The sequence below is a fragment of the Arthrobacter sp. LT660 genome (genome assembly GCF_056172845.1).
The window spans coordinates 171,400-396,621 of record NZ_CM149651.1 but is presented as its reverse complement, the minus strand read 5'-3'; the positions used below and the strand labels follow the sequence as shown (position 1 = coordinate 396,621).

General features: G+C 69.3%; 208 protein-coding genes, 7 tRNA genes, 1 pseudogene and 2 riboswitches (2 of these 218 cut by a window edge). Of the genes and pseudogenes, 59 read left to right on the top strand and 157 right to left on the bottom strand.

Annotation, left to right across the window (positions count from 1 at the left end; translation table 11 throughout):
* Both AC0QSG_RS01865 and hisI read right to left on the bottom strand, forming a co-directional pair.
* A protein-coding gene (locus AC0QSG_RS01865) for an anthranilate synthase component I (protein ID WP_475376469.1) crosses the window boundary here: on the bottom strand, nt 1–1,510 show its 5' portion. The gene continues 41 nt to the left of window position 1, outside the view; 1,510 of the gene's 1,551 nt are visible here — the first part of the coding sequence; it begins with the start codon at nt 1,508–1,510; the stop codon falls past the left edge of the window.
* A 68-nt stretch (nt 1,511–1,578) separates the two neighbouring features.
* A complete protein-coding gene (gene hisI / locus AC0QSG_RS01860) occupies nt 1,579–1,986 on the bottom strand; it encodes a phosphoribosyl-AMP cyclohydrolase (RefSeq protein ID WP_435726013.1) in 408 nt (135 codons plus the stop codon).
* 94 nt (nt 1,987–2,080) lie between these two features.
* Between hisI and AC0QSG_RS01855 the strand changes: the two genes are divergently transcribed.
* On the top strand, nt 2,081–2,722 hold the full coding sequence (locus AC0QSG_RS01855) for a TIGR03085 family metal-binding protein (protein WP_475376468.1): 642 nt from the start codon (nt 2,081–2,083) through the stop codon (nt 2,720–2,722).
* Nucleotides 2,723–2,758: 36 nt separating this feature from the next.
* Here the strand turns inward: AC0QSG_RS01855 and AC0QSG_RS01850 are convergent, their stop codons facing one another.
* The 13 genes from AC0QSG_RS01850 to AC0QSG_RS01790 form a co-directional block, all read right to left on the bottom strand.
* Entirely contained in the window at nt 2,759–3,478 is a 720-nt protein-coding gene (locus AC0QSG_RS01850) for a GNAT family N-acetyltransferase (protein WP_475376467.1), read from the bottom strand.
* A 22-nt stretch (nt 3,479–3,500) separates the two neighbouring features.
* On the bottom strand, nt 3,501–4,271 hold the full coding sequence (gene hisF, locus AC0QSG_RS01845; protein ID WP_435726010.1) for an imidazole glycerol phosphate synthase subunit HisF: 771 nt from the start codon (nt 4,269–4,271) through the stop codon (nt 3,501–3,503).
* Nucleotides 4,272–4,281: 10 nt separating this feature from the next.
* Entirely contained in the window at nt 4,282–5,130 is an 849-nt protein-coding gene (gene hisG, locus AC0QSG_RS01840) for an ATP phosphoribosyltransferase (protein ID WP_475376466.1), read from the bottom strand.
* A gap of 78 nt (nt 5,131–5,208) precedes the next feature.
* A complete protein-coding gene (locus tag AC0QSG_RS01835; RefSeq protein WP_435726008.1) occupies nt 5,209–5,472 on the bottom strand; it encodes a phosphoribosyl-ATP diphosphatase in 264 nt (87 codons plus the stop codon).
* 68 nt (nt 5,473–5,540) lie between these two features.
* Nucleotides 5,541–6,023 (bottom strand): 6,7-dimethyl-8-ribityllumazine synthase, encoded by a 483-nt coding sequence (ribH, locus tag AC0QSG_RS01830; protein WP_435726007.1) that lies wholly within the window; start codon nt 6,021–6,023, stop codon nt 5,541–5,543.
* Nucleotides 6,024–6,074: 51 nt separating this feature from the next.
* Nucleotides 6,075–7,373 carry a 3,4-dihydroxy-2-butanone-4-phosphate synthase gene (gene ribB / locus AC0QSG_RS01825; protein WP_475376465.1) on the bottom strand — a complete coding sequence of 433 codons (1,299 nt, stop codon included), beginning with the start codon at nt 7,371–7,373 and terminating at the stop codon, nt 6,075–6,077.
* Nucleotides 7,370–8,005, bottom strand: coding sequence for a riboflavin synthase (locus tag AC0QSG_RS01820; protein ID WP_435726005.1), 636 nt, complete (start codon nt 8,003–8,005; stop codon nt 7,370–7,372). The genes ribB and AC0QSG_RS01820 overlap by 4 nt, the downstream gene beginning before the upstream one ends.
* A gap of 2 nt (nt 8,006–8,007) precedes the next feature.
* The gene (ribD, locus tag AC0QSG_RS01815) at nt 8,008–9,099 is read right to left on the bottom strand and encodes a bifunctional diaminohydroxyphosphoribosylaminopyrimidine deaminase/5-amino-6-(5-phosphoribosylamino)uracil reductase RibD (protein ID WP_475376464.1); all 1,092 of its coding nucleotides are present in this window, start codon (nt 9,097–9,099) and stop codon (nt 8,008–8,010) included.
* A 178-nt stretch (nt 9,100–9,277) separates the two neighbouring features.
* Nucleotides 9,278–9,408: riboswitch (FMN riboswitch) on the bottom strand.
* Between the two features lie 20 nt (nt 9,409–9,428).
* On the bottom strand, nt 9,429–10,100 hold the full coding sequence (gene rpe, locus AC0QSG_RS01810; RefSeq protein WP_435726003.1) for a ribulose-phosphate 3-epimerase: 672 nt from the start codon (nt 10,098–10,100) through the stop codon (nt 9,429–9,431).
* Nucleotides 10,101–10,103: 3 nt separating this feature from the next.
* Nucleotides 10,104–11,660, bottom strand: a complete 1,557-nt coding sequence (locus tag AC0QSG_RS01805) for an RsmB/NOP family class I SAM-dependent RNA methyltransferase (protein WP_435726002.1) — start codon at nt 11,658–11,660, stop codon at nt 10,104–10,106.
* The gene (gene fmt, locus AC0QSG_RS01800) at nt 11,657–12,607 is read right to left on the bottom strand and encodes a methionyl-tRNA formyltransferase (RefSeq protein WP_475376463.1); all 951 of its coding nucleotides are present in this window, start codon (nt 12,605–12,607) and stop codon (nt 11,657–11,659) included. The genes AC0QSG_RS01805 and fmt overlap by 4 nt, the downstream gene beginning before the upstream one ends.
* The gene (def, locus tag AC0QSG_RS01795) at nt 12,604–13,161 is read right to left on the bottom strand and encodes a peptide deformylase (protein ID WP_475376462.1); all 558 of its coding nucleotides are present in this window, start codon (nt 13,159–13,161) and stop codon (nt 12,604–12,606) included. Before def ends, fmt begins: the two co-directional genes overlap by 4 nt.
* 88 nt (nt 13,162–13,249) lie before the next feature.
* Nucleotides 13,250–14,146 (bottom strand): cytochrome, encoded by an 897-nt coding sequence (locus AC0QSG_RS01790; protein WP_475376461.1) that lies wholly within the window; start codon nt 14,144–14,146, stop codon nt 13,250–13,252.
* A gap of 198 nt (nt 14,147–14,344) precedes the next feature.
* Here AC0QSG_RS01790 and AC0QSG_RS01785 point away from each other — a divergent pair.
* The 5 genes from AC0QSG_RS01785 (at nt 14,345) to AC0QSG_RS01765 (ending at nt 16,314) form a co-directional block, all read left to right on the top strand.
* A tRNA-Gly gene (locus tag AC0QSG_RS01785) sits at nt 14,345–14,418 on the top strand.
* A gap of 61 nt (nt 14,419–14,479) precedes the next feature.
* A tRNA-Cys gene (locus tag AC0QSG_RS01780) sits at nt 14,480–14,550 on the top strand.
* 28 nt (nt 14,551–14,578) lie between these two features.
* Nucleotides 14,579–14,650 (top strand) — tRNA-Val (locus AC0QSG_RS01775).
* Nucleotides 14,651–14,713: 63 nt separating this feature from the next.
* Nucleotides 14,714–14,787 (top strand) — tRNA-Gly (locus AC0QSG_RS01770).
* Nucleotides 14,788–15,417: 630 nt separating this feature from the next.
* Entirely contained in the window at nt 15,418–16,314 is an 897-nt protein-coding gene (locus AC0QSG_RS01765) for a benzoate/H(+) symporter BenE family transporter (protein WP_475376460.1), read from the top strand.
* Here AC0QSG_RS01765 and zapE read toward each other — a convergent pair.
* The gene (zapE, locus tag AC0QSG_RS01760) at nt 16,233–17,273 is read right to left on the bottom strand and encodes a cell division protein ZapE (RefSeq protein WP_435725997.1); all 1,041 of its coding nucleotides are present in this window, start codon (nt 17,271–17,273) and stop codon (nt 16,233–16,235) included. The two genes, AC0QSG_RS01765 and zapE, sit on opposite strands and share 82 nt — an antisense overlap.
* A gap of 202 nt (nt 17,274–17,475) precedes the next feature.
* Between zapE and AC0QSG_RS01755 the strand changes: the two genes are divergently transcribed.
* The 3 genes from AC0QSG_RS01755 to ybaK are packed head-to-tail and all read left to right on the top strand — an operon-like array spanning nt 17,476 to nt 19,363.
* A complete protein-coding gene (locus AC0QSG_RS01755; RefSeq protein WP_475376459.1) occupies nt 17,476–18,393 on the top strand; it encodes a sulfurtransferase in 918 nt (305 codons plus the stop codon).
* Nucleotides 18,386–18,835 carry a SufE family protein gene (locus AC0QSG_RS01750; RefSeq protein WP_475376458.1) on the top strand — a complete coding sequence of 150 codons (450 nt, stop codon included), beginning with the start codon at nt 18,386–18,388 and terminating at the stop codon, nt 18,833–18,835. Before AC0QSG_RS01755 ends, AC0QSG_RS01750 begins: the two co-directional genes overlap by 8 nt.
* A gap of 24 nt (nt 18,836–18,859) precedes the next feature.
* Nucleotides 18,860–19,363, top strand: a complete 504-nt coding sequence (ybaK, locus tag AC0QSG_RS01745; RefSeq protein ID WP_475376457.1) for a Cys-tRNA(Pro) deacylase — start codon at nt 18,860–18,862, stop codon at nt 19,361–19,363.
* A gap of 13 nt (nt 19,364–19,376) precedes the next feature.
* Here ybaK and AC0QSG_RS01740 read toward each other — a convergent pair whose 3' ends face one another.
* The gene (locus AC0QSG_RS01740) at nt 19,377–20,648 is read right to left on the bottom strand and encodes an alpha/beta hydrolase family protein (RefSeq protein WP_475376456.1); all 1,272 of its coding nucleotides are present in this window, start codon (nt 20,646–20,648) and stop codon (nt 19,377–19,379) included.
* Nucleotides 20,649–20,758: 110 nt separating this feature from the next.
* Between AC0QSG_RS01740 and msrB the strand changes: the two genes are divergently transcribed.
* The 9 genes from msrB to AC0QSG_RS01695 all read left to right on the top strand — a co-directional run bounded on the left by msrB (nt 20,759) and on the right by AC0QSG_RS01695 (nt 30,594).
* On the top strand, nt 20,759–21,196 hold the full coding sequence (gene msrB / locus AC0QSG_RS01735; protein ID WP_475376455.1) for a peptide-methionine (R)-S-oxide reductase MsrB: 438 nt from the start codon (nt 20,759–20,761) through the stop codon (nt 21,194–21,196).
* Between the two features lie 182 nt (nt 21,197–21,378).
* The gene (locus AC0QSG_RS01730) at nt 21,379–22,776 is read left to right on the top strand and encodes a DUF6421 family protein (protein ID WP_475376454.1); all 1,398 of its coding nucleotides are present in this window, start codon (nt 21,379–21,381) and stop codon (nt 22,774–22,776) included.
* Nucleotides 22,773–23,549 carry an SDR family NAD(P)-dependent oxidoreductase gene (locus AC0QSG_RS01725; RefSeq protein WP_475376453.1) on the top strand — a complete coding sequence of 259 codons (777 nt, stop codon included), beginning with the start codon at nt 22,773–22,775 and terminating at the stop codon, nt 23,547–23,549. The genes AC0QSG_RS01730 and AC0QSG_RS01725 overlap by 4 nt, the downstream gene beginning before the upstream one ends.
* Before the next feature lie 33 nt (nt 23,550–23,582).
* Complete coding sequence (locus AC0QSG_RS01720) at nt 23,583–24,638, top strand: threonine aldolase family protein (protein ID WP_475376452.1); 1,056 nt, start codon at nt 23,583–23,585, stop codon at nt 24,636–24,638.
* Between the two features lie 100 nt (nt 24,639–24,738).
* A complete protein-coding gene (locus AC0QSG_RS01715) occupies nt 24,739–25,347 on the top strand; it encodes a DUF3000 domain-containing protein (RefSeq protein ID WP_475377260.1) in 609 nt (202 codons plus the stop codon).
* Nucleotides 25,348–25,369: 22 nt separating this feature from the next.
* Nucleotides 25,370–26,632 (top strand): HRDC domain-containing protein, encoded by a 1,263-nt coding sequence (locus AC0QSG_RS01710; RefSeq protein ID WP_475376451.1) that lies wholly within the window; start codon nt 25,370–25,372, stop codon nt 26,630–26,632.
* An 84-nt stretch (nt 26,633–26,716) separates the two neighbouring features.
* Nucleotides 26,717–27,958 (top strand): thiolase family protein, encoded by a 1,242-nt coding sequence (locus tag AC0QSG_RS01705; protein WP_435725987.1) that lies wholly within the window; start codon nt 26,717–26,719, stop codon nt 27,956–27,958.
* 2 nt (nt 27,959–27,960) lie between these two features.
* Entirely contained in the window at nt 27,961–30,096 is a 2,136-nt protein-coding gene (locus AC0QSG_RS01700) for a 3-hydroxyacyl-CoA dehydrogenase NAD-binding domain-containing protein (protein ID WP_475376450.1), read from the top strand.
* A gap of 63 nt (nt 30,097–30,159) precedes the next feature.
* Nucleotides 30,160–30,594 (top strand): Rieske (2Fe-2S) protein, encoded by a 435-nt coding sequence (locus AC0QSG_RS01695; RefSeq protein ID WP_435725985.1) that lies wholly within the window; start codon nt 30,160–30,162, stop codon nt 30,592–30,594.
* Here AC0QSG_RS01695 and AC0QSG_RS01690 read toward each other — a convergent pair.
* The 10 genes from AC0QSG_RS01690 to AC0QSG_RS01645 form a co-directional block, all read right to left on the bottom strand.
* Nucleotides 30,585–32,042, bottom strand: a complete 1,458-nt coding sequence (locus AC0QSG_RS01690) for an ABC transporter ATP-binding protein (protein WP_475376449.1) — start codon at nt 32,040–32,042, stop codon at nt 30,585–30,587. The two genes, AC0QSG_RS01695 and AC0QSG_RS01690, sit on opposite strands and share 10 nt — an antisense overlap.
* The gene (locus AC0QSG_RS01685) at nt 32,039–32,797 is read right to left on the bottom strand and encodes an energy-coupling factor transporter transmembrane component T family protein (protein WP_475376448.1); all 759 of its coding nucleotides are present in this window, start codon (nt 32,795–32,797) and stop codon (nt 32,039–32,041) included. The genes AC0QSG_RS01690 and AC0QSG_RS01685 overlap by 4 nt, the downstream gene beginning before the upstream one ends.
* An 8-nt stretch (nt 32,798–32,805) precedes the next feature.
* Nucleotides 32,806–33,615, bottom strand: a complete 810-nt coding sequence (locus AC0QSG_RS01680) for an ECF transporter S component (RefSeq protein ID WP_475376447.1) — start codon at nt 33,613–33,615, stop codon at nt 32,806–32,808.
* 135 nt (nt 33,616–33,750) lie between these two features.
* Nucleotides 33,751–34,857: a nucleoside hydrolase gene (locus AC0QSG_RS01675; protein ID WP_475376446.1), complete on the bottom strand. Its 1,107-nt coding sequence runs from the start codon at nt 34,855–34,857 to the stop codon at nt 33,751–33,753.
* Nucleotides 34,858–34,860: 3 nt separating this feature from the next.
* A complete protein-coding gene (locus tag AC0QSG_RS01670; RefSeq protein WP_475377259.1) occupies nt 34,861–35,835 on the bottom strand; it encodes an aldo/keto reductase in 975 nt (324 codons plus the stop codon).
* Nucleotides 35,836–35,980: 145 nt separating this feature from the next.
* A complete protein-coding gene (locus tag AC0QSG_RS01665; protein ID WP_475376445.1) occupies nt 35,981–36,553 on the bottom strand; it encodes a hypothetical protein in 573 nt (190 codons plus the stop codon).
* A gap of 53 nt (nt 36,554–36,606) precedes the next feature.
* Nucleotides 36,607–37,200, bottom strand: a complete 594-nt coding sequence (locus AC0QSG_RS01660; protein ID WP_435725979.1) for a DUF402 domain-containing protein — start codon at nt 37,198–37,200, stop codon at nt 36,607–36,609.
* The gene (gene dxs / locus AC0QSG_RS01655) at nt 37,197–39,161 is read right to left on the bottom strand and encodes a 1-deoxy-D-xylulose-5-phosphate synthase (RefSeq protein WP_475376444.1); all 1,965 of its coding nucleotides are present in this window, start codon (nt 39,159–39,161) and stop codon (nt 37,197–37,199) included. The genes AC0QSG_RS01660 and dxs overlap by 4 nt, the downstream gene beginning before the upstream one ends.
* Nucleotides 39,162–39,257: 96 nt before the next feature.
* The gene (locus AC0QSG_RS01650; protein ID WP_475376443.1) at nt 39,258–40,646 is read right to left on the bottom strand and encodes an MFS transporter; all 1,389 of its coding nucleotides are present in this window, start codon (nt 40,644–40,646) and stop codon (nt 39,258–39,260) included.
* Nucleotides 40,647–40,705: 59 nt separating this feature from the next.
* On the bottom strand, nt 40,706–41,500 hold the full coding sequence (locus tag AC0QSG_RS01645) for an IclR family transcriptional regulator (RefSeq protein WP_475376442.1): 795 nt from the start codon (nt 41,498–41,500) through the stop codon (nt 40,706–40,708).
* 145 nt (nt 41,501–41,645) lie between these two features.
* Here AC0QSG_RS01645 and AC0QSG_RS01640 point away from each other — a divergent pair, with 145 nt between their 5' ends.
* The 3 genes from AC0QSG_RS01640 to AC0QSG_RS01630 are packed head-to-tail and all read left to right on the top strand — an operon-like array spanning nt 41,646 to nt 44,171.
* Nucleotides 41,646–42,350 carry a CoA transferase subunit A gene (locus tag AC0QSG_RS01640; protein WP_475376441.1) on the top strand — a complete coding sequence of 235 codons (705 nt, stop codon included), beginning with the start codon at nt 41,646–41,648 and terminating at the stop codon, nt 42,348–42,350.
* Nucleotides 42,351–42,354: 4 nt separating this feature from the next.
* On the top strand, nt 42,355–43,005 hold the full coding sequence (locus AC0QSG_RS01635) for a CoA transferase subunit B (RefSeq protein ID WP_435725974.1): 651 nt from the start codon (nt 42,355–42,357) through the stop codon (nt 43,003–43,005).
* Nucleotides 43,002–44,171, top strand: coding sequence for an acetyl-CoA C-acyltransferase (locus AC0QSG_RS01630; RefSeq protein ID WP_435725973.1), 1,170 nt, complete (start codon nt 43,002–43,004; stop codon nt 44,169–44,171). The genes AC0QSG_RS01635 and AC0QSG_RS01630 overlap by 4 nt, the downstream gene beginning before the upstream one ends.
* 120 nt (nt 44,172–44,291) lie before the next feature.
* On the opposite strand, the gene acnA is transcribed toward AC0QSG_RS01630, so the two are convergent.
* Nucleotides 44,292–46,997 carry an aconitate hydratase AcnA gene (acnA, locus tag AC0QSG_RS01625; RefSeq protein WP_435725972.1) on the bottom strand — a complete coding sequence of 902 codons (2,706 nt, stop codon included), beginning with the start codon at nt 46,995–46,997 and terminating at the stop codon, nt 44,292–44,294.
* Nucleotides 46,998–47,247: 250 nt separating this feature from the next.
* Between acnA and AC0QSG_RS01620 the strand changes: the two genes are divergently transcribed.
* On the top strand, nt 47,248–47,742 hold the full coding sequence (locus tag AC0QSG_RS01620; protein WP_435725971.1) for a MarR family winged helix-turn-helix transcriptional regulator: 495 nt from the start codon (nt 47,248–47,250) through the stop codon (nt 47,740–47,742).
* A 22-nt stretch (nt 47,743–47,764) separates the two neighbouring features.
* On the opposite strand, the gene AC0QSG_RS01615 is transcribed toward AC0QSG_RS01620, so the two are convergent.
* Both AC0QSG_RS01615 and AC0QSG_RS01610 read right to left on the bottom strand, forming a co-directional pair.
* A complete protein-coding gene (locus tag AC0QSG_RS01615) occupies nt 47,765–49,135 on the bottom strand; it encodes a class I SAM-dependent RNA methyltransferase (protein WP_475376440.1) in 1,371 nt (456 codons plus the stop codon).
* Nucleotides 49,132–51,147 carry an APC family permease gene (locus tag AC0QSG_RS01610; protein ID WP_475376439.1) on the bottom strand — a complete coding sequence of 672 codons (2,016 nt, stop codon included), beginning with the start codon at nt 51,145–51,147 and terminating at the stop codon, nt 49,132–49,134. Before AC0QSG_RS01610 ends, AC0QSG_RS01615 begins: the two co-directional genes overlap by 4 nt.
* A 150-nt stretch (nt 51,148–51,297) precedes the next feature.
* On the opposite strand from AC0QSG_RS01610, the gene AC0QSG_RS01605 reads away from it, so the two are divergent.
* Nucleotides 51,298–51,990: a potassium channel family protein gene (locus AC0QSG_RS01605; RefSeq protein ID WP_435725968.1), complete on the top strand. Its 693-nt coding sequence runs from the start codon at nt 51,298–51,300 to the stop codon at nt 51,988–51,990.
* A gap of 2 nt (nt 51,991–51,992) precedes the next feature.
* Nucleotides 51,993–52,694 (top strand): potassium channel family protein, encoded by a 702-nt coding sequence (locus AC0QSG_RS01600; RefSeq protein ID WP_435725967.1) that lies wholly within the window; start codon nt 51,993–51,995, stop codon nt 52,692–52,694.
* A gap of 65 nt (nt 52,695–52,759) precedes the next feature.
* Here AC0QSG_RS01600 and pheT read toward each other — a convergent pair whose 3' ends face one another.
* Both pheT and pheS read right to left on the bottom strand, forming a co-directional pair.
* Complete coding sequence (pheT, locus tag AC0QSG_RS01595) at nt 52,760–55,303, bottom strand: phenylalanine--tRNA ligase subunit beta (protein WP_475376438.1); 2,544 nt, start codon at nt 55,301–55,303, stop codon at nt 52,760–52,762.
* Between the two features lie 3 nt (nt 55,304–55,306).
* A complete protein-coding gene (pheS, locus tag AC0QSG_RS01590) occupies nt 55,307–56,392 on the bottom strand; it encodes a phenylalanine--tRNA ligase subunit alpha (RefSeq protein ID WP_435725965.1) in 1,086 nt (361 codons plus the stop codon).
* A gap of 133 nt (nt 56,393–56,525) precedes the next feature.
* Here pheS and AC0QSG_RS01585 point away from each other — a divergent pair, with 133 nt between their 5' ends.
* Nucleotides 56,526–57,008 carry a hypothetical protein gene (locus AC0QSG_RS01585; protein WP_475376437.1) on the top strand — a complete coding sequence of 161 codons (483 nt, stop codon included), beginning with the start codon at nt 56,526–56,528 and terminating at the stop codon, nt 57,006–57,008.
* Nucleotides 57,009–57,038: 30 nt separating this feature from the next.
* Here AC0QSG_RS01585 and pcp read toward each other — a convergent pair whose 3' ends face one another.
* The gene (gene pcp, locus AC0QSG_RS01580; RefSeq protein WP_475376436.1) at nt 57,039–57,668 is read right to left on the bottom strand and encodes a pyroglutamyl-peptidase I; all 630 of its coding nucleotides are present in this window, start codon (nt 57,666–57,668) and stop codon (nt 57,039–57,041) included.
* A 77-nt stretch (nt 57,669–57,745) separates the two neighbouring features.
* Between pcp and AC0QSG_RS01575 the strand changes: the two genes are divergently transcribed.
* Nucleotides 57,746–58,891 carry an Rv2578c family radical SAM protein gene (locus tag AC0QSG_RS01575; RefSeq protein WP_475376435.1) on the top strand — a complete coding sequence of 382 codons (1,146 nt, stop codon included), beginning with the start codon at nt 57,746–57,748 and terminating at the stop codon, nt 58,889–58,891.
* Between the two features lie 198 nt (nt 58,892–59,089).
* Entirely contained in the window at nt 59,090–59,494 is a 405-nt protein-coding gene (locus tag AC0QSG_RS01570) for a bleomycin resistance protein (RefSeq protein WP_475376434.1), read from the top strand.
* On the opposite strand, the gene AC0QSG_RS01565 is transcribed toward AC0QSG_RS01570, so the two are convergent.
* The 5 genes from AC0QSG_RS01565 to infC form a co-directional block, all read right to left on the bottom strand.
* On the bottom strand, nt 59,491–59,937 hold the full coding sequence (locus AC0QSG_RS01565; RefSeq protein WP_435725960.1) for a (deoxy)nucleoside triphosphate pyrophosphohydrolase: 447 nt from the start codon (nt 59,935–59,937) through the stop codon (nt 59,491–59,493). The two genes, AC0QSG_RS01570 and AC0QSG_RS01565, sit on opposite strands and share 4 nt — an antisense overlap.
* Before the next feature lie 7 nt (nt 59,938–59,944).
* Nucleotides 59,945–60,874, bottom strand: a complete 930-nt coding sequence (locus AC0QSG_RS01560) for a TrmH family RNA methyltransferase (RefSeq protein WP_475376433.1) — start codon at nt 60,872–60,874, stop codon at nt 59,945–59,947.
* A gap of 102 nt (nt 60,875–60,976) precedes the next feature.
* The gene (gene rplT / locus AC0QSG_RS01555; protein WP_435725958.1) at nt 60,977–61,684 is read right to left on the bottom strand and encodes a 50S ribosomal protein L20, sunset domain variant; all 708 of its coding nucleotides are present in this window, start codon (nt 61,682–61,684) and stop codon (nt 60,977–60,979) included.
* 102 nt (nt 61,685–61,786) lie between these two features.
* The gene (gene rpmI, locus AC0QSG_RS01550; protein ID WP_435725957.1) at nt 61,787–61,981 is read right to left on the bottom strand and encodes a 50S ribosomal protein L35; all 195 of its coding nucleotides are present in this window, start codon (nt 61,979–61,981) and stop codon (nt 61,787–61,789) included.
* Between the two features lie 119 nt (nt 61,982–62,100).
* Nucleotides 62,101–63,096 (bottom strand): translation initiation factor IF-3, encoded by a 996-nt coding sequence (gene infC, locus AC0QSG_RS01545; protein WP_475376432.1) that lies wholly within the window; start codon nt 63,094–63,096, stop codon nt 62,101–62,103.
* Between the two features lie 318 nt (nt 63,097–63,414).
* Between infC and AC0QSG_RS01540 the strand changes: the two genes are divergently transcribed.
* Entirely contained in the window at nt 63,415–63,783 is a 369-nt protein-coding gene (locus AC0QSG_RS01540) for a DUF1844 domain-containing protein (protein ID WP_435725955.1), read from the top strand.
* 89 nt (nt 63,784–63,872) lie between these two features.
* Here the strand turns inward: AC0QSG_RS01540 and AC0QSG_RS01535 are convergent, their stop codons facing one another.
* From AC0QSG_RS01535 to AC0QSG_RS01505, 7 genes are all read right to left on the bottom strand, one after another.
* Nucleotides 63,873–64,772, bottom strand: a complete 900-nt coding sequence (locus AC0QSG_RS01535; RefSeq protein WP_475376431.1) for an SseB family protein — start codon at nt 64,770–64,772, stop codon at nt 63,873–63,875.
* A gap of 16 nt (nt 64,773–64,788) precedes the next feature.
* On the bottom strand, nt 64,789–65,532 hold the full coding sequence (gene priA / locus AC0QSG_RS01530) for a bifunctional 1-(5-phosphoribosyl)-5-((5-phosphoribosylamino)methylideneamino)imidazole-4-carboxamide isomerase/phosphoribosylanthranilate isomerase PriA (protein ID WP_435725953.1): 744 nt from the start codon (nt 65,530–65,532) through the stop codon (nt 64,789–64,791).
* Nucleotides 65,533–65,596: 64 nt separating this feature from the next.
* Entirely contained in the window at nt 65,597–65,734 is a 138-nt protein-coding gene (locus tag AC0QSG_RS01525) for a hypothetical protein (RefSeq protein WP_475376430.1), read from the bottom strand.
* A gap of 17 nt (nt 65,735–65,751) precedes the next feature.
* Nucleotides 65,752–66,387 carry an imidazole glycerol phosphate synthase subunit HisH gene (gene hisH / locus AC0QSG_RS01520; protein WP_475376429.1) on the bottom strand — a complete coding sequence of 212 codons (636 nt, stop codon included), beginning with the start codon at nt 66,385–66,387 and terminating at the stop codon, nt 65,752–65,754.
* A complete protein-coding gene (gene hisB, locus AC0QSG_RS01515) occupies nt 66,388–67,008 on the bottom strand; it encodes an imidazoleglycerol-phosphate dehydratase HisB (protein ID WP_435725950.1) in 621 nt (206 codons plus the stop codon).
* A 66-nt stretch (nt 67,009–67,074) separates the two neighbouring features.
* Entirely contained in the window at nt 67,075–68,196 is a 1,122-nt protein-coding gene (locus tag AC0QSG_RS01510) for a histidinol-phosphate transaminase (RefSeq protein ID WP_475376428.1), read from the bottom strand.
* 134 nt (nt 68,197–68,330) lie between these two features.
* The gene (locus AC0QSG_RS01505; protein WP_475376427.1) at nt 68,331–68,729 is read right to left on the bottom strand and encodes a LysM peptidoglycan-binding domain-containing protein; all 399 of its coding nucleotides are present in this window, start codon (nt 68,727–68,729) and stop codon (nt 68,331–68,333) included.
* A gap of 299 nt (nt 68,730–69,028) precedes the next feature.
* Here AC0QSG_RS01505 and lexA point away from each other — a divergent pair, with 299 nt between their 5' ends.
* Nucleotides 69,029–69,748, top strand: coding sequence for a transcriptional repressor LexA (gene lexA / locus AC0QSG_RS01500; RefSeq protein WP_475376426.1), 720 nt, complete (start codon nt 69,029–69,031; stop codon nt 69,746–69,748).
* Between the two features lie 27 nt (nt 69,749–69,775).
* Here lexA and AC0QSG_RS01495 read toward each other — a convergent pair whose 3' ends face one another.
* Nucleotides 69,776–71,785: an ATP-dependent DNA helicase gene (locus tag AC0QSG_RS01495; protein ID WP_475376425.1), complete on the bottom strand. Its 2,010-nt coding sequence runs from the start codon at nt 71,783–71,785 to the stop codon at nt 69,776–69,778.
* Nucleotides 71,778–73,355, bottom strand: a complete 1,578-nt coding sequence (hflX, locus tag AC0QSG_RS01490; protein ID WP_475376424.1) for a GTPase HflX — start codon at nt 73,353–73,355, stop codon at nt 71,778–71,780. Before hflX ends, AC0QSG_RS01495 begins: the two co-directional genes overlap by 8 nt.
* 153 nt (nt 73,356–73,508) lie before the next feature.
* On the opposite strand from hflX, the gene AC0QSG_RS01485 reads away from it, so the two are divergent.
* Nucleotides 73,509–74,120, top strand: a complete 612-nt coding sequence (locus tag AC0QSG_RS01485) for a class I SAM-dependent methyltransferase (protein WP_435725944.1) — start codon at nt 73,509–73,511, stop codon at nt 74,118–74,120.
* Between the two features lie 26 nt (nt 74,121–74,146).
* Here AC0QSG_RS01485 and dapF read toward each other — a convergent pair whose 3' ends face one another.
* The 6 genes from dapF to AC0QSG_RS01455 form a co-directional block, all read right to left on the bottom strand.
* Nucleotides 74,147–75,082, bottom strand: a complete 936-nt coding sequence (gene dapF / locus AC0QSG_RS01480) for a diaminopimelate epimerase (RefSeq protein ID WP_475376423.1) — start codon at nt 75,080–75,082, stop codon at nt 74,147–74,149.
* A gap of 51 nt (nt 75,083–75,133) precedes the next feature.
* The gene (gene miaA, locus AC0QSG_RS01475) at nt 75,134–76,021 is read right to left on the bottom strand and encodes a tRNA (adenosine(37)-N6)-dimethylallyltransferase MiaA (protein ID WP_475376422.1); all 888 of its coding nucleotides are present in this window, start codon (nt 76,019–76,021) and stop codon (nt 75,134–75,136) included.
* A 28-nt stretch (nt 76,022–76,049) separates the two neighbouring features.
* Nucleotides 76,050–77,576, bottom strand: a complete 1,527-nt coding sequence (gene miaB, locus AC0QSG_RS01470) for a tRNA (N6-isopentenyl adenosine(37)-C2)-methylthiotransferase MiaB (protein ID WP_435725941.1) — start codon at nt 77,574–77,576, stop codon at nt 76,050–76,052.
* Nucleotides 77,577–77,648: 72 nt separating this feature from the next.
* Nucleotides 77,649–78,272 (bottom strand): regulatory protein RecX, encoded by a 624-nt coding sequence (locus AC0QSG_RS01465; protein WP_475376421.1) that lies wholly within the window; start codon nt 78,270–78,272, stop codon nt 77,649–77,651.
* A gap of 2 nt (nt 78,273–78,274) precedes the next feature.
* Nucleotides 78,275–79,321 (bottom strand): recombinase RecA, encoded by a 1,047-nt coding sequence (gene recA, locus AC0QSG_RS01460; RefSeq protein ID WP_435725939.1) that lies wholly within the window; start codon nt 79,319–79,321, stop codon nt 78,275–78,277.
* A gap of 200 nt (nt 79,322–79,521) precedes the next feature.
* Nucleotides 79,522–79,743: a DUF3046 domain-containing protein gene (locus AC0QSG_RS01455; RefSeq protein ID WP_475376420.1), complete on the bottom strand. Its 222-nt coding sequence runs from the start codon at nt 79,741–79,743 to the stop codon at nt 79,522–79,524.
* A gap of 59 nt (nt 79,744–79,802) precedes the next feature.
* Here AC0QSG_RS01455 and AC0QSG_RS01450 point away from each other — a divergent pair, with 59 nt between their 5' ends.
* On the top strand, nt 79,803–80,279 hold the full coding sequence (locus AC0QSG_RS01450) for a MarR family winged helix-turn-helix transcriptional regulator (protein ID WP_435725937.1): 477 nt from the start codon (nt 79,803–79,805) through the stop codon (nt 80,277–80,279).
* Between the two features lie 119 nt (nt 80,280–80,398).
* Here the strand turns inward: AC0QSG_RS01450 and AC0QSG_RS01445 are convergent, their stop codons facing one another.
* The 6 genes from AC0QSG_RS01445 to dapA form a co-directional block, all read right to left on the bottom strand.
* Nucleotides 80,399–80,830 carry a helix-turn-helix domain-containing protein gene (locus tag AC0QSG_RS01445; RefSeq protein ID WP_435725936.1) on the bottom strand — a complete coding sequence of 144 codons (432 nt, stop codon included), beginning with the start codon at nt 80,828–80,830 and terminating at the stop codon, nt 80,399–80,401.
* 171 nt (nt 80,831–81,001) lie between these two features.
* Nucleotides 81,002–81,547: a CinA family protein gene (locus AC0QSG_RS01440; protein ID WP_475376419.1), complete on the bottom strand. Its 546-nt coding sequence runs from the start codon at nt 81,545–81,547 to the stop codon at nt 81,002–81,004.
* Nucleotides 81,548–82,150, bottom strand: coding sequence for a CDP-diacylglycerol--glycerol-3-phosphate 3-phosphatidyltransferase (gene pgsA, locus AC0QSG_RS01435; RefSeq protein WP_435725934.1), 603 nt, complete (start codon nt 82,148–82,150; stop codon nt 81,548–81,550).
* Nucleotides 82,151–82,159: 9 nt separating this feature from the next.
* Nucleotides 82,160–85,042 carry an FtsK/SpoIIIE family DNA translocase gene (locus tag AC0QSG_RS01430; RefSeq protein WP_475376418.1) on the bottom strand — a complete coding sequence of 961 codons (2,883 nt, stop codon included), beginning with the start codon at nt 85,040–85,042 and terminating at the stop codon, nt 82,160–82,162.
* Between the two features lie 66 nt (nt 85,043–85,108).
* Nucleotides 85,109–86,815 carry a ribonuclease J gene (locus AC0QSG_RS01425; protein ID WP_475376417.1) on the bottom strand — a complete coding sequence of 569 codons (1,707 nt, stop codon included), beginning with the start codon at nt 86,813–86,815 and terminating at the stop codon, nt 85,109–85,111.
* Nucleotides 86,816–86,830: 15 nt separating this feature from the next.
* On the bottom strand, nt 86,831–87,748 hold the full coding sequence (gene dapA, locus AC0QSG_RS01420; RefSeq protein ID WP_475376416.1) for a 4-hydroxy-tetrahydrodipicolinate synthase: 918 nt from the start codon (nt 87,746–87,748) through the stop codon (nt 86,831–86,833).
* A 63-nt stretch (nt 87,749–87,811) separates the two neighbouring features.
* Here dapA and AC0QSG_RS01415 point away from each other — a divergent pair, with 63 nt between their 5' ends.
* Nucleotides 87,812–89,056, top strand: a complete 1,245-nt coding sequence (locus AC0QSG_RS01415) for a heparan-alpha-glucosaminide N-acetyltransferase domain-containing protein (protein ID WP_475376415.1) — start codon at nt 87,812–87,814, stop codon at nt 89,054–89,056.
* 74 nt (nt 89,057–89,130) lie between these two features.
* On the opposite strand, the gene AC0QSG_RS01410 is transcribed toward AC0QSG_RS01415, so the two are convergent.
* The 6 genes from AC0QSG_RS01410 to AC0QSG_RS01385 are packed head-to-tail and all read right to left on the bottom strand — an operon-like array spanning nt 89,131 to nt 93,136.
* Complete coding sequence (locus tag AC0QSG_RS01410) at nt 89,131–89,613, bottom strand: hypothetical protein (protein WP_475376414.1); 483 nt, start codon at nt 89,611–89,613, stop codon at nt 89,131–89,133.
* 5 nt (nt 89,614–89,618) lie between these two features.
* Nucleotides 89,619–90,377, bottom strand: coding sequence for a 4-hydroxy-tetrahydrodipicolinate reductase (gene dapB, locus AC0QSG_RS01405; RefSeq protein ID WP_435725928.1), 759 nt, complete (start codon nt 90,375–90,377; stop codon nt 89,619–89,621).
* A gap of 18 nt (nt 90,378–90,395) precedes the next feature.
* Nucleotides 90,396–90,851 (bottom strand): molybdenum cofactor biosynthesis protein MoaE, encoded by a 456-nt coding sequence (locus AC0QSG_RS01400; protein WP_475376413.1) that lies wholly within the window; start codon nt 90,849–90,851, stop codon nt 90,396–90,398.
* A complete protein-coding gene (locus tag AC0QSG_RS01395; RefSeq protein ID WP_475376412.1) occupies nt 90,841–91,341 on the bottom strand; it encodes a MogA/MoaB family molybdenum cofactor biosynthesis protein in 501 nt (166 codons plus the stop codon). The genes AC0QSG_RS01400 and AC0QSG_RS01395 overlap by 11 nt, the downstream gene beginning before the upstream one ends.
* Nucleotides 91,338–91,856: a cyclic pyranopterin monophosphate synthase MoaC gene (gene moaC, locus AC0QSG_RS01390; RefSeq protein WP_475376411.1), complete on the bottom strand. Its 519-nt coding sequence runs from the start codon at nt 91,854–91,856 to the stop codon at nt 91,338–91,340. The genes AC0QSG_RS01395 and moaC overlap by 4 nt, the downstream gene beginning before the upstream one ends.
* Nucleotides 91,853–93,136, bottom strand: coding sequence for a molybdopterin molybdotransferase MoeA (locus tag AC0QSG_RS01385; RefSeq protein ID WP_475376410.1), 1,284 nt, complete (start codon nt 93,134–93,136; stop codon nt 91,853–91,855). Before AC0QSG_RS01385 ends, moaC begins: the two co-directional genes overlap by 4 nt.
* 160 nt (nt 93,137–93,296) lie before the next feature.
* Between AC0QSG_RS01385 and moaA the strand changes: the two genes are divergently transcribed.
* Both moaA and AC0QSG_RS01375 read left to right on the top strand, forming a co-directional pair.
* Entirely contained in the window at nt 93,297–94,364 is a 1,068-nt protein-coding gene (gene moaA, locus AC0QSG_RS01380) for a GTP 3',8-cyclase MoaA (protein ID WP_475377258.1), read from the top strand.
* Nucleotides 94,365–94,643 (top strand): MoaD/ThiS family protein, encoded by a 279-nt coding sequence (locus AC0QSG_RS01375; protein WP_475376409.1) that lies wholly within the window; start codon nt 94,365–94,367, stop codon nt 94,641–94,643.
* A gap of 6 nt (nt 94,644–94,649) precedes the next feature.
* On the opposite strand, the pseudogene AC0QSG_RS01370 reads toward AC0QSG_RS01375, so the two are convergent.
* The 14 genes and pseudogenes from AC0QSG_RS01370 to AC0QSG_RS01305 form a co-directional block, all read right to left on the bottom strand.
* Nucleotides 94,650–96,122 (bottom strand): annotated as a pseudogene (locus AC0QSG_RS01370) (alanine/glycine:cation symporter family protein).
* 119 nt (nt 96,123–96,241) lie between these two features.
* Nucleotides 96,242–97,648, bottom strand: coding sequence for a M16 family metallopeptidase (locus AC0QSG_RS01365; protein ID WP_475376408.1), 1,407 nt, complete (start codon nt 97,646–97,648; stop codon nt 96,242–96,244).
* Between the two features lie 14 nt (nt 97,649–97,662).
* Nucleotides 97,663–99,897 carry a polyribonucleotide nucleotidyltransferase gene (locus AC0QSG_RS01360; protein WP_435725916.1) on the bottom strand — a complete coding sequence of 745 codons (2,235 nt, stop codon included), beginning with the start codon at nt 99,895–99,897 and terminating at the stop codon, nt 97,663–97,665.
* 267 nt (nt 99,898–100,164) lie between these two features.
* The gene (gene rpsO, locus AC0QSG_RS01355; protein ID WP_435725914.1) at nt 100,165–100,434 is read right to left on the bottom strand and encodes a 30S ribosomal protein S15; all 270 of its coding nucleotides are present in this window, start codon (nt 100,432–100,434) and stop codon (nt 100,165–100,167) included.
* 134 nt (nt 100,435–100,568) lie between these two features.
* Nucleotides 100,569–101,366, bottom strand: coding sequence for a class I SAM-dependent methyltransferase (locus AC0QSG_RS01350; protein WP_475376407.1), 798 nt, complete (start codon nt 101,364–101,366; stop codon nt 100,569–100,571).
* Entirely contained in the window at nt 101,359–102,306 is a 948-nt protein-coding gene (locus tag AC0QSG_RS01345; RefSeq protein ID WP_435725910.1) for a bifunctional riboflavin kinase/FAD synthetase, read from the bottom strand. Before AC0QSG_RS01345 ends, AC0QSG_RS01350 begins: the two co-directional genes overlap by 8 nt.
* 109 nt (nt 102,307–102,415) lie before the next feature.
* Nucleotides 102,416–102,874, bottom strand: a complete 459-nt coding sequence (locus AC0QSG_RS01340; protein ID WP_435725908.1) for a hypothetical protein — start codon at nt 102,872–102,874, stop codon at nt 102,416–102,418.
* Nucleotides 102,871–103,245, bottom strand: a complete 375-nt coding sequence (locus AC0QSG_RS01335; RefSeq protein WP_475376406.1) for a hypothetical protein — start codon at nt 103,243–103,245, stop codon at nt 102,871–102,873. The genes AC0QSG_RS01340 and AC0QSG_RS01335 overlap by 4 nt, the downstream gene beginning before the upstream one ends.
* Before the next feature lie 56 nt (nt 103,246–103,301).
* Nucleotides 103,302–104,210: a tRNA pseudouridine(55) synthase TruB gene (truB, locus tag AC0QSG_RS01330; protein ID WP_435725905.1), complete on the bottom strand. Its 909-nt coding sequence runs from the start codon at nt 104,208–104,210 to the stop codon at nt 103,302–103,304.
* 118 nt (nt 104,211–104,328) lie between these two features.
* A complete protein-coding gene (rbfA, locus tag AC0QSG_RS01325) occupies nt 104,329–104,799 on the bottom strand; it encodes a 30S ribosome-binding factor RbfA (RefSeq protein WP_435725903.1) in 471 nt (156 codons plus the stop codon).
* 100 nt (nt 104,800–104,899) lie between these two features.
* Nucleotides 104,900–107,782 carry a translation initiation factor IF-2 gene (infB, locus tag AC0QSG_RS01320; RefSeq protein WP_475376405.1) on the bottom strand — a complete coding sequence of 961 codons (2,883 nt, stop codon included), beginning with the start codon at nt 107,780–107,782 and terminating at the stop codon, nt 104,900–104,902.
* A 159-nt stretch (nt 107,783–107,941) separates the two neighbouring features.
* Complete coding sequence (locus AC0QSG_RS01315; RefSeq protein ID WP_475377257.1) at nt 107,942–108,187, bottom strand: YlxR family protein; 246 nt, start codon at nt 108,185–108,187, stop codon at nt 107,942–107,944.
* Nucleotides 108,188–108,430: 243 nt separating this feature from the next.
* Complete coding sequence (gene nusA / locus AC0QSG_RS01310) at nt 108,431–109,405, bottom strand: transcription termination factor NusA (RefSeq protein WP_475376404.1); 975 nt, start codon at nt 109,403–109,405, stop codon at nt 108,431–108,433.
* A 1-nt stretch (nt 109,406) separates the two neighbouring features.
* On the bottom strand, nt 109,407–109,976 hold the full coding sequence (locus AC0QSG_RS01305) for a ribosome maturation factor RimP (protein ID WP_435725896.1): 570 nt from the start codon (nt 109,974–109,976) through the stop codon (nt 109,407–109,409).
* Nucleotides 109,977–110,136: 160 nt separating this feature from the next.
* Between AC0QSG_RS01305 and AC0QSG_RS01300 the strand changes: the two genes are divergently transcribed.
* On the top strand, nt 110,137–111,270 hold the full coding sequence (locus AC0QSG_RS01300; protein ID WP_475376403.1) for a hypothetical protein: 1,134 nt from the start codon (nt 110,137–110,139) through the stop codon (nt 111,268–111,270).
* Nucleotides 111,271–111,277: 7 nt separating this feature from the next.
* Nucleotides 111,278–112,282, top strand: a complete 1,005-nt coding sequence (locus AC0QSG_RS01295) for an aminoglycoside phosphotransferase family protein (RefSeq protein ID WP_475376402.1) — start codon at nt 111,278–111,280, stop codon at nt 112,280–112,282.
* Here AC0QSG_RS01295 and AC0QSG_RS01290 read toward each other — a convergent pair.
* The 13 genes from AC0QSG_RS01290 to AC0QSG_RS01230 all read right to left on the bottom strand — a co-directional run bounded on the left by AC0QSG_RS01290 (nt 112,279) and on the right by AC0QSG_RS01230 (nt 125,895).
* Nucleotides 112,279–113,106 (bottom strand): sulfite exporter TauE/SafE family protein, encoded by an 828-nt coding sequence (locus AC0QSG_RS01290; RefSeq protein ID WP_475376401.1) that lies wholly within the window; start codon nt 113,104–113,106, stop codon nt 112,279–112,281. The genes AC0QSG_RS01295 and AC0QSG_RS01290 overlap by 4 nt on opposite strands.
* Before the next feature lie 7 nt (nt 113,107–113,113).
* The gene (locus AC0QSG_RS01285) at nt 113,114–114,913 is read right to left on the bottom strand and encodes a proline--tRNA ligase (RefSeq protein WP_475376400.1); all 1,800 of its coding nucleotides are present in this window, start codon (nt 114,911–114,913) and stop codon (nt 113,114–113,116) included.
* 103 nt (nt 114,914–115,016) lie between these two features.
* Nucleotides 115,017–115,925 (bottom strand): GNAT family N-acetyltransferase, encoded by a 909-nt coding sequence (locus tag AC0QSG_RS01280; RefSeq protein WP_475376399.1) that lies wholly within the window; start codon nt 115,923–115,925, stop codon nt 115,017–115,019.
* 107 nt (nt 115,926–116,032) lie between these two features.
* Entirely contained in the window at nt 116,033–117,193 is a 1,161-nt protein-coding gene (gene ispG / locus AC0QSG_RS01275; RefSeq protein ID WP_435725885.1) for a flavodoxin-dependent (E)-4-hydroxy-3-methylbut-2-enyl-diphosphate synthase, read from the bottom strand.
* Between the two features lie 79 nt (nt 117,194–117,272).
* Complete coding sequence (locus AC0QSG_RS01270; RefSeq protein WP_435725883.1) at nt 117,273–117,581, bottom strand: YciI family protein; 309 nt, start codon at nt 117,579–117,581, stop codon at nt 117,273–117,275.
* Nucleotides 117,582–117,597: 16 nt separating this feature from the next.
* The gene (locus tag AC0QSG_RS01265) at nt 117,598–119,262 is read right to left on the bottom strand and encodes a hypothetical protein (RefSeq protein WP_475376398.1); all 1,665 of its coding nucleotides are present in this window, start codon (nt 119,260–119,262) and stop codon (nt 117,598–117,600) included.
* 38 nt (nt 119,263–119,300) lie between these two features.
* Complete coding sequence (locus AC0QSG_RS01260; RefSeq protein ID WP_475376397.1) at nt 119,301–120,656, bottom strand: M50 family metallopeptidase; 1,356 nt, start codon at nt 120,654–120,656, stop codon at nt 119,301–119,303.
* Nucleotides 120,653–121,882, bottom strand: a complete 1,230-nt coding sequence (dxr, locus tag AC0QSG_RS01255; RefSeq protein ID WP_475376396.1) for a 1-deoxy-D-xylulose-5-phosphate reductoisomerase — start codon at nt 121,880–121,882, stop codon at nt 120,653–120,655. The genes AC0QSG_RS01260 and dxr overlap by 4 nt, the downstream gene beginning before the upstream one ends.
* A gap of 34 nt (nt 121,883–121,916) precedes the next feature.
* Nucleotides 121,917–122,393 (bottom strand): hypothetical protein, encoded by a 477-nt coding sequence (locus AC0QSG_RS01250; RefSeq protein WP_475376395.1) that lies wholly within the window; start codon nt 122,391–122,393, stop codon nt 121,917–121,919.
* A 47-nt stretch (nt 122,394–122,440) separates the two neighbouring features.
* A complete protein-coding gene (locus AC0QSG_RS01245; protein ID WP_435725874.1) occupies nt 122,441–122,860 on the bottom strand; it encodes a universal stress protein in 420 nt (139 codons plus the stop codon).
* Nucleotides 122,857–124,386 carry a tripartite tricarboxylate transporter permease gene (locus AC0QSG_RS01240; protein ID WP_435725872.1) on the bottom strand — a complete coding sequence of 510 codons (1,530 nt, stop codon included), beginning with the start codon at nt 124,384–124,386 and terminating at the stop codon, nt 122,857–122,859. The genes AC0QSG_RS01245 and AC0QSG_RS01240 overlap by 4 nt, the downstream gene beginning before the upstream one ends.
* Complete coding sequence (locus AC0QSG_RS01235) at nt 124,379–124,885, bottom strand: tripartite tricarboxylate transporter TctB family protein (RefSeq protein WP_475376394.1); 507 nt, start codon at nt 124,883–124,885, stop codon at nt 124,379–124,381. Before AC0QSG_RS01235 ends, AC0QSG_RS01240 begins: the two co-directional genes overlap by 8 nt.
* Before the next feature lie 2 nt (nt 124,886–124,887).
* Nucleotides 124,888–125,895 (bottom strand): Bug family tripartite tricarboxylate transporter substrate binding protein, encoded by a 1,008-nt coding sequence (locus AC0QSG_RS01230; RefSeq protein ID WP_475376393.1) that lies wholly within the window; start codon nt 125,893–125,895, stop codon nt 124,888–124,890.
* Between the two features lie 188 nt (nt 125,896–126,083).
* Here AC0QSG_RS01230 and AC0QSG_RS01225 point away from each other — a divergent pair, with 188 nt between their 5' ends.
* Nucleotides 126,084–127,715: a sensor histidine kinase gene (locus AC0QSG_RS01225; RefSeq protein WP_475376392.1), complete on the top strand. Its 1,632-nt coding sequence runs from the start codon at nt 126,084–126,086 to the stop codon at nt 127,713–127,715.
* The gene (locus tag AC0QSG_RS01220) at nt 127,712–128,416 is read left to right on the top strand and encodes a response regulator (protein WP_475376391.1); all 705 of its coding nucleotides are present in this window, start codon (nt 127,712–127,714) and stop codon (nt 128,414–128,416) included. The genes AC0QSG_RS01225 and AC0QSG_RS01220 overlap by 4 nt, the downstream gene beginning before the upstream one ends.
* Here AC0QSG_RS01220 and AC0QSG_RS01215 read toward each other — a convergent pair.
* A complete protein-coding gene (locus tag AC0QSG_RS01215) occupies nt 128,413–129,576 on the bottom strand; it encodes an acyl-CoA dehydrogenase family protein (RefSeq protein WP_435725863.1) in 1,164 nt (387 codons plus the stop codon). The genes AC0QSG_RS01220 and AC0QSG_RS01215 overlap by 4 nt on opposite strands.
* Nucleotides 129,577–129,703: 127 nt before the next feature.
* Between AC0QSG_RS01215 and AC0QSG_RS01210 the strand changes: the two genes are divergently transcribed.
* A complete protein-coding gene (locus AC0QSG_RS01210) occupies nt 129,704–130,312 on the top strand; it encodes a TetR/AcrR family transcriptional regulator (RefSeq protein WP_475376390.1) in 609 nt (202 codons plus the stop codon).
* A 19-nt stretch (nt 130,313–130,331) separates the two neighbouring features.
* Nucleotides 130,332–130,814, top strand: a complete 483-nt coding sequence (locus AC0QSG_RS01205) for a GNAT family N-acetyltransferase (RefSeq protein ID WP_435725860.1) — start codon at nt 130,332–130,334, stop codon at nt 130,812–130,814.
* An 11-nt stretch (nt 130,815–130,825) separates the two neighbouring features.
* On the opposite strand, the gene AC0QSG_RS01200 is transcribed toward AC0QSG_RS01205, so the two are convergent.
* The 3 genes from AC0QSG_RS01200 to pdhA are packed head-to-tail and all read right to left on the bottom strand — an operon-like array spanning nt 130,826 to nt 134,371.
* Nucleotides 130,826–132,235, bottom strand: coding sequence for a dihydrolipoamide acetyltransferase family protein (locus AC0QSG_RS01200; RefSeq protein ID WP_475376389.1), 1,410 nt, complete (start codon nt 132,233–132,235; stop codon nt 130,826–130,828).
* Nucleotides 132,236–132,239: 4 nt separating this feature from the next.
* Nucleotides 132,240–133,247: an alpha-ketoacid dehydrogenase subunit beta gene (locus AC0QSG_RS01195; protein WP_475376388.1), complete on the bottom strand. Its 1,008-nt coding sequence runs from the start codon at nt 133,245–133,247 to the stop codon at nt 132,240–132,242.
* Nucleotides 133,244–134,371, bottom strand: coding sequence for a pyruvate dehydrogenase (acetyl-transferring) E1 component subunit alpha (pdhA, locus tag AC0QSG_RS01190; protein WP_435725854.1), 1,128 nt, complete (start codon nt 134,369–134,371; stop codon nt 133,244–133,246). Before pdhA ends, AC0QSG_RS01195 begins: the two co-directional genes overlap by 4 nt.
* A gap of 189 nt (nt 134,372–134,560) precedes the next feature.
* On the opposite strand from pdhA, the gene AC0QSG_RS01185 reads away from it, so the two are divergent.
* The gene (locus AC0QSG_RS01185) at nt 134,561–135,040 is read left to right on the top strand and encodes an Lrp/AsnC family transcriptional regulator (RefSeq protein ID WP_475376387.1); all 480 of its coding nucleotides are present in this window, start codon (nt 134,561–134,563) and stop codon (nt 135,038–135,040) included.
* A gap of 114 nt (nt 135,041–135,154) precedes the next feature.
* Here AC0QSG_RS01185 and AC0QSG_RS01180 read toward each other — a convergent pair whose 3' ends face one another.
* Together AC0QSG_RS01180 and AC0QSG_RS01175 are read right to left on the bottom strand one after the other, a co-directional pair.
* Nucleotides 135,155–136,711, bottom strand: a complete 1,557-nt coding sequence (locus AC0QSG_RS01180) for a solute symporter family protein (protein ID WP_475377256.1) — start codon at nt 136,709–136,711, stop codon at nt 135,155–135,157.
* Nucleotides 136,712–136,770: 59 nt separating this feature from the next.
* On the bottom strand, nt 136,771–137,130 hold the full coding sequence (locus AC0QSG_RS01175; RefSeq protein ID WP_475376386.1) for a DUF485 domain-containing protein: 360 nt from the start codon (nt 137,128–137,130) through the stop codon (nt 136,771–136,773).
* A 185-nt stretch (nt 137,131–137,315) separates the two neighbouring features.
* Here AC0QSG_RS01175 and AC0QSG_RS01170 point away from each other — a divergent pair, with 185 nt between their 5' ends.
* The 4 genes from AC0QSG_RS01170 to AC0QSG_RS01155 are packed head-to-tail and all read left to right on the top strand — an operon-like array spanning nt 137,316 to nt 141,079.
* Nucleotides 137,316–138,509, top strand: coding sequence for a sensor histidine kinase (locus tag AC0QSG_RS01170; RefSeq protein ID WP_475376385.1), 1,194 nt, complete (start codon nt 137,316–137,318; stop codon nt 138,507–138,509).
* 5 nt (nt 138,510–138,514) lie between these two features.
* The gene (locus AC0QSG_RS01165) at nt 138,515–139,231 is read left to right on the top strand and encodes a LytR/AlgR family response regulator transcription factor (RefSeq protein WP_435725845.1); all 717 of its coding nucleotides are present in this window, start codon (nt 138,515–138,517) and stop codon (nt 139,229–139,231) included.
* 10 nt (nt 139,232–139,241) lie between these two features.
* The gene (locus AC0QSG_RS01160; RefSeq protein WP_435725843.1) at nt 139,242–139,610 is read left to right on the top strand and encodes a hypothetical protein; all 369 of its coding nucleotides are present in this window, start codon (nt 139,242–139,244) and stop codon (nt 139,608–139,610) included.
* Nucleotides 139,607–141,079, top strand: coding sequence for a sodium/solute symporter (locus tag AC0QSG_RS01155; RefSeq protein WP_435725841.1), 1,473 nt, complete (start codon nt 139,607–139,609; stop codon nt 141,077–141,079). The genes AC0QSG_RS01160 and AC0QSG_RS01155 overlap by 4 nt, the downstream gene beginning before the upstream one ends.
* Here AC0QSG_RS01155 and AC0QSG_RS01150 read toward each other — a convergent pair.
* The 6 genes from AC0QSG_RS01150 to rpsB form a co-directional block, all read right to left on the bottom strand.
* Nucleotides 141,076–141,660, bottom strand: a complete 585-nt coding sequence (locus AC0QSG_RS01150) for a DivIVA domain-containing protein (RefSeq protein WP_435725840.1) — start codon at nt 141,658–141,660, stop codon at nt 141,076–141,078. The genes AC0QSG_RS01155 and AC0QSG_RS01150 overlap by 4 nt on opposite strands.
* 105 nt (nt 141,661–141,765) lie before the next feature.
* Complete coding sequence (locus AC0QSG_RS01145) at nt 141,766–142,701, bottom strand: phosphatidate cytidylyltransferase (RefSeq protein WP_475376384.1); 936 nt, start codon at nt 142,699–142,701, stop codon at nt 141,766–141,768.
* Nucleotides 142,701–143,222 carry a ribosome recycling factor gene (gene frr / locus AC0QSG_RS01140; RefSeq protein ID WP_435726219.1) on the bottom strand — a complete coding sequence of 174 codons (522 nt, stop codon included), beginning with the start codon at nt 143,220–143,222 and terminating at the stop codon, nt 142,701–142,703. Before frr ends, AC0QSG_RS01145 begins: the two co-directional genes overlap by 1 nt.
* Nucleotides 143,223–143,339: 117 nt before the next feature.
* Nucleotides 143,340–144,092: a UMP kinase gene (gene pyrH, locus AC0QSG_RS01135; RefSeq protein ID WP_435725837.1), complete on the bottom strand. Its 753-nt coding sequence runs from the start codon at nt 144,090–144,092 to the stop codon at nt 143,340–143,342.
* A gap of 109 nt (nt 144,093–144,201) precedes the next feature.
* Nucleotides 144,202–145,041 carry a translation elongation factor Ts gene (gene tsf / locus AC0QSG_RS01130; RefSeq protein WP_435725835.1) on the bottom strand — a complete coding sequence of 280 codons (840 nt, stop codon included), beginning with the start codon at nt 145,039–145,041 and terminating at the stop codon, nt 144,202–144,204.
* Nucleotides 145,042–145,155: 114 nt separating this feature from the next.
* Complete coding sequence (rpsB, locus tag AC0QSG_RS01125; protein WP_475376383.1) at nt 145,156–146,079, bottom strand: 30S ribosomal protein S2; 924 nt, start codon at nt 146,077–146,079, stop codon at nt 145,156–145,158.
* A 465-nt stretch (nt 146,080–146,544) separates the two neighbouring features.
* On the opposite strand from rpsB, the gene AC0QSG_RS01120 reads away from it, so the two are divergent.
* A complete protein-coding gene (locus tag AC0QSG_RS01120) occupies nt 146,545–147,090 on the top strand; it encodes a murein hydrolase activator EnvC family protein (protein ID WP_435725832.1) in 546 nt (181 codons plus the stop codon).
* Nucleotides 147,091–147,118: 28 nt separating this feature from the next.
* Here the strand turns inward: AC0QSG_RS01120 and AC0QSG_RS01115 are convergent, their stop codons facing one another.
* The 9 genes from AC0QSG_RS01115 to AC0QSG_RS01075 form a co-directional block, all read right to left on the bottom strand.
* Nucleotides 147,119–148,318, bottom strand: a complete 1,200-nt coding sequence (locus AC0QSG_RS01115) for a glycosyltransferase (protein WP_475376382.1) — start codon at nt 148,316–148,318, stop codon at nt 147,119–147,121.
* A 72-nt stretch (nt 148,319–148,390) separates the two neighbouring features.
* Nucleotides 148,391–148,464 (bottom strand) — tRNA-Ile (locus tag AC0QSG_RS01110).
* Between the two features lie 70 nt (nt 148,465–148,534).
* Nucleotides 148,535–149,728, bottom strand: a complete 1,194-nt coding sequence (locus AC0QSG_RS01105; protein ID WP_475376381.1) for a glycosyltransferase — start codon at nt 149,726–149,728, stop codon at nt 148,535–148,537.
* Between the two features lie 85 nt (nt 149,729–149,813).
* Entirely contained in the window at nt 149,814–150,728 is a 915-nt protein-coding gene (locus AC0QSG_RS01100) for a DMT family transporter (protein WP_475376380.1), read from the bottom strand.
* Nucleotides 150,716–151,336, bottom strand: a complete 621-nt coding sequence (locus AC0QSG_RS01095) for a CDP-alcohol phosphatidyltransferase family protein (RefSeq protein WP_475376379.1) — start codon at nt 151,334–151,336, stop codon at nt 150,716–150,718. The genes AC0QSG_RS01100 and AC0QSG_RS01095 overlap by 13 nt, the downstream gene beginning before the upstream one ends.
* 60 nt (nt 151,337–151,396) lie before the next feature.
* A complete protein-coding gene (locus AC0QSG_RS01090; protein ID WP_475376378.1) occupies nt 151,397–152,176 on the bottom strand; it encodes a phage holin family protein in 780 nt (259 codons plus the stop codon).
* Between the two features lie 182 nt (nt 152,177–152,358).
* Nucleotides 152,359–152,431, bottom strand: a tRNA-Asn gene (locus tag AC0QSG_RS01085).
* A 69-nt stretch (nt 152,432–152,500) separates the two neighbouring features.
* On the bottom strand, nt 152,501–153,739 hold the full coding sequence (locus AC0QSG_RS01080; RefSeq protein ID WP_475376377.1) for an MFS transporter: 1,239 nt from the start codon (nt 153,737–153,739) through the stop codon (nt 152,501–152,503).
* Nucleotides 153,740–153,952, bottom strand: coding sequence for a universal stress protein (locus AC0QSG_RS01075; protein ID WP_435725825.1), 213 nt, complete (start codon nt 153,950–153,952; stop codon nt 153,740–153,742). It abuts the gene before it with no gap.
* 268 nt (nt 153,953–154,220) lie between these two features.
* Between AC0QSG_RS01075 and AC0QSG_RS01070 the strand changes: the two genes are divergently transcribed.
* Nucleotides 154,221–155,288, top strand: coding sequence for an alanine racemase (locus tag AC0QSG_RS01070; RefSeq protein ID WP_475376376.1), 1,068 nt, complete (start codon nt 154,221–154,223; stop codon nt 155,286–155,288).
* Between the two features lie 12 nt (nt 155,289–155,300).
* On the opposite strand, the gene AC0QSG_RS01065 is transcribed toward AC0QSG_RS01070, so the two are convergent.
* The 9 genes from AC0QSG_RS01065 to AC0QSG_RS01025 all read right to left on the bottom strand — a co-directional run bounded on the left by AC0QSG_RS01065 (nt 155,301) and on the right by AC0QSG_RS01025 (nt 166,650).
* The gene (locus tag AC0QSG_RS01065) at nt 155,301–156,764 is read right to left on the bottom strand and encodes a lipase maturation factor family protein (RefSeq protein ID WP_475376375.1); all 1,464 of its coding nucleotides are present in this window, start codon (nt 156,762–156,764) and stop codon (nt 155,301–155,303) included.
* Between the two features lie 81 nt (nt 156,765–156,845).
* Nucleotides 156,846–156,921, bottom strand: a tRNA-Asn gene (locus tag AC0QSG_RS01060).
* A gap of 64 nt (nt 156,922–156,985) precedes the next feature.
* The gene (dnaG, locus tag AC0QSG_RS01055; RefSeq protein ID WP_475376374.1) at nt 156,986–159,031 is read right to left on the bottom strand and encodes a DNA primase; all 2,046 of its coding nucleotides are present in this window, start codon (nt 159,029–159,031) and stop codon (nt 156,986–156,988) included.
* Nucleotides 159,032–159,098: 67 nt separating this feature from the next.
* On the bottom strand, nt 159,099–160,451 hold the full coding sequence (locus AC0QSG_RS01050) for a deoxyguanosinetriphosphate triphosphohydrolase (protein ID WP_475376373.1): 1,353 nt from the start codon (nt 160,449–160,451) through the stop codon (nt 159,099–159,101).
* A complete protein-coding gene (dusB, locus tag AC0QSG_RS01045; protein WP_435726217.1) occupies nt 160,435–161,610 on the bottom strand; it encodes a tRNA dihydrouridine synthase DusB in 1,176 nt (391 codons plus the stop codon). The genes AC0QSG_RS01050 and dusB overlap by 17 nt, the downstream gene beginning before the upstream one ends.
* Nucleotides 161,611–161,716: 106 nt before the next feature.
* Nucleotides 161,717–163,135 carry a YibE/F family protein gene (locus AC0QSG_RS01040; protein WP_475376372.1) on the bottom strand — a complete coding sequence of 473 codons (1,419 nt, stop codon included), beginning with the start codon at nt 163,133–163,135 and terminating at the stop codon, nt 161,717–161,719.
* Between the two features lie 9 nt (nt 163,136–163,144).
* Nucleotides 163,145–164,059, bottom strand: coding sequence for a GNAT family N-acetyltransferase (locus tag AC0QSG_RS01035; protein WP_435725820.1), 915 nt, complete (start codon nt 164,057–164,059; stop codon nt 163,145–163,147).
* Between the two features lie 79 nt (nt 164,060–164,138).
* The gene (locus AC0QSG_RS01030) at nt 164,139–165,524 is read right to left on the bottom strand and encodes a glycine--tRNA ligase (protein ID WP_475376371.1); all 1,386 of its coding nucleotides are present in this window, start codon (nt 165,522–165,524) and stop codon (nt 164,139–164,141) included.
* 109 nt (nt 165,525–165,633) lie between these two features.
* Nucleotides 165,634–166,650, bottom strand: a complete 1,017-nt coding sequence (locus AC0QSG_RS01025; protein WP_475376370.1) for a DMT family transporter — start codon at nt 166,648–166,650, stop codon at nt 165,634–165,636.
* Nucleotides 166,651–166,738: 88 nt separating this feature from the next.
* Between AC0QSG_RS01025 and AC0QSG_RS01020 the strand changes: the two genes are divergently transcribed.
* Complete coding sequence (locus AC0QSG_RS01020; protein WP_435725817.1) at nt 166,739–166,966, top strand: RNA-binding S4 domain-containing protein; 228 nt, start codon at nt 166,739–166,741, stop codon at nt 166,964–166,966.
* A gap of 4 nt (nt 166,967–166,970) precedes the next feature.
* Here AC0QSG_RS01020 and AC0QSG_RS01015 read toward each other — a convergent pair whose 3' ends face one another.
* The 3 genes from AC0QSG_RS01015 to AC0QSG_RS01005 form a co-directional block, all read right to left on the bottom strand.
* Nucleotides 166,971–167,636 carry an alpha/beta hydrolase gene (locus tag AC0QSG_RS01015; RefSeq protein WP_475376369.1) on the bottom strand — a complete coding sequence of 222 codons (666 nt, stop codon included), beginning with the start codon at nt 167,634–167,636 and terminating at the stop codon, nt 166,971–166,973.
* Nucleotides 167,637–167,668: 32 nt separating this feature from the next.
* The gene (gene metX, locus AC0QSG_RS01010) at nt 167,669–168,748 is read right to left on the bottom strand and encodes a homoserine O-acetyltransferase MetX (RefSeq protein ID WP_475377255.1); all 1,080 of its coding nucleotides are present in this window, start codon (nt 168,746–168,748) and stop codon (nt 167,669–167,671) included.
* A gap of 77 nt (nt 168,749–168,825) precedes the next feature.
* Entirely contained in the window at nt 168,826–170,169 is a 1,344-nt protein-coding gene (locus AC0QSG_RS01005; protein WP_475376368.1) for a bifunctional o-acetylhomoserine/o-acetylserine sulfhydrylase, read from the bottom strand.
* A gap of 74 nt (nt 170,170–170,243) precedes the next feature.
* Nucleotides 170,244–170,361: riboswitch (SAM riboswitch) on the bottom strand.
* A gap of 135 nt (nt 170,362–170,496) precedes the next feature.
* On the opposite strand from AC0QSG_RS01005, the gene AC0QSG_RS01000 reads away from it, so the two are divergent.
* Complete coding sequence (locus tag AC0QSG_RS01000) at nt 170,497–171,138, top strand: VOC family protein (RefSeq protein ID WP_435725814.1); 642 nt, start codon at nt 170,497–170,499, stop codon at nt 171,136–171,138.
* Nucleotides 171,139–171,235: 97 nt separating this feature from the next.
* Here the strand turns inward: AC0QSG_RS01000 and AC0QSG_RS00995 are convergent, their stop codons facing one another.
* The 8 genes from AC0QSG_RS00995 to AC0QSG_RS00960 all read right to left on the bottom strand — a co-directional run bounded on the left by AC0QSG_RS00995 (nt 171,236) and on the right by AC0QSG_RS00960 (nt 180,235).
* Nucleotides 171,236–172,042: a CPBP family intramembrane glutamic endopeptidase gene (locus AC0QSG_RS00995; protein ID WP_475376367.1), complete on the bottom strand. Its 807-nt coding sequence runs from the start codon at nt 172,040–172,042 to the stop codon at nt 171,236–171,238.
* Nucleotides 172,043–172,134: 92 nt separating this feature from the next.
* Nucleotides 172,135–172,632 (bottom strand): thiol peroxidase, encoded by a 498-nt coding sequence (gene tpx, locus AC0QSG_RS00990; RefSeq protein WP_435725812.1) that lies wholly within the window; start codon nt 172,630–172,632, stop codon nt 172,135–172,137.
* A gap of 58 nt (nt 172,633–172,690) precedes the next feature.
* Nucleotides 172,691–173,890: an imidazolonepropionase gene (hutI, locus tag AC0QSG_RS00985; protein WP_475376366.1), complete on the bottom strand. Its 1,200-nt coding sequence runs from the start codon at nt 173,888–173,890 to the stop codon at nt 172,691–172,693.
* Nucleotides 173,887–175,176, bottom strand: a complete 1,290-nt coding sequence (locus tag AC0QSG_RS00980; protein WP_475376365.1) for a formimidoylglutamate deiminase — start codon at nt 175,174–175,176, stop codon at nt 173,887–173,889. The genes hutI and AC0QSG_RS00980 overlap by 4 nt, the downstream gene beginning before the upstream one ends.
* Nucleotides 175,173–176,450 (bottom strand): allantoate amidohydrolase, encoded by a 1,278-nt coding sequence (locus AC0QSG_RS00975; protein WP_475376364.1) that lies wholly within the window; start codon nt 176,448–176,450, stop codon nt 175,173–175,175. Before AC0QSG_RS00975 ends, AC0QSG_RS00980 begins: the two co-directional genes overlap by 4 nt.
* Before the next feature lie 11 nt (nt 176,451–176,461).
* Nucleotides 176,462–177,805: a YjiH family protein gene (locus tag AC0QSG_RS00970; RefSeq protein WP_475376363.1), complete on the bottom strand. Its 1,344-nt coding sequence runs from the start codon at nt 177,803–177,805 to the stop codon at nt 176,462–176,464.
* A gap of 15 nt (nt 177,806–177,820) precedes the next feature.
* Nucleotides 177,821–179,509, bottom strand: coding sequence for a urocanate hydratase (hutU, locus tag AC0QSG_RS00965; RefSeq protein WP_435725807.1), 1,689 nt, complete (start codon nt 179,507–179,509; stop codon nt 177,821–177,823).
* Nucleotides 179,510–179,575: 66 nt separating this feature from the next.
* Complete coding sequence (locus tag AC0QSG_RS00960; protein WP_475376362.1) at nt 179,576–180,235, bottom strand: IclR family transcriptional regulator; 660 nt, start codon at nt 180,233–180,235, stop codon at nt 179,576–179,578.
* Nucleotides 180,236–180,387: 152 nt separating this feature from the next.
* Between AC0QSG_RS00960 and hutH the strand changes: the two genes are divergently transcribed.
* The 3 genes from hutH to AC0QSG_RS00945 are packed head-to-tail and all read left to right on the top strand — an operon-like array spanning nt 180,388 to nt 183,292.
* Entirely contained in the window at nt 180,388–181,971 is a 1,584-nt protein-coding gene (hutH, locus tag AC0QSG_RS00955; RefSeq protein ID WP_475376361.1) for a histidine ammonia-lyase, read from the top strand.
* A gap of 44 nt (nt 181,972–182,015) precedes the next feature.
* On the top strand, nt 182,016–182,603 hold the full coding sequence (locus AC0QSG_RS00950; RefSeq protein ID WP_435725804.1) for a HutD/Ves family protein: 588 nt from the start codon (nt 182,016–182,018) through the stop codon (nt 182,601–182,603).
* On the top strand, nt 182,600–183,292 hold the full coding sequence (locus AC0QSG_RS00945; RefSeq protein ID WP_475376360.1) for a LysE family translocator: 693 nt from the start codon (nt 182,600–182,602) through the stop codon (nt 183,290–183,292). Before AC0QSG_RS00950 ends, AC0QSG_RS00945 begins: the two co-directional genes overlap by 4 nt.
* On the opposite strand, the gene AC0QSG_RS00940 is transcribed toward AC0QSG_RS00945, so the two are convergent.
* The 3 genes from AC0QSG_RS00940 to tdh are packed head-to-tail and all read right to left on the bottom strand — an operon-like array spanning nt 183,289 to nt 186,712.
* Nucleotides 183,289–184,395, bottom strand: a complete 1,107-nt coding sequence (locus AC0QSG_RS00940; protein WP_475376359.1) for an NAD(P)/FAD-dependent oxidoreductase — start codon at nt 184,393–184,395, stop codon at nt 183,289–183,291. The two genes, AC0QSG_RS00945 and AC0QSG_RS00940, sit on opposite strands and share 4 nt — an antisense overlap.
* A 52-nt stretch (nt 184,396–184,447) precedes the next feature.
* Nucleotides 184,448–185,647 (bottom strand): glycine C-acetyltransferase, encoded by a 1,200-nt coding sequence (locus tag AC0QSG_RS00935; protein ID WP_475376358.1) that lies wholly within the window; start codon nt 185,645–185,647, stop codon nt 184,448–184,450.
* Between the two features lie 18 nt (nt 185,648–185,665).
* A complete protein-coding gene (tdh, locus tag AC0QSG_RS00930) occupies nt 185,666–186,712 on the bottom strand; it encodes an L-threonine 3-dehydrogenase (protein WP_435726215.1) in 1,047 nt (348 codons plus the stop codon).
* Nucleotides 186,713–186,785: 73 nt separating this feature from the next.
* On the opposite strand from tdh, the gene AC0QSG_RS00925 reads away from it, so the two are divergent.
* Entirely contained in the window at nt 186,786–187,700 is a 915-nt protein-coding gene (locus tag AC0QSG_RS00925) for a LysR family transcriptional regulator (protein ID WP_475376357.1), read from the top strand.
* A gap of 9 nt (nt 187,701–187,709) precedes the next feature.
* Here the strand turns inward: AC0QSG_RS00925 and AC0QSG_RS00920 are convergent, their stop codons facing one another.
* The 21 genes from AC0QSG_RS00920 to AC0QSG_RS00820 all read right to left on the bottom strand — a co-directional run bounded on the left by AC0QSG_RS00920 (nt 187,710) and on the right by AC0QSG_RS00820 (nt 216,797).
* Entirely contained in the window at nt 187,710–188,486 is a 777-nt protein-coding gene (locus tag AC0QSG_RS00920; protein WP_475376356.1) for a type 1 glutamine amidotransferase domain-containing protein, read from the bottom strand.
* Nucleotides 188,487–188,495: 9 nt separating this feature from the next.
* Nucleotides 188,496–189,422, bottom strand: a complete 927-nt coding sequence (locus tag AC0QSG_RS00915) for an aminoglycoside phosphotransferase family protein (RefSeq protein ID WP_475376355.1) — start codon at nt 189,420–189,422, stop codon at nt 188,496–188,498.
* A gap of 106 nt (nt 189,423–189,528) precedes the next feature.
* Nucleotides 189,529–191,043, bottom strand: a complete 1,515-nt coding sequence (gatB, locus tag AC0QSG_RS00910; RefSeq protein WP_435725797.1) for an Asp-tRNA(Asn)/Glu-tRNA(Gln) amidotransferase subunit GatB — start codon at nt 191,041–191,043, stop codon at nt 189,529–189,531.
* A 1-nt stretch (nt 191,044) separates the two neighbouring features.
* Nucleotides 191,045–192,592, bottom strand: coding sequence for an Asp-tRNA(Asn)/Glu-tRNA(Gln) amidotransferase subunit GatA (gatA, locus tag AC0QSG_RS00905; RefSeq protein WP_475376354.1), 1,548 nt, complete (start codon nt 192,590–192,592; stop codon nt 191,045–191,047).
* 4 nt (nt 192,593–192,596) lie between these two features.
* Entirely contained in the window at nt 192,597–192,893 is a 297-nt protein-coding gene (gene gatC / locus AC0QSG_RS00900) for an Asp-tRNA(Asn)/Glu-tRNA(Gln) amidotransferase subunit GatC (RefSeq protein WP_435725795.1), read from the bottom strand.
* 41 nt (nt 192,894–192,934) lie between these two features.
* Nucleotides 192,935–193,435: a GNAT family N-acetyltransferase gene (locus AC0QSG_RS00895; RefSeq protein WP_475376353.1), complete on the bottom strand. Its 501-nt coding sequence runs from the start codon at nt 193,433–193,435 to the stop codon at nt 192,935–192,937.
* Nucleotides 193,432–194,250, bottom strand: coding sequence for an inositol monophosphatase family protein (locus AC0QSG_RS00890; RefSeq protein WP_475377349.1), 819 nt, complete (start codon nt 194,248–194,250; stop codon nt 193,432–193,434). The genes AC0QSG_RS00895 and AC0QSG_RS00890 overlap by 4 nt, the downstream gene beginning before the upstream one ends.
* A 2-nt stretch (nt 194,251–194,252) precedes the next feature.
* A complete protein-coding gene (gene ligA / locus AC0QSG_RS00885; protein ID WP_475376352.1) occupies nt 194,253–196,535 on the bottom strand; it encodes an NAD-dependent DNA ligase LigA in 2,283 nt (760 codons plus the stop codon).
* A 39-nt stretch (nt 196,536–196,574) separates the two neighbouring features.
* A complete protein-coding gene (locus AC0QSG_RS00880; protein ID WP_435725792.1) occupies nt 196,575–197,276 on the bottom strand; it encodes a hypothetical protein in 702 nt (233 codons plus the stop codon).
* A gap of 66 nt (nt 197,277–197,342) precedes the next feature.
* Nucleotides 197,343–198,923, bottom strand: coding sequence for a serine/threonine-protein kinase (locus tag AC0QSG_RS00875; RefSeq protein ID WP_475376351.1), 1,581 nt, complete (start codon nt 198,921–198,923; stop codon nt 197,343–197,345).
* A complete protein-coding gene (locus AC0QSG_RS00870) occupies nt 198,920–200,326 on the bottom strand; it encodes an FHA domain-containing protein (RefSeq protein ID WP_475376350.1) in 1,407 nt (468 codons plus the stop codon). The genes AC0QSG_RS00875 and AC0QSG_RS00870 overlap by 4 nt, the downstream gene beginning before the upstream one ends.
* Nucleotides 200,323–201,156 carry a PP2C family protein-serine/threonine phosphatase gene (locus AC0QSG_RS00865; RefSeq protein WP_435725789.1) on the bottom strand — a complete coding sequence of 278 codons (834 nt, stop codon included), beginning with the start codon at nt 201,154–201,156 and terminating at the stop codon, nt 200,323–200,325. Before AC0QSG_RS00865 ends, AC0QSG_RS00870 begins: the two co-directional genes overlap by 4 nt.
* Complete coding sequence (locus tag AC0QSG_RS00860; RefSeq protein WP_475376349.1) at nt 201,153–202,199, bottom strand: RDD family protein; 1,047 nt, start codon at nt 202,197–202,199, stop codon at nt 201,153–201,155. The genes AC0QSG_RS00865 and AC0QSG_RS00860 overlap by 4 nt, the downstream gene beginning before the upstream one ends.
* A 3-nt stretch (nt 202,200–202,202) precedes the next feature.
* Complete coding sequence (locus AC0QSG_RS00855) at nt 202,203–204,587, bottom strand: transglutaminase-like domain-containing protein (RefSeq protein ID WP_475376348.1); 2,385 nt, start codon at nt 204,585–204,587, stop codon at nt 202,203–202,205.
* Nucleotides 204,584–205,912, bottom strand: a complete 1,329-nt coding sequence (locus tag AC0QSG_RS00850) for a DUF58 domain-containing protein (protein WP_475376347.1) — start codon at nt 205,910–205,912, stop codon at nt 204,584–204,586. The genes AC0QSG_RS00855 and AC0QSG_RS00850 overlap by 4 nt, the downstream gene beginning before the upstream one ends.
* Before the next feature lie 22 nt (nt 205,913–205,934).
* Nucleotides 205,935–206,912: an AAA family ATPase gene (locus AC0QSG_RS00845; RefSeq protein ID WP_435725785.1), complete on the bottom strand. Its 978-nt coding sequence runs from the start codon at nt 206,910–206,912 to the stop codon at nt 205,935–205,937.
* 47 nt (nt 206,913–206,959) lie between these two features.
* Entirely contained in the window at nt 206,960–213,043 is a 6,084-nt protein-coding gene (locus AC0QSG_RS00840) for an Ig-like domain-containing protein (protein ID WP_475376346.1), read from the bottom strand.
* Nucleotides 213,044–213,183: 140 nt separating this feature from the next.
* Entirely contained in the window at nt 213,184–214,377 is a 1,194-nt protein-coding gene (locus AC0QSG_RS00835) for an adenylate/guanylate cyclase domain-containing protein (RefSeq protein ID WP_475376345.1), read from the bottom strand.
* Nucleotides 214,370–214,930, bottom strand: a complete 561-nt coding sequence (locus tag AC0QSG_RS00830; RefSeq protein ID WP_475376344.1) for a PH domain-containing protein — start codon at nt 214,928–214,930, stop codon at nt 214,370–214,372. The genes AC0QSG_RS00835 and AC0QSG_RS00830 overlap by 8 nt, the downstream gene beginning before the upstream one ends.
* A gap of 69 nt (nt 214,931–214,999) precedes the next feature.
* The gene (locus AC0QSG_RS00825; RefSeq protein ID WP_475376343.1) at nt 215,000–215,911 is read right to left on the bottom strand and encodes a biotin--[acetyl-CoA-carboxylase] ligase; all 912 of its coding nucleotides are present in this window, start codon (nt 215,909–215,911) and stop codon (nt 215,000–215,002) included.
* Between the two features lie 28 nt (nt 215,912–215,939).
* The gene (locus AC0QSG_RS00820; RefSeq protein WP_475376342.1) at nt 215,940–216,797 is read right to left on the bottom strand and encodes an SDR family oxidoreductase; all 858 of its coding nucleotides are present in this window, start codon (nt 216,795–216,797) and stop codon (nt 215,940–215,942) included.
* Between the two features lie 209 nt (nt 216,798–217,006).
* On the opposite strand from AC0QSG_RS00820, the gene AC0QSG_RS00815 reads away from it, so the two are divergent.
* From AC0QSG_RS00815 to AC0QSG_RS00790, 6 genes are all read left to right on the top strand, one after another.
* Entirely contained in the window at nt 217,007–218,608 is a 1,602-nt protein-coding gene (locus AC0QSG_RS00815; protein ID WP_475376341.1) for an acyl-CoA carboxylase subunit beta, read from the top strand.
* 12 nt (nt 218,609–218,620) lie between these two features.
* Nucleotides 218,621–218,869: an acyl-CoA carboxylase subunit epsilon gene (locus AC0QSG_RS00810; RefSeq protein WP_475376340.1), complete on the top strand. Its 249-nt coding sequence runs from the start codon at nt 218,621–218,623 to the stop codon at nt 218,867–218,869.
* A gap of 45 nt (nt 218,870–218,914) precedes the next feature.
* Complete coding sequence (locus AC0QSG_RS00805; RefSeq protein ID WP_475376339.1) at nt 218,915–220,606, top strand: DUF885 domain-containing protein; 1,692 nt, start codon at nt 218,915–218,917, stop codon at nt 220,604–220,606.
* 92 nt (nt 220,607–220,698) lie between these two features.
* The gene (locus AC0QSG_RS00800) at nt 220,699–221,364 is read left to right on the top strand and encodes a TetR family transcriptional regulator (protein WP_475376338.1); all 666 of its coding nucleotides are present in this window, start codon (nt 220,699–220,701) and stop codon (nt 221,362–221,364) included.
* Nucleotides 221,365–221,367: 3 nt separating this feature from the next.
* Nucleotides 221,368–224,841, top strand: coding sequence for an MMPL family transporter (locus AC0QSG_RS00795; protein ID WP_475376337.1), 3,474 nt, complete (start codon nt 221,368–221,370; stop codon nt 224,839–224,841).
* A protein-coding gene (locus AC0QSG_RS00790; protein WP_475376336.1) for a Maf family protein crosses the window boundary here: on the top strand, nt 224,838–225,222 show its 5' portion. Its footprint extends 326 nt past the window's final position; only the first 385 of its 711 coding nucleotides appear in the window; its start codon is at nt 224,838–224,840; its stop codon lies off the right edge, out of view. Before AC0QSG_RS00795 ends, AC0QSG_RS00790 begins: the two co-directional genes overlap by 4 nt.

The following is a 225,222-nucleotide window of genomic DNA, read 5'->3' as shown; positions in this document are numbered from 1 at the left end:
ACACCGCCCTCAGTGGTGCCGCGGACTTGTTGATGCTCTCCAACGATTCGGCCTCGGGGTCCGAGTCGGCGACGATTCCGCCGCCGGCCTGAACGTAGGCGCGGCCGTCCTTCATCAGGGCGGAGCGGATGGCGATGGCCATGTCCATGTCGCCGGCGAAGTCGAGGTAGCCCACGACGCCTCCGTACACGCCGCGGCGTTGCGGCTCCATCTCATCCAACAGCCGGAGCGCGCGCGGCTTGGGCGCCCCGGAGAGCGTCCCGGCGGGGAACGTCGCGGCCAGCACGTCGTACGACGTGGCCCCGTCGGACAACCGGCCGACGACGTTGCTCACCAGATGCATGATGTGGCTGAAACGCTCGACCTCCATGAACTGGCTCACCTCGACGGTTCCCGGTTCGCACACCTTGGACAGGTCGTTGCGGGCGAGGTCCACCAGCATCAGGTGCTCCGCGCGTTCCTTCTCGTCCGCCAGCAGGTCCTTCTCGAAGACCAGGTCGTCCTCGTAGGTCGCACCCCGGGGGCGCGAGCCGGCGATGGGATGCGTGACGACGTGCCGGTCGTTGACGGTCACCAACGCCTCCGGCGAGGAACCGACGATCGAGTACCGGCCGCCGTGGGTGTCCTCCATGTTGAAGAGGTACATGTAGGGGCTGGGGTTGGTGGTGCGCAGGATCCGGTAGACATCCAGCGGGTCGGCGTCGGTCTGGAGTTCGAAGCGGCGCGAGACGACGACTTGGAAGACCTCGCCGTCCACGATCGCCTCCTTGCCCCTGAGGATGGCCTGCCGGTACGACTGCTCGTCCCAGCTGTGCGTGACGGCCCGCATGAGCTCGTCTTGTGGCACGTCGGCGCCGCTGAAGGCGGAGACGTCCGCCGGAGCGGCATCGTCGAGCCGGGCCAGCATGTTCCGGATGCGTTCGACGGCGTGTGCGTACGCGCCGTCGACGCCGGTCTCGGCGCCGTCTTGGTTGATGGCGTTCGCGATGAGTGTGACGCTGCCGTCGGTGTTGTCGTGGGCAGCCATGTCGCCGACGAGGTTCATGGCGAGTTCGGGCAGTCCGAGGTCGTCGTGCGGCGGGTTCGGCAGACGCTCCCAGTGGCGCACGGCCTCCCAGCCGATGAAACCGACCATCCCCGAGGTGAGCGGCGGCAACCCGTCCAGCGGTTCGGTGCGCAGCATGGCAACGGTGTCGCGGAGGATCTCGACGGGGTTGCCCTCCGTGGGGATCCCCACCGGAGGGTTGCCGATCCAGTGGGGCTCGCCGTCCCGCGTGGTCAGCGTCGCGGGCGAGCCGCAACCGATGAACGAGTAGCGGCTCCAGACGCCTCCGGCCGCGGCGCTTTCCATGAGGAACGTGCCGGGCCGGCCACCGGACAGCCGGCCGTAGATCGCGATGGGCGTGAGGGAATCGGCGAGCACGCGCAGCGACACCGGGATCACCCGTCGGGTGCGTGCGAGCTCGCGGAACTCCTCGAGCGTTGGGGAGATGACCCCGAGTCCTTGCATTTTCGTGGAGACCTTCCTCGTCGGGCGTGGGTGTGGGCAGCGGCCGTGGACCGGCGGAGCGTCAAGCTTCAGGCGAAGGACGCTACGGACGCGCCTAGGTCCCGCCCGTCGAAGCACGTTCGCGTGCCCGTGTGGCATGCGGCGCCGACCTGGTCGACCCGCACCAGCAGTGCGTCGCCGTCGCAGTCCAGGGCCACGGAGCGGACGTGCTGGACGTGTCCCGAGGTGTCGCCCTTGCGCCAGTACTCTTCGCGCGAGCGCGACCAGTAGGTGACTCGTCCGCTCGTGAGGGTCCTGCGCAGCGCTTCCTCGTCCATCCAACCCAGCATCAGGACCTCGCCCGTGTCGTGCTGTTGGACGATGGCCGCCACCAGGCCGGCGTCGTCCTTCTTGAGGCGCGCCGCGATGCCGCTGAGTGCGCCGAGACCGCCGGGCGCGGCGTCGGGGTCCGGTGGGGAAGCTGGGTTGTTGGACATCGGTTCCAGTCTAGTCGCTCGCGTGCCGGCCCCGCCGTCGACGACCGCTACGCGGCCCTGCCAAACGCGCCGCACCGTGCTAGTTTCGGAGGTGATGAGATTCGTACCTCCTTCGCGCGAAGTCCTGGCTGAGGTCCTGCTGGCGGCCGGACCTGATGAGTCGACCCTGTGCACCGGTTGGCGCACCCGTCACCTCGCGGCCCACCTGTATCTCCGTGAACACCATCCACTGGCCGCGGGCATCACCATCAAGGCATTCGCCGGCCCGCTGGGCCGGGCAATTAACCGGCTCGCCGGCGAGGCATCCATCTCCGGGAGGTACGCCGAACTGGTGGGGCGTTTCGCTCATGGACCGGGCAGGCTGTCCCCCTTGGCGGTGCCCGCGGTGGACCATGCCGCCAACCTGGTGGAGTTCTTCGTGCACACGGAGGACGTGCGCCGCGCCGGTGAACGCTGGGCACCGCGCGTGCTGGACTCGGAATACTCCGACGAACTGTGGCTGGCACTCGTGCGGGGAGCCGCCGTGCTCTACCGCGGGGTGGACGTCGGCATCATCCTCCGCCGCCCCGACGGTCGGCGGCATGTGGTCCGCCGCGCCCCGACCTCGGTGGCCATCACCGGCGAACCGGCCGAACTTTTGATGCACGCCTACGGCCGCCGAGGCCAGGCGCTCGTGACCTTCGAGGGTGCTGAAGACGCGGTCGCACTGCTCTCCAGTGCGGATCTGCGAACCTGACTCGTCCGGACGAGGCGGTGCGCAGCCCGGACGCCCTTAGAGTGTCCGCGTTCGGTAGTGGTAGTTGGAGGCCGTGGTGAAACCCAGCGCGTCATTCAGCAGGATGGCGCCCACGTTGCTTTCGCGCACCTGAAGCCAGACACCCTCGAGACCGCGTTCGGCCGCGTTCCGCAGCAGCGCCTCCAGTACGGCTTTCGAGAGGCCCTGGCGACGGAATCCGGCCCGAGTGCCCACGCAGTACATGCCCCCGTATGATCCGACCAGCGCCATGCGCGCGATGGCCGCGACGGTGCCGTCCGCTGTCAGGGCGGCGTAGACGGCGGGCGAGCCGAGCAGGATCTGCCGCGAGATCGTTCGGTCGGCCGGCGCGCTCGGGCCCTCGTGTTCCCAGAAGAGCTCCAGCCAACGTTCATCCGGTTGGCGCGTCAGTTCCACGCGCGGGTCGACGGGGAGGTCGGCGAACTTCGGCAGGTCGATGCCCTCCATCACCTGGACCAGCGTGGGGCTGCCGGCCGCGTAGCCGCGCTCGCCGAGGCGCGCGTCCAGATCCGCCGGCTGCGTTGCCGGCGTGATCTGGAACACCGCGTCCAGCCAGCGTTCGGCACTGCGCCGCTCGACCTCCGCGACTGCGGCGTCGACGTCGGAGGGGGTTTCCAGCGCCAGCACGGAATTGGCGCGGCGCGTGACGCCCGCGGCGTAGCGCAGCAGCCATCCGTCGACCTTTCCGCGTTCCAGGGCGGGCCAACCCTCGTTCATCAGTCCATCGAGGAACGCCGGGTTAGCGAACAGGGAAACCAGCCTCCCTGATCGCGTCCTTCACCCGGGCGATCATGTCCACGGGACCGAAATGGAAAATCGAGGCCGCCAGCACGGCGTCGGCGCCCGCGGCGATGGCCGCCGGAAAGTGCTCGGGGGATCCCGCGCCCCCGGAGGCGATTAACGGCACCTTGACCGCGGCGCGGACCGCCGCGATCATCTCGAGGTCGAAGCCCTGCTTCGTGCCGTCGGCATCGATCGAGTTCAGCAAGATCTCCCCCACGCCCCGCTCGGCGGCCTCTCGTGCCCACCCGATGGCGTCGATTCCGGTGCCCGTGCGGCCTCCGTGTGTGGTTACCTCGAACCCGGACGGAACGGAGGGATCCGCGGTGCGGCGAGCGTCCAGGGACAGGACGAGTACCTGTGAACCGAACCGCTGGGTGATCTCGCTGATGATCTCGGGCCGCGCGACGGCGGCCGTGTTGATGGAGGCCTTGTCGGCGCCGGCGCGCAGCAGCCGATCGACGTCGTCAGCGCTGCGGACGCCGCCACCGACGGTCAGCGGGATGAAGACTTCCTCGGCGCTCTGGCCGACGACGTCGTATGTGGTCTCGCGGTTGCCCGAGGAAGCGGTGACGTCCAGGAACGTCAGTTCGTCCGCCCCGGCGAGGTTGTAGCGCTTTGCCAGCTCCACCGGATCCCCGGCGTCGCGAAGTCCCTCGAAGTTGATGCCCTTCACAACCCGGCCCGCGTCGACGTCCAGGCAGGGAATGACTCGGATGGCTACGCTCACGGCGGCTCCTCTAGATACGGCAGGCGTGGATGGTGCTGACCAGAATGGCGCGGGCGCCGAGATCGTAGAGCTCGTCCATGATGTTGTTGGTCTGCGATTTGCGGACCATCGAACGGACGGCGACCCAAGCCCCGTCCTGCAAAGACGAAACCGTGGGCGACTCGAGCCCTGGGGTGAGGGCGCAGGCCTGATCCACGAGGTCACGCCGGATGTCGTAGTCGAGCATGGCGTACTGGCGGGCCACGAGGACCCCCTGCAAACGGCGGATCAGAACCTCGGAGCCGACGGAGTTTTCCCCCGTCCGGCCGATCATCACGGCCTCGGAGTTCAGGATCGCTTCGCCGAACGTCTCCATCCCGGCCGCGCGCAGCGTGCTGCCGGTCTCCACGACATCGGCGATGGCATCCGCGACGCCCAGCCGGACCGAGGATTCGACCGCGCCGTCCAGCCGGACCACTTGGGCGTCGATTCCGCGCGCCTCGAGATAGCCGCGCAGCAGGCCGTCGTAGCTGGTAGCAATGCGCTTTCCGTGCAGCTCCTGAACCGAGGAGAAGTCGCCGACCGGACCCGCGAATCGGAACGTCGAGGCTCCGATTCCCAGTGGAAGCCGTTCCTCGGCGTCCCCGTTGACCTCCGCGTCGAGGAACAGGTCGCGCCCGGTGATGCCGACGTCGAGGATGCCCCGACCGACGTAGACGGCGATGTCACGCGGGCGGAGGTAGAAGAACTCGACGTCGTTGTCCGCGTCCACCAGCACCAGCTCGCGGTTGTCGCGGCGCTGGCGGTATCCGGATTCGGTCAGCATGGAGGTCGCGGCCTCCGAAAGTGCGCCCTTGTTGGGCACGGCTACTCGCAACATGGTGCGGCTCGTTTCTGGTCTGGAGGTGGTGCCTGTGCCGGCTGGTCTACGTTTCTTCGCCGCGGCCGTGGCCGTCGGCTACAGATGCTTGTAAACGTCCCGCAGCGTCAGGCCCTTGGCCAGCATCATCACCTGAAGGTGGTAAAGCAACTGCGAGATTTCCTCGGCAGCCTCCTCGTCCGATTCGTACTCGGCGGCCATCCATACCTCGGCGGCCTCCTCGACGATCTTCTTGCCGATGCCGTGCACACCCGAGTCGAGCTCCGCGGTGGTGCGCGATCCGGCGGGGCGGGCCACGGCCTTCTCGGAGAGTTCGGCAAAAAGGGTGTCAAAGGTTTTCACGGCACAAGCCTAGCGGTTGGCCCGGTGCCGCCCGGCACTGGGCCAACCAATGTGACGAATTCCTCGGATCACCGGCCGGAGAGCACCAGGGCCGTCTGCAGGGCCGCCGCCATGGCTTCGTGGCCCTTGTCCTCGACGGAGCCCGGGAGCCCGGCGCGGTCCAGCGCCTGCTGTTCGTTGTCGCATGTCAGTACGCCGAACCCCACGGGCGTTCCCGTCCGCACGGAGACGTCTGTCAGGCCGGCGGTGGCGCCCTGGCACACGAATTCGAAATGGGGCGTGCCGCCGCGGATGACCACGCCCAGTGCCACGACGGCGTTGTATCCGTGCGCCAGCCGTGCGGCCACGACGGGCAGTTCGAACGTTCCGGGGACACGCACGACATCCGGCACGTCGATGCCCGCCTCGGCCGCGGCACGCAGGGCGCCGTCGACGAGGCCGTCCATGATCTGCTCGTGCCAGCTCGCCGCGATGATGATGGCCTTCAGACCGGCCTTGCCGGCGGCCGCGAGATCCTCGGCCCCGACGGCCGGGGCTCCGTGTCCACTCATGTTTTGTTCTCCCTTTGTTTGATTGACGTTTGGTTCCGGCCCGAAAGCCGGCTATTCGGCACTGGGCGCCGTGAACGCTCCGGCGGCGATGCTGTGCCGCATGCGTTCGCGCTTGGTTTGCAGGTACCGCGTGTTTTCCGGCCTGGCGGCCACATGGCTGGGAATGGTTTCGACGACGTCGATGCCGGACTCGGTCAGCCAGGTCTCCTTGAGCGGGTTGTTGGTGATCAAGCGGATGGACGAGTGCCCGAGGCTCAACAGGATCGCCGCCGCGGCGTCGTAGCGGCGCGCGTCGACGGGCAGGCCCAGTTGTTCGTTGGCCTCCACGGTGTCCGCCCCGCCGTCCTGCAGCGCGTACGCCCTGATCTTGTTGGCCAGCCCGATCCCCCTCCCCTCGTGTCCCCGTAGGTAGACCACCGTCCCGCCCACGGCGGCGATCGCGGCCAGGGCGGCAGACAGCTGTTCGCCGCAGTCGCAACGGTAGGACCCGAACACGTCCCCGGTCAGGCATTCCGAGTGCAGGCGGACCAGCGGCGCGGGTCCAGGTATCTGGGACGGGTCAACCGGACCCGCGGGGGCCTGCGCCCCGCCGACGACGGGCGCCGTGAAGGTGAGGTGTTCGTCGCCGCTGCCGCGCACGGTCCACGCCTGGACGGTGAAGACACCCTGCGCGGTTGGAACCGACACCGCGGGCCCGCCGACGACGGAAGCGGGCTCGGGGGTGTGGGCCTGCGCCGGGCCGCCGGCGGCAAGGTAGTTCGCGAGGTCCTCGATGCTGATCAGCGGAATGTCCCACGTGGTGGCGAATTCGCGCAGCGCCGGCAGCCGCATCATGGTGCCGTCGTCGTGCACCAGTTCCGCGATGGCTCCAACCGGCTGCAGCCCTGCCAGGCGGCAGAGGTCCACGGACGCCTCGGTGTGGCCGCGCCGCTGCAGCACGCCCCCGTCCACCGCGCGCAGCGGGAAGATGTGGCCCGGCCGGGTGAAGTCGCCGATCCCGCTCTCGGGGTCGCCGAGAAGGCGAACCGTGGTCGCGCGGTCCGCGCCGCTGATGCCGGTGGTGATGCCGGCGGCCGCGTCGCACGAGACGGTGTACGCGGTGCCTTTGGCGTCCTCGTTGACCTCGACCATCGGAGGCAGGCCCAGTGCGTCGGCCCGTTCGCCGGGCAGCGGGACGCAGACGACGCCGGAGGTGTGCCGGATGGTCCAGCCCATGAGTTCCGGCGTGGCGAACTCTGCGGCGAAGATGATGTCGCCTTCGTTTTCGCGGTCCTCGTCATCGACGACGACGACGGCGCGTCCCGCCGCGATGGCCGCGACGGCGGTCTCGATCGGGTCCAGGATGCTCATGCGTGGCTCCCCCTGTCCGGCGCCGCGAACGAGGTCAGGCGCTCGATGTATTTCGCCATGACGTCCACCTCCAGGTTGACGGGATCCCCCACGCGGCGGAATCCGAGGACCGTGTCGCGCAGGGTGGTCGGGATGACCCCGACCTCGAACCATTGATCCGCCTCGCCGGCCGGAGAAACCTCCGTCACGGTGAGCGAGACGCCGTCGATCGCGATCGATCCCTTCCGTGCGACGTACCGCGCCAGCTCCCGCGGCACCGAGAAACGCAACCGATCCCAGTTCCCCCGGCCCTCGCGTTCGATGAGCGTGCCGACGCCGTCGACGTGCCCCTGGACCACGTGTCCGTCCAGCCGGCCTCCCGCCGGGACGCACCGCTCGAGATTCACGTTGTCGCCGACCGCGAGGGAGCCCGTGGTGGTGTGGCGCAGGGTTTCGCCCATGACGTCGATGTCCACGCGGTCGCCGTCGATCGCCGTGGCGGTGAGACAGACGCCGTTGATGGCGAGGGAGCCGCCGAGGCCCAGGTCGGCCGCGTGCCCCGGCGCCGAGACGGACAGCACGACGGCGTCACCCTCGCCCTCCGGACGGATGGCCTCGATGCGGCCGAGGCCGCTGATGATTCCGGTAAACATTCCTAGTTCCTTCCTTCCGCGCCGTCGGGCGCGGTATGTGCGGGCGAGTCCGCCTCCTGGTGGGGCAAGGGCTCGAGGTGGAGGACGACGTCGTCCCCCAAAAGCTGGTGGGACGGTCCCCCCGTGGCGTCGAGGCGGAGGCGCCGCGCCGACGAAAGGGTACCGATCCCCAGGTCCCCGACGGCGTTGCGGCCGGCGCCGAGCAGAAGCGGTGCCTGGTAGAGCCACAGTTCGTCCACGAGATCGGCGGAGAGGAAGGCGGTGGCGATGGACGATCCGCCCTCCACCATGGCGTGGTCGATTCCGGAGGCCGCGAGGTCACGCAGCGCCGCGGCCGGGTCGTGGGTACGGAGGTGTCGCCAGTTCCCGTCTCCGCGGACGGCCGCGTCCGCAGGCACGTCCCGGTTCCCCATGACGACGCGCAGCGGCTGTCTGGCGGCCGGCGTGCCGTCGGGGTTGCGCGCGGTGAGGCGCGGATTGTCGGCGAGCACGGTCCCGGTTCCGGCGATGATGGCCTCGGCGGCGGCCCGGACGCCGTGGCTGTGAGCGCGCGCCGGCGCCCCGGTGATCCACTGGCTGGACCCGTCCGCCGCGGCGATGCGTCCGTCGAGCGTTTGCGCGAGATGCAAGGTGGTGAAGGGCCGGCCGGCCGCGCGTGCGGCGAACCAGCGGTGGTTCAATTCGCGCGCCGGGGCGCCGAGCGGGCCTTGCCGGACGTCGACGCCGGCCGCGCGGAGGCGATGGGCCCCGCCCGATGCCCTGTCCGTGCCGTCGGCCGTCGCGTACACGACGCGGCCGATTCCGGCGTCGACGATGGCCTGTGCGCAGGGACCCGTCCGGCCCGTGTGGTTGCACGGCTCGAGCGTGACGAACATCGTCAGGCGTACCGCTTCGTCCCGGGGAACGGTGCCGAGCGCGGCCAGCGCGGCGGCCTCGGCGTGGGGCGTGCCCGCTCCGGCGTGGTGTCCGGTGGCGCGAACGCGTCCGTCGGCGTCGAGGATCACGGCTCCCACCAGCGGGTTCGCGCCACGGGGGCCCCGTCTCGCGGCCTCCAGCGCGGCGGCCATCGCTGTCGTCTCGGCCTGCTCCGCCATCAGTGCGCGCCCAGGTGGCCGACGGTGTGCGCCTGGGGAATGGAAAATTGTGTGAGCCACCGCTGGGGGTCCATCGTTCCTCCTCGTTGAGCCGCGGCGGCTCCGGGGGATACGACAGTTCGGCGCGGATGGCCAGCGTCCCCAGAGAGGGGTGCGCCGAAACCAGCGAACCTACTTTGTACGTGCTTCTCTCATCCAGACTTTAACTGTCGGTATCGGAATTTCACCGATTCAACCATCCCGCCGAAGCGGTTTGGGTCGCGGACTATAACCGCCGGTTCGGACTTACACCGACCCCGGAGCACGTGTAGTTGTGTTTGACGATTAAATCATACGGCCGCGTCGCCCGATGCCACGACGTTGCGCAATGTGTCGACGGCCGCGGCCGGATCTCCGGTTCCGTACACGCTGGATCCGGCGACGAAGACGTCCGCGCCGGCGTCGGCCGCCCGCAGGATCGTCTCGCGGGTGATCCCCCCGTCCACCTGGAGGGCGATGGGAAGGCCTGTGCCGTCGATGGCCGCCCGCGCCCGCCGGATCTTCGGCAGCACGATCTCCAGGAAGGCCTGCCCGCCGAATCCCGGTTCGACCGTCATCAGCAGCAACATGTCGAGTTCGGGCAGCATGTCCAGGTACGGTTCCACCGGCGTCGCCGGTCGCAGGGCCATGGCGGCCCGCGTGCCCAGACCGCGCAGTTCGCGCGCCAATCGCACCGGCGCCGACGAGGCCTCGGCATGGAATGTCACGGAGGCCGCGCCCGCCTCTGCGTAGTCCGGTGCCCAACGGTCCGCGTCCTCGATCATCAGGTGGACGTCGAGTGGCAGTCGGCTCGCCTCGGCCAGCCGCTTGACGATCGGCAGTCCCAGCGTCAGGTTGGGCACGAAGTGGTTGTCCATGACGTCGACGTGGACCGCGTCGGCGGTGTGGATGCGCGCCAGCTCAGATTCGAGGTTGGCGAAGTCGGCCGAGAGGATGCTCGGGTGGATCCGGCAGTCTTTCATCGGTCAGCCTTTCGTTTCCGCCGGCGCGGCGCCCGGCTCGTCGATGGTGATCAGTGCCAGGAACATGGCATCGGTGCGGTGGACGTGCGGCCACAACTGCACCGTTGTGCCGTCGCCCAGGGACTGCGCGGCCGCGACCTCCGCGATGCTCACGCGTTCGATCGCGGCCCCGGTGTCCAGAAGTCGCGCGTCAGGGTGGCGGCGCAGTGCGTCTTCCACCACGGCCACGGTTTCCGCCGGGTGCGGCGAACACGTCGCATAGGCCACCACTCCCCCAGGGCGCACGGCGGCGAGAGCGGCATCGAGCAACTCACCCTGGAGGATCGTCAGCTCGGCGATGTCGCGGGGCGTCTTCCTCCAGCGGGACTCCGGTCGCCGGCGCAGGGCGCCGAGGCCGCTGCACGGAGCGTCGACGATGATCCGGTCGAACCGTTCGTCGGCGGGAACCCCGGAGTACCGCCTGCCGTCGCCGACGACCACGGCCCACGCGTCCCGGGGCACGGCGGCCATGGCGTGGCGGACCAGCTCGGCCCGGTGTGGGGCCGGCTCGTTGGCGGTGAGCTCGGCCCCGCGTTCGGCAGCGAGTGCGGCCAGCAGGGACGCTTTGCCGCCCGGGCCCGCGCAGAGGTCCAGCCAATCCGTGTCGCGTCCCTCGATCGGCTGTTCCGCCAGGGCGCGCGCCACGAGTTGCGACCCGGCGTCCTGCACTCGGGTGGTTCCGGACTTCACCGAGCGCAACCGGGACACGTCGCCGGCCGCGTAGTACGCCGAATCGGGTGCCAGTTCTCCGGGCTCGGCACCGTTCTCGAAGGCCTCATCGAGGTTGCCCAGCCCGGGCAGAGCAACAAGGTTCACCACGGGCGCCAGGTTGTCGGCCTCGAGCAGCTCGGTGATCTCCTCCGCCGGGCGGCCGTGCGCGACGAGCGATTGGCGCAACGCACGCACGATCCACTCGGGATGGCTGTGGGCCAGCGCGTCGCGGGCCGCCTGGTCTTCGACTCCCTCCAGCAGGATCGCGGTCCAATTCTCCAGGTCGTGGGCGGTGACCTTGCGCAAGACGGCGTTCACGAGGCCGGAGGGTCCCGCTCCGATCACGGCCCGGGCCAAGGACACCGTCTCATCGAGGGCCGCGTGCGTGGGCACGCGCATGGCCAGCACCTGATGAGCCCCGATGCGCAGGGCATCGAGGATGGCGGGATCCAATTGGTCCAGGGGCCGGTCGACACAGCGGGCGAGCACCGCGTCGTAGAGCCCCTGTCCGCGCAGCGCCCCGTAGGCGAGCTCGGTGGCGAAACCGGCGTCCCGGCGGTCCAGTCCACGTTCCCTGATGCGCGCCGGCAACACGAGGTTCGCGTAGGCATCCTCCGCCGAGACGGCACGCAGCACCTCGAAGGCCGTCAGCCGGGCCGGATCCGCCACACGCTTGCGCGCCGACGGCGCCGCGTCGCTGAACCGGCGTTCGGCGCCACCGCCCCGGTTTCGCTCGCGCCCCTGCTCGTTGCGGCGCTGGCGGTCGGCTCCGGCTCCCTGCCGGTCGCGTCCACGCGGTTGTTCGCTCATTCGAATTCCACCTTCGTTGCCGTTTCGCCATCCAGTGGGGCGCTTTCGAATCCTCGCGCCCATTCGGCGGCGGCCATGGGTTTCCTGCCCGCCGGCTGTACGGTTCCCAACCGGACGGCATGCGATCCAGTGCCGACGAACACCACCGGCTGTTTCCCGGGAAGAACCCGGATCTCGCCGGGCGCGAGGTCCTTCTCCCCGGGTTCAGGGCGCACCGGCCCGAGCTTGAAGCGCTGCCCCTTCCACCCGGTCCATGCGCCCGGTTCGGGTGTTGTCCCGTTGATGCGCCGCCGTATGGCCAGAGCCGGTTGCGACCAGTCAACGTGCCCGTCCTGCAGGCGCAGTTTCGGCGCGTGGGTGACTTCTCCCGATTGGGGTACGGCCGTCAACCGCCCGTCCCGCACACCCGCCAGGGTCTGCGCCAAGAGGACGCCGCCACTGTGGGACAGGCGTTCCAACAGCGCCCCCGAGGTGTCGCCGGGGAGGATTGTCTCGGTCAGGGTCCCGAAAACCGGCCCCGTGTCCAGGCCCTCCTCCAACTGGAAAGTCACGGCACCGGTGATCTCGTCGCCGTTGATGACCGCGTGCTGGACCGGGGCGGCCCCGCGCCAGGCCGGAAGGAGCGAGAAGTGGAGGTTGATCCATCCGGCCGGCGGGATGGACAAGGCGGCGGGAGGCACCAGGGCGCCGTAGGCAACGATCGCCGCCACATCGGGCGCGGCGGCCCGGATGGCGTCCTGGGCGACGGCGTCGATGCGGTTGGCTCGAATCACCGGAAGGCCGAGTTCCTCCGCGCGCGCAGCCACGGGCGACGGTGCGGGGATGCGCTTGCGCCCCTGGGGCGCGTCCTCTCGCGTGAGGACCGCGACGACGTCGAACCCGTCCTTTAGCAGGCGGTCCAGCGACGGGACCGCAACCGCCGGCGTGCCGGCGAACAGGACCCTCACAGGCTGGTCCCGAAGCTGGATCCGACGGATTTGGCGCGGGAGGCGACTGTGGCGCCGGCGACGTCGTTGTAGTTGGCACGGCGGATGCGCCGCAGTGCGTCCTTCTTGTCCTCGCCCGCGAGCCGATCGATGTAGAGGACGCCGTCGAGATGGTCGGTCTCGTGTTGGAGGCAGCGTGCGAGCATGCCTTCGCCCTCGACGACCACCTCGTTGCCGTCCGCGTCGAGGCCGGTGGCGCGCGTCCAGCGTCGGCGCCGGACGGGGTATCCGAGGCCCGGGATGGACAGGCAGCCCTCGACATGGTCGTCCTGGAAATCTTCGCTGAGTTCCAGAACCGGATTGACGATGTGACCGCGGCGACCCGCTATCTGGAAGGTGAAGACGCGCAGTCCGACGCCGATCTGCGGCGCCGCGAGTCCGGCGCCCTCCACGTTCTCCATGGTTTCGTCCATGTCCCGCACCAGCCTGCGCAACTCGGGACCGAAGTCCGTCACGGGCTCGGCCGCCGTCCTCAGGACCGGATCGCCGACAATTCGAATTCCCAAGACCGCCATGGGGCGTGAACTCCTCCCGCCGGCCGTACCGGCAATGTGCTCTGGATCCCTTCGCCGCGCCCCCGTGGGGTCGCGGTGCCCTGCCATTCTACTGTCCGGCGGCTCCCGCCGGCGGGGCGGCCACGGTGTCGGCCGCGGGAGCGGCCTGCGGCGGGGGGCCGATGGGACGCAGTGCGATTCCCGCGTCTTCGACCTTCATGTTGGCCTCCCACACCTGCCGGAGGGCCCAAAATCGCTTCCAATAGGCGGGCAGCACCGCCGGGTTCGCCATCATCGAAGCCACCTCCGTTTCGCCGATGGCTACGCCCAGCAGCATCGGGTCCGCCCCGTATTTCCAAGGTTCCCAGGTGCCCGTCTCCGCATCGACCACCATTTCCTCGGCCTTGTAGCCTGCCGCGAGCTGCATCACCACCTTGGGGTCGAGTTGCTTGACGCGCCCGTCCCGTCCGGTGCCTTTGGTCTTGTAGTCGACCAGACAGAGCCGTCCTCCGATTTCCGCCACCAGGTCCAGCGTGCCGGCATAGCCTACCTGGTGGTTCCACACGGTCACTTCGGCGGCCAAGGGGACCACCCGGTACTCGTCCCACCAATCGTCGAAGCGCGCCGCGAAGGCGCCCTCGCCGTGCTCCTCCAGACTCGCCCGGTGTTCGGCGGCCGCGTGCGGCTTGCCGAGGGCGCGCAGCGCCACCTGTTCGCAGTACCCATGCACGCGATCCCCTCTCCGGGCAGCGGCGTCGCGGAAAGTCTCGGCCGCGCTGGAGGCGTCGCGGGCCACTGTCCGTAGTTTCGCGGGGCTCCCCACGGAATCGGCCAGGCGGGCGTCCTGCACGACCGCGGTGGCGGCCATGTGTCCGATCCAGCCGTCCATGCCGGAGGCCGCCTGCCCGATGACCGTGGTGATCGAGGGCACCTCCGGGAGGCCGCCGGTGCGGCGGGAGTACATGCGGCCGAAGGAGGTCTGGTGTGCGAGAGCCGGTGACGTCATGACATCGATTCTGGCACGCCCCGCCGACGGGTTGGATCCGCCCAAGGGGGACGCGTGAGCCCGACCGAAACCAACGCCGACACGTTCCGGAATCCGTCGATTTGGAGGAACGGCGAAACGTCGTATAGAGTTTTTACTCGTTGGAAAGCACGGGAACGGGCAAGGAAACAACCCGTTTTCGGGCAGATTTTTCATCATGCGGACATAGCTCAGCTGGCTAGAGCGCCACCTTGCCAAGGTGGAGGTCGCGGGTTCGAATCCCGTTGTCCGCTCGCATTACTCTGTAGAGGTCGACTTGTCGGCAACCGGGTTCGGGTCACCGTTCCAGGATATGGTGGGGTGGCCGAGTGGCTAGGCAGCGGCCTGCAAAGCCGTCCACGCGGGTTCGAATCCCGTCCCCACCTCGCATACAGTAGGATTGCACCCTGACAAGGGCGATTGGCGCAGCGGTAGCGCGCTTCCCTGACACGGAAGAGGTCACTGGTTCGATCCCAGTATCGCCCACGAGGAATCTCCGTCCCGGCGGAGATTCTTTTGTGTTGAGACCCAAAATGTCCCGGCACGCAGGCGGACGTAGCTCAGCTGGCTAGAGCGCCACCTTGCCAAGGTGGAGGTCGCGGGTTCGAATCCCGTTGTCCGCTCCGATTCTGCATGACACAAAAAAGCCCCGGCCCACGGTCGGGGCTTTTTTGCGCTTGGGCCCCTTGGGCTCTTGTGGCCAGGCTCACACCGAATAAGATGGTTGCAGGCGGGAGCACTTCTGGCTCCCCGAGTGAAGGGAGGTGCCACTTGACCGCATATGACGAGCTCAAGGGCAAGGCCGAGAAACTCAGGGGCGGGGCCGGCGAACCGGCCGGCCGAAGAGCGGAAACGCTCAGGGGCAATCCCCCCGCCTAGACATCTCGGGCGTCCACGGACGCCAGCCCGCCCAGAGTGCGGCAAAGTGGGTGTCGGTACCGCCGTGAGGCGGGACCGGCACCCACTGGCGTTAAACACTGGGCCCGCGAAAGCACGGGTTCCTGTGCGGACCGTCCGGTCGTACGCCGACCGGAAGGAGGCCCCACCGAGCATGCACAGACTCCGAGAAATGGCCCTGCGCGATGGCCAGCCCATCGTTGCCGGCTTCGCGTCGTCGTTCGCCGTCGTGCTTGCGGGGCTGTGGGCAGTCGGCGCAACAGACGATCAGGCCGCGTCCGGCCTGTTGGCGCTACTCGTCGCCTTGGCCGTCTGCAGGATCGCCTTGGCCTGGTCAACAAGGCTTCCCCCTCACCATGGCGTGGTCGACACCGGGAGCCGCACTGCTCGCGACCGCGGGCGGGCTCTCCCTCGGATGGAACGAAGCCGTCGGAGCATTCCTCGTGTGTGGCTTGCTGATCGCAGTCACGGGCGCGGTTCCAGCCCTGGGACGTCTCGTGGCGGCCGTTCCGGTCCCGCTGGCCCAGGCCATGCTCGGCAGAGTGCTCTTCGAGCTCTGTCTGGCACCATTCGCCGCTCCGGCGACCGTGCCTTGGCAGGCCGCGCCGGCCGTCCTGACGTGGCTGGTGACGATGAGGTGGCACCCTCGGTGGGCCGTTCCCGTCGCCATGCTGGTCACGTTGGCGATCGTCGGCTATTCCAGCGCCACGTCCGGCGTCGGGCTCCCCGCAAGCGCGTTGCCGCGCTTCGAGTTCACTGCGCCGGTGTTCACGCTGCAGGCGATGGCCGGGATCGCGCTGCCGCTGTTCATCGTCACCATGGCCTCGCAAAACGTCCCCGGCATGACGGTGCTGGCAGGCTTCGGCTACCGCGCCCCGTGGTCGGCGTCCATGCTCGCAACGGGTGCGGGAACGATTGCGGCTTCGGTGTTCGGCGGTCACGCCGTCAATCTCGCAGCCATATCCGCCGCACTCGCCGCGGGCGAGGAAGCCGGCGCCGACCGCGGCCGCCGGTGGGTAGCGGCGGTCTCCTCCGGCGTCGTCTACCTGCTGCTGGGGACGGTCTCCGCGGGCGTTGCCGCGCTGGCCGCGGCCGCCGGTCTGGCGCTCCTTGGGACGCTCGGAAATGCCGCGTCCATGGCGCTGGCGGATCCAGCGTCCCTGCGGGACCGCTACACCAGCTGTTCGCCCTGCTGTCCCTCGCGCGCCAAGGCCGTCAGCCTGGAGACTGCGCGGAAGTACTTCTTCATGTAGCCGCCGGCCAGCATTTCGTCCGTGAACAGCTGGCTGAAGGGCGCGCCGCTCGCGACGATCGGAACGTCCTTGTCGTAGAGCCGGTCGGCCAGCACGACGAACCGCAGGGCCAGGGCCTGTTCGGTGATGGTGTGCACGTTGTGCAGCACCAACACGTCAATGCCCTCGAGCAGTTGCCGGTACCGGCTCGGGTGGACGCTGGAAAGGTGTTGGACCAGCTCCGGAAACGAGTCGACCGCCATGACCCTGCCGCCGTACCGCTCCGCTGCGTGCTCGCGCAGGCGGTCGTCGGCGATCGGCTCCGGCGCGTCGGGCAGGCCGCGGTGCCGGTAGTCTTCGCCGTCGATGCGCACCACATCGAACTGGTCCGCCAGCACTTGGATCTCGCGTTGGAAGTCGACCGCGGCGAACCGCCCGTCACCCAGCGAACCGGGAAGGGTGTTCGACGTCGCCGCCAGCCGAACGCCGGCGTCGGAGAGTTCACGCATCAGCCGCGACATCAGGACGGTGTCGCCGGGGTCGTCCAGTTCGAACTCGTCGATGCAGACCAACTTGTAGCCGCTGAGAACCTCTACGGTCTTCCGGAAGGACAGGGCGCCCACGAGGTTGGTGTACTCCACGAATGTCCCGAAGGCCTTCGGCCCGGGAACCGCGTGCCACAGCGACGCGAGAAGGTGCGTCTTGCCGACGCCGAAACCACCGTCGAGGTAGATCCCGGACTTGGTGTTCTTCTTCTTGCCGCCGAACAACCGTCCGAGGAGTCCGCCCGAACCGGCGCCCACGCCCTCCGAGAATTCCCGGAGTCGCTGTACCGCCCCTGCCTGCGAGGGCTGGGCCGGATCCGGGCGGTAGCTGTCGAAGGAGACCTCTCCGAAACGGTGGGACGGGTGGAAGCCGGACAACAGTTGGTCAGGCGTCACTTGGGGGGTCCGGTGGGTCAGGTGCTGGATCGGGGCCACGGGGTGCGTTGGTTCCTTAGGTGTCGGTTGCGGCGCACTCGGAGCGCCACAGCGATTTTACGCCCCGCTTCGAGCCGTCCCGACGTAACGCGTCAAGCCATCGGCGAAATGTGGCACCCGATGGCTCCGATGCCGGTCCGGCACCGGGCCATCCCGATAGGCTGAACGGCAGGACGACTTCCCGAACGAACAGAGGATGGACATGCCAATCGCAGTAGACAGCAACCCCAAGTTCTCCGACTACGCACACCCGGAGCGCCTGGTCTCCACGGAATGGCTGGCCGCGCACCTCGGCGACGAATCGCTCGTGGTGCTCGAGTCGGACGAGGACGTCCTGCTCTACGCGACGGGCCATATCCCCGGTGCCCTGAAGATCGACTGGCACACCGACCTGAACGACGAGGTGACGCGCGACTTCGTGCAGGGCGAGCAGTTCGCGGAACTTCTGGGCTCGCGCGGCATCACCCGGGACACGACGGTCGTCATCTACGGAGACAAGAGCAACTGGTGGGCGGCGTACGCACTCTGGGTCTTCACGCTGTTCGGCCACGAGGATGTGCGGCTGCTGGACGGAGGACGTGACAAGTGGATCTCCGAGGGTCGGGAGCTGACCCGTGAGAAGCCCGCCCCCTCCCGCGTCGACTACCCTGTGGCCGAACGCAACGACGCGCCGATCCGCGCGTTCCTGCCGGATGTCCTCGAGCACTTCGGCAACCCCATGATCGATGTCCGTTCCCCCGACGAATACACCGGTGAGCGGACCCACATGCCCGCCTACCCCGAGGAGGGTGCGCTGCGCGGCGGGCACATCCCGTCGGCGGCCTCCGTGCCGTGGGCGCGCGCCGCTGCCGAAGACGGATCGTTCCGGACCCGCGCGGAGCTGGAGGAGATCTATCTGGACGAGGCTGGCCTGAAGCCCGGGGACAACGTGGTGGCCTACTGCCGGATCGGCGAGCGCTCGAGCCACACGTGGTTTGTGCTCAAGTACCTGCTGGGCTTCGAGACGGTGCGCAACTACGACGGCTCTTGGACCGAATGGGGCAACGCCGTGCGTGTCCCCATCGTCAAGGGAGCCGACGCCGGCAGCGCGCCCGCGGCCCGGGTGTCCCAGCATGGATAGCGCCCTGCCCGCGGCCCTCGCGGAGATCGTCGACGATTTCTCCGCCCTGGCCGAGCCCGAACGACTCGAGCTCCTGCTCGAATTCTCGGACAATCTCCCCGAGTTGCCCGCGCGGCTGTCGGACCACCCCGAGCTGCTCGAACAGGTGGTGGAGTGCCAGTCCCCCATCTTCCTGACCCTGGAGGTGGGAGACGGTCCCGACCGACCGGTGAGCCTCTTCTTCTCGGCCCCGCGCGAGGCTCCAACCACGCGCGGGTTCGCCGGCGTCCTGCACGAGGGGCTGGACGGCCTGCCGGCCGCCGACGTCCTCGCGGTGCCCGACGACATGCCCAACCAGCTGGGCCTGACGCGGGCCATCACCCCTTTGCGGATGCGCGGCATGACGGCAATGCTGGGCCGGATCAAACGGCAGGTCCGCGAGGCCGTGGGCCCCGTCCTCTAAGACGCCGAGGGGCGGTTGTCCGACGTGGCCAAAAGACACGCTCCGGCAGGACACCATGGCGGCACGCCCGCCATCTCGGCGCTGGACGCGGCCTGCGCCCGGTACGCCCTGCGCCACTATTCCGCTTCCGGCGACGCCGCCTTCGGCCCCGAGGCCGCGGCTGCGCTCGGGGTGTCCCCGGCCCGGGTCTTCAAGACCCTCCTCGTCGTCACTGGTGCATCGGCGCTGGCCGTCGGCGTCGTGCCGGTCGACGGGACACTGGACCTCAAGGCACTGGCCGCGGCACTCTGCGTCAAGAAGGTGGAGATGGCCGAACCCGCCGTCGCGGAGCGACGCACCGGCTATGTCCGCGGCGGCATCTCCCCGCTCGGGCAGCGGCACGCCAGTCCGACCGTCGTCGACGAATCCGTGCTGACGCACGCCACGGTGTTCGTCTCCGGAGGGCGCCGGGGGCTGGAAATCGAGCTATCGCCCGCCACCCTGCTGGCCCTCTCGTCGGGGTCCACGGCGCCGATCGCCTCCCGCTGAGGATTCCCCGGCGTTACCGCTCGGGGCGCTCAGCCGAAGGCGGTAGTGGGGCGCCGCCCGGATGCGGCGCGTCCATCACGCCACTGAGCCAGTGGGCAACCGTCGACTCCCAGCGGTCGGGATCGACGTTCCACTCGTGGGTGTGGCGCGCCTGGGTGAAGCGGACGAACGTGACCATGGCCGGGTTGAGCTCCGCGATTTCAGCGGAGGGTCCAACGGGCACGAAGTCGTCGTCCTCGCTGTGCAGGATCAGCGTGGGGACGCGCAGGTGGTCCGCCCTGGACACCCAGTTGAGATCCTTGAGGTTGACCGGCGCGGCCAGTCCGGTGATCCGGCGTCCTGCGCCGTTCGACAACATCCATTGGCCCAGGCGGCCGACGGACGCCGGGATCCGGTTCACGCGCGCGTGGTGGCCCAGGACGTCGATCCAGTCCACGACCGGGCCGTCGAGGACCAGCGCCTGGATGCGCCGCCGATGGCGGGACTTGTCGGCCACTTGAAGGGCGATGGCGCCACCCATGGACCAGCCGAACAGCACGATGTCGCGCGCGCCGTGGGCGAGTGCATAGTCGATGGCCGCTTCCACGTCGCGCCATTCCGTGGTGCCGAGCCCATAGCGCTGGTCCGTGGCGGCCGGGGCCAGGCCGTCGTTCCGGTAGGAAACGAGCATGGCCGTCAGGCCCTGCCCGACGACAGCGGGGATGGCCCGTAGCGCCTCGGTCCGGTCCGCGCCCCGGCCGTGGACCATCACGGCCCAGGTGCCGGCGCGGTGCGTGCCCGGAACCAGCCACGCGGGTGCGGACCCCGCTTCGACCGCGACATCGACGTCGGTCGCCTCGAATCCAACGTCCGAGGGCGCCGAATAGACGACGCCGGACCAACGGCCGCGGACCGCCGTGGCCAGATTGCCCGAATAGACGTGTTCGACGCGTCGTGCGATGGTGCCCTCGGCCGGCGTGAACGAGGTGATGCCGCCGATGCGCGCATGTCCCCGTCCGCCGTCGAAGAAGAGCGAATAGGTTCCGGCGACCGTGGTCTGAGCGGTCGCCGGAAGAATGACCTCGAGCCCCGACGGCGTCTGGACCACGGCCAGGATGGCCACGTCCTCCGCGTGTGCCCGCGAGGGGGTGACGACCTGGCGGGCGAAGTATCCGGCGAGCGCGGACACGCTTCCGGCCAGGAGTGACCCTGCCCCGAGGCCGACTCCGGCGCCGAGGAGTCCCCAGCGGAGCATGGGCGCCCGTGCTCCGCCGTGGGAAAGGTGGGATGCCGTGTCGATGCGCATGGGCCCATCATCGCAACATCGCGCCCGCACGGCCAACCGCCCCTCCGAGCGGGGACCGCGCGGGCGGACCCGCCGGGAATGGAGCGGGCGCCTCGTTCGTTGTCCACCACGTGAGCAACAACGACGAAAGCACCCAGAGTCCCTTCCCCGTCTCCAAGCCAGATGAGGAGTGGCGCAAGGAACTCTCCGCGGAGGAGTACCGAGTCCTGCGCCAGGCCGGGACCGAGCGTCCGTTCACGGGGCGGTATTGGGACAGCCGCGACGAGGGCGTCTATGCCTGCCGGGCGTGCGGATCCGAGCTTTTCGCGAGCGAGCGGAAATTCGATGCGCATTGCGGTTGGCCGTCCTTCTGGGCGCCACTGGCGGAGGAACGGGTCCGCTACCTGCGGGACACCGAGTTGGGCATGGAGCGCATCGAGGTCCGGTGCGCGAACTGCGATTCCCACCTCGGCCACGTCTTCGAGGGCGAGGGCTACGGCAACCCCACGGACCAGCGCTACTGCATCAATTCCGTGTCGCTGACTCTCCGGGCGGCCGGCGCGGAATGACGGCACCGCACCCGTTCCCCGCCCCTGCTGGGGCTGGGTCCGGACACCGCGAGCGCAAGCAATCAATTTACTTACGCTTAGCCTGATTTTCAATCAGCGATTCTTTCCAAAAGCTACGCTGGGGCCATAACCCAGTAGCCGCCGTTCCCCGAACGGCATCCCCGGAAAGAAGGTGCACCGTCATGACCCAGACCGCCATCGCCGCAGCGGCCACGGATTCCGCCGCCCTGGTCTCCCACCCCAGCTGGCTGGCGCTCAAGTCCGCGGCCACCCGCTTCCAAACGGTCCAGGCAAAGGACGGCTCTCTGGCCGATCCCGCGGACCTCGCTCTCGCTGCGGGTCTGGCCGACGCGATTGTCGCCGCCATCGGGGACCTAGCCCCGGTCTTCCCCCACGACGCCGAATACCTGGACCTGCTTGCCCGCGACTTCCGGAAATGGTCCGACGGCGGTTTCGGCGTGCCGGACTTCCTCGACTCGCTGGTGGCGTTCCGCCCCCAGTTGCACCGCGTCGACGGACTGCGCCACCTCGTCGTTTTCCCCATGTACACCCAGAACGGATCGTCGAACCGCTACGTGGAGGCCGTTCTGGTGCAGGTCATCTGGCCCGACTTCATCGCGGAGCTGGAGGCAGGCGCCTACTCGAACAAGCTGTTCGTCCCACTGCGTTTCCTCGACTTCACCCCGGGCTACGACACCAATTCCGCGGTCCTCTTCCCGGAATCCGTGTCCCTGCGCGAGACACCGGCCTTCACTTGGGGTGCCATCTTCCAGGACCGCGAGGCCGCCCGCTACCGTCGCGTCGTCGACGCGGCCGCGTCCATTACCCGCCTCGACCTGCCACGGGACGCCGCCGAGCTCCTGACGGACCAGACCCTGGCCGAGGAAACCTTCATCATGTGGGATCTCATCCACGACCGCACCCACATGCGCGGTGACCTGCCCTTCGACCCTTTCATGATCAAGCAGCGGATGCCGTTCTTCCTCTACACACTCGAGGAGCTGCGCTGCGACCTGACGGCGTTCCGTGAGTCCGTGCGCATCGAGGCGGACGAGACGGCCGGGGACGACGCCCGCCGACACGCCAAACTGGTGCAGTACGCCATCATCTTCGACCGCATCTTCCGCTTCGCCATCACCGGCACGCGCGTGCGCAACTACGACGGGCTTGGCGGTCAGCTGCTGTTCGCGTGGATGCACCAGCACCACGTCCTGCACTGGACCGACACCAGGCTCACGATCGACTGGGCCCACGTCCCCGACGTCGTGAGCGCCCTCGGCGAGGCCATCGACCGGCTCTACTGGCGCTCCATCGACCGTCCCAAGCTGGCGCACTGGATCGCCGCCTACGAACTCGTCTCCGGGACGGTGGAGCCGCACCCGGCCTCCGTCTGGGCGCTTGGCAAAGCGGCCCTTCCGTTGACCGAACCGCTGCGCGAGATGACCAACCAGGTCATGGACGACGAATTCCCCCTGTCCATGTTCTACGAGGCTCTGTCCCGGAAAATGCAGCCGGTCATCGAATCCACCGTGGGAATCACGGGCACCGCCGCTCCCCACGAACTAGACTCGGCGGCATGACGGAAGCGCCTGGAACCTCCCGACTGCGCGGCACGACGGTTCTGGTGGCCGGTGCCACCAGTGCCGCCGGAGTCGCGGCCGCCCATGCCCTGCACGACGCCGGAGCGACGGTCCTGGCGGTCGGCACCGATGCCGGGCGCCTGGATGGGCGACTGCCGTTCACCGCCGGACGCCTGGTCTGCGACCTCGCCGACCCACCGGCGGTCTCGCGGCTTGCCGAGGACGTCCACGCCACGCACGGCAGGATCGACGGGCTGGTGCACCTGGTCGGTGGCTGGCGCGGCGGCAAGGGCATCGCAGGGCAGTCCGACGGCGATTGGGACTTCCTGCACCGGAACGTCCTGACCACCCTGCGCAACACCTCGCGAGCCTTCTACGACGACCTTGCGCACTCGCCCCGCGGGCGCCTAGCGATCGTTTCCGCCACGGCCGTGGACCGACCGACCGCCTCCGGGGCCAACTACGCGACGGCCAAGGCAGCGGCGGAGGCGTGGACGCGCGCCGTGGCCGCCGGTTTCAATGCGGCGCAGGCGGGCAAGAGCGCCGAGCCCGTCCCGCAGCACTCCGCCGCGGCGGCCTTCGTCATCAAGGCCTTCGTGGACGAGGCCGCGCGCCGAGAGGAGCCGGACAAGACCTTCGACGGCTTCACGGACGTCGCCGACTTCGGCACCGCCGTCGTGGGCCTGTTCGAGGCCGACGCGGCGCTGGTCAACGGGGCCCGGCTCTCCCTGGTCCCGGAGGAATCCCCCACGGTTCCCCACGCCGAGAACTAGTCCCCACCGCCCGACCCCGAACCAAGGATCAACGTGAGCACCTCCCTGCACGACATCACCACCCGCGGCTTCGCCTCGGACAACTACTCCGGCGTCCACCCGGAAATCCTTCAGGCCCTCGCCAACGCCAACGGCGGCCACCAGATCTCCTATGGCGAGGACGAATACACCGCGCGCCTGCAGGACGTGGTGCGCACCCACTTCGGGGCATCCGCCGAAGCGTTTCCTGTCTTCAACGGCACGGGCGCGAACGTCACCGCCCTGCAATCGCTGCTGCCGCGCTGGGGAGCGGTGGTGTGCGCCCAGACGGCGCACATCAACGTCGACGAGAACGGCGCGCCGGAGCGGGTCGGGGGCATGAAGCTCCTGTCCGTCCCGACCGACGACGGAAAACTGACGCCCGAGCTCATCGACCGCGAGGCCTGGGGGTGGGGCGACGAGCACCGCGCCCAGCCGCTGGCCGTGTCCATCACGCAGTCCACGGAGCTGGGCACGGTCTACTCGGCCGCCGAGATCCGCGCCATCGCAGACCACGCCCACTCGCTGGGCATGCGGCTCCACGTCGACGGTGCCCGGCTGTCCAACGCCGCGGCCGCGCTCGGCGAGCCGCTCGGCGCGTTCACGTCCGACGCCGGCGTCGACATCCTCAGCTTCGGAGGGACCAAAAACGGGCTGATGTTCGGCGAGGCCGTGGTGGTGCTCGACCCCGAGGCATCCACCGGCCTGACGTACCTCCGGAAGATGAACATGCAGCTGTCCTCGAAGATGCGCTTTCTCTCCGCGCAGCTCGTCGCCCTCTACGGCGGAGACCTGTGGCTGCGGTCCGCGTCGCACGCCAACGCCATGGCCGCCCGCCTGCACGCGGCCGTCCGGGACATCGACGGCGTCGATGTCACCCAGCCCGTGCAGTCCAACGCGGTGTTCGCGAAGCTGCCGCGTGCCGTCGCGGACCGGGTGCGCGAGACGTTCCGGTTCTACGATTGGGACGCGTCCAACTCCGAGGTGCGCTGGATGTGCTCGTTCGACACGACCGAGGAGGACGTGGACGCGTTCGTCGACGCCATCCGACGGGAAATGTCCGCGGCCTGAAGCGTTGCCCCGGCGTGCCGCGGGACGGGGCCGCCGCCCGCGTCCTAGACTCGGGAACGTGACCGCACTTGGCGACCTTTCAACGGTTCCGCCGGACTTCATGAACGCCCTCTCCTCGCTTCGGCGGGCGCAGGGCAGATCCGAGGTCCGGCTAGAGGAGATACCCGCACCGTCGCGGCTCGCGCCGTTCGCCGTGGCGCTCTCGGCCGAGGTGTTCGAGCCGGCCGCGGCGTTCGCCCGGCCCCCGCACGGCCCGGCGGCCGCGGCCCTGGCCGATTCCGCCGCGGGCGAGAACGACGACGAGTTGGCGACCGGGCGCTTCATCCTCCTCCACGACCCGGCCGGCTCCGCGGTGTGGCAGGGGAACTTCAGGATCGTCACCTACATCCGCGCCCAGCTGGACGCGGACATGGGCAACGACGCCATGCTCGGGTCCGTCGCGTGGACCTGGCTGGTCGAGGCCCTGGACGACCACGCGGCCGGCCACACCCAGGCCGGCGGGACCGCGACTCGCGTGCTGTCCGAGAGCTTCGGCAGTCTCGGCGAACGCCCCGAGACCATCGACATCGAACTGCGCGCGTCGTGGACGCCGTCCGCGCCGGACGTCACCGCCCACCTCGAGGCGTGGATGGACATGGTGTGCACGTTCGCCGGGCTCCCGCCGCTTCCGCCCGGCGTGACGGCGCTGCCCCGACGCCGCCGCTCGTGAGCCGACTAGACTCATAGGCACCATGACGAGCGCGAACACCGACACCAGCCCAGCCGAAGCCGCCATCGACGAGCCAACGGAGCCAACCGCGGTTCCGCTCACGGAACCGCGGGACGGCGTGCCGCTGGTGATCAACACGCCCTCCGGCCTGGCCCGTGCGGCGGCGGCCATTGCGGCCGGAACGGGGCCCGCCGCGGTGGACGCGGAGCGCGCCTCCGGCTTCCGCTACGGCCAACGCGCCTTCCTCGTGCAGATCCGCCGCGAAGGCGCAGGAACCTGGCTGATCGACCCCGAGCCGTTCGAGGACCTCGGCGTCATCAACGAGGCGCTCTCCGGCGTCGAATGGATCCTCCACGCCTCCACCCAGGACCTGCCGTGCCTGGAGGCGGTCGGGATGCGCCCCGACTCGCTGTTCGACACCGAACTGGCCGCACGGCTGGCGGGCCTGCCGCGCGTGGGGCTCGGCGCCGTCGTCGAAGCGCTCCTCGGCCTGTCGCTGGCCAAGGAGCACTCGGCGGCCGACTGGTCCACCCGCCCGCTCCCCGAACCGTGGCTGCGCTACGCGGCGCTGGACGTCGAGGTCCTCACCGAGCTGCGGGTCGAGCTGATCCGGCTCCTCGAGGACGGGGGGAAGCTCGCGATCGCCCACCAGGAATTCGAGGCCATCCGCTCCGCGGCACCGGCCGCCCCGCGCGTGGATCCGTGGCGCCGAACGTCCGGACTCCACCAGCTGCGCGACCGCCGCCAGTTGGCGGCGGTGCGGGAGCTCTGGCAGGAGCGCGAGTCGCTGGCCGAAAACCGGGACGTCGCCCCCGGGCGCCTCATTCCCGATGCCGCCCTCATCGCCGCGGCCAAGGCCATGCCCACCACCGTCCCGCAGCTACTGAAGACCCCGGGCTTCCACGGGCGTGCCGCCGGCAAGGAGGCACCGCGTTGGTTGCGTTGCCTCCAGCAGGCCCGTGCCGAGGACCAGCTTCCGCCGCTGCACCTGCAGTCGAACTCGCCGCCCCCGCCGCGCACCTGGGCGGACAAGGATCCGGCGGCGGCCCAACGCCTGAACACGGCCAAGCCCCGGGTCGCCCGAGCCGCCGAGTCCCTCGACATGCCGGTGGAGAACCTGCTGACTCCGGACTACCTGCGTCGCCTGTGCTGGCGGCCGCCGTCGCCGGTCGAACCCGAATCCATCGCCGCGGCACTGTCGGACCTCGGCGCCCGGCCGTGGCAGATCGAGATCACCGCGCCGATCCTGACGGTCGCGTTCCTGGACCCCGACCCGTTGCCGTAGCGGGTTGGCGAGCTTGGTTGCACAGGAAGTTACTGCACAGTAACGTATGGGGTGGATCACACCCACCCGCCGAAGGAGCACCCGGTGAACCCCACCCCAACCCGTCCGCTCAACCGTTCGCGCCAGGTCCGCGACGTCGTCTTCGTCGACGGCGTCCGGACACCGTACGGCAGGGCCGGAGAGAAGGGCATCTACCATGGAACGCGCGCCGACGACCTGGTCGTCAAGTGCATCCGCGACTTGATGCGGCGCAACCCGTCCCTGCCCGCCGAGCGCATCGACGAGGTCGCCATCGCCGCCACGACGCAGACAGGCGACCAGGGCCTGACAATTGGCCGGACCGCGGCGCTCCTCGCGGGCCTTCCGCAGAGCGTCCCCGGCTACGCGATCGACCGCATGTGCGCCGGCGCCATGACGGCGGTGACCGCCATGGCCGGTTCGATTGCCTTCGGCGCCTACGACGTCGCCGTCGCCGGCGGCGTGGAGCACATGGGCAACCACCCGATGGGCGAGGGCGCCGATCCGAACCCCCGTTTCCTCTCCGAGCGCCTCGTCGACCCCGCCGCCCTGAACATGGGCAACACGGCCGAGAACCTCCACGACCGCTTCCCCGCAATCACGCGCGAACGCACCGACCGCTACGCGGTGGCCAGCCAGGCCAAGCTGGCCGCCGCGTACGACGCCGGGAGCATCCAGCCGGACCTCGTCCCCGTGGCCGCCCGGCGCCCCGGCGAAGGCTGGCGGGTCCACAGCACGGACGAGCCCCCGCGCCCCGGAACCACCGAGGCGGACCTCTCCGGCCTCCGCACACCGTTCCGCGCGCACGGCCGGGTGACTGCCGGCAACGCGGCGGGCCTCAACGACGGCGCGACGGCGGCGCTGCTGGCGTCCGCCGACGCCGCCGAGGAGCTGGGCCTGCCCGTCAGGATGCGGTTGGTCGCGTACGCGTTCGCCGGCGTCGAACCGCAGGTGATGGGCATCGGTCCCGTCCCTTCCACTCAGAAGGCATTGGCCCAGGCCGGGCTCGGCATCGACGACATCGGACTGTTCGAGATCAACGAGGCGTTCGCCGTGCAGGTGCTGTCCTTCCTGGACCACTTCGGCATCGCCGACGACGATCCCCGCGTCAACCGCTATGGCGGGGCGATCGCCGTCGGACACCCTCTGGCGTCCTCGGGCGTGCGGCTGATGACGCAGCTGGCGCGGCAGTTCGAGCAGGACCCTTCCGTCCGCTTCGGGCTCACCACCATGTGCATCGGCCTCGGCATGGGCGGCACCGTCATCTGGGAGAACCCCCACCACGCAGACTACGGAAAGGACGCCTAGCCATGGCGCAGGAAAACTTCGGGCGCTTCGAGCCGCTCACCGCACTGGTGCCGGACGAGGTCGTCACCCACTCCCTCGTCGCCGACGTCGCGCTCCCGGGCGGACGCACACTGGCCCTCGTCACCCTCGACAACGGCCTGGACCACTCCAAGCCCACCACCCTCGGCCCGCGGACGCTCGTGGAGTTCGGCCAAACGCTGGAGGCCCAGAAGGTCCGCGCCGCGGCCGGGGAGATCGATGCCCTGGCCATCACCGGCAAGCCGTACTTCCTCGTGGCCGGCGCCGACCTGTCCGCCGTCAAGAGCCTGAAGGATCCCGCACATGGCCGCCTGATGGCCGAACTCGGCCACGCCGCCTACGACCTCCTCGCCGATCTGGGCGTGCCCACCTTCGCGTTCATCAACGGCGTGGCGCTCGGCGGCGGGCTCGAGATCGCGCTGGCCGCGAACTACCGGACGGTGTCCACCGGAGCCAACGGCATCGGGTTGCCCGAGGCGTTCATCGGCCTCGTCCCCGGATGGGGCGGCGTCTACCGGCTCCCCCGCCTGATCGGTCCCGAGGCGGCCCTGACCGTCATGATCGAGAACCCGCTGAACAACAACCGCTCCCTCAACGGTCCCGCCGCGTTCAAACTCGGCATCGCCGATGCCCTGTTCGAACCGGCCGACTTCGTGGAGCGCTCCGTCGCCTGGGCCGCTTCCGTGCTCGACGGAAGCACCGACGTCGCGCGGGCCAACGCCGCGGATCCGGCGTCGGATCCCGCAGTCGCCGCACGGTGGGACGCCGCCGCCGCCAAGGCGCGGGCGTTCGTGGACGCGAAGACCTCCAACGCGGCTCCGGCACCGGCGAAGGTACTCGAGGTCTTCGAGGCCGGCAAGACGATCACCCACCGCGAGTCCGCCGAGCTCGAATGCCGGGCATTGGCGGACCTCATGCAGACTCCGCAGTTCCACGACACCGTCTACGCGTTCCTGGACCTGGTCCAGAAGCGTTCGAAGCGGCCCGCCGGCGCGCCGGACCGCAAACTGGCGCGGCCGGTGGGCAAGATCGGCGTCGTCGGCGCGGGCCTGATGGCGGGGCAGTTCGCCCTGTTGTTCGCCAAGGCGCTCAAGGTGCCCGTGGTCATCACGGACATCGACCAGGCACGCGTGGACCGCGGGCTGGCGTACATCCACGGCGAGGTGGACAAGCTGCTGGCGAAGAAGCGCGTCTCCCCCGACGCCGCCAACCGCACCAAGGCCCTCGTCACCGGGTCCGTGGAGAAGTCCGCGTTCGCGGATGCGGACCTGGTGATCGAGGCGGTCTTCGAGGAACTCTCGGTCAAAAAGCAGGTGTTCGCGGAGGTCGAAGCCGTGGTTTCGCCCGAGTGCATCCTCGCGACCAACACCTCCTCGCTTTCCGTGACGGAGATGGCAGCGGACCTGGCGCATCCCGAACGGGTCGTCGGCTTCCACTTCTTCAACCCGGTCGCCGTGATGCCGCTGATCGAGATCGTCCGGGCGCCCAAGACGGACGACGCCGTCCTCGCCACCGCCTTCGCGCTGGCCAAGGAGCTGAAGAAGACGGGGGTGCTCGTCAAGGACGCCCCCGCCTTCGTGGTGAACCGCATCCTGCTGCGTTTGATGGGCGAGGTGTCCAACGCCTTCGACGACGGCACGCCGGCGGACATCGCGGACAGCGCGCTGCGGCCCATGGGCCTGCCGATGACGCCGTTCCACCTCCTGGCGATGGTCGGCGTCCCCGTGGCGCAGCACGTCATGGAATCCCTGAACGGGGCGTTCGGCGAGCGCTTCCGCGTCTCGGCGAACCAGCAAAAACTCATCGACAACGGCATCACATCACTGTGGGAGAAGAAGGACGACGGCTCCGTCGCCATCCCCGCGCCCACGCTCGGTGTCCTCTCCTTCGGGGATTCGCCCAGCACCTCTGAGGAACTGCTGCGGCGCACGCAGGATGCCTTGGCCGAGGAGATCGGACTCATGTTGGCCGAGGGCGTGGTTGCGGGGCCGGAGGACATCGACCTGTGTATGGTCATGGGTGCGGGCTGGCCCATGCACCTGGGCGGGATCACGCCCTACCTCGATCGCGTCGGGGCCTCGGAGCGGGTCAACGGCCGCAGGTTCCACCCCGCCGCTTGAGCGCGCGCAACTTAGTGGTGCTTCGCGCTTCACAAAACGCCCGGCCGTGGATCAAGATGGGGCATGAATGAAATCACGGCCGGGCGCCCGGCGAGAAGGATAGTCCTCGGCTCGTCCCTGGCCGTCGGGGCCACGTGCGCGCTGGCCGCCTGCGGCGGGGGCGGTGGCTCCGCCTCGAGCGAGGCCCCGTCCGCAACCGGCGAGGGCACGGAGGCCGCGACCACGGAGGAACTGCAGGTCGGCGGCAGCATGTCCGTGGACCTCGACGGCAAGAACTACCTGCTGCACCGGCCGGACGAGGCGACCGTCCTCGCCTACAGTTCGGTGTGCACCCACGAGGGGTGCCAGGTGGGCATCGGTGCCGAGAACTTCTCCTGCCCGTGCCACGGCTCCGAGTTCGCCATGGCCGACGGCGCACGCGTGGCCGGACCCGCCAAGGACCCGCTGGCGCGCTACGCCGCGGAAATCGACGGCGACAAGGTCATCGTCTACCTGTAGGCGGCGTCAAGGCGGTGGACGCGGTGCGCCATAGAGGCCGTGAAGGCCTCGTCGTGGGTGGCGACGACCACCGCGCCCCCGCGTTCCAGCACGGTTTCAATGGCCGCGTTCAGCCGGGCCACGCCCGGCGTGTCCAAAGCCTCGGTCGGCTCGTCGAGCAACAGCACCGCGGGCTCGTGCACCAGCACCGCGGCCAGGGCGACGAGCCTCCGGGCCGAAGCGGGCAGCTCGTAGGGGTGCGTCTCGGCCGCGTGTTCCAATCCGAGGCGCGCCAGGACCTCCGGGACACGTTCCGCCGCCGCGCCCCGCCGGGAGAGCCCGAACGCAACCTCCCGGCGGACTGTCCGTTCGAACAGCTGGTCGGACGGATTCTGCAGGAGCAGGCCCGCGGTATTCCCGGCGCGGCTGCGTTTTGGTCCGCACACGTCCGCCCCCGCCAGGAGGATCCGGCCGCCTTCCGGGCGCAACAGGCCGGCGGCCGCCTTGAGTATCGTGCTTTTCCCCGCCCCGTTCGCCCCCACCAGGGCAAGACACTCTCCCGCATCGACCCGCAGGTCCAGCCCGCTGACCACGGGTTCCGGGGCGCCCGGATAGCGCAGCCGCACGCCGGCGAACTCGAGCCCGGTCCCCGCGGCTTCGCGCACCGGGCGGCGCGGCTCCGACGCCGACGGAGAAGCCGACGGCGTCGGAACCGAGGCGCCGGCGTCGGTCCGTCCCGGCGGGTACCCAGGGTATCCGCCCAGCGACACCACATGGTCCGCGCCCGAGCCCAACCCTCCCGGCGAACGGGTCAACAGGACGATCGCGGTGCCCCCGGCCCGAAGGCGTGCCACCAGGGCGGAGACCTCGGCGGCGGCCGTACCGTCGAGGCCGGCCAGCGGTTCGTCCAAGACCAGCACCCGCGATCCGGAAAGGGCGAGTGCGGCCAGTGCCACGAGACGCTCCTGGCCCCCGGAAAGACGTTCGGGGTCCCGCCGCAGCAGCGTCCGCGCTCCGAGCCGGTCCGCCACCTCGGAGACCCGAAGCCGCATTTCGGTGCGGGGAACCCCCGCGTTCTCCAGCCCGAAGGCGAGTTCCTCCTCCACCGTCTCGCGCACGCCGGACAGGTAGTGGCCGGCGTCCTGCGGCAGCATCCCCACGTGGCCGGCCCATCCGGAGACGTCGATGCGGAGGCTGCTGCCGGCGGTGTGGCGTATTCGCTGCCCTCCGAGGGAGATCGTCGCCTCCAATTCGTCGCCGTCGTGCCGCGGCAGCATCCCGGCGAGCACCGCGCCGAGCGTCGACTTGCCGGACCCGGAACCGCCGACGACGGCCGTCAGCGAACCGGGCGCCAGATTCATGGAGAGAGCTGAGAGCGCATCCTTCGGCGCGCCCGAATACCTGAACCGCTCCAGCTCGAGCTCAAGCACATCGATCCGCCGGTTTCCCTCGTTTCGCGTGGCGCTCATCCGGCACCCGCCCACACGGGGGCGAGGACTGCCGCGGGCCCCAGGACGGCGCACGCGAGTGCGGTGAGGCGGAACCGGCGCTGGCCGGGCGAGTCGGGTACCGTGCGCAGCCGCGTGTGTTCCGCCGCGGCGGGGAAGCCGCGCGCGGCGAGGTGAGGGGCGCGGTCGGCCGCATCCTGCACGGAGGCCAACACCAGCGGGACGGCCCGTAGCCGGACGCGCCGCCACCAGCCAAGGGGTCCGGGTCCGGCTGCGGCCCCGCGCAGGGCCTGGGCCTCGCCAATTGTCCGCTGCTTCTCCGCCATCCGGGGCAGCAGCAACAGGGTGGCGGCCACGAGGTAGCCCAGCTGCGGCGGAGCGGCGGAGAGGTCGACGGCGGCGATCAGATCGTGCCGGTCGATCAGCAGCGTGCACAGCAATCCGGCCACCACGAACACCGCGGTGCGCAGTCCGAGCTGCAGGACGACCTCGAGTCCTTCGGCGGTGATCCGCAGCGGTCCGGCCGCGGCCACGACGTCGCCTGCCGTGCGGTCGCCCAATCCATGGATGAGGAACTGGGAAGCGGAGGCGGGTAGGACGATGGCGGCGGCAAGCCCCACCAGACGCAGTGCCCGGCGGGCCCACGCGGCGAGCAGCAGGCTGACGAGCAGCACCGCGCAGCTGAGCCACCAGCGGCCGGCTGCCGTGGTGGTGGCCACGACCGCCACGGCCAGCGCCAACACGGTGAACGGATGCAGCGGCAGGGCGCGGTGCACGGTTCGTCCTAGTTGGCGCCGCGCCGCCCGAGCACCCGGTGGCGGCGGACGAAAGCGAAACCGCCGGTGAGGCGGCCGGGCAGGGCGTAGACCAGCAGCGCGGCGAGCAGGAACACAATAGCCTTGTCGCCGGGATCGGAGATGAGGGCCTGCTTGGTCACGGCCGAGAGCAGCGAGTCGCCCATGGAGCGGAACGCGGCCACCAGGGCGCCGGTGCCGACACCCGAGGTACCACCGAAGACGAACGCGGCGACGGGGGCGGACACGATGCCGACGAGGATCCCGGCGCCGAGGCCGGCCACGGGGGCCAGATAGGGGCGGCGCAAAGCGCCGAACCGGGCTGCGGTGCCGGCCAGGAAGCCGACGAGCGCGGCGCCGGCCGCGAACGGCAGCACCGTGGGATTGAACAGGGACCAGACGAGCGTTCCCAGCACGCCGGTCGCGGCGCCCGCGCGGCGACCGGCGAGGAAACCAACCAGGACGGTGCCGAGCGAGTCTAGGTACAGCGGAACCATGACGGAGCCGACGAACTGGCCCAGCACGATGTTCAGCGCGAGCGCCACCGGGATGAGCGTCAGGGTGGATACCGGCAATTCGGGCAGCACGGCGGCCAACAGCAGGACGGCGGCGGCCAGGTAGGCGGCGAAGGTGGCGAGGGCGACCCCCTGGCCGATTCCGTCGACCAGGCCCGCCGGCTGCGTGGCGACCAGGGTGGCGTAGGTGCCGGCGAGCAGGAGGCCTCCCGCGGCGGCGAGGATCCGCGCTCGCAGCGGATGGCCGGTGGCGGCGACGTCGGGCAGGATCAGATTCGGTGACATGGGGTTCGTTCCTCGGGTGCGGGTGCGGCGGGAGCGACGGCGGTACCGGGACGGTGCGGCGCGCCGCCGTAGCCGGGCCTATGTCACCTTGGCCCGGTGAACGATTCTATCCGACGCCGAACGCCGGTCGAGCGCTCACGGCGCTTCGCGTAGGCTCCGAACCAGTGTGCCCAGCCGATCGACGAGTTCGGCGAAGCCCGCCGTCGGATCGTTCCAGGACACGACGTGGGCGTTCGCGTCGCGGCCCCAGAGCGAGCGGAAATCGGCCACGGTGGTTCCGGCCAGCAGGGGGGACTCGGTCTCGACGTCCACGCTGGCCGGGCGGGTGCGGTATTCGAGGGTGCCAACGGCGATCCCGGCGGCGCAGAAATCGTGCACGTGGGCGACGTAGCCCTGGTCGTGGTGCCGGTGGAATTCGAAGTAGAAACGAAGAGCGTCGGACAGGTACCGCACCAGCGGGTCCGCGGCCTTGCTCCGGGTCCCCTCCGGGTCGACGGCCAGGACGTTCTCCGGCTCGGGGCAGCCGGCGGCCGCGGTCAGGTCCGTGATCAAGCCGGGCTGCATCTCGAAGCGTTCGGTGGTGTCCAACGAGCACACGATCGGCAGCCGGTCCGCCTCGAGTCCGGCTTTGGCGGCCGCCGCGTAGGCGGCGTACACCTCCGCGGCCGCGTGCGGGTCCACGTGGGTGTTCCATTCGGCCGTCGGCGTGGTGTTTCCCTGGTGGTAGAAGCTGCCGCCCATGACGACCACCCGGCGCAACAACCACGGCAGCCTCGGTTCGCGGCGCAAGGCGAGGGCGAAGTTCGTCAGCGGGGCCGTGAGCAGAGCCGTCAGCTCCCCGGGGTGGGCGTGCGCGGCCTCGATCCAGTACCCGGCCGCGTCCAGATCCACGGCGGATGCGCCGCCCGGCAATGGATCGGCGGCCGGGCCGACCCCGCGGGCGGGATCCGGTTCCGGAAGCGTGGCGTAGCCGACCCCCTGCGGACCGTGGGTCTCCGGCGTCGTGGTCAGCGGCAGCCGCAGGGGGGCGCGCGCCCCGATGAGAACCGGCACGTCCGGCCTGCCGCACAACGCGAGCAGTGCCCGGTTGTTGGCGGCCACCTGCTCGGCAGAGACGTTTCCCGGCGAGGAAGTGACAGCCACGAGTTCAACGTGCCCGCAGGCGGCGAGGTAGGCCAGCGCGAGCGCGTCGTCGATCCCCGTGTCGTTGTCGAGCAGCAGGCGGACCCTGGGCAGCGTCATCGGTTAGAAGAGCGCGACTTTGGGCACCGCCGGGAAGATCTCCTCGAGTTCGGACAGATCCCCGGCGTCGGGTTTCCAGGCGACCGAGGCGGCGTTCTGGCGTATCTGGTCCGGCGTGGTGGCGCCGGCGATCACCGAGGAAATGGCCGGCAGTGAGGCCAGCCAGGAAAACGCAACCTGCAGTTCGCCCAGTCCGCGCGCGGCGGAGAACTCGCCGAACCGCGCGAGCTGACCGAAATCCGCCCTTTCCAGGAGGTTCTGTCTCGAATGCGTCAGCCGGCTCCCCTCAGGGGCGCTGCCGGAGGAATACTTGCCCGTCAGCAGTCCGTTGGCCAGGGGGAAATACGGCAGGACGCCCAAGCCATAGGCCTCCGCTGCGGGAAGCACTTCGAGTTCCGCGCGCCGGTCCAGCAGGTTGTAGTGGCTCTGGCTGGAGACGAACGGCGTGTATCCGCCCTGCCGGGCCGTGAACTCCGCCTCGGCGATCTGCCAGCCGGCGCGGTTCGAGTGCCCGATGTAGCGCACCTTGCCGGCGCGGACGAGGTCGTCCAATGCCGCCAGCGTCTCCTCGATCGGCGTCAGCGCATCCGGGGTGTGGAACTGGTACAGGTCGATGTAATCCGTGCCGAGCCGGCGCAGCGAGGCCTCCACCGCCGTGGCGATGTAGCGCCGCGAACCGCGTGCGCCGAAGTCCCGGCCGTTGGCACCGGACATGTCCATGCCGAACTTCGTGGCGAGAACAACGTCGTCCCGCCGCCGGCCGAGGGCCTTGCCGAGGCGGATTTCCGACAGCCCAGGTTCCTTCCCGTAGGTGTCCGCCGTATCGAACAGCGTGACACCGGCGTCGATGGCCGCGTGGACCACCGCGTCGGTTCCCTCTTGGGTCTCGGTCGGGGTGCCGGCGCGGCCCAGGTTGTTACAGCCGAGTCCGACGACGGAGACGGCCAGTCCGGAGCCGCCCAGTCTCCGGTATTCCATGTCCCCGGACGAAGGGTGGGCGTCCGGGCCGCCGGGTGCCTTGAGGGAGTCGGTCACGGGATGCCTCTCATGTTCGTTTTCACACGGCGGCGCTGTGCCACCGTGGCCTACCTGCGTCGGCCGGCACCGTGCCGGCCGCTGCCCGCTACGTGAGCGAGAACCTGCCCTTGGCCGGAAGCGGGTGCTTCTGCTTCAGGGAGTCGGGCTCGCCGTGGGGCGCCACCCCGATGGACAGCTTGGTGAAGTCCAGCTGCGCGTCCCGCAGGCACGTCTTGATGGCGGATACCGCCTTGGACGGCTCAGGCGACAGGATCCGGATGTTGAGCTTCCGGGGTGCGAAGTCGGAGGACTCCACGGTGCCCAGCCCGCGCCAGGCCAGATGGCCCCGCAGCACCTCCTCGGCCCGGCGCAACAGGTGCTTGTCCCGGTCCGTGCCCTCGACCGTCTTCAACGCGTACTGCGCCACGACCCAGAACTGGTCCGCGTCCTCGAGCTCGGCGAAACCGTCGTCGGAGCACTGCTCCTCGAAGCCGGCCAGAAGCGCCGCACCGGTCTCCGCGTCGACGTCCTTGGACTCCCGGGTCTTCGACTGGTGCCCCACGGTTCCGTGGTTCAGGACGAATTGGCCGAGTTCCTGGTCCTCGAACTCCTCGTACCAGGCCTCGCGGAACTCGAGGGTCCCCTTGTCGTCCCGGCGGTACATGCGGATGATGGCCATGGTGCTCCTTGATGCTGGTGGTGCTGGATGTCTCGGAAAATCGTGGCGCGTGGCTAGTGCGGGTCGGAAGCGGCACCGGCCGCGGACCTTCCCGCGGCAAGCCATGCGCCGGCGGTCGAATCGAAGGGAGCCGTGCGGTTGCGGACGGATCCAAGCAGAAACTCGGCCTCCGCGCCCATCGCGCCCCGCAGAACCTCCGGATAGCCGAAGGCCACTGCGTGCTCGGCGAACTCGTCCTCGTCGTCGAGGAACACCCCGCGTTCGTTTGAACGAATGACATCGAGGTCCATGTCGATGGAGTTCACCTCCCAACCCGCCGGGCGGAGGGGACGCCAACCAATGCCCGTGGACACGTCGATGTACAACCTGACGTCCCCGGGATGACTCTCGTCGTAGAACGTTGCCACCCAATCCCCGGCATGCGGGAAGAGGCAGACGGCGTCGGACTCGGCCATGAACCCCAACCCGGGACGGGAGACGAACGAGCCCCGCGGCTGGAAGACCCAGTGCCCAAACGAGTCGGCACCGAGGTAGGTACCGGGGACGACCCAGTGCGCACCGCCGTCGTACTTCCAGGCGCGCGCGACGATTGGAGCCCCCGCCTCGATGGCCGGCGGCGTGCGGACCAGATCCCGCGGCAGGCTCACGTCTGCGGAATCTGGCCGGTGGGCAGATCGTGTCCGGGCAGGGGCCGCGCGAACGGCACCTTGGTGCCGAGCACCTGGGCGGTCGTGTCGCGCGCGATCTGCGCGGCCGTGACCCCGACCCGGGCCAGGACCTGGTTGCGGGATCCGTGCTTGAGGAATTCGACCGGGAGACCCACCTCGTTCAGCGCGGTGTCGACGCCCGCGGCGCGCATCTCCTGGCGGATCCGCGACCCGACACCGCCCGCCTTGACACCATCCTCGATGCACACGACGATCCGGTGCCTCGCGGCCAGTCCGATGATCGAGCTCGGAACCGGCAGGACCCACCGCGGATCGACCACCGTGGACGAAATGCCCTGGGAGCGCAGTCGCTCCGAGACCTCCAGTGCCATGCCGGCCATCGACCCGACGGCGACGATCAGCACATCAAGTTCGCCCTCCCCGTGGCGGGCGAGGACGTCGACGCCGTCGTGCAGCCGTTCCGTCGCTTTGATCTCGGCGCCGACGGAGCCCTTCGAAAAGCGCAGGACGGTGGGCGCGTCGTCGACGGCCACGGCCTCCCGCAGTTCCTCGCGAAGCCGGGTGGCGTCACGCGGCGCGGCCAGATGCAGGCCAGGCACCACCTGCAACAGCGAAAGGTCCCACATGCCATGGTGGCTGGGCCCGTCGGGACCGGTGACTCCCGCTCGGTCCAACACCACCGTCACACCGGCCTTGTGGAGCGCGACATCCATCAACAGTTGGTCGAAAGCGCGGTTCAGGAACGTAGCGTAGAGCGCAACCACCGGGTGCAGGCCCCCGAACGCCATGCCGGCCGCGCTCGTCAGTGCGTGCTGCTCGGCGATTCCGACGTCGATGACGCGCGACGGATGGCGTTCGGCCATGGCCTTCAGCCCCACCGGAATGAGCATGGCGCCGGTGATGGCCACGATGTCGGCCCGACGGTCCGCGATGTCCGCGATCTCCTCGCCGAAGACGCTGGTCCAGGACTGCGCGTTGGGACGCTCGACGAGCTCGCCGGTTTCGGGGTCGATCACACCGACCGAGTGGAACTGGTCCGCCTCGTCGGCGCGGGCCGGCGCGTAACCCCGGCCCTTCTCCGTCAGGGTATGGACGATGACCGGACCCTTGTAGCTGCGCGCGAGCTGCAGCGCCTCCTCGACGGCGGCCATGTTGTGGCCGTCGATGGGTCCGATGTATTTCATGCCGAGGTCCTCGAAGAGTCCCTGCGGCGCCCACCAGTCCTTGATGCCCTTCTTGGTGGCATGGAGGCTCTTGTACGCAAAGCGCCCGACCGCCCCGCCCTTCTGCAGGCGATCCTTCCAGAAGTCGAGCGTGCCCTCGTAGACCTCGTGCGTGCGGACCCTGTCCAGCGTCTGCCGCAGTCCGGCCAGCTGGTCCGCGAGCCCGCCGATGGTCGGGGCGTAGGAGCGGCCGTTGTCGTTGACGACGATGACCACGCGCCGGTCCTTGTCTGCGGCGATGTTGTTGATGGCCTCCCAGGCCATGCCCCCGGTGAGGGCGCCGTCCCCGACGACGGCGACGACGTACCGGTCCCCCTCCCCCGCGAGCCGGCGGGCGCGCGAGATGCCATCGGCCCAGGAGAGCGAACTGGACGCGTGCGAGCTCTCGACGACGTCGTGTACGGATTCGGAGCGCTCCGGATAGCCGGCCAGCCCGCCCTCCTGGCGCAGGGTCGAAAAGTCCTGGCGTCCGGTGACGAGCTTGTGGACGTACGACTGGTGGCCGGTATCGAACACCAGCGAATCGTGCGGGGAATCGAACACGCGGTGAATGCCGAGCGTCAGTTCGACGACGCCCAGGTTCGGACCCAGATGGCCGCCGGTGCGTGCCACGTTGGCGATCAGGAAGCCGCGGATCTCCGCGGCCAGTTCCTTCAGCTGCTCCGGCGCCAGCGCGCGGAGGTCGCGGGGCTCGCCGATGGATTCGAGCAGGGACACGAAGCCGTTCCTTTCGCCGGGGCAGGTACCGCTATATCCTACCGGCCACGCGGGTGCACGGGGTGGGACGCGGCCGCGCCGCACGCCGTCGGCTTCCTACGCGGCGGGCGGCGGCGCGGCGTACACCATTGACAACCTGCGGTAGGACCGGGTGAGTAGCGCCGCGAGGCCCAGCAGGATCGACGCGACACCGGACACCAGGAACACCAGCGCGATCCCCCGGGCGTTACCGTCCCCGAGCAGCCAGCCCAACGACTGCCGCCCGGCCGGCGAACCCACGTACGGGATGATCCAGAATTCGGCCAGCGGGGCGACCATGAACGCCGTGACCGGTGCGGCGGCCGCCTCGAACGTCATGGCGAATCCGAAGACCCTCCCCTGGGTGGCGTACGGGACGACCTTCTGGATAACGGTCTGCTCCGCCGCTTCCACCGCCGGTATGATCATCATGAAAATCCACATGCCGATGGCGAAGAGCCACCACCACTCGCGCAGCGTGAACGTGGCTCCGAGCACGCCGGTGCACGCGACCAGCACCAACATGGTGCGGATCGGATTCCGGCCGAGCCCGAATTTCGCCACCAGGCCCCCGCCGATCAGGAATCCCGTGGCCGTGACACCGAGGACCACGCCCCAGATCTCGACGGGAAAGATGGTCAGGCCGTACGGATCCATGAGCGCCATGAAGACCCCGCCGGTGAGGTTGTTGAACGTGGTGAACAGGATCAGGGCGAACAGCCCCTGCGTGGCTCGGACGGCCGCGATTCCGGCACGCAACTCGGCGAAGCTTTCCCGTTCGGCCGAACGCACGATGCTGGGTTCGGGAATCCTGAGCGCCAGGAGGTGCCCCAGCACCGCGGCGCAGGCCACCAGGGCGATGACGATGGTCCCGCCCATGCCGATCAAGCCGATGGCCAGCCCGCTGAAGACCGAGGTGACCATGAAGGCAAGCCCCTGCACCGTGCCCACCAAACCGTTGGCGTTGGCACGGCGGTCCGGCGGCACCAGCAGCGTCACGGTCGTGGACAGCGCGATGTTGCGCAGCTGTTCGAACACCGCCCCGATGAGAACCACCAGGGCAAACATCCAGAACCAGATGCCGGTCAGGTCCAGCAACCTGGATTCGGGTATCAGCAGGAACATCAGTCCGGACACGGCGAAGCACGCCACGGTGAAGACCGTGGAGCCCACCATCACCGCGTGCTTGCGGTAGCGGTCCACGAGTACGCCGAACAAGAGCCCGAAGAACGCAACCAACAACATGTAGGCCCCGCCGATGAGACCGGTGGCAAGCACCGAGCGGGTCTCCAGGTAGACCCAGAAAGTCAGGGCGAACCACAGGAAACTCGTGGTGCCGTTGGCAAGCGCCGTGTTGACCAGGACGTGCGTAAAGGTGCGGTGCCCCGTTTTAGGTAGGGCCCGGCTCGCGCCGGATTCGCCGCCGTTCGTGCCGAGGTCCGTGGGAGACGTCCCATCCGGAGACATGGGGCGAGCATAATTCCGGCCACGTCGATTCAACAGGGCCGAGCCGTTCGCCGGCGCGGTCATCTGACGGAATGGGCCTGCTCTCCACTGAGTTTCTTGGTGAGCTCGTGCGCATGGTGCAGCAACAGGCGTCCCATTTCCAGGCGTCGGTCGGGCGCGAACCGCGATTCGATTCCGGTCAGGCTGAGGGCCCAGGCCGGTTGGCCCGCCTGGTCGAAGACGGCGGCGCCCATCCCCCAACTCCCCTCCACGATCAATCCTGGGTTTTCCGCCCAGCCCCGTTCGCGCGTCTCCGCGACGCGCCGACGCAGGGAGCGCTGCCCGTGTTCGCTTCCGAACTCGGTGTCCAGGGCGTGGGCAGCGAGGTACCGTTCGGTAGCGCCCTCCGGAAGGAAGGACAGGATCGCCAGCCCAGCAGAGGCCACTCCCAGCGGAAATCGCTTGCCCTCGTGGAGCACGAAGGACCGGATGGGAAACGCACCGTCCTCCCGCAACAGGCATACCGTTTCGTCGCCGCGCCGAACGGAGAGGAAGGCGCTCTCACCGGTCGCGGCCGCGAGGGCGGCGACGTGGCCGCGGGCAATGCCGGTGATGTCGTAGCGCTCGGCGGCAACGGTACCCAAGAGGTACATTTCCGGACCGAGCATCCACAGACCCTCCCGGTGGTCGTGGTCGCAGAATCCCTCTGCGGTCAGCGCGGCCAGGAGGCGGTGCACCGTGGGGCGCGCCAGCCCGGTCGCCACGGCAACCTCACTCGTGGTGGTGCCCCGCGGCATGGCGGTGCCCACGGAGCGCAGGACGGTTGCCAGTCGACCCACAACCTGTGCACCCGGATACGAATCACTCATGTCCATATTATGGACCGAATCGTTCCGCGGGACCATCACTCGATCGATTTGCGTGAGATGCGTCCACTTCGTAGACCAAGTGCCCGCGTCATTGTTACGTTCTTCCCGTGAAGGACAGCGACTCCACATCGTGGACCATCAAGGGAGAATCATGACAACGAAGGTCTTGGAAAACGTCAGTGAGGTCCTGGGTGAGACAGTCCGCGACGGCATGGTCATTGCGGTTGGCGGCTTCGGCCTCAGCGGAATCCCCAGTCGACTCATTGCCGCCCTGCGCGACACCGGCGCCACCGGCCTGACCATCGTCTCGAACAACATGGGCGTGGACGGCAAAGGGCTGGGAATCCTGCTGGAAAACAGGCAAGTCTCCAAGGTCCTGGCCTCCTACGTGGGCGAGAACAAACTCTTCGCACGGCAGTTCCTGAACGGGGAACTCGAGGTGGAGTTCGTTCCCCAAGGCACGCTGGCCGAACGGCTGCGCGCCGGCGGCGCAGGCATTCCCGCCTTCTACACACCCACGGGAGTGGGAACTCCCGTCGCCGACGGCAAGCCGGTGATGGAGTTCGACGGGCGTCAGGCCATCCTGGAACGCGGCATCGTCGCCGACATCTCCCTGGTGCGCGCCCACGAGGCGGATCCAGAGGGGAACCTGCGCTACCGGATGACGGCTCGGAACCTGAACCCGCTCGTCGCGGCCGCGGGCCGCGTCACGTTCGCCGAGGCGGAAATCATCCATCGGGACTATCTGGATCCATCCCTCGTGGACACCCCCGGGATCTTCGTACGGCACGTCGTCGCCACCGACGGCGCCAAGGACATCGAAAAGCGGACCGTGCGCGTCCGTCAGGAGGCATAGGACCATGTGGACCCGCGATGAAATGGCGGCCATCGCCGCCAGCGAACTGACCGACGGCCAATACGTCAACCTGGGCATCGGCATCCCGACCCTGGTGGCCAACAACCTGCCCGAGGGCGTGCGAGTCACGCTGCAAAGCGAAAACGGCCTGTTGGGCATGGGCCCTTTCCCCTACGAGGGCGAGGAGGACGCGGACCTGATCAATGCGGGCAAGCAAACCGTCACCGTGCTGCCCGGTGGAAGCTACTTCGACTCCGCCGCCTCGTTCGGCATGATCCGTGGCGGGCACGTGGCCACCGCGATTCTCGGCGCGCTCCAGGTCGCCGCCAACGGCGATCTGGCGAACTGGACCATTCCCGGGAAACTCGTCAAGGGCATGGGCGGGGCCATGGACCTGGTGGCCGGGACGCCACGCGTCATCGTCATCACCGATCACGTGGCGAAGGATGGGACACCGAAAATCGTGGAACGCTGCGACTTGCCGTTGACCGGCGTTGGAGTGGTGGACCGGATCATCACGGACCGCGCGGTGTTCGACGTGGTCGATTCCGCCCTGGTGCTGCGTGCCGTCGCGCCGGGTACCGCCATCGAAGAACTCAGCGAGTCCACCCGGGCCGCATTCACCGTCGACCTCGAGGAGCAGGAAGCCGCATGAGCGCATTGATCGCCGGGTACGCCCGCACACCCTTCGCACGATTCAACGGGGCCCTGGCCACCGTTTCCGCCACGGAGCTGGGCGCCCATGCCGCGGCGGCCGCCCTCGAACGTGCCGGGATCGGCGCGGAGGAAGTGCAGCGGGTCTTCGCCGGGCAGGTGTTGCAGGCCGGTGCCGGGCAGAATCCGGCCCGGCAATCCGCCGTCGGAGCCGGTATCGATTTGCGCGTTCCGGCGCTGACACTGAATGCCGTCTGCCTCTCCGGCACGGAGGCGGTGGTCGCCGGCGAACGCCTGATCGCCAGCGGCGAGGCCGACGTGGTGGTGGCCATCGGCCAGGAATCCATGTCGCTGGCGCCGCACATCCAGCGGGCTCGGGCCGGTACCCGGTACGGGGCCATCGAGATGATCGACACCCTGGAGTTCGACGGACTCACCGACGCGTTCGAGGCCCGGTCCATGGGCTCGTCCACGGAGGACGGGAACACGGCCATGGGCATCGACCGTGCCGAGCAGGATGGCTTCTCCGCCCGCTCGCACCGCCTGGCAGCGGCCGCCGCGGAATTCCACGCGGCCGAGATCGCGCCGTTCACCATCGCCTCCCGGCGCGGAGACACGCTCGTTTCCCTAGACGACGGCGTTCGTGCCGAGACCACCGTGGAGACCCTGGGCAAGCTCCGTGCGGCGTTCAGCAAGGAAGGCACCATCACGGCGGGCAACGCATCGCAGATCACCGACGGCGCAGCGGCCCTGGTGTTGGTCAGCCGTTCCGCGGCCGAGCGGCTGGGCGTTACGCCCTTGGCCGAGATCGTCTCCCATGCATTCGTCGCCGGCCCGGACGTGCGGTTGCACGAGCAACCGGCCAACGCCATCATCGCCGCCTTGGAGGGGACGGACTTCGCCCCGGGCGATCTGGCCGCCGTCGAAATCAACGAGGCGTTCGCCGCCGTGGGCATCCGCTCCACCGCGAAGCTGGGCATCGACCCGGAGATCGTGAACACCAAGGGCGGCGCGATTTCCATGGGGCATCCGATCGGAGCCTCCGGCGCCCGGATCGTGGGGACGCTGGCTCGCCAGTTGGCGGAGCTCGGCGCCGGGTCCGTGGGTGCCGCCGGCATCTGCGGCGGCGGCGGCCAAGGCAGCGCCGTGGTCCTGCGCGCCCTGTAGCGGAACGATTCCGGGCCGCGAACCAGCGAGCCACGCCCGCTCGTCGGCGGGACCATGAAACACCGCGAGGGCGGACACCCGGTGACCCGGATGTCCGCCCTCGCGGTGTTGGCAGCTCGCCTAGGAAGCGGCGATCTGGCGCAGCACGTACTGCAGGATGCCGCCGTTGCGGTAGTAGTCGGCCTCGCCCGGCGTGTCGATGCGCACCACGGCGTCGAAGGACTTGGCGGAGCCGTCCTCTGCCGTCGCGGTGACCTTGACCGTCTTCGGGGTGGTGCCGTTGTTCAGCTCCGTGACGCCGGAGATCGAGAACGTCTCGGTCCCGGTCAAGCCCAGGCTGTCGGCGGACTCGCCCGCCGGGAACTGCAGCGGCAGGACGCCCATGCCGATGAGGTTCGAGCGGTGGATGCGCTCGAAGGACTCGGTGATGACGGCCTTGACGCCGAGCAGCGCGGTGCCCTTTGCGGCCCAGTCGCGGGACGAACCGGAGCCGTACTCCTTGCCGCCGAGGACGACCAGCGCGGTGCCGGCGGCCTGGTAGTTTTGCGCGGCGTCGTAGACGTACGCCTGGGGCGCGCCCTCCTGGGTGAAGTCTCGGGTGAAGCCGCCCTCGACGCCGTCCAGCAGCTGGTTCTTGATGCGGATGTTCGCGAACGTACCGCGGATCATGACCTCGTGGTTGCCTCGGCGGGATCCGTAGGAGTTGAAGTCCTTGCGGTCCACGCCGTTGTCCAGGAGGTACTGGCCCGCCGGCGTATCCGACTTGAAGGAGCCTGCCGGGGAGATGTGGTCGGTGGTGACCGAGTCGCCCAGCTTCAGCAGGACGCGTGCGCCCTCGATGTCCTTGACCGCGTCAGGGGTGGCCTGCATGCCCTCGAAGTACGGGGGCTTCCGGACGTAGGTAGACTTCTCGTCCCACGCGAACGTGTCGCCCGCGGGAGTGTCGAGTGCCTTCCAACGGTCGTCGCCGTCGAAGACGCCCTCGTAGCCCTTGGCGAACATGCCCTCGTCGATCGACGCGTCGATGGTCTCCTGGACCTCGGTCGGCGTCGGCCAGATGTCGCGCAGGAAGACGTCGTTGCCGGAGTCGTCCTTGCCCAGGGAATCCGTCTCGAAGTCGAAGTCCATCGTTCCGGCCAGCGCGTAGGCGATGACCAGCGGCGGGGACGCCAAGTAGTTCATCTTCACGTCCGGGTTGATCCGGCCCTCGAAGTTGCGGTTGCCGGAAAGCACGGCCGTCGCGGCGAGGTCGTTGGCCTGGATGGCCTCGGAGATCTCGGCCTCGAGCGGGCCGGAGTTGCCGATGCAGGTCGCGCAGCCATAGCCGACGATGTAGAAGCCGAGCTTCTCCAGGTACGGGGTCAGTCCCGACTTCTCGTAGTAGTCGGTGACGACCTTGGATCCCGGGGCCACGGACGTCTTGACCCACGGCTTGGAGGCCAGGCCCTTTTCGACCGCCTTGCGCGCCAGGAGCGCCGCGGCCAGCATGACCGACGGGTTCGAGGTGTTGGTGCACGAGGTGATGGAGGCGATCGACACGAGGCCGTGGTCGACGGTGAACTCTCGTCCGTCCGCCATGGCCACGTCGACGGGCTTGGAGGGACGGCCGATGTTCAGCGCGTCCGCGTCGCCTGCGGCGTAGTTGTGGATGTCCTTGCGGAATTGCTCCTTGGCGCCCGTCAGCTCGATGCGGTCCTGGGGACGCTTCGGGCCGGCGATGGAGGGAACCACCGTGGAGAGGTCCAACTCGAGGTATTCGGAGAAGCGGATCTCGCGCGACGCGTCGTGCCAGAGGCCCTGTTCCTTCGCGTAGGACTCGACCAGCGCGACGTTCTCGGCCGGGCGGCCGGTCAGGCGCAGGTAGTCCAGCGTCACGTCGTCGATCGGGAACATTGCGGCCGTGGAGCCGAACTCCGGGCTCATGTTGCCGATGGTCGCGCGGTTGGCCAGCGGCACCGCGGCGACGCCCTCGCCGTAGAACTCGACGAACTTGCCGACGACGCCGTGCTTGCGCAACATCTCGGTGATGGTCAGCACGACGTCGGTAGCGGTCGCCCCGGCCGGGATGTTGCCCGAGAGCTTGAAGCCGACGACGCGCGGGATGAGCATGGAGACCGGCTGGCCGAGCATGGCCGCCTCGGCCTCGATGCCGCCGACGCCCCAGCCCAGCACGCCCAGACCGTTGACCATGGTGGTGTGCGAGTCGGTGCCGACGCAGGAGTCCGGGTAGGCGCGCAGCTTGCCGTCGACCTCGCGGGTCATGACGGTGCGGGCCAGGTACTCGATGTTGACCTGGTGGACGATGCCCGTTCCCGGGGGAACGACCTTGAAGTCGTCGAACGCGGTCTGGCCCCAACGCAGGAACTGGTAGCGCTCGCCGTTGCGCTGGTATTCGATCTCCATGTTGCGCTCGAGGGCGCCGGAGTTGCCGAACACGTCGATCTGCACGGAGTGGTCGATGACCATCTCGGCGGGAGCCAGCGGGTTGACGCGGGTCGGGTCGCCGCCGAGGTCCCTGACGGCTTCGCGCATGGTGGCGAGGTCGACGACGCACGGAACCCCGGTGAAGTCCTGCATCAGAACGCGGGCCGGGGTGAACTGGATCTCGATATCCGGCTGCGCGTTCTCGTCCCACTGGGCAAGGGCGCGCACGTGATCGGCGGTGATGTTCGCGCCGTCCTCGGTCCTCAGCAGGTTCTCAAGCAGGATCTTCAGGCTGTACGGAAGGCTCTCGGCACCTTCGACGGCCTTCAGTCGGAAAATCTCGTATTCGTTGCCATCGACGTCCAATACGCCTTTGGCCCCAAAGCTGTCCACATTACTCATTGGGACTCCTCTCGCCAGACTTCATCTTTGTTGCTGGTCCGGACGAACCGCCAGTTAGGCGCGCCTTACCGTTAGGCGGTCCGGTTGGATTACGGCAGAGCTGTTCACAGTCTAGCCACGCACGACCGTTCGCATACCCCCCGGATCCGGGGTTATCTTGATGTCAAGATTTATTTTCACGGTACTTCCCAAGTATCTTGATGTCAAGATACTGTGGTCCGGACGGGCCGACACAAAGGAACTGGTGGACATGGACGGGCACACGGACGCCGTGGACGAAATCATCGACGGGTGGCGGCGGGCCCTGCCCTCGGAGGACGTCGAGCCGATGGGCGTCTTCAGCCGGATCGTCCGCCTCGCCCAACGCTTCGACGCCCTGCGCCGCAACGCCCTCGCGGCCCAAGGTCTCCAGCTCGGGGACTTCGATGTGCTCTCCGCGATTCGGCGCAGCCCGCACGGTGCGCTGACGGCGGGACAACTGGCCAGGGAAAACCTCGTCACGTCGGGCACGATGACCAACCGGATCGACCGCTTGGCCGCCCTGAAACTGGTGGGCCGATCGGCCGATCCGGACGACGCCCGGATCGTACGGGTCCAGCTGCGGCCGGAGGGACGGCGCATCGTCGACGCCGCTTTCGTGGAGCTCATGCGAATCGAACACGAACTCCTGGGGGCGGTCCGGGACGCCGACCGTCAGCCGCTCGTCGACCGGCTCAGGGAGCTATTGGCACGGCTCGAGGCCTAACGCGGGGTCCCGCGCCCGGGTACTAGCTACGGACCAGGAGTCCCACCATTTCCATGTGGTGGGTGTGCGGGTACAAATCCAGCACCCGAACGGACCGCAGGGCATAGCCCTTCCGGTCGAAGTAGGCGACGTCGCGGGCGAAGGACGCCGGGTCGCAGGAGACGTATGCGACGCGGGCCGGATCCGCGGCGGCGATGCGGGCGACCGCCTCCTTGCCGGCACCGGCGCGGGGCGGATCCAGCACGACTCCGGCGAGGGACCCGGCTTCGAGGCCATCCGGGACACCCGCGGCCGCGAGCCGCTTCTCCACGCGACCCTGAACGATCTCCACCTGTGGCCTGCCGTGCGCGTTCCGCCGCGCGTCCTTGCTGGTCCCCGGAGCCCCCTCGATGGAGACGACCTGCCCGGACTCCCCCACGGCGTCGGCCAGCGCCAGGGTAAACAGGCCAGCGCCGGCGTAAAGGTCCGCGAAGCGCTGCCCAGGCCGGGGCTCCAGCAGGCCGGTCACGGCCTCCACGAGCGTCGGGGCGGCGAGCCGGTGGATCTGCCAGAATCCCTCTCCGGTGACCCGGTATTCGCGGTCCAGGACGTTCTCGGCGACCCAGGTGCGGCCGCGAACGCGGCGCAGTTCGCCGCGGCCGTCCGCCGTCGAGCCCGTCGCCTGGGTCAGCACCGCGGCCGAGGTGCCGTCGGGCAGCCGTTTGGCGGCGCGGTCGGCGGAGCCGGGCTTGGCGCCGTCGTTCTCGACGAACAGGACCAGCGGCGCGGCGTCCGACGACGGCGCAACGACCTCCACGCGCGCGATGCCGCTGAGCGGAATCTCCCAGAGGCGCAGGGCGTTGATGGCATCGACCGCCAGCGGCATCTCGTGGACCGGGATGAGCCGGTCCGAATGGTATGCGTTCATCGCGAGGCGCCCTTGGGCATCGACGGAAAACGACGCCCGCGTGCGCCAGGCCAATCCGTCCCCGCGCTCACCCGCGGGAACCTCGACGCCGGCGAAGCCCACGGCCTCGGGGTCGGTTTCACCGAGGCGTGTCAGCTGTTCCCGGAAGACCTGTCCCTTGAGCTGGCGCTGGTGCGCGAGTGTGGCGTGTCCGAATTCCGCGCCGCCGACCGGCAAGCGTCCGTCCGCCTCGGCGGTTAGCGCGTCGGCGAGCGGCCACGGGTGTTCCGTGCGGTGCTCGGAGGCCTCCAGCACCTCGATGGTGTCCGCGTTCCAGAAGCGGCCACCCGAGCCCTCCCCCGTCACCCGGGCCCGCACGAGCTCCCCGGGCAGCGCGTGGCGGACGAAGACCACGCGGCCCTGGTGGCGGGCCACGAAGTGTCCCCCGTGGGCCGGGGCGCCGATGCGCAGTTCGAGGACGTCGTCGTTCGGGGGGGTCTGCGTCATTCGGGCCTCCGGCCACTGGTGGTGTCCCGCGCGTTCGCGGTGTTGTCGAAAAGTGCCCGGCCATGGGTGGATTCGGACAGTTGCCACGGCACGCTGGCCACGACCACGCCGGGTTCGAAGTGGAGCCGGGCTTTGATGCGCAGCGCGGTCTGGTTGTGGATCAGCTGCTCCCACCAACGTCCCACCACGTACTCGGGGATGTAGACCACCACGAGGTCGCGGGGCGAGTCGCGTTTGATGCCCTTGATGTAGTCGATGATCGGCGCCGCCGTCTCGCGGTACGGCGAGGCGAGAACGGTGATCGGTACGGGAATGCCGAGCCGGTCCCAATCCGCTACGGTCCGGGCCGTTTTGTCTTCGTCGATGTCCACGATGATGGCGTCGAGCTTGGAGGGGCGGCCGGCCCGGGCGAAGGCCACAGCCCGCAGGACGGGCTTCCGCAGCGTGGACACAAGGATCAGGGCGTGGACACGTGCCGGCAGGGCCTTCGCCGACGTGGAGGCGTCCACGGAGAGTTCCCGGTCCACGGCCTCGTAGTGCCGGTTGATCGAGAACATGACCAGGTACAGGGCGAGGATCCCGAGGAGTGCCAGCCATGCGCCGAAAATGAATTTGGTGACGAGCACGATCACGAGCACGGCGGCCGTGAAGACGAAGCCGATCAGGTTCAGGAGGCGGGAGCGCTGGATCCGCAACCGGATCCGACGGTCGGCCGTGCTCGCCAGTTGCCGCCCCCAGTGCTTGACCATGCCCAGCTGGCTCAGTGTGAAGGAGACGAAGACGCCGACCACGTAGAGGTGGATCAGGGTGGGCACGTGGGCGTCGAACACCAGCACCAGCACCAGCGCCGCCACTCCCAGGGAAATGATGCCGTTGCTGAACCCCAGACGGTCCCCGCGCGTGCGCAGCTGCCGCGGAAGGTATCCGTCCGTCGCCAGGTGGGACGCCAGATTCGGGAAGGACCTGAACGCCGCGTGGCCGGCCATCCACAGGACGGCCCCGGTGAGGGCCAGGATCAGGTAGAAGCCCACACTGGCCGAACCGAAAATCGCCTGCGCCAACTGGCCCACGACGGGGTTCTGGATGTAGTCGGCGGGGATCGGACCGCCGTCGAGCAGTAGATTCGTCTCCGGATTCTCCACCACGTGGATGCGCGTCGCCCGAGCCAGGAACATGGTCCCCAGCGTCAGCGCCGTGGCCACGACCCCCAACCACAAGAGTATCGACGCCGCGCTGCGCGCCCGCGGCGCCGCCAGCGTCTGGACATTGCTGATCGGGGCCTCGATGCCCGTCATCGCGGCCGAACCCGTGGAGAAGGCGCGCAGCACCAGAAGGGCGCCGAAGAATCCGGTCAGGCCGGCTTCGTAACCGGCCTCGGGCACGATCTCGAACTCGGCGCTGGGCGCGCTGCCCAGGGTCCCGAGGCCGGCCGTGACCGTGCCGACCCCGATCATCACCAGCATCGCGGCGACAAAGAGATACGTCGGCAGGGCGTTGCCGACGGGCGATCTTCCAACACCGCGCAGATTCAGCAGGGCCAGCAGCACGACGCCGGACGCGGCGATCGGGGCTTCGTTTCCGGCCAGTGCCGGGAAGGCGGCGATCGCATAATGCGCCGCGGAGGACATCGAAACGGCGACGGTGAGGACGAAATCGACCAGCAGCGCGGCCGCGACGGTCGTGCCCGCCCGGGGGCCGAGGTTCACGCTCGCGATCTCGTAGTCGCCCTTGCCCGACGGGTAGGCCTTCACCGACTGGCGGTAGGAGGCGATGATGACCAGCATGACGGCCATCACCGCCACACCCACCAGCGGGGACAGGTAAATGGCGGACAATCCCGCGATGGCCAGGGTCAACAGCACCTCGTCCGGGGCATAGGCCACCGAGGACAGGGCGTTGGAAGACAACAGGGGCAGCGCCAGCCGGCGCCGCAGGGGTGCCTGCTTCAGCCTTTCGGTCCTGAAGGGCCTGCCCACCAGGATCCGCTTGAGCGCGTCGAGAAACGTCAGCACCAGTCAAAGTTAGCCCCTGAGCGCGCCCATGTCATACGCGGCATCCACGCGGCGGGGCCCGCGGGGCCGAATCGTGCGAGACTTGGGCTGGAAAACGACGGGGCCGAGCGCATCGGGCCGGCCCAAGGCGAGAGAGTTCGGGAGCTGTACGTGGCGCATTTCGTCATCATGGGTTGCGGTCGCGTGGGAATGACCCTCGCGCACACGTTGGACGACGCCGGCCACACGGTGGCGATCATCGATCAGGACGAGCGGGCATTCCGGCGTCTTCGCCGCGGTTTCTCCGGGCGCCGGGTCACCGGCGTCGGATTCGACCGGGAGACCCTCGAGCGCGCCGGCATCGAGGACGCGTACGCTTTCGCCGCCGTCTCGAGTGGCGACAACTCGAACATCCTGGCTACGCGCGTGGCACGCGAGACCTACCACGTGCCTAATGTCGTCGCGCGGATCTACGACCCGGGCCGCGCGGAGATCTACCAGCGCCTCGGCATCCCCACCGTCGCGGCCGTGCGCTGGAGCGCCGACCAGGTGTTGCGCCGGATCCTTCCCGAACAAGGCATCAACGGCGACTTCCGCGAGGCGTCCGGGCGGTTGATCCTCGGCGAAGTCTCGCTCCACGACGGTTGGTACGGTCGCACCCTGAACGACATCGAGGACGCCACCGGAGTCCGTGTCGCCTATCTCACGCGGTTTGGCGAGGGCATGATCCCCGCCCGGGACGCGAGGCTGCAAAAGGGCGACATCCTGCACGCCATCATGTCGGTGGACGCCACGGCGGACATCGACCGCACGCTGTCCAAGGCGCCCAAAGCGCCTGCGGACCAACAGGCATCGGAGTCCTAACCGTGAAGGTGATCATCGTCGGGGCCGGCAGCGTCGGTTCCTCCATCGCACGCGAGCTGCTCGCCCACGGGCACGATGTCCAGCTGATTGACGAAAAACCGGAGGTCGTGGGACGCAGTGGGCTGCGCGGCGCGCGCTGGCTCTTCGGGGACGCCTGCGAGTTGAGCACGCTGAAGGAAGCTGGTCTGGACGACGTCGACGTCGTCGTCTCCGCCACGGGAGACGACAAGGTGAACCTCGTCGTCTCCCTCCTGGCCAAGAGCGAGTTCGGCGTGGGCCGGACGGTCGGCCGAGTCAACAACCCCAAGAACGATTGGATGTTCGACGACGCATGGGGTGTCGACGTCGCCGTCAATACTCCGCGCCTGATGACCGCGCTCGTCGAGGAGGCCGTCGAAATCGGCGACCTGGTCCGGCTTTTGACGCTGCAGACGGGCGTCACGTCGATGGTCGAGTTCACCGTCCCGCACGATTCCGCCCTGATCGGCGCCACCATCGGCCACATCGATTGGCCCGAGGACTCGACCGTCGTCGCGATCCTGCGCGACGACGCCCCCATCACCCCCAGCCCGGACGATGTCATCGAGAGCGGCGACGAGCTGTTCTTCATCACCAGCATCGCGGCCGAGGACCAGTTGCGCGCCGTGCTTCGGCCCGAAGCGGAAACCGACGGCCCGGCCCCGGCGGAGATCGACACGAAGTAGGCGGAACGCGGCCGACCGACCCCGGGCATAGGGGCCGGGCGGCGTCGCCGGTTGTTCCGCGAACCCTAGCGCTGCACGGCCCCGAAGCGTTCGGTGGCGACGGCGACCGCCGCGGCGCGCGCCTCGGAGGCCTCGTCTGCGGTCAGCGTACGATCCGCCGCGCGGAAGCGGAGGCCGAACGCCAGCGACTTCTTGCCTTCGTCGATTCCCGGACCCGAGTAGACGTCGAACAGCGCGACGTCCTCCAACAGCTCCCCGGCCCCCTCGCGCAAGGTCTCGAGCACGTCGCCGGCGACCACGGCCGAGTCGACGACAAGCGCGACGTCCTGGGTGGAGATCGGATACGTGGAGATCGGCCGCGCCACGATCACGTCCGCGGCGGCGGCGAAGAGAACGTCCGCGTCGATTTCCACGGCTGCCGTGCGCGCCGGGAGGTCCAGCTCGGTGAGGAGTTTCGGGTGAAGCTCCCCGGCGTAGCCAACCGCCGTGCCGTCGCGCAGAGTCAGCACGGCGGTGCGGCCCGGGTGGAATGCCTGGTGCGAGCCTTGGGAGCAAACCAGATCGACCCCGAGCACGTCGGCGACCAGCTTGGCCACGTCGAGGGCATCGGACCAGTCGTACGGGCGCGGCTCGTGCCCGGCTCCGGCGGGGGAATCGTGACCCGTCAGGACCGCGGCGATGTGCTGCGGCTGGTGAGGCAGGCCCTCGTCGAGCGCATCGAGTTCGTCGTCCGCCGGACGCTGGGCGGTCTCCGGTAGGGTCGCGGTCCCCAGCGCATCGCCGGGCAGGAACACCAGCCCCGCCTCATACAGCGCCAAGTCGCGGAAACCACGGCCGTGGTTGCGCCGCGCCGTGGCCAGCAGTCCGGGCAAGACCGACCGGCGCATGTGTCCGAACTCGGAGGACAGTGGGTTGGCGAGCCTGACCGACGCCGGTTCCCGACCGCCCTCCGCCGTGCCGAATGTCGCGTTCTGCGCAGCCGAAACGAAGGGGTAACTCAGGGTCTCGGTCAAGCCGGCGTCGGCGAGTGCCTGCACCACACGCCGACGTTGCTGCTGGACGCGGGTGAGGCCACGCCCGGGTGGAGCCACCGGCAGGGTCGCCGGAATCTTGTCGTAGCCGACGAGTCGGGCGACTTCCTCGGTGAGGTCGTCACGTGTGCGCAGGTCGTGCCGCCAGGTAGGAGCCGTCACGCGATAGCCATCGGCGGTCGCTTCCACCTCGGCGCCCAGGTCGCGGAGCGTGCCTTCGATCTGTGCGGGGGTGAACTCGATCCCCACCCGCCGCGTCGGGTAGTCGGCGGGCAGGTCGATGAGGGCCGGCGCGGGGCGCGTGCCGACGTCGGTCGCGGTGGAGTCGGCGACACCTCCGGCGAGTTGGACCAGCAGATCGACCGCGCGCTGCGCGGCCTCGTCGGCGATTTCCCAGTCGACGCCGCGTTCGAAGCGCTTCGAGGCCTCGGACGGCAGCTTGTGGCGGCGCCGCGTCCGCGCGATCGAGACCTCCTCGAAGTGCGCGGCCTCGACGAGCACGTTGGCCGTGTCGTGGGAAACCTCCGTGGAGGCGCCGCCCATGACCCCGGCGATGCCAATGGCACCGGTCTCGTCGGTGATCAGCAGGTCTTCGACGTTCAGAACGCGTTCCTTGCCGTCCAGCGTGTCCAGCCTCTCCCCCGCGGCGGCGCGGCGGACGGTGATCGGTCCGCTCAGCTTGTCGACGTCGTAGAAGTGCAACGGCTGGCCCAGTTCGAGCATCACATAGTTGGAGATGTCCACCACGAGGGAGATGGAACGGATGCCGGCCAAACGCAGGCGGCTGGCCATCCACGGCGGGGTCGGCCGGCTCGGGTCCACCCCGCGCACGGTCCGCGCCACAAAACGGTCGCAGCCCGCCAAGCCGTGGATGCCGGCGTCGTCCTGGATCACGACGGCGTAGCCCGGGCCGCTCGGCGCGTCTGCCGTGATCCCCGCGACGGGGTCCGTGAACGGCGTGCCGGTCGCGTGCCCGTATTCGCGCGCCACGCCACGGATGGAGAAGCAGTAGCCGCGGTCCGGGGTTACGTTGATCTCGGCGGCCTGGTCGTTGAGTCCCAGGAGCTCCATCGCGTCGGTGCCGACCTCGGGGTCCAAGCCCATCCGGGAGAGCACCAGAATGCCGTCGTGGTCCTCGCCGATACCCAGTTCCCGCACGGAGGCGATCATGCCGGCGGAGACGTGCCCGTAGGTCTGGCGCGGGCTGATGCGGAAGTCTCCCGGCAGCACGGCGCCGGGCAGGGTCACCACGACCTTGTCGCCCTCGACGAAGTTGTGCGCGCCGCACACGATGCCCTGCACGCCGGAAGGATCGATGCCCTCCTGCTCCAGGTTCTGGGGCCGGCCTTCGGGGACCACGCGCACCTGGCACCAGTTGATGGTCTTGCCGTTGGTCTGCGGTTCCTTGACGATGCTGAGGACCTGGCCAACCACCACCGGACCGGACAACTCGTCGGAGGGACGGTGGACGGCCTCCTCTTCGAGGCCGACTTTGACCAGGTCGGCCATGACGTCCTCGGCGGTGGCGTCGGAGGGAACCTGCGCGTACTCGCGCAACCATGAAAGTGGAATACGCATTGCTTAGATCTCCATCCCGAAGTGCTGGCTGAAACGGACGTCGCCCTCGATCATGTCGTGCATGTCGGGCACCTCGTTGCGGAACATCAGGGTGCGTTCGATGCCCATGCCGAAAGCGAAGCCCGAGTAGACGTCCGGATCGATCCCGGCCGACCGCAGGACGTTGGGGTGCACCATGCCACAGCCGCCCCACTCGATCCACTGGGGGCCGCCCTTGGCGCCGGGGTGCCAGATGTCCAGCTCGGCGGAGGGCTCCGTGAAGGGGAAGTAGTTGGGGCGGAGCCGGATGTCGGCCTCGTCGCCGAACATCTGGCGTGCGAAGTGCTCCAGCGTGCCGCGGAGGTCGGCCATGGACAGGCCCTTGTCCACGGCGAGTCCCTCGAACTGGTGGAACACCGGTGTGTGCGTCGCGTCGAGTTCGTCGGTGCGGAACGTTTTGCCCGGGCACAGCACGTAGATCGGCACGTCGCGCTCGAGCATCGAACGGACCTGTACCGGCGACGTGTGGGTGCGAAGGACGAGGTGCGCCTCCGGCGGGTCGACGAAGAACGTGTCCTGCATGTCGCGGGCGGGGTGGTCCGGCTTGAAGTTGAGCGCGTCGAAGTTGAACCACTCGGACTCGACCTCCGGCCCCTCGGCGATCTCCCAGCCCATGCCGACGAAGATGTCGCTAACGCGGTCCTGTAGCACGGAGAGCGGGTGCCGGGCGCCGGCACGACGACGGCGCGGGGCGGCCGTGACGTCCACGGCCTCCTCGACGAGAATGCGCGCGGCGTCCTCCTCCTCGAGCACCTTCGTGCGCGCGGCCAGAGCCTTGTTCACGCGCCCTCGCGCGGCTCCCAAAAGCTTGCCCGCAACGGCCTTCTCCGACTTGTCCAAGCGGCCGATCTCGCGGTTCGCGAGGCTCAGCGGCGCCTTCTCCCCCGTGTGCCCGAGACGGGCGGCCTTCAGCTCGGAGAGGTTCGACGCGTCGGCGATGGCGGTCAGCGCCCGGTCGGCCGCGGCGCCGACGGCGGCTTCGTCCGTCGGGTGCGGAACGGCGTCGCCCACGGAGTCGTGGACGCCGACGGGCGTCATTGATTCAGACATATCTGGTTGGTGCCCTTTTCACTGGGGTTCGCGTGTCCTGGTTCGGGCCCAAGTCTAGTTCAGCCGGATCGACTGCCCCCAAACCCGGGTAGCTCACGACGCCGACGGCAGTCCCGCTGGCTACACTGGGCGCATGCCACGCTGGAAGCAGGCGAGGACCGTCGCCAATTGGGTCAACCTGTCGACGCCGATCGGCCTGGCGCTGGCGATCGCCACCCGGTGCAGTATCCGCCGCGGACCGAACGGGCTGATCCTCGCGCTGGGATACCGGCCCGCCCTACCGGTCGCGGGGGCCTTCACGGTGGGCGGCGTGGTCTTCTTCCGCGCGCGGTTCGGACGCCCCGAGGAACACCCGGCCCTCCTGGTGCACGAGGAGAGCCACAGTTCGCAGTACGCCTGTTGCGGCGGGCTGCCGTTCATACCGCTGTATTTCGCCGGCGCCGCGTGGTCCTGGCTCCGCACGGGGGATCCTGCATCCCGTAATCCCTTCGAAAGGGGCGCGGGCTTGGCCGCCGGAGGCTACAGGGAAAGACCGGCGATGCCCTGGGCCTCGGCCCTGCGGCCCACGGCGCGCCGGCTGCCTGGCCAAGGTCCGCGGAATCGCTCCCGCGGCTAGCGCGCCGCGCCACCGAGCGCTGCCCGCCGCCTACGACTCGGCACCGCCAGCCAGAAGGGCATCGGGAGCAGGATTCAGGGCCTCCACCGCGACGAGCCGCAGGGCACAAGCCAGGTCCGCACCTGTGGGTCCGGTGCCGCCGTCGGGGGCGATGGTCGGCACGTGCACGAATCCACCTCGGATCCTTCTGCCGTGCCCCGCCGCCTGATGCATCAACGCGTAGAACACCTGATTGCAGACGTACGTCCCCGCGGTCTGCGAGACCTCCGCGTCGATCCCCGCGGCGGACAATGCAGCCAGCGTGCGCTTGATGGGCAGCGTGGTGAAGTAGGCGGCCGGCGCGCCCTCCACCACGGGTCGATCCACGGGCACCTCGCCCGCGTTGTCCGGTATCCGCGCGTCCAAGACGTTGATGGCGACGCGCTCCAGCGACACCACCCGCCGCCCCGCCGCCAAACCAACGCAGACCACGACGTCGGGGCGGTGTCTCTCGATCGCCCGCGCCAAGGCGCCGGGCGCCTCGGCAAAGACGCACGGAAGTTGCTCGGCGACCGCCGGGATGCCTTCGGACACGAGAGCTCGGGCGGCCGTGGTGGCGGCGTCGATGGAGGGATTGGACGCCGCGCCGTCGAACGGCTCGAAACCGGTCAGCAGGATCATCGCACCATCATACGGGGCGCCTCGGCAACCGCTTCGACCCCATGGACACTCACTCGAAAACATGTTCTAATCAGAGGGTGAGATGGGAAGCTCAGCTCGTCCGGCACCAAACCGGACGGCCGGAAGCGGGGGCGGCCGATGCGGTCGGCGCCCCGCTTCCGCTCGCCGGCTTGGCAGGTCCGGGCGTGGAAACCCTGCCACTCGCCGGCATGGTGCGCTCGGTGCAAACGCCCGAGTTCGCGGGCATGACGTTCCACGAGGTCCTGGCGAAGAGCGCACTCAACAAGGTTCCCGCGGCATCCAATATGCCCTTCCATTGGACGGTGAACCCCTACCGCGGATGCAGCCACGCATGCGTCTATTGCTTCGCGCGGAAGACACACACCTACCTGGATCTGGACGCCGGTCGCGACTTCGACTCGCAGGTGGTCGTCAAACTGAACGTCGCGGAGGTGCTCCGCGCGGAACTGCAGAAACCGTCGTGGACGCGTGAACACGTGGCGTTGGGGACCAATACCGATCCCTATCAGCGTGCCGAGGGACGCTACCGGCTCATGCCGGACATCATCTCCGCGCTGTCCGAGTCGGGAACGCCGTTTTCGATCCTGACCAAGGGAACGCTTCTGGCCCGCGACATCGAACCGCTCGCACGCGCCGCGCAGCGGGTACCGGTCTCCGTCGCCCTGTCGATCGCGATGACGAATCCGGAACTCAGCGCCACCGTCGAACCGGGCACGCCGACTCCCGAGGCTCGCTTCCGGCTGGTGGAGCGACTTGCGGCGCACGGCATCGAGTGTTCGGTGCTGGCAATGCCGATTCTTCCCTGGCTCAGCGACTCGGACGAGGCCCTCGACGCCCTGTTCGCCCGGCTGGCATCGGCCGGCGCCGCGGGGGTTTCGGCCGGGCCCCTGCATCTGCGCCCCGGGGCCCGCGAATGGTTCATGCAATGGCTCGCGGATAGCCATCCGGAGTTGGTGGAACGCTACCGTCGGCTCTACCGAAAAGGATCCGTGGCGGACACGGACTACCGTGACTGGTTGGCGGGCCGCGTCCGCCACTTCCGCGCGCGGCACGGGCTGGCATCGGGGGTCAGCGGATTCCGATCCCCCAAGGCTCGGTCAGATTCCGGCACGGACGGCCCGTTCGCGTCCCACAACGCCGAGCCGGCCGCTCCGCGGGGCCAACCCCGCCCCCAAGCCCAGGCCACATTGTTCGACCTCTAGGTGCGGGGCCCGGCACGGCTCCACATGGCACTGTTACAAGCACGGGTTACAGGCAAGGGTTCCGGCGCGGGTTTTCGGCACCACGCGTGGCTCCCCGACGTGGACCTCCGGGCGGGACATGCGCCGGCGCCGTCCACCCCACCCGATGTTCACCATGGGTTCGTTGCCCCGGCGCGGGGGTGTGGCTAGGCTCGCCGTATGGCCATTTTGGAGACCTCAGCGACCGTGTTCCCCGTCCTCGACATCGACCGCGCCATGGCGCACTACGCCCTGCTGGGCTTCGACGTCACGGGCTACGACGGCGACGAGGCCTACGCCATGGCGCGCCGCGACGGCATTTCCATCCATCTGTGGGAGGCGCCGGCTCTGGAGCCGGAAGGCAATTTCGCGTCGGTCTTCGTCACGGTGGACGACGCGGATGGACTCTCCACCGAATGGCGGGGCGCCACGGCCGACATCGCGTACGACGCGCCGACCAGCGAACCCGTTGACACCGAATACGGGTTGCGCGAGGCCGCCCACGTGGACCCGGACGGCAACCTGATCCGGTTCGCACACAAATCGCGGGTGCCCGCGGACGCACAGGCCCCGCCAGCCGGCTAGCGGGGCGGTACCGCTCCGCCGAGAGACGCCTCCCGCAGGAGCGCCCGGACGATCGGGAGATCGGCGGGGATCCATGCGAGCCGCAGGGCCGCCTCCGGTTCCAGCTCGACCCATTCCAACGCATCGTGGTCCTCCAAGGGCTCCGGCTCCCCCGCCGTGATCTCGGCGAACCACACGCGCATCGCAGCGGCACCGTTCAATGGCCAGCCGTACTCCGAGGGACCCAACAGCTCTCGGCCGAGGCGCGCACCTACCCCCAGTTCCTCGACCAGTTCGCGCAGAAGTGCCGCCTCGCACTCCTCGCCGGGCTCGACCTTGCCGCCGGGGAACTCCCACAGGCCAGCGAGAGCCTCGGGCTTGGTGCGCCGGGCGGCCAGCAATCTGCGGGGCGAGTCGAGCGAATCGACGATGGCCGCACCGACGATCTGCCGAATGTCATCCACACGCGGCCTATCCACGACGCTGGGCACGCGCCGAGGCGTACAGGCACACGGTCGCCGCGGTCCCGACGTTAAGGGATTCGGCCACTCCGTACAGGGGGACGGCGACTCGGTGGTCGGCGGTCTCCAGTTCCGCGGCCGAGAGGCCCTTGGCCTCGTTGCCGAACAACCAGGCAGTGGGAGCCTCCAGCACCGGCATCGGCTGCGCACTACCGGCGGGCCGCGCCCCATCCGCTGGACCGGCGGGCTCGACGCCGAGCCGGCGGGAAGCGCTCAGGTCCTGCAAGGCGTCCAGGTCGGTGTCGCCGTAGCCGTCCGCGGCGAGCACCACGACGCCGGCCGCGTGGAGGGCTTCCACCGCCTCGCCGAAGTCGACCCCCTGGATCACCGGGAGGTGGAAAATCGAGCCGGCCGTCGACCGCACCGCCTTGGGGTTGTACATGTCGACGCTCCCCTGGGTGACCAGGACGGCATCCGCGCCTGCGGCGTCGGCCGCACGCAGGACCGTGCCCGCGTTGCCGGGATCCTGAAGGCGGCACAACACTGCTATGAGGCGCGGGGCGGCGCCGAGCACGTCGGCCACGCTGTCCCCCGGGATCCGGCAGACGGCGAGGATTCCCTGCGGCGTGACCGTGTCGGCCATCGCTGCGATGACGTCCGGTGTCGCCAGCCGGAGCGGCGCGCCGCCCGCGAGCTCGGCAAGGCCCGGGTCGCGTTCGAGTGCGTCGGCGCTGGCAAACAACTGCTCAACGACGGGGGCGGCACCGGCGGCCACGCGCTCCCGGTGAAGGCTCAGGGCCTCACGCACCGATTGGGGTCCCTCCGCGAGGAAGAGACCGGTTCGCGCCCGTCCCATGCGCGTGGCGAGGCGGGCGACCTCCTTGACCCGCTCCGCCCGCGGGTTGGACATGGGGTCGGCGTCGGATCCGGCAATAGTCATGCCGAAAACCTTAGCCGGGAAAGCCGAAGGGGACGGAATCCTTGCGGATTCCGTCCCCTTCGCCAGGGCGCGGCGCAATGGCCGCGGATCAGTCGGTAACGACTAGCCCTCGAACTTCTGGCGCGATTCGCCACCGGCCGGCTCGAACCCGGCGGCCTTGGCGGCCTCAACCGAGTTGAACCAGAACTCGGGCTGGGTCTGCTCATACCAGGTCGAGCCCGGCACGTGGTACTTCATCGACTGGTTGCCCTTGATGACGAAGCCCTCGGGGGCGTCCTCGCCTTCGACGGCCGCCACGGATCCACCCTTGGCGGAAGCGGCCGGTGCGGCCTTGGAGGCAGGAGCCGGCTCGGCCGCGGGTGCCGACTTGGCAGCCCTGGCTGCGGGTGCCTTCGAGGCGGTCAGCTCGGTCTTCACCAGGGGGGCCTTGGCGGCGGCGGGGGCGTTGACATCGGCCGGCAGGGCCTCCTTGGCAACCTTGACCAGCGCGCTGAAGGCGTTGGCGTCGGAGATGGCCAGCTCGGCCAGCATGCGGCGGTCGACCTCGACCGCGGCGGCCTTCAGGCCCTGGATCAGACGGTTGTAGGTGAGTCCGTTGGCGCGCGCCGCGGCGTTGATGCGCTGAATCCACAGGCGGCGGAAGTCGCCCTTGCGCTTGCGGCGGTCGCCGTAGCTGTACACGAACGAGTGCAGCAGCTGTTCCTTGGCCTTGCGGTACAGGCGCGAACGCTGACCGCGGTAGCCCTTGGCCCGCTCGAGGATGACCCGGCGCTTCTTGTGGGCGTTGACCGCCCGCTTCACACGTGCCACGTGTGTACTCCTTAATGCTCTGCCCTCGGGCCGTCCACGAGGTGGGTTCCGGCCGGAGGAAAACTATGGGTGGATGGGGCCGCTGGGCCCCAGGGCGGTTTGCTAGATTCCCAGCATCCGCTTGATGGTCTTGGTGTCCGCCTTGGCAACGATGCGGTCGCCCTTGAGCTGGCGCTTCAGGCTGGAGGGCTTGTGCTCCAGGTAGTGCCGGCGGTTGGCCTGCTGGCGCTTGAGCTTGCCGCTACCGGTGAGCTTGAAGCGCTTCTTGGCTCCACTGTGGGTCTTGAACTTCGGCATGTCCGCCGTTCTCCTTACGTGCTCCCGTGTCCCTGGGGACCGAGGATCTCTCGTGCCTCCGGTTTCGGAGGCGCGTTGGTGGTGTGCTCACCCATAAAGGGCGGGCCGCACCGGTCCGGCTACTTGGCCGGACCCGGCTTGGCTGGCTTGCGCGGTGCCGGTTTCGGCGCCGGTGCAGGCTTGGGGGTTGGCTTTGGGGCCGCCACGGGCTTCGGTGCCGCCTTCGGGACCGGAGCCACGGCCGGCTTGGCGGCCGCCTTGGGAGCCGGTCGCGCCGGGGCCTTGGCGGCCTCCGCGGTCTTGGCTTCGGCCGCCGGTGCCTTGGTTTGCGGTGCCTTGGTTTCCGGTGCCTTGGTCTCGGCGGCCGGCGCCTTGGCGACCGGAGCCTTCTCCTCGGCCTGGGCCGGGGCCTCCGACACGGCTTCGGGCTTCGGCTCCTCCTTCGCCGGCGCCTTCGCGGCCTCGGCCGCGTCGGCCTCGACCTGGGCCACGCGGGCCATGAAGTCGTCGGGTAGGTTGTCCGCGAGGCTCTGCGTCAGCGCGGGCTGGTCGTCGCCAGAGGTGTCGATGCGATCCTTCGAAGCGGCCGACCTGGCCTTGTCCGACTCGCGCTGCTGCTGACGGCGGGCTTCGGCCTTGGCCTCCGCCTTGTTCTTCACCGGCCCAACGACCATAACCATGTTGCGGCCATCGATGCGCGGGGTCGACTCGACCATGCCCACTTCGGCAACGTCCTCGGCGAACTTGTTCAGGAGGCGGATACCCATCTCCGGACGCTGCTGCTCGCGGCCACGGAACTGGATCATGGCTTTTACCTTGTCGCCGGCCGCGAGGAAGCGGAGCGCGTGGCCCGTCTTCGTCTCGTAGTCGTGCTTATCGATCTTCAGCCGGAAACGGATTTCCTTTAGCACGGTGTTGGTCTGGTTCTTGCGTGCCTCGCGGGCCTTGACCGCGGCTTCGTACTTGTACTTGCCGAAGTCCATCAGTTTGCATACGGGAGGCTTCGCCGTGGGCGCCACCTCGACGAGATCCAGATCGGACTCCGATGCCAGACGCAACGCGTCCTCGATGCGGACAACGCCAACCTGTTCGCCGTTGGGTCCAACCAGCCGCACCTCTGGGACGCGGATTCGATCATTAATGCGTGGATCGCTGATGTGTAGCTCCTGCTGTTAGTCGTTCGGACGCCGCCCACAACAGGAGAAGGCCCCCGGCTGCAAGGCAGGCGGAGGCCAATTTATTCGTAGGCGATTTCGCGCCCGGCCCGGACGAATGTCCCGTGCCACCGAATGACCCGGCGGCCTGTGCGGCTGCAGCGGGTGGGAGAAGGCCTCCACTTGCGTACCGGATTCGCGCATCTTGACGGTCCACCATGCTTCAAAGTGGCATCACCGAATGCGCGATTCCAGTCGGTCTGTGAAAAGCTTAGCAGTATGAGCACCCCTGAAACCAATCCGACAGCTACTTCCTCCGACACCGACCACGTTCGCGACATCGCCGACGTTGCCGCAGTCGAGATCATCACGACGGCTGCCGTCCACCTAATGAGCGCCGCGGCAGTCAAGTGCGGCCTCGCGGAAGGGGCGGACGCCGAGGAGCTGAAGGACTTGGACGAGGCCCGCAAACTGATCACGGCGCTGGCCGGCCTCATCACCGCGGCGGCACCCGAGGTAGGAAGCCAGCACGCCGCTCCCCTGCGCGACGGCCTCCGCACGCTGCAGTTGGCCTTCCGCGAAGCGTCCACCATCCAGGATGCGCCCGGGCAGGGTCCGGGAGAGAAGCTGACGGGCCCCGTCAACTAGCCGCACCTCACCAAACCAGTCACCCCGAAGGGCCGACCGCACCGCGGTTGGCCCTTCGCATGCGTCCAAGGACCGGACAAGCGGCCGCCTCACGCGGACGGCCGGTCAGGCGCAACCTTCAGCGAGATCTCCAGCGAGTCCACGGACTCGGCGAACGACTGCTCGCCGGCCAGCGCCGTCTGGATACGGGCAGCGGATTCCCGCGCCGCCGTTTCTGCGGTGCCGGCGGTGAAGGTGATTTCCAACCGCAATTCGGGTCCCGGACCGCCGCCGGCGATAATCCGCCCGTCCGCGGAGCGGCTTGCCACCCCGCTCCCAGGTCCGGCCGAGATCCCGGCGACACCCGGCTCCGCGTCGGCCAGGCGCCTCAAGATCTGCAGGTGTCGGGCATCCCCATAGCTGGGCACCCACTGTTCCTGTCGTGCAAGGGCCCAGACCGCGGGCCGGCGAAGCACAAATGTCACTTCCGCGCCCGGATCCAGGACCAGCAACTGGGCCCCCTCGGCCACGGCGGACAGCGCGGCACGCGCCGCGTAGACGGCGACCGGCCGGGCTTCGGGGTGCCAGGTCCGTAACCGCTCCACCGTCGTGAATGCCGGCAGCGCGGACCGCCCGTCGGGAGCGGTGATGGTCACGAGCGCCATGTCGGCTTCCTTGTCCTCCACTTCTCCGTGTGCGCCGGTTCCGCCGTCCACCAGCGACGCGACGACGGGAACGAAGACCCTTGCCGAGGCAAGGGCGATGTGTACGTCCTCTTCCGCGCCCGAGCCCGAGAGCAGCGCCGCGATCGCAGACTCGTAGGCCGGGTCGGCGGATCCGTCGTCGCCCTCGAATCCGTGCAGCGGATTGCCGGGCCCAGACAGGTCGCGACCGTCCCAGGGACGGCCCGCGGAGTCGGTGGCAGCACCGGCGCGGTCGAGCGCGGCCGCGATGTGGCCGGGCAGGGAACGGCCGGCCGGACCGTCCGTTGACCTGTCGTGCGACACCATGCGCCTGGTTATCGGCTCAGCGCCTGCCGGCGACGTCCAGCGCCTCCGGCAGGGTGAACTTTCCGGCGTACAGTGCCTTGCCGACGATCGCGCCCTCGACGCCGGCGGGCACGAGCTCGCGCAGCACCCGGAGATCGTCGAGGCTGGAGATCCCGCCCGAGGCGACGACAGGCTTGTCGGTGCGCTCGCACATTTGGCGCAGGAGTTCCACATTCGGTCCGCGCAGCGTGCCGTCCTTGGTGACGTCGGTGACGACGTAGCGCGTGCAGCCGGCGTCCTCGAGCCGTGCGAGGACCTCCCAAAGGTCACCGCCGTCCTTGGTCCATCCCCGGGCGGCCAACGTGGTGCCCCGAACATCGAGGCCGACGGCGATCTTGTCGCCGTGGCGCTCGATGGCGCGGGCGGTCCACTCCGGGTTCTCCAGCGCGGCCGTGCCGAGGTTCACGCGCGCCGCACCGAATTCGAGGGCGCGGTCCAGCGACTCGTCGTCGCGGATGCCGCCCGAGAGCTCGACCTTGATCGTCAGCTGGTCGGCCACCCGGCGCAGGACCTCCGTGTTGTTGCCGCGGCCGAAGGCCGCGTCGAGGTCCACCAGGTGGACCCACTCGGCGCCGTCGTTCTGCCACGCCATCGCCGCTTCGAGCGGATCGCCGTAGCCCGTTTCGCTGCCGGCCTCGCCCTGCACGAGGCGGACGGCCTGACCGTCGGCAACGTCGACGGCGGGGAGGAGTTCGAGGACGGGGACGTCTTGCTTGCTCATGTTCGGCACTTTCGGTTCGGTGGGTGGGGAGGTCGCGGCGGGCGCCCGACGGGGCCCACGGGGGTCAGGAAGCGAGCGTCAGCGCATAGGCGGCGAGGAGCGACAGCCCCGCGAGCACCCAGCACGTGACGGTCCAGGAGACGTGGGCCTTCTGCTGCCGGAGGGACAAGGCGCCGCCGGCCAGGATACCGGCCAGTGCCATGAGCAAAATGCTCCACATCAGAGCGTTCCGAGCCAGTTCTCCAGGAGTTGCGCCCCGGCGTCACCGGACTTCTCCGGGTGGAACTGCACGGCCGACAGGGGGCCGTTCTCGACGCCGGCGATAAACGGGGCGCCGTGCTCGGACCAAGTGACCAGGGGCGGGACCATGGCCGGCTGCAGGACCTCGAAGTCCCACTTCTGCACGGCGTAGGAGTGCACGAAATAGAAACGCTCGTCCTCGATGCCGGCGAAAAGCCGCGAGCCGGGGGGCGCCTTGATGGTGTTCCAGCCCATGTGCGGAACGATCGGAGCCGGCAGCAGCTCCACGGTTCCCGGCCATTCGGCGAGTCCCTTGGTCCGCACCCCGTGCTCCACGCCCTCCTCGAAGAAGACCTGGTGCCCTACGCAGATCCCCATGACGGGCCTGTTGCCGGCGATGCGGCGCCCGATGAGGCGCGCGGCACCGACGTCGTCCAGTGCCTTCATGACGGCGGCGAAGGCGCCGACGCCGGGCACGAGCAGGCCATCCGCCTCCAACACGTCCTCCGGACGGGCACTCAGGGTGACGGACGCGCCCACGCGCTCCAGCGCGCGGACCGCCGAACGGACGTTCCCGGAGCCGTAGTCCAGTACGGTGACCTTCGGGGCACCCATCTACAGTGCGCCCTTCGTGGACGGAATCGCATTGCCGATGCGCGGATCCGGCTCAACTGCCGTGCGCAGTGCGCGGGCCAGCGCCTTGAACTGGGCCTCGACGATGTGGTGGGGATCGCGACCGCCAAGAACCGTCATGTGGAGGCAAATCTGCGCGTGGAGCGTCAGGGATTCAAAGACGTGACGCGTCAGGGACCCCGTGAAGTGCCCGCCGATCAGGTGGTACTCCTGCCCGGCCGGTTCCCCGGAGTGCACCAGGTACGGGCGTCCCGAGATGTCGACGACGGCGTTCGCCAGCGCTTCGTCCAGGGGGACCGTCGCCTCGCCGAACCGGCGGATCCCCGCCTTGTTGCCCAGCGCGGTGCGCAGCGTCTCGCCGATGGTGATGGCGACGTCCTCCACCGTGTGGTGGACGTCGATGTGCGTGTCGCCCGTGGCCTCGACGGTCAGGTCGATCAAGGAGTGCTTAGACAACGCCGTGAGCATGTGGTCGTAGAACGGCACAGTGGTGCTGATATTGGCGACGCCGGTGCCGTCGAGGTTGAGCTCGACCGCGACGGAAGACTCGCTGGTCTTGCGCTCCATGCGGGCCCGGCGGCCGTTGGGCGATTCTGCAGACATACATGATCCTTAGGCATGGGTGGTGGTTGGCGACGCGCCGAAGGCTGGCGTCGCCTGCGGTCAAGTCTACCCGCGGGCATGCGCGGTCTCCTGGCCGAGCAGTTCCTCGAGCCGCGTCAGGAAAGCCGTGGTTTCCGTCTCCGTTCCGGCCGTCACACGCAGGTGGCCGGGAATGCCGACATCCCTGACGAGGACTCCGGCATCGAGCAATCCCTGCCAGATGCGACCGGCATGCTCCAACCCGCCGAAGAAGACGAAGTTCGAGTCGCTGGCAGCTGGGTCCAGTCCCATGCGCTTGAGTTCGTCCACGATCCGGTCGCGCTGCCTCTTGATGTCCTCGACGGTCCCCAGAAGCACATCCACATGCTTGAGTGCCGCGTTGGCGGTCGCTTGGGTCACCGCGGACAGGTGGTAGGGCAGCCTCACCAGGCGAAGCGCATCGGCGATTTCCGGCGCGGCCGCCAGATAGCCGACCCTTGCGCCCGCGAGCGCGAAGGCCTTGCTCATGGTGCGCGAGACGATGAGCCGGTCGTGGTCCGGCAACAGGTCGAGCGCAGAACGGGTGCCGGAGAGGGAGAACTCCGCGTAGGCCTCGTCGACAATGACGATCGCATCATTGGCCTCGCCAGCGTCGTAGACGGCTTCGACGACATCCAGTCCCAGTGCGGTTCCGGTCGGGTTGTTCGGCGAACAGAGGAAAACGATGTTCGCCCCGGAGGCCGCGACCTGCTCCGCCGCCGACTCGGCCGAAAGGCCGAAGTCGTCGGCGCGAACTCCTGCCGCGTAAGCGGTGTCCGTGCCGCTGGCCAGAAGCGGATACATGGAGTACGTGGGGGGGAACCCCATCGCGGTCCGTCCCGGGCCGCCGAAAGCCTGGAGAATGTGCTGCAGCACTTCGTTCGAGCCGTTGCCGGCCCAAATGTTGGACGGGTCGAGGTCGTGCCCGAGATAGGCCGCCAACCGTTCGCGGAGTTCCGTGAACTCCCGGTCGGGATAGCGGTTCAGGCCCGACGCGCACGCTGCCACGTCCGCGGCGATCGCCGCACTGACCTCGGGGGGGACGGGATGCGTGTTCTCGTTCACGTTGAGCAGAACCGGCACGTCCAGCTGGGGCGCACCGTAGGGCTCGAGGCCCCTCAGATTGTCCCGCAGCGGTAGTTTGGCCAGGCGTCGAAGCTGATCACTCACCGGACGATTCTAGTGCCGTCTTCACGGAGGGCTCCAATCCGCGACCCCGCGCCGGTCACAAACGGGCGCTGCCGGGCGGGCCGGACCAGTGGCGCAGATCGGGAGGCGCGGTCGGGACCGCGCGGTGTTGGCGTCTAGTCGCCGGTCGGGACAAACAGTTCCTGGCCCGGAACGAGCTTGGAACCGGCCAGGTTGTTCAGTTCGGCGATTTCGGAGATGACCTCGCGTGGATCGCGATTGGGTGCGAATTCGGCCGCGAGCCCCCAGAGGGTCTCCCCCTCGGAGACCGTCACCGTGTCGGCTAGCACGGGGGTCGCTTCGCCGGTACCCGCGGCCATCACGGGAGCCGTGAATACACCAAGGAGCACCAGCAAGGCCGTGGCTCCCAGGAGCACGGGGAGTCCGATGAGCAGGAAACGCCCGCGACGTGTGAGCCGCACCGATGCCTGCGTGGACGGGACCGCGTGGACTGGCGCGTTCGCCTCGGGGCGGGCCGGGGGAACAAAAGCTGCGGGAAGCACTATCTGAGCCATGACTTGCCTTTCATGTTGCTTCGCCCGCTGATTTCGCGGGAGGTTCCAGTCCGTTCGGGTTCGGGGCAGGCTTTCGTCTCTTCGAAACTCCTGTTCGAACTTATCTTCGAATTTGTTATGTTCCATTTTTAGCATCCCTGGACGACGATTGTCGAGACACGATCGAACAAACCTTTGAAAGCGGGTTCCGTTCCACTAGCGTTGGCGGAAAGGAAGCCAGTGGGATTGAGTTCACCACCGGGCACCGACAGGTTGGGCGGGCATCCGGCAACGCAGGGACGAGAGGCACGGGGCAGGGCATGAGCACAATGGAGAATCGGGCGCCGCGGCGGACACCGAAGAGCCTGACCATCAGGCAGAAGAAGATCCTCGAAACCATCCAGCGCGCGGTGGCCGATCACGGATACCCGCCGTCGATGCGGGAGATCGGCGACACAGTGGGCCTTGCCAGTCTCTCGAGCGTGACCCACCAACTCGCACAGCTCGAGAAGCTGGGCTACATCCGCAGGGACCCCCGGCGTCCCCGTGCCATGGAGATTCTGATGCCCCTGACCTTGAGCGACGGCGAAGTGTCCGCGGAATCCGCCGAGTCGAACCTGATGGCCATCAACGGAATGCCGGTGGCGGAACTGAGCACGTCGTCGGACACCGCAATGGTGCCCCTGGTGGGTCGGATCGCGGCCGGCGGACCGATCCTTGCGGACCAGACGGTGGAGGACATCATGCCGCTTCCGCGCCAACTCGTGGGCCATGGTGACCTGTTCATGCTCAAGGTCAGCGGGGACTCGATGGTCGAAGCGGCCATCTGCGACGGTGACTGGGTGGTGGTGCGCCGCCAGCAGAACGCCGAGAACGGCGACATCGTCGCCGCCCTGCTGGACGACGAGGCCACGGTCAAGACGTTCCGGCAGCGCGACGGGCACACGTGGCTCCTGCCGCAAAACCGCCAGTACGAGCCGATCCTGGGCGACCACGCGACCATCATGGGAAAGGTCGTCTCGGTGATGCGTTCGCTCTAGCGGTTGCCCGGCGCCGCCCGCACGCACCTAGGAACCGGCAAGCCGCTCCAACGCGCCCAGCACAGTCTTCTTGTCCGTCGTTGCCCACATCGGAGGCAACGAGGCGCGGAGAAAGCCGCCATACCGCTCTGTGGCCAGCCGCGAATCGAGGACCGCCACCACTCCCCGGTCGGAGGTGGAGCGGATCAGTCGTCCCGCCCCTTGGGCGAGACGAACGGCGGCGTGGCTTGCCGAGACTGCCATGAAGCCGTTTCCGCCGTGACGGGCCACGTCCCTGCTCCGGGCGGTGGCCAGCGGGTCGTCGGGGCGCGGGAACGGAATGCGGTCGATCACCACGAGGCGGCATGCCGGGCCGGGCACGTCAACCCCCTGCCACAGGGTCATGGTTCCGAAGAGGCAGGTGTCCCTTTCCTCGCCGAACCGCTTGACGAGGGCGGCCATACCCGATTCGCCCTGGCAGAGGATCTCTTGGTCAACCAACGGACGCAAAGCCTCCGCGGCCTCCTCCGCTGCCCGACGGGACGAGAACAACGCGAGCGTCCCCCCGCCCGCGGCGCGAATGAGATCCCCGAGTTCGGCAAGCGTCTCCGACGACACGCTCCGTGACGGCTTCGGCAGGTGCTTGGCGACGTACAACATGCCTTGGCGGGGATAGTCGAAAGGGCTTCCGACGTCGACTCCGGTCCAGCTGGGGGCACCTTCGCCCAGCAGGCCGAGCGAACCGGCAACCGGTTCGAAGGCCGCGCCAATCGCGAGTGTCGCCGACGTCAGGATGACCGTCCTTCCGTCGAACAATCCCTCCCGCAGACGGCCCGCGACGGATAGCGGGGCGACGTTCAGGGTCGCCGGAGTGGATTCGTCCGGTTGGGTGAACCCCTGTCCGGGAGTGAACGTCCCGGAACGCGATGCCCACAGGACCTCGCGGGAATCTTGGGCCGATTCGAAGCGGTCGCACTGCTCGGCGAGGTACTGGAGTTGCGAACGCGCCATCTGCCTGCCGCCGTCGACGGACTCGTTCCCCGCGGGTTTGGAGTCCGAGAGCGCCACCCGCGCGGCCTCGCGGATTTGACGCACCGCGGCGGCCTGCTCCTCGTTCAACCCAGAGGGCATCAAACCGGTGGGGTGCCCCTCGAGTGCGCGTTGTAGCGCCTTGCCCGCCTGGTTGAGGGCCTCGACGCTAACCGCGCAGTGTTTGCGCGCGGCGGACACGGCCGCGCCCACCAGGGCGACGGACAGCGGACGGGTCACGGAATTCGTCACGCGGTCTTGGAGTTCGTGGGCCTCGTCGATGATCACCGTGTCGAAGTCCGGCAAAACGGCCAGTCCCTCGAACGCGGCAATCGCCAACATGGCATGGTTTGTAATCACGATGTCAGCCTCGGCTGCGTTCTTGCGGGCAAGTTCGCTGAAGCACTCCTCAGCCATGGGGCACTTCTGCGCCCCCAGACAGTCCATGGCCGTTACCGAAACCTGGTGCCAGGCGCGGTCGCCCACTCCCGGAGTCAGGTCGTCGCGGTCGCCGGATTCGGTTTCCTCGGCCCATTCGCGCAAACGCACGACTTCCTGGCCCAGTGCGCTACTGGGGGCCGCCCCCGCGGTCAGCGGCATGGCCGCTCCGTCCTCGCCGAGGGCGAAGACCGCCCCGTCGTCCTCATCGGGATATCCGCCGCCAAGCTTGTACTTGCACACGTAGTTTGAGCGTCCCTTTGCCAACGCAACGTTCACAGGTCGCGGCAGGTGCGGACGCAGGTGCTCCAGCAACCGGGGCACGTCGCGGCCCACGATTTGCGCCTGCAGGGCGAGCGTGGCCGTGGAGACCACGACCGGCTTGTCCGCTTCCAGCGCATGGGCGATCGCGGGAACCAGATACGCGAGCGACTTGCCGGTGCCGGTCCCCGCCTGCACCAGCAGATGCCTGCCCGAGTCGAGGGATTCGCACACCTTCTGTGCCATTTCGTGCTGGCCAGCGCGGTTCTGTCCCCCCATGCCCTCGACTGCCACGTCGAGGAGCGCAATGACGTCCTCGACCTCAGCCATGTACGGTGAACCGCTCCAATTCGGACGCCAGGCCCTCGCGGACCTTCACGACCATCCGTGTACCGTCCCCGACGTGTTCGGTCTCGAGGATCTCTGCATCGGAGCCGTGGAGCCGGTTGACGATGTCCCCGCGGTCGTAGGGGATCAGCAGCTCGAGCCGCAGACTCGGCCTGGGTATCGAGTCGCTGATCAGCTGCAGCAACTCGTCGATGCCGTCGCCCGTCCGGGCGGAGACGACGACGTGGCGCGGCTCGCGCTGCCGGATCCGTTCCAACACGAACGGGTCCGCCACGTCCGCCTTGTTCAGGACGATGATCTCCGGGACGTTCTGCGCATCGACTTCCGTGAAGACCTGGCGGACGGCATGGATCTGCCCCTCCGGATCCGGATGCGACGCGTCGACCACGTGCAGGATCAGGTCCGCGTCCGCGACCTCCTCCAACGAGGAGCGGAACGCTTCCACGAGTTGGGTCGGCAGGCTCCGGACAAAACCCACGGTGTCAACCAGGGTGTAGCCCAGTCCGTCCGCCGTTTCCGTCTTGCGGACCGTCGGGTCCAGTGTCGCGAACAATGCGTTCTCGACGAGGACCCCCGCGTCCGTTAGCCGGTTCAACAGGGAGGACTTGCCGGCGTTGGTGTAGCCTGCGATGGCCACCGAGGGAACAGTGTTGCGCTTGCGGTTGGCGCGCTTGGTTTCGCGGGCGGGTTTCATCGCGGCGATCTCGCGACGCAGCTTAGACATGCGCGTGCGGATTCGACGGCGGTCGAGTTCGATCTTCGTTTCACCCGGTCCGCGCGACCCGATGCCTCCGCCGGCCGCGCCAACGCGGCCGCCAGCCTGGCGGGACATGGACTCGCCCCAGCCGCGTAGCCTGGGCAACAGGTACTCCAGTTGTGCCAGTTCGACTTGGGCCTTGCCTTCGCGGCTCTGTGCGTGCTGTGCAAAGATGTCCAGGATCAGGGCCGTCCGGTCGATCACCTTCACCTTGATGATGTCCTCCAGGCCGCGGCGCTGCGACGGGGACAGCTCCGAGTCCACTACCACCGTGTCCGCACCGGTGGCCGAAACGATGTCCTTGAGTTCCATGGCCTTGCCCGACCCCAGATACGTGCCCGGGTCCGGCTTGAGTCGTCGCTGGATCAGGCCGTCTAGAACCTCGGAACCCGCGGTCTCCGCGAGGGCGGCCAGCTCGCGCAGCGAGTTTTCGGCCTCGATTGCCGTGCCCTCCGTCCAGATGCCGGCCAGCACGACCCGCTCGAGCCTCAGCTGCCGGTATTCAACCTCGCTGACGTCCTCCAGCTCCGTGGACAGTCCCGCAACACGGCGGAGCGCCCGCCGTTCCTCGAGGTCGCGCTGTTCGCCGTCGGAGTCCGAGTGCTCGCGGCCGTGGCCGCCACCCAAAGCCTGTGCCCGACCACCCGCCAGAGCGCCCTCGGCGCCAGATGGGGCGGTCCCCGCGGATTTCTTAGCGGCCGCGTTGTCCGCGGCTAGGATTCGGTCGATGACGGACTGGATCTCGTCGTCGTTCAGACCGCGGTCGTGCGGGTTGGGCTGGTTCAAGTCGGTCATGTTCCCCTTTGGCGGATGGTTGCTATCAGGATAGTCCCCGGAGCCGTCGTTTAGCCCCGGTTCCCCGGTGGGCGAACGACGCGGGGCCCGCATCCGTGGTTCGGCTCGGACGCGGATTACCAGCAATCCGTCGGCTGCGGTTAACCTGCCTCCATGGGCTCCGACCATTATTTCAGCGCACAACCGTCCACCCCGCTCAAGCGCAAGACCATCCGGGTGCCCCTCGGAGGGGCCGAACGAACGATGGTGACCTCCGGCGGGATCTTCAGTCCCGACGGCGTGGACAAGGGGACGGCGGTTCTCCTGGCGGGCGCTCCCGCCCCCGCCGAACAAGGCGCGCTGTTGGACATCGGATGCGGATGGGGCCCCATAGCCTTGACCCTTGCGATGAGATCGCCCGGCGCGACCGTCTACGCCGTTGACGTCAACGAACGAAGCATCGAACTCACGCGTGAGAATGCCCGCATCCTGAACGTGGACAACGTGGTCGCGGGAAAGCCGGAGTCGGTTCCCGGGGCTCTGGAGTTCGCCACGATTTGGTCCAATCCCCCGATCCGTGTGGGTAAGGAGGCGCTCCACGAGATCCTGCTCCAGTGGCTTCCGCGGCTGTCTCCGGGCGGCGAGGCCTGGCTCGTGGTGCAGAAGAACCTCGGATCGGATTCGCTGCAAACCTGGCTGGGCGAACAGCTGTCGGAGGGTTGGACGGTGGAGCGAGCCTCGACCGCGAAGTCGTTTCGGCTGCTTCGCGTGGTCCGTCCCCGCTAGCCACAGATCCCAGGTGCCGCGCGGGACTAGGCGAGCGTGCCCCGCGCGACGATGGCCGCCGGCCCACTGAGCTCCACGTGTTCGCGGCCGTCGACCCCGGTCATGAACCGGACTGCCACCACGCCCCCGGGCACCTGCACGTCCCAGCGGTCCGCTGACGTTCCACCCGCCCAGTGGCGTGTGGCCACCACGGCGGCGCAGGCGCCCGTTCCACAGGACTGCGTTTCCCCGACGCCACGCTCGTGGACCCGCATCCGGATGCGGCCGACGCCGCGTTCTACGAGGGGCTCGGACGGCACCACGTACTCGACGTTGGTTCCATGCTCGGGAACGGGGTCCACCCGCGGGGCACGGTGCAGTTCCGCGTGTTCGAGTTCGCTGGCCTCCGACAGCGCGACCACCGTGTGCGGATTGCCCATGCTGATGCTCAACGCCGGCCGGGCAACGTCCAGTCCGTCGGTCTCCACGACCGAGTCGAGAGCCCGTTCCTCGGCCTCCGTTGGGGACGCGAACGCCCACGGCCCCATGTCCACCGCGTAGCCGTCCGCCGACCGGGCGACCACCTTGACGCCGGCTCTGGTCCCGATGGTCAGGGTCTCGCCCTCCCCCAGCGCCACCAGACCCTCCTCGATCAGGAAGTGAACGAAGACGCGCACGCCGTTCCCGCACATCTCCGACAGCGAGCCATCCCCGTTGTGGTAGTCCATGAACCACTCGGCACGCGGGTCGGCCGCCACGAGGGCGCGTCCCTCGGGCAGGGACTCGGAGCGCACCGCGCGGATGAGCCCGTCGCCGCCAATACCCAGGTGGCGGTCGCAGATCGCGGCGACCGCCTCGGGCGCCAGAAAGCGCTCACCCCTGGGATCTGCGACAAGGACGAAGTCGTTACCGGTGCCGTGCCCCTTGGAAAAGGCCAGGCCGGACAACTCATTGAAGTTCCGCGTGGCGCGCTCTGTGCTCATGCCTCCAAGCCTAGTGCGCGCCTTTCCCCCGGCGAATCCGCCGTAACGGTGCTACGGCGACTCGCCCAGGATCCCCAGCGACGCGTCCAGCAACCCGGGATCGGCGGCATCCATCCAGCGCACGCGGTGGTCGGCGCGGAACCACGTGACCTGCCGTCGGGCGAATTGACGCGTGGCAACGACAGTTCGATCGGCTGCCTCGTCAACGGTTGCCAACCCGTCGACCACGTCGAGGAACTGCGCGTAGCCGATGGCGCGACAGGCAGTCTTGCCGGTGCGCAGCCCCCTGCCGTCGAGGTCGCGCACTTCGTCCAAAAGTCCCTTGGCTACCATGGCCTGCACACGCTCCCGCAGCCGTTCGTGCAGGCGGGGCCGTTCCAAATCCAAGGCCAGCTGGACGGCTGGTCGGGAATACGTCCGGTCCGGCATGAACGATCCGAACGTCCTTCCCGTGAGTTCATGGACCTCCAATGCCCGAACGATCCGCCGGGCGTCGGTCAGACGCTCGGCCGACGTCGGATCGACATCCCGTAGGCGCACAAGAAGGGCCCCGACACCGTATGCGGCCCCTTCCTCTTCGATGCGGCGGCGGACTCGGGCATCGGTCGGGGGAAACTCAAGCACGTCCAGCGCGGCGCGGACATAGAGTCCGGAGCCGCCGACGAGGATCGGAACGCGTCCGCGGGACTCGATCTCGTCGAACGCGGCCCTGGCCTCGGCCTGGAACCGCGCGACGCTCGCCTCCTCCCGGACATCGAGGATGTCCAGCAGATGGTGCGTGACCCCGCGGCGTTCCTCCGGTGCCACCTTGGCCGTGCCGATGTCCATGCCCCGGTAGAACTGCAACGCGTCGCCATTGACCACCTCGCCGTCGAGGCGCAGGGCGAGCTCGATCGCGAGGTCCGATTTTCCGGTGCCGGTGGGACCCACGATGGCCACCACCGGTCGCCTCGCGGCAGAAGCCACGTTAGGCGCGCGGCGGCAGCACCGGCATGCCCAGGCTGACGCCGCCACCTCCGGTGCCACCCACCGCCGGTACGCCGCACGTCTCGGCCTGTGCCCTGTCCCACGCGTCGCCTGCCCGCGACCGCCGAAGCTGGTACTCCGCTGGCTCCCCGGGATCCGCGATCAGGTGGAAGGAGGCGGCGGAGGTGACCGGGACCGTCACGAGATCGCCGGGCCGTGGATGTTCGGCACCCTCTGGAACGGTGAAGTGCACGAGACGCTGGTCGCGCGAGCGCCCCGACAAACGGTGGGTTTCATTCGACTTCCGGCCGGCCTGCGCCGTGACCATGATCTCGACGCGGCGGCCGACCTGCAGGGAGTTCTCCTCCGCGCAGATGCGGTCCTGGAGGGCCGTGAGTCGTTCGTACCGCTCCTGGACGACCGACTTGGGTAGCTGGTCCGGCAGTTCGGCCGCGGGGGTACCGGGACGTTTGGAGTACTGGAAGGTGAAGGCGCTGGCGAACCGAGATCGTTCGACGACGTCGAGCGTGGCCTGGAAATCCTCCTCGGTCTCGCCCGGGAAGCCGACGATGATGTCCGTCGTGATGGCGGCGTGCGGGATACGCTCCCGGACCCGGTCGAGGATACCGAGGAATTTCGTGGATCTGTAGGAACGCCGCATGTCCTTGAGTACCTTGTCGGACCCCGACTGCAGCGGCATGTGCAGCTGGGGCATCACGTTCGGGGTATCGGCCATCGCCTCTATCACGTCGTCGGTGAAGGCCGCCGGGTGCGGGCTGGTGAACCGCACGCGCTCCAGCCCGGGGATGTTTCCGCAGGCCCGCAGGAGCTTGCCGAAAGCCAGACGGTCCCCGAACTCGACACCGTACGAGTTCACGTTCTGCCCAAGGAGGGTGACCTCGATGGCGCCGTCGGCAACGAGCGCCTCCACCTCAGCCAGGATGTCCCCGGGCCGCCGGTCGCGCTCCTTGCCGCGCAGGCTGGGGACGATGCAGAACGTGCAGGTGTTGTTGCAGCCGACCGAGATCGACACCCAGCCGGAATACACGGAATCGCGCTTGGTGGGCAGGGTGGAAGGGAAGACGTCGAGCGACTCCAGGATCTCCAGCTGAGCCTCGTTGTTGTGCCGCGCCCGCTCGAGCAGGGCCGGCAACGACCCGACATTGTGGGTGCCGAACACGACGTCGACCCACGGAGCTTTCTCGAGGATTGTTTCCCGGTCCTTTTGGGCCAGACACCCCCCCACGGCGATCTGCATCCCCGGTCGGCGCCCCTTGATGGGAGCCAAGCGGCCGAGGTTGCCGTAAAGCTTGTTGTCCGCGTTTTCGCGCACCGCGCAGGTGTTGAAGACGATGACGTCGGCCACGCCGTGTCCCTCCTCCGCCGGTACAAGACCCGAGGTCTCCAGGAGCCCGGCGAGACGCTCGGAATCGTGGACGTTCATCTGGCAGCCGAAAGTGCGCACCTCATAGGTGCGCCCGGCGTCGCCGCTAGCCTGGATCTGGGGACTGGGGATGGTGAGACTCACCGTTCAAGGGTACCGAACCCGGAGGCAGCGTCCGGACCGTCACCGGCCGCGAACAGACCCCGCGGACATCGTCTAGGAGCCGCCGTGCTCGTCCCACGCCTCGTTGGCTACTCGGAAGGCCATCGATGGGCCGTATCCCTTGCGGCCGAGCATCCCCACGATGCGCCGCACTGCCTTGTCGCGGTCCGCCGAGGGCGGCACGGAACGCAGCTTACGTTGGGCCAGGTCCCGCGCGGACGCCAACTCGTCTTCGACGGTGAGTTGCTCAAGCGCCCGGTCCGCTAATTCCGGAGCGATGCCCTTTTCGCGCAATTCCCTGCGGAGCGCGCTGGCGGCTAGGCCACGGGAGTGCGCGCGGCTCCGTACCCACGCCTGCGCGAAAGCCTCGTCGTCGACCAGCTGCAGCTCCTCGAACCGGTCCAGCACCGCGCCGGCGGCGGCGGCGGGGATGTCCCGCCGCGCGAGTTTCTCCTCGAGCTGCCTGCGGCTCTTCGCCGAGCCGGTCAACTGCCGCAGCACGATGGCGCGTGCGGCGGCTTCCGGATCGGCGTCCCCCGCGTCCCGCCCATTGGACCGACGCTTCGAGACGCTTGCGGCCCCGGGCGACGCATCGGAGGAGTCGGTGGAAGGCGAGCGCTGCCCGCCGGCGTCGTCTCCGGCGCCGGTCAGGCCGCTCCAGTCCGGTGTCCGCACCATGGCTACGAGTCCGAGACTGCCTTCAGCTTCGGATCCTTGACATCGGCCTCGACCGGCGCGCCGATGCCAAGCTTCTCCTTGATCCGGCGCTCCAATTCGTTGGCCAGGTCCGGGTTGTCGGTGAGGAACCTGCGCGCGTTTTCCTTGCCCTGTCCCAACTGGTCCCCGTCGTAGGTGAACCACGCGCCGGACTTCTTCACGAAGCCCTCCTCGACGCCCATGTCGATCAGACCGCCCTCGCGGGAAATGCCGTGCCCGTAGACGATGTCGAACTCGGCCTGCTTGAACGGCGGGGCCATCTTGTTCTTGACGATCTTGGCGCGGGTCCGGTTGGCCACCGCGTTGGTGCCTTCCTTCAGTGTCTCGATGCGGCGGACGTCGATGCGAACCGACGCGTAGAACTTCAGTGCCTTGCCGCCCGTCGTCGTCTCCGGGCTGCCGAAGAAGACGCCGATCTTTTCACGTAGCTGGTTGATGAAGATGGCCGTGGTCTTCGTCTGGCTCAGGCGACCTGTGATCTTCCGGAGCGCCTGGCTCATCAGGCGCGCCTGCAGACCGACGTGGCTGTCTCCCATGTCGCCCTCGATCTCGGCGCGCGGAACCAGCGCGGCGACCGAGTCGATGACGATGACGTCCAACGACCCGGATCCGATCAGCATGTCCATGATCTCCAGGGCCTGCTCGCCCGTGTCGGGCTGCGAGACCAGGAGCGCGTCCGTATCCACGCCGAGCTTCTTCGCGTATTCGGGGTCCAGCGCGTGCTCGGCGTCGATGAACGCGGCGATGCCGCCGTTCTTCTGGGCGTTGGCCACGGCGTGCAATGCGACGGTGGTCTTACCCGAGGACTCCGGACCGTAGATTTCCACGACGCGGCCGCGGGGAAGACCGCCAATGCCGAGCGCGATGTCCAGGGCGATCGAACCCGTGGGGATCACCTCTATCTTGGCGCGGGTGTCATCGCCCAAACGCATCACGGAACCCTTGCCGAATTGCTTGTCGATTTGCGCCAGCGCTGCGTCGAGCGCCTTCTCGCGGTCCATTGCGGCCATTTGCCCACCTCGGTTGTCTCATGGCCTTCCGGCCCGTTGTTCGTCCTCTAACCACGCTATGTGCCGGCCCGGACATTTTGGCCCGGGATGCGTCGGTTGTGGACGGTCGGGGCCGTTGGCCCCGTATTTCATCTCTGTGAGGAGCCTATCGTTATCCGAACAGATATTCGATTCATCTTCCCGGCGTGTCCGTGCCACCTTCAGTCCTTGGGCATCCTGTCGATTCCGAGGCGCCGCACCGGCGGCACGTCTTGCATCTCGCAGACGGCGAGCCACACGGCGCGGGGGTGCGTCCCGGCGGAAAGGGCTTCCTGCGCCGTGCGGCCACCCAGTTCCGCCAAAACCAGATCGCCCGCCAACACGCGGGCGTACGCGGAGCCGAACTCGTCCTCCATCAAACGCCAGAAATCACTGAGTCTCACCCTTGAATTGTCCCACGCGCACGCCACCGCGCCGGGGACCGCCACCTATCATGGTGGTCATGACGCACCACGATGCCCCGGCCTTCGCCGGAGACCGCGACCAGGCCATCCACGACATGGAGGAGCAGTTGAGTTTCCTCTGGCGGCGGGCCCGCGCCAACGGCAACAAGGTGGCCCGCCAGGTCCATCCGGACATGGAACCCGGAGCCTACGGACTTCTCGCCGCCCTACAGCGCAAGGGCAGCCTCCGCCTCACGGATCTGGCGGCGGAGATCGGTGTCGGAAAGCCGTCGGTCAGCCGTCAGGTGACCCTGCTCGAATCCCTGGGCATCGTGCGCAAGACCGCCGACCCGCTGGATGGACGCGCTCAGACCATCAGCCTCACCGAGGAGGGCGCGCGGCAGCTCTCCGCCGCCCAGACCGCACGACGCCATGTGTTCCACGACTTGCTCGCCGATTGGCCGGTCGACGACCTGTCGTCCCTGGCTGCGTTGCTGACGCGGCTGAACCATTCCTACCGGAACGACCCGATGTAGCTCTCGCAGGAACCGTAGCGAACCGCGTATCCGCTACGGGATACGGAAAGGGACCCGTTTCCGGGTCCCTTTCGCGTTGCTGCCGCGCGGCCTGGGCAGTATGGCCGCGAGTGGCGCGCCTAGCGGCTGGAGGCCATCCCCTTCAGGCGGTCCGGCCATTCCTCGGGCATGGACCCGAACTCGCTCGACAGCTCGACAGGGACGGTGTCGGGAATCTCTACGCCCTCGGCCAGCGCGACGCGGTCGCTTACCTGGCGGAGCATCAGGGAAAGCGGGACATCCAAGGCACCGCAAATGGACGAGAGAAGTTCGGAGGATGCTTCCTTCTGGCCGCGTTCGACCTCCGAAAGGTAGCCCAGGGAAACGCGGGCGTTGTGTGACACTTCGCGCAGGGTACGGCCCTGACGCTGACGAACGTCCCGGAGGACGTCGCCAATTTCGTGGCGTAGGACTACCATCTTGGGCTCCTTCTGGTCGCGACGGGCATCTTCTGTCAGTCCCACATCCCGCCAACGGACGACACCGTTCACGGTTACGGGTTGCTTGACCATGTGTATTGCCTTACTCCTTTGGGTCCTTGCGCCGGCTTGACGGTCGGATCGGGTGGCGCCTCGTGCGTTCCCCGATGCTTTTTCCAACTACCGGGGGCCACGTTTTGTTCCCGGGAGACCACCCTATCCATTCGGGGACCACGCCTGCCAGTGATACGACCGCGTTGTGGCTTAATCTTTGCCGAAGGCTAGTTCTCGGAGTTTCCGCAGTGCGGCGTCCCTCGACTGCACCCGGATTCGCTGGCGGTCGCCCTCGAACCGGAATGCCTCGAACCCCGTTCCGTCCGGTCCCGCATATCCGATGAAAACAGTGCCGACGTCTTTGCCGTCGTGGGCCGCGGGGCCGGCAACGCCGGTGGTGGAGACCGCGATGTCCGCCCCGCAGGCACTGCGCGCGCCGACGGCCATCCGCGCGGCGACCTCGCCGTCGACCGAGCCGACCCGTTCCAACAGATCGGGGTCCACACCGAGGAGCCCCGACTTGACGTCGTTGTGGTAAGCGACGACGCCGCCGCGCAGGACTGCGGAGGATCCGGCGATGTCCGCCAGCGCTGCGGACACGAGTCCGGCGGTGAGGGATTCCGCGGTTGCCACTGTCACGGAGCGTCCGACGGCGGCCTCGACCACCTCCCGCGCCATGGGCAGTCCGGCTGCGGCGGGCTCGGGCAGCGGCCAGCAGCTCGTGGCGCCGGTCGCCTCCGGCGTGCGCTCGGCCACCTACTTGCCCCGCCGCGCGGCCGCGCGCAGGCGGGCGGCCTGGAACACATAGTCGATTCCCGTGTAGAGCGTGATGGCCACGGCAAGCAGCATCACCGCGAGCGCGACGACCTCCAGCCATCCCACGGTGTGTGTCACCGGCAGCAGGTACAGGAACACGGCCAGGGACTGCGTCACCGTCTTCAGCTTGCCCCCGCGCGACGCCGGCATGACCCCGTATCGGATCACCGCGAAACGCAGCAACGTAATCCCCAGTTCACGAACGAGGATGACGACGGTGATCCACCAGGGCAGTTCCCCGAGCAGCGACAGCAGCACCAGAGCCGAGCCGAGCAGGAGCTTGTCCGCGATCGGGTCGGCGATCTTGCCGAAGTTGGTGATCAGGCCTCGGCTGCGGGCCAGGTCGCCGTCGAGCTTGTCCGTGTAGATCGCCGCCGCGAAGACCGCCACGGCGACCCAACGCAGGACGCCGTACCCGGAGTCGTCCGCCAGCAGCGCCCACGCGAAGAACGGGACCATGACGATGCGCAGCGTGGTGAGCACGTTGGCGATGTTCAGCGTCGGGACGGGGTCGGTGCCGCCGTCCTCCTCATGCGATGTCACGGACTCAGGCTACCTTCCGGTGAGGTTCCACGCGTCGTTGGAGCCCCCCTCGTCGCCGGCGTCGGACCCGTCGTGGTAGTCGATCGCCTGCGTGCGGCTATCCAGGTCCTCGCCGACGACGTCGGTTCCGTAGTGGTTGGCGTTGGCGTTCTCGGCCAGCGCGGCCTCCATCGCCGGCGCCTCCCCGGCCGACGCCGGAGCGTCCTCCCCGCGCATCGTCGCCAAGACGCCGGGAAGGTCGTCCGGCTTGACGAGCACGTCGCGCGCCTTGGACCCCTCCGAGGGGCCGACGACGCCGCGCGACTCCAGCAGGTCCATCAGGCGTCCTGCCTTGGCGAACCCGACGCGCAGCTTGCGCTGCAGCATCGATGTCGAACCAAACTGTGTGGTGACCACCAGTTCCGTGGCCTGCAACAGCACCTCGAGGTCGTCGCCGATGTCGTCGTCGATTTCCTTCTTGGCGACCTCTACGGCGACGTCCTTGCGGTACTCCGCCTTCAGCTGTCCCTTGACGTGCTCGACGACGCGGTGGATTTCCGACTCGGTGACCCAGGCGCCTTGGACGCGCATCGGCTTCGAGGCGCCCATCGGCAGGAACAGCGCGTCTCCCTGCCCCAGCAGCTTCTCGGCGCCCGGCTGGTCAAGCACGACCCGAGAGTCGGTGACCGAGGACGTCGCGAACGCCATCCTCGAGGGAACGTTGGCCTTGATGAGGCCCGTCACGACGTCCACGGACGGTCGTTGGGTCGCCAGCACCAGGTGGATGCCGGCGGCGCGGGCGAGTTGGGTGATGCGGACGATCGAGTCCTCGACGTCGCGCGGGGCCACCATCATGAGGTCCGCGAGCTCGTCGACGATCACCAGCAGGTACGGGTAGGGCTTCATGACGCGCTTGGAACCCTCGGGAGGTACCGCCTTGCCGTTCCGGACGGCCTTGTTGAAGTCGTCGATGTGCTTGTAGCCGAAATTCGCGAGGTCGTCGTAGCGCGTGTCCATCTCGCGGACCACCCACTGCAGCGCCTCGGCGGCCTTCTTCGGGTTGGTGATGATCGGGGTGATCAGGTGCGGAACACCCTCGTAGGCAGTGAGTTCGACGCGCTTGGGGTCCACCATAACCATGCGGACCTCGTCCGGGGTCGCGCGCATCAGGATGGACGTGATCATCGAGTTCACGAACGAGGACTTGCCCGCGCCAGTGGCACCAGCGACGAGCAGGTGGGGCATCTTGGCCAGGTTGGCGACGACGAAGCCGCCCTCGACGTCCTTGCCGACGCCCATGACCATGGGGTGCTCGGTCTTCCGCGCCGCGTTGGAGCGCAGGACGTCGCCGAGGGCCACGACCTCCTTGTCGGCGTTCGGGATCTCGATGCCGATGGCGCTCTTGCCCGGGATGGGGCTGAGGATGCGCACGTCCGAGGAAGCGACCGCGTAGGAGATGTTCTTGCTCAGGGCGGTGACGCGCTCCACCTTGGTCCCGGGCGACAACTCGATCTCGTAGCGGGTCACGGTCGGTCCGCGGCTGAAGCCGGTGACCTGGGCCTCGACCTTGAACTGGTCGAGGGTCTCCGTCAGCGCCTTCACGACGGAGTCGTTGGCCTCCGAACGCTCCTTGGCCGGTGGCCCGGACGGGAGGAACTCCGACGCCGGCAGGGTGTAGGCGACGTCGCCAGACAGCTGCAGCTGCTCGGTGCGCTGCGGGATCGGCGTCAGGGGCGCGGGCTGGGCCACGGGATTCGAGGGAACCTTCGGCGCCGACGCCGCCAGGGCGGCCAGGTCGGCCGTGTCGATCGCCTCGGTGACCGGTGCGGGGTCGCCGAGGCCGACGTCGCTCTTGATCTTCTCGATGGCGCGTTCGGACGCCGTGGGACGGCGCACGCCCGGTGGTATCCGTGGCTCGGACGCGGCGTCCTCCGGACGCGCCTCCTCGTCCGCTTCGCGGATGACCGCGTGGTCGTAGGCCTCGTCGCCGGAGAAGGCGCCGCGCGACGCGTCGTCTTCGTCGTCGCGCGTCCGCTTGTCCTTGCCGAAGAGGCTTCCCTTCCGCCGGGCTTTGCGGTCCTCGCGGGACTTGGCCTTGCGCTCCTCGTAGAGGTAGCTCTGGTCGTGCTCGGGACCGTCCCGCGTGTCCCGCCCGGCGTCGTCCGGCTGACCCATGACCCATTCGTATCCCTGGCGCAGGCGTGCCGGGATGTGGCGGAACGGCGTGGCCGTGATGATCATCAGGCTCAGGAAGAGCAGGAGGCACATGATCACCAGGGCGCCCCAGCGGCTGATGAGGCCGGAGATGGGCGAGGTCATGAGGAACCCCACGATGCCGCCCCCGGACCACAGCCGGTCGAAGGCATCGGAGAGCGTGGGGACGCCCTCGACGACGTGGGCGATACCGGCTCCGGCCGCCGTGCCCAGCGTCAGGCCGATGCCGACGCGGGTGTTGGCGCGGTCTTCCTCCGGATGGCGGAACAGCCTGAACGCGCCCACCAGGAGAACAAAGGGAAGGATGACGGCCATGTAGCCGAACGTGCCGCCGGCGACGTTGTGCACCGCGGTGCCGTACCAGCCCTGTCCGCGCAGGCCCCACCATTCGACGCTGGCGACGACCGCCGCGATGAGCACCAGGAACAGGCCGGTGCCGTCCCGGCGCAGGTCGTGGTCCGGATTGACGTCCCGCCCCAGCTTGCGGAAGGCGCCGGCCACGATGCGCGCGATCCCCATCCAGAGACCACGCACGGCGCGCAGCGGAAACGGCAGGTCGTGTTCGGGAACCTGTTGTTGCTGGCGCGTGCGGGCGGTGGGGGTGCGCGCGGCGCCGGCGGACTTGCTGCGCGCCCCTGCTGCGCTGGCCGGTTTGCGGCCAGAGGCCTTCGGCTGGCTGGGGGAAGTACGGGTGGCCATAGTCGCCACGGTACCCGAAATGGGCCTTGAAACCGGGGATCTACACGCCCCTTTGGGCCTCCGGGTTTAGGCCTCCAGGACCACCGGCACGATCATCGGCCGACGCCGCAGTTTGCGGCTGACCCATGACCCGATCACCCGGCGAACCACTTGCTGGAGCTGGTGCGTGGTGTGCGTCGGGTTGTTGACCACAGCCTCCTCCAGCGCGGCGGCGATCTTCGGCTTGATGTCGTCGAAGACGGAGTCGTCCTCCGCCACGCCGCGGGCGTGGATGTCGGGCCCCGAAACGATCTTCCCGGTCTGCCTGTTGACCACGCTGATCACCGAGATGAATCCCTCTTCGCCCAGGGTCCTGCGGTCCTTGAGGTCGTCGTCGGTGACGCCGCCGACGCTGGAGCCGTCCACGTAGACGAATCCGCAGTCGATCCGTCCCACGGCCCGTGCGACTCCCCCGCGCAGGTCGACCACGGACCCGTCCTCCGTCAGCAGCACGTTGGCCGCGGGGACTCCCGTCTGTTCGGCGAGGCGGCCGTTGGCGATCAGGTGCCGCGTCTCACCGTGCACCGGCATGGCGTTCTTCGGCCTGATGATGTTGTAGCAGTAGAGCAACTCGCCGGCGGAGGCGTGCCCGGAGACGTGCACCTTGGCGTTGCCCTTGTGCACCACCTCCGCCCCGCGGCGCATGAGTCCGTTGATGATGCGGAACACCGCGTTCTCGTTTCCGGGGATCAACGAAGACGCCAGGATAACGGTGTCGCCCCGGCCCACGTTGATCCGGTGGTCGCCGTTGGCCATGCGGGACAGGGCCGCCATCGGTTCCCCTTGGGAGCCCGTGGACATCAGCACCACCTTGTGGTCCGGGAGGTTGTCCACCTCCTTGAGGTCCACGAGGATGTTGTCCGGGACGGTGAGGTAACCCAGCTTGGCGGCGATCGCCATGTTCCGCACCATGGAGCGGCCGACGAAAGCGACCTTGCGCTGGTGGAGGTGGGCCGCGTCCAGAACCTGCTGCACGCGATGGACGTGGGACGAGAAGGAAGCGACGATCAGCCGCTTCTCGGCCACGCCGAAAAGCCGCTCCAGCACGGGACCTATTTCCTTCTCGGCGGTGGTGAAGCCCGGCACGTCGGCGTTGGTGGAGTCGGACATGAACAGGTCGACGCCTTCCTCGCCCAAACGCGCGAAGGCGCGCAGGTCGGTGATGCGACCGTCGAGGGGCAACTGGTCCATCTTGAAGTCGCCGGTGTGCAGGACGTTGCCCGCAACGGTCCGGATGAAGACGGCCAGCGCGTCGGGGATCGAGTGGTTCACGGCGACGAATTCGCACTCGAACGGCCCCAGCTTCTCCACCTGGCCCTCGGCCACCGCGAGGGTGAACGGACGGATCCGGTGTTCCTGCAGCTTGGCCTCGATCAGGGCGAGCGTCAGCCTGGAGCCGATGAGCGGGATGTCCGCCTTGAGTCGCAATAGGTACGGTACGGCACCGATGTGGTCCTCGTGCCCGTGCGTCAGGACGACGCCTACGACGTCGTCCAGGCGGTCCCGGATGTAGCCGAAGTCCGGCAGGATCAGGTCGACGCCGGGCTGGAATTCCTCGGGGAACAGCACTCCGCAGTCAACGATCAGCAACTTGCCGGCGATCTCGAACACGGCCATGTTGCGCCCGATCTCGCCGAGTCCCCCGAGCGGCACAATCCGCAGTGTGCCCTCCGGCAGGGGCGGTGGAGCGTTCAGTCGCGCCCCGTCCGCGGGGTCCACAGGGGTTTCGGTCATGCGGTGGCTACTTTCCTAGATGGCCCAACCGGCCTCCGCCAGATCGGCGCGGATCGGCGCGAGATCCGCCTCCGTCGGTGCCACGAGGGGCAGCCGGACGACGGCGTTCGGCAGGACGCCCTGCCAATGGAGAATGGTTTTGGCGGCGACGGCTCCCTGGATGTGGGACATGACGGCGCGTTGCACGGGGTCCAGGGCGAAGTGGGCGGCGCGGGCCGTCGCGAGGTCGCCTGCGCGGACGGCATCGACCAGCTCGCGGTATTTGGCGGTTGCCACGTGCGCCGTCACCGAGACCAGGCCGACGGCGCCCGCCGCCATCAGCGGCAGCGTCAGTCCGTCGTCGCCCGAGTAGACGTCCAGGTCGGTGTTGGCCAGCACGCGCGTGGTTTCCTGGAAGTTCGCCTTGGCGTCCTTCAACGCAACGATCCGGGGGTGCTCCGCGAGCCGCATCAGCGTCTCGGTCTCGATGACGATCCCGGCCCGTCCGGGGATGTCGTACACCATCACGGGCAGGTCAACGGCGTCGGCGATCGCCTCGACGTGCGCTTGGACGCCCGCTTGGCTCGGCTTGTTGTAGTAGGGCGCGGTCACGAGCAGGCCGTCGATGGGCAGCTCCGCTGCCCTGCGCGAAAGCGCGATCGAATGACGCGTGTCGTTCGTCGTCGAACCTGCCAGGACCTTGGCCCGGCCGCCGACGGCGTCGGCCACGACGCGGAACATCTCCAGGTTCTCGTGGTCCGCCAGCGTCGACGTCTCGCCCGTGGTGCCGGTAACGACCAGGCCGTCGCAGCCGTCGTCGACCAGCTTGGACGCCAAGCGCGCGGCGGCGTCGTAGTCGACGTCCCCGTTGTCCTTGAAGGGGGTGACCATGGCGGTCAGCAGGGTACCGAACGTGTAGTCGTTCCGGGCGGCGGCGGGTGCGGAGGCTGGCATGGATCCAACGTTACACTTTCCGCGAACGAGGGATCCCCGCGGCACCGCCCGTAGGCTGGCAACATGACGAAAAGCACGCCCGGGCGAGGCCCCGCCAAGACGCGGCTCGCCGGGATCGATGCGGCCAGGGGACTCGCCCTCCTGGGCATGATGGCCACCCACATCATCCCGCTGTCCAAGGACGTGACGGACGATTCCGCGGGAGCGGCCCTCGCCGCCGCCGAGCCCACGTGGGCGGCGCTCTGGTTCGCGGGCAAGGCGTCGGCGCTGTTTGCCGTGCTGGCCGGCGTCGGGCTGGCGTTGCTCACCGGCGCGGCGCGGCCGTTGTCCGGCGACCGTCTCGCCGCGACCCGCCGCGGCGTGGTGGTCCGCGCGCTGGCGATTGCCACCCTGGGACTTGTGGGCGGCTCGCTGGACACCCACGTGGCGGTCATCCTCGTCCACTACGGGCTGTTGTTCCTGTTCGCGATCCCGTTCCTGGGGCTTCCCGCACAGCGGCTCGCCTGGTGGGCCGGCGGGTGGTTGCTCTTGTCGCCGGGCCTCCTGTTCCTCGCGCGGCCGCCCGTCTCCGCCGCGCTCACGCCCGCGGACGTCGGCGGCTCCCCGGTCTTCATGGACCTGTTCCGGCCGGCCACCCTGGCGGCGGACCTCTTGGTCACGGGCTACTACCCGGTCCTCGTGTGGACCGGCTTCGTTCTGCTGGGCCTGTTCGTCGGGCGCTGCGACGTTTCGCGCCCACCAGTGGCCCTGGCGTTCGCCACGGCCGGCGCGGCCGTCGCGGCGGGTGCCCGGGCGCTATCCGCGGCGCTTTTGGCGCGTCCGGACGCCGAGGCTGCCCTGACGTCGGGTACGGGCCGGGGCTCCGACGCGCTGGGGGTCTCGCTGCGGACGGGGCAGGGGCTGGCCGGCGTGGAATCGACGCCCTGGTGGTTCGCGCTGTCCGCCCCCCACACCGGAGCGCCGCTGGACATCCTGCACGTGGCGGGAACGGCGGTGGCCGTCCTGGGGATCTGCCAATTGGCCGCGACGGCGCTGAAGTCCCTGCTCGGCGGGGCGGGCGAGATGCTCCTGTGGCCCATTGCCGGAGCGGGGGCGGCGACGCTCACCCTCTACCTGGGGCATCTGGTCGCGTTGGACCTGCTCAGCGGTGCGACCGCGGACAGGCCCCGGCTCGGTGTCTACCTGTGGTACGCCGGGGCCGCGCTGCTGGTGGGCATCGCCCTGAAGTGGGCGGCCGTCCGGGGACCGCTGGAGTCGATGGTGCATACGATGGCCGCCGGAGCGGCCGCCGACACCGCGCGCCGGTAGGCGGTCCCGCGGAGCCGGCTCCCGGCCGCCCGCGGGGTGGCCCCCGGCCCAGGCGGCCGGGAGCGTGGCTGGCTCTAGCCCGCCGGGGGGCGGGCGGGCCTGCCGATGCGCGATTCGGGCGAGGCGACGAACAACGCAACGGCGGCCCGCATCGTGTGCCGCGCCCGCTTGCGGTCCCCCGCCACGTCGTAGGCCAGTGCCAGTCGGTGCAGGCTGCGCCAGCTGTCCGGGTTCCGTTCGGCCTCGTCCCTGTACTGGGCGAAGTCCTCGTCGGCCGCGGCCCTGACGATGCGGCCCGACGGCGTCCGCGGCAGGTCGTCGACGGGCAGCAGTCCCTCGGCCTCCAGAATGCGGGCCATCCGCTGGGTGCGGGCGCCGAACAACAACTCGCGGACCAGGATCCACACCCCGATGAGCGGCAGCACAAACGCCGCCACCCCGATGCCCTTGGCGAGCGGCTCCGGCGCGGAAAGGTAGGCGATCGAGGACGAGAACGACGCGAAAAGGTACAGCACGAAAAGCGCGATGATCGCGCCCACCCACAGCTTGGTCTTCACCCGCGCTACGCCCCCAGGTCCAGGTAGCCGTCGAGTCCGTAGGTCAATCCGGGGCGGTCGGCAACGGTTCGCAGGCCCAGGAGGACTCCCGGCATGAAGGACGCGCGGTCGAAGGAGTCGTGGCGCAGGGTCAACTGCTCCCCCGGTCCCCCGAAGAGCACCTCCTGGTGTGCGACCAGGCCGCGTAGCCGGACCGAGTGCACACGCACCCCGTCGACGTCGGCGCCCCTTGCGCCCTCGAGGCCGGAGGCCGTGGCATCCGGGCTCCCCGCGACGCCGGCCGCCGCCCGCGAGGCCGCGATCAGTTCCGCGGTGCGCACCGCCGTCCCGGAGGGCGCGTCCACCTTGTCCGGGTGGTGCAGCTCGATCACCTCGACCGATTCGAAGTAGCGGGCCGCGCGCGCGGCGAAGGCGGTGGCCAGCACCGAGCCCAGTGCGAAGTTCGGGGCGATGAGCACGCCGGTGCCGGGCCGGGTGGCCAGCAGCTCCTCGAGCGAGGCGCGCCGCGCCTCGGTCCAACCGGTCGTTCCGACCACCGCGTGGAGCGAATGCTCGACGGCGAAGCGGACGTTGGCCTCGGTGCTTTCCGGGACGGTGAGGTCGAGGACGTGGGTGGCGCCGGCGTCGAGCACGGCGCCGAGCGGGTCCTTCCGGCCGAGCGCGGCGACGAGGCGGAGGTCCGGGGCGGCTTCGACGGCGCGCACGGCTTCGGCACCCATGCGCCCGGAGGCGCCAAGGACTGCAACGGAAAGGGGTGGGGTCATGCCCCTAGGCTATCCCGGTCAGGCGATGCCGACCCATTCCGTGTCGCCGTCGTCGAAATGCTGTTCCTTCCACACGGGCACGCCGTGCTTGACGGCTTCGACCAGGTCGCGGCAGGCGTCGAAGGCCTCGGCCCGGTGCGCCGAGGCGGCCGCGGCCACCAGCGCGGAGTCCCCCACCACGAGGTCTCCGATGCGGTGGAACGCCCAGAGCCGCGTTCCGGGATGGCGGTCGGCCACCTCGGCGGCGAGTTCGAGCATCCGCTGCGGCGCGCTGGGGTGCGCGCTGTAGGCAAGCCGCTCCACCCCGCGCCCGCCGTCGTGGTTGCGCACGACGCCGCCGAACGTGACGACGGCACCGGTCTCGGCGGTCTCGACGGCCTGCCACGCGGTCTCCACGTCGATCGGAGCGGCGCTCACGCCGGCCGCGACCACGATTCCGGGCGCCGGGGTTCCGGCGCGTGCCTCAATGTCCATGTCCGCCCTCCAGTTGTTCGCACAGGTGTCCTATAATCGGATCCAGCACGCCGAGCGCGTCCATCACGCCGCCCGGGGACCCCGGCAGGTTGGCGACGAATGTCCCGTTGGACGTGCCCGCGTATCCGCGGCTCAGGTCCGCGTGCGGGGTCTTTGCCCTGCCCGCGACGCGGATGGCCTCCATGATGCCGGGCAGGTGCCGGTCCAGGAGCGGAAGCGTCATCTCCGGCGTCGCGTCCGTGGGGCTGAGCCCGGTGCCGCCGCTGGTCAGCACGACGCGCGGCCCGGTGAGGAGGATCGCCCGGAGAGCGGCACCGACCGGCTCCCCGTCCGGCACGACGATCGCCTCGCCGGTTTCCAGCCCGTGCTCGGCGAGCCAGTCGCGGATCACCGGTCCGGTGCGGTCCTCGTAGACGCCCGTGGCCGCACGCGTCGAGGCGATCAGCACGGCGGCGCGGCGCGGCGCGGCACCCGGCTCGCGGGCGCTCATACGTCGGCTCCCGGGACGCGGGAGTCGTCCAGGGACCAGTCGCCGCTCTTGCCTCCGGACTTGGCCAGCACCCGGATGCCGCCGATCACCGCGTGCTTGTCCACCGCCTTGACCATGTCGTAGAGGGCCAGCGCCGCGACCGAAGCCGCGGTGAGCGCCTCCATCTCCACGCCCGTGACTCCCCGGGTCTTCACGGCCGCCACGATCCGCACGGATCCGGCGGCGGCATCCGGCTCGAAGTCCACCGTCACCTTCGACAGGGGCAGCGGGTGGCACAGGGGTATCAGGTCCGGCGTCTTCTTGGCCCCCATGATTCCCGCGACGCGGGCCACCGCCAGCGCGTCGCCCTTGGGCAGCGTGCCGTCGGCAACGAGGACGACGACGTCGGGCCGGGTGGTCAGCACCGCCTCGGCGGTCGCCTGGCGCGAGGTCTCGGCCTTCGCCGAAACGTCGACCATGTGCGCCGTGCCGTCCGCCCGCACATGGCTCAGCTCCCGTGCCGCGTCCCCGCTCATGATTCGTCTCCCATCAACATGGTTTCAACCGTAGCGCCCGCCGCGACCTCCGTGGTTTCGCCCGGGATCAGGATCAGCGCGTTCGAACGGGCGAGGGCATGCACCAGGTGGGACTCCATTCCGCCCACGGTCGCCACGCGCCCGGACTCCGGGGAGTAGACGCCCCGCCGCGCCTGGACCTTGCCGTTCGGGGATCCCGCCAACGAATGCGCCAGCGTTGCGTCGACGCTCCGGCGATGCGGCAAACCGATCAGGGGCGCGAAGGCCGGGCGGAGGAACAGCTCGAAGCTGACGAAGCTGCTGACGGGGTTGCCGGGAAAGGCCACCACGGGAACCGGGCGCGCCCCCGGCAGCTCCAGCAGGCCGGATCCCTGGGGCCCCCCGGGCTGCAACGCCACGGAGCCGAAGGTCACCCCGTGCGCGGCGAGGGCCAGCCGGACCACTTCGTAGGCGCCCTTGCTGATGCCGCCGCTGGTCAGCACCAACTGGAATCCGGGCCCGTCCGCGGCGCCGAGCTCCGCCGCCAACGAAGAAACGAAGTCGGCCACGTCGTCGGCGCTGATTCCGGCCGGGCGCACTTCCCATCCTGCCTGTTCCAAGCAGGCACGAAGCAGCGTGGTGTTCGCGTCGTGGATCTGCCCCGGCTTCAGTTCGGAGCCGGGCGCGGCGATCTCGTCGCCCGTGGAAATCAGGAGCGCGAGCGGACGGCGAACGACGTCGAGCTCCGCGACGCCCAGTGCCGCGGCAAGTCCCAGTTGAGCAGGTCCCAACCGGGTCCCCCCGGCCAGCGCCGCCGTTCCCGCGGCGATGTCGCTGCCCGCCCGGCGCACGAAGCGCCCCGCGGGGTGCGAGGCGGGAAGCCGGACCGTTGCCGCGCCGTCGTACGGTGATCCGCCGCCAACGAAGTCGGGGAAAACGGGCGGATCGGCGGCCTCGACGGGAACGACGGCGTCCGCGCCCGCGGGCAGCATGGCCCCGGTCATCACGGGAGCCGCCGCGCCCGGCGGCAGCGCGGGCGCGGCGGCCCCGGCGGGGATCGGCCGCGCGACCGCCAGCGGCCCGCCCGGGGCGAGATCGGCGGTCCGCACCGCGAAGCCGTCCATCTGGGAATTGTCGAAGGGCGGCAGATTCCGCGGGGCGGACAGCTCGACGGCGAGGGTGCGGCCGCGCGCGTCGGCCAGCGGCACTGATTCCGTCCCGAGCGAGGAAAGCGGACCGGAGAGCAGGACCCGCAGCGTTTCGCGGTGCTCGTCGACGGTGCGCCGGAAGGTGGGCTCCATGAAACCATCCTACGGCGGCGCCCTTTGACGCCGGTGGCGGAATGCCTGGCCGGGACGCGGCTTTCACTGTCCCCGCCCCGCACGGTGCACTACGCTCGATCCCATGGAACAGAGCCCCGAAACCCCAGGATCTGGCGTCGCCGCGGCGGTGTCGCTGGGCATGCCGGGCCTACCGAAGGCCCTGCAGGCCGCACCGGAAGGCGACATGCGGCTCGTGGACCGCTTCGGCCGCGTCGCCACCGACCTGCGCGTGTCGCTCATCGACAAGTGCAACCTGCGCTGCACCTATTGCATGCCGGCCGACGGCCTCGCCTGGCTGCCCAAGGAACGGCTCCTGACGGCCGCGGAGATCCGGCGAATCGTCCGGATCGGAGTGGACACGCTCGGCGTCAGGGAACTACGGCTGACCGGTGGCGAACCGCTGGTGCGGCACGATTTGGTGGACATCATCGCCGGACTCCGCGAGGACCACCCGGACCTTCCGATTTCGATGACCAGCAACGGCGTCGGCCTCGCCGAGAAGGCGGCCGCACTGGCCGCCGCCGGGCTCAGCCGCATCAACGTCTCGCTGGACACGCTCCATGCGGAGTCATTCGAGCGGCTGGCCCGCCGCAACTTCCTGTCCCGGGTCATCGAGGGCATCGACGCGGCCGCCGCCGCCGGGTTGGCGCCGCTGAAGATCAACGCCGTCCTGATGCGCGGAATCAACGACGTCGAGGCGCCCGAGCTGCTGGCTTGGTCTTTGGAGAACGGATACGAACTCCGGTTCATCGAACAAATGCCCCTGGACGCCGACCACGGCTGGCGCAAGGACAACATGGTCACGGCGGAGGAGACCCGCGAATTGCTTCGCCGCGACTATGTGCTGACCGTCGACGGCGCCGACCGCGACGGCGCCCCCGCCGAGAAGTACACGGTCTCCGCCAAGTCCGAGCCCGGCGTCGTGCTGGGCACGGTGGGGATCATCGCCTCGGTGACCGAGCCGTTCTGCGCCGACTGCCGCCGGACCCGCATCACGGCCGAGGGCAAGGTCATGAGCTGCCTGTTCTCGCGCGAGGAGACGGACCTGACCGCGCTGTTGCGCTCCGGCGCCAGCGACACGGAGGTCGCGGACCGCTGGCGCGCCGCCATGTGGGCAAAGCCGCGGGCCCACGGCATGGACCACGTGGGCCTCGGGGCCGACGACTTCGTTCAGCCCGACCGCTCCATGAGCGCGATCGGAGGCTAGATGCGGATCCGGTACTTCGCCGCCGCGGCGGCCGCCGCGGGCGTGCGCGACGAAACAGTGCACCTCGCGCGCATCGCGGCCGACGGCGGCACGCTGGACGCGCTCGTTCGCCATCTGGCGGCCGAGCACCCGGCCCCGTCGGCGCGCAACGCGCCGACGCTGGCCCGGGTGCTCGAACGCTCCAGCCTTCTGGTCAACGGTGTGTCGGCCAAGAACCCGCGGAAGCCGCTCGCGGACTCCGACGAGGTCGACGTCCTGCCCCCCTTCGCCGGCGGATAGCCGACGCTACATCTTGTGGCTTGAGCCGAGCACGTTGCCGGCCTTCCACTCTTCCCAACCCGGGCGTTCGGCCATGAACGCCTCGATCTCCTCCTTGGAGGCCTCCAGCTTGGGGTCGTGCTTGAGGTAGTGCCGGGTTTCCCGGGCCACCATGCCCGAGAGCAGCAGCAGGCCGATCAGGTTCGGCAGGGCCATGAGGCCGTTCATCATGTCGGAGAAGTTCCAGACGACGGCGAGCTCGACGGTGCAGCCGATGTACACCACCAGCGAGAACAGCATCCGGAACGGCATGACGGCGCGGCGTCCGAGCAGGCGCTCGACGTTGCGTTCGCCGTAGTAGGACCAGCCGAGAATGGTGGAGAAGGCGAACATCACCAGGCCGATGGTGACGATCCAGTGACCCCATTCGCCCGGCAACCCACTCGTGAACGCCTCGCCGGTCATCAGTGCCGCCGAGATCTGTTCGCCGGATGCGTCCGTCTGGTTCCAGACCCCGGTGGTGATGATCACCAGGCCGGTGCAGGTCACGACGATGATCGTGTCGATGAACGTCTGCGTCATCGAGACCAGACCCTGGCGCACCGGGTGTGTGGTCTGCGCGGCGGCGGCCGCGATGGCCGCCGAGCCCATGCCGGACTCGTTGGAGAATATGCCGCGGGCCACGCCGTACTGCACGGCGATGATGATCGCGGAGCCGGCGAACCCGCCGACGGCCGAGGTCCCGGTGAACGCGTCGGTGAAGATCAGTCCGATGGCGGCCGGCAGCCCCGTGATGTTGGAGATCAGGATGTAGATCGCGCCCGCCACGTAGAAGATGATCATGACCGGCACGAACGCGGCGGTGACCCGGCCGATCGATTTGATGCCACCGACCAGCACGATTATCGCGCCGACAGTCAGGACCAGCCCGGTCAGCTAGGTGGGGATGGAGAAGCTGTTCTCCAGGTTGCTGGAGATCGAGTTGCCCTGGGTCATGTTGCCGATGCCGAAGCAGGCGATGACCGCGAAGACCGCGAAGGACAGGCCCAGGATCTTGCCCAACGGACCCGGGATGCCCCGCTCGAGGTAGTACTGCGGACCGCCGGACTTCTCCCCCGCCGCATCGGTGCCGCGGTAGCGGACGCCGAGGTACGCCTCGGTGTACTTGGACGCCATGCCGAGCAGGCCGGTGACCCACATCCAGAACAGGGCACCGGGACCGCCGATGCCGATGGCGGTGGCGACGCCCACGATGTTGCCGGTGCCGACGGTCGCGGCCAGTGCCGTGGTCAGCGCCTGGAACTGCGAGATGTCCCCCTCGGCCCCGGGGTCCTTGCGCCGGAGGATGCCCAGCCTCAGCGCTGCGCCGAGCTTCAGGAATTGCAGGCCCCCCAGCCTGATGGTGAGGTACAGTCCGGTGCCCAACAGGAGCGGGATCAGCAGGAACGGTCCCCAGACCACGCTGCTGATGTCGCCCAGGATGGTGGCGAGTGTTTCCATGTCTTATTTCACCCAAAGCCTCTCGGTGCGGTGCTGGTATCGTAGCCGCGTTCGCGACTCCTCCAGCATCGACCCAAACACCTTTACCGACCGACTTCGTGACGGCAAACACGGAGCTGTTACATACCGAAATCGGCCGGACTGTCGAACGGGCCGACCACCGTGACGGTTCGCGGACGTCCGGCCAGTTCGCGGGCCAGTTCCCGGACCTGGTCCGCGGTGACCGCCTTGATCCGCGCGAGCGAATCGTCGATGTCGTGGAATACGCCGGTGACCAGTTCGGCCCGCCCCAGCCGGGACATGCGCGAGCCCGGGTCCTCCAGCGCCAGGACCATGCCGCCGGATAGCTGGCCCACGGCCTTGCGGAGCTCCTCGTCGCTGATGCCGTGCTCGGCCAGCTGGTCGAGTTCGTGGCCGAGCAGCCGGATGACCTGCCCGGTCTTGGCCGGCGAGCACCCGGCGTACATGCCGAAGTAGCCGGCGTCCGAGTAGGCCGCGGAGAAGGAATAGGTCGAATACACCAGGCCGCGCTTCTCGCGGATCTCCTGGAAGAGCCTGGAGGACATTCCGCCCCCCAGCACGGCGTTCAGGACGCTCATGGTGTAACGGCGCGCGTCGGTCGCCACGATACCGGGACAGCCCATGATGATGTTGGTCTGCTCCACGGGGCGGCGGACGACGTCGACCGTGTGCTGTCCGCGGATGGCGGCGGGCTCCGTGGCGCGCCGCGGCTCGGGGCTCGCGCCCTCCTCGAGGCTCCACCCGGCCGTGACGAGGGCGTCCATGACCTGCCGGCAGACGTCGTCGTGGTCCAGGGACCCCGCTGCGGTGACCACCAGCTCGCTGGGCTTGTAGTACCGCGCGTAGTGGTCCACGACGGAGGCGCGGGGAACGGCCATGATGGCCTCGGGGGTGCCGCCGATGGGGCGCCCCAGGGGGTGCTCCCCCAGCACGGCGGCGACAAACTTTTCGTGGGCGACATCGCCTGGGTCGTCGCCGTCCATGGCGATCTCCTCGAGGATGACGTCGCGTTCCTGCTCGAGCTCGTCCGGGTCGAGCACCGCGGAGGTGACCATGTCGGCAATGACGTCGATGGCCAGCGCGAGGTCCGAATCGAGAACACGCGCGAAATAGCAGGTGTTTTCCTTCGCGGTGGCCGCGTTGGATTCGCCGCCGACCTCGTCGAAGGCCGAGGCGATCTCCAGCGCCGTGCGGCGGCTGGTGCCCTTGAACAGCAGGTGCTCCAGGAAGTGGGTCGAGCCGTGTTGGCCATCGGCCTCGTCGCGCGAACCGACACCGATCCAGAATCCGATCGTGGCGGAGCGTTGTCCGGGCATGGCCTCGGTCAGGACCCGGACCCCGCCGGGGAGGACGGAGCGGCGCACCAGCGCCCCTCCGGCCTCCCCGTGCAGGATCGTGGGGTCCCCGGCCTCGATGGGGGCGTGCGCTCCGATTTCGGGCACACGCCTGCCCACCGGGGCCGGGGACATTCCCGAGCCGTTGAGCGGCAGAGGAATCATTGCCATCGGTGGTTGCTTACCTACTCCGCGGCGTCCACGGAGACGGCGGCTTCCTCGGCGACAACCGGGGCGAGCGAGAGCTTTCCGCGGTCGTCGACCTTGGTGATTTCCACCTGGAGCTTCTGGCCCACGGACACGACGTCCTCGACGTCGTCCACGCGCTTGCCCCCGGAGAGCTTGCGCAGCTCCGAGATGTGCAACAGGCCGTCCTTGCCCGGGGTGAGCGAAACGAACGCACCGAAGGTGGTCAGCTTCACGATGGTTCCGAGGTAGCGCTCGCCGACCTCCGGCACCATCGGGTTGGCGATGGCGTTGATCGCCGAGCGGGCGGCCTCCGCGGATTCGCCGTTGGTCGCGCCGATCAGGACCGTGCCGTCGTCCTCGATCGAGATGTCGGCGCCGGTGTCCTCCTGGATCTGGTTGATCATCTTGCCCTTCGGGCCGATGACCTCGCCGATCTTGTCCACCGGGATCTTCACGGAGATGATGCGCGGGGCGAACTCGGAGAGTTCGTCCGGCGTGTCGATCGCCGAGTTGATGACGGAGAGGATGTGCAGGCGCGCCTCTCGGGCCTGCTTCAGGGCCGCCGCCAACACGGAGGCCGGGATGCCGTCCAACTTCGTGTCCAGCTGGATCGCCGTGACGAACTCGGAGGTGCCGGCGACCTTGAAGTCCATGTCGCCCATGGCGTCCTCGGCGCCCAGGATGTCGGTCAGCGCCGCGTAGCGGGTCTGGCCGTCTACCTGGTCGGAGACCAGGCCCATGGCGATGCCGGCGACCGGCGCACGCAGCGGCACACCGGCGTTGAGCATCGACAGCGTGGAAGCGCAGACGGAGCCCATCGAGGTGGACCCGTTGGAGCTCAGCGCCTCGGAGACCTGGCGGATCGCGTACGGGAACTCCTCGCGCGACGGCAGCACCGGCACGAGGGCACGCTCCGCGAGGGCGCCGTGGCCGATTTCGCGGCGCTTCGGCGAACCGACGCGGCCGGTCTCGCCGGTGGAGTACGGCGGGAAGTTGTAGTTGTGCATGTAGCGCTTGCGCGTCACCGGCGACAACGAGTCGATCTGCTGCTCCATCTTGAGCATGTTCAGCGTGGTGACACCCATGATCTGGGTTTCGCCGCGCTCGAAGATCGCGGAGCCGTGCACGCGCGGCAGCACCTCGACCTCGGCCGTGAGCTGACGGATGTCCGTCAGGCCGCGGCCGTCGATACGGATCTGGTCCTTGAGGATGCGCTGGCGCACCACCTGCTTGGTGACCGCGCCGAAGGCCTTGGAGATTTCGCCGGCACGCGCCTCGAACTCCTTGCCCTCGCCGGCCAACTGCGCCACAACCTCGTCGCGGTAGGCGCCGGAGGCGTTGTCGCGGTCCTGCTTGTCCGCGATGGCGAAGATCTCGGTCAGCTTGGCCGTGGCCAGCGACTCGACCGCGGCGAACGCGTCGTCCTCGTAGTCCTTGAAGACCGGGAACTCGACGGTGGGCTTGGCGGCGCGGCCGGCCAGGTCCGACTGCGCGTCGCACAGCACCTTGATGAACGGCTTGGCGGCCTCGAGGCCCTCGGCGACGACCTCTTCGGTCGGTGCCGTGGCGCCGCGCTCCTTGATGAGCGTCCACGAGTTGTCCGTGGCCTCGGCCTCGACCATCATGATCGCGACGTCGTCGCCGGCGATGCGGCCAGCGACAACCATCGAGAACACGGCGTTCTCCAGCTGGGAGTGCTTCGGGAAGGCGACCCACTGGGCACCGTTGCCGTCGTCGACCAGTGCGACGCGGACGCCGCCGATCGGGCCGGAGAACGGCAGGCCGGAAAGCTGGGTGGACATCGAGGAGGCGTTGATCGCCACGACGTCGTAGAGGTCGTCCGGGTTGATGGACAGGATCGTCACGACGACCTGCACCTCGTTGCGCAGACCCTTGACGAAGGCCGGGCGCAGCGGGCGGTCCATCAGGCGGCAGGCCAGGATGGCCTCCGTGGACGGACGTCCCTCGCGGCGGAAGAAGCTGCCCGGGATGCGGCCGGCGGCGTACATGCGCTCTTCCACGTCCACGGTCAGCGGGAAGAAGTCAAAGCCCTCGCGGGGGTGCTTTCCCGCGGTGGTGGCGGAAAGCATCGAGGTGTCGTCGTCGATGGAAACGAGCGACGCGCCGGCGGCCTGCTGGGCAAGGCGGCCGGTCTCGAAGCGGATGGTGCGCTGACCGTAGCGGCCGTTGTCGATAACGGCTTCGGCAAACTGGATTTCGGGACCCTCCATGGAGAGTCACCTCCGTTTCTTTGGTTGCGGAGGCAACCGGCATCTTCTCCGGGTCGACCGGAGGCTGCACCCGGTCTTCGATCGAGGCCCACGGGCGCCCCGGCGTCATGCCGGATTCCCGTGGACCACTACCGAGGACCGCGAATGCGTGTGATGCGGATTGGCTCCTGGTGTTTTGCTGATTCGGTGGCGGGCGTGTTGCCCCCACCGGGGCCGAGGCGTCCCCCCGCCGGATTCACCGGCCGGAGGGGCGCCCCAGGGGTCGTGCTAGCGGCGCAGGCCGATGCGCTCGATGAGCGCGCGGTAGCGTCCGATGTCGGTGTCCTTCAGGTAGCCGAGCATACGACGACGACGTCCGACGAGGGCCATGAGGCCACGGCGGGTGTGGTGGTCGTGCTTGTGCGACTTGAGGTGTTCCGTCAGATCGAGGATGCGACGGGACATCACGGCAATCTGGACCTCCGGCGAACCGGTGTCGCCTTCGTGCGTGGCGTAGGCCTTGATGATTTCCGTTTTTACAGCGGCGTCGAGGGCCACATGAACTCCTAGAGTTGTACCGCGAACAAAGAACAACCGTTGCCGGAAGGATGCCACGCAACCGCGGACTGCAGCGGGCACCGTCGTCAAGTCTAGCACCGGGAGCCGTGCCGGCTGCCACCGTCCGCCGTCCGCTAGAGCCTGACGGAGCGCCAGGCATGGGTGCGGTACGGCAGTCCCAACGGCTCGTCCGGATGGTGTCCGAGGTGCTCGAGGAGATACCAGCGCAGGTTGGCCTCGACCTTCTCACGGACGGTCTCGGCTGCCCGCAGGTAATAGCTGCGGCTGCGGGCCAGTCCCAGCAGGTCCTCGGGAACCACCGACTGCTCCCACTGGATGTGCAGGGGCTCGGGTTCCGTGAATTCGGGTCCGATGCGGGGGCGGAACCCGGGGCGGTGGACGTCGCCCGCGTGCATGATGCGGCTCAGCCGGTGGACCCACGGCACGGTGACGTCCAATTGGTTCCAGACCAGCGACAGGATACCCGAGGGACGCAGGAGCCGTGCTGCCTCCGTCGACGCCTGCTCCGGGTCGACCCAATGCCAGGCCTGCGCACACAACACGACGTCGAAGGCCGCCGCAGCCAGCCCGGTGGCCTCGGCGGTGGCCTCCACGGTCTCAACCCCGGGGAGCTTGCGCCGCAGCCGGCCCAGCATGTCCGCGGACGGATCGACGGCCGTGGCGGCCAACCCGCGGGCCACCACGAGTTCCGTGAGGATGCCCGTGCCAGCTCCGATGTCCACGGCGTCGCGGGCTCCGTCCGGCAGCATGAAGTCGACCGCCGCTTCCGGATAGGAGGGCCGCACCGCGTCGTAGTGTTGGGCGCCGGCGCGGAACGCGGCGCCGAACTCGCGGCGCGCGGCCTCGCCGATCTCCGGGGCCCGTCCGGGGAGGTTGGGGACGGTGCCGCCGGCGGGGCGTGCCTCAGTCACCGGCGAGTACGGCGCGCGCGTGGACGACGTCGTCGCGCATCTGGTCAACCAGGGCCTCTACCCCGCGGTAGGCCACCATGGGACGAAGCCGGGCGACGAACTCCACGACCACCTGCTGGCCGTACAGGTCGAAGTCCTCCACCGATTCGGCCGGGCGGTCGATCACGTGCGCCTCCACCTGGCGGCTCACGCCCTCGAACGTCGGGTTCGATCCCACGGAGATGGCGGCGGGCCAGCGGACCTCCGCCTCATCCACGAGCCATCCGGCGTAGACCCCGTCGGCCGGGATGATGCCGGATGCGTCCGTGGAGAGGTTGGCGGTGGGAAACCCGAGCTCGCGTCCGCGCGCCGCGCCGTGTACAACCTCGCCGCGCATCCGGTGTGGACGCCCGAGGATGTCGCCGGCCAGGCGCACGTCGCCGTTCACGAGTGCCTCGCGGATCCAGGTGGAGGACCAGCGGCGATCCTCTCCGATGTCGTCGATGCCGATGACCTCGAACCCGTGCCGCACCCCCAACTCGAGCATCGTGGCGAAATCGCCTTCGTTCGCGCGGCCGAATCTGACGTCGTGTCCGACGACCACGGCCTTGGCCCCCAGCCGGTCCACGATCAGGTCCTTCACGAACTCCTCGGCGGAGGCCTGCGCGAATTCGAGGGTGTAACGAACCATCAGCAGGGCGTCGATGCCCGTGGCCGCGAGGGAGTCGATGCGGTCCTCGACGCCCATGATGAGCGGCGGACACGTCTCCGGCCGGTGGACCTGCGCCGGGTGGGGGTTGAAACTGATGGCGACGGCGGATGCCTGGTGCCCCCGCGCCTCGGCGACCAGTGTTCCGAGCACTGCCCGGTGGCCGCGGTGAACGCCGTCGAAATTGCCGATGGTGACCACCGACGGTCCGTAACCCGCGGGCACTGCCTCCAGGCCTTTCCAGTAGTGCACTGCGCTCCTTCGTGGGTCGGACATGCGGGGCGGCGGTCAGACGCCTGTTTCATTATGGCCGATCGGGGCCCGCGGACACATTCGGCGCCCCGCCACCGGCGGTTTTCCGTCAGTGGCGCACCGGGCGGTGGCGGAAGAGCCACCACAACCCGACCACGGGCAGGACGAGCGGTATGTAGCCGTATCCGGACCCGAACCCGGACCACACGGAGGCGTGCGCGAAGTGGCCGGGGATCGTGAGCGACAGGACCCCGACCACCACGACGCCGATCAACTCGACCGACACGGCGGCCACGGACCAGGCCCACGTCCTCCGGCCGCTGCCGGCGAGCGTAACGGTCGCCAGGATGTACACCAGGCCGGAGAAGAGGCTGAGCGTGTAGGCCAGCGGGGCCTCGTCGAACTCGGCCAGGATCTGGTAGACGGCGCGGACCGTCGCCGCGAGCGCCAGGATCCCGTAGACGGCCACGATGATTCGCCCCAGCCCCGTGCCGCGGGTCGCCTCCCCCGGCCCGCCGGTCTGTTCTGGCCTGCCCCGGGAGGCCGCGGAGATGATTCTCCTGCTCATGCCGGGCCCCCTCCGTCCCAAATCTGTTCCATGCGGTAAAGCATCACGAAGACCGTGGCCCCCGCGGCCGCGAGCACCACGTTGGACCACCGCGACCTGTCCGAGACCGCCCAGACGAACGCCAGGATCGGGAGCAGCAGGGCGGTCGCCACGTACCCCCAGAACTCCCAGGGCGCGCCCGCAAGCGCCTCTCCCTGGGCCTGCCGGACGGCCGCGGCAATGCCGTAGACCACCAGAAACAGCTCGACGGCGGCAACGCCGAGAATCGCGTAGTCGTCCGGGTGGTCGCGGATGATCGCCGCAACCACGCCGAGGACCACCGACAGGGCGCAGACAATGGCCCCGGCAATGAAGAGGCCGTCGACAATCACGGTGTGGAACCTTTCGTGGGTGGGGGGTGGCGTAGGACGTGCGCGGGCGGCCGGGATCAGGCGGTTGCGAAGACGATCTCGGGCTTCGCGGCGTCGCCCTTGTTCTTCAGGAGGGCGACCAGTCCCCCGCCCGGCGCGAACGCCGCCGTGACGGCCGGGTCCGGATTCGGCGCGACGCGTCGGCCGAAGGAGAGCTCGGTGGTCTCCTCCGTCGTCAGCTCCCGGTTAGGGAACAACGCGCGGGCGGCGTCGTCCAGCGGAAGCATGACGAGGTCCTCGGCCAACTGCTCCATGGTGCGCGCCCGGTCGATCCCGTACGGGCCCACCTCGGTGCGGCGTAGCGCGGTCAGGTGGCCGCCGACACCGAGCACTTCGCCGAGGTCTCGCGCCAGGGCCCGGATGTAGGTGCCGGAGGAACACCCGACCGTGACGTCGACGTCGAGCACCTTGCCGGCGCGCTCGCGGCGTATGTCGTGCACCTCGAAGCGGGACACGGTCACGGGCCGGGCGGCCAGCGACACGTCCTCGCCCTTGCGGACCCGCGCATAGGAGCGTACGCCGTCGACCTTGATGGCACTGACGCTCGAGGGAACCTGCGAGATGTCGCCGGTGAGGCCCGCGACGCCGGCGGCGATCATGTCCTCGGTGACGGCGGCGGCGATGCGTGCCTGCAGGATCTCGCCCTCCGCGTCGTCCGTGACGGTGCTTTCCCCCAGGCGGATGGTCGCCTCGTACGTCTTGGCCGCGCCCACGATGTAGGTGAGCAGCCGCGTCGCCTTGTTGACGCCTACGACCAGCACCCCGGTCGCCATGGGGTCGAGCGTTCCGGCATGGCCGACCTTCCGCGTTCCCGCGAGCCGCCGGGTCCGGCCAACCACGTCGTGGCTGGTCCACCCCTGCGGCTTGTCGACGATGACCAGACCGGAGCCTGCGCTTTCCGGCGTGCTGCCGCGACCTGTTTTCACGCACCCCAGTATAGGTGCACCGGCCACTCCACCCGTCGACGCGGGGTTCGCGGTCCGGAAAACAACGAAGTCCGACCCCGGGGCTGTCCCCGGGGCCGGACTTTGGCGTTGATTCGGGCTACGCCCGTACGTCGCCGTCCGCGGCTTCGCCGTCGGAGTCGAGGTCGTCGTCCTCGTCCCGCTTGTACGGGTCGGCCTCGCCCGCGTGGCGGGCTCCCTGTGCGAGGGCCGCCACCTCGGCGTCGCGTTCCTTGGCGGCCCGAAGGACCTCCTCGAGGTGCGAGGCGTTGACCGGAATCTCGTCGGCGACGAACTCCAGGTCCGGAGTCAGCCGAACGGTCACGTTGCGGCCGACCTCCTTCCGAAGCACGCCCTTGGCTTTAGCCAGCGCCGCACGGGCGCCTTCCTTGGCCTCGTCGTCACCGAAGACGGTGTAGTAGATGGTCGCGTGCTGCAGGTCGTTGGTCACACGTGCGTCGGTGACGGTGACGCCCTCGACGCGCGGGTCCTTCACGACCTTGCCCAGAGACTGGGCGACGACGACCTTGATGCGTTGCGCGAGCCTGGCCGCGCGGGCCGGATCGGCCATGGTCCCTCCTTAGGGAATGTCTGTTTTTCGAAAACTACCAGTGACGACGACGGCGGACACCACCGTGGCGGTGTCCGCCGTCGTCGGCGCACTCGGACCGTTAGACGCGCGGCTTCTCGCGCATCTCGTACGTCTCGATGAAGTCGCCTTCCTTGACGTCGTTGAACGATCCCAGACCGATGCCGCACTCGAAGTCCGTGCGGACCTCGGTGGCGTCGTCCTTGAAGCGCTTCAGCGAGTCAACGGTGAGACCCTCGCCGATGACCTTGCCGTCGCGGGTGACGCGCGCCTTGGCGTTGCGTCGGATGACCCCGGTCCGGACGATCGAGCCGGCGATGTTGCCGAACTTGGACGAGCGGAAGACCTCGCGGACCTCCGCCGATCCGAGCTGGACCTCTTCGTACTCGGGCTTCAGCATGCCCTTCAGCGCCAGCTCGATGTCATCGATGGCTCCGTAGATGACCGAGTAGAAGCGCATGTCGACGCCCTCCTTGTCGGCCAGGTCGGCAACGCGTTCGGCCGGCTTGACGTTGAATCCGATGATGATCGCGTTGTCCACGGTCGCCAGGTTGACGTCGTTCTGGGTGATGGCGCCGACGCCGCGGTGGATGACCCGCAGCTGCACGCCCTCGCCGACGTCGATCTTGAGCAGGGAGTCCTCGAGGGCCTCCACGGCACCGGAAACGTCGCCCTTGAGGATGAGGTTGAGGGTGTCGATCTTGCCGTCGGCGACGGCCTGGTCGAAGTCCTCGAGCGTGATGCGCTTGCGGCGCTTGGCGAGCTGGGCGTTGCGGTCCGCCGCCTCGCGCTTTTCGGCGATCTGACGCGCGGTGCGCTCGTCGGAGGTGACCAGGAACGTGTCGCCGGCACGGGGCACCGTCGACAGGCCCAGGACCTGGACCGGACGCGACGGCCCGGCGACCTCGAGGGTTTCGCCCTTCTCGTTGAACATCGCACGGACGCGGCCGTGCGCCTGGCCGGCGACGATCGTGTCACCGACGTTCAGCGTTCCGGACTGCACCAGGACGGTCGCGACGGCGCCGCGGCCCTTGTCCAGATTGGCCTCGATCGCGATGCCGCGGGCGTCCTTGTTCGGATTGGCCCGCATGTCCAGCGCCGCGTCCGCGGTGAGCAGGACGGCGTCGAGCAACTCGTCGATGCCCTCGTTCCGCAGCGCGGAAACGTGGACGAACATGGTGTCGCCGCCGTACTCCTCGGGAACCAATCCGTATTCGGTGAGCTGGCCCTTGACCTTGTCCGGGTTCGCGCCCTCCTTGTCGATCTTGTTCACCGCGACGACGATCGGCACGTTGGCAGCCTGGGCGTGGTTGAGCGCCTCGACGGTCTGCGGCATCACGCCGTCGTCCGCCGCGACTACCAGAACCGCGATGTCGGTGACCTTCGCGCCACGGGCACGCATGGCGGTGAACGCCTCGTGGCCCGGGGTGTCGATGAAGGTGATGGCGCGGTCGGTGGACTCGTGTTCGTGCTGGACCTGGTAGGCACCAATGTGCTGGGTGATGCCGCCGGCCTCGCCCTCGATGACGTTGGTCTTGCGGATCGCGTCGAGCAGGCGAGTCTTACCGTGGTCGACGTGGCCCATGACGGTCACGACCGGCGGACGGGACATCAGTTCGTCGTCGTCCTCGTCCTCGAGCTCCTGGTCGAGGTCGATGTCGAAGGAGCCGAGCAGCTCGCGCTCCTCGTCCTCCGGCGACACGACCTGGACCTTGTAGCCCAGTTCGACACCGAGCACGTCGAACGTCGCCTCGTCCAGTGACTGGGTGGCCGTGGCCATCTCGCCCAGGTGGAACAGAACGGTGACGAGCGCCGCGGGGTTCGCCTCGATCTTGTCGGCGAAGTCCGTGATGGACGCGCCGCGACGCAGGCGGATGACGGTTTCGCCGTTGCCGCGCGGAACGCTCACGCCGCCCAGCGACGGAGCGCTCATCTGCTCGAGCTCCTGGCGCTTCGCGCGCTTGGACTTGCGCTGCTTGCCTCGGCCGGCGCCTCCCTTGCCGAAGGCGCCCTGCGTGCCGCCGCGGCCGCGGCCTGCGCCGCCCTTGAAGCCGCCACCGCCGGCCGGGGCTCCACCCGGGGCGCCGCCGCGACCGGGGGCACCGGGACGTCCGCCGGCGGGGGCCGCCGGGCGCTCGGTGCGGTTGGGCATCATGCCCGGAGTCGGACGCGGACCCCCCGGACGGGGGCCGCCCGTGCCGGCGCCGGCAGGGCGCGGACTGCCCGGACGCGGGGCTCCGGCGCGCGGGGCCCCGCCCTGGCCGGCCGGCGGACGGGGACCGCCGGTGCCGGCGGCACCCGGACGCGGGGCGCCGCCGCGCATGCCCTGCTGCGAGGAGAACGGGTTGTTGCCCGGGCGGGGAGCGCCCGGACGGGCGCCGGGACGCGGCGCTCCGGGACGGGGCCCGCCGGGGCGATCTTCGCCGCGCATGCCCTGCTGCGAGGAGAAGGGGTTGTTGCCCGGGCGCGGGGCGCCGGGCTTGCCACCGGGCGCCGGACGGGATCCGGGCCGCGGAGCCTGGGAACGCTGTTCGCCTGATTCCCGTGCCTCCGGCTGTGCCGCCAGCGCCTCGGGAGATGCCGCGGCGGGCTTGCTGTCCGGCTGCGCAGGGGTCGCCTGCGGCGCCTGCGACGCGGGGGCGGCCGGTGCGGCGGGGGCCGGAGCCGCGGGGGCGGCCGGTGCGGCGGGGGCCGGAGCCGCGGGGGCGGCCGGTGCCGCAGGTGCGGCCGGCGAAGCCGCTGGCGTCGCGGGTGCTGGTTTGCCTGCCGGCTTCTGGCTGGCGGGCGAAGCGCCAGCGGACGAGCCGCTGGCGGGGAAGGCGTTGCGGAGTTTCCTCACGACCGGCGCCTCGATGGTCGAAGATGCGGAGCGGACGAATTCGCCCAGTTCCTGCAGTTTCGCAACTGCGTCCTTCGAAGTGATGCCGAGCTCTTTGGCGAGCTCGTGTACGCGGACCTTGGCCACATTTCTCCTGTCTCGGTCCGCCCCGCACTCACTTCTGCCAGGTACGAACCCTCGTTTTATTGCTTGCGCGGCCGCCGTCATCGGACGGCAGGCCGAATGCTGCACTTAGCTGCTGAGTCATAGCTAGGCGCTCATCGCTTGACACTCATCGGGTTTCCATCAGTTTTCTGACCCGCTTTCAGGTTGGACGGTTGCGTCGGCGCCATCCCCGTTCGGGGAGGTGCCCAGTGCCGCCAGCACCGCCTCGAGCGTCACGGCGTCCACCGGGACCCTGAAGGCCCTGGAAAACGCCCGTCGCTTCACGGCGAGGGCTGAACACTCCGGCGACGGGTGCAACCACGCACCCCTGCCGGACCTGCGACGAGCGGGATCCGGAACCACGGCATTCGAGCCGTCTTCCGCCACCGCCCATCGCAACAGCTGGTCCTGTGTTCCGGTTCCCCGGCATCCGATGCACGTCCGCCGCGGCCCGTCTTGCGCGCTCACGTTCGGAATAACTCCTGCTACCGGCTACCGGTCCGGATACGGACCATTGGCAAGTCTACCGCGTTTCGGCCTTCCCGTTGCGCAGCGGAAACACCGGTGGGCGGCCTCCACCGGAGACCGCCCACCGGGCGCCTACCGCGCCGTGGTCCTTTGGGACGCCGCCTACTCCGGCGTCGCGGCGTCCGAGACGATGTCGATGCGCCAGCCGGTGAGCTTGGCCGCCAGGCGGGCGTTTTGCCCTTCCTTGCCGATGGCCAGCGAGAGCTGGTAGTCGGGAACCACCACGCGCGCCTGCCGGATCGCGGCGTCGACGATGGTCACAGAGTTGACCCGCGACGGCGACAGCGCGCTGGCGATGAACTTCGCCGGATCCTCGTTGTAGTCGACGATGTCGATCTTCTCGTCGTTGAGCTCGTTCATGACCGCCCGGACCCGTGAGCCCATCTCGCCGATGCACGCTCCCTTGGCGTTGATGCCCGGCACGCGTCCACGGACCGCGATCTTCGAACGGTGGCCGGCCTCGCGGGCCAGGGAGACGATCTCCACGGACTTGTCCGCGATCTCGGGAACCTCCATTTCGAAGAGCTTTTTCACGAGGTTCGGATGCGAGCGGGAGAGGGTGATGGAGGGGCCCTTCGTGCCCTTGTGCACGTCGGTGACATAGGCACGGATGCGGGAGCCATGCGTGTATTTCTCGCCCGGCACCTGCTCCGGCGGCGGCAGCACGGCCTCCACCGTCCCCAAGTTCACCTGGATCATGTAGGGGTTCGAGCCCTGCTGGATCTGCCCGGAAACCAGCTCGCCCTCCTTGCCCCGGAACTGCCCGAGGATGTTGTCGTCCTCCGCGTCGCGCAGCCGCTGGAGGATGATCTGGCGGGCCGTGCTCGCGGCGATACGGCCGAATCCGGTCGGCGTGTCGTCGTATTCCGCGACGTCCCCGCCCTCGTCGTCGACCTCAGTGGCCCAAATGGTCACGTGGCCGCTCTTGCGGTCGATCTCGGCCCGTGCCTTCTCGATGGCTCCCGGAGACTTGTGGTAGGCCATCACCAGCGCTTGTTCAATGGTCGGAATCAGCAGCTCGAGTGGAATCTCGCGCTCGCGTTCCAGCAGGCGAAGCGCACTCATGTCGATATCCATGTCAGGCCCCCTCTTCCTCGTCGTCGATGTCCAGCGGTTCCGCGTCCGGGTCCCCCGGACGGGTGAATTCTACGTCGACCGTACCGCGGCGGATCCGGCCGTACTCCAGCGTCGCGGGCTCGCCCTGCTTGGGCTTCATGCCCTTCTTAACGGTCAGGTCCGGGACGACGACGATCGCGTCGTCCGTGGCCTCCACCAGGCGGCCCGAGATGTTCTCCTCGCCCATGAGGTTGACCTTGACCAGCCGTCCCACATTGCGGCGCCAGTGCCGCGGTTCAGTGAGGGGGCGGCCGACTCCGAAGGAGGAAACCTCCAGGTCGTAGGGCCGCCCGTCATCCCCCGGGTCCCGGTCCATGGCCTCGGAGAGCGAGCGCGAGACCTCCGCAATCGCGTCGAGGTCGACGCTGCCGGTTCCCTCCCGGAGATCGACCACCACGTGGACGGTCCGGTTCTCCCCCGCGGCGCGCACCTCCACGTCCTCCAGATGGAGGTCGTGGGAGGCAACCGTGGGTTCCAGGTACTCCTTGAGGCGGCTGGCCTCGAGCTGGGTGTCTACCGGCTGGCCGGGCATTGTTTCCTCCCACGTGATGATGTTGTGCAAACAAGAGTATCGACTTTATCGGGAAATCGTTTCCGCATCCCTCCCGCGTCGCGCGCACGGGGGCGGCGGCGACGCTGCGGACAAGCGCGGAAGGGCCCCACCGGGCCGACCGCGTGGGATGATCGAGGGGATGTCCCACACCGCCGCACCCCCGCCCCGCCGACACCCGGCCAGACGCGCGCTGACCTGGCTGCGCCGCGCCGTCGGACTGCTGCTGGTGGCCGTTGTGGTCGTCGGCATGGGGACCACGGGCGGCCCGTCCCCCCGGGCCATTCCGGACGTTGCGCCGGAGGTTCCGGATGCCGAACCGGTACCGGATCCTTCCGTCGAGGCGGGCCTCGCAGAGCTGTTGGCCAGGACCGAGGCGCTGGTGGCCGCGGCCTCCCAGCCGGCGGCCGGAAGAGCCGCGGGGAGCAACCCGCCGGCTGCACGGACCGACGTCGTCGCGTCGTCGCTGGGCACCGTCTCCACCGTGTTGGGACGCCATGTCGATTTGCTCACACCACCGGCGCCGGCCATCGGGGATTTCGGCTCCGAGCCCGGCGGACCGGGCACGGACACGCCCGCGCATCTTGCCGCCGACCTCGCGGAATCCGGCAACCGGCTTCTGTCCGCGTCCGTCCAGGAGCCGTCGCGGCGCTCCCGCGTCCTCCTCGGCGCGGGAATCGAGGAACTGCTCGCGGCCCGCGCCTTGGCGCGGGCCCACGACGGCGTCGTGGCCGAGGCGCCGACTTCCCGGGGCGCCACGGTACAGCAGTGGCGCGACGCGGCCGGAACCTCCATCGCCACCGGTTCCTGTGGAGGAACGGTCTCGCAAACCTTTCCGGAGGCGCCGAAAACCACCCCGAAGACGCTGCCGCGCATGGTCGCGGAGCCTTCCGCGGCTCCGACGCCTGCCGCGTCGATGGCCGCCGACGCGTCCTACCGGCTGTCCTACGCATACAGTCTGGCCGCGGCGCGGTCCGCCGGGAAAGCGTCCGCTTCTGCCGCGCGGGCCTCGGCCGCGCGCGAGGAGCTGGGCGCGCTGCTACAGGGACTGCTTCCGCCGGAATGCCCGCCGCAGCGCCACGCCGCCTACACCGTGCCGACGGACTTCGACGCCGATCCGTCCCGCGCGCTGGGCGCCGGGGAGGCCCAGCTGGCCGCCGCCCTGCTCGACCTCGCCGCGGCGGCCCCCGCGGACCTGCGGCCCCTCGTGGCGGCGGAGGCGTTCGCCGCCGCCGAGGCCGCCGCGGCGCGGGGCGTCCGCCCCGGATTGACCTGAGACCGCCATGGGTTGGGAACCGGAACCGCACGCGCTGCCGGCCAGGCTGCGCTCCAACGCACTGCTCCTTCCCTCGGGACGGGCCTGGCGGGCCGGGCTGGCCGACCACCTGCACCGGGTGATGGCGCGATGGTCCCTCGTTCACGACGCGGACGCGGGCACCTGGTGGGCCAGGCACTCTGCGGTCGTGGTCCCGGTGCTCTCAGAGACCGGCCGGCCCCTGGCCCTCAAGGCGTCCATTCCCGACGACGACCTGCTCACCGAGGCGTGGGCACTCGAAATCTGGGCCGGCGACGGGGCTGTGCGGATGCTGCGGCACGAGGGCTTCGACCTCCTTCTGGAGCGACTGGCGCCCGATGCGGACCTCGGCGCCGTCCCGATGGAGGAGGCGTGCGGGCATTGGGGCGCGTTGATGGCCCGGCTGTCGCTTCCGGCCGATCCGGTGTGGCCGCCGTTTGGACGAACCGATGCCCTGGCCGAACGCTGGAACGACGAGTTTCCCGCGGACTGGGAGGAACTGGGCCGTCCGTTCCCGCGGTCAGTGCTGGAAGCCGCCCTCGACGTGTGCCAGTACCGCGGCGCGGTCTCCCGCCGGGACTCCGACGATTTCCTGGTGCACGCCGACCTGAACTACCACAACGTCCTCGCCCGCCCGTCCGGCGGCTACGCGGCAATCGACCCGCAGGGCATCGTCGGCGACCGCGAGTTCGCCGTCCTGCCGATGCTGCACAACCGGCTGGGCGATCTGCCGCCGAGAAACCAGGCCGCGGCGCTCCGGGGCAGGCTCCGGATCCTGGGATCCGCGGCGGGGATCGACGCCGGCCTGGCCGCCGCGTGGTCCGTGGCCCGGGCGGTCGAGGACACGCTGTGGTTCACGCGCCATGGTCGTGCCCCGGATGCGGAGCGTTCCCTGTGGGTCGCCACGGCGCTGGCGGGACTGGACGTCTCGCACCTGCCCGCGGCAAGCGATCTCAAGCCGCTGGTCCAACCGGGGGCAGGCGCCGGGCGCTAGCCGTTTCCGAGGATGTTCTCCTGGAGGACGTCGTAGCCGAGGCGCAGGATCAGCACGCCGACGACGGCGAGGAACACCACCCTGATGAAGCGGCTGCCCTTGCTCACCGCCATGCGCGCCCCGATGTACCCGCCGACCATGTTGGCGACGCCGAGAACGAGACCGAGTCCCCAGAGGAGGTGCCCGCTGGGCAGGAAGAACGCGAGCGCCCCGAGGTTGGTCGCCATGTTCACGATCTTCGCCTTGGCACTGGAGGACAGAAAGTTGTATCCGAGGAACACCACCATGGCGATGACGAGGAACGAGCCGGTGCCCGGGCCGATGAGTCCGTCGTAGAAGCCGATCACCAGTCCGATCACACCGGCCGCTGCATAGTGCCGGCCTCCCTGATGACGCAGGGACGTCAGTTCGCCGACGGTGGGCCGGAACGCGGTGAACAGCGCGACGGCGACCAGCGCGGCAACGATGATGGGCTTGAACACCGACGCCGGAAGCACGGTGGCCACGATCGCCCCCGCGAAGCTGCCGGCCAGGGCCACTGCGGCCATGGGCAGCGCGGTCCGCAGGTCCGGGTGCGCCCTGCGGTAGTAGGTCACGGCGCTGGTGGTCGTCCCGAACACGGAGCCCAGCTTGTTGGTGGCGAGCGCCTGGACGGGCGTGATGCCCGGGACGAGCAGCAGGACGGGCAGCTGCAGGAGCCCACCGCCGCCCACGACCGCGTCGATCCATCCGGCGGCCAGGCCGGCCAGGAGGATCAGCAGGAGGGTTCCGGCCTGGATGTTCTCCAGGCCGGACCCCTCCAGCGTCGCGAACCAGTCCGGCAACTGGTGCCTAGCCGCGGACGGCGGAGAGGAGGTAGCCGACGACGTCGGCGACGGCCACGTTCTCGGCGGTTCCGCTGGCGCGGTCCTTGACCTCGATGAGCCCCTCCGCCAAACCGCGTCCGACGACGGCGATGGTCGGCACGCCGATCAGCTCGGCGTCTCCGAACTTGACCCCGGCGGAGACCTTCGGACGATCGTCGAAAATCACCTCGATGCCCTGGGCCTCGAGCTCGGCGGCGATGCGCTCGGCCTCGGCGAAGAGGTCCTCGCCCTTGCCCGTGACCATGAGGTGGACATCGGCAGGGGCGACGTTGCGCGGCCACATGAGGCCGCGCCCGTCGTGGTAGGACTCGGCGAGGGCCGCGACGGCACGCGTGACGCCGATCCCGTACGAGCCCATGGTGACGACCGCGAGCTTTCCGTTCCGGTCCAACACCTTCAGGTCCAGTGCCTCCGCGTACTTCCGGCCGAGCTGGAAGATGTGGCCCATTTCGATGCCGCGGGCGGTCTCCAGCGGACCGGAGCCGTCGGGGGCCGGATCGCCTGCGCGGACGTCCACGGCCTCGATGATGCCGTCCCAGCCGAAGTCGCGCCCGGCGACCAGGCCAAACACGTGCTTGCCTTGCTCGTTGGCCCCGGTGATCCAGCTGGTGCCCGGCACCACGCGCGGATCGACCAGAAACGTGATCCCGGTGGATGCCTCGGCGCCGAGCACTGCGTTCTCCAGACCCTGACCCGGTCCGATGTAGCCCTTGACGAGTCCGGGGTGCTTCCGCAGGTCGTCCTCTGTGGCGGCCTCGATGCCGACCTCGCCGCCCATCGGAAGGTGCGTGGCGATGTTCGCCTCCACGCGTTTCAGGTCCACCGCGCGGTCCCCGGGCACCCCGACGACCACCAGGTGGCGCTCGCCCGTAGGCAGGATGGCCGCCAGCACGACGTTCTTGAGCGTGTCGGCGGCAGTCCACGCGCCGCCGTCGCGCGGTGCCAGGACGTTGGCGGCGGCGACCAGCGTGTCGATGGTCGGCGTGTCCGGGGTGTCCAGGACTTCGCAGGCCGGAAGGCCGGCGTGGTCGATGGCATCGGGGACGACGGTGGTGACGGCTTCGACGTTGGCGTAGTAGCCGCCCGGCGAACGGACGAACGTGTCCTCCCCGACCTCGGTCGGATGGAGGAACTCCTCGGACTTCGAGCCGCCCATCGCTCCGGCGGTGGCGAAGACCGGCAGGACCTCCAGGCCCAGCCGCGCGAAGATCTTCAGGTACGCCGCGCGGTGCGCCTGGTAGGCCTCCTCGAGGCCGTCGTCGTCGATGTCGAAGGAGTAGGAATCCTTCATGATGAACTCGCGGCCGCGCAGCAGGCCGGCGCGCGGTCGGGCCTCGTCGCGGTACTTGTTCTGGATCTGGTAGAGGTACGCCGGCAGGTCCTTGTACGAGTTGTACAGGTCCTTCACGAGGAGCGTGAACATCTCCTCGTGCGTCGGCGCCAGGAGGTAGTCCGCGCCCTTGCGGTCCTGGAGGCGGAACAGCCCCTCGCCGTACTCGGTCCAGCGGTTGGTGGCCTCGTAGGGCTCGCGCGGAAGCAGCGCCGGGAAGTGCACCTCCTGGCCGCCGATGGCGTTCATTTCCTCGCGGACGATGCCCTCCACCTTGGCCAGGACGCGCAGTCCCAGCGGGAGCCACGTGTAGATGCCGGGGGCGGCACGGCGGATGTAGCCGGCGCGCACCAGCAGCTTGTGGCTGGCGACCTCGGCGTCGACGGGGTCTTCGCGAAGCGTGCGCAGGAAAAGGGTGGAGAGTCGAAGGACCACGCGTGATGTCCGTTTCCGCGGCCTCGGGCCGCAATCGGTGGAGTGTTTCCCGAAGGGAACGCAGACCAATTTACCCGGTTGTGCCCGGCGCGGCCGAATGCGGCTAGAAGAGGATCGTGGCGAATTCGCCGCACTGGCGGAAGCCGACCCTGCGGTAGGTCGCGAGGGCGGCGGCGTTGTAGTCGTTCACGTAGAGGCTGGTGACCGGCGCGAGCGACAGCGCGTAGTCCGCGACCGCCGCCATGTAGGGGGCCGCCAGGCCCTGTCCCCGGTGGCGCGGCTCCAACCATACGCCCTGGATCTGGGTGGCGCGGGTCGAGGCGGTGCCCAGTTCGGCCTTGAACAGGACCTCGCCGTCGCCGTCGAGTTCCACCAGGGAGTGGCCCTGGCGGATGAGTGAGCGGACCCGCGAACGGTAGTAGGCTCCCCCGCCGGCCAGCGGCGAATACCCCAACTCCTCCTCGAACATCTTGGCGCATGCCGGCAGGACCGCCTCGTAGTCGGTCTCGACCGTGGTCCGCAGGCCGTCGGCCCGGGCGATCCCCGCCACGCGGTCCAACACCATCAGCGGTTGGTGCGCACGGATGTCGAAGGCTCGTTGGGGCCCGTCCTGCAGCCGCGACCACAGGGAGAGGACGGCCTCGGACATGCCGAAGACGGACGAGTAGCGGCGGCCCAGCGGCAGGACGGCGTCGGCGAATTCGACGGCCGCCTCCGCGGAGGCCCCGATGGGCACCAGGTTGGCCCCGACCCAGCAGGCGGAGTCGAGGCGAGCGCCATCGAACCGGCCGATCACGGTTCCGCCGCTGGACGTCGGTGCCGCCGATCCGGTCGCCTCGAGTTGGGCGTCCATGAAGACGTTGGCGACGGGATCCCGCGACACGAGCTCGGCCAGGGTCGTAGTATCCGCGTGGCCCAGGACCCGGACGTTGGCCGTGAGCTGGTCGCCCTCGGCCGCGATCCGCTTAGTGGACGGGAACCACGGCGCCACCCTGGAAAGAATCTTCGCCACCGCGTCCCCGTTCCGCCGCGTGTTTCGCCGCCTGGATCCAGTCTCTCAAGAAGTCGGGCCAGCGGGACAGCCCGGGCGCAAAATGACTCCGCGGGTCGTTTACCGCGCTAGGAGACGCTGACGGTCGGTTGCGCCGCGGAACCGTCCTCCGGGGCCTCCATGCCTTCGGCGATCCGCATGGCCTCCTCGATCAGCGTCTCGACGATCTGGTCTTCGGGTACGGTCTTGATGACCTCGCCCTTGACGAAAATCTGGCCCTTGCCGTTGCCGGAAGCAACGCCAAGGTCTGCCTCGCGAGCCTCTCCCGGACCGTTGACGACGCAACCCATGACGGCCACGCGCAACGGCACCTCCATGCCCTCCAGGCCGGCGGTCACCTGGTCCGCCAGCGTGTAGACGTCCACCTGGGCGCGTCCGCAGGAGGGGCAGGAGACGATTTCGAGCTTGCGGGGTCGCAGGTTCAGCGACTGCAGGATCTGGTTGCCGACCTTGATTTCCTCCACGGGAGGGGCGGAGAGCGAGACGCGGATCGTGTCGCCAATGCCCTGCGCCAGCAGCGCGCCGAACGCCGTCGCGGATTTGATGGTGCCCTGGAACGCCGGTCCCGCCTCGGTGACACCGAGGTGCAGCGGCCAGTCGCCGCGCTCGGCCAGCAGTTGGTAAGCCCGCACCATGACCACCGGGTCGTTGTGCTTGACCGAGATCTTGAAGTCGTGGAAGTCGTGCTCCTCGAACAGGGAGGCCTCCCACACCGCCGACTCGACCAGGGCCTCCGGCGTCGCTTTTCCGTACTTCTCCAACAGGCGCGGATCGAGGGAACCGGCGTTGACGCCGATGCGGATAGAGGTGCCGGCGGCCTTAGCGGCGTCGGCGATCTGCTTGACCTGGTCGTCGAACTTGCGGATGTTGCCCGGGTTGACGCGCACGGCGGCGCAACCGGCGTCGATCGCGGCGAAGACGTACTTCGGCTGGAAGTGGATGTCGGCGATCACGGGGATCTGCGACTTCTTCGCGATGATCGGCAGGGCCTCGGCGTCGTCCGAGGTCGGGCAGGCGACCCGGACGATGTCGCAGCCGGAGGCCGTCAGCTCGGCGATCTGCTGCAGGGTGGCGTTGATGTCCGTCGTCTGCGTCGTGGTCATCGACTGCACGCTGATCGGCGAATCCGATCCGACGCCGACGGAACCGACCTTGATCTGGCGCGTCTTGCGCCGCGGAACGATGGTGGGCGGCGGTGCGGCGGGCATTCCGAGGCTGACCGGGGTCAAGGCTTCCTCCAGGTGTGGTGGTGCGTTGGGTTCGGCCCCCAGTATCCCACTGTCGTCGGATGCCGGGGCCCGGGCGGGGTCAGGCGTGGTGGGAGAGTTCGCCCGTCACGGGCACCCACGCGGTGGCACGCAGCGCCGATACGAGGCCTTCCGCGTTGAACGGATCGTCCTTGAGCGACGCCAACAGCTCGGACTCGGAGCCGGCGCCGAAGATGAGCAGCGCGCCGGTGCCGTCGGCGTACGGTCCGGAGGCGACGAGCCACACGCCCGTGTCCGCGTCCGGGTCCCGCTTCAGCGAGGAAAGGAACGAGCGGTGCCCAGGACGGTGCTCGTCGCGGGCCGCTTCGGTACCGGCGGCATAGACGTATTCGACTGCGAAGATGGTCATGCTTCAACACTAGCGGCTACTGGTAGGAGACGAACCACGGCTTCGGTGTGACCTCCGTGAAGGTTTCGACGGGAGTGAAGGTCGGCGAGTCCTCGTCGACGAAGTTTTTCCAGGCCATCCGGATGCCGGGCGGAAGGTCCCGGCGCAGCGCGTTCCAGGTCTCGAGCTTCTGGCCGGGCGTGCCGTGCCCGTCCGCGTGCAGGACCAGCGCCAGTTCCGGGTACCCCGTGTCCAGGGATCCGCGATCGGCAATCATCCGCAGCTGGAACTGGTGGAGGACGACGACCTTTTGCGGCAGCGCGTGCTCGCGCGTCAGCCCGGCGAGCCAGGCGTTCACCTCGTTCAGCTCGGCCGCGTCGACCGTCCCGATCTGGACCATGTGCCGCTGGTTCGGACCCAGCCGCCATTCCGGGTCGTAGGCCAGCCCGACGTGGGGCAGCCGCAGGAACTCCTCGTAGTGCTTGGCCTGGGTGAGGAAATCGTTGCGGCCCGGCTGCAGATCCAGCACCACGTAGACGCCGGCCTCCCCCGCGGCCTCGATCCAGGGCCGCAGGACCTCGACGTCCGTGTAGCGCGAGTAGTTTCCGTCCGCGCCCGGGGCGGCGGAGGCCACGGTCGCGATGATCTCGAATGCCGGCTGGACGGGTTCGGCGCTGTGCGGCTGGTACTCGGCCGCGAGTGCCTTGACGCGCGTGATTGCCGCGTCGACGCCCTGCTCGCCCAGCATTCCCAGCGCGGACGTTTCCGGATGCCCGTAGAGCGCCACCATCCGGCGCCCCGGGAAGACGAGCTGCCCGCCCCCCGGAAGCTCGGATCCGCCCGCGGCCGTGGCCGCCAGAGCCTCGAAATCGCCGGCCGATCCGAGGCCGGGTCCGACGCCGTACACCGCGGCCTTTGCGTGGTCCGCGAAGAACGCCAGGTCATCCGCGCCGTCCCTGGGGTCGGCCGAGTCGAGTGCGTGGACGCCGGCCCCGGCGGAGCGCGCGGTGGCCAGGGCCGCGGCGTAGGTCGTCGCCGCCCTTCCTTCCCGGTGGACGACGGCGAAGTCCGCGCCACCGGCTGTCGATGCCCGCGCGTCCGGCAGGTCCGCGGCGGCCGTGGCCGATCCGTCGACCGTTTCGACTGTCCCGAGCCCGTCGAGCAATCCGTCCCAACCGCCGTCGGGAGTCCCGAAGGTCACCACGGATCCTGCCCCGAGACGCTTGATTTCGTCGCGGACGGCCGCGTGCGGGTCGGCGTTGGAGGCGGTTGCGACCAACAGGAGCGGCACGCCCAGCTCGACGGCGCGGTCCGCCGCCCGGCCAGGCACCGCGCCGTGATCCCCATCGGCGTCGCCGTCCGTTTCCCCGCCCGCAGCCCCATCGGCGAGGACGACGACGGCCGGCGCCGAGGCGAACAGGGCCCGGCTGACCGCAACGGCTGCCTCGGCGGGGTCCCCGGCGAGGCGCTCGATGCCGCCCCGGGGGCGCTGCAGTACGGCCGTCGCCGGATCAGCGTCCGCCGACCCGGCGGTGCGCGTCCTGCCGGCACCGGCGGCCCCGGTGCCGGTGGGATCGGAGGTGCATCCGGCAAGTGCGAGCGCCGAGACGGCCAACACCGCCGTGAGCGTCCGTGTGTTGTGGCGCCGCCGCGACCTCCCCGCGTCCCGTTCGCCCTCGCGTGTCCCGTCCGTGTCCAACATCGGCGTACCCCCTGTGGTGCAAATGTGGTGAAAATCCGTCAGAAGATGTTCACCGGTTTGACGATGTCCGCATAGATCAACAATATGCCCATGCCCAGCATGAGGGCGGCCACGACGTAGGTGACCGGCAACAGCTTGGCGATGTCCACCGGTCCCGGGTCCCGCAGGCGGAACACCTTGGCGAACCCGCGCCGCAGCGCCTCCCAGAGCGCTCCGGCAATGTGGCCGCCGTCCAGCGGCAACAGGGGAACCAGGTTGAACACGAAGAGGGCGATGTTCAGGCTCGCGACGAGACCGATCAGCGTGGCGAACCGGTTCTCGAGCGGAATCTCCTCCATGGCGCTGACCTCGCCGGCGATGCGTCCCACGCCGACCACCGAGATAGGGCCGTTGGGGTCCCTGGGCGCGTCGGAGAAGGCCGCCCGGGCGACCGCCGCCATGCGCGCCGGCAGGTCCAGCACCACGCCGGCGACGACCCGGACGTTCTCGCCGACGAGTCCGGGGACTTCCCCCACCGGCAGGGTCATCAGGCGCTGTTCGGATCCCATGCCGATGAAGCCCACCCGGACCGTCTGGACGGTCCCGTCGGCCTCCGTCAGCGGGCGGTCGTTGATGTCGAGTTCAGGGCGTTCGGTGAGCAGCGGCTCGATGGTTGCCGTGTGCTCGACGCCGTCCCGCAGGTAGGTGATCGGCGCCTGGCGTCCGGCTGCCGCGCGGATCATTTCCGTGAGCTCCATCCAGTCCCGCTCGCCGACGGCGGTGCCGTCGAAGGACGTGACGACGTCGCCCGGCAACAGGCCGGCGGCGTAGGCGGGAGCCTCGGGATCCGAGGGGCGGCAGTCGGTGCCGCCCTGACGCTCGCGCTCGGCCTGTTCCTCGTCGGTAACGACGCACTGGAAGACCTCGGAGACGGTCGTGGTGGCCTGCACCGTCCCGAACCCGGTGACGACGACGGCGATGAGCAGGGTTCCGATCACCAGGTTCATCAGCGGTCCACCCAGCATGATGACGATCCGCTTCCACACCGGAAGCCGGTGGAACATGCGGTCCTCGTCTCCCGGCCGCAACTGCTCGGCGGCGGCCTTGCGCGCGTCGTCGGCGAGCTGCTGGAACATTCCGGTGCTGGATTGCCGCACCTGGCCCTCGCCCGACTTGGCCGGCGGGTACATGCCGATCATGGACACGTAGCCGCCCAGCGGGATGGCCTTGAGTCCGTATTCGGTCTCGCCCCGCCGGGTGGACCACACGGTCTTGCCGAAGCCCACCATGTACTGCGGGACGCGAACGCCGAACAGCTTGGCGGGGACGAGGTGGCCCACCTCGTGCAGGGCGATGGACAGGGCGATTCCCACGGCGACGATCACGACGCCGGCGATGAAAAGCAATACGGTCACAACAATCCCAAACGCTCGTGGGCACTCTTTCGTGCCCAATCCTCGGCCGCCAGCACCGCTTCCAGGGTGGGGTCCGCACCGGCGGCCGCACCGGCGTCGTACTCCGAGACGACGGCCGCCACGCTGTCGACGATGTCCAGGAAGCCGATCCGGCCCGCGTGGAAGGCGGCGACCGCCTCCTCGTTCGCGGCGTTGAAGACGGCCATGTGCGTGCCGGACGCCGCGGCCGCGGACTTGGCGAGCCGGATGGCCGGGAAGGCCTCCTCGTCCAGCGGCTCGAAGGTCCAGGAGGCCGCGGCGGACCAGTCGCACGGCGTGGACGCGCCGGGCACGCGCGCGGGCCAGGCCATGCCCAGCGCGATGGGCAGCCGCATGTCCGGCGGGGAGGCCTGGGCGATTGTCGAGCCGTCGACGAACTCCACCATGGAATGCACCACGGACTGCGGGTGCACCACGGCTTCGATCCGCTCCAGGGGGACGTCGAAGAGCAGGTGCGCCTCGATGACCTCGAGGGCCTTGTTGACCATTGTCGCCGAATTGGTGCTGACCACCTTGCCCATGTCCCAGGTGGGGTGGGCCAGCGCCTCGGCCGGCGTGACGCCGGCCAGCTCCGCGCGGGGACGTCCGCGGAACGGCCCCCCGGAGGCCGTGACCACCAGGCGCGCGACCTCCTCCGGGCGGCCCGAGCGCAGGGCCTGCGCGAGCGCGGAGTGCTCCGAGTCGACGGGCACCAGCTGGCCGGGCGCCGCGAGGTCCTTGACCAGGGCGCCGCCGACGATCAGCGACTCCTTGTTGGCGAGCGCCAGCAGGTGTCCGGCCCGCAGCGCGGCAAGCGTCGGCGCCAGTCCGATGGAACCGGTGATGCCGTTCAGCACGACGTCGGCGTCCTCCCACGCGGCGATGGCCGAGGCGGCGCCGGGGCCGGCGAAGAGTTCTGGCGCGTAGTCCGGGACGCCCGCCGCCGCCGCGCGAGCGGTGATGGCCGCGCGCAGCGCGTCGAGGTCCGGGTGGGCGGCGCCGACGGCCGCGGCGCGCGTGGCGACGGCCTGCCCGGCCAGCAACGGCAGGTTGGAGCCACCGGCGAGCGCGGCGACGCTGAACCTGTCCGGGGACTTGGCCGCGACGTCGAGGCCCTGCGTGCCGATGGATCCCGTGGACCCGAGGAAGACCACCCGGCGCGGACCGGTGTCCGCGGGGGGCGTGAAGTGGCGAAGTGTGGGAGTCACGCCGCCATTCTCCCAGACCCCGGGGCGGTCCGCCTCACGCGTCCGGCTGCTCGAAGGGGTGGTGGAGCATCCAGCGGATCCGCGCGGACACGGCGGGGTTCCGGGCCGGGGCGTTGCAATGGAACATTTCCGGATCGGCGAGGGACCGCCGGGTCCCCTCCGCGTCCGTGGCGTCGTCCCACGCGTTGGTGCCGCCGGCGGTTCCGGCCGCGAATTCGACGGCCACGGTTCGTCCCAGGTGTTCCGCCAGCAGGAGCGCCACGAGGACCCCTTCGGCGCGGTGGCGGTTGACGACGGTGGCGGGCGGGAACCCCGTGGATTCCCACCCGCCGGCGTGGTACGTCCGCTCCCATGCCCGCATCCGGCGTTCCAGGTCCTCGGGCATCCCGAGTTCGGCGTACCCGACCGCGTCCCAGGCCCATACGGGGCTTTCGCCGTGGTCCACGAACAGCCGGACGTAGGGCACCGACTCGATGGTCGTGTAGGTCGAATCCAGGCCTTCGTCTTCCATCCGGCAAGTCTCGCAGACCCACCCGCCGCCCGCGGAGGGGAGCGCTCCTACGCCTTGACCGCCAGCACGGGGCAGTCGGCGTCGAGGATGATCCGCTGCGCGTCCGAACCCAGGATGAGCTTCCCCACGGGCGTCCGCCGCCGGATGCCGACGACGACCAGCTCGGCCCCCGTTTCCTCCGCGGCGTCCAGCACGTCCTCGGAGGCCAGTTGCGACGAGGTGAAGTGCCGGACCTCGAAGTCCACGCCGCCGGCCCGCAGCGCGGCGTCGAGCTCCTCCATCGCCGTCGCGTGGGCGTAGTTCGGGTCCACGTGCCGGTCCGCCCGCGTGGTGTTGAGCACCAGCAGGCGCGCGCCACGGCGCCGGCACTCCCCGATGGCGGCCGCCAGGGCCGCGAGGCCGATCTTGCTGGGCACATACCCGAGCACCACCGTCCTGCCGGTCGGCGTCCGCCGCGCCGCGCTCATGCCGCCATCTCGAGGGTTTCGGATTCCATGGCCTTCTGCTTCCTTTTGATCCAGTACGACGCCGCGAACAGCAGCGCAAGCGCCGTGTAGACGAACCACGTGAACGGTGTGGAGACTAGCGCGGTGAGGTCGTTCTGCGAGATCTGCAGCGACCGGCGCAGCTGGACCTCGAACATCGGGCCGAGGATCATCGCCACCACCATGGGCGCCACCGGGTAGCCGTAGCGCCTCATGAAGAACCCGAGGATGCCCACCGCCAGCAGGATCACGAGGTCCATGGTCGCGAAGTTCACCGAGTACGCGCCGAGTCCCGCGAACACGAGGATCCCCGAGTAGAGGTACGGCCGCGGGATCTGCAGGATCTTCACCCACAGTCCCACCAGCGGAAGGTTGAGCACCAGCAGCATCACGTTGCCTATGTACAGGCTGGCGATGAGCGCCCACACCAGGGCGGCGTTCGTCTCCATCAGGAGCGGTCCTGGCTGGATCTGGTAGCGCTGGAAGGCGGTGAGCATCATGGCGGCGGTCGCCGTCGTGGGAATGCCCAACGTCAGCAGCGGCACCAGGACGCCGGCGGCGGCCGCGTTGTTGGCCGCCTCGGGACCGGCGACGCCCTCGATGGCGCCACGGCCGAACTCCTTGCGGTTCTTGCCCTTGGCCAGCTTCCGCTCGGCGGCGTAGGACAGGAAGGTGGAGACGTCGGCCCCGCCGGCCGGCACGGTGCCGATCGGGAAGCCGATGAACGTGCCGCGCAGCCACGGCTTCCAGGACCGGCCCCAGTCGTCGCGGGTCATCCAGCCCGCTCCCTTGGCCTTGCCCACGGACATGACCTCCACGGGTCCGCGGCGCAGGCGCCCCGCCACGTAGAGCGCCTCGCCGAGCGCGAACAGGCCGACGGCGACGAGAACGACGTCGATTCCGTCCGCGAGGCCCGGAATGCCCATCGTGTAGCGCTGTTGGGCCGTGGTGTCGTCCACGCCGACGAGCCCGATGAACAGGCCGAGCGTCAGCGAGGCCATGCCGCGCAGGACCGACGCCCCGAGCAGCGCGCCGATGGTTAGGAACGCGACGATCATCAGGGCCACGAAGTCCACGGGGCCCAGGTTGATGGCGTATTCCACGATGATCGGCGCCAGGAACGTCAACAGCACGGTGGCGATGGTTCCGGCGACGAAGGATCCGACGGCGGCCGTCGCCAGCGCGGCGGCGCCGCGTCCCGCCTTGGCCATCTTGTTGCCCTCGAGCGCGGTGACGATCGAGGCTGATTCGCCGGGTGTGTTGAGCAGGATGGAGGTTGTCGATCCGCCGTACATGCCGCCGTAGTAGATGCCCGCGAAGACGATCAGGGCGGCGGTGGGTTCCAGCGAGTACGTGATCGGCATCAGCAGCGCCACGGTCATGGCGGGGCCGATGCCGGGCAGGACACCGACGGCGGTGCCCACGAAAACGCCGAACAGCGCGTACAGCAGGAAGATGGGCTGCGCGGCGGTGGCGAAGCCCTCCAGGAGCAGGTTCAGGTTATCCATTGAGGATGTCGATTCCTTCCAGCAGCGGGCCCGGGGGCAGGGAGACGCCCAGGAGGCCGCCGAAGAGGTACTGCAGGAGCAGTGAGAGGAGGACGGCGATCAGCACCGAGCGCCAGAACGGCTTGGCGCCCAGCGTCCACGCGGCCCCCGCGAACAGCACGGCCGCCGCGACCGGCCATCCGGCCGGCTCGATCAGCAGGATGTGCACGACGACGAAGCCCACGAGCTTGCCGATCGTCAACCAGTCGATCGACGCGTCGGCGTCGACGTCCTCGCCCTCCTCGGCGGCGCCGAGGCGGCCGCGGAGCGCCTGGAAGACCAGTCCCGCCCCCACGGCCGCCAGCGCCCCGCTCACGATGTACGGGAACGCGCGCGGGCCCATGCCGGTCTCCAGCTCGGGGACCTCGATGGCCCCGGCGAGCATGAACCCGGCGATGCCGAGGACGACGAAGACCAGCGCGAAGAGCACCTCACCGAGATTCTTCTGCGTGGTCTCCACGGCTACTTGACCAAGCCGATGTCGGACAGCGTGGTCTTGACCTTGGCGATGTCCTCCGTGAGGAACTCGTCGAACTCGTCCCCGGCGAGGAAGGCGTCGTCCCAGTTGTTGGTCTCCAGCGTGTTCTTCCAGTCGTCGGTGCCGTGCATGGAGGTCACCAGTTCGGTGAGCTTGTCCGCCTGCGCCTCGTCGATGTTGCCGGAGGCGACGACGCCGCGCCAGTTGGTGAGGACGACGTCGATGCCCTGTTCCGTCAGCGGCGCGACGCCCGGAAGCGCCGGCGCCTCGGCCTCGCCGGACACCGCCAGGGCGCGGACCTTGCCGGCCTTGACCTGCTCGGCGTACTCCCCCACGCCGGAGATGCCGGCCTGGACCTTGTTGCCCAGGAGCGCGGCCAGGGACTCGCCGCCGCCCGAGTAACCGATGTAGTTCAGCTGGTCGGGCGAAATGCCCTGCTGCTGGAGGATCTGACCCATCAGGATGTGGTCCGCGCCGCCGGCCGAGCCGCCGGTGACGGCGACGCCCTTGCCCTTGGCCTCGATGTCCGCGACCAGGTCCGCCGTGGTCTGGTAGGGGCTGTCGGCGGGCACGACGAGAACCAGCGGCTCCTCCGTCAGGCGGGCGATCGGCGTCGTGTCCTCGATGCGGCTCTCCGACTTGTTCGTCTCCACGGAGCCGACCAGCACGTAGCCCATGACCATCAGCGTGTTCGGGTCCTTCTCCGTGGCCAGCTTCGCCAGGCCGTTGGTGCCGCCGGCGCCGCCGACGTTCTGCACCTGCGCCGAACCGACCAGGTCGTTTTCCTGCAGGTCCTTCTGCATCGAGCGTCCGGTCTGGTCCCAGCCGCCGCCCGGGTTGGCCGGGACGATGATGTTCAGCTTGTCGATCTGGCCGTCCGCCGAGGCCGCCTCGTCGGCGGAGCCGCCGCAGGCGGACAGCGCGAAGACGACGGCGGCCGCGGTGACGGCCAGGGCGGTGCGGCGGGCGGCGGGGGTGATGGCGTTGTTCATGGATCTTCCTCGATCTGTGGGTGCGTCACACCGGAGTGACGATCGTCACCCCGAACTTCGATTCACCCTAGGAAGCCTTCCGATCGGGCGGAAGCATGTGGTGATACTGGAGGTATTGGTCATATTGGTCGCACCGAGGACGCCCGGGAAGACGCGCTGTGAACTGTGTCACGTGACAGAATCGTTCGGTGCTCCGAACCGTTACCCTCCGCAGCCAGCTGCTGCTGCTCCAGGTCGCCATCATGCTTCTGGTGATCGGCGTGGCAGGCGTCGTCGCCGCCACGCTGCAGGCCGAAGGCATCCGCGAGGCCCACCGGGAACGCATGGTCGGCGTCGCCGGGTCCGTCGCGCGCCTTCCCTCGGTGGTGGAGGCGTACGACGACGCCGACCCGGCCCAGGCGATCCAACCCATCGCCGAGCTGATCCGGCAGGCCACCAGCGTCACCTACGTCGTCGTGACCGACGCCGACGGGATCCGCTATTCCCACCCCGTCCCCGGCCGCATCGGCGAGCGCGTGTCCACCGACCCCTCGGTGCCCTTGTCCGGCGAGACCTTCGTCGGAACGGAAACCGGCACGCTCGGTTCCTCGTGGCGCGTGAAGGTTCCGGTCCGCGACGACCGGGAGGAGATCATCGGCAGCGTGTCCGTTGGCATCCTGGAAAGCGAGATCACCGACGACCTGCTGGAGGCCCTGCCCGTGCTCGCGGCCTGGCTGGCCGTGGCCGCCGTCGTCGGCGGAGCGGGGGCGTTCTACGTGTCCCGGCTCGTTTGGCTGCGGATCCACCGGCAGGAACCGGAGCAGATCGCCGAACTCCTCACCGCCCGGGACGCCATGTTGCACGGCATCGGCGAAGGCGTGGTGGCAACCGACTCGACCGGACGGGTGACCCTGGTCAACGACGAGGCCACGCGCCTGCTGGGGCTCGGCGGCGACGCCGCCGGGCGCCCCGCCCGCGAGGTCCTCGAGGAGTCCGTGGCCCGGGTCCTGGACGACGCCGACGGCACGGCGGAACTGGTCCTCGCCGGCGAGCGCGTGCTCGTCGCGAAGGCCACGGCCGGCGTCGTGGGCGGCCGGATCGTCGGCGGCATGCTCATCCTGCGCGACCAGACCGAACTACACCGGGCCCTCGGGGAGCTCACCGGCGAGCGCGACACCACGCAGGCGCTCCGCGCACAGGCACACGAGCACTCGAACCGCATGCACGTCATCTCCGGCCTGCTCGAGCTGGGACAGACGGAACAGGCCGTCGACTTCATCGGACGGATGGACGCCGGCGGCGCGTTGTGGGGCAACGGCGCGCTCGCGGGCATCACCGATCCCGAGGTCACGGCGCTGCTCCTGGCGAAGACGGTGATCGGGCGCGAGAAGGACATCGAGGTGGCGCTGGACCCGGAGTCCGCCTACGCGCCGGGGGACGCCCGCATGACGGCGGACCTGGTGACGATCCTGGGCAACCTCGTGGACAACGCGCTGGAGGCGGTGGGCCACGACGGCCGCATCGAGGTGCTGGTCGCGTCGGACGACGACGGCGCCGTGGTCGTCGAGGTGCACGACGACGGGCCCGGGATCCCCGCCGGGCTCGCCGGCCCGGTGTGGGACCTCGGCGTCAGCGGCAAGGCGGAGCGTCCCGGCGCCGCCGGGGGGCGCGGCATCGGCCTGGCGCTGGTGCGCCGCGTGGTGGACCGACGGGCCGGGACCGCAGACGCCGGGGCCTCCGAGCTGGGCGGCGCCTGCTTCGCCCTGCGGCTCCCATCCGGCGCGACCGCGGCTACGCCGTCCCGCAACCGAACCCCTCCACCGGCGGGAGCACAGACGTGATTCGCGTCCTGATCATCGACGACGACCCCGCGGTGGCAGGACTGCACGAGGGGTTCCTCATGGCCCACGGCGGGTTCGAGGTGGTCGGGACGGCGCACACCGGCGAGGACGGCCTCGCCCAGCTTCGCGAGCTCCGGCCGGACCTGGTCCTGCTGGACATCCACCTGCCCGGCATCAGCGGGATCGAGGTGCTGCGACGGCTACGCGGCGCGGACACCCCCGCCGTCGACGTCTTCGCGATCACGGCCTCGCGGGAGCTCGAGACAGTGCGGGCGGCGCTCGCCGGCGGCGTGGTCCAGTACCTCGTCAAGCCGTTCACGGCGCGCGAATTCCGCGGGCGCCTCGACGAGTACGCCGCGCACCGCAGCGACCTCGCCGCGCATCTGGCGACCGAACGGGACCTGGACCAGGCCGCCATCGACCGGCTCCGCGCCCGGAGCATACCCGCGCGCCCGGCGTCGTCCGCCCCCGCGGCATCCCTGCCCAAGGGGCTCTCCGCGGCGACGCTGGCCGCCGTCGTCGCGGATCTCCGCGACCTGGGGGCCGACACCTCCGCCGCGGAGCTGGCCGCGCGGGTGGGCATGGCCCGGGTGAGTGCGCGCAGGTACCTGGAGCACCTGGTCGCGACGGGGCACGCGCGGCTCGCGCCGCGGTACGGGACCGCCGGCCGGCCGGAGAACCGCTACGCCTGGATCGGCTAGAGGCCGAGTTCGCGCGCGATCAGCATCAGCTGCACCTCCGTGGTGCCCTCGCCCACCTCGAGGATCTTGGAATCCCGGTAGTGGCGGGACACCAGGAACTCGTTCATGAAGCCGTATCCGCCGAAGACCTGCGTGGCGTCGCGGGCGTTGTCCATGGCGGCCTCGCCGGCAACCATCTTCGCGATGGCGGCCTCGGTCTTGAACGGCTTGCCCGCCAGCATCTTCGACGCCGCGCCGTAGTAGGCCAGGCGGGCGGTGTGGGCGCGGGCCTGCATCCTCGCGATCTTGAACTGGATGGCCTGGTAGCTGCCGATGTTGCGGCCGAAGGCGGTGCGCTCCTTCGCGTAGCGGACGGACTCGTCGACACATCCCTGCGCGGCTCCCGTGGCCAACGCCGCGATCGCGATGCGGCCCTCGTCCAGGATGGAGAGGAAGTTCGCGTAGCCGCGCCCGCGCTCCCCCAGGAGGTTCTCCTCCGGGACCCGAACGTCCTTCAGCGTCAACGGATGGGTGTCCGAGGCGTTCCACCCGACCTTGTTGTAGGCCTTCTCGGCGCGGAATCCGGGCGTCCCGGCCGGAACGAGAATCGTGGAAATCTCCTTCTTCACGGACCCGTCCGCGCGCTCGGAGGTCCCCGTGACCGCGGTGACGGTGACGTGCTGGGTGATGTCGGTGCCGGAGTTCGTGATGAATTCCTTGTTGCCGTTGACCACCCACTGCCCGTTCTCCAGCCGCGCGGTGGTCCGGGTGCCTCCGGCGTCGGACCCGGCCTCCGGCTCCGTCAGCCCGAAGCCGGCCAGCGACTTGCCGGAAGCGAGCTCCGGAAGCCACTTCTCCTTCTGCGCCTGCGTGCCGAACCGGTAGACCGGCATGGCGCCCAGGGAGACCCCGGCCTCGAGCGTGATCGCCACGGACTGATCGACCCGGCCCAACTGCTCCAAGGCCAGCGCCAGCGCGAAGTAGTCCCCGCCCATTCCGCCGAATTCCTCCGAGAACGGCAGGCCGAACAGGCCCATCTCGCCCATTTGGGCGACCACCTCGTACGGGAAACTGTGTTCCTCGTCGTGTTTGGCGGAGACCGGGGAAACCACCTGGTCGGCAAAGTCGCGGACGGTGTCCACCAGATCCTGGTATTCGTCCTCGAGCTCAAAATTTGGCATGGTGGGTTTCCTCCGGTGGCGCAAATGACTCGGTTAGTGTTCATTAACCGAAAACGACGTTAGTGTTCGTTACCCGAAATGTCCAGCGAATCATGTGATGCCCGCCCCGGCGGGAGACGGGGGTGCCATGACCGCCCGCCAGCCCTTCCCCAGCGGCCGAAGCCAGGCCAAGGCGACCCGCCGCACCACGCTGCTTGCCGAGGCCGCGCGCCTGTTCGCCCTCCACGGCTACCGCGGAGTCTCGATCGAGGACCTCGGTGCCGCCTCCGGCATCAGCGGCCCGGCGGTCTACCGGCATTTCCCGGGCAAGGCCGCCGTGCTGGGAGCGCTGCTGGTGGGCGTCAGCGAGGACCTTTTGGAGGGGGGCCGGCGCGTGGTGTCCGACGGCGGCAACGCCTCCGACACGCTGTGGCGCCTGGTGGGGTTCCACGCGGACTTCGCCCTGGGCAACCCCGACGTCATTCGGGTGCATGACCGCGAGCTGTCCAGCCTCGCGGACGACGACGGGGCGTCCGTCCGCCGTCTTCAACGCGCGTACATCGACGTGTGGGCCGAGCAGTTTCTGGCGTTGCATCCCGCCGAGGACCTGGCCGCGGCCCGCTTCCGCGCGCAGGCCGTGTTCGGACTGATGAACTCCACCCGGCACTCGGCGGCCCGCGGCGAGGGACCCCCCGCGCCACTCAGGGCGCGCCTGACCTCGATGGCGTTCGCGGCCGCGTGCGCCCCGGTAGGGTAGGAAGCGGAACAGTGTTGTTATGAGAGAGGTTTTTGCCGTGAAGCTACGCCCCGTTGAGCCCCAGGACCTGGACTGGTTCTTCGCGCACCAGCAGGATCCCGAGGCCAACCAGATGGCCGCGTTCACGGCGAAAAACCCGGCGGACCGGGGGGTCTTCGACCACCACTGGGGCTTGATCCTCAGCGACCCGGAAATCTCCGTGCGGACCATCGAACACGACGGCAAGGTGGTTGGATCCGTCCTCGCCTACCCGAACGAAGGCTTCCCGGAAATCAGTTTCTGGACCGACAAGGACTATTGGGGCCAGGGCGTCACGACCAGCGCCGTCGACGCCTTCCTGCGCGAATTCGCCCAGCGCCCGATCCGCGCCCGCGTCGTCACCGACAACATCGGCTCCCAAAAGGTACTGGAGCGACGCGGCTTCACGGTCATCGACGAGGTGCAGGGATTCGCCAACGCCCGCGCGGCCGTCGTCAAGGAATTCATCATGGAGCTCTCCTAGCCCCATCCGCCCTAGATCATGGCGATCAGCATGCCCGGATCCGCCAGCATCGTTCCGACGTCCGCCAGGAACCGCGAGCCCTGCTCGCCGTCAACCAGCCGGTGGTCGAAGGACAGGCTCAACGTCATCACCTGGCGCAGCGCGATCCCGTCCAAGTGCTCCCACGGCGTGCGCCGGACCTGGCCAATGGCCAGGATGGCCGCCTCTCCCGGGTTGAGGATCGGCGTTCCCGCATCGATGCCGAAGACGCCCACGTTGGTGATGGAGATGGTGCCGCCCGACAGGTCCGCGGGCGAGGTCTTGCCGGCCCTCGCGGTTTCGGCCAGGGTCGCCAGGGACCGTCCCATGCCCGCGAGATCCAGCGACTGCGCGTCCTTGATGTTGGGAACCGTCAGCCCGCGGGGCGTCGCGGCGGCGATGCCCAGGTTGACGTAGTTCAGCTGGACGATTTCCTGAGCGGCCTCGTCCCACCGCGAGTTCAGAGACGGCGTGCGCTCCAGCGCGAAGCAGACGGCCTTGGACACGATCGTCAACGGGGTGAGCTTGATGCCAGCGAAGAGCCGGTTGGCCCTCAGCCGTTCGAGTAACTCCATGGTCGGCGTCACGTCCACCGTCAGGAACTCGGTGGCATGCGGGGCCGTGAAGGCGCTGGAGACCATCGCGGCGGCCGTGTGCTTGCGGACGCCACGGATGGCCGTCCGGACCTCCCGCGGCTGGTTGCCCAGCGTCCGCACGTGTGGAGCGTCCTCCGGCGTCGCGCGGCCAGGCGTTCCCGCGACGCGACCGGGTGCCGCCGCACCCCCGCGCTCCGGGCCGACCGCACCGCCGGCGGCGGCGACGTTACCGGACGCCAGGACGTCCTCTCGTGTGATCAGTCCGCGCGGTCCCGTGCCCGCGATCCGGTCCAGTTCGATGCCCAAGTCCCGCGCCAGCTTGCGGACCGGCGGCGTGGAACGGGGGCGATCCGCCGTCGTGCCCCCGGCGGTCGATGCGGGCTCCGCCGCGGCCGCGGCCGCGGGCGCCGGCGCCGGTTCCGGCGTGGACGTCGACGCCACCGCCGTCGCGCGTTGCCTGCGGGCGGGCCTGCCGGACTTCTCGACGGCGGCGCCGTACCCCACCAGGTTCGGCTCCCGCTTCTGTTCCGGTTCCGCGTCCGCGTCGGCGTCCGACGGGGCCTCGCCACCGGGAACCTCGAAGGAAACGATCGGGTTGCCCACCTCCACGACGGTTCCGGGCAATTCGTGGAGCTCGGCGATGGTCCCGGCATACGGCGAGGGAAGCTCGACGACGGCTTTGGCCGTCTCCACGTCGGCGATCACCTGATTGAGCGTGACGACGTCGCCAACTGCCACGTGCCACGCGAGGATTTCCGACTCGGTGAGGCCTTCGCCCAGGTCGGGAAGCTTGAATACCTTCAACACGGCGCTAGCCTTCCAGTGAGCTAAGGGAGTTCGGACGTCCAAGGGCGCGGTCGACGCCGTCGAGGATGCGGTCGAGGTCGGGCAGGTGGTGCATCTCCAGTTTCGAGGCTGGATAGGGGATGTCGAAGCCGGTGACGCGCACCGGCGCGTGTTCCAGGAAGTCGAAGCAGCGTTCGGTGAGGCTTGCCGCCAGCTCGGCTCCGAGTCCGCCATGCTGGCCGGCCTCGTGCGTGATCACCAGCCGCCCCGTTCTGCGCAGGGACGCCTCCAGCGGCGCGAAGTCCACCGGGGAGAGCGACCGGAGGTCGATGACCTCCACGGAAACGCCTTCGTCGGCGGCGGCGACCGCCGCGGTGAGCGCCGTTTTGACCAGCGGCCCGTATGCCACGAGCGTGACGTCGTCCCCCGGGGCCGCGACCCGTGCGGAACCCATCGGCAGCGCGGACGCCAGGGAGTCCAGATCGACGTCGCCCTTCTCGTGGTAGCGCCGCTTCGGCTCGAAGTAGACCACCGGGTCGTCGCAGGAGATCGCCTGCTGGATCAGCGTGAACGCATCCTGGGGGTTGGACGGGCTGACCACACGCAGTCCGGCCGTGTGGGCGAAATAGGCCTCCGGCGACTCCGAATGGTGCTCGGGCGATCCGATGCCGCCCCCGAAGGGGATGCGGATGGTCAGCGGCATGCGTACCTGGCCGCGCGTACGGTAATGGAGCTTCGCGATTTGGCTGACGATCTGGTCGAACGCCGGGTAGACGAATCCGTCGAACTGGATCTCGACGACCGGGCGGAAGCCGCGGTAGGCCATACCGATCGCGGTGCCGACGATGCCCGATTCCGCCAACGGCGTGTCGATCACCCGGTGTTCGCCGAAGTCCTTCTGCAGTCCGTCGGTGACGCGAAAGACTCCCCCGAGCTTGCCGATGTCCTCGCCCATCAGGACCACCTTGGGGTCGCCCTCCATGGACTGCCTCAGACCGGTGTTGATGGCCTTCCCAAACGCCATGGCGCTCATCGCGCGTCTCCTTCCGCGGCGGGGGCGCCGGCAAACTGCTCCAGGTACAGGGAATAGTGCTGTTTCTGCCGCTCCAGCCACGTGTTGGGAGTCGCGTACACGTGTTCGAAGACGTCCATCGGTTCGGGGTCGAGCATGGCGATCACGCCCGCGCGGAGTTTCGCGGCAACCTCGTCCGCCCGGCGCGACGCGGCACCGTTGAACTCCTCCGGGTCCAGGCCCAGCGCCGTCAGGTGCGCCTCGAGCCGGTCGATGGGATCCTTGGCCCGCCAGTCCTCGAGTTCGTTGGCGTCGCGGTAGCGCGTCGGGTCGTCGGCGGTCGTGTGCGGACCCATGCGGTACGTGACGGCCTCGATGAATGTCGGGCCGTTGCCGGAGCGTGCCCTATCGAGCGCCTGGCGCGTGGCCGCGAGGCAGGCCAGGACATCGTTCCCGTCGACGCGGATGCCCGGGATGCCGAAACCGGCCGCGCGGTCCACGATCCGGGTGTGCGTCTGCAAAGACACGGGCTCGGAGATGGCCCAGTGGTTGTTCTGGCAGAAGAACACGACCGGAGCCTGGTAGCTGGCCGCGAAGACCAGTGCCTCGTTCACGTCCCCCTGACTGGTCGCGCCGTCCCCGAAGTAGGTGATCGCGGCCTCCTCGCCGCCGTCGAACTTGATGCCCATGGCGTAGCCGGCGGCGTGCAATGTTTGCGCGCCGATGATGATCTGCGGCGTGGCCATATTCAGCTCGAACGGATCCCAGCCGCTGGCGGCGTTCCCGCGCCAGACACGCAGGATGTCCTCGGCGTCCACTCCCCGGCAGAAGGCGACGCCGTTCTCGCGGTAGGAGGAAAACACGAAGTCGCTCTCGCGCAACGCGCGCCCGGAGCCGATCTGCGCGGCCTCCTGACCGAGCAGCGGGGGCCACAGCGCGAGTTCGCCCTGGCGCTGCAGCGCCGTCGCCTCCGTGTCGATCCGACGGACGGCGACCATATCCGTGTAGAGGGCCGCCAGCGCGGGCGCGTCGATGTCCTCCACCCACGGGTCGAGGTCCGGGTGGGACGTCCGCTCGCCGGACGGGGAAATCAGTTGCGCCGGACCGCCGCCCCGAACGGTCGAAGCTGCCTCGTGCAGGGACATGTGGTGGGCCCTTGTCTCTCGATTGTTCACCGCCCGCGGCTTGTGGCCGCGAGCGCCGGACGGTGCCGCGATACGTCGTCGCGGCTTGATGTGACCCTACTCACAGGAGGATCGACGCACAACCTAGCGCACCGAAACTCATCACTATGCACTATTTCGGGGTATCCGACGGTGCTAAAGTTGCGCACTATGCACGCATTGGATGACACCGACCTTCGACTCCTTGACGCCCTGGCCCTCGACCCCAAGGCCACCGTCCTGTCGCTGGCGCAGCAACTGGGCATCTCACGGAACACCGTCCAAGCGCGCACGTTGCGCCTCGAGAACCGCGGAGCGTTCCTCCCCTTCGAGCGCAGGGTCAATCCCACCGCGCTCGGATACCCGATCACCAGCTTCGTCCACATCCATGTCCAGCAGCGGCTCCTCGGCGACATCGTCTCGTCGCTGACCGAGATACCCGAGGTCGTGGAGGCCCACGGCCTCACGGGCAGCGCCGACATACTCGCGCGCGTGGTCGCCCGCGATGCGGAGGACCTGTTCCGTGTCAACGGCACCATCCTGCACATCGACGGCGTCGACCGCGCGGACACGTCCATCTCGATGGCGGAGCTGATTCCGCACCGCATGCGGCCGTTGCTGGCCACCGAAGCTACGCCCCGCTCCGCCTGAGGACCGGTCCGGGGCCGGCCGGAACCCCCGTGTCCACAACGACGGAACCCCCGCGGCGCAAGGTATGCGCCGCGGGGGTTCCGAAGGTGGTGCGCCGGATGGCGCCGTGCCGCCCTAGTGGTCGACGGCCTTCTCGGCGCCGACGCCGGTGAGCGAACGGACCTCCATCTCGGCCTGCTTCACCGGGTCCTCCGTGCGCTTGTCCAGGACAGTGCCCAGCCAGCCCAGGAAGAACGCGAGCGGGATCGAGACCAGGCCAGGGTTCTTCAGCGGGAAGATCGCGAAGTCGGCCCCTGGGATCATGGCCGTCTCATTGCCGGACATGACCGGCGAGAAGACGATCAGGAGCAGGGCGGTGGCAAGCCCGCCGTACATGGACCAAACCGCGCCCTGGGTACTGAACTTCTTCCAGAACAGCGAGTACAGGATGGTCGGCAGGTTCGCGGAGGCCGCCACCGCGAAGGCCAGCGCCACCAGGAAGGCAACGTTTTGGCCCTGGGCGCCGATGCCGCCGGCGATCGCCAGGATGCCGATCACGATGACCGTGCGGCGGGCGACCTTCACTTCCTTCTCCGGGGTGGTCTTGCCCTTGGCGATGACGTTCGCGTAGATGTCGTGGGCGAACGACGCCGCCGCCGTGATGGTGAGCCCGGCGACCACCGCCAGGATGGTGGCGAAGGCGACCGCTGCAATCACGCCGAGCAGTAGCGACCCGCCGAGTTCGAACGCGAGCAACGGAGCCGCGGAGTTCACGCCGCCCGGGGCCGCCTTGATCCGGTCCGCGCCGATCAGCGCTCCGGCGCCGTAGCCGAGGACCAGGGTGAACAGGTAGAACGCGCCGATGAGCCAGATGGCCCACACGACGGACCTGCGGGCTTCCTTGGCGGTCGGAACCGTGTAGAAGCGCATCAGGACGTGCGGAAGTCCGGCGGTGCCGAGGACCAGCGCCAGGCCGAGCGAGAGGAAGTCCAGCTTCGTGATCGAGCTGGCCCCGTACTGCAGGCCCGGGTTCAGGATGGCCTCGGTGCCGGCCGACGCGACGGCGTCGCCCAGCAGCGCGGAGAGGTTGAAGCCGTAGATGGCCAGGACCCAGACGGTCATCACGAACGCGCCGGCGATCAGCAGGCAGGCCTTGATGATCTGGACCCAAGTGGTGCCTTTCATTCCGCCGACCAGAACGTAGAGGATCATCAGGCCGCCGACGACGGTGATGACCAGGGACTGCCCGAGCCGGTCGTCGATGCCGAGCAGCAGCGAGACCAGCGCGCCGGCTCCGGCCATCTGCGCCAGAAGGTAGAACAGGCAGACCGCGAGCGTGGTGGTTGCCGCGGCGATGCGGATGGGGCGCTGCTTGAGGCGGAACGAGAGCACGTCGGCCATGGTGAACTTGCCCGTGTTGCGCAGGAGCTCGGCGACGAGCAACAGGGCCACGAGCCAGGCCACGAGGAAACCGATGGAATAGAGGAACCCGTCGTATCCGTTGATGGCGATCGCGCCGACGATGCCCAGAAAGGATGCCGCCGAGAGGTAGTCGCCCGCGATGGCGGTGCCGTTCTGCCCGCCGGTGAAGGAGCGTCCGCCGGCGTAGTAGTCCGCCGCGGTCTTGTTGTTCTTGCTGGCGCGCAGCACGACGACGAGCGTCACGCCGACGAAAAGCGCGAAGATCAGCATATTGACCAGGGGGTCGCCGACCTTCGTGGATTCGGCGGCCGCCGCGAGTGGGGTGACGTTCACTGGTTTGCCTCCTTGGTGCCGATCTGCGCTTCCAGCCGGTGGCGGAGTGCGGTGGCTTTGGGGTCGAGCCTGCGGTTCGCGAAGGACACGTACAGCCCCGTGATCACGAACGTGGAAACGAACTGCAGCAAGCCCAGCAACAGGCCGATGTTGACGTTGCCGAAGACCTTGATGGACATGAACTCCGGCAGGTACGCGGCCATGAGGACATAAACGAAATACCAGACCAGGAACACGATGGCCATGGGAAATACGAAACTGCGGTGCGTGCGGCGGAGCTCGGTGAACTCTTGGCTGTTCTGGACCTCCGTGAAGTCCTCGATCGGACCGGCGTCCGATGGTGGGGTGTTGCCCATGCTTCCTCCTTGTGGGGTGGCACAGTCCGCCCGGGCGGCTAGTGACTTGAATCACCATCCTTCATGCGGCGCCCCGCTGTGAAGACCCTCACAGGCGCGTCGTGCCGAGCGGCGCCCCTCCTGCGACGAACGGTTGGGCCGGACCGACGAATGGCGCGGTCCCGCCCGCGGTCTACTGTTGTGCCATGATGTCCACCGCCTTGGAAACCACAATGATCGCGGCCATTGTCATGGTCGCCATCGCCGTGGTCGGTTTCGTCGGCTACCGGATCTTCCGCTCGTCGCGCGATCTGGGAACCGACGCCGACAGGGCCACCTACGAGACGCTGCACACCGTTTCGCGGGCGGCCCCCCACCTCGCCAGCGGCCTGACGCGCGAGGGGGCCGCCGGGGCCAGCCGCCATCTCCGGGGCCTGCTGGCCTGCGACGGGCTGGCCATGACGGACACGACGGCGGTGCTCTCCGAGGACGGCTCCCTCCCGCCGGATCCACTCATGGGATTCGCCGCGAGCGCGCTGGCCTCCGGCCGCACCCAACTGCACCACCTCGACGGATGGGACGCGGTGTTCGCGCCGATCCTCGTCCAGGACCACACGGTGGGAACGGTCGTCGCGGTGGCGCGCCGGGCGGACGCGGGCCTGCTCCGCGCGACGACGGAGGTGGCGGCCTGGGTGGCGGCCCAGGTCGGCTTGGCGGAACTTGACGAATCGCGGGCGCTGCTCATGGAAGCCGAGGTCCGCGCGCTGCGCGCGCAGATCAGCCCGCACTTCATCTACAACAGCCTCAACGCGATCGCGTCCTTCATCACCACCGACCCCCAGCGGGCGCGCCAGCTCGTGGTGGAATTCGCCGACTTCACCCGCTATTCCTTCCGCCGGCACGGCGACTTCACGACCCTGGCCGAGGAACTGCAGTCGATCGACCGCTACCTCCTGCTGGAGAAGGCCCGCTTCGGCGACCGGATCAGGGTCTCCCTGGCGATCGCCCCGGAGGTCCTCGGCACGGTCATCCCGTTCCTGTCCCTGCAGCCGCTTGTGGAGAACGCGGTGCGGCACGGGCTGGAGGGAAAGGCCGACGGGGGCCTCGTCACCCTCACGGCGCGGGACAGTGGGGAATTCGCGGAGATCACGGTGGAGGACGACGGCGTGGGCATCGACCCCGACGCGCTACGGTCCGTGCTGGCCGGCACGACGGAAGGCGTCCACGTGGGGCTGCGCAACGTCGACGTGCGGCTGCGGCAGGTCTACGGCGACGAGCACGGGCTGGTGATCGAGACGGCGCCCGGCGCCGGCACCCTGATCACGTTGCGGGTGCCGAAATTCCAGCCGGGCAACACCACGGGTCCGCCGCGGGGCGCCAGCCGGCACGCCATAGACTAGGGCGCATGATCAATGTGGTTGTCGCCGACGACGAGCTCCCGGCAGTCGCCGAACTGGCGTATCTGCTCGCGCAAGACGACCGCGTGGGCCAGATCCACCGCGCGACTTCGGGCGCCGAGGCACTCCGCGCACTCGAGGAGTTCCCGGTGGACGCGTTGTTCCTCGACATCCACATGCCCGCCCTCTCCGGTCTGGACATCGCCCGGACCATCTCGCGCTTCAGCCGGCCCCCCGCCGTCGTCTTCGTGACCGCCGACGAGGCGCAGGCCCTCGAGGCGTTCGAGCTGGCCGCCGTCGACTACGTCCTGAAACCGATCCGGCCCGAGCGTCTGGCGGAATCGGTGCGACGCGTCTGCGAGTTGATGGAGGACGACGGCGCGAAGCCGGAGGTCGTCACCGTGGACCAGGGCGGCGTCACGAAGATGATCCGCCGGGACGACATCCGCTACGTCCAGGCGCAGGGCGACTACGCGCGGCTCCACACGGCCGACGCGAGCTACCTGATCAGGGTGCCGCTCAACGACCTGGAGCAGCAGTGGGCCTCCGCCGGCTATATCCGCATCCACCGCAGCTACCTGGTGGCCATGGAACACATCGACCGGGTCCAGCTGCGGACGGGTCGGGCCTCCGTGGTGGTCGCCGGAACGGAACTTCCCGTCAGCCGCCGCGCACTGCCGTACCTCCGCGAGCGGCTCGCCGCAAACCGGGTCCGCCCGCTGTGATCGGATCGCCGTGACCGCAGACCGCGTTCCGCCGCGCAGGGTCAGGGTCGTGGCCCCGGACGGCGCCGGGCTGCGGCCCTCCCGCCGCGATCCCGCCGATCCCGCCGATCCCGTGGATTCGTTCTACGTGCGCTCGCTCATCCGGTCGCAGCTGCGTCTGGCGCTCTCCGTCGCGATCGGGTTCCTGGTCCTGTTGGTGGGTCTCGCGGTCCTCGTCGGGACATGGCCGGAAATCAACGCCTCGCGGATCGCCACCGTGCCCCTGCCGTGGCTGGTCATGGGTCTGGGCGTCTACCCCATCATCCTGCTCGGCGCGTTCCTGTTCACCCGGGCCGCGCAACGCAACGAGGACCGCTACCGGGACGTGTCCGGCCGATGAACCCGACCACCGCGCTCGCCGCGGTCATCGCCGTCACGGCCGTCACCGTCCTGATCGCCTTCAACGGCCTGCGCATCTCCCGCACCACCGGCGACTTCTACGTGGCCTCGCGCACCGTCAAGCCCTGGTGGAACGCCTCCGCCATCGGCGGCGAATACCTGTCGGCGGCCAGCTTCCTGGGCGTCGCCGGCCTGATCGTGGTCTCCGGGCAGGACGCACTGTGGTTCCCGATCGGCTACACGGCCGGATACCTGATGCTGCTCCTGTTCGTCGCCGCGCCGCTGCGCCGCTCCGGGGCGTACACCCTGCCCGACTTCGCCCAGATCCGGCTGGGCGGACGCGCGGCGCGGCACGCCACCAGCGTCCTGGTCGTCGTCGTCGGTTGGCTGTACATCGTTCCGCAACTGCACGGGGCGGCACTGACGCTCGGCATCACCACCTCGCTGCCGTCTTGGCTGGGGGCGCTTCTGGTCATGGTGGTCGTGTGCCTGACCGTCCTCGCGGGCGGGATGCGATCCATCACCTTCGTGCAGGCCTTCCAGTTCTGGCTGAAGCTCCTCGCGCTGGCGGTGCCCACCGCCTTCATCCTCATCCACCTGGGGATCGCCGGGGAGTCCCCGACCGCCAACGGGCAGGCCTTCGACGCCCCGGTAGCCCCGATAGAGGACGCCGGCATCTACCGCAACATCTCGTTGATCGTCGCGCTGCTGTTCGGCACGCTGGGTCTGCCGCACGTCCTGGTGCGCTTCTACACCAATCCGGACGGACCCTCCGCCCGGCGGACGACGGCGATCGTCATCGGGCTCCTGAGCCTGTTCTACCTTTTCCCGACCATCCTCGGCGTCCTGGGGCGCACCTACACGCCGGAGCTGGCCGCGGCCGGCAACGCGGACGCGACGATCCTTCTGCTCCCCGGACGGATCGTGGGCGGCACCGCCGGCGAAGCACTCTCGGCCGTCGTGGTCGGCGGCGCCTTCGCGGCTTTCCTGTCCACCACGTCCGGCCTCGTGGTCTCCCTGGCGGGCGTCATCAGCCAGGGGCTGTTCCGCGGCACGGTCCGTGGATTCCGGATCTCGACCGTCATGGCGTGCGTGGTCCCGCTGCTGCTCGCGCTCGGCACAAGCACGTTCGCCCTGGCCGGGGCCATCGGTTCGGTGTTTGCCTTCACCGCCTCGACCATCTGCCCGTTGCTGCTGCTGGGGATCTGGTGGCGGGGGCTGACCGCTCGCGGCGCGGTGGCCGGAATGGCTGCGGGCGCCGTGTCCTGCGGTACGGCGCTGGCGGTCGGCGGCATCCTGCCGGAGACTTCGGGCCTGATCCACGAGCTGTTGTCGCAGCCGGCGGCGTGGACCGTTCCGCTGGCGTTCCTCACCATGTTCACGGTGTCGCGCGCATCGGGCGGCGGCCAAAGCACGCGAAAACGCGTGGACGCCGTGATGGCCAGCCTCCACGCGCCGGAAACGCCCTAGTCGATCGACGCCATCAGTTCAACGACCCGGTCCAGGAACGCGTCCACCTGGCTTTCCTCGTAGCCGTCCTGCCCCTTGGCCTCGCGGAACACCACGCGGCGGACGGTGTCCACGCTCATGGGGGTGTCGTGTTCGAAGTAGTCCAGCAGCTGCTCGCACAACTCGTCGACGTCCTCGACGTTGTAGCTGGGTGCGCCGCGGCGGGTGGGGCGGCGAAAGCGCTCGCCCGGCGCGCGGTGCAGGCGTCCGCGTAGGATCGCGGACAGGCGGCCGACCTGTTGCAGCCACGCGTCCTCGCCCTCTTCCTCGATCAGCGCATCCCGCTCCCGCTGGGCGAACACGTCCTCGAGGCGGTCGAGCGCGGTGTCCACCTCCCGCGCGTCGTAGCCGCCCTTTTGCGGTTCGAAGGCGGTGCGGCGGACGAGGTGGCTCGTGACGACGCTCTCGTCGTCGCCGGTGCCGTTGAAGGTGGCCCGGGCCCTGGCCAGGAAGTGGTCCACCTGCTTGGTGCTGTAGCCGAATTCCTGTGGAGCCACCCTCTCGAAGGGCGTCTGGGTTGTCTGCGCGTGGTCCTGGCTCAAAGCGATATCCTCAACTCCGGCGTTGTGCACCGATGTAATCATGACGATGGGGCGACCGCCTGGGCACGCCGCTCCCCCATCCTACCTAGTCGTGTGGCAAAGACCCTAGACTGCGCCGGGCAGCAGCAGAACGAACAGGATGTAGGCGACGGGAGATGCAAAGACGATGGAATCCAGCCGGTCCATGAAACCGCCGTGCCCGGGCAGCAGCGTACTCATGTCCTTGATGCCGAGCTCCCGCTTGACCATCGACTCCGAGAGGTCGCCCACCGTGGCCGCCGCCACCGTCGCCATCGCCAGCGGCACGCCGACCCACCACGGCTGGCCGAGCAGCCAGACGCTGGCCAGAACGCCGACGACGACGGCGCCGGCCACGGATCCGGCGAATCCCTCCCAGGACTTCTTCGGACTGATTTTCGGGGCCATGGGATGCTTGCCGAGAAAGGCCCCCACGAGGTAGCCGAACGTGTCGTTCGCGACGACCAGCAACAACAACGTGGCGACCTTGAGCGGCCCGTCCGCCTCGTTGAACAGCAGGATCGAGAAACTGAGCAGGAACGGCACCCAAAGCGCGACGAACACCGACGCGAGGACCGACCGGGTGGCGCCGCCGCCGCCTTCGATGACGCGCCACAGCAGCACCAGCAGCAGCGACCCGGCGAGGGCGAAACCCAACGCCTCCGGGCCGCCGTAATAGGCGGAGAACGGCATGGAGATCGCCCCCACCGCCAGGGGCACGAGCGGAAGGTCCACCTTGGACTCAGCCAGCGCCCGGCCGACCTCCCAACTGCCCAGGACGCCGAACAGGGTCACGATCACCACGAAGGCCAGCGGGAACAGCAGCAGCCCCACGAGGACGCCGACCAGCAATACCAGTCCGACGGCGATCGCCGCCGGCAGGTCGCGGCCGGCGCGCGATGTGGGCGCCGCCTGCCTCAGTGACCGCCGGGAGAAGCTGTCGGGGCCGTTAGCCCCCGCCTGCGGCTTCGGCGTGGGCCCCGGGTTGGGCTCCCCCGCGTCGGGCGGCGTGGAGTTGGGCATTAGACTTCCAGCAGCTCGGATTCCTTGCGCTTGAGCAGCTCGTCGATCGAGTCGACGTGCTTCTTGGTCAACGCGTCGAGCTCCTTCTCGCCGCGGGACCCGTCGTCCTCGCCGACGTCGCCGTCCTTCACCATCTTGTCCAGCATGTCCTTGGCCTTGCGGCGGTGGTTCCGGATCGCGACCTTGGCGTCCTCGCCCTTGCCCTTGACGATCTTGACGTATTCCTTCCGTCGCTCCTGCGTCAGCTCGGGGATCGTCACGCGGATCAACTTGCCGTCGTTCGACGGGTTGGCACCCACTTCCGAGTCGCTCAGGGCCTTCTCGATGGCGCGGAGGGCGGTGACGTCGTAGGGGGTGATGAGGATGGTGCGGGCGTCAGGCACGCCGAAGGACGCCAGTTGCTGCAGCGGCGTCGGCGAACCGTAGTAGTCAACCATGACCTTCGAATACAGCCCCGGGTTCGCCCGCCCCGTACGGATGGTCGCGAAGTCCTCCTTGGCGGCCTCGATGGTCCGCTCCATCTTCTCGGCCACGTCCTGCAGCGTTTCGTCGATCACTTGCTTCTCCTTAGTCTCCGGGGCCTCGCCGAGGCCGTCCGGCCGGTTCTCCGACTCTCAAAACATCCTATGTCACGGGCACTAGACGGTGACGAAGGTACCCATTTCCTCGCCCAGGATGGCGCGCGTAACGTTGCCCTCGCCCTGCATGCCGAAGACCATCATCTCCAACCCGTTGTCCTTGCACATGGTCATCGCGGTCTGGTCCATCACACGGATGTCCTGGATCAGCGCCTCGTCGTAGGTCAGGCGGTCCAGCTTCACGGCGTTGGGGTCCTTCTTCGGATCGGCCGTGTAGACGCCGTCCACGCCGCTCTTGGCCATCAGCACGACGTCGGCGCGCACCTCGAGCGCACGCTGGGCCGCGACCGTGTCGGTGGAGAAGTACGGAAGTCCGGCGCCGGCGCCGAAGATCACGACGCGGTCCTTCTCGAGGTGGCGGATGGCGCGGCGGGGGATGTAGGCCTCGGCGACCTGGGCCATGCTGATCGCGGACTGGACGCGCGTTTCGACGCCGGCCTGCTCGAGGAAGTCCTGCAGGGCCAGGCAGTTCATGACGGTGCCCAGCATGCCCATGTAGTCCGCGCGCGACCGGTCCATCCCCGATTGGGACAGTTCGGCGCCACGGAAGAAGTTGCCGCCGCCGACGACGATGGCCGTCTCGACCTGCCCCACGGTCTTGGCGATCTGCTCGGCGACGCCGCGCACCGTCACGGGGTCGACACCGAGCTTGCCGCCGCCGAACACCTCGCCCGAGAGCTTGAGCAATACGCGGCGACGGGGCGCCCGCTCAAGTGATTCGGGCGCGCGGGACGAATGTTCGGTGGCTACCATGGTGACTCCTCAAACTGGAACGAAAGGGCAGGAAAAAGGGGCGGCCACCCGTGGTGGCCACCCCCTTTGCCTTCGTCGGCGGTCGGATACGCGCCGCCGTCGTGTGTTGCTAGGCTCCTACGCGGAAGCGGGCGAAGGCAGTGGCCTTCACGCCCGCCTCCTCCAGAACCTTACCAACGGACTTCTTTGCGTCCTTCGCGAAGGACTGGTCGACGAGGACGCCCTCCTTGAAGAAGCCGGTGAGGCGTCCCTCGACGATCTTCGTCAGCGCGGCCTCGGGCTTGCCCTCGGCGCGTGCCGTCTCGTCGGCGATGCGACGTTCGTTCTCGACGGTCTCCGCCGGAACCTCGTCGCGCGTCAGGTAGGTCGGTGCCATCGCGGCGGTGTGAACGGCGACGTCGTGCGCGACGGTCGCGGCGGCCTCGTCCGTTCCGTCGACGGCCAGCAGGACGCCGACCTGCGCCGGAAGGTCCTTGGAGGTCTTGTGCAGGTACGCGTCGACGGCTCCACCCTCGACGCGTGCCAGGCGGCGGACGACGACCTTCTCGCCCAGGACCGCACCCTCTTCGGTGACGTAGTCCGCGAGGCTCTTGCCCTCGACGTCGACGGCCAGGAGGCTCTCCAGGTCGGCGGCGGCGGATTCGACCGCGATCCCAAGGACCTTGTCGGCCAGCGCGATGAACTTCTCGTTCTTCGCGACGAAGTCCGTCTCGCAGTTGACCTCGACCATGACCCCGACGTTGCCGCCGACGATCTTGGCGGCCACGAGGCCCTCAGCGGTCGAACGGCCTTCTCGCTTCGTGGCGCCCTTGAGGCCCTTGATGCGAATCAGTTCCATGGCCTTGTCGGCGTCGCCGTTGGCCTCGTCGAGTGCCTTCTTGACGTCCATCATGCCAGCGCCGGTGCGCTCGCGAAGGGCCTTGATGTCAGCGGCGGTGTAGTTCGCCATGTGCAACCCCATTCTCAGTGGTTCTTAGTTGTCTAGCCGAACGGCCCGCTTAAGGCACGTCCGGTCAACCGAGCCGGCGGACCTTGCGGCCCGCCGGTCCGGAAACTCGGATGGTTACTTGGCGTCCTCGGCCGGAGCCTCGGTTGCCGCCTCGGCCGGAGCCTCTTCGGTCTTGGCTTCCTCGGCCGGGGCCTCGGTTGCGGCGGCTTCGGTTGCCGGAGCCTCTTCGGTCTTGGCTTCCTCGGCCGGGGCCTCCGTTGCGGCGGTCTCGGTGGTGCCCTCGAGCAGTTCGCGCTCCCACTCGGCCAGCGGCTCGGCCGCCGCGTCGGTGTTGCCCGACGCCTTGTTGTTGCGGGCGATGAGACCCTCGGCAACGGCGTCGGCGATGACGCGGGTCAGCAGGTTGACGGAGCGGATGGCGTCGTCGTTGCCCGGGATCGGGAAGTCGACCTCATCCGGATCGCAGTTGGTGTCCAGGATGGCGACCACGGGGATGCCAAGCTTCTGGGCCTCGTCAACGGCGAGGTGCTCCTTCTTGGTGTCGACGATCCAGATCAGCGAGGGGGTCTTCGTCAGGTTGCGGATACCGCCCAGGTTGGTCTGCAGCTTGGTGAGCTCGCGGCGGAGCAGCAGCAGTTCCTTCTTGGTGTGGCCCGAGCCGGCGACGTCGTCGAAGTTGATTTCCTCGAGTTCCTTCATGCGCTGGACGCGCTTGGCCACGGTCTGGAAGTTGGTGAGCATGCCGCCGAGCCAACGCTGGTTGACGTAGGGCTGGTTCACGCGGGTCGCCTGGTCGGCGATCGCTTCCTGTGCCTGCTTCTTCGTGCCGACGAACAGCACGGTTCCGCCGTGGGCAACGGTGGCCTTGGTGAACTCGTAGGCGCGGTCGATGTAGGACAGCGACTGCTGGAGGTCGATGATGTAGATGCCGTTGCGCTCAGTGAAGATGAAGCGCTTCATCTTCGGGTTCCAGCGACGGGTCTGGTGGCCAAAGTGGACGCCGCTGTCGAGCAGCTGGCGCATGGTTACGACGGGCATGTCGCAACTCCTTCCGGCAGTAGCGGGCCGGCCCTCGCGGGCCGCGGTAACTGCCTATTGTTTCGGTTGTTGGCGATTCACCCGGGTTGGATGGCGCCCCTGGCATCGTCCGCCGGTTGCCCGGCCCCCGCCACCACCGGATTTCCGGACCGTGGACAGCGTGGTCCACCCCACGGTCCGCCACAGGCGGATGGGGGGTGGATGCGCGATGCGCGAAGTCAGCTTCATGTCCGATGGTCCGGGCATGGATCATCGACGCACAGAACTGCGGTTACAAGTGTACTACAGCCTGGGCGCGGTTCCGCCCGTACGGCTCCCCCTCCACAGGGCCTCCTGAGGCGCTGTCCTCCACCGTTGCCGACCGGCGGGTTTCGGCGCCGGCGTCCCGGGACACGATGGATGCCTCAAGCGGAAGGAATCGAAATGGAATGGATCGGCTCGGCACTTCGGACGAGGACTCCCGCCATGACCCGTGCCGTCGCGCTGGCGACGACACTGGTCCTACCGTTGGCCGCGGGGTCCGCCATGGGGCCACCCGCCGCGCCGTCCGGGGGAATCGCTTCGGCGCCCGCACCGGGATGGACCTGGCCCGTGTCCGGCGGGCCCGGCGGCGCGCCGCGGGTGCTCGAGCCGTTCGATCCCCCGCGCGAGCGATGGCTTGCCGGACACCGGGGCGCGGACCTCGAGTCCGGTTCCGGGGCCGAGGTGCTGGCGCCCGCCGGCGGAATCGTCGCCTTCGTGGGAACCGTGGTGGACCGCCCGGTTCTCACGATCGACCATGGGGACGGGCTGGTGTCCAGCTTCGAGCCCGTCACGGCCTCGTTTCCTGCGGGCGCGGCCGTCACGGCGGGCCAGGCCGTCGGGATCGCGGCCACAGGCGGCCATTGCTCGGGGCGGTGCATCCATTGGGGACTCCGGCTGCACGGGGAGTACATCGACCCGCTCAACACCGTCACAGACCGCCGCCCGTCGGTGCTGCTGCCGGTTCCGCGCGACGGACCTTCCGGCTAGGCGGCGGCTCCGTGGCGGCAGGATCCGGTTAGGCGTTCCGCCGCGCGCCGATGGCTCGCTCGTAGACATGCGCCATCGACCGCGTGTGGCGGCTTTGCAACAGCGTCGACGGATCGAGGGCGTCCGCCGGCCGCGCGCCGTCGGACGGCAAATCGCCCACGGCCGCCCGTATCGCGGCGGCCAATCCGTCGACGGTGTCGTCGGGCGTCAGCCAGTAGGTGGACCCGGCCAGGTCCTCGGCGATCCTGTGGTCGCTGAGGACGGCCGGCGTTCCCAGCGCCGCTGCCTCGAAAACGGTCATGCCCTGGGTTTCGAAACCCTGGGATGTCTGCACCAGGAGGTCCGAGGCGCGCAGGTGGGCGAGCATCTCCCGGTACGGGACGGTGCCGTGGAAGACCACCTTGGCGGGAGAGATGCCTCTGGCGGCCGCTTCGGCCCGACGCCGCTCCGAGCCGTCGCCGAAGATATGGATCTCGGCGTCGATCCCTGATCTGCGCACCGCTTCAAGAAAGGGAAGGAGCCGCTTTTCCGGACTGAAGCGCCCGATCCAAACGAGACGGTTGCGTCTGGTGCGCGGCGGCTTCGGCGTGGCGAGCAGTTCGGCGGCCACGGAGTCGTCGAGTCCGTTCGGGACCACATCCACTGCGCCGAAGACCCCGCGCTCCTGAAGCAGCCGGGCGAAGTGGCTGGAGGGGGCAGTCACCGCCTGGGCGTTGACGGTGAAGGCGCGCAGGTACTGCCATGCGTCGCGGGCCGCGGGGCCCGGTGTCCGCAGGAAAAGCTTCTGGAGCGCGCCGAACAACCGCTGGACCAGGGATGGCAAGGGCACTGTGGCCTCGAGCCCGACGTCGAGGCGGTTATGCATCGTGTGGACCACGGGGAGGCCGTGTCGCCGCGCGAAGCGGTAGCCGGTCACGGCCTGCCAAAAGTCCGCCTGCACGTGGACCACATCGACCGGCGGCCTTCCGCGCAGCTGGCGTTCCAGGCTGCGGTCCGATATCCGGCCGGGAAGGGTCAGCGCGTACTCCCCCACCCCCAGCGGCAGCGATGGAAGCGGAATCAGCGAAGCGTCCGGCGCCTCGTCCGAGCGCCGGCGCGGCGAAACAATGGTGACGCGGTGGCCTTCGGCCTCAAGGAACTTCCTCTGCAGACGAACGGACGTCTGCATGCCACCGAGCGTCCGGGGATGCTGGTCGACGAACATCGCAATATGCAGCAGCCGCGGCATGTGGCACCTCCTCGCGCAAGACCCTAGAAGCTTCGGTCGCTGCCGGTCGCGCCGTCCGATCGGCAGCCGTTGTAGGGCGAGTGGGGCTTGAACCCACGACCCAGGGATTATGAGTCCCTTGCTCTAACCAACTGAGCTATCGCCCCTCGTTGCCGGCGGAGGGTATTCGCCCCCGACGGCATCTGCCATCCTAGTGGATTTCGCCACTCGCCAGTGTCAGGTGGCGGACAGGAATTCGTCGGCCGTCGCCCCGCGGTACAGGCTCTCGAACGTGTCCATCGTCTTGTCGTGGCTGTGCGCCACTGCCTTCCGGTGACCTTCCTCGCCCATGGCCGCCCGCTGCGAGGGGTCGGCGGCCAGCACGGCGTCGAGGCGGTTGGCGAGCTCCACCGCATCCCCGGGCGTGAACAGGAAGCCGTTCACCCCGTCGTCGACCAGATGGGGAAGCGCCATCGCGTTGGCCAGCAGCACGGGCCGGGACGCCGACAAAGCCTCCAGCGTCACCAGGGACTGAAGTTCGGCCGTGCCGGGCTGGCAGAACACGTCGCAGCGCAAGTAGGCACGCCGGAGCTCGGCATCGTCCACGTGCCCATGGAAGTGGACGCGGTCCGCCACGCCCCGCTCCGCCGCGTGGCGCTCCAGGTGCGCGCGCTGTTCGCCGCCGCCGACGACCTCGAGGTGGGGAGCGGGGACGGTGGCGCTCCGGGCGATTGCGTCGATCAGCACATCGACATTCTTCTCCACCGCGAGTCGCCCGACGAACAGGACAACCGGCCACTCGCGTTTCTCCACCGATTCGTCCGGCGCCAGTTCGTACAGGCTGGAGTCGATTCCGTTGGACAGGGGCAGGACCTTGCCGAGGCGGGCCTGCTGCTTCATCGCCCGAGCCGCCAACGGCGTCGGGGTGGTGACGACGTCCGCCCTGCCCATGATGTGTCCCATGTCCCGCCACGAGTTCTTGGCGACGACGCGCTTGAACCACTTCGGAAACGGCAGAAAGGGATCGAGGTTCTCCGGCATGAAGTGGTTGGTGGCGATCGTCCGGATGCCCCGTTTTTTCGCTTCGTTGATGGCCGCGTGGCCGACCATGTAATGGCATTGGACGTGCACGACATCTGGACGCACCTCATCCAGGATGCGCCCAACGGCCCGGCTGGCGCTCCAGGGCGTGCAGAGCCGGTAGGACTCGTGCGTGGGAACGGCGTGCGACCTCAGTCGGTGGACCGTCGCCTCCGGAAGCACTTCCATGGTCTCGGGTCCGGACTCGCTGTTGGCGGCCACGACGTGCACCTCGTGGCCGCGCTTGGCCATGGCCGTCGCGAGCCGGTGGCAGAACACGGACGCCCCGTTGACGTCGGGAGGATAGGTGTCCGCGGCGATCAGGATCTTGAGTGGCTGTTCACCGGTCACGTGGTGGGAACTCCTTGTCGTGGGGCATCGTGGTGTCGCCGGCCGTGGAACGACCCCTTAATCGGCCGTATGCACCCACCGGTGACTACGGGTTGAGGAGGCCCGCCGCCTTCTTGCGGCGCGCTTCCTCTTGCCGTTGCAGGACATCGGGGTGGTGCCGCGACAGGGCGACGACCCCCACGATAGCAATGGTTGCGGCACCGGCCATGGACATCGCCGTCACCGGATGCACGTCGGGTTGGAGTTCCCCGAGGATGCCGATGCCGATCGCGATCCCGACGATCGGATCCACGACGGTCAGCCCGGCGATGACCAGGTCCGGCGGTCCGCTGGAATAGGCGTTCTGCACGAAGTACGTGCCGAGGAGCCCCGCGACGGCGACGGCCACCACCAGGTACCAGGAGACGTTTCCCAGAAACAGCCCGTTGGGATCCAGGAGCGAGATCGCCAACGTCCGCACCAGCACCGCCACGAACCCGAAGAGTACCCCCGCGCCCATGATGTAGAAGAAGGCGTTCAACCGGTGGCGGAAGGCCGCGGCGACGCCTCCAAAGGCCGCGACGACGACCGCGAGCAGCATGATTGTGGTGGCTTGTTGGCCGGTGCTCACTCCGTGGTTCTCGCGGGTGACATTGATGGCCAGTAGGACGAACCCGATGCTCCCCGCCATGCATGCGGTAATGGCCAGGACCGTCGGGCGGTTGATCCGTATGGATTGTTCGCGCGCGTTGACGACAGTGGTGATGACTAGGGCTATGGCACCGATCGGCTGGACCACGGTCAACGGGGCCGAAGCCAGCGCGTAGACGTTCAGGGACATGCCGATCACCAGCAGGACCAGCCCGAGGACCCATCGCGGGTTCCGCAGCAGCCGCAGCATGCCACGCGAGGTCACGCTGAGGCCTCCGCTGCTGGCGCGAACGGCGCTCCCCTGGCGCTGCGTTCCGAAGGCGAGGAAAAACGCGGCCACAACCGCGCAGGATACCGCTACCCAGACCATTTTTTCCCGGTGCGCAGGGCATTGGCCTTGCGGCGCGCGGCAATAAGGTACCCGATGGCGGCAATGACGTGGAGCAGGCATCCGACGGCGAGCACCGTCGTCGCCACCACGCCTAGTGCCGGGGCTGCGATCCCGTCCACGCGGTCCAGGAGGAGCAGCGGCGTTCCCACCAGCAGGAGGGCGGTTCGGATCTTGCCCAGGTTGCTGACGGGCAGGTTGGGGCTGCCGCCGAAAAGCAGCATGGCGTTGGCGATCAGGACGATGTCGGGGACCACGATTGCGTACACCAGCCACGCGGGCGCTATTCCCGCGATGACGAAAGTCGCGGCCACGGTGATCAGTGCCAGCCTGTCGGCCAAGGGGTCGAGCCACTTGCCGACCGTCGAAACCTGATTGAGGCGACGGGCCAGATAGCCGTCCACCCAATCGGTGGCGCCCAGGACCACCAGTATGACGGTCGCCCAGCCGAAATCCTGGACTGCAACAAGCCAAACGAAGACGGGAACCAGCAGGAACCTGCCGACGGTGATCAGGTTGGGAACGGTCCAGAAGGTGCGGAGCTCACGGTAAACGACGTCGTCGCGCTGCCCGGCGCCGATGAACCTCACCGGTCCCCCCTTCCCTCGGTCACGGCAGTTGGTTGGTTACGGCAGTGGCCCGACGGGCACCTAGCGCCTGACGAGCTGCCTCACGAAGGCAACGAGCGCCACGAGGGACGCCGCCATGACGGCCAGGGGCTGCCATTTCTCCCGGAGCAGCCGTGCCGTGTCGTCGCCGGCCGGAGCCTTCTGCGACAGGCTCGCCGCCGCCTGCCCCTTTTTGGCCTCGGCGAAGGCCGATGCGCGGTGCACACCGCCGCTCGCGCGGGCCTTCATGTCGAGCTTGGGACCTAGGCGGTCACGTACCCGCGTGAGATGCTCGCGACGTTGCTTGGAACGGTGGAGGAGTTCGGCATAGGGAACCGGTGGGTTCTTGTCCTTGTCTTCCTTATCCTTTTTCGGCTTCTCGTCCTTGGGCTTTTCCTCGTCCAGCGTGGACGGATCGAACGACGAACCCTCCTTGAGGATTCCGAGGTCGTGCTTAATGCCGCGCATGGCGTCCTCCGGAACAAGCGGAAGCGCCTTCTTGACGCGGCTGTAGCCGATGAGTCCGAGGATTGCGGCCAACACGAGCAGCAAAGCCGCGACCAGCAGGGCCGCCAACCAGGGATCCACAACCAGCCCGAGGCCCAAGATGCCCGCGACGAGCAGTGCGACGACAAGCAGTGCAACGAACACCAGTGCCACGGCCGCAATGGCGGCGGCGATGCCCACCTGGATGCCCTTCGCCTTCATTTGCGCGATGGCAAGTTGGATCTCGTCGTTCAGCTGTCTGGGAACGAGCCTGCCGGCGACCTTGGCCAATCCCGCCAGGGAAGACGGTCGTCGTTCAGGTGTGCTTCCTGCCATCGTGAGCCTCCATCCTGTTCGGCCCGGGCGGGCCAATGCATTTCAAAACTACCATCATGCCCGGTCAGGGAGGCCCATCCGATCGAGGTGCGGCCACAGTTGCATCGGCGCGCCGGGGGTGGCTACGGCGCAAGCCCGGAACGCGATAGGGCCCCGCCAAGCGGCGGGGCCCTATCCGTGTGCTCCCCCGACTGGACTCGAACCAGTAACCCTTCGATTAACAGTCGAATGCTCTGCCAATTGAGCTACGGGGGAATGAAGCGAGTAAAACTTTAGCAGGGCACGCACGGATCCCGAAATCCGGCGGCCGCACCCTTCTGCCCGCTACCCGCCGCGCCGTCGGTGGCCGGGTGACAGCTTCTCGACACCGGAGACCGCCAGCACCGCGCAGCTGAACCAGATGGCCCCAGCCGGACCCAAGGGGGCCGCCGCCACGCCCGCCAACAGCGGCATGGCCACCTGGCCCAACCGGTTGCCCATGAGCCGCACCGCAAGGGCCGAGCCTCGCCACGACGCGGGAACCGACTGCGAGACCAGGGTCATCGTCAAGGGCTGTCCCAGTCCCAAAAGGAAGCCGCCGACTGCGAGGCAGGCCGCCGCGATCCATACGTGTTCCATCACCAGCGGCGGAATGGCCAGCGCCACGGCCGAACCAAAGAGGCTGACCAGCACCAGTGACTCGCGCCGCCATTTCCGGGCGAGCGCCGGCAGGAAGACACGCGAGAGGATCGTGGCACCACCGCGCACCGCGAGCAGGACGCCGATCCAGAGCGGCGCCACCCCGGCCCGTTCGCCCACCACGGGCAGGAACGCGACCAGAATGTCTATCATGGCCAGAAGCGCCAACCCTGCCAACATGTGCGAGGGCATGCCGGGGACCCGGAGGATCCCGGCTACGCTGGGCGCCCCCTCACGCGGTTTTCCCTCGGCGCGCGCGTCCCGCGCCCGTCGCGCGGCGGCGCCGGGAAGGTGTGGTTTGGCGAGCATCAGGGGAAGCGCCAACAGGGACAGAACGACGCCAAGCCACATGGCGACGTCGATGCCGGCCACGCGCTGCGGATCCCCCAGCGGGGCGGTGCCCACGATGGCCCCGCCGACCAGCGGCCCAATCAACTGTCCGGCGGCGAAGGCCGCGGTGAACCAGCCAAACCCCGCGTCCAGCTCGCTCTCCCGCGAGTGCCGGGCCACGGCGCTTTGCCCGGCGATGGTGTACATGAGGTGCCCGACGCCCAAGATCGCACTGCCGATACCGAGCGCCCAAAGGGAGGACCCAACCGCGAGGATGCCGGCGCCGGCCGACAATAGCATGGCTCCTCCGGCCAGCAGGATCCGCAAAGACGGCATTCGGTCGCTGACCTTGCCCAGCCACACCGCCAGGAACAGCGGAAGGACGGCGTAGACCGCCGTCACAGCGCCGACGACCGTGGCGTCCGCGCCCAATTCGAGCAGCTTGTAGCTGGTCATGGGCCTGACGAGGTTCAGCGTCGACTGCGTGAGAACCGCGGAACCGATCAGGAGCCATAGCCAACCGAGCCGGCGCCGCTTTCCCCCGGAGTCGGCCAATTAGGCGTTTCCGGCGGCTTTAACCGCTATCGCCGGGACGGACGCGCCGAGGAGGATCTCCTGCGCGTTGGGCCCGAGCAGGAGTTTCCCCACCGGACTGCGTCGCTTGATGTCCACCACGATGGCGGAGACGTCTTCTGTCCGGGCGACCTCCAACAAGTCGCCGGCGGCGGCGACGGCCGCCTGTCCCTCGGGGCTGGAAGTGCGAGCCACCAAGACCGACATCGTGTGTCCTTCCGTCGAGTGGGCGCCAGCCCACGTACTCCGTGCCCGGGCGTCCGTGCCCGGGCACCGATCGTGCCCGCCACAGCGGTTCGCTACCAGACTAGTCCCCGGTCCGCGGACACGGGGAGTCCCGGAACCGACGCTAGGTTTCGCATGCGGCACTGGTTAGGTTGGTGTCCCTAGACGTTTTCGGATGGTGTGGGGGCGACGGATTAGACGAGGGAACGCGCCCCACGCCGCCAACAGAGAGGCCCCCATGACCCGCTCCACTCCCTACCTGGCCGTGGACACGCGTGTATTGCGGCGGAACATCGCCTCCATGGCCGAGTTCGCGGCCGGTGCCGGTGTCGCGTTGCGTCCGCACGCCAAAACCCACAAGAGCCTCGACGTCGCACGCCTCCAGTTGGAGGCCGGCGCCGTCGGCCTGAGCGTGGCCACCCTCGGCGAAGCCGAAGTGTTCGCCGGCGGAGGGTTCGACGACCTGTTCATCGCGTACCCCCTGTGGGTCGACGAAGCCAAGGGCCGGCGGCTCCGCACGCTGGTCCGGAGGGCACGCGTCGTGGTCGGCGTGGCCACGGAGTCGGGGGCACGCGCCTTGGGATCGGCGCTGGGAGACGACGCCGGCCTGCTCGGTGTGCGCATCGAGGTGGACAGCGGCCACCACCGCAGCGGAACGGTTCCGGAGGAGGCCGGCCGCATCGCAGCCGCGGCAAGCGAAGCGGGCCTACGGATCGACGGCGTGTTCACGTTCCCGGGCCACGGCTACGGACCCGGCAGGGCTCTGCAAGCCGCGACCGACGAGGCCAGGGCGTTGGGGGCGGCGGCCGCCTCACTGGCCGTTGCCGGCATCGAATGTCGAGTGGTCAGCGGCGGGTCGACACCCACCGCGCGCCGCCACATGCCGGGAGCGGTCAACGAACTCCGCCCGGGCGTCTACGTCTACAACGACGCGCAGCAGATTGAATCCGGCACCTGCACCGAGGAATCTGTGGCACTGACGGTCGCCGCCACCGTCGTCGACGTACGCGGCCACCTGGTGGTCGTTGATGCCGGCAGCAAGGTCCTCGGAGCCGACCGGCCCGACTGGACCACAGGCTACGGACGTGTGGCCGGCCATCCGGCGGCCCGCGTCGTCGCCCTGTCCGAGCACCATGCCACCATCGACTGGCCCGCGACGGACACTGCGGTCCCGCCACCCGGCGCGGCTCTTTCCCTGATTCCGAACCACGTCTGCAACGCGGTGAACCTCGTCGACGATGTCCTCGCCGTCGACAACGGGTACGACGCCGTCTGGGCCATCCATGCGCGCGGCCGTAACTCATAGCGCAGGACGCGCCTAGCCGCCGCCCACGGCGGGGATCACCAGACGCGCGCGGTCCCGGACCCAGTGTGCCCCGGTTTCCCGGTGTTGCGCAGTGGAGGCGAAGCGGTAACGGTAGGCCCAAACGCGGACGAACCGCGGCGCCGCGCCGTCGAACGGGTCGCGGCACAGCAAGCGCAGCGTCGCCGGGTCGGCATCCAGGAGCTTACCGAGGAAGGCGTAAAACCAACGCTGGTGGACCGTACCCAGCGGGAGGAACCACATGAGCCAGTCCAGCCGCAGGTGGTAGGGGGCGAACTGCGCCGGGCGGCGGTCCACGTCGCCCGGCTTTCCCTTGAACTCGTATTCCAGCCATGTGGCCCCCGCGGAGGATGCGTCGTCGAGTGTTCCCTCGACGACGATCTCGATACGCTCGCGGGTGACCGAGCCGAACGCCCCATAGGCGTTGCCGATTTGCCAACGGTTGAAGCTGGCGTTCATCAACTGGTTCCGGGAGAACAGGTTACGCAGCGCCGGCACGCTGGCGACCACAATAAGCACCGAGCCGGCCACGACGACGATGCTCCACCACACGGGCGCCTCGGACGGCGTGCCGAGATCGGCGGGGACGGCGGGAACAACGGCGTGCACCGCCGGATCGCCCACCGCGCAGAACGCCAGGACGATGGTGATCCAGTTCAGCCAGGCGAAGTTTCCGGTGGCGACCAGCCAGAGCTGGGTGAAGATGATGGTCCCCGCAGCGATGGACGCGATCGGCTGCGGCAGGAACAGGAGGAACGGCACCGCCAGCTGAGCCGCGTGGTTGCCCGCCACCTCGGCACGGTGCCACCACTTCGGCATCAGGTGCGCTCGCCGGCTGAGGGGACCCGGCATGGGTTGGGACTCGTGGTGGTAGTAGAGGGCCGTCAGGTTGCGCCAGGCGGGGTCCCCGCGCCATTTGATCATGCCTGCCCCGAACTCGAGGCGGAACACCAGCCATGCAATGAGGACGAGGATGGGCGCAGGCGGCGGGACCTGCTGCGAGCCGAGGAACCCGACCGTGAATCCGGCCTCGAGCAGGAGCATCTCCCAGCCGAAGCCGTAGAACACCTGGCCGACATTCACGATCGACATGTACAGGCCCCACAGGGCGAGGAATGCCGCGAGCGGAAGCCACGGCGGCCCGAGTTGCGGCAGCCCGGCCACCAGGGCCGAGGCGATCAGGATTCCGAGAGCGCACACCAGGACGAGCTTCCGGTCCGAATAGCCCCAGCGGCGGAATACCGTGGGACCTCGGGCACCTCCGCGATCCAGCAAGGCGGGCACCGGCATCAGCCCGTGCTCGCCCAGAAGGGCACGGAACTGGTTGAGGGTGGAGACGAACGCCACGACGTATAACGCGGCCACACCGCGTTGCAGGATTTCCCGCGCAACCTCGTAGTCGGTGCCCGCCAGCCACTCCACGTGCCCATCGTAGGGCGGGACGGCGTCCGCCGCCATGGGATTCACGCGAGGGCGGCGGTCGCCTCGGGCGGAAACGGCGAAGTCCCCACCCCCTTGCGGGAACGGGGACTTCGAGAGTGGCTCCCCCGACTGGACTCGAACCAGTAACCCTTCGATTAACAGTCGAATGCTCTGCCAATTGAGCTACGGGGGAAGGCAACGGATACGACTATACAAGAGCACGCGAGCGACGCCTAAATCCCACCAATCCGGCGGGTTTATTCCGCCCGCAGAGAGCGGCGGCGCAGCTCCAACTCCATCAGTTCGCGGTTGATCCGTTGGAACGCCGCGGGGTCCGCGGACGGGTCCATCCGCTGGAGTTGTCCGATCTTCTCCGCCTTGAAGTGGGTGATCTGCAGTTCGAAAAGCCTGTTCATGATGTCCCTGCAGTAGCCCGCCAAGGCATCGTCGGAGTGGGCCGGCAACGGCATAACCGCCAGCTCGGAGACAAAGGACCGCACCGGATCGGGCACTTCCTGGCGGATCGTCTCGACCCAGTGCGCCGGGGTCGCCCCGGCCGCGCCGGCGGCCCGGATGGCATCATGGATGAGGACATGAACGGGGGCGGTGAACCGTGCGTCGTAGAACGCCTGCCATTGCTCGGGCGTGAGCATTCCTGGCTGCTGGAGCACCACCTCCAAGGACTCCCGCTCCATCCGCGCCACCGGGTCCCGGGGATCGGGACGGGCGAGGGATTCGCCCCGTTCCCCCCTATCCCCCGGGGCCGCGTCGTCACCGTGTCCCCCCTGATTTCGCTGCCGCGTGGCTTCGCTCTGCTGCCGGCTTCCGGCGCCGCGCTGTAGCGCTCCGGCGTCGTTCCGGCCGGCGTCGTTCCGGCCGGCGTCGTTCCGGACGTTGTCGCTCCTACCGCCGTCGCTCTTGGCATCGCCGTTCCTGGGGCCGCCACTCCCGCCCGGTTCGCCGGCACCGTCGCGGAGCCGTTTGGCGGCCGCGCCGACGGCGCGGTTGACGTCGTCCATGTCCATGCCCAGCCAGCCGGCCAACTCACGCGCGTAGGCAGGACGCATGGCCGAGTCGCGGATGGCGGCGATGATGGGCGCGGATGCCCGCAGGGCCTGGACGCGGCCCTCCACGGTGTTGAGGTCGAACCGCTTCAGCCCGACCTTGATGGCGAATTCGAACAGCGGACGCTTGGATGCGATCAGTTCGAGCACGGCCTCGGGACCGCGCCGCTGACGCAGCTCGCAGGGATCCGCGCCGCTGGGTTCAACTGACACATACGTCTGCGCGGTGAACCGCTGGTCCTCCTCGAACGCCCGCAGGGCGGCCTTCTGTCCTGCGGCGTCGCCGTCGAACGTGAAAACCACTTCTCCCCCGGTGCCATCGTCCTGGAGCAATCGACGTGCGATCTTGATGTGGTCCGTGCCGAAGGCCGTGCCGCAGGTGGCCACCGCGGTCCCGACGCCGGAGAGGTGGCACGCCATGACGTCCGTGTAACCCTCGACGACGACGATCTGGCGGTTTTTCGTGATTTCCCGTTTGGCCAGGTCCACTCCGTAGAGCACCTGTGATTTCTTATAGAGCTGCGTCTCGGGTGTGTTGAGGTACTTCGGACCCTGGTCGTCCTCGTAGAGCTTGCGCGCTCCGAAACCGATCGTCGCGCCGCTGAGATCCCGAATGGGCCAGATCAAACGACCACGGAAGCGATCGTAGATTCCACGGTTGCCCTCGGAGAACATCCCGGTGAGTTTGAGCTCCTCCTCTTGGAAGCCCTTGTGCCTCAGGTGCTTAAGCAGTGCGTCCCAGCCCTTTGGGGCGTAGCCCACGCCGAAGTGGGCGCACGCGGACTCGTCGAAGCCGCGCTCGGTGAGGAACTTACGACCGGTCTCGGCTTCGGGACTCGCGAGCTGTCCGTGGAAGTATTCCTCCGCGACCTTGTGGGCATCGAGCAGCCGCTGACGGCGTCCGACTTCCTGCCTGTTCGGGCCGTGCCCTCCGTCCTCGTAGCGAAGCTCGAAACCAATCCGTCCCGCCAGGCGTTCGACGGTTTCGCTGAAGGTGGTGTGGTCCATCTTCTGGATGAACGCAATGACGTCGCCGCTTTCGCCGCAACCGAAACAGTGGAAGGTTCCCACTTGCGGCCGGACATGGAAGCTCGGGCTGCGCTCGTCGTGGAAAGGGCATAGACCCTTGAAGGAACCTACGCCGGCGGACCGCAGCGTGACATAGCCGTCGACGACTTCCTTGATGTCGGTGCGCGAGCGGACCTCATCGATGTCTTCGCGTTTGATCAGGCCGGCCATGGCGTCCAGTCTAGTTGGCGGACGGGACGTTTTGGACGCCCGCAGGCCTCTCGGACGACGTCCAAAATCAGAACAGTTCGCTGCTGAACGAATGCCCTTGAACCAGCGTCGCGTGCCATTCAATGGCGGAGCCATCCGTCAGTGAGGCAACTTGGTCAATGACGACGCGGAGCCGTCCGGCGTCGTCGGCGGCATCCCTCCAGTCGGCGGCGAACATCGGCTCCAGGTAGCGGTCGCCGGTTTCCTCAAGCAGGCCCACGAGGTCGGCCAACACCTCTTGTTGGCGCTGGTAGATCGGCTGCCGTTCCTCGCTGGTCATGACGTAGGCGGTCGCAAGGCCCTTCATGGCGGCGATCTCGTGCTCTGTCTCGACCGGAACCAGCAGTCGCCCGTTGAACCTGGTCAGCCGGTCGGGCCCGAACTCCGCGCGGGTGGCGTCCAAAGCGGATTGGGAGAACCTGCCGATGAATTGGCTGGTCATGTCCTTCAGCGCGGCCATGGCTCGGCGTGACCCGTCGGTGTGGGGCACCCACTCCGGGGTGGCCTCGAGACGCGCCAGAGCGGCGTCGATCGTGTCGTCGGGCTCGTCCGGCAGGTACCAACGGCGCGTGTAATCGACCACTCTCGCCCGTTGGTCCGGATCCCGGATCCAGCGCAGCTGGAATCGGCCCGCAACGATGGCATCCTCAACGTCGTGCACAGAATAGGAGATATCGTCGGCGAGGTCCATGACCTGGGCCTCGATGCACGTCTGGCGAGGCTCGGAGGCGGCCCCGTGCGCCCCGTCGTCGTTGCCGGAGCGAAGCCAGTCGAAGATCGGTCGGTCGTCCTCGTAGACACCGAATTTCTTCGTCGTCTTGCCGCTCTTCATGGGCGCGTCGACGCGTCGCCAGGGGTACTTCGTTGCGGCGTCAAGGGTCGCCCTCGTGAGGTTCAGGCCGGCCGAATCTCCCGTGTGTCGGAACGTCTTGGTTTCGAGCCTGCTGAGCAGGCGCAGGGTCTGGGCGTTGCCCTCGAAGCCTCCGATGTTCTGGGAGAGCTTGTTGAGGGCCTTCTCGCCATTGTGGCCGAATGGAGGGTGCCCAAGGTCGTGCGCAAGGCACGCCGTGTCGACGACATCGCGGTCGCAACCGAGTGTTCCCCCGAGTTCCCTGCCCACCTGCGCGACCTCAAGCGAGTGGGTGAGCCGCGTGCGGACGAAGTCGTCGGAATACGGGGCGACTACTTGCGTCTTCGCGCCCAACCTGCGCAAGGCCGAGGAATGGAGGACGCGCGCCCGGTCGCGCTCGAAACTGGTCCGGTACGCCTTCTTAGGCGGTTCGGGAACCCATCGTTCCTCGTCGTAGGGCGTGTAGCCCGGCGCGAGTCGGGACACCGCGCCGTCGGTCCGCTCCGCGCGGGGATCAGCCACCGGAGACATCCAGCTCCGCCGCCGCGATCATCGACTTGTGGTCCGCGCTCAACTCTCGGCTGTTCAGCCAGCCGTCCGGCAGGGTCGTTCGCTTGGGGGAACCCGCGCGCCCGCGGGGGCCTTCTGCGTCGACTCCCGGGTAGGGCGCATCGGCGTCGAGCTGCGAGAGGAGTTCACGCAGTACCTCGAGACTCGGCACGGAAGCCAGCGCCGCACGCAACTCACCGCCGACCATGTAGCCCTTGAAGTACCAGGCGACGTGCTTGCGGATGTCCCGCAGGGCCTTGCCTTCGTCCGCGAAGTAGTCGACGAGGAGTTCGGCATGGCGGTGGAAGCTGTCGGCCACTTCCTTGAGGCCCGGGCGGAACCGATGGTCCGAGCCCTCGAAAGCGGCTTGGAGGTCACCGAACAGCCACGGGCGACCCTGGCAGCCGCGGCCGATAACGACGCCATCGACTCCGGTCTGCTCGACCATGCGCAATGCGTCCTCGGCGCTCCAGATGTCGCCGTTTCCAAGCACGGGAACGTCCGGCAGTGCCTCGCGGAGTTCCGCGATGGCGGCCCAGTCCGCCTTGCCGGAGTAGAACTGGCTGGCCGTGCGTCCGTGCAGTGTCACCGCGGCCACGCCCGCGTCCCGGGCGATCTTGCCTGCCTCGATGAATGTGAGGTGGTCGTCGTCGATACCCTTGCGCATCTTGATCGTCAAGGGAATGTCGCCGCGTGCGGCCTCACGCGTAGCCGCCTGGACGATCGCCGTGAACAGGTCGGTTTTCCAAGGGAGCGCAGACCCTCCTCCGCGGCGGGTTACCTTGGGGACGGGGCAACCGAAGTTGAGATCGATGTGGTCCGCGCGGTCCTCGTCGACCAGCATGCGGACGGCGGCGCCCACGGTTTTGGGATCGACGCCGTAAAGCTGCACAGAACGGACCGATTCGTCCTCATCGTGGGAGATGATGCGCATGGACATGTCGTTGCGCTCCACGAGGGCACGGGAAGTGACCATTTCGGCCACGTAAAGACCGCCGCCGTATTCGCGGCATAGGCGGCGGAAGGCCTTGTTGGTGATGCCCGCCATCGGCGCGAGCACCACGGGCACGTCGACGACGAGCTTGCCCAGCCTCAGGGGCGGCAACTCGAGCTTCGCAGGCGTGTGGGAATCGGAGGAAATAACGGTCACCCCCCCATTGTCTCAAGTCGGCGCAAATCGGCGAACAGTAGATGCGGTCGGTGGAAACGTGCCCGCTGGCTGGCGGCACCACCCATCGACACCGCCCCTATTTCTCGAGACCGCCCGGACTTTCAGGGGGACTCGACAATTTCGCGCGGTCTCGCCGAACCGGTGGGGACGGGACAGGGCGGCGGACGCGCTGCGTCGGGACGGTCGGATCCGCGTCCCACGCAGCGACGCCGGCGGTTCGTTCTTCGCTCGGGCCGGTGGCACCGTCCGGAGCGTTGGGTGCGTCCGCCGTACCGCGGCGGCCCCTGCCATGGCCCACCGCCTTCACGACCGCCACCGCGATCGCCGTCGTCACGGGGATGGCCAACACCAGCCCGATGGAACCGACGAGTGTCCGGACCACTTCCTCGGCCAACTCGCCACTCGTGAACGTATCGAGCAGCGCCCGATCGTACAGACTCACCAGGATCAGGACCGGCAACGCGGCTCCGGCATAGGCGAAGGCGATCGTATACACGGTGGACGCAATATGGTCCCGTCCAATGCGCATGGCCGAGGTGAACAGCTCCCCCGCGGGCCGATGGGGAGACGCCTCGGCCAACTCCCAGACCGCGGACGACTGTGTAATCGTCACGTCGTTCAGCACGCCCAGTCCGGCGACCAGTAGACCACACAGGATGACGCCGGAAAGATTGAGTTGCGGAACCTGGTTGATCAGCGTGTAGGCGTTGTCGTCGCCGACACCGGTGAGGTGGGCGGCGCCGGTCGCCCACGCCGCCAGCAGCGCCGTGACCAGCAGTCCGAACAGCGTTCCCAAGAGCGCCGTCGTGGTGCGCGCGGTGAATCCATGTGCGAAATACAGCACGGCGAACATGATCACGGAGCATCCGACCAGTCCCACCAACAGCGGCGGCTTGCCCTCGACCAGCGCAGGGAGCATGAATGCGGACAACACCGCGTAGGCACCACCCAGCCCCAGCAGGGCCCGGAAGCCGCGCCACCGCGCCACGGCACAGACGACGACGGCGTACAGCGTCGCGAGCAGCAAAATGGGTGCGGTCCTGACGAAATCCACGAAAACGTACGGCGCCGCGGAGCCCGTCACGGCCCCGCGCAGGTCCAGGTACCGTACCTGGTCTCCCGCCGACACGCCGTCGGACGCCACGATCTCGGGCGGAACCTCGACGGGGACCGCGCTCCCGCCTGCCGACGGCAGGACATACGACACCTCGCACTGCTGGGCCGTTCCCCCGGCGTCCTCCGTCGCGCCCGCGGACGGGCACTCCTCCAGGACCGTTTTCTGCACGGTACCGGTCGTGAAAACGACGCCGGCGGCCGCCGAGTACGGATCGCCGAGCGTCACGCGGTCCTCGGCCGGACCGGGCCACAACGCGAGGACGCCGACACCGGTCAGCAGCGCCAATGGCAACAGGATCGAGGCGAGGATGATGGTGGCGCGACGCCGGCGAACCGGATCCGCGATGGTCTCTCCGCCGTGCCCGTGGCCGTGCCCCACTCTGCTCCCCTAGTCCGTGCTGACGATGTGCGTGGTGGTGACCACGGTCGCTTGGCCGGCCGCCATCAAAGAATCTACGAGGTCGTGGAGCGGGACCATCGCGTCGTCCACCTCGAGCTTGACCGGGTACTGGTGCGCCAACATGGCCAGAAGGTTGACCAGCGCTTCGCGCGCGGAGGCGTCGGACAGCGACGGGTCCCAGCCCATCAGCACGTCCGCCGGGGCGTCGACGCGGTCGGGCTCGTAGCTGACGGCGAACGAGAGGATCTTCCCGCCGAGTTCCTTGGGCTTGTCGCGCAGGACGACGGCGCCCTTGGCCCCCGTCGCGTCGCCGAGCAGCATGGTCTGTGCCCGGCCCAGTGTCATCTCGGATCGGTCCCAGTCGTGCACCGCATTGTAGAAGTCGGCAACCAGCTGCGTGAGCTCGACGGATCCCGTGGCCGATTCCTCGAGCGTGAGGCCCTCCTCGTCGAACGTCGGGAGCTTCAGCCCACCGGGTTCCACCACGACGGCGCGCGAACGCTGAATGGGCTTCTGGCCAACCGCGCCGGTGAAGGCGTGCGCAGCCTCGGCCTCCGCGCCCTCGACGGTGTACCGGGACTTCAGCGCGGTGACGCCCGACGGCGCCGGTTCGGCACGCAGGCGCCGCAGCAGCTCCGTGGCGATTCCCTGGCGGCGGTGGCCGGACGCGACCTCGGCGAAGAACCACAGCCGGTCCGGATGCAGCGAGGATTCGAAGACCGTGGCCGCCGCGACGGGGACGCCGTGGTCGTCGGCCACCAGCGTGCGTGCCCACGGGTCATCCGAGGAGGGACGCAGCATAGTGCGGTCGATGTGGGCCTGCGGGGTCGAGGGGTCCCCCCAGAGCTGCAGCAGCGCCAGGTCGTCGCCGTCGCGCCATGGGCGGTAGTTCAGGTTGGTCATTCTGCTCCTGTGTAGATCTTGCTGTGGAACGCGCCGGGCCCGCCGATGATCTTCGGCGGGCCCGGCGCCGGTTCCCGTGCTATGCGCCCAGCAGGCGTGCGGCGAGGTAGGACTTGACCTGGTCAAGCGCCACGCGTTCCTGCGACATGGTGTCGCGTTCGCGGATCGTCACCGCATTGTCCTCGAGGGTGTCGAAGTCGACCGTGATGCAGAACGGCGTGCCGATCTCGTCCTGGCGGCGGTACCGACGGCCGATCGCCCCGGCGTCGTCGAAGTCGATGTTCCAGTGCTTGCGCAGCTCGGAGGCCAGCGCCTTGGCCTTGGGCGAGAGCTCCTCGTTGCGGCTCAGCGGCAACACGGCCGCCTTGACCGGAGCCAGACGCGGATCCAGGCGCAGGACGGTGCGCTTGTCGACGCCGCCCTTGGCGTTCGGAGCCTCGTCCTCGGTGTATGCGTCCACGAGGAAGGCCATCATCGAGCGGGTGAGACCGAACGACGGCTCGATGACGTACGGCGTGAAGCGCTCGCCCGAGGCCTGGTTGAAGAAGCTCAACTCGGTGCCGGACCCCTTGCTGTGCGAGCCGAGGTCGTAGTCCGTGCGGTTGGCGACGCCCATGAGCTCGCCCCACTCGGATCCCTGGAAGCCAAACTTGTACTCGAAGTCGATCGTCCCGGCCGAATAGTGGGCGCGCTCGTCCTCCGGGACGTCGAAGCGTCGCATGTTCTCGGGGTTGATGCCCAGGTCCATGAACCAGGCCCAGCAGATCTCCACCCACTCCTTGAACCATCCCTCGGCGTCCTCGGGCGCGGTGAAGAACTCGATCTCCATCTGCTCGAACTCGCGGGTGCGGAAAATGAAGTTTCCGGGGGTGATTTCGTTACGGAACGCCTTGCCGATCTGGCCGATGCCGAACGGCGGCTTCTTCCGCGAGACCGTGAGCACGTTGTTGAAGTTCACGAAGATACCCTGCGCCGTCTCGGGGCGGAGGAAGTGCAGTCCGGCCTCGTTGTCCACGGGGCCGAGGAATGTCTTGACCAGCCCGGAGAAGAGCTGGGGTTCGGTCCACTCGCCCTTGGTGCCGCAGTCCGGGCACACGATTTCCGACATGCCCTCCTGCGGGGCGCGCTTCTTCTTGGCCTCGAAGGCCTCGAGCAGGTGGTCCTGACGGTGGCGCTTGTGGCACTTGGTGCACTCGACCAGCGGGTCGGTGAACGTCGCGACGTGGCCGGAGGCCTCCCATACCGCCTTCGGCAGGATGACGGAGGAATCGAGCCCCACCATGTCCTCGCGCCCGCGGATGAAGGTCTGCCACCATTCCCGCTTGATGTTTTCCTTCAACTCGGTGCCCAGTGGCCCGTAGTCCCACGCGGAGCGGGATCCGCCGTAGATCTCACCCGCCTGGAACACGAATCCGCGCCGCTTGGCGAGGGAAATGACCTGATCGAGCTTGGATTGTGGCGCCATAGATTAATACTCCAAAGGTTCACGTGGCCGCTGGTTGCGGTCCGTAACGGGGGAACAATTCGCATCCAGCCTAGCGCGGGCGGGCGGGCGGGCGCGCATCGGCGGACGCTCAGGCGCGGCCCGTGCGCCCCCTCATGCCGGGCAGGGCGGCGGTGACGACGGCCACGAGCGTGAGCAACGTCCCCAGCACGGTCGCCGTCTCGACGATGGTTCCCGGCGTCGGCACCAGCAGGTCCAGGGCCAGCGATCCGAGGAGCTGTCCCGCGATCATGCACAGACCCGAGAGGAGAACGCCGAGCGTTCTGACCAGCACCGCGCCGACGGCGATGTAGACGACGCCGAATAGCCCGCCCGTGTAGTACCACCATTCGGTCGGCAACGGATGGGAGGGCCCGACGACGGCGGCCTTCACCGCCCACGCGGCGCAGAGCGCGGCGCCCCCGGCCGCGAAGTGCATCAGGGTCGCTGTGATCGGGGTTCCGTAGGTGGCCGCCTGGACGCCGTTCATGGCCTGTTGGAACCCGATGAAGAGCCCGGCGCTGAGCGGCAGCAACACCGGAAGGAGCCAGATGGCCACCTGCGTGGCCTCCATGCGCGGGGACACGGCCCACAGGACGGATCCCACCATCAGGACCGACGCCGCGAGGCGCCAACCGGAAACGGGGCGCCGGCCCCCGGGACCGAAGCCGATGCGGTCCACGAGGAGCCCGCTGAAAGTCTGGCCGGTGACAATGGCCAGGGTGAACAGTGCGATGCCGATCAGCGGCACGGACGTGGTCTGGCCGACCACCAGGTAGGCGCCCAGGACCCCCGCCCCGAGGTACCAGCGGGGAAACTCCCGGCGACCGACCGCCCGGCGCATCGCCCGCCACCCCGCTCGTCCGCGGGGCAGCAACGCCGTCGCGGCTATCAGCACCGTCAGGCCGACGCCGAAGCTGATGCCCGCCGCGCCGATGGGATCCTCCATCGTGAATCCCAGGGCGCCGTTGACCCTGCCCTGGAGGGGAATGATCGTTCCCGCCGCGAGCGCGAGGCCGAGGCCGAGCCACGTGGGGATCGAGCCCGCTGCGGGGCGCGCGGAGCCCTGGGAGTGCGGGGCGGTGGGGGCAGGTTTCCGGGTGCTCATCGACTCACCATGTTACGCGGATGCACGCCGGCAGGGCGGCAAACCGGCCGCGTTCGCGCGAAGGCGCCAACTGCCGGATGATGGGTCCATGAGCATTCCCGAACCCGCACCCGTTCAGATCCGCGACGAATCCATCCGCCTCGGCCAGCTGCTGAAGCTTTCCTCCCTGGCGGAGGACGGAATCCAGGCCAAGGAATTCGTGGAGAACGGGCTGGTGAAGGTCAACGGCGAGATCGAGACGCGCCGGGGGCGCCAGCTCCGCGCCGGAGACACCGTGGAGGTCAACGGCGAGGTCATCGTCGTCGAACAGGGCTAGTCCCCTAGCCGACGGGGGCCTCGCGGGCGTCGAGGACGGCCCGGTGCAGGAACTCGGAGACGTGGCCCATCTCCGGCTGGGAAATGCTGTGCTGCATGCCCGCGTAGAGCATCTTGGTCAGATGGGTGTTCTCGGTCGCCCAGTCGTGGGTGAACGCGATCTTGTCCTCGGTGATGACCTGGTCCGCCTGGCCCCGACCCCAGAACAGCGGCGTGCCGGCGGCCTTTACCCCGGCGTCGTCAAAGAAGTCGCTGCCCGTGGCGGGCACCGCGAAGCCGGAGAGTCCGACGACGGCGGCGACGTCGCTCGGGCGGTGGCGCAGCGCGCTGGTGGCGACGGCCATGCCCATGGAAAAGCCCAACAGCGTCACCGACGAGTGGTTCCCGCGGACGGTGTCGAGCCACGCCCAGACATCGGCCACGGACTTCTCGACCTTCTCCACGGAGAAGTCGGGCTCGTGCATCAGCGGGAACCAGGTGAACCCGGGGCCGAGCGCGTGCGGCGCCCGCACGGAGGCGATCGTGAACTCCTCCGGGAGCAGCGGGGCGAGCCCCATCAGGTCCGCCTCGTTGGAGAGATAGCCATGGAAGGCCACCAGCAGGGGCGTTCCGGCCCGCTCCGATTCGGGACGGGACCAGACAACTACGGGGTTCGAAGACGATTCGCTCATGGTTCCATTGAACCACAGTCAAGGTTGACGCTTCAATCGTTTCGCGTCGGTTGCCCGTACAGCGATCCGCGAAGCCCCCCGTCGAGCTGCTCGATGTCCGTGAGGAACCCGTCGTGCCCCAGCGGAGAAGAGATGTAGCGGACCGCGGGCCGTCCGGGCAGCGCGGCCGCCAGCCGCTCCGACTGCGCCGGCCAGTACAGCCGGTCGCTGTCGACCGCCGCAACGACGAATTCGACGGAGCCGAGCCCCGCGAGAGCCGCATCGACTCCCCCGCGCCCACGGCCGACGTCGTGGCTCATCAGCGACTCCGTCAGCACCAGGTAGCTGTTCGCGTCGAACCGCCCCGACAGCTTCGCCGCCTGGTGGTCGAGGTAGCTCTCGACCTGGTAGCGACCGCGTTCCATGGTCGCCGACCCGAGTGGCTCCTCGCCCGGCTGCGGCCGCCGCCCGAAACGGACGTCGAGTTCCGGTTCGGAGCGGTAGGTGATGTGGGCGATGCGCCGGGCCAACCCGAGCCCGGCGACCGGCGCCGTCCCGCCGTAGTAGTCGCCACCGGCGAAATGGGGGTCGAGGCGGATCGCGGCGGTCTGCGCCTGCGCGAAGGCGATCTGTTCCGCACTCGCCTCGGCCGCGGCGGCGATGACCACGCACGCCCCGACCCGCCCGGGGAACTCGGCGGCCCATTCCAGCGCCCGGGCACCTCCGAGGGAGCCCCCGATCACGCTGTGCCAGCGGGCGACGCCGAGGGCGTCGGCCAAGCGCGCCTCGGCGCGGACGGAATCGCGGACCGTGGTGAACGGGAAGCGCGACCCCCAGGGCGCGCCGTCCGGATCCGGGCTGGACGGCCCGGAGGTCCCGTTGCAACCGCCGACCATGTTGGCGGCCACGACGAAGTAGCGGTCGGTGTCCAACGTCTTGCCGGGCCCGACGAATCCGTCCCACCAGCCGGGTTCGTCAGAGTCCCCGCGGGCGACGTGCGGGTCCCCCGTGAGGGCGTGCTGCAGCAGGACGGCGTTGGACGCGTCGGCGTTCAACCGGCCCCACGTTTCGTATCCGATGACGAGCTCGGGCAGCCAGCCGCCCGTCTCGAAATCGAAGGCGCCGGTGCGCAGGGTCCGCGGAACGCCGTCGGTCCGCGGACCGACGGCGTTCGGAGCGGCGCGCTCCGACGTCGCGTTGAAGTCGAGGGTCACCGGGCCGCCTGCAGGTCCGAGGGCGCGGCCCGGCGGACGGCGTCGAACCCGGCCAACAGGTCGGCGATGATGTCATCGACGTGCTCCAAGCCGACCGACAACCGCACCAGCCCGGGAGTGACCCCGGCGGCGGCCCGCTCGGCCTCGCCCAACTGCGCGTGGGTCGTCGACGCCGGGTGGATGACCAGCGAACGGACGTCGCCGATGTTGGCCACGTTGGAGTGCAGTTCCAGCCCGTCGACGAAGGCCTGTCCCGCTTCCGCGCCGCCCTCCAGGTCGAACGCGACGATCGCGCCGGTGCCGCGCGGTCCGTACTTGTGCCCCCGTTCGAACCACGGGCTCGACGGCAGGCCGGCGAAGGCCACGGAGCGAACGGACTCCCGCGCCTGAAGCCATTCGGCGACCTTCTGCGCGTTGGAGACGTGGCGCTCCATACGCAGGCTCAGCGTTTCCAGGCCCTGGGCGATCAGGAACGCGTTCAGCGGGGCCGCCGCGGAACCGAGGTCCCGCAGCAGTTGGACGCGGGCCTTCAGGATGTAGGCCAGGTTGGCTCCGAGGGCGCCGCCGACGCCGAGGTCGCGGGCGAACACCAACCCGTTGTAGGACTCGTCCGGCGTGTTGAACGTCGGGAACCGCTCGGGGTCCCGCGCGAAGTCGAAGTTGCCGGAGTCCACGATCACGCCGGCGATCGCGGTTCCGTGCCCGCCGAGGTACTTGGTGGCCGAGTGCACAACGATGTCCGCGCCCCATTCGATGGGGCGGATCAGGTACGGAGTCGCCAGCGTGTTGTCCACGATGAGCGGGACGCCGGCCTCGTGGGCCGCGGCGGCGAGGCCCTCGATGTCCAGCACGTCCTGCCGGGGATTCGAAACCACCTCGCCGAAGAAGGCCTTGGTGTTCGGCCGGACCGCCGCGCGCCAGTGTTCGAGGTTGTCGGGATCCTCGACGAACGTCGTCTCGATGCCCAATCGACGCAGCGTGTGCTTGAACAGGTTCTGCGTCCCGCCGTAGAGGCTCGGGCTGGCCACGATGTGGTCGCCCGACTCGGCGACGTTCAGGATCGCGAAGGTCGTGGCGGCCTGGCCGGAGGCCAGGAGGAGAGCGCCGACGCCGCCCTCGAGGTCGGCGATGCGGTTTTCCACGGCCTCGGCCGTGGGATTGCCGATGCGCGTGTAGATGGGCGCGAGTTCCTGTAGCGCGAACCGCGCCGCCGCGCTCTCCGCGCTCGGGAAGACGAACGACGTCGTCTGGTAGATCGGCAGGGCGCGCGCCCCGGTTGCCGCGTCGGGTGTTTGTCCCGCGTGGATCTGGCGCGTCTCAAAGGACCAGTTGGTGGACATTGTGGTGCTCCTCTTTCGTCTGAGGGGCCGCACCAAACGGAGTTGCCACACGGAGTGTGACGCCGCCCGGAACCGACCCGCGCTTGCCCCGCGCCACGCTTGGCGCCGAGCCCGGTCCTCACCCGGGGCACCCCACCGCGGGTGGAGGGTTGCCGGCCAGCAAACCGGGGTTTCGCGCTGGCACTCATGACCTGTAGAACAGTTTCGCGGATGCCGCCGCGCCCCGCAAGCGACGCCCGGCGAATATGACGGGGTTTGACACAGCCCTCGGCTCAAGTAAGGACGTCCTAAGTCGAGACGCACCTCACAAAGTGCCATCATGGGCACATGAGGTTGGACCACGTTTCATACGCTTGCGGACAGGATGGGTTGGCGGCCACCGCCGACCGCATCAAAGACACTCTGGGGATCGAGTCCGTCAAGGGCGGCGTGCATCCCCGGTTCGGCACACGGAATGTCATTTTCCCCTTGCTGAACAACCAATACCTGGAGGTCGTCGAGGTGCTCGCGCACCCGGCCTCTGACAAGGCGCCGTTCGGCCAGGCCGTGCGTGCGCGGTCGGAAATGGGCGGAGGATGGATGGGCTGGTGCGTCGCCGTCGACGACCTGGCCCCCTTCGAGGAGCGGCTCGGCCGGTCCTCGGTTCCCGGGAACCGGAAGTTCCCGGACGGCCAGGAACTGACGTGGCAGCAGATCGGCATCAAGGGACTCATCGCGGACCCGCAGGTTCCCTACATGTTGCGCTGGGACGACGGAACCGAGAACCTGCACCCGTCTCGCGCGCTGGAGCCGGTGGGGCGGATCTCCCGGATCAGCATCGCCGGCTCCAGGGAGCGGGTGCGCGAATGGCTGGGAACGCCGGAGCAGAGCCCCCTGGAGGGAGTGGACGTCGAGTGGCAGGCGCCCAACGGGACGCCGGGCATCATGTCCGTGACCTTCGAGACTCCCAAGGGATCGATCACGCTGTAGCGGGACGGGACCTTGCGGACAGGACCGCGGGACACGAAGTGCGGGCCGGACATCCACTGTCCGGCCCGCGCCGCTTAACCGAGGTGAACTGCTTGAGCTAGGTGCCCAGCCCGATCGCCGGTCCGATCAGCGCGTAGCCGACGAACCCGGCCGTATCGAGCAAGGCGTGGGCGATGACCAGGGGCATTACCCGGCGGTACTTGAGGTACAACCACCCGAAGACCAGCCCCATCAGGAAGTTCCCCACGAACGGGCCGAAACCCTGGTAGAGGTGGTAGCTTCCGCGCAGGAGCGCGCTGGCGACCACCACGGCCCACGGGCCCCACGCCAGACGGCGCAACCTGTCGAAGAGGTAGCCGACGGCCACCGTTTCCTCGAGGAGGCCGTGGCGCACCGCGGACAGCACCAGGACCGGTATGGTCCACCAGTAGGGTTCCAGGGCGGACGGCACGATGGCCGTGGTCGCCCCCAACGCCCGGCCCGCGGCGTAGACGCCCAGCGTTCCCGCGCCGATCACGGCGAACAGCCCGAAACCCCACCCCAGATCGCGCCAAGGCCTCCGGAAGTCCAGGCCCATGGCCCGGAACCCATTGGTTCCCGCTTGGGCAAACAGGAAGAAAACCAGCGCCACGGGGACCAGGGCGAACACGATGTCCAACATTTGGTAAGTCAGGTCGAAGAGGGGACGCTCGCTCAGCGGGTTGTTCATGCTGGTCGTCTGCCCGCCCAGCGGGGCCCGGCTCAACTTGTCCAGGAGGCTGACCGCGGCGTAGACCGCGGACTGTCCGAGGGACAATCCGAGGACCAGCGCGATCTCGAACGCGATCCAGCGGCGGGACGCCGGCGGCCGCGCGCCGGCTTGGCGGCCGGCCGCGGAGGCGGCAAGGGATCCGGTGCTGTCCATGCCAACGATCGTAGCGGGCGGCGGAACAGCGCACAGGGCCCGCCCGCTTTCCCGGACGGACCCTGCCTCGAAGCGCTACTGCAGGGCCGCGGTTAGTTCAGCGCCGCGATGGCGGCGTCGTAGTTCGGCTCCACCGTGATGTCCGAGACGAGTTCGGAGTGCAGGACCGTCCCATCGGTGTCGACGACGACGACCGAGCGTGCGTTCAGTCCCGCCAGCGGGCCGTTGACCATCTTCACGCCGTAGGCCTCGGCGAAGTCGGAGCGGAAGGTGGACGCTGAAACGACGTTCTCCAGGCCCTCCGCACCGCAGAAGCGGCCCAGCGCGAACGGCAGGTCCGCCGAGGCGCAGACCACGGTGGCGTTCTGGAGTCCGCCGGCGAGCTCGTTGAACTTCCGCACGCTGGCGGCGCAGACGCCTGTATCGACGCTGGGGAAGATGTTGAGGACCAGACGGCGGCCGGCCAGGTCGGCGCTGGCAACGTCGGTCAGGTCCGCTCCCGTCAGCGTGAAGTCCGGGGCGGGGGCGCCCTGCGCGGGCAGGTCGCCAATGGTCTGTACGGGAGTTCCCTTGAATGCGGTGTTAGCCATGGTTCCTGTTTATCACGCGGCGGGCCCCGCTCCGGACCGCCACCGCGCCAGCCGATCGCTAGATCGCGCCCGCCGCCAGCGCACCCGCCCGGAAAACGGGGCCGGTGAGCCGCATCCCGGGCCGGTAGGCCAAATGCGAGACGCTGGGTGCGTCGAGCAGCTGCAGGTCCGCGCGCTTTCCCACCTCGAGCGAGCCGACTTCATCCTGCACGCCGAGCGCCAGCGCGCCACCGTATGTTGCCGCGGTGATCGCCTCGCCGATGTCCAGGCGCATCTGCAGCACGGCCGTCGCCACGCAGAACGCCATCGACGTCGTATAGGAAGTACCCGGGTTGCAGTTCGAGGCCAGCGCGATCCGCACCCCGGCGTCCAACAGCTCCCTGCCGGGCGCGAGGGGCTGGCGGGTCGAGAGGTCGCAGGCCGGCAGGCACGTCGCGACGGTGCCGGGGATGCCGGACCGCGTGGCCGGATCCCATCCACTCCACGATCCGGCGAGCGAGTCGACGTCGGCCGCGTCCAAATAGTTGACGTGGTCCACGCTCTGGGCGCCGAACTCCACGGCCAGGCGCACCCCCGGGCCGGGTCCGAGCTGGTTGCCGTGGACCTTCAGCCCCAACCCCGCCGCCGCACACGCCGCGAGCACCTGCCGCGATTGCGCCTCGTCAAACGCGCCGCGTTCGCAAAAGACGTCGGCGAAGCGCACGTGCGGGAGTACGCCCGCAAGCATCTCCCCGCAGACCAGGTCCGTGTATTCCTGGGCGTCCATGCCGGCCGGCACCAGGTGGGCGCCCAAATAGGTGACCGCGTCGACGACCTCGGCGGCAATCCGGGCATGGCGGGTCTCCTCCGCCACGGTCAGTCCGTATCCGGTCTTCGTTTCGAGGTACGTCGTGCCCCCGGCCACGGCCTCGGCGGCGCGGCTGGCGACAAGGGCGAACAGTTCGTCGTCCGGAGTCGTCGTGGTGGCCGCGGTGGTCACGGCGATCCCCCCGGCGGCATAATCCTGCCCGGCCATCCTGGCGACGAATTCGTCTCCCCGGTCCCCGGCGAAGACCAGGTGGGTGTGCGAGTCAACCCAGCCCGGCAGCGCCGCGCGTCCGTCCGCGTCGAGCACGGTGCCGGCCGCGGGCGCATCCGCGGCCGGCCCGATCCAGGAAATGCGGTCGCCGTCCATGAGGAGTGCGCCATCACGCACTGTGGACTGGGCGGCGTCGGCCGTGAAGATCTCCGACAGGTTGGTGATCAGCGTGGTGCTCATGAAAACTCCGGGTGTTCGGCGAAGAAGGCGGCGTACAGGGCGGCGGGGTCCCCCAGACGGACGTGGATCCCGTCCGTCGCGACCAGTTCCCCGTTGATGTGGACTTCCGCGACGTCGGCTGCCGTGGCCGTCAGGGGCAGTTGGGCCGGCCGCGAACCGATCGTGCGCACGGTGTCGGTGCGCACCAGCAGGTGGTCGCCGTTCTCCCCGAGTCCCAGCGACCGCAGCCCGCCCTCGCGCGCGGCACGGGAGATTTGCGCCGGGGAGAAGCGCCCGCGTTGGCCGCTGCGCAACCGTTCGCCGTGCTCGAGCGAGCGCTGTTCCAGATAGGGATCCAGCACAGCGTGCTGGTCGCTGCCCAGGGACAGGACCGCGCCGGCGTCGGCAAGTTCGCGGGCCGGTCCGATCCCGTCGCCTAGGTCGGCCTCGGTCGTGGGGCAGAAGACGACGCCTGCGCGCGCCGCGCCCAGGTCGGCAACGTCGGATTCCGTCAGATGGGTGGCATGCACGGCAGACAGCCGGCCGCCCAACAACCCGGCACTCCCGAGCAACGCCGTGGGCGTCAACCCATGGGCGGCAACGCACGCCTCGTTTTCGGCGGGCTGCTCGGAAAGGTGCACGTGCAAGGGGGTGGCGGGATCCAGACCCGCGGCGATTTCGGCCAGGTCGCCGGCGGAGACGGCGCGCACCGAGTGGATCGCGGCACCCAGGGTCAGCAGGCCGCGACCGGCATCCAGCGTGGCCAACGCGTGTCCGAGCCGCGCGTGGCGCTCCAGCCAGCCGGCGGCGGTGCCGTCGCTGAAGCGCCGCTGCGTCTCGTCCAGGGGCAGCGCCGAACCGTCGGCGGCCAGCCCGCCGTGCAGGTAGCAGGTGTCCAGCAGCACCAGGCGGATGCCCACGGACAGCGCTGCCCGTCCGAGCGCCAGTTCCATGGCGTGTCCGCCGTCGCGGCGGGCGCCGTCCCCGCCGTAGGGTGTGCCGTCCGCTTGGTGGTGCAGATAGTGGAATTCGCCCACCGCGCCGTATCCCGCGGTCGCCATCTCCGCGTAGACCGCGGTGGCCAACTGCTCGTACGCCGCCGGCGTGAGCCGGTGGGCGGCGGCATACATGTGTTCGCGCCAGGTCCAGAACGTGCCCGCTCCCCCGTCCGCGCCCTCGTGGGTTCGCCCGCGCAGGATGCGGTGGAAGGCGTGCGAGTGGGCGTTCACCGGCGCCGGAACGCGGACCGCGGGGCGGCCGGACGCGCCGTTGGCGACACCGCCGGCTACTTCGTCGCTGGCGCTCACAGCAGGTCCTCCAGTGCGTCGGCGAGGGCGAGGACCCCGGCTTCGGCGTCGTCCTCTTCCACGAATTCCTCGGGCGAGTGGCTGATGCCGGAGGGATTGCGCACGTACACCATGCCGGAGGGGACCTCGGCGGCGAGCACTCCGGCGTCGTGCCCCGCTCCCGTGGGAAGCAGCGGCGCCGCCGGTTCGCGGCGCCGGACCGACTGGGCGAGGGATCGGGACAGCCCGGCGTCGAAATGCACGGTGTTGGAGAACGATTCCTCGGTGAGGACGACGCGGCAGCCCTCGAACGCCGCAATCTTCTGCGCCTGGCCGTGGATCGATTCCACCAATCGGGCGGTGATCGCATCGTCCGGGTGGCGCACGTCGAGCCAAAGATCCACACGCGAGGCGATCACGTTGGTGCCGCCGGGGACCGGCTCGAGCCTGCCGACGGTGGCGCGGGCGTTGTCCTGGGCGGCGCCCGTCTTGCGCACTGCCACCACGCATTGGGCGGCGGCGACCATGGGGTCCGCGCGGTCGGCCATGAGCGTGGTGCCCGCGTGGTTGCCTTGACCGGAGAAGGAGAGCCGCCAGCGGCCGTGGCCCAGAATGGTGTCCCCGACCGCGATGGCCGGCCCCCGCCCCGCGTGGTCCGTGTGCTCGGCGGAATTCAGTCCGCGGCCCTGCTCGACGTGCAGCTCGACGAAGTCCCCGATCCGCGCCAAGGTGGCCTCGTCGCGGCCGAAGCTGTCGGGGTCCAACCCGTTGGCCCGTGCGACGTCCGCGAACGTGTTGCCGTCGGCGTCGCGCAGCCGCAGTGCGCGCGCGGGGTCGATGGCCCCGGTGAGCAGGCGCGATCCCAGGCAGGCCACGCCGAAGCGCGACCCCTCCTCCTCGGGGAAGACCGCGATGGCCATCGTCCGGTGGCGGACCACTGCGCCGGCCGCCTCGCGTTCGGCCAACAGATCGAAGGCGGCCAGCGCGCTGGCAACGCCGAGCGGGCCGTCGAAGGCCCCGCCGCCGGGAACCGAATCCAGGTGGGATCCCGTCACGAGCGCGCCGCGGCGCGGGTCCCCGCCGTCCGCGGTTCCGGGCAGGTCCCACCACGCCCAGATGATGCCGTGGGCATCGGTGGAGACCTCGAGCCCGCGGGCGGCGGCCTCGGCCTGGAACCATTCGCGCAGGCCCAGCTCGGCGGAGGAGAAGACCGGGCGGGAGTAGCCGCCGCGCCGCCCGTCGCGCCCGGTGTCCGCGATCGCGGCGAGCAGGGAGTTTACGGTGTTCGTGGGCACGTCCATGTGTCCTATCTGCCGACCATCAGGAAGGCGATGGGGCTGGCGATGAGCAGGGTCAGGGCGACGCGCTGGGCCCAGATGACCACGAGCTGCCAGACCTTCAACGGGATTTGGGTGGCCAGGATGCAGGGCACCAGGGCGGAGAAGAAGATGATCGCCGAAACGCAGACCACGCCGATGACCAGGCGCAGGTACTCGGACTCGTGCCCGGCGACCACCGTGGCCGGCAGGAACATCTCGGCGATCCCCACGGCGGAGGCCTTGGCCGCCAGCATCGGGTCGGGCAGGCCGACGGCCCAGGTGATCGGCAGGAACAGGTAGCCCAGCCAGTCGAAGACCGGCGTGAAGCGCGCGAGCAGCAGTCCGATCAGGCCGACCGAGAGGATCGAGGGCAGGATCGCCATGGCCATGAGCAGCCCGTCGCGGAAATTCGTCCAGAGGTTCCGTCCCAGCGAGGGTGCGCCCGCGAGTGTCTTCATCGCATCGTTCCAGGCGGTGGCCAGGCGGCGGCCGGTGACCTTCTCCTCCGGGGATGCGTCGGAGCCCGGGTGGTATTCGTCAGTGATCCGGCTCAGCGGGGGAAGCCGCACGACGATGGCGGTGACCAGGAAGGTGACCGCGAAGGTGAGGAAGAAGTAGGGCAGCCACAGGTGCATGAGGTCCAGCGTCTTGGCCACGATCAGCATGAACGTCACCGAGACGGTGGAGAACCCGGTGGCGATGATGGAGGATTCCCGGGCGGTGTAGCGTCCGGACTGGTACATCCGGTCGGTGATCAGCAGTCCGAGCGAGTAGCTACCCACGAAGGAGGCAACGGCGTCGACCGCCGAACGTCCCGGCGTGCGCCAGATGGGGCGCATCACGCGCTGGACCATCACGCCCACGAACTCCATCAGTCCGTAGCCCACCAGCAACGCCAGGAAGATGGCCCCGACCGGGACGATCATGCCCACGGGGACGACGAGCTTGTCGAACAGGAACGGGCCCAGATCGGGTTCGAAGAGCAGCGCCGGCCCCACGTTGAGCACCAGCATGGTGCCCGTTGCCAGGCCGAGGATGTTGAGGAACGCGAACACGGTCTTGATTGGCGACTGGCGCCAGCGGCCGGAGGCGAAGGGGTAGATGGTCCCGGCGACGATCAGCCCGAGGGCCACGAATCGCACCGCCTCGCCGAGGCCGGCGATGATCCAACCGACCAGATGGTCGAGCGGGATGGTCTCCTTGCCACCGATGTCGATGGGCACGAAGAACATGAAGACGCCGATGAGGCTGTAGACGAAGAAGCGCCAGGTGCCGCGCGGCTTCACGGCAGTGCGGTCTTGCTCGAGATCGGTGCTGTTGATTTCCGACATGGAACCGGCCCCTCCCTAATTCGCCATCGGGACGCGGACGCCCCGCTCGGCGGCGACCTCGATCGCGCGTTCGTAGCCGGCGTCGACGTGCCGGATGACACCCATGCCGGGATCGTTGGTCAACAGCGCCTCCAGCTTGGCTGCGGCGAGTTCGGTGCCGTCGGCGACCGAGACCTGTCCGGCGTGGATGGAGCGGCCGATGCCGACACCGCCTCCGTGGTGGATGGAGACCCAGGTGGCTCCGGAGGACGCGGCCGTCAGGGCGTTGAGCAGGGGCCAGTCGGCGATGGCGTCCGAGCCGTCCTTCATGGCCTCGGTTTCGCGGTAGGGGGACGCCACGGAGCCGGAATCGAGGTGGTCGCGGCCGATCACGATCGGCGCGGAGACCTTGCCCTCGGCGACGAGGCGGTTGAACAGCAGCCCGGCCTTGGCGCGGTCGCCGTAGCCGAGCCAGCAGATGCGCGCGGGCAGGCCCTCGAACTCGACGTGCTCGGCCGCGGCGTCCAGCCAGCGGTGGAGGTGCGCGTTCTCCGGGAAGAGCTCCTTGAGCGCCTCGTCGGTGACGCGGATGTCCTCGGGATCCCCGGAGAGCGCGACCCAGCGGAACGGGCCGAGGCCCTCGCAGAAGAGCGGGCGGATGTACGCCGGGACGAAGCCGGGGAACTCGAAGGCACGCTCGTAGCCGCCCTGGCGGGCCTCGTCGCGGATCGAGTTGCCGTAGTCGAAGACCTCGGCACCGGCATCCTGGAAGCCGACCATTGCCTCGACGTGCGCGGCCATCGACTGCTGGGCCTTCTTGGTGAAGCCGATGGCGTCCGCCTTCGCCTCCGCGTCCCACGCCTCGACCGTGTATTCGACGGGCAGGTAGCTCAGCGGGTCGTGGGCGCTGGTCTGGTCGGTGACGATGTCGATCGCGATCTCGCCGGCCAGCTGGCGGCGGAGGAGCTCGGGGAAGACCTCGGCGGCGTTTCCGACGTAGCCGACGGAGAGGGCGCGGCGCTCGCTCTTGGCGGTCAGGACCTTCCCCAGCGCGGAGTCGAGGTCCGTGTCGACGTCGTCGAGGTAGCGCTTTCCGAGCCGACGGCGGAGCCGGTCCTCGGAGACGTCGACGATCAGGCACGCGCCGCCGTTCAGGGTGACCGCCAGCGGCTGGGCGCCGCCCATTCCGCCGCAGCCGCCGGTGAGCGTCAGCGTGCCGGCGAGCGTGCCGCCGTCGTCCGCGTAGAGCTTCCGCCCGATGGCGGCGAACGTCTCGTAGGTTCCCTGCAGGATGCCTTGGGTGCCGATGTAGATCCAGGACCCGGCGGTCATCTGGCCGTACATCATCAGGCCCTCGGCCTCGAGCTTGCGGAACGCGGGCCAGTTGGCCCAGTCCCCCACGAGGTTGGAGTTGGCGATCAGGACACGCGGCGCCCACTTGTTCGTGGTGAACACGCCGACCGGCTTGCCGGACTGGACCAGCAGCGTCTCGTTGTCCTCGAGGCTCTCCAGCGTGCGCGTGATCGCGTCGTACGCCTCCCAGGAGCGGGCGGCGCGGCCCGTGCCGCCGTAGACCACGAGGTCCTCGGGGCGCTCGGCGACCTCTGGGTCGAGGTTGTTCATCAGCATGCGCAGCGGCGCCTCGGTCTGCCACGACTTGGCGGTCAGGGTGGTGCCGCGCGCGGCCCGGATGACGCGGGACGGATCGTGCTGGGTGAAGCTCATGGGACTCTGCCTTTCGTGGGCCGCGGCGCGGGGAACGCCGGCGAAGTGGTCGGTGGAATGGGTGGGTCAGGGTGAGGCGAAAAGGGATGCCGCTCTCGAGGCGACCATCGCCCCGAGCCGCGCGGCCGTGCTTTCGTCGGTTCGGTAGCTGGGCGCCACTATGCTCAGCGCCGCCACGACCCGGCTGCCGGCCATCACCGGGGCGGCAACCGCGGTGATGTCTGATTCGACGGCGTTGGCAACGGCGGTGAACGTCCCCGCCTGGACGCGGCCCAACAGGGCCGCTCCGGCCGCGCTGCCCTCGAGCGGGAACGTGCGTCCCACCCAGTTCACGTGGCGAACGGTGTGGGTGCCCTCCTCGATGGCCAAGTACAGGCCGTCGCCGTTGTCGGCCGCGACACTCAGGTAGGCCGACTCGCCGCTTTCGGCCACGAGAGCGGCGAGCGTGCGCCGCGACGTCGCGACCAACGACTCGTGGCTGAGCGCCTCGACGCCGAGCTGCACCATCCGGTAGCCCGGGCGGTACAGGCCGTCGTCGCGCCGCGTGGCAAAACCGTTGGCCTCCAGCGTGCGCAAAAGACGCAGCGCGGTGGACGGTGACAGATCCATTTCCTTGGCCGCGTCGGCGAGCTTGACGCCGTCGTGTTCGCAGACGACGCGCAACAGGCCGAGCACGCGGTCCGCGCTGCGGGTGGTCGCGTCGGGCTTCGTTGTGACGTCCATCATGCCTCCATGGTCGAGAATATGTTGCAACCAGTAGAACATTCATTTCACCTGTCGGCAAGCATGTGCCGTTGACCAAGTGAGGCAACGTGTTGTTTCATAGGATGGTTCGTTCGTTTTATTGCTTGAAATTCCATGCCGTCCCGAAAGAGAACATGAACCCCGTCGAGTCCAGCACCCCCGCCACCGTCCTGCTCTCCCCGTCGCCACTCGCCCCCGCCGACGTCGTGGCGGTCGCCCGGCACGATGCCCGGATCGAACTTTCCCCCGAATCCCTGGACGCCATGACCCGCTCGCGCGCCGTCATCGACGACCTGGCGACGGACACCCGCCCGCACTACGGCGTGTCCACGGGCTTCGGCGCCCTGGCCACCAAGCAGATCCCGCTGGAGCTCCGCGCCCAGCTGCAGCGATCGCTGATTCGGTCGCACGCCGCATCCTCCGGCGCCGAGGTGGACCGCGAGGTGGTCCGCGGGTTGATGCTCAACCGACTCCACACCATGGCCACGGGCCGCACGGGCGTCCGCCCCGCCGTCGCGCGGGCCTACGCCAGGCTGTTGAACGCCGGGATCACGCCCGTCGTCGGCGAGTACGGATCGCTGGGATGCTCCGGCGACCTGGCGCCGTTGTCCCACTGCGCGCTGGCCGCCATGGGCGAGGGCCAGGTCCGCACCGCCGACGGTCGACTCGTGGACGCCGCCGAGGCCCTGACCGCCGCCGGGCTGGAGCCGATCGTCCTCGCGGAGAAGGAGGGCCTGGCGCTCATCAACGGAACCGACGGCATGCTCGGGATGCTGCTGATGGCCGCCGCGGACCTCCGCCGCCTCGTCACGACGGCGGATGTCTCGGCAGCCATGAGCGTGGAGGGGCTGCTCGGAACGGACGCCGTCTTCGCCGAGGACCTGCACGCGCTGCGCCCGCATCCGGGACAGATCGCCTCCGCCGCCAACATGCGGGCGACCCTGGCGGGATCGGCGCTGGTCGAGGCCCAAAAGCACGGCGACCACGCCTTCACGCGCGTCCAGGACGCCTACTCCCTGCGCTGCGCCCCGCAGGTCCACGGCGCCGTGCGCGCCACGCTGGACCACGCGGAGTCCGTCGCCGGCTACGAGCTGGCCTCGGCCATCGACAACCCCGTCGTGACCGTGGACGGCCGCGTCGAGTCCAACGGAAACTTCCACGGCGCGCCGGTGGGCTACGCGCTGGACTTCCTGGCCATCGCCGTGGCGGACCTCGCCTCCATCTCCGAGCGGCGGACGGACCGGTTCCTGGACAAGTCCCGCAGCCACGGGCTCAACGCGTTCCTCGCCGCCGATCCCGGCGTCGATTCGGGACACATGATCGCGCAGTACACGCAGGCCGGAATCGTCTCCGAGCTCAAGCGCCTCGCCGTGCCCGCCTCGGTCGACTCGATCCCGAGCTCCGCCATGCAGGAGGACCACGTGTCCATGGGATGGGCCGCCGGACTGAAGCTGCGGCGCGCCATCGACGGGCTGGAGCGCGTCCTCGCCGTCGAACTCCTCACCAGCGCCCGAGCGCTGGACATGCGCGACGGCGGCCTCGCCACCGCACAGTCCTCCCCCGTTTCGACGGCGGTGCGCACCGTCATCCGGACCGTCGCCGAGGGGCCGGGAACCGACCGTTACCTGGCCCCGGAGATCGAGGCCGTCCTCGGCCTGGTCCGATCCGGCGCGATCCTCGAGGCGGCCACCGGCGCGGCCCCGGGCCCGCTCGCGTAGGGCGGATGGCCTCGGACCGGCCCACGCGAACTAGGCTGATGGGCATGCATTCGAACGAGACTCCGCCCATCGTCCGGGCCGCAGACCTGCGGACGGAACGGTGGCGCAACGGCGGCGGCACCACACGCGAAATCGCCCGCGGCCCAAAGGGCGCCGGTGCGGACGACTGGGGCTGGCGGATCAGCCTCGCGGACGTGGACAAGGCCGGACCCTTCTCCGTTTTCCCCGGCACGGAGCGCATCCTCACCGTGGTGGAGGGCGAACTGTTGGTCCTCACCGTGGGCGGTCGCGAGCAGGGGTTGGAGAGGCACCGGCCGTTCCGGTTCGACGGCGGCGTCCCGACGTCCGCGACGCTTCCCACGGGAGGCATCCGCGATCTCAACGTCATCACGTCCGCCGGTTTCCGTGCGCACGTGGCCATCGTCGAGCTCTCCAAGAAGCGTCCCCACCCCGTCTTCGGCGGGCAGCACGCGGTCCTGCTTCAGGGCAGCGCGACGGCCGGCGGGGGCGTCGCGCTGGAACGGTACGACGCCGTCGTCGGCTCCGGGGAACGCACGCCGGAGGTTTCGGGGCGCGGAATCCTTGCCGTGGTGTCGATCGACGCGGTCGCGGGCGAGACCGCGGCACCGTGACCCTGGCATCGCTCCTCGCCTTCGCGGGGCTCGCCACGGTGCTGGCGCTCACGCCGGGTCCGGACACGTTTCTGGTGCTCCGCTATGGACTCGCCGGGGCGCGGTCCGGTTTCGCGGCGGCATTCGGCTGCCTGCTCGGCAGCATGATCTGGGCCCTCCTGGTCGGCGTCGGCGTCGCCGCGCTGCTCCAGCAGTCGGCCGAGGTGTACCAGTGGCTCAAGATCGCCGGCGGCCTCTACCTGGTGTGGCTGGGGGCCGGGTCTTTCCTGGCCGCCCGGCGCGCCGCGGCGGCGGACACGGCCGCCGCCCGGCACACGGGCACGGACGACGCGGCGAACACCCAGGCGTCCGGGACGTCCGCCGGACGCAAGGCCCAAGGCACGACGCCGGCCTTCCTCGCCGGGGTCTTGTCGTCCACGCTGAACCCGAAGATCGGGCTGTTCTTCCTGGCCTTGATGCCGCAGTTCATCCCCGCCGGATCCAACACGCTGCTGGCGGCCCTGGCGCTCGGCGCGCTCTTCGCGGGCATCGGATTGGCTTACTTCGTGGTGCTGATCCTGGTGGCTACGCGCGCCGTCGCGTGGTTGCGGCGGCCGGTGGTCAACGAATGGCTGGAACGGGTGTCGAGCGCCGTCCTGGCGGTTCTTGGCATCGGCGTGATCGCCTCCGCGGTGGCCGAGGGCGCCTAGACCGGCGGCGACACGAACCGCCGAGGTGCCAGTCCCGCGACCACCCAATCCGGAAAGGGCGCCTCGCGGCCCACTAGCTGGGCGGCGGCGAGCTCCGCCATGCCGGTGGATGTCTGGAATCCGTACCCGCCCTGTCCGGCGAGCCAGAGGAATCCCTCCACGCGCGGATCGAATCCGAGGACGGGGACGCCGTCCGCCGACTCGGTGCGCAGTCCGGTCCAGGCGCACGCGACGCCGGTGATGCCCAGCGCGGTGATCGAGTTGAGCCGGTCGACGAGCGCCGCGACATCCGCGGCGACCGGTTGCGCGTCCCCGGCCTCGGCGGGAACGGCCTCCGCCGCGGACACCAGTACCCGGTCGCCGTGGGGCCGGAAGTACCAGGTGTGGTCCGCCGAAGCGACCATGGGCGTCGCGGGATCCAGTGGACACGGGACGTCCACGTACGCGGCGGTGCGCCGCAGCGCCACCAGGCCGATCGGCCGGGCGCCGAACATCTCCGCGACCCGGTCCGCCCAGGCTCCCGCGGCGTTGACGACCCGGCGCGCGCGTACCGTGCCGCCGGAGGACGAGACCAGCCAGTCGGAGTCGTCCCGCTGCGCCGTCCGCACGCGTTCGCCGGTCAGGATCCGGGCGCCGCGGGCCACGGCCAGGGACCGGTGGTGCTCGATCAACGCGGCGGCATCCGTCCGGAGACTGGTCTCGTCGAGGCCGGCGGCCTCGAACGAACCCGCCCGTAGAACCGGCGCCAACCCAACGGCATGGGCGGGCCCGATCTCGCGCATGGTGTCTGTGCGATGGGTCCGGACGTCGGCGGCGTCGCCCACCAGCATGAACCGGCTCGGCCACACGAGCGGCACGGCCCTGGAGGAAAGGGCCGTGAGGGCGTCGATGGTGCGGTTGGTGAGCGCGCGCACGACGGGCGGCCCGTAGCTGGGTATCAGTTGCTGGGCCGATCGCCCGGATGTGTGGAACGCGAGGGTCGCCTCCGCCTCCAAAAGCACGACCGACGTCTCGGCGGCCAGTTCCGAAGCCAGCGAAAGCCCCGCGATCCCGCCGCCGACAATCAGGACATCGCATTCGAGGGTTTCCGCCGTCTCCGCCATGGCGCCAGCGTATCCCCCGGTCCGTGGAGGACCGGCGACCGCAACGCAGTCCCTAGCGCGCGGCGACGAAGGCAGCGACGCAGGCCTCGATGTCCTCGGCCGAGTGCGCCGCGGAGAGCTGGACGCGGATGCGGGCGGCCCCCCTCGGGACCACCGGGTAACTGAACGCAGTGACGAAGACGCCGCCGGCCAGCATCCTGTCTGCGACCTCGGCGGCCTTGGCCGCGTCGCCGAACATGACCGGGATGATGGCGTGCTCGCCCGAAAGGAGCTCAAAGCCCTCCTGGGACATGCGGCGGCGGAAGTGGGACGCGTTCTCGAACAGCTTCGCCCGGAGCTCGCCGGATTGCGCGACGAGATCCAGCGCCGTCAGCGTCGCCGAGACGATCGCCGGGGCCAGCGAGTTGGAGAACAAGTAGGGACGGGCCTTCTGGCGGAGCATGGCGACGATCTCGCCGCGGGCGGAGACATATCCCCCGGACGCGCCGCCGAGGGCCTTGCCGAATGTCCCGGTGAAGATGTCTACGCGGTCGGCGACGCCGGCGTGCTCGGGAGTACCGGCTCCCGTGGCGCCCATGAATCCGACGGCGTGGGAATCGTCCACCATCACCAGGGCGCCGTAGCGCTCGGCGAGGTTGCAGATGTCCGCGAGCGGGGCGAGGTAGCCGTCCATCGAGAACACGCCGTCGGTGACGATGATCTGCCGACGCGGGCCGGCGCCGTCGTTCATCAGCGCGGCGGCCCGCAGCTGGGCCTCGAGGTCCGCCATGTCCTGGTTGGCGTACCGGAACCGGTCCGCCTTGGACAGGCGGATGCCGTCGATGATCGAGGCGTGGTTCAGGGCGTCGGAGATGATGGCGTCCCCGGGACCGAACAGCGATTCGAACACGCCCCCGTTGGCGTCGAAGCAACTGGAGAACAGGATGGTGTCCTCGGTGCCGAGGAATTCCGAGACGCGCTTCTCCAGCTTCAGGTGGAGATCCTGCGTGCCGCAGATGAAGCGGACGGAGGCCATGCCGAAGCCGCGTTCGTCCATGGCGGACTTGGCTGCCGCGACGACGTCCGGATGGTCCGCGAGTCCCAGGTAGTTGTTGGCGCAGAAGTTCAGCACCGGCCGCGCCGGCTCGCCCAGCGCGCCGGCGGAAACGTGGCTGGACTGGGCCGAATCGATGTGGCGCTCGCGCTTGAAAAGCCCGGCCCGCTCCATCTCGTCCAATTCGGCGGCCAGCTGGTCCCTGAGGTTCGTGTACATGGTGTGGCGTTTTCCTTCCTAGAAGACTGACCAGTCGAGCACGACCTTGCCGCCGTTGCCGGCACGGGCGGCAGCGAATCCGGCCTCCCACTCCGTGGCGGGAAGGCGGTCGGTGACGACCGAGGCGATGCGCTCGCGCAGCTGGGTGTTGGACTGGAGCATGGCACTCATCGCGTACCAGGTCTCGAACATCTCGCGGCCGTAGATGCCCTTGAGCGTGAGCATGTGCGTGACCACCTTCCCCCAGTTGATGTCGATCGGCTGGCTCGGGAGGCCGAGCATGGCGATCTTGCCACCGTGGTTCATGTTGTCGATCATCTCCGGAAGCGCCGTCGGGTGGCCGGACATCTCCAGGCCGATGTCGAAGCCCTCGACCAGGCACAACTCCTTCTGCGCATCCGCGATGCGGGTCGTCGAAACATCGACGGCGAGGTCCACGCCCAGGCCGCGGGCGAGTTCGAGGCGAGGCGCCGAAACGTCGGTGATGACGATCTTGCGGGCACCCGCATGACGTGCGACCTCAATGGCCATGAGCCCGATCGGTCCGGCGCCGGTGATCAGCACGTCCTCGCCCACCATGGGGAAGGACAGTGCCGTGTGGACGGCGTTGCCGAACGGGTCGAAGATCGCGCCGAGCTCCGGCGTGATGGCGTCGTCGCGGTGCACCCACACGTTGGCCTCGGGGACGACGACGTATTCGGCGAAGGCCCCGTCGCGCTGCACGCCGACGGACACGGTGTCGATGCACATCTGGCGCCGGCCGGCCCGGCAGTTGCGGCACATCCCGCACACGATGTGCCCTTCCCCGGACACGCGGTCACCGACCCGGATGTGCGTCGCCAGCCCGCCGACCTCGACGACTTCGCCGTAGAACTCGTGCCCGGGGATCAGCGGCGTCCGGATCATGGCCCTCGCCGCGTCGTCGTCCGCCAGGATGTGCAGGTCGGTGCCGCAGATGCCAGTGGTCATGACCCGGATCTTGACGTCGTGGGGCCCGGCCTCGGGCTCGGGGCGGTCAACGAGTTCCAGGCCCGCGTGCGGACCGGATTTGTAGAGCGCTTTCATGGGTCCCATGTCACCATTGCGCAGAGTTTAGAACAACCACGCGTTTCTCAATGGACGATTTAGTATTACCTACATGGAAATCCATCAGTTGCAGATTCTCCGCGAGCTCGGGGATCTGGGAAGCGTGAGGGCGGTCGCCCAGGCGCTGTTCGTCACGCCGTCGGCCGTCTCCCAGCAGCTGGCGTTGCTTCAGCGCGGCGTCGACGTCCCGCTGACCCGCAAGGAAGGAAGAAACCTGGTACTGACCGACGCCGGCCGCGTCCTGGCCACGGCCGGAGCCGCCGTCATCGCCTCGATGGCCGACGCCCGTGCGGCCATCGGCGCGTTCCAGGACGACGACGAGGCCGCCGTCACCATCTCCGGTTTCCACTCGGTGGGGCAGGCGCTGTTCGCTCCCCTGCTGGGGGCGATCGCCGGCGCCGGCGCCCCCCTGCCGATGTTCTTCGACGAGGACGTGGCGCAGCAGGAATTCCCGGCGCTGACCGCGCGCTACGACCTGGTGCTGGCGCACCGCATGGACCACACGCCGCGCTGGCCCACGGACCGCGTGGCGGTTGTCCCGCTGACCCACGAGCCGCTGGACATCGCGCTGCCCGCCGGGCACCCCCTGGCCGACCGCGATGCCCTGCTTCCCCAGGACCTGACCGGCGCGGACTGGGTGGTCAGCAGGGAGGGATACTCGCCGGCGGACATCCTCGCCGCGCTGTCGGCCGTAAGCGGCAGCGCCCCGCGCGTGGTGCACCGGATCAACGACTACACCACGGTGGCGGCCCTGGTGGGGACCGGCAACGTGTTCGGCATCCTTCCCCGGTACACCGCGGCCGTCGCGGCGGGCGCAGGCGTGGTCCTGCGCCCGCTGGAGGGGATCAACAACCGGCGCCGGATCGATCTGCTGGCCCGGCCGGAAACCCTCCGGCGGCGTTCGGTCCGCCGGGTGGCAGACGCCATCGGCACGGCGATGCGCGAACTGGCCGGGGACGACGGCTGACGCGCCGGGTCAGTGCCCGGACTGGTCGGCGGCCTTCTTGGCGTCCTTCTCGGCGTCCCGCTCGGCCCGCAGCGCCTCCGACTCGCTTTGTTCCTCGGCCTTCTCCTGGTGGATGACCTCCGCGAGGAGCTTCTCCATCTCCTTCGCCACGCCGGCGGCGGACGCGGGGTTCTGGCCGGTCACCAGCCGGTCGTCCACCACGACCTTCTCCTGGAAGACGTCGGCCGACACGTGCGTAGCGCCCCGCTCCTCGAGCCGGTCCGCCAGGAAGAACGGGATGATCTTGTCCTTGCCCGCGGCCACCTCCTCGTCGTTGGTGAAGGCCGCCACCTTGCGCCCCTCGACCAGGCGGAACCCGTTGGCCAGTTCCACGTTGACCAGGCCGGCCGGTCCGTGGCACACCGCACCCACGACGCCGCCGGCGTCGTACACCCCGCCCACGAGCTTCTGCAGGCCGTCGCTGTCGGGGAAGTCCCACATGGTGCCGTGCCCGCCGACGAGGAAAACGGCGTCGTACTGGCCGGGGTCCACCACGTCGACGCGCGCCGTGTTGTAGAGGCTCGCGCGGGCGGTCTCGTCCTCGGTGAAGGCCACCTGGAGGGGATCGTCGGCGTCGACCTCGTCCCGCGGCGGCTGCCCACCGGCAATGGACGCGAAGTCCACGAAGTGGCCCGAATCCCGGAACACCTTCCACGGATGCGCGGCCTCGGCGACATTGTAGCCGGTCTTCTCGCCCGTGTCCCCCAGCTCGGAGACGCTGGTCAACACCATCAGGATCTTCTTCATGGAATGCTCCTATTCGTCGGGTTTCCCACCCCAGGGCACATCCGCCGCCTCCCGCAGGGCATGGAGCCCGACTTCGTGGAGCGGATCACCGGACGGCAGCAGGGCCATCATGGCGCCGAGGTGGACGGCCCAACCCCGGGCGCGGAGCCAGGTGTCGTCGTCGTGCAGCGGACGCCCGCTGTCCGTCACGAGCGCGGACCGGAACTCGCTTCGTCCGGCGGCCGTGAAATGGAGCCACGCCGCGGCGAGGTCGGATGCGGGGTCCCCCGCGGCGAGGTCCCCGAAGTCGACGACGGCGGCCAACCGCGGCGGCCCGTCGCCGGCGGCCAGCACCATGTTGTGCGGGTGCGGGTCCCCGTGGAGCCAGAGCGCAGGACCGGTGTGGCGCGGGGCGCCGGCCGCCTCGTCGAAGACGGTGCGCAGCGCGTCGGCGTCGGGTAGCCGGCCCACGGCGAGCCGCTCGGCGAAGGCCTCGGCACGGGTGGCGAGCGGAACGCCGCGAACGGGGTTGCGCGGCGCGTCGCCGGCGGCCGGCACGTGGAGCGCACGCAGGAAGGCCGCCAGTTGGCGCGCGTATCCGTCGCGTTCGGACGGCTCGGCCAGGGCCGCGCTGCGGCCCTCGTACCACGGCACCACGGCCCAGTGGTACGGATATCCGTGCGCGGGCCGGCCGCGCCGCACCGCGGCCGGGATGGGTAGCGGCAGCCGCGCGGCCAGGAACGGCAGCCAACGGACCTCGTTGAGCAGGAGCCGGTGTGCGGACCGCCTCCGCGGCAGCCGCACGCACAGGGCATCGCCCAGGCGGTAGACCACGTTGTCCCAACCGTTGTCCACGCGTTCCAGGTTCAGCCCGGCGAGGTCCGGGTGCTGCTCGGCCAGCAGCGCACGGACCAGCGCGTCGGTGATCGCGACGTCGGCGTCCGGCACGGAATTCATCCCCCAAACATACGCACCAACCCCGCGAAGTGGACATCACCTATCGGAATAACCGGCGGTAATGTCCACTTCGCGGGGCGGGGAGAGCGGGGGTGCTGGGGTGGCGCTAGCCCTCGATGCCGAGCTTCTCCAGCACCAGCTCGCGCACGCGGGCCGCGTCGGCCTGGCCGCGCGTGGCCTTCATGACCGGGCCGATGAGGGCGCCGATCGCCTGCAGCTTGCCGTCCTTGATCTTGTCGACCACGCCCGGCATCGCGGCCATCGCGTCGTCGATCGCGGCACCAAGCGCGGAGTCGTCGTTGACGACGGCGAGCGAGCGCTTCTCGACGATCTCCGTCGGCGTCCCCTCCCCCGCAACCACGAACTCGAGCACCTGGCGGGCGATCTTGTCGTTGATCTTCTTGGCCTCGATCAGCGCGTTGAGCTCGATGATCGTCGCCGGCGCGACGCCCAGGGCGCCCGGGTCGACGTCGGCGTTCTTGGCCAGGCGGGATATCTCGCCCATCCACCACTTGCGGGCGACGGCGGGGCTCGCACCGGCGGCGATGGTCTCCTCGATGGCGTCGAGCAGGCCGGCGTTGACGACGTCGCGGAACTCCGCGTCGGCGTAGCCCCAGTCCCCCTGCAGGCGCTTGCGGCGCACGGACGGCGGCTCGGGGAGGCGCGAGCGCAGCTCCTCGATCCATTCCGTGGTCGTCACGATCGGCACGAGGTCCGGCTCCGGGAAGTAGCGGTAGTCGTCGGCGTCGGACTTGGGCCGGCCCGACGTCGTCGTGCGCGTGTCCTCGTGCCAGTGGCGCGTCTCCTGGACGATCTTCGCCCCGGAATCCAGGACCCCGGCATGGCGCTCGATCTCGAAGCGCACGGCGTGCTCGACGGCGCGCAGCGAGTTCACGTTCTTCGTCTCGGTGCGCGTGCCGAACACGGTCGCGTCCTTGGGCATCAGCGAGACGTTGGCATCGCAGCGCACATTGCCGCGCTCCATCTTCGCGTCGGAGACGCCGAGGTTCTTCACGATCTCGCGGACCGCCGCGACGTACGCCTTCGCCAACTCGGGGGCGCGCTTGCCGGCGCCGGTGATCGGCTTCGTGACGATCTCCACCAGCGGGACGCCGGAGCGGTTGTAGTCAACCAGCGAGAAGTCCGCGCCCTGGATGCGGCCGGTCGCGCCGCCCATGTGGGTCAGCTTGCCGGCGTCCTCCTCCATGTGGGCGCGCTCGATCTCCACGCGGAAGACCTCGCCGTCGGAGAGCTCGATGTCCAGGTAGCCGTCGTACGCGATCGGGTCGTCGTACTGCGAGGTCTGGAAGTTCTTCGGGGTGTCCGGGTAGAAGTAGTTCTTCCGGGCGAAGCCGCAGGTCTCGGCGATCTTGCAGTTCAGCGCCAGGCCGATCAGGATCGCGTATTCGACGGCGGTCTTGTTGACCACCGGCAGCACGCCGGGCAGGCCCAGGCACACGGGCGTGACGTTGGTGTTCGGTTCGTCGCCGAACACGTTCGGCGCCGCGGAGAACATCTTGGTCTTGGTGCTCAGTTCGACGTGGACCTCGAAGCCCAGGACCGGGTCGTACTTGTCCAGGGCTTCGTCGAAGTCCACGAGCACATCGGTGAAAGCGGCCATGCTAGGCGGCACCTCCCAGGGTTGCGGCGGCCAGGTCGGGGACCTGGTTGATGAGCGGCCCGCCCCACGAGTCCTCGAGGAGCTTCTCCAGCGCGGCGCCGGCGCGGTACAGGCGGGCGTCCTCGCGGGCGGGAGCCAGGAACTGGATGCCCACGGGCAGGCCCTCGGACAGGCCGCCCGGGACGGAGATCCCGGGGATGCCCGCCATGTTCGCGGGGATCGTGGCGACGTCGTTGAGGTACATCGCCAGCGGGTCCTCCAGCTGGGAGCCGAGCTTGAACGCGACGGTGGGCGACGTAGGGGACACCAGCACGTCGGCGGCCTCGAACGCGGCGGCGAAGTCGCGCTGGATGAGCGTGCGCACCTTCTGCGCCGACCCGTAGTACGCGTCGTAGTATCCGGCGGACAGCGCGTAGGTGCCCAGGATGATGCGGCGCTTGACCTCGTCGCCGAAGCCGGCGGCGCGCGTCGCGCCCATCACGCGCTCGATCGTCATGGGTCCGTCGGCGGGAAGGACCCGCTTGCCGAAGCGCACGCCGTCGAACTTCGCCAGGTTGGAGGAGACCTCCGAGGGCATGATCAGGTAGTAGGCACCGAGCGCGTATTTCAGGTTCGGGCAGGAGACCTCGACGATCTCGGCGCCCGCGCCGCGCAGCAGGTCGAGCGACTCGTCGAAGCGCTGCTGGACTCCGGGCTCGTAGCCCTCGCCCTGCAGTTCCTTGACGACGCCGACGCGCACGCCGGCGAGGTCGCCCGTGAGCCCCTGCCGCGCGGCCTCGACCAGCGCGGGGACGGGCTCGTCCAGGGACGTGGAGTCCGCCGGGTCGTGGCCGCCGATGAGCTCGTGGAGGTAGGCGGAGTCCAGGACGGTCCGGGTGACGGGGCCGATTTGGTCCAGCGAGGACGCCATGGCTATGGCCCCGTACCGGGACACGCCGCCGTAGGTCGGCTTGACGCCGACGGTTCCGGTGACGGCTCCGGGCTGGCGGATTGACCCGCCGGTGTCGGTGCCGAGGGCCAAGGGCGCCTCGAACGCGGCGACGGCCGCGGCGGAGCCGCCACCGGATCCGCCGGGGATGCGGTCCAGGTCCCACGGGTTGCGCGTGGGGCCGTAGGCGGAGTGCTCGGTGGAGGAACCCATCGCGAACTCGTCCAGGTTGGTCTTGCCCAGGATCGGCAGCTTCGCGGCGCGCACCTTGGTGATGACGGTGGCGTCGTAGGGGCTCATCCAGCCCTCGAGCATCTTCGATCCCGCGGTGGTCGGTTGGCCGACCGTCACGATGAGGTCCTTCACGGCGATCGGCACGCCGGCCAGCGGGTGGAGCGCCTCGGCGTCGGCACCGCCGGCCGCGCGGATGGCGTCGACCTCGGCGGCGACGGCGAGGGCCTCCTCGGCGTTCAGGTGCAGGAAGGCGTTGACGCCGCGGTCCCCGCCGTCGACCTCGGCGATGCGGTCCAGGTGTGCCTGGACGGCCTGCACGGAGGTCACTTCGCCGGCGCGGAGCCTGTCGGCCAGTTCGACGGCGGAGAGCTTGATGATGTTGTCCATGTCTTTACTCCCCATCCAGGATGGCCGGGACCTTGAAGCGCGAGTCCGCGGAGTCCGGGGCGTTCAGCAGGGCCTGTTCGTTCGTGAGCGTGGGCCCGACGACGTCCTCGCGCATCACGTTGACCAGCGGAATCGGGTGGCTCGTGGCGGGCACGTCGTCCCCGGCGGCCTCGCTGACGCTGGCGATCGCATCGACGATGACTGCGAGATCTCCGGACATCTTGTCCAGCTCCGCGTCGGTCATTTCGATGTGGGCGAGCCGGGACAGGTGAACGACGTCCTCACGGCTGATGGCAGACATGTATCTCCCGTGTCTAGGGTGGCGATTGTTTCCCACCCAGTCTAGTCGTCGAGATCCAGGACGTAGACGACCAGACGGATGTCCGTCCCCGGCACCAGCCAGTCCCGCTTCCGGGTGTGCGCGAAACCCTCCGAGGCGTACAGCCGGCGGGGAACGCCCCAGACCTCGCCGGTGGTCAGGCTCACGGCGTGGACACCCTCGAGTGCGCGCGCGTGGGCGACGATGGCGCGGACCAGGGCCCGGCCGGCGCCCGTGCGCTGGACCCCGGGATCGACGGCGAGCATGCGGAACTCGAGTTCGCCGTCCAGGGCGATGTCGGCGTAGCGGCTGCCCCTGCGCACCAGGGTCACGGATCCGACGACGGCCCCGGCGACCTCCGCCACCCAGACGTCGGCGTGTTGGTGCCGCTCCGCGACGTCCGCGATGAAGCGCAGATACGGCGATTCCGCGTCGAAGTGGCCCGAGGCGAGGTACGCGGCCACGGTGATGCGCGCGATGTCGGGGTAGTCGTCGGGAATCGCCTGGCGGACGGTCACGCTCACGCGGGGGTCTCCAGGTCGACGAGTCGGCCGAAGTCGAAGTAGCCGGCGGCCGACCAGCCCGGCTCCGTCGTCGGACGCAGAACCGGAACGCCGGCCTCCTCCGCGATGAGCGCGGCTGCTGCCCAGTCGTGTACCTGCGTGCCGTATTCCGCGTAGGCGTCCAGCGTTCCGTCGGCCACGAGGCACAGGTCCAGCGCCGCGGACCCGAGCCGGCGGACGTTCGCGAAGCCGGGCAGCAGGTCGTTGAGGGCGGACACCTGCCGGCTTCGCCGCCCGGCGTCGTACCCGAAGCCGGTGGCGATCAGGGCGCCTTCGGCGTCCGGCACGGGTCCGGCCAGTCGTTGCGGTTCGCCGGCCGCGCCGCCGGCCCCCGTGGAGGAGAGCCAGGCTCCCTGCCCGCGCGAGGCCCAGTAGACGCGCGCCAGCGCCGGGGCGTAGACGACGCCGGCGAGCCAGTCGCGCCCCCCCGGCGCTCCGGCGTCGGGCCCGGAAACGGCGACGGACGTCGCGTAGTAGAGGATCCCGCGGACGAAGTTCGTGGTGCCGTCCAGCGGGTCGATCGACCAGCTGTATCCGCTGGGTTCCGCGGGGGTGGTGGTGCCGTATTCCTCGCCGGTGATCTCGTCGTGTGGACGTTCCGCGACGATGACGCCCCGCACGGCCTGCTCGGCGCGGCGGTCGAAGTCGGTGACCCAGTCCCCTGCCGCGCTCTTGGTGTCGGTCTCGACCCGCGCCGTGGGGCGTTCGGCGAGGACGGCGGCGCCGGCGGCCGCCGCCCGGCGCGCGACGTCGAGCAGATCGGTGGGGGTGGGCAGGTTCATTCGGGCCCTTCCTCGGGTGCGTTTTCGGGTGTGTTTTCGGCGGCGGGCGGGGCAGCTGGATCCGGCGCCGTTTGCGGCCCGTTGGCGAGCAGGTCGCGGAAGCCATCCTCGTCCAGGACCGGGACTCCGAGCGCCACGGCCTTGTCCAGCTTGGTGCCCGCGGAGTCCCCGGCCACCACGTAGGAGGTCTTCTTGGAAACGGAACCGGAGGCCTTGCCGCCGCGGACGATGATGGCTTCCTTGGCCTCGTCGCGGCTGAAGCCCTCGAGCGATCCCGTGACGACGACGGTGAGGCCCTCGAGCGTGCGCGGGGTGTCGGCGTCGACCTCGTCCGCCATCCGCACCCCGGCAGCCGCCCACCTGTCCAGGATTTCCAGGTGCCAGTCGACGTCCAGCCACTCGATGAGGGCGTCGGCGATAATCGGCCCCACGCCGTCGACGTCGGCCAGTTTGGCCCGGCCGTCCTCCTCCGCGGCAGCGGCCCGAATGGCATCCATGGTGCCGAACCTGGTGGCGAGCGCCCGGGACGCGGTGGGTCCCACGTGGCGGATGGACAGGGCAACGATGACCCGCCAGAGCGGCTGCGACTTGGCCTTCTCGAGTTCGTTGAACAGCTTGTTCGTGTTGGCGCTCGGCTTGGACGGCACCTTGGCGGTGCCCTTGGTCCAGAAGTACGGGACCAGTTCGAACTGCCCCGTGCCGACTCCCTTGGACCGCTTTTCGCGTTCGATGCGCACTCCCGCCAGCTGCTCCGGCGACAGGTCGAAGAGATCCGCCTCGGTGGCCAGGGGCCCCGGGACGGGCTCCGCCGGCGCCGTGAGAGCATGGGCCGCCTCGTAGCCCAGCGCTTCGATGTCGAAGGCCCCCCGGCCCGCCAGGTGCGCCACGCGTTCCTTGAGCTGCGACGGACAGGATCTCGCGTTGAGGCACCGGATGTCGATGTCCCCCTCCTTCGCCGGGGCCAGCGTGCTCCCGCACGAGGGGCACTCGGTGGGCATCACGAACTCGCGCAACTCGTCCTCGCGGCCCTCGCGCAGCGGTAGGACCGGCCCGACGATCTCCGGAATGACGTCCCCGGCCTTGCGCAGGACGACGACGTCCCCGATGAGGACGCCCTTCGCCTTGACGACGTCCTGGTTGTGCAGGGTGGCCATCTCGACGGTGGAACCGGCCACCTTGACCGGTTCCATCACGGCGTAGGGGGTGACGCGTCCGGTCCGTCCCACGTTCACCCGGATGTCGAGGAGCCGCGTGTGGACCTCCTCCGGCGCGTACTTGTAGGCGGCCGACCAACGCGGCACCCGCGACGTGTAGCCGAGGGCCCGCTGGATGGCGAAGGAGTCCGCCTTGATGACGATGCCGTCGATCTCATGCACGAGCGAATGGCGTCGGTCCTCGAATTCGCCGATGTAGGACAGGACGTCCTCGGGTGTTTTTACGACGCGCGCGTAGGGACTCACCGGCAGGCCCCACGTCTCCAGCAGCGCGTAGGTCTCCGATTGCGACTCCGACGCCAGGCCCTCGCGCACGCCGATGCCGTGGACGAACATGTCCAGCGGCCGTTTTGCGGTTTCCGCGGCGTTCTTCTGGCGCAGGGAGCCCGCCGCCGCGTTGCGCGGGTTCGCGAGCTGGGCCTTGCCCGCCTCCAGCAGCGATTCGTTGAAGGCGCGGAAGGCTGCCGAGGGGAAGAAGATCTCGCCCCTGATCTCCACCTCCGCCGGCCAGCCGGATCCCGCGAGCTCGGTGGGAATGGTCTTGATGGTGAGCACGTTGTGCGTGACGTCCTCGCCCGTGGTGCCGTCGCCCCGTGTGGCTGCCCGCACCAGTTTCCCGTCCCGGTAGAGCAGGTTCACGGCGAGTCCGTCGATCTTCACCTCGCAGAGCCAGCGCAGCTCCTCCGCGGACGCCCGCGTCGTGGCGTTGGCGGCGGCCCGTTCCAGCCAGGCCCGGAGCTCGTCGATGGAGAACAGGTCCTCCAGCGAGTACATCCTGCTCAGGTGGTCCACCGGCGCGAAGGCCGCGGACACCTCGCCGCCGACCGCCTGCGTCGGCGAGTCGTTGGCCACGATCTCGGGATGCAGCTGTTCGATTTCCCCGAGGCGCCGGAAGAGGGCGTCGAACTCGGCGTCCGAGACCAGCGGCTCGTCCTGGTTGTAGTAGGCGAAGCGGTAGCGGCGGACGTCGTCGGCCAGCCGTTGGTACTCGTCGCGGACGGCGTCGGACGGGACGGCCTCGGGCGGGGTGTCGCTGGGGGTGCTGGTCTCGGGCTTGTCGTTCACAGTCCTATCTTGCCCCACGGCGGAAGGTACTGCGCCCGGTTATTCGTCGGCGGGCGGGGCGGACTCCAGCAACCGGAGATCCGCCGGAGTCACCAAGTGCGATGTCACCGCATGCTCGACCAGCCGCGCCCTGCGGTTGGTCGCCAGCTTTCCCGGGCCGCCGCGCAGTCCCGCGACGCCGGCGCGGTCCAGCTTGTCGCAGACGTTGTCCAGTTTGCGGTTGAACTTGGTGAGCTGCCATCCCAGCCGTTGGGACGCCTTCGCCGACGAGGGGATCGAGCTCAGGCCCGTTCCGTCGCGCCGCAGCATCGGTTCGGCGAGTGCGACGACGAGTGCCCGCTGGGACTCCGTCAGCAGCACCGGGCCGATGGTGGTTTGGCCCTCGCCGCTGTCCGCGGTCCATTCCTGCCGGAACGCCGGGGCCGTCAGATGCACGGCGAACTCGTAGGTGGTGGGGCCGGCGGTGAAGACCACGTTCGTGTGGGCGAAGACCAGCGGCAGGCGGGCGCCGGGGGCGACCCAGGCCTGCAGGCCACCGGTCGCGTCGGTGACGGTGGCCGACAGCCGGCTGCCGACGTTGGAGAGCCACCACATGCCGTCGTACCGGGCCAGGGTCAGGAACCGCCGGTGGAGGTAGGGATTGTCGTCGACCTCGAGATCGCCCTCGCGGCCGATGGCGAAGACCTGCTCCTCGGCGACGGGGAACCACTCCCCGCAGAAATCGATGTTTATCCCGGCCACCACATCCGTCCCTCCGTCTTCTTTGCCACCCAGATTATCTACCGAATTGAACAAGGGTCCCGGCCCCTACCCGGCGGCGCAATGCCGGGCCGGCTCGGAGGCCCGCCCCGTGGAGCGCACGACCGTCACCTGAATGCACGTCGGCTGGCCCTCGGCGCGGGGGGTCTCGACGCCGGTCGCCTTGGTCTTCCGGTTCTCGCCCTGGTCCGTCGCCGTCACCGGAGCCCAGAAGTACACATCGCCGTCGTGGGGGTCCGCGTTCTCCCACGTGAACCTCACCGTTTCCCCGGCCACGGCTGTCTCGAACCCGGTCGCGGGCGCGACCGTGCCCTCCGTCCCGGCGAGCGGGTCCGATGGACCACGGGTGGGCTGCGGGCCGCCGGAACCGGCGTCGGATTCGGCGCCATCCAACACGGTGTTCGCCACCAGCGCGCCCGCCATGACGACGGCGGCGACGGAGGCGATGCCCGCCACGAGCCCGGTGGGGAACCGTTGCCCGGACACGGTCTCCCGCGGCCGCCCGACGTCGGTGGGCACGGCGGGCACCCATCCCGGTTGCGTTGCGGCACGCCCGGTGGCCGCGCGCTCGGTGGTGGACCCCTCGTCCACCGCCGGCGTTCGCATGAGGGTGTGGTCCCACGCGTCCGCGTCGGACTGCGGGGGACCGCCCTCGCCGGTCGCGGATCCGGTGTTGCCCCGCGGATCGATCGAAACGACTTGGCGCAGTCGGGTCGCGTCCCCGTCGTCGTCCGATCCCCGCTCCTCGGCGAAGCCGGCGTCGTCGAGCACCTCGAACGGCGTCACCGGCAGGCCGAGTTCGGCCTGCACTCGCTGCAGCGACAGCGCGAGTTGGTGCGCCGAGGCGAACCGCCCCGCGGGATCCTTGGACATCGCGGTCGCGAGGGTCTGCTCCAGCGCGGACGGCACGTCGGCGCGGTTCAGCGGCTGGAGCGGGGAATTCGCGATGCGGGAGATGAGCTCGCGCTGGGAGTTGTCCGCACCGGTCCGAACGAAGGGCGAGCGGCCCGCCAGCAGCGTGTAGATCGTGGCGCCGAGGGACCAGACGTCCATGCGCACGCCCTCCGGCGCGCCACCGTCGAAGGCCTCGGGCGGCGACCAGGGAATCGAGAGCCCCGCCTCGTCGTCCAGCGTGTCCGTGGTGCCGGAGATGCCGAAGTCGGTCAGCGCGGGCCGGTTGTAGTCCGTGACCAGGATGTTGGCGGGCTTGATGTCCCGGTGGACGATCCCCGCGCGGTGGGCCGTTTCGACGGCGGAGGCGACCTGGATGCCGATGGAGAGCACCTCGTCCACGCCGAGTCGCGCCCGGCGGTAGCGCACGTCGAGGCTGGGCCGCGAGCAGTACTCCATGGCCAGGTACGAGTGCCCCTCGCCCGTGACGTTCGCCTCGAAGATCGTGACGATATAGGGGTGGGAGGAGAGCTGGGCCATGAGGTTGGCCTCGGACTCGAAACGGCGCCGCGCGCCCTCGGTCTTGAGGTCGGACAGCAGGACCTTCACCGCCACCTTCCGGCGGGGCCGGTCCTGCTGGTACAGGTACACGTCGGAGAATCCACCGGTGCCCAGCAGGCTGACGTATTCGTAGCCGGCGATGGCCGGGGGTGGGGCGGGCGGGCGCTTGCCGCTCACAGGAGTCCCTCGAAGCGCAACCACACGCCGTCGCCCAGGTCGGCGATGTCGCCGTCCAGCAGCATCAGGGACTCCCCCTTCGCCAGCCGGCGCGGCGGTTGCCCGGGACGCACGAGCATGGTGCCGTTGGTGGCATTGAGGTCCGCAAGCATGACGTGCCACCCATCCAGCCGAACCTCCAGGTGGGACCGGGAGATGTCCCCGCCCGGGCTGCGCACCTGGACGAGGCGCGGCATGGTCCCGCTGGCCACGCGCGAAACCGACGGTTGGCGTCCGACGACGGCGGACCGGTCCAGCTCGACGGTCTCGCCCGTGGAAACCACCATGCGGCCCAGCGAGGGCCGCGGGGTCGGGAGCGCCTCGGACGCCAGGGGGGCGGCGCAGTGGCCGCACGAGGACGACGTCGGCGGGTTGGCGTGCCCGGACGCGCACATCCTGCCGAGTACCTTGGGCCCGCCGGCCTCGGCGGCCTTACCGGTCGCGGCGGCGGTGGCCGCGCGCCCCTTCGGCAGGTCGCCGCGCATCAGCGTGTGTCCGTCGTGGTCGCCGGCCTCGGCAGCATGGACGGCAGTCGCCGGCGCCGCGGGCTCCGGTTTCGGCGACGCCACGCGCGCCGCGGCGAGCCACGGGACCGCGTCGATCATTTCGTGCGCATCGCCCGGCGGTTCGGGCGCCGTTGGCCCCGGCGTCCTTGGCCCGGCCTCCGGGGACAGGATGGTGCTTTCCTCGTCGGCTTCGTCTGCCGTGACCATCGTGTCGTTGATGCCGGGGGCGTCCTCCACCTCGCCGTGGAACGCGGAGGTTTCCTCGGAGACGGCGGCCCGCTCGGGTGCGGGGTCCGGCACGGGCGCCAGCACGGGGTCCGGATCGGGTGCGGGTTCCGGCACGGACGCCACCTGGGGAGTAGGCGCGGACAGCGGCTCGATGACCTGCCCGTCGCAGGACGACGGAAGCTCGGCAACGATGCGCCCGAAAGGCACCACGCCCTCGACCAGGGGCAGGCCTACCGCCCCGTCGTCGGCCGATGCCCGGGCCGAGTCGTCGGTGGCGACCGTCAGCCTTTCCTGGCCCGACAGGCGGCGTTCCATCCACGTCGTCACGCCCATTCCGTTGGCGTGGGTTCCCAACTCGTGCCCGGAAGCCGAGAGGGACAGCGGTCCCCGCAGGATCACGTGGAGGTCCTCGTCCAGCGCGAGGATTCCGAACGGGGGCATTCCGGTCAGCGACAGGCCGCGGCCCGCCAGCACGGCCGAGAGCAGCGACTCCACGGAGGGATCCGATCCCAGCGCCTCCCAGAGTGCGTCGATCTCCGCGGCGGCGGTCCCCCCCGGCAACAACACCATGTGCCTGGACCTGACCAGGGCAAGCCACGGACCCGGAACGTAACGGATATCCAGGTTCACGAGCCGTCCTCCTCCGCGCGCGGCCTGGTGTGGGCGTCTTCCGCCTCCGGTCGCGGCGCCGTGTCCGCATGCCCGTCGTCGTGCACGTGCACCACGTCGACCACGATCACGGTGATGTTGTCCCTTCCGCCGGAACGGAGTGCCGCCTGGACCAGCGCGTCGACCGCGTCCTGCGGGGCCGCGTGCCGCGTCAACAAGTCCGCGACGTCGGCGTCGCCCACCTCGCCGGTGAGCCCGTCCGAGCAGACCATCAGCCGGTCGCCCGCCCGCACCGGCAACATCCAGAAGTCCGCGGCGCTGTTGTCCCCCGTCCCGAGTGCCCGGGTGATGACGTGGCGCCGGGGATGGACGAGCGCCTCCTCGGCCGTGATCTCGCCGCCGTCAACGAGTTCCTGAACCTCCGAGTGGTCGACGCTGACCTGCGCGAGGAGACCCCGGCTGAGCAGGTACGTGCGTGAATCGCCCACGTTGAACACCAGCCAGTAGGGAACGCCGCCCTCGCGGACCAGCGCGGTCCCGGAGAGGGTGGTGCCCGCCCGCGATCCGGCCGCCTGGCGGATCGCCAGGTCGGCGGCGCGCATGAGCTCCTGCAGGTCGGCGGCGCCGAGGGCACCTCCGGCGTCGTCCTGTCCCTGCGCGAGGGTACCGACGCAGATGCTGCTGGCCACCTCGCCGGCCTCGTGGCCGCCCATGCCGTCGGCGACGGCGAAGAGGTTGCGGTCCGCGAGGTACGAGTCCTCGTTCAGTGGCCTGCGCAGGCCACGGTCCGTGGCGACCCCGTATGCGAGCCGAAAGTTGCCCGCGGCGTGATCGGTCTCTGTGTGGCTCATGGGCGTTCGATCCTGAAGTGTCGTTCCCCGAAGTTCACGGTCTCGCCGAAGGCCGCGCGCTGGGAGTGGCCCGCGGCGAGCTCCCGCCGCCGGCCGTCGACCCCCGTGATGCCGGATCCATTGGTGGAGTTGCGGTCGGTCACCCACACGCCGGAGCCGTCGGCCGCCACATGCAGATGCGTCTTGGACACGGAGCGGCCCATGTCCGCGAAGTTGACCAGTTCCGCGATGTCCTCGGAACCCGACGGCGCGGGATTCCGGCCGACCAGGGCCGTCGTGGCCAGATCCAGCACCTGGCCGTCGTCGAACACCAGCCGGGCCCCCACCGTCTTTGGCCCGGTCGGACGCAATTGCGTGTAGCCGAGATCCTCTTCGGCGACCGCCGGGGCGGGAGCGTCCTGGGCCCGGTGCCCCGGAACGCTCTCTATGGGTCCCGTGCCACGGTAGTCGGCGCGCAGCGCGGGCCACTCGTGCTCTTGGCCCGTAGCGGAAAGGTCCGGGTGGCCCGGCGCGGTGGTGCCGCCGGGGGCGAACGTCGACGGACCAAAAAGCCCCCCCGTCGTGATCGGGTTCCTCCCCTGGTTGACGTCGACGACGAGCGTCTTGGCGATCCTGTCGTGCCATCCCTGTCGCTGGTGGTTCGGATCCCAGAGGTTGGACAGGACCACCACCACAGGACCCGCCAGGGGAACCACGCCAGCCACCGCGATGACCAGTCGGCGCAGGAAGACCTTGAGCCATCCCGGCGCGAATCCGTCCTCGTCCGTGGTGCGCAGGCCGAGCGCGAGGTTCCCGGGGGTCTTCCCGCTGTGCGCCTCCCAGCCCCAGACGGCGATTCCGTACGCGAGGACGACGGCGGCGAACACGAGGTAGGAGGAGGCCACGGACGCCGCGGCCGCCTCGGAGGCGCCCATCCGTGCGAGGCCGTCCCCGCTCACGGCCGCGAAGACCATTCCGGCGAGTACCACGGGAACGGCGTCAAGCAGCCACGCGCCCAGCCTCTTGCCCGCTGCGGCGTTTACCAGATTCAGCGCTGCGGCCACTGGCTACTCCTTCTGTCTCTGTGCTGGATCCACTGTACGGACGTCGGCCATCCGGCCGCGCCTCCTCCGGCGCTCCACGACACGCGCGGCCGCGTCCTGGAACAGGGAGCGGGGCGAGAACCTGGCGCGTTGGCGTTTCCAAAAGCCTACCGAGGATCGCATGCCAACGAGTTGCTCCTCGACCAGGCTCCAGTAGTCGGCCACCTGCGCCTCAGTCGGTTCGGCGGTCCCGAACACCGCGCCGTCCGCCCGGTGCGCCAACTGCATGACGGTGGCGCTAGACCGGGGGAAGTCGCCGCCGAGGGCCCGGGCGTTCTCGCGCCTGGTGCCCTTGCCGTCCGGTTGGGCGCCCATGTCGGTGGCCAGGCTGACCACCTCGCTCCACCCGCCGCCCACGCGATCGCCGGGCGCCCCGGATTCGAAGCGCGAGCGCCGGCGGCGCAGTTTCAGCCAGGCAACGAGCAGCAGGGGCAGCAACAGCAGCAGCAACGGGACCGTTGCCACGGCCACGGCCGTGACCAGTTGACCCCATTGGTCCCAGAACGTCTCCTGCTGCTCGTCGGCGTCCTGTGGATCCGCGGCCGTTTCCGGCGGTAGCTTGGCAGGGTCCTGGGGTGGCGGCGGGGGCTGCAGGACCTGCGGCTGGGGAATCGACTGCGGTTCCTGCTGCGGTGGCGTGGGTTCCTTGTCCTTGTCCGGCGTGGGATCGAACGTCACCCATCCGACGTCCTCGAAGGCGATCTCCACCCAGGCGTGCGCATCCTTGCCGGTGATCGCCACGGCCGACCCGGGTTCGTGGTCCTCGGGATAGAAACCCATCACCACGCGGGCCGGCATGCCCTGTTCGCGTGCCATCAGCGCCATGGCCACGGCGTACTGCTCGTCGTCCCCGATCATGTTCTCGGCGTCCAACAGGGACGCGATGCGGGCCGCCCCGTGTCCGGACAGGCTGGGCACCTCGTTTTCCTTGCCGTTGGAGAAGAAACCGCTGGTCTTCAGCACGGTGGCCATGTTCCGCGCCCGGGCCAACGGCGTGTCCCCGTCGCCGGCGAACTTGGCGCCCTGGCCGGCGGCGGCCTGCGGGACGTTGGCCAGTTTGGGCAGACGCACGTCGCTGAAACCGAACGCCGCGAGTTCCTTGTCGCCGATGGCCACCGGGTACACGACGTCCGCGGTGTACGAGTCGCCCTGGCGCAGCGGCACCGTGCTCAGCGCCGTCTCCGCGTCCGCGTTGTAGAACAGCGAGCGCGAGAGGTCCCGCCCGCGCTCCCCGGTCAGCTCCATGCCGGCCAGCTTCCCGGCTCCGGGCAGCCAGACGCCGGAGTATCCCTCGATGGTGATGTCCAGCGTCCCTCGCACACGGCGCGGTTCCTCCCGCAGGGAGGCGTTGATGCTGCTGGTGTCGCCCACGGGCGCGAAGTTGCCGCCGGAGCGCGGGTCCACGTTGAAGACCATGCCGTCGTAGGAATCCAGTGCCGCCAGCCTGATGCGTTCCCCCTCGGGCAGGCCGGAAACGGTGAACAGCGTCTCGTCGGACCTGTCCTTGACATAGTTCCGGAAGGTCATGAGCGGGCTCGGGTAGTCGTAGAGGTCGACGGGCGGTACGACGGAGTCGCGAAGCACCTGCCGGTTTTCCGACGCCGTCACGAGCGGCGCGGCCAACGCCGTCGTTCCGCCCGCGGCCACCAGGACGACGGCGCCGAAGGCCATGCGGCGCACCACCGAGTCCCGCGCGGCACGGCGGTCCTCGCCCGCGTGGTTCAGCGACTCCATTCCCGCGCCCACCGCCCGGTCGACGTGCCGGCGCCAGGCCAGCCAGCCGACGACGACCACGGTCAGGACCACGCCCCGCATCACCGGCATGGGCACGTCCCGGGTGCCGAAGCAGATGCCGACCACGAAGAGGACCGCCACCGGGATGACGGACCAAAAGGGCGAACGCAACCGCCAGGCCAGCAGACCGGCCGCCAGCCCCGTCAGGAGCGCGGAGAGGAACGGAACCACCAGCATGCCGCCCTGGACGCCGACCGGGGGCGCGACGGTAAGCACGTCCTTCCACGACAGGACGATGCCCGCAAGCAGCGTCCGGAACGACTCGAGGTTCGGGATGAAACCGGCCGTCGCCTCGGCCCCGGTGGCCAGGGCGGTCCCGAACAGCAGGTAGGCGGCCGCCGCGACCCCGGCGGTGCGCAGGATGCCGAGGTGCAACCGGACGTTGGCGTACGCCACGGCGAGCCCCAGCAGTGCCCCGCCCAGACCGGCCGCGAGGTAGCGCGCGTTGCCGCCGTACGCCGAGTGCAGACCCATCGTGCCCACGGCGAGCGCGGCGAAGAGGCACGCCGCGTCGACGGCGTGGTGCGCGGCCGGACGTGTGCGGTCGCGCCTCATGAGGCCGCCTTCCGCAGAACGAGCCCGAGGTCCAACAGGTCGCCGAGCGAAATGACCGTCAGGTCGCCAATGGTCGCCCTGCCGGCGCTGAGTCCGTGGGCGCAGCGTAGGGCGAAGGCGCGGACACCCACCGGAATGTGGACGCTGGCCGCGCGCAGCTGCGCCGGCGTCGCCAGCGATCCGGTGACCAGGAAGAAGACCGATGCGTTGGGGACTGCGTCCGCCGTCGTGCGAGCCAGATCTCTCAGGTTGGCGCGCCGGGGTCGGCCCTCGATCCGCGTGAGGTCGTCCAGGAGGTTCCGGCCCGTTTCGGTGCGCGCCGGGCCGTCGTGGCTGATGACCGTCAGGTTGCGCTGGTCGCGGACGGCTTGGAGGCCGATCGACGCCGCCACGGAGACCGCGAGTTCGAAGTCGTTCTCCGTCGAGAACTCGTGCGTGTTCGTGGACAGCGCGACGGCCAGGTGGGAGCGCCGGGTCTCCTCGAACTGGCGGACCATCAGCTCGCCGGTGCGGGCCGTCGACTTCCAGTGGATATGGCGGCGGTCGTCGCCCACCACATAGCCGCGCAACGCGTGGAAGGACACGTCGGAGGATGAGAGGTCGCGCGTGGGAAGACCCTCGAGGTCGCGGATGAAACCCGAGCTGGATCCCTCAAGCGCCGTCGTCCGCGGGTGGACGAACAGCTCCTGGGGATCGCTCCACCGCACCTGCCTGCGCAGGAGCGCGAACGGGTCCTGCCGGATCGAGCGCACGGGGCCCACCTGGATCACGGCGCGGCGCTGCGTCGGGATCGTGAACAGGTCCTCGTGGACCTGCCCGGGGGCCAGCCGCGGCACGTGGAAGTAGGCCGTTGCCAGCCCCACCGGCAGCTCCATGGCGGAGGGCAGAAGCGCCCGCTGAGACGCGTTCGCCACCTCCATGCTCCCGATTGCCCGGTCCCCCACCGCGACGCGAGTGCGGTTCAGGTCCAGCCGGACGTCGTAGACGGACCGCCCCAGGACGAACGGAACCGCGATCGCCAACAACAAGGTCCCCGTGAGCGCGGCGATCTTGGCCTCCTGCCATCCGAAGGCGGCGCCGAGAACGCCAAGCGCCAGCACGACGCCGGCCAGCAGCCAGCCGAGCGGCGACACGATCCCGGTCACCGGGCGCACCGTGTCGGCGAACCACGCCGCGGCGCGCCGCAGGTTCGGGGCGGCGGAGAGCTCGACCAGCTGGGCTCCCTCGCGCCAAAGCGAGGAAGGGTGGAGCCTGCCGCGTCTCGGCGGGACGGCGCTGCGCCGTCGGGCCTTGCGTTGGCCGGGCGCTGGTGTGGTAGTGCTCATGCCGTGGCGTCTTCCGGTCCGGCTAGGCGTGGGCCGCGGCACGCTGTTGCGGCGCGGCGGTGTCGGCAAGCACGCGCCCCAGCACGGCCTCGGGCGTGGCGCCGGCGAATTCCGCTTCGGGGTCCATGACGAATCGGTGCGTCCACACGTAGGGCGCCAGCTCCTTGACGTCGTCCGGCAGAACGAAGTTGCGCCCCTCCGCGGCCGCCCAGACCTTGGCGGCGCGGACCATGGCCAGCGCGCCGCGAACGGAGACGCCCAATCGGGTCTCCTCCGCCTCGCGTGTCCCCTCGCACAGCTCCGCGACGAACTCCAGAACGGCGTCGTCGACGTGCGTGGTTGTCGCCAGGTCCGCCATGTCCGCGATGGCCTGGGTGGTGATGATGGCCTGCAGCCCCGCCGAGCGGTCGCGGGTGGTCGCGCCGGAGAGCAGGCGCACGGTCGATGCGCGGTCCGGGTAGCCGATGGAGGTCTTGATGATGAAGCGGTCCAACTGTGCCTCGGGCAGGCGGTAGGTGCCCGCCTGCTCGATGGGGTTCTGGGTGGCGATCACCATGAACGGCCGGGACTGCGGATACGTGGTCCCGTCCACGGTGACGCGGCCCTCCTCCATGACCTCGAGCAGGGCCGACTGCGTCTTGGGCGAGGCGCGGTTGATCTCGTCCGCGAGCACGAGGTTCGCGAAGATCGGGCCCTTGTGGAACTCGAACATCTGGGTTTTCTGGTCGTAGATCGTGATGCCCGTGACGTCGGAGGGCAGCAGGTCCGGCGTGAACTGGATGCGCGAATGGGTTCCCTGCACGGTGGCGGACAGCGCCCGCGCCAGCATGGTCTTCCCCGTGCCGGGGGCGTCCTCGAGAAGCACGTGGCCTTCGGCCAGCATGGCCGTGAGGACCAGCTTGACGACGTCGTCCTTGCCGAGGACGGCGCGGCCAACGTTCGCCACGAGCTTCTCGAACGTGCCGGCGAACCATTGCGCCTGCTCTGTTGTCATGGTCATGTGTGTCTCCTTCGAAAACCGCGGATGCGTTCGGCTGGCGCCCGGCGCTACCAGTTGTGGATCTTGTTGGATTGGACGCCATCGACGACAGCGAAGACCGGCGTCGCATAGCGCGAGCCGTTGACGCATTCCATGGTCGCCCGCGCGTGTCCGCTGCCGTTGGTTGAGATGGTGTGCGCCCCGCTGTCGAAACGGCCGTTGCCGTTGTGGCACTGGACGCCGAACGTCCGGTTCGGCGCGAAGTTGTTCACCTCGACGTCGAACTTGTAGCACTCGATCCAACATCCCTCGTAGCCGTTGTATTCGGGGCCCTTGCGCAGGGTGACGGAACGAGCCGGCGGGTCGGGCTTGGGGTTGGTGGTCTCGCTGATCTGCCACGACTTCCGCTGCCCCTCGGTGTCCTTCGCCACCACCGTCAGGGTGCGGGTGGTGCTGTAGCCCAGGTTGTTGACCCGCTGGTTGCCGTCGTTCGGCGTGCCACCGACGCCGCCATCGATCCCGACGGTCAGCGTGACGGGACGGCCGTTGGCGTAGTCCGCCTCCTTGGCGTTCCAGCGGAAGTCGATCCAGTCGTCTCCGTGGGTGGCTGATCTCCCCCCGCCATTGCGCAGGGGACCGTAGGAACTGGTGCTGTTGGACCCCGGGCTCGGTTCCCCGGCCCCGGCCGCGTTCAGCGCCCGGACGCGCCACGTGTGGGCGGAACCGTTGGCGTCGGTCGTGATGACCGCTCCGGGACCGCTGATTCCCTGCCAGGCACCCCCGTCGGTGGAGTACTGGTAGCCCGTGATGCCGGACCCGTTGGCGCCCGGCGGGTTGAAGTCCAGTCGGACCTTGTTGTTCTGCCCGGTCGCCGTGGCCGCCGGCTTCCCGATGGCCAGCGGCCGTCCGTAGGGGGTCACGGCCGTGGATTGGGCGCTCTCCGGGGAGGCGCCCACCTTGTTGCGGGCCGTCACGCTGAAGCTGTAGGAACTGGTGGTCTTCAACCCTGTCAGCGTCTGCCCGCTCGAGCTCGCGGAGACGTCCAACGAGCGCGCGAGGGCGCCGTTCTCGAAGACCTTCAGCGTGTATCCCCGCAACGGGGCGCCGTTGTTGTCCGACGCGGACCAGTTCACCCGAACCACGCCGCCGCCGACCGCCGACTCCTGCCGCACGGCCGTGGGGGCGACGGTCTGGAAGGGCTTGCCCGCCGGAATCACGCCGGCCGAGTAGGTGCTCCACGGGGATGGCTTGTCCGCCTTGTTCAGCGCCTGCACCCTGAACTGATAGGACACGCCGTTGGTGAGCCCTGGCCACGTGTAGCCGGTTCCGGTGATGCCCGTGACCTGCGTGGCCCCGTTGGCGGGCGCCGGCGAGATCTCCAGCGTGTAGGACGTGATGGCCGAGCCGCGGCTCACCGGCGCCGTCCACTTCACGTCGGCTTCCCGGTCGCCGTAGGTGGTGGCCGGCGGGGCGGGCTGCTCCGGTTCGACGTCGGGGCGCGCGTCGGCGGACTCGGCCGACGGTTCCGATTCCCCGACGGCGTTCGTCGCCGTCACGGTGAAATTGTAGGTCCGATCGTTTACCAGCGGGTTGAGCGTGCACGTGGTGGATGGGCACTGGTGCTCGAACCCGTTGCCCCGCACGGTGTAGGACTCGATCGGCGAGCCGCTGTTGGACGGCGCATCCCACCGCAACACCACGTTGCGGTCTCCCGTGGACTCGACCAACGGCAGGCCGGGCGCCTCCGGCCGGCCCTTGACGTTGAGCGTCACCGTGCCGTTGACCTCGCGGTCCGCGTCCTGCGTCATGTCCCCGATCGTGTACTGCACGGTCATCGTGCCCACGAAGGTGTCCGCGGGGGTGATCTCGAGCCCGCCGCCGCCGATGGCGACAACTCCGTCGCCCTGCCGTCCGGTGGCCCCGATAATCGTCAGGTCCCCCTCGCCCGCATACGGGTTGTGGTCGTTCGAGAGCACGTCCACCGTTTCGGTGCGCCCCTGGTGGGCGTCCGCGACGGTGTCGGCCACGGCCACGGGCAGTTCGCGGCTGGAGGCCAGGACGGAGATCGCGACGGTCGCGGAGACGGGCGGGTTCTCCTCGTCCTGGACCGTCACCGTGACGGCCCCGCGAGTGCCCTTGGGCGTGTTCGGCGGCGCCGAGGCGCGCAGGGTGTGGCCTTCCACGAGCTCGACGTCGACACCCTGGACGTTTGTCTCGGCGAGCTTGAACACCAGCTTTTCGGTGTCGCCCGCGTCGGGATCGCTCGCGGTCCGGCGCAGATCCAGGCTCGCGGGGTCCTCACCCTGCGCCACCTCCATCGAGTTCGACTGGATGGTCGGCGGACGGTTCTCCTCGGGACGGGGCAGCACCTTGATCGGGATGGACAGGACGGCCGACAGTCCGTCCGGATCATCCGGGCCACTCCCGTCGGTGACCTCGACGGTCACCGAGGCCGGTCCGGCATAGTCCTCCGCGGCGCGGAAGACCAGTTCGTTGGCGGACTTCACGAGCTGTCCGCCGCTGTCCGGCACGGACCTGACCTTGTCCTCGGCCGTAAGACGCGGCGTCCGGCCGTCCCGGACCTGGACCAGCTCCGGAAGCCGAAGCGCCAGCGGGTCCCCGGCCATGACCTCGATCGGGACGTCGCTCTTCAGCACCGGGCGCGCCTCGCCGGATCCCGGCACGTGCGCGAAGGCCGTCGAGTGGAGCCCGTCGACGTCGGTCACGGTATACGCGATTACCTGCGGCCGCGAAAGCACCTGCACGCGCAGCTGCCCGTCGGCAATGCTGGCGGTGTCCGGGCTGTCCGGAAGCGACACCTCGAGCTCGTCGGTGCGGCCGTCGGGGTCCTCGTCGTTGTCCAGCACCGGCAGGGTGATCTGGTCCTTGCCCACCGCCTCCTGGAGCGAGGACCTGTCGTCGCGCGCGATGGGGGCCAGCAGCTCGGCGTTCGGATCGGCCTGCACCGTCAGGGTGGCGGAGGCGGACCCGCCGCGTCCGTCGGCGACGTTGTAGCGGACCGAGAGCGAGCCCTGTTCGGCCGGCGACGTGACGACGATGCGCCCCTCGACGACCTTCGCGTCCGCCCCCTCGGAGGACTTCAGGTCGTCCACCAGGGCGATCCTGTCACCGTCCGGGTCGGTGTCGTTCGTGAGGACGTCCACCGAAACGGGCCGGTCGGGCCGAACCGTGATGGAGTCGTTGGCCGCAACCGGCGGATTGTTGGTGTTGGCCAGCGGTGCGATGCCGACCATGACCGTTCCGGTGGATCGCGCGCCGAGACGGTCCTCGACGACGTAGGTGAAGACGTCGGTGCCGGCCGCGTCCCTTCCGGCGGTGTATTCGATCGCGGAACCGCGTACCTTCGCGTTGCCCAGCGTGGGGGCCGATCCCAGCTGCACCAGCGTGACCGAATCACCATCCGGGTCTATGCCGTCCAACGGAATGTCGATGGCCGTGGTGCCTCCGGCGAAAACCCTGCCCTGGACCTGCACCGCGTTCGGCGGCGCGTTGTTCTCCAGGTCCAGCGGCCGGACGTGGAAGCTCACCCGCGCGTTGGCCTCCTGGCCGTCGGGGCCGGCGACGGTGTACACGGCCGAAACCGTCCGGGCTTTGCCGTCGAACGCTCCGGCGCGGAACCGCACGGTGTCGTCGGCGACGCTGATCAGGCTTCCCTCGCCGATCTTCGAGGACTCCTTGAGATCGGGGCGCAGCGTCAGTTCCGCGCCGTTGGGGTGCACGTCGTTCTCCAGGACATTGACCGTGGCCACGTCGCCGGCCCGGACCACCACGGTGTCCGGGTTCGGCCGCGGCGGATCCAGCCGCGGCGGCGCGGGAACCGGGATGACGGTGATCTCGCCCGTGGACACCCCGCTGCCGTTGGAGACGGTGTAGGTCACCTTCGTCGCTTCGGTCAGGCCGCGCACGTCGGTCACGCGCACGAAGCTGTTGCGCTCGACGGCGACGGTGAATGGCGCCTCCTCCGGAACCTCGGCACCGGTCAGCACCAACACGCCGCCCGCCGGGTCGGAGTCGTTGCCCAGGACGTTGACCAGGACGTTGCCTCCCGCCGGCAACAGCGCCACGTCGCGCACGGCCACGGGGTTGCCCGTGTTCCGCTCCGGGTCCCTGACGTCGATGCGGATCAGGCCCGCGGCGCTGGAGGGTCCGTTGGTCGCCACGTACTTCGCGTAGAACGTGCCCGTGCGTCCGCCGCGCAGCGTGACCGTCCCGGTGTCGGGGTTGGAAGCCAGCTCCAGCCCGTCGACGGCGTCGACGTTGGCCAGGCGCAGGCCGGCACCGGAGGGATCGGCGTCGTTCTCCAACGGGGAGAAGGTGACCTCCTCGCCGACGTTGGCGACCACGTGGTCGGTCGACGGGATGGGCGGGATGGTGGATTTGGCGAGGACCTCGACGACGATGCGCCCCTGCGTGCTCTCCCGCCCGTCGGAGACCTGGACGGTGATTTCCTTGCGGCCCACGGACTTCCCGCTGTCCTGGAACGTCAGGGCTCCGTCGGGGCGAACGCGGATGGTGTCCTCGCCCTTGCCGGCGCCGCCGAGCAGCTGCAGGTCGTCGCCCTCCGGATCGGACCAGTCCGTCAGGATGTGCTGGGTGATCGACTCGCCCGCCTGCACGCGCAGCGTGGTCACTCGCTCCTGGGCCGGGCCGCTGTTCTCGCCCATCGGCACCACGCGCACGGTGGCGCGGCCGGTGGCCTCGCCGCCGCGGCCGTCGGACGCCTTGTAGGTGAACGACGTCGATCCGGTCGCCTCCTCGGGCACCACGAGTTGGAATCCGGTGCCGTCGTAGATCCCCTGCAGGGTGCCCACGGCCGGCTGTTTTCCCTCCAATGCCGCCACCAGCAGGTCGCCGTCGGGATCCACGTCGTTGAACAGGACGGGCAGCGCCGTGGTCCGCCCGGCGCGCACGCCGAAGGAATCGGGCTTGGCGATGGGTTTCTTGTTGTCCTCGGTGCGGTTCGGCAGTTCGATCGCGTCGGTGATCTCCTTGGAGTCCTCCTTCTTCGCCTCGCCCTTGCCCTTGGGCGGTTCCAGGTCGCTCCAGTTGTTCACCACCTGCATGCCGTCGTTCACGAGCCAGACCAGCCCGCTGGCCACGTCGTTGAGGACCACCACGTCCCGGTTCACGCGGAAAGCGAGTTCCGCGCCGCCGGCGAGCTCGGGGATCCGGGCCTCCTGGTCGTCGGCATCGCGCGCGCAGTCCCGGACGTAGGCCGCGCTCCCCTGCCACGCGGCGTACGTGCATTCGCCGACGCGCACGGGCTGGATGGCCTCCCCCGTGGCGGCCAGGGGCCGGTACTCGGCCTCGCCGCCGCCGAGCGGGACAGCGGCCAACTTGTTGGACAGGGCGATCGCCACGCCGTCGGCATCGGGGCCGGGCGCCTGGATCTTCCCTCCGGCGGGATCGAGAACCGACGTCGTCGTCCCGTCCGAGGTCAGCACGTCTCCGGAGGCCGCGTCGAACACGACGGCGGTGTCCCCCACCACGCTCAGCTGCGGCTCAGCGAGCCCGGACAGCCCCTCGACCTCCACGTCCCACGCCGGCTCGAACGTCCCGTCGGCGAGCGCCGTGAAACTCAGGAAGCGGTTGGCGGCGAAGTCGACGGCCCAGACGGTGTCGTCGCGGCCGACGGCGGTCAGCGTGTCTCCCTCGGCGTCCAGGAGTGGCTCCTGGTCCTGCGCCGAGAACTCGCCCAACCGCTCCGTGCGCGAGGCGTAGACGATGCCGCGGTCCGCGTCGGAAACGGCGACCACTCCGCTGCCGTAGGAGAAGGAGGAGTTCGCGGGCAGCGCGTTGTCGTCGGCGAAGGCAACCATGGCGGGGTCCACGGTGGTCAGGGACGCCTGCTCGAGGTTGCGCACGAAGACCTGGTCGGCGTTCTGCGCCAGATCGTAGTTCGGCAGCGGGGTCACCACGCCGCCGTCGAGCACGCGGGACTCGTAGTTGAGGTGGCCGACCTTGTCGACCGACTTGTTCACGACCCACACGCCGCCGTCGTTCAGGTCGACGTCCGCCGTCTCGAATCCGGGGTAGAGGATGGCTCCGGTGACCGCCAGGGCGGTCGCCGCGGAAACCGCTGCCACCTTGAAGCCCGCGGTCTTGCCGGGAGTCGCTCCCCATCGGGACATGCCGAGACCTCACGTAGATGCTTGTCGCCTATGCGCTCCCCCAACAAGACCGGCGTCGATCACCATCAGCCTAACCGATGGAGGAACGCGGGCGCGATGGGGACAAGTCCCCATGCGGCCGGTTTCGGACCGGTTCGACGCTAGTCCAGAACCAGACCGGTGCCCTCGCCCGGGGCGAGGATCACGGGGTTGATGTCGCCGAAACCGCGCACCGCCGTCGTCTGCTGCGGCAGCAGGACGAACCGGTCGTCGTCCGCCAGCGTGGCGGCGGTCAGGGAGTCGGTGAGCACCGTGCCCGGCTCGGCGAGCGCGGTCAGTCGGGCGGCGAGATTCACGGTGGGACCGTAGATGTCACCCAGCCGCGACAGGATGCGCCCCCAGACCAGCGAGACCCTGGTGTCCGGCAGCATCTCGTCCCGCCTGAACTCGCGGGCCAGCGACAGGGATATCTGGGCGCCGGCCTGCGGCGTCTCGGCGACGAACAGCACTTCGTCCCCGATGGTCTTCACGAGCCGACCGCCGCCGACGGAGATGATCTCGGCGGATTTGTTCTCGAAACGCTGCACCAGCTGGGCCAGCGTGCGTTCGTTCATCCGCCGGGACAGGCTCGTGTAGGACACCAGGTCAGCGAAGCCGACGGCGCGGGCCAGCGGCAACGGCGCGTCGTCCTCGCTTCCGTCGCGCCCGGCCTCGCTGGACGCCAGCCCGGTGTCGGCGCGGACGCCCAAGCGATGCAGCGCCGCATTGAGCTGCCGGCGCCAGGAATACAGCAGGATCTTTTCCATGGGTTCGATGAGCTCGGGGAGCACGCTCACCAGCCGCCGACGCGCCTCGGGGTCGCTGACCCCCTGGTTCTGGACCATGTCCTCGACGAGCGCCTCGACCTGCCACACCACCATTCGGTCCGTCATCTGGCCGATGGCGCGCGTCAACGAGATCGCGGCCTCCTCGGTCAGCAAACCGGCGCGCACGTTGTCGACGATGGTCACCAGCGCGTCGAGGTCGACCTGGGTGAACGCGACGTCGTCGTCCCCGATGTTGGGAAAACCCATGGCCCGCCAAAGTTTGCGCGCGCTCAGTAGCGAAATCCCGGCTCCGGCGGCGACATCGCGCCTGCGCAGGGTGCGTTCCGCGCCAAGCAGACGGTGTTCGAGGTCCTTGGCCGACTGTTTGACCGCCTCGTGGGCCAGCGCCTGCGCCAGCGGGAGGGCGCGCGTGTCCGGGCCGGCGTCGGGGCTCAACCGCGGGAGCGGTGCGGTGGTGGGGTGCGCCTGTGGGTCCGGCGATGCGGGGGCCTGGGCACCCCTGAGGCCGTCCTGCGACCCATCAGCCATGTCCCGTCCAATCCATCCGTTGTTCAACATCCAGTTCTACACCATCGAACATGACGGTCCTGGGGAGCGCCTCTATGGCGTCCAGCACCAGTTCGCGCAGCCGGTGGACGCCGGGCATGTCCGGCAGCTCCGCCTTCCCGTGGGCCGTCTGCAACTCCAGCGTGCCCGCCCCCGCCCCGCGTCGCAGGACCGGCTGGCGCACCCGCAGTCCGCCGACGAGCACCAGCGGAAGCTCCCACTGCGAGCGCCCCGAGATCCCGCGGCGGATCACCACCCGGCGGTTGGTCAGGTACGTCCAGGTGCGCAGCCAGCGCACCAGTGGACCGACACACCAGACCAGCGCCAGGACGACGGCGGCGATCGGCACCACGGCCGTGAGCAGCGGCCGGGCCGCGCCGAGGGCCTGTGGCAGGTCCGGGCGGTTCAGCCAACCGAGCCCGAAGCCCGTCACGGCGACAAGGGCCAGGAATCCCGCGACCGGTGCGTTCAGGACCCGGCGGTGGGCGCGGGTCTTGATGATGACGCGTTCGCCCTCGGCAAGGTGCAGTCGCATGGGTCCTCCTCTTCCGTACCGTCCCCTCGATTCTAGGTGTTGGGCCTGTCGCGGGCCCCCGGCCGGAGCCTACGAGTACTCCCCGTCGGCGCGGCGGAGGTGCACCACGTCGCCAGCGCGCAGCGCGGTTTCGGTGCCTTGCTCCGACCGGATGTGCAGGGCGCCGTCCGCGTCGAGGCCGACGGCCTCGCCCTCCAGCGTGGAGCCGTCCGGCAGTTCGGCGCGGACCCGTGCGCCGAGGGTGGCCATGCGCGCCGCGACCCGTTCGCGCAGGCCCGCGTCCGCCTCGCCGCCCTCGTCCACGAACCCGCGGTACAGCTCGGCCACGCGGCGCAGGTACGCAGTGAGGACAACCGTGTTGTCCGTCGTCGACGCGCCCTCCAGCAACAGGCTGGTCGCCGTGGGGACGGGAAGTTCCCCCTCCGTGAGGCCGACGTTCACCCCGGATCCGACGACGACGGCGGGAACCGGGCCCTGCGGGACCAGCTGGGCCAGCAGCCCGGCGACCTTCTTGCCGCCGACGAGGACATCGTTCGGCCACTTGATCCGGGCCTCGACCGCGGTCGTTTCCCCGATGGCCTCCGCCAGCGCGAGTGCACACAGCATGGACAACCAGCCGTAGGCTCCCGCGGGCAGCGGTCCGCCGTCGGCCGTCGTGGGACGGAACAGCACCGACACCGCCAGCGCGCTGCGCGGCGGCGCCTGCCACACGCGCTCCAGCCGGCCCTTTCCGGCCGACTGGAAGTCGGTGGCGAGCACACACAGGTCGGGCCATTCGGCGGGGTCGGCCGCCGCGGACGCCGCGATGTCCGCGTTGGTGGACCCGGTGGACTCCACGGTCTCAACGCGGGCGAAGGGACCCGCCGGGGCCAGCAGGTCCGACCGCAGGGCGGCGCCGTCCAACGGTGCGCGGTCGTCGGTCGGCGGGGGCGTCGATTCGGAGGTCGCGGGGCCTCGGGACTTCGATGGTTCGTGGGTCATGCTCCCACCCTAGGACGAAGGCGGCGCGTCACAGGAAGATGTCCGCAACCAATTGGTCCTCCCGGGCCCCGAGCCCGTAACCGGAGAAGTCCTCGATGCCCTCGTCCCGCAGCACCTCCTCGTCCGTGAAGAAGTTGCCGGTGCACTCCGCGGGCGGCCGCGCGAGGATCGCCACCGCGGCGTCCGCGACGATGCGCGGGCTCCGGGATGCCGTCGCCAGCCGTTCCCCTCCGGGCAGGTTCCGGATGGCGGCCGTGTCGATGAGAGTCGCCGGCCACAACGAGTTCACGCCGATGCCCTCGATGCGCAGCTCCTCGGCGAGGCCCAGGGTCGTCAGGCTCATTCCGTACTTGGCCATGGTGTAGGCCAGATGGGCGCCGGCCCACTTCGGATCCAGGTTCAGCGGGGGCGAGAGCGTGAGGATGTGCGCCTGCGGCGAGCGGCGCAGCGCCGGGAGGCTGAGCTTGGACAACAGGAACGCACCCCGCACGTTGATGTCCTGCATGAGGTCGTAGCGCCGCATCGAAACGTCGTCGGTGTTGGAGAGATCGATCGCCGAGGCGTTGTTGACGACGGCGTCGATACCGCCGAAGGTTTCCACCGTCGCCGCGACGGCGCGTGCGACGTCGTCGTCGTTCCGCACGTCGCCGACGATCGGGAGGGCACGCCCGCCGGCGGCGGCGATTTGCTTCGACGCCGAGTACACGGTCCCCTCCAGGGAGGCGTGGGTTTGCGCCGTTTTGGCCATGAGCGCGATGTTCGCGCCCTGCCCGGCCGCGCGCAAGGCGATGGCCAGGCCGATGCCGCGGCTGCCGCCGCTCATGAGGATGGTTCGGCCCGCCAACGGGGCGGACGGGTCGGTGCTCGGTGCCGGGGGGATCGTCATGGCAATACCCTACGGTAGAAAGCACACCATTGTTACCCGTCGGTAACCAGCGGTCGCGGCGGGCGGCCAAATCCGGCCCCGCCCCAGCCCGGGCTTCGCTTTTTGTAGGGTTCCTACAGGCGAAGCGCATCCGGCCGTCACTAGACTGGCATCGATGGCGTGATCGTTGTGCCATTCCTACTATCCCCAACCCGACGGGAGTCCCCGGCATGAGCGAGACCGGCACCGACGCGATCGACGTGTCCACCACTGCGGGCAAGATCGCCGAGTTCCGACGCCGGCAGGCTGAGTCCATGCTCCCCTCCGGCCCCGAAGCGGTCGAGAAGCAGCACTCCCGCGGAAAGAACACCGCCCGCGAACGGGTCGACCTCCTGCTCGACGAAGGTTCGTTTGTCGAGTTCGATGCCCTCGCCGTGCACCGCACCAGTGCCTTCGGCATGGACAAGAAACGCCCCCTCGGCGACGGGCTGGTCTCCGGCTACGGGACCGTGGACGGCCGCATGGTCGCCGTGTATTCCCAGGACTTCACCGTCTACGGCGGATCGCTCAGCCAGGTCAACGGCGAAAAGATCGTGAAGGTCCAGGAATTCGCCCTGCGCAACGGCTGCCCCGTCGTCGGCATCCTCGATGGCGGCGGAGCCCGCATCCAGGAGGGCGTCGCCTCGCTGGCCATGTTCGCCGACATCTTCCGCAACAACGTGCACGCCTCCGGCGTGGTCCCGCAGATCTCGTTGATCATGGGTCCGAGCGCCGGTGGGGCCGCCTACTCCCCGGCGCTGACCGACTACGTGGTCATGGTCGACAAGACCAGCCACATGTTCATCACCGGCCCCGACGTCATCAAGACCGTGACCGGCGAGGAGGTGGACATGGAGACCCTCGGCGGGGCACGCCAGCACAACGCCAACACCGGCACGGCGACCTACCTGGCCGCCGACGAGCCGGACGCGATCGAGTTCTGCAAGGAACTGCTCGACTACCTGCCCTCCAACAACATGGCCGAGGCCCCCGCCGCGGAGTTCGACGAGAACCTCGAGACCACGGACGCGGACGCCGCGCTGGACGCGCTCATTCCGGATTCGGCCAACCAGCCGTACGACATGCGCAAGGTCGTCGGGAACATCGTCGACGACGGGGCCTTCCTCGAGATGCAGTCCCTGTACGCGCCGAACGTGATGATCGGATATGCACGGGTCGAGGGCCGCACCGTGGGCATCGTGGCGAACCAGCCCATGCAGTTCGCCGGAACCCTGGACATCGCCGCCTCGGAGAAGGCCGCGCGGTTCGTGCGCAACTGCGACGCGTTCGGCGTGCCGATCCTGACACTGGTGGACGTCCCGGGATTCCTGCCCGGCAAGGACCAGGAGTTCCAGGGCATCATCCGGCGCGGCGCCAAGCTGCTGTTCGCCTATGCCGAGGCCACCGTCCCGAAGATCACGGTCATCACGCGCAAGGCGTACGGCGGCGCATACATCGTGATGGGTTCGAAGAAGCTCGGTGCGGACTTGAACCTGGCGTGGCCCACGGCGCAGATCGGCGTCATGGGAGCCCAGGGCGCGGTCAACATCCTGTACCGCCGCGATCTCGCGGCCGTCGCATCCGCGGGCGGCGACGTCGAGGAGCGGCGCCAGGAGATCGTCCGCGACTACGAAGCGGAGTTGCTGAATCCCTACCAGGCGGCGGAGCTGGGCTACGTCGACGCGGTGATTGCGCCGTCGGACACTCGTCTGCACGTGGTCCGCGGCCTGCGGGCCCTGCGCGACAAGCACGCCTCGCTGCCCGCCAAAAAGCACGGCAACATCCCGCTGTAGGAACGGAGCCACGTGGACTACGAAACGACGACGACGATCGCCGGCGGCGAACCCGCGCTTCTGCGCGTGGAGCGCGGCAGCCCGACCGCGGAGGAACTGGCCGCCCTGACCGCCGTCGTGATGGCCCTGGGGGCCGACGCGGACGGGGCCAGGTCCGCAGCGGACGAGGCGACGTCGCGCGCCGAACGCCTGCGCAGGCAGACACGCCGCGGCCGGCAACTCGCGGGGCTGCCGGGGTCCTGGCGCAGCGGAAGGTTCTAGCGCAAGGTCTTTAGCGAAAGCTTCACAAACGGGTAGTCTTCCGTCATGACCAACGCCACCTCCGCGACCCCGCGCGCATTCACCGCAATCGACGCCGTCGCCGACGCACACTTCGCCCGGCTGCTCGAACTCGCCCCGGATTTCGCGACGGGCCTGGGCATCGCCGGGCACGAGACCGAATACGGGGACTACTCCCCCGCGGGCAAACGAGCCATGGCCGAGGCGAACCGCGCGACCCTGGCGCGGCTCGCGGGCCTGGAGCCCGTGGACGACGTCGACCGGACCACCCTCGACGCCATGCGCGAACGCCTGGGGCTCGAGCTCGAGATCCACGAAACCGGTGTCACGGAGCTGAACAACATCGCCTCCAACGCGCAGGGGATTCGGGCGGTCCTCGATCTCATGCCCACGGACACGGCGGAGCACTGGGGCCACATCTCTGGCCGCCTGGGCAACATTCCGGCGGCCCTCCGGGGATACATCGAGTCGCTGCGCGCGAGCCGGGACCGCGGCAAGGTGTCCGCCAGGCGTCAGGTGGAGATCGTCGTCGGGCAGGCGCGTGAGTACGCCAAGGAGGGTGGCTACTTCGATTCCCTGGTGGCCGGGGCGCGCGCCGGAGGCGAGGAGCTGCCGCCGGCGCTCCGGGCGGAGCTCGCCGACAACGCCCGCCGCGCGGCCGACGCCTACGGCGGGTTATCCGACTTCCTCGAAGCCGAGCTGCTCCCCCATGCGCCGGCCAAGGACGCGGTCGGGCGCGAGCACTACGCCCTCATGTCACGACGCTTTCTCGGAGCGGCGGTTGATCTCGAGGAGACGTACCGATGGGGCGTCGAGGAACTGGACCGTCTCATCGCGGAGCAGGAACGCGTGGCCTGCCAGATCAAGGACGGCGCGTCCATCGAGGAGGCGAAATCCATCCTCAACGCCGACACGGCGCGGCAGCTGAAGGGAACCGACGCGCTCAAGGCCTGGATGCAGGACAAGTCCGATTCGGCGGTGCGCGATCTCAAGGGCGTCCACTTCGACATTCCGGAAGTCATGGAAAAGCTGGAGTGCATGATCGCGCCCACCCAAGAGGGCGGGATCTACTACACCGGGCCGTCCGACGACTTTTCCCGCCCCGGCCGGATGTGGTGGTCCGTCCCGGCGGGCGAGGACAGCTTCACCACGTGGGCCGAGACGACGACGGTATACCACGAGGGTGTTCCCGGGCACCACCTGCAGATCGCCACGGCCACCCTCCGGCGGGACACGCTGAACGACTGGCGGCGCAACGCCTGCTGGGTCTCCGGTCACGGGGAGGGCTGGGCCCTCTACGCGGAGCGCCTGATGCTCGAACTCGGGTACCTCTCCGACCCCGGGGACCACATGGGCATGCTCGACATGCAGCGGATGCGGGCGGCGCGGGTGGTGTTCGATATCGGAGTCCACCTGGAGCTGGACGTGCCTGCGCGGTGGGGCGAGGGGACCTGGACGCCGGAGAAAGGCTACGGCTTTCTGGCCAAGCATCTGGACATCTCCGAGGGGCAGCTCGCGTTCGAGTTCGCCCGCTACCTGGGGTGGCCGGGACAAGCGCCGTCCTACAAGGTGGGGCAGCGCCTGTGGGAGCAGATCCGCGACGCCCGCCGTGACAGCGAGGGTGACGCCTTCGACGTGAGGGCGTTCCATTCCGAGGCGCTCGGCCTCGGCTCGGTGGGGTTGGACGCGCTGCGTCGGGCCCTGCTGCAGGGAGCCTGACGCAGGTCGTCCGGGGCGGAAGCCGACGTCGCCCGGGAGGCAGCCATTCCCATGAATTGCACGCCGTGCAAACTTGCACGTAGTGTAAGAACATGCCCTCCGAAGAGTCGACTTCCACATTGGCCGACGCCGCCACCTCCCGCCGCGAACTGAACAAGGCGGCCACGCGCGCCGCGATTGCGGAGGCAGCCATGCGGCTGCTCCGCACGGAGGGCGCCACGGCGGTCACGGCCGAACGGGCAGCCGACGCCGCGGGCGTTTCCCGCCGCACCTTCTTCAACTACTTCCCGACGGTGGAGTCGGCGCTCAACGAGCCCACCGAACTGTTTCTCGAGCAGGCATTGCGCCAGCTGGAATCGTTCCCCGAGGACATGCCGGTCCTCGCTGCGGCCGTGGACGCCGTCCGCAGCCTCGCGGCACCCCGCGCACTCGCGTCCGTGGCCGAGCTGTTCACACTGGCCGACAACAACCCCCAGCTCGCCAGGCTCCAACTCGAATCGTGGGACCGGTGCGCGGACCGGCTCATCGCCGTGTTCGCCCGCCGCGCTCCGGGGAAGCCCACCCTGGACATCGCCGTGTTGGCCTACTCGATCGTGGGCGCGGGGAAGGCGGTATTCGGCCATTGGGCAGCGGACGGCGGCGGGGATCTCTCGGACGCGTCCATCGCGGCCCTGCAGGGCAATCTCACGGCGGCCATGACGCAACTCCGCGACGGTTTCCCTTCCCTGAACACCGCGGCCGCCACCGGCGAGGCCTGAGCCATGGCGACATTCCTCTACCGACTCGGACGGCTCGCCTACCGACGCCGCTGGCGGTTTGTGGCCGCCTGGGCCCTGATCCTCGTCCTGATCGGCGGCGCGGCAGGAGCCTTCATGGGCACCCTGATCAACTCGTTCACGATTCCCGGAACGGAAACCCAGCGGACGCTGGACCGGCTCAAGACGGAGCTCCCGGAGTTCGCCGGCGGCACGGGCTCCATCGTGTACCGGACCACGGACGGCAGCGAGTTCACCGGCAGCCAAAGAACGTCGATCGCCGCGGCGCTGGATCGGCTTCGGGGAGTTGACGGCGTCCGGGAGATCCGCGACCCCTTCAAGCTGCAGTCGGACCTCGACGGGGCACAGGACGAGGTGGCGGATGCCCGCCGCATGCTGGCTGACGGGCGCAACGAGCTCAACGACGGACGGCGGCAGCTGGACGACGGCAAAAGGCAGCTCGCCGACGGCCGCAAGCAGCTCACGGACGGCCAGAAACGACTGGCTGCCGGCAAGGTGGAACTGGAGGACGGCCGCGGCCAGCTGACGGCGGTGGCCGCCGAACTATCGGTCGGGCAGCACGAGCTCGACGCGGCGAAGGCGCGACTCGCCGACGGCGTCGACCGGTTGGAGGCCGGACGGGCCAAACTCGTCGCCGGCCAGCGGGACTACGACGCCGGCTCCGCCAGGATCGCTTCCGGCGCCGAGCGGCTGACCGCAGGACAAGCCCGGCTGACACGGAGTGAAAGCGAACTGGCCGATGGCAGCCGGCAATACGAAGCCGGGGCGGCCCGACTTCTGGCGCAGCTCGACGTCGATTCCCTGTCTGCGGCCGACGGGAAGCTGGACGATGGCCAGTCGGCGGTCAACGACGCCACGGCGCGGTTGACCGCGACCGAGACCGCCCTGAACGCCTTGCGGGCGCAACGCGAATCCGTGGAATCGGATCAGAACCTGACACCGGCGGAGCGCGAGGAACGCCTCGGCGCCATCGATGCCCGCATTGCCGGGATGCCGGACGAACGGGAGATCGTCGCCCAACGCGACGGGGTCGCCGCCCGGCAGGCATCCATCAAGGTGGGCCGCAACGGACTGGACGCCTTAACCGCGTCCAAAGAGCGGCTCGATGCCGGATCGGCGCAATTGGACGATGCGCGGCAGACCCTGTCCGTCAAGGAACGGGAACTGGCCGCGGGCCGCGCCGAACTTGCCGTTGCCAAGCAGAACCTGTCTTCCGGATGGGCGGAACTCGGAGCGAACGAGTCCACGCTCGACGCCGCCGCCGCGCGTGTCCGCGCCGGGGAGGCCACGCTGAAGGAAGGCGCCGCCGCCGTTGAAACCAACCGGGCGAAGCTGGCCGCGGGCGACCGGGAGATCGCCGCCACCGAAACCAAGCTGGCCGAGGGCGAGAGGACCCTCGACCAGCGGGCCGCGGAGATCCCCGCGGCCGAGCGGAAGCTCGCGGACGGTGCCCGCGATCTCGAAGCGGGGCAGGAACAACTCGCCCTCGGCGAGCGCCAGGCCGCTTCCACCGAGGGCATGCGGTTCGTCTCCGCCGACGGAACCACGGCCGCGGCCAGCCTCACCTTCGTGGGCAGCACTGATTCGCTGACAGCCGAGACCCGCGCAGCGATCCAGGAAATCGCGGCGGCACCGGAAGCCCAAGGCGTGGAGGCCTACTACTCCAAGGAGATCGTCCAGGACCTGTCCTCCATGTTCGGCATGGCGGAGGTCATTGGCTTGGCCGTCGCGGCCGCCGTGCTGTTGGCGATGCTGGGGACACTGATCGCGGCCGGGCTGCCACTGGTCATGGCGGTGCTCGGCGTCGCGGCCGGCGTCGGCGGCACGCTGGCATTGTCCAGCGCCATCGAGATGGCGTCCATTACGCCGGCCTTGGCGCTGATGCTCGGCTTGGCCGTGGGCATCGACTATTCCCTGTTCATCGTCCACCGCCATCGCCGCCAACTGCTGGACGGCATGGACCTGGAGGAATCCATCGGCCGCGCCACGGGAACCAGCGGCAACGCCGTCGTCTTCGCCGGCCTGACCGTGGTGATTGCGCTCGCGGCCCTGGCGGTTCCCGGGTTGCCGTTCCTCTCCGTTCTCGGACTGTCCGCGGCCTTCACCGTCGCGGTCGCCGTGCTCATCGCGCTCACCCTGACCCCGGCGCTGCTCGGGATCATCGGGACGCGGCTGATCGGCAAGCGCGCCTGGGCGAAGGCGGAGCGGGGAAAGGCCACGCGCTCCGGGAACGACGACGAAGCCCGCGGCTGGGGCGCCGTGGCGACCCGACGCCCCTGGCTGACCGCCGCGGTGTCCATCCTGGTCCTCGGCATCATTGCGATTCCGGCGGCCCAGATGCGCACCGCCCTTCCGGACGGCGGCGCCGAACCCGTCGAGTCCAGTGCCCACCAGGCCTACGAACACATCAGCGACAGCTTCGGTGGCGGCTACAACGGGCCGGTCATCGTCGTCGCCGACCTGCCCGAGGGACTCGACGCCCGGGGCGCCACCGAGGCCAATCTCGACGTCGCGGACGCGCTCCGCGGATTCGACGGCGTGGTCGCCGCGGTGCCCGTGGCCGTCAACGACGCCAACACCGTCGGGGTCATCCAGGTGATTCCGAGGGACGGGCCCGCCAGCGAGGCGACCGAGGAACTCGTCCACACGCTGCGCGCGGCCGCGGACGGCATCCGCGCGGACACCGGATCCTCGATCGCACTGACGGGCCAGGTCACGGCGCAGGTCGACGTCTCCGAACGCCTCGCCGAAGTGCTGCCCACGTACTTGGCGATCGTCGTCGGACTCTCGCTGATCCTGTTGCTGCTCGTGTTCCGCTCGGTCGTGGTTCCCGTCGTCGCGACCGCGGGCTTCCTGCTCTCCTTGATGGCCGCGTTCGGCGCCACCGTGGCGGTGTACCAGTGGGGGTGGCTCGGGTCCGTGCTCGCCGTCGAGACCCCGGGGCCGATCATGAGCTTCCTGCCCATCCTGCTGACGGGCATCCTGTTCGGGCTGGCCATGGACTACCAGGTGTTCCTGGTTTCCGCGATGCGTGAGGCCTATGCCCACGGGCAGGACGCCCGCGCGGCCGTGCGCTCGGGGTTCGCGCACTCGGCCCCCGTGGTGACGGCCGCCGCGCTCATCATGGGTAGCGTGTTCGCCGGGTTCGTGTTCTCGCACCTGACGATGATCCGCGCCATCGGTTTCTCCCTGGCTGTCGGCGTGCTGTTCGATGCCTTCATCGTCCGGATGACTCTCACTCCCGCGGTCATGTACCTGCTCGGCGACAAGGCCTGGTACATCCCACGGTGGCTGGACCGGATCCTTCCGGACGTGGATGTGGAGGGCGCCAATCTCGATGCCGCGTCCGGTCTCCGCGACCCGGACCGCGAGGCTTCCTCCGACGACGACTCCGGCTGGTTCTTCGACGACCACGACGGCAACGTCGGCACCGACCGGCGGGCTACGGTTGACGCATGAGTGAATCGCCGAAACCCGAGCAGTCCGCACACCCGACGGCAGCAGGGCCTTCCGGGCATCCCGAGGCTGCGCTGCTCGTGCTGGCCTCCGCCTCCCCCGGCCGCGCCAGGATCCTGACGGATGCCGGCATCGCCTACGACGTCGTGGTGTCCGACGTCGACGAGGACGCGGTGCTGCGCGACGCGGTCGAACGTCTGGGGAAACCGGATGCGCACGACACTGCGCTGCTGCTCGCGCGGGCCAAGGCCGAGTCCGTGGCCGCGCTCCAGGACGCGGACGGCGCCGTCGTGCTGGGTTGCGATTCGGTGTTCGAGTTCGAGGGTGTCGCGTACGGCAAGCCGTACACGGCCGAGGTCGCCGCGGAACGCTGGCGGGCAATGC

What these genes read in the sequence shown, in the direction of transcription:
- hisI (WP_435726013.1), bottom strand. Translation starts at nt 1,986, where the DNA reads ATGTCCAACAACCCAGCTTCCCCACCGGACCCCGACGCCGCGCCCGGC.
- AC0QSG_RS01855 (WP_475376468.1), top strand. Translation starts at nt 2,081, where the DNA reads ATGAGATTCGTACCTCCTTCGCGCGAAGTCCTGGCTGAGGTCCTGCTG.
- AC0QSG_RS01850 (WP_475376467.1), bottom strand. Translation starts at nt 3,478, where the DNA reads ATGAACGAGGGTTGGCCCGCCCTGGAACGCGGAAAGGTCGACGGATGG.
- hisG (WP_475376466.1), bottom strand. Translation starts at nt 5,130, where the DNA reads ATGTTGCGAGTAGCCGTGCCCAACAAGGGCGCACTTTCGGAGGCCGCG.
- ribH (WP_435726007.1), bottom strand. Translation starts at nt 6,023, where the DNA reads ATGAGTGGACACGGAGCCCCGGCCGTCGGGGCCGAGGATCTCGCGGCC.
- ribB (WP_475376465.1), bottom strand. Translation starts at nt 7,373, where the DNA reads ATGAGCATCCTGGACCCGATCGAGACCGCCGTCGCGGCCATCGCGGCG.
- AC0QSG_RS01820 (WP_435726005.1), bottom strand. Translation starts at nt 8,005, where the DNA reads ATGTTTACCGGAATCATCAGCGGCCTCGGCCGCATCGAGGCCATCCGT.
- ribD (WP_475376464.1), bottom strand. Translation starts at nt 9,099, where the DNA reads ATGGCGGAGCAGGCCGAGACGACAGCGATGGCCGCCGCGCTGGAGGCC.
- rpe (WP_435726003.1), bottom strand. Translation starts at nt 10,100, where the DNA reads ATGAAAGACTGCCGGATCCACCCGAGCATCCTCTCGGCCGACTTCGCC.
- AC0QSG_RS01805 (WP_435726002.1), bottom strand. Translation starts at nt 11,660, where the DNA reads ATGAGCGAACAACCGCGTGGACGCGACCGGCAGGGAGCCGGAGCCGAC.
- def (WP_475376462.1), bottom strand. Translation starts at nt 13,161, where the DNA reads ATGGCGGTCTTGGGAATTCGAATTGTCGGCGATCCGGTCCTGAGGACG.
- AC0QSG_RS01790 (WP_475376461.1), bottom strand. Translation starts at nt 14,146, where the DNA reads ATGACGTCACCGGCTCTCGCACACCAGACCTCCTTCGGCCGCATGTAC.
- AC0QSG_RS01765 (WP_475376460.1), top strand. Translation starts at nt 15,418, where the DNA reads ATGGCGTGGTCGACACCGGGAGCCGCACTGCTCGCGACCGCGGGCGGG.
- AC0QSG_RS01755 (WP_475376459.1), top strand. Translation starts at nt 17,476, where the DNA reads ATGCCAATCGCAGTAGACAGCAACCCCAAGTTCTCCGACTACGCACAC.
- AC0QSG_RS01750 (WP_475376458.1), top strand. Translation starts at nt 18,386, where the DNA reads ATGGATAGCGCCCTGCCCGCGGCCCTCGCGGAGATCGTCGACGATTTC.
- AC0QSG_RS01740 (WP_475376456.1), bottom strand. Translation starts at nt 20,648, where the DNA reads ATGCGCATCGACACGGCATCCCACCTTTCCCACGGCGGAGCACGGGCG.
- AC0QSG_RS01730 (WP_475376454.1), top strand. Translation starts at nt 21,379, where the DNA reads ATGACCCAGACCGCCATCGCCGCAGCGGCCACGGATTCCGCCGCCCTG.
- AC0QSG_RS01725 (WP_475376453.1), top strand. Translation starts at nt 22,773, where the DNA reads ATGACGGAAGCGCCTGGAACCTCCCGACTGCGCGGCACGACGGTTCTG.
- AC0QSG_RS01715 (WP_475377260.1), top strand. Translation starts at nt 24,739, where the DNA reads ATGAACGCCCTCTCCTCGCTTCGGCGGGCGCAGGGCAGATCCGAGGTC.
- AC0QSG_RS01710 (WP_475376451.1), top strand. Translation starts at nt 25,370, where the DNA reads ATGACGAGCGCGAACACCGACACCAGCCCAGCCGAAGCCGCCATCGAC.
- AC0QSG_RS01700 (WP_475376450.1), top strand. Translation starts at nt 27,961, where the DNA reads ATGGCGCAGGAAAACTTCGGGCGCTTCGAGCCGCTCACCGCACTGGTG.
- AC0QSG_RS01695 (WP_435725985.1), top strand. Translation starts at nt 30,160, where the DNA reads ATGAATGAAATCACGGCCGGGCGCCCGGCGAGAAGGATAGTCCTCGGC.
- AC0QSG_RS01690 (WP_475376449.1), bottom strand. Translation starts at nt 32,042, where the DNA reads ATGAGCGCCACGCGAAACGAGGGAAACCGGCGGATCGATGTGCTTGAG.
- AC0QSG_RS01680 (WP_475376447.1), bottom strand. Translation starts at nt 33,615, where the DNA reads ATGTCACCGAATCTGATCCTGCCCGACGTCGCCGCCACCGGCCATCCG.
- AC0QSG_RS01675 (WP_475376446.1), bottom strand. Translation starts at nt 34,857, where the DNA reads ATGACGCTGCCCAGGGTCCGCCTGCTGCTCGACAACGACACGGGGATC.
- AC0QSG_RS01670 (WP_475377259.1), bottom strand. Translation starts at nt 35,835, where the DNA reads ATGGAATACCGGAGACTGGGCGGCTCCGGACTGGCCGTCTCCGTCGTC.
- AC0QSG_RS01665 (WP_475376445.1), bottom strand. Translation starts at nt 36,553, where the DNA reads ATGGCCATCATCCGCATGTACCGCCGGGACGACAAGGGGACCCTCGAG.
- AC0QSG_RS01650 (WP_475376443.1), bottom strand. Translation starts at nt 40,646, where the DNA reads ATGTCTCCGGATGGGACGTCTCCCACGGACCTCGGCACGAACGGCGGC.
- AC0QSG_RS01645 (WP_475376442.1), bottom strand. Translation starts at nt 41,500, where the DNA reads ATGGACATGAGTGATTCGTATCCGGGTGCACAGGTTGTGGGTCGACTG.
- AC0QSG_RS01640 (WP_475376441.1), top strand. Translation starts at nt 41,646, where the DNA reads ATGACAACGAAGGTCTTGGAAAACGTCAGTGAGGTCCTGGGTGAGACA.
- AC0QSG_RS01635 (WP_435725974.1), top strand. Translation starts at nt 42,355, where the DNA reads ATGTGGACCCGCGATGAAATGGCGGCCATCGCCGCCAGCGAACTGACC.
- AC0QSG_RS01630 (WP_435725973.1), top strand. Translation starts at nt 43,002, where the DNA reads ATGAGCGCATTGATCGCCGGGTACGCCCGCACACCCTTCGCACGATTC.
- acnA (WP_435725972.1), bottom strand. Translation starts at nt 46,997, where the DNA reads ATGAGTAATGTGGACAGCTTTGGGGCCAAAGGCGTATTGGACGTCGAT.
- AC0QSG_RS01620 (WP_435725971.1), top strand. Translation starts at nt 47,248, where the DNA reads ATGGACGGGCACACGGACGCCGTGGACGAAATCATCGACGGGTGGCGG.
- AC0QSG_RS01615 (WP_475376440.1), bottom strand. Translation starts at nt 49,135, where the DNA reads ATGACGCAGACCCCCCCGAACGACGACGTCCTCGAACTGCGCATCGGC.
- pheT (WP_475376438.1), bottom strand. Translation starts at nt 55,303, where the DNA reads ATGCGTATTCCACTTTCATGGTTGCGCGAGTACGCGCAGGTTCCCTCC.
- pheS (WP_435725965.1), bottom strand. Translation starts at nt 56,392, where the DNA reads ATGTCTGAATCAATGACGCCCGTCGGCGTCCACGACTCCGTGGGCGAC.
- AC0QSG_RS01585 (WP_475376437.1), top strand. Translation starts at nt 56,526, where the DNA reads ATGCCACGCTGGAAGCAGGCGAGGACCGTCGCCAATTGGGTCAACCTG.
- pcp (WP_475376436.1), bottom strand. Translation starts at nt 57,668, where the DNA reads ATGATCCTGCTGACCGGTTTCGAGCCGTTCGACGGCGCGGCGTCCAAT.
- AC0QSG_RS01570 (WP_475376434.1), top strand. Translation starts at nt 59,090, where the DNA reads ATGGCCATTTTGGAGACCTCAGCGACCGTGTTCCCCGTCCTCGACATC.
- AC0QSG_RS01560 (WP_475376433.1), bottom strand. Translation starts at nt 60,874, where the DNA reads ATGACTATTGCCGGATCCGACGCCGACCCCATGTCCAACCCGCGGGCG.
- rpmI (WP_435725957.1), bottom strand. Translation starts at nt 61,981, where the DNA reads ATGCCGAAGTTCAAGACCCACAGTGGAGCCAAGAAGCGCTTCAAGCTC.
- AC0QSG_RS01540 (WP_435725955.1), top strand. Translation starts at nt 63,415, where the DNA reads ATGAGCACCCCTGAAACCAATCCGACAGCTACTTCCTCCGACACCGAC.
- AC0QSG_RS01535 (WP_475376431.1), bottom strand. Translation starts at nt 64,772, where the DNA reads ATGGTGTCGCACGACAGGTCAACGGACGGTCCGGCCGGCCGTTCCCTG.
- priA (WP_435725953.1), bottom strand. Translation starts at nt 65,532, where the DNA reads ATGAGCAAGCAAGACGTCCCCGTCCTCGAACTCCTCCCCGCCGTCGAC.
- AC0QSG_RS01525 (WP_475376430.1), bottom strand. Translation starts at nt 65,734, where the DNA reads ATGGCACTGGCCGGTATCCTGGCCGGCGGCGCCTTGTCCCTCCGGCAG.
- hisH (WP_475376429.1), bottom strand. Translation starts at nt 66,387, where the DNA reads ATGGGTGCCCCGAAGGTCACCGTACTGGACTACGGCTCCGGGAACGTC.
- hisB (WP_435725950.1), bottom strand. Translation starts at nt 67,008, where the DNA reads ATGTCTGCAGAATCGCCCAACGGCCGCCGGGCCCGCATGGAGCGCAAG.
- AC0QSG_RS01505 (WP_475376427.1), bottom strand. Translation starts at nt 68,729, where the DNA reads ATGGCTCAGATAGTGCTTCCCGCAGCTTTTGTTCCCCCGGCCCGCCCC.
- lexA (WP_475376426.1), top strand. Translation starts at nt 69,029, where the DNA reads ATGAGCACAATGGAGAATCGGGCGCCGCGGCGGACACCGAAGAGCCTG.
- AC0QSG_RS01495 (WP_475376425.1), bottom strand. Translation starts at nt 71,785, where the DNA reads ATGGCTGAGGTCGAGGACGTCATTGCGCTCCTCGACGTGGCAGTCGAG.
- hflX (WP_475376424.1), bottom strand. Translation starts at nt 73,355, where the DNA reads ATGACCGACTTGAACCAGCCCAACCCGCACGACCGCGGTCTGAACGAC.
- AC0QSG_RS01485 (WP_435725944.1), top strand. Translation starts at nt 73,509, where the DNA reads ATGGGCTCCGACCATTATTTCAGCGCACAACCGTCCACCCCGCTCAAG.
- dapF (WP_475376423.1), bottom strand. Translation starts at nt 75,082, where the DNA reads ATGAGCACAGAGCGCGCCACGCGGAACTTCAATGAGTTGTCCGGCCTG.
- AC0QSG_RS01465 (WP_475376421.1), bottom strand. Translation starts at nt 78,272, where the DNA reads ATGGTGCGGACACCGGACTGGAGCGGCCTGACCGGCGCCGGAGACGAC.
- recA (WP_435725939.1), bottom strand. Translation starts at nt 79,321, where the DNA reads ATGGCCGCAATGGACCGCGAGAAGGCGCTCGACGCAGCGCTGGCGCAA.
- AC0QSG_RS01450 (WP_435725937.1), top strand. Translation starts at nt 79,803, where the DNA reads ATGACGCACCACGATGCCCCGGCCTTCGCCGGAGACCGCGACCAGGCC.
- AC0QSG_RS01445 (WP_435725936.1), bottom strand. Translation starts at nt 80,830, where the DNA reads ATGGTCAAGCAACCCGTAACCGTGAACGGTGTCGTCCGTTGGCGGGAT.
- AC0QSG_RS01430 (WP_475376418.1), bottom strand. Translation starts at nt 85,042, where the DNA reads ATGGCCACCCGTACTTCCCCCAGCCAGCCGAAGGCCTCTGGCCGCAAA.
- AC0QSG_RS01425 (WP_475376417.1), bottom strand. Translation starts at nt 86,815, where the DNA reads ATGACCGAAACCCCTGTGGACCCCGCGGACGGGGCGCGACTGAACGCT.
- dapA (WP_475376416.1), bottom strand. Translation starts at nt 87,748, where the DNA reads ATGCCAGCCTCCGCACCCGCCGCCGCCCGGAACGACTACACGTTCGGT.
- AC0QSG_RS01415 (WP_475376415.1), top strand. Translation starts at nt 87,812, where the DNA reads ATGACGAAAAGCACGCCCGGGCGAGGCCCCGCCAAGACGCGGCTCGCC.
- dapB (WP_435725928.1), bottom strand. Translation starts at nt 90,377, where the DNA reads ATGACCCCACCCCTTTCCGTTGCAGTCCTTGGCGCCTCCGGGCGCATG.
- AC0QSG_RS01400 (WP_475376413.1), bottom strand. Translation starts at nt 90,851, where the DNA reads ATGGACATTGAGGCACGCGCCGGAACCCCGGCGCCCGGAATCGTGGTC.
- AC0QSG_RS01395 (WP_475376412.1), bottom strand. Translation starts at nt 91,341, where the DNA reads ATGAGCGCCCGCGAGCCGGGTGCCGCGCCGCGCCGCGCCGCCGTGCTG.
- moaC (WP_475376411.1), bottom strand. Translation starts at nt 91,856, where the DNA reads ATGAGCGGGGACGCGGCACGGGAGCTGAGCCATGTGCGGGCGGACGGC.
- AC0QSG_RS01385 (WP_475376410.1), bottom strand. Translation starts at nt 93,136, where the DNA reads ATGGAGCCCACCTTCCGGCGCACCGTCGACGAGCACCGCGAAACGCTG.
- moaA (WP_475377258.1), top strand. Translation starts at nt 93,297, where the DNA reads ATGCCGGGCCTACCGAAGGCCCTGCAGGCCGCACCGGAAGGCGACATG.
- AC0QSG_RS01375 (WP_475376409.1), top strand. Translation starts at nt 94,365, where the DNA reads ATGCGGATCCGGTACTTCGCCGCCGCGGCGGCCGCCGCGGGCGTGCGC.
- AC0QSG_RS01365 (WP_475376408.1), bottom strand. Translation starts at nt 97,648, where the DNA reads ATGGCAATGATTCCTCTGCCGCTCAACGGCTCGGGAATGTCCCCGGCC.
- AC0QSG_RS01360 (WP_435725916.1), bottom strand. Translation starts at nt 99,897, where the DNA reads ATGGAGGGTCCCGAAATCCAGTTTGCCGAAGCCGTTATCGACAACGGC.
- AC0QSG_RS01340 (WP_435725908.1), bottom strand. Translation starts at nt 102,874, where the DNA reads ATGAGCAGGAGAATCATCTCCGCGGCCTCCCGGGGCAGGCCAGAACAG.
- rbfA (WP_435725903.1), bottom strand. Translation starts at nt 104,799, where the DNA reads ATGGCCGATCCGGCCCGCGCGGCCAGGCTCGCGCAACGCATCAAGGTC.
- nusA (WP_475376404.1), bottom strand. Translation starts at nt 109,405, where the DNA reads ATGGATATCGACATGAGTGCGCTTCGCCTGCTGGAACGCGAGCGCGAG.
- AC0QSG_RS01305 (WP_435725896.1), bottom strand. Translation starts at nt 109,976, where the DNA reads ATGCCCGGCCAGCCGGTAGACACCCAGCTCGAGGCCAGCCGCCTCAAG.
- AC0QSG_RS01300 (WP_475376403.1), top strand. Translation starts at nt 110,137, where the DNA reads ATGTCCCACACCGCCGCACCCCCGCCCCGCCGACACCCGGCCAGACGC.
- AC0QSG_RS01295 (WP_475376402.1), top strand. Translation starts at nt 111,278, where the DNA reads ATGGGTTGGGAACCGGAACCGCACGCGCTGCCGGCCAGGCTGCGCTCC.
- AC0QSG_RS01270 (WP_435725883.1), bottom strand. Translation starts at nt 117,581, where the DNA reads ATGACCATCTTCGCAGTCGAATACGTCTATGCCGCCGGTACCGAAGCG.
- AC0QSG_RS01265 (WP_475376398.1), bottom strand. Translation starts at nt 119,262, where the DNA reads ATGTTGGACACGGACGGGACACGCGAGGGCGAACGGGACGCGGGGAGG.
- AC0QSG_RS01250 (WP_475376395.1), bottom strand. Translation starts at nt 122,393, where the DNA reads ATGGAAGACGAAGGCCTGGATTCGACCTACACGACCATCGAGTCGGTG.
- AC0QSG_RS01245 (WP_435725874.1), bottom strand. Translation starts at nt 122,860, where the DNA reads ATGAGCGCGGCGCGGCGGACGCCGACCGGCAGGACGGTGGTGCTCGGG.
- AC0QSG_RS01240 (WP_435725872.1), bottom strand. Translation starts at nt 124,386, where the DNA reads ATGGATAACCTGAACCTGCTCCTGGAGGGCTTCGCCACCGCCGCGCAG.
- AC0QSG_RS01230 (WP_475376393.1), bottom strand. Translation starts at nt 125,895, where the DNA reads ATGAACAACGCCATCACCCCCGCCGCCCGCCGCACCGCCCTGGCCGTC.
- AC0QSG_RS01215 (WP_435725863.1), bottom strand. Translation starts at nt 129,576, where the DNA reads ATGCCAAATTTTGAGCTCGAGGACGAATACCAGGATCTGGTGGACACC.
- AC0QSG_RS01210 (WP_475376390.1), top strand. Translation starts at nt 129,704, where the DNA reads ATGACCGCCCGCCAGCCCTTCCCCAGCGGCCGAAGCCAGGCCAAGGCG.
- AC0QSG_RS01205 (WP_435725860.1), top strand. Translation starts at nt 130,332, where the DNA reads ATGAGAGAGGTTTTTGCCGTGAAGCTACGCCCCGTTGAGCCCCAGGAC.
- AC0QSG_RS01195 (WP_475376388.1), bottom strand. Translation starts at nt 133,247, where the DNA reads ATGAGCGCCATGGCGTTTGGGAAGGCCATCAACACCGGTCTGAGGCAG.
- pdhA (WP_435725854.1), bottom strand. Translation starts at nt 134,371, where the DNA reads ATGTCCCTGCACGAGGCAGCTTCGACCGTTCGGGGCGGCGGTCCGGCG.
- AC0QSG_RS01185 (WP_475376387.1), top strand. Translation starts at nt 134,561, where the DNA reads ATGCACGCATTGGATGACACCGACCTTCGACTCCTTGACGCCCTGGCC.
- AC0QSG_RS01180 (WP_475377256.1), bottom strand. Translation starts at nt 136,711, where the DNA reads ATGCTGATCTTCGCGCTTTTCGTCGGCGTGACGCTCGTCGTCGTGCTG.
- AC0QSG_RS01175 (WP_475376386.1), bottom strand. Translation starts at nt 137,130, where the DNA reads ATGGGCAACACCCCACCATCGGACGCCGGTCCGATCGAGGACTTCACG.
- AC0QSG_RS01170 (WP_475376385.1), top strand. Translation starts at nt 137,316, where the DNA reads ATGATGTCCACCGCCTTGGAAACCACAATGATCGCGGCCATTGTCATG.
- AC0QSG_RS01165 (WP_435725845.1), top strand. Translation starts at nt 138,515, where the DNA reads ATGATCAATGTGGTTGTCGCCGACGACGAGCTCCCGGCAGTCGCCGAA.
- AC0QSG_RS01155 (WP_435725841.1), top strand. Translation starts at nt 139,607, where the DNA reads ATGAACCCGACCACCGCGCTCGCCGCGGTCATCGCCGTCACGGCCGTC.
- AC0QSG_RS01145 (WP_475376384.1), bottom strand. Translation starts at nt 142,701, where the DNA reads ATGCCCAACTCCACGCCGCCCGACGCGGGGGAGCCCAACCCGGGGCCC.
- frr (WP_435726219.1), bottom strand. Translation starts at nt 143,222, where the DNA reads ATGGAGCGGACCATCGAGGCCGCCAAGGAGGACTTCGCGACCATCCGT.
- pyrH (WP_435725837.1), bottom strand. Translation starts at nt 144,092, where the DNA reads ATGGTAGCCACCGAACATTCGTCCCGCGCGCCCGAATCACTTGAGCGG.
- tsf (WP_435725835.1), bottom strand. Translation starts at nt 145,041, where the DNA reads ATGGCGAACTACACCGCCGCTGACATCAAGGCCCTTCGCGAGCGCACC.
- rpsB (WP_475376383.1), bottom strand. Translation starts at nt 146,079, where the DNA reads ATGCCCGTCGTAACCATGCGCCAGCTGCTCGACAGCGGCGTCCACTTT.
- AC0QSG_RS01120 (WP_435725832.1), top strand. Translation starts at nt 146,545, where the DNA reads ATGACCCGTGCCGTCGCGCTGGCGACGACACTGGTCCTACCGTTGGCC.
- AC0QSG_RS01115 (WP_475376382.1), bottom strand. Translation starts at nt 148,318, where the DNA reads ATGCCGCGGCTGCTGCATATTGCGATGTTCGTCGACCAGCATCCCCGG.
- AC0QSG_RS01100 (WP_475376380.1), bottom strand. Translation starts at nt 150,728, where the DNA reads ATGGTCTGGGTAGCGGTATCCTGCGCGGTTGTGGCCGCGTTTTTCCTC.
- AC0QSG_RS01090 (WP_475376378.1), bottom strand. Translation starts at nt 152,176, where the DNA reads ATGGCAGGAAGCACACCTGAACGACGACCGTCTTCCCTGGCGGGATTG.
- AC0QSG_RS01070 (WP_475376376.1), top strand. Translation starts at nt 154,221, where the DNA reads ATGACCCGCTCCACTCCCTACCTGGCCGTGGACACGCGTGTATTGCGG.
- AC0QSG_RS01065 (WP_475376375.1), bottom strand. Translation starts at nt 156,764, where the DNA reads ATGGCGGCGGACGCCGTCCCGCCCTACGATGGGCACGTGGAGTGGCTG.
- dnaG (WP_475376374.1), bottom strand. Translation starts at nt 159,031, where the DNA reads ATGGCCGGCCTGATCAAACGCGAAGACATCGATGAGGTCCGCTCGCGC.
- AC0QSG_RS01050 (WP_475376373.1), bottom strand. Translation starts at nt 160,451, where the DNA reads ATGTCTCCGGTGGCTGATCCCCGCGCGGAGCGGACCGACGGCGCGGTG.
- AC0QSG_RS01035 (WP_435725820.1), bottom strand. Translation starts at nt 164,059, where the DNA reads ATGACCAACCTGAACTACCGCCCATGGCGCGACGGCGACGACCTGGCG.
- AC0QSG_RS01030 (WP_475376371.1), bottom strand. Translation starts at nt 165,524, where the DNA reads ATGGCGCCACAATCCAAGCTCGATCAGGTCATTTCCCTCGCCAAGCGG.
- AC0QSG_RS01025 (WP_475376370.1), bottom strand. Translation starts at nt 166,650, where the DNA reads ATGAGCACCCGGAAACCTGCCCCCACCGCCCCGCACTCCCAGGGCTCC.
- AC0QSG_RS01020 (WP_435725817.1), top strand. Translation starts at nt 166,739, where the DNA reads ATGAGCATTCCCGAACCCGCACCCGTTCAGATCCGCGACGAATCCATC.
- AC0QSG_RS01015 (WP_475376369.1), bottom strand. Translation starts at nt 167,636, where the DNA reads ATGAGCGAATCGTCTTCGAACCCCGTAGTTGTCTGGTCCCGTCCCGAA.
- AC0QSG_RS01005 (WP_475376368.1), bottom strand. Translation starts at nt 170,169, where the DNA reads ATGTCCACCAACTGGTCCTTTGAGACGCGCCAGATCCACGCGGGACAA.
- AC0QSG_RS01000 (WP_435725814.1), top strand. Translation starts at nt 170,497, where the DNA reads ATGAGGTTGGACCACGTTTCATACGCTTGCGGACAGGATGGGTTGGCG.
- AC0QSG_RS00995 (WP_475376367.1), bottom strand. Translation starts at nt 172,042, where the DNA reads ATGGACAGCACCGGATCCCTTGCCGCCTCCGCGGCCGGCCGCCAAGCC.
- tpx (WP_435725812.1), bottom strand. Translation starts at nt 172,632, where the DNA reads ATGGCTAACACCGCATTCAAGGGAACTCCCGTACAGACCATTGGCGAC.
- hutI (WP_475376366.1), bottom strand. Translation starts at nt 173,890, where the DNA reads ATGAGCACCACGCTGATCACCAACCTGTCGGAGATCTTCACGGCCGAC.
- AC0QSG_RS00970 (WP_475376363.1), bottom strand. Translation starts at nt 177,805, where the DNA reads ATGTCGGAAATCAACAGCACCGATCTCGAGCAAGACCGCACTGCCGTG.
- hutU (WP_435725807.1), bottom strand. Translation starts at nt 179,509, where the DNA reads ATGAGCTTCACCCAGCACGATCCGTCCCGCGTCATCCGGGCCGCGCGC.
- AC0QSG_RS00960 (WP_475376362.1), bottom strand. Translation starts at nt 180,235, where the DNA reads ATGATGGACGTCACAACGAAGCCCGACGCGACCACCCGCAGCGCGGAC.
- hutH (WP_475376361.1), top strand. Translation starts at nt 180,388, where the DNA reads ATGAACCCCGTCGAGTCCAGCACCCCCGCCACCGTCCTGCTCTCCCCG.
- AC0QSG_RS00950 (WP_435725804.1), top strand. Translation starts at nt 182,016, where the DNA reads ATGCATTCGAACGAGACTCCGCCCATCGTCCGGGCCGCAGACCTGCGG.
- AC0QSG_RS00940 (WP_475376359.1), bottom strand. Translation starts at nt 184,395, where the DNA reads ATGGCGGAGACGGCGGAAACCCTCGAATGCGATGTCCTGATTGTCGGC.
- AC0QSG_RS00935 (WP_475376358.1), bottom strand. Translation starts at nt 185,647, where the DNA reads ATGTACACGAACCTCAGGGACCAGCTGGCCGCCGAATTGGACGAGATG.
- tdh (WP_435726215.1), bottom strand. Translation starts at nt 186,712, where the DNA reads ATGAAAGCGCTCTACAAATCCGGTCCGCACGCGGGCCTGGAACTCGTT.
- AC0QSG_RS00925 (WP_475376357.1), top strand. Translation starts at nt 186,786, where the DNA reads ATGGAAATCCATCAGTTGCAGATTCTCCGCGAGCTCGGGGATCTGGGA.
- AC0QSG_RS00920 (WP_475376356.1), bottom strand. Translation starts at nt 188,486, where the DNA reads ATGAAGAAGATCCTGATGGTGTTGACCAGCGTCTCCGAGCTGGGGGAC.
- AC0QSG_RS00915 (WP_475376355.1), bottom strand. Translation starts at nt 189,422, where the DNA reads ATGAATTCCGTGCCGGACGCCGACGTCGCGATCACCGACGCGCTGGTC.
- gatB (WP_435725797.1), bottom strand. Translation starts at nt 191,043, where the DNA reads ATGGCCGCTTTCACCGATGTGCTCGTGGACTTCGACGAAGCCCTGGAC.
- gatA (WP_475376354.1), bottom strand. Translation starts at nt 192,592, where the DNA reads ATGGACAACATCATCAAGCTCTCCGCCGTCGAACTGGCCGACAGGCTC.
- gatC (WP_435725795.1), bottom strand. Translation starts at nt 192,893, where the DNA reads ATGTCTGCCATCAGCCGTGAGGACGTCGTTCACCTGTCCCGGCTCGCC.
- AC0QSG_RS00865 (WP_435725789.1), bottom strand. Translation starts at nt 201,156, where the DNA reads ATGAGCCACACAGAGACCGATCACGCCGCGGGCAACTTTCGGCTCGCA.
- AC0QSG_RS00855 (WP_475376348.1), bottom strand. Translation starts at nt 204,587, where the DNA reads ATGAGGCGCGACCGCACACGTCCGGCCGCGCACCACGCCGTCGACGCG.
- AC0QSG_RS00850 (WP_475376347.1), bottom strand. Translation starts at nt 205,912, where the DNA reads ATGAGCACTACCACACCAGCGCCCGGCCAACGCAAGGCCCGACGGCGC.
- AC0QSG_RS00845 (WP_435725785.1), bottom strand. Translation starts at nt 206,912, where the DNA reads ATGACCATGACAACAGAGCAGGCGCAATGGTTCGCCGGCACGTTCGAG.
- AC0QSG_RS00840 (WP_475376346.1), bottom strand. Translation starts at nt 213,043, where the DNA reads ATGTCCCGATGGGGAGCGACTCCCGGCAAGACCGCGGGCTTCAAGGTG.
- AC0QSG_RS00835 (WP_475376345.1), bottom strand. Translation starts at nt 214,377, where the DNA reads ATGGCTGATGGGTCGCAGGACGGCCTCAGGGGTGCCCAGGCCCCCGCA.
- AC0QSG_RS00830 (WP_475376344.1), bottom strand. Translation starts at nt 214,930, where the DNA reads ATGCGACTGCACCTTGCCGAGGGCGAACGCGTCATCATCAAGACCCGC.
- AC0QSG_RS00825 (WP_475376343.1), bottom strand. Translation starts at nt 215,911, where the DNA reads ATGACCCACGAACCATCGAAGTCCCGAGGCCCCGCGACCTCCGAATCG.
- AC0QSG_RS00820 (WP_475376342.1), bottom strand. Translation starts at nt 216,797, where the DNA reads ATGACGATCCCCCCGGCACCGAGCACCGACCCGTCCGCCCCGTTGGCG.
- AC0QSG_RS00815 (WP_475376341.1), top strand. Translation starts at nt 217,007, where the DNA reads ATGAGCGAGACCGGCACCGACGCGATCGACGTGTCCACCACTGCGGGC.
- AC0QSG_RS00805 (WP_475376339.1), top strand. Translation starts at nt 218,915, where the DNA reads ATGACCAACGCCACCTCCGCGACCCCGCGCGCATTCACCGCAATCGAC.
- AC0QSG_RS00800 (WP_475376338.1), top strand. Translation starts at nt 220,699, where the DNA reads ATGCCCTCCGAAGAGTCGACTTCCACATTGGCCGACGCCGCCACCTCC.
- AC0QSG_RS00795 (WP_475376337.1), top strand. Translation starts at nt 221,368, where the DNA reads ATGGCGACATTCCTCTACCGACTCGGACGGCTCGCCTACCGACGCCGC.